Source organism: Nostoc sp. GT001, assembly GCF_030382115.1.
GTDB lineage: Bacteria > Cyanobacteriota > Cyanobacteriia > Cyanobacteriales > Nostocaceae > Nostoc.
In genome coordinates this window covers 2,452,063-2,676,548 of the sequence record NZ_JAUDRJ010000003.1, presented here as the reverse complement: position 1 = coordinate 2,676,548, position 224,486 = coordinate 2,452,063, and the positions used below count along the sequence as shown (strand labels likewise).

The window sequence follows — 224,486 nt, the reverse complement described above, 5'->3', positions numbered from 1 at the left end:
GCCTAGGCTTTTGGTTTTGAGCTTATTCCTCAGCACTCAGGAAATCTGGTTTCTTAGAAGAGGGCTTAGACGTTATAAGCTAGAAATCATGCGCCAACTGGTCACAGCACAGCCCGATGCGACGTTAAGCGAATTGCGGGAACGACTTTATGAGAAAACAGAGGTGTTAATTGGGGTGGCCACAGTGAATCGGATGGTTCGCTGGAAACTCAACCTAAACCTCAAAAAAAAGTCTCCACCCCACGAAAAAAGGCACTGATGAAGTCCAATTGGCCTGATTTGAGTACTGGAAACTCTTGAGGGGCATACCTGTGGAAAATCTGATTTTCTTAGATGAATCGGGGGTTAATATCATGTTCGGTAAATCACTTACGATTAAGCCCCGATTTTAATCCACCAGTGAAAACCAGTTAACCCTTGAATCAAATCTTGCTGTTGAAGCAAAGATTGACAGCGATGAAATAAAATTTCCTCTAAATCATCAAGTGTCTCAAATGTTCTATTGGCAATTGGTTCATCAACCAAAGTCCACAATCTTTCTGCGGGTTGTAATTCAGGTGAATGAGATGGTAAAAATGTTAAATGCAGCCCTTCTGGAATCTTTAAATTTTTACTGGTATGCCATCCAGCTCGGTCAATAGCTAAAAGAATGTGTTTATTAGCACCTAACTAAAATTCCGAGGCAAAATCTGCTAAAACCTGATTAAATAGTTCAGTGTTGACATAAGGGAGAATCCACCAATAACTTTCTTCAGTTTGGGGATGTACAAAGGCATACAACCATAACCACTTAAACCTCCAATTGATCTTGGCAATTGATGTTTCCTATCGACGGAACATAAACTCGTCGAATAATTGGCTTAATTCCTAAACGATAGCGAAGCGTTAGCGAGTCCTCGAGCGTCTGTTCATCCTCGCACCAAAGTTGAATTTCTGCATCTGGGTAATTATAGCAACGGACAGGGAGCTTAGGACAGCAATAAAATCACAAAGTACGCTGTTGAAGACGCGTTTCCCGCAAACTGTCCTAACGGCTTTGGCGACTGCTATAACCCTCTTCTGTCACTTTCCGGAATAAGCAAGTAGTAAATAAGTTAAATTATCCAGAACCATAACCAGGTTTAAATTGATTCATTGCAGCAATTAAATGATTGAATCCTAGCAATAAGTGTGAATTAGGGAAAATGCTTAACCAGGGATAAATCAACCAAAATAGTAAGAGTGGTTGGATAATTAGACGCAGATTATTTAAAGTATTTTTCCATCCGTATTCGCGGTTCCATTGCGGATGATTAGAAAAATCAACATCACTATTTTCTTCTGCCTCAGTCTCAATTTGACGAGATTGATTTAAGCCTAAGAAGGCGGGAGAATTTAAACTAATCATCGTGTAAACACAAAAAATAATCTCCCACCACCTCTCAATATGTTGGAAATTGGTGAAACGGTAATCTGTCCAGCCTAGTTCCTGTTTACACTGCCGAAAACCATATTCTACCCAGGTTCTTAATCCATATAAGTCGCCTAAAGTTTTCTTGAGATTACCTTGAAGATTTGTCATCACAAAAGAAGTAGAATTTTCTGGCATGGTTTCTGGATCAGTAGTTATTTCCCAGTAAGTTATGGCTCTTTTTTTACCATAAATTATTTCCCTAATGTATCTAACTTCTGATTTTTGATTGCTAAATGTTCTCTCAAATTTACACCATTTATTCGCCCTAACCCTTTCTCCTGCTGGCAACCAAACTCCATGATTACTTCTAATTGATACAACATAAGCTAAATTATATTCAGCTATTTTTCTAATAAATTGACTACTTTCACCATATAAGCTATCAGCCAGTACTAATTCAATATTAAACCCTGATTCAATTAGCTCTGTAATAATTTCTGATGCTAACTCTATTTTCGTTTTGTATTTATCTGACTCCTTTAGTGTTCCTTTTGGTTTAAATACTTTTACAATTAATGGAAAAGTTATATTAGAGTAAACTCCATAAGCATTAACTGAAACTATCCCATTATCTATCTTCCCCACGCTTCCCAAATATTGTCTAGCCACATAATCAGTCTTTTTACCTTTTTTTCTATCTCCGGTTTCATCTATGACTACTGTAATTGCTTGACCATCTAATTCTTTCTTCAATCTATTTAATCTTCGTTGTTTTAACTTATTTACTGACCAATCTGAATTGGCTAGAAAATGATGTAATGACTGAGCTGAGTTAATACTTACAACTTTCGCTATCTCTGGTAATGATTTTCTTTGAATTTGGGACATTATTCCCAGATGTAAATATTTGAAGCACTCATAATTTCTTACTTCTCTAAACAGGTCTTTATACTCTGCACAATATTCATCTATGGTGGCAACTGTTGGGTGAGCATCTCTTGCCAAATGTTTCAAGATTTGTAATTCTACATCCATTGACCTACTTACCTTTCAGGGTTTTATTTTTTTATTCTTTTATTCAGAATACCCGGAAAGTGACAGAAGAGGGATAACTTTGAGTTCTTCAACTTCTGTAGCTAGTTTTTTTTCCAGGCTTCTTGCTCAAAAGGATCGCTGTTGGTGTGAGACGGATGAGGTACTCGTAGTCTAAACGTCATCTGCCGTAATATTTCCCACTCCCTATATCTACTAATATAGGACTTACGCATTGACAGAAGCAATTAAATATGGATATAGCTTTTCAGCCATTCAAGTTTGATTTTTCACCATTAGCCAGCGATCGCGCTTTGATCTGAAGCTAGTAGCCAATAGCCTGAAACAACGCATTTTCGTTCATACACATGATAATCTTTTTGTACAGTGCGTAAGTCCTATAATCTTTGTTCCAGTGACTTCACTTAACCAATCTGCAACTTTTCGTCCATTCCAGAGTCCCCCATCTGGCGCGTTTTCCTGTAAAGCTTGCCACAGATGTGCTTGATGCATATCGTCTATTAACGCCTTTGCTCCTTGGTTTGAAAGGCGGCGATCGCCAATTCCACTTATACCTAAATCGTTATACCGTTTAACCTTTATTCTATGCAGCTTCTTAGAGAATTGGTATGAGGTAATTTTGACAATTTGTGGAGTAGTAAGAATTCCGAATTGGGGCACTTGTATTACCAGCAGAAATATACGCGTTTACCTGAGAGAAAATGAATGCACATAGCCACGTTTTTTTGTCGGATTATTAACAACAAACATCTTAAACTCCTATTCTCTCGTCGAAACTAGCTGATTGCTCTCACTGGCGATCGCACCCTATAAGTTAGTCACAGAGATACTTGGGCAGTTTTCGGAGATGTCTAATGGATAACTGCTCGATCCATAAAAGTGATGAACTTGAAGCTTTAATCATCACTGCTGGAGCTAGCCTCATTTATCCCCCCCTACTCCCCTTTCAAGGGCAGGCTTTTAGGCTTTCGATAAATAGTNNNGAATATTCTCAATTATTGAACGTAGTTTTAAGTTCTCAGACAATGGTTTTGGTTTTAAAATCCCAAAAATTTGTCNNNTCAAAAAAACCTGCCCCAGAAAGCCCCTACTCCCCCGATTTTTCACCCATTGAGAACTGTTGGTCGAAGATTAAGAACATTCTCCGTCGCATCGGTGCAAGGACATATCCTGATTTACTCAAGGCATTAGATGCGGCATTTGCAGAAGTGACGATAGAGAATTACGCTTGTTGGTTTACTCACTGCTGCTACTGTACTTCAGAAGATTGATAACCGCTATATTCGATTGGTTAAAGGTTTATCGCCTGTCACGTATCCCCCTCTGCTTGTGGTGCAGACATGATTTGCTTTTGCTGCTCTTGTAGCCAGTTTTCAAAGAGTTCATTCAACAGACGCATTTTCATAAATTCATCCAGTTGTGCTGGAATAAATTTTTCTAAACGCAAAATTACAAACCATTCAGCGATACGGGTAGGGGGCAATATCTGACCTGGTTGAGTGCTAGAGAGCATTTGCACCATTATCGGATGTAGTGCATTCAGTTCAATCGGGCCTACCAAGCCACCAGTTTGGGCTTCCGGTCCGAGTGAGTATTCCCGCGCCAAATCAGCAAAAGAGTTTTCTTTTGCTTGAATCCTGAAGTATAGTTCTTGGGCAATTCCCACATCCTGGGTTCGTAGTAGGGAATAAATTACTTTGTCCAGTTTTGCCTTGGACTGAAAAAAGTAAGATTCCAGTTTATTACCCCAAGTGGCTTGCTTGAATTTTTCAATTTTCAGCTTACGAGTAGTGATAACTTCTAGTTGATCTGGATTCAGCCCTTGATGTGCCATCCAAGCCTGGATGTCTTCTTCATTTTTGAACTGTTTTTCGGCGTAAAACTGCTGTTTAGCTTGGGCTACTTCCTCTGGTGTACACTCTATTGCAATCTTGGCAGAGCGCGAGTTTTGCTCTATTGCCTCATCAATGATCAATTCTCGCTGCAACTGTGGCAGCATTTGATAACTTGCCAGTAAGGAAATCAGTTCACTAGCTGTGATTGTACGATTACCGATTTGGGTCGTTTCAGTCATTAGCTTTCGGGCATCTCAAGAATATTTAGTCTGTTAAAGAAGCTATACCGTAGCTCATTTACTAGGAGCTTTTACCTTAATTTTACAGAGTTAGGTATACTAACCTCACTTTCGCAATAATTAAATAGTTACTTGCTAACATACTTAAAAATATACAGTTTATATGAGTTTTTATCAAAGATTCTACGCAAATACTAGCGGATGTAAAGATAAAGACAAAAGATAGTTCTCGCCACTACGACTTTAGAAGACGAAGTTTATCATATGGAGCTAGGCTATTTTGAGGTTTCTATGATTATGTATATAGGCACAGTGGTATTAGTGTGGCGGTTCTTCTCCCAACCTCAAAAGAGCGTTTGGTAGATAAGGGAAGACGTTAAGGACGTTAGTGTTAGTGTATGTACTATTACGGAGAAGCAAGGTACGAGCGGCGTCTTGCACCTAAGTGTTTGGAATTTTCTCATAGTAGAGCAGGTGTGATGTGCCAAGGGCAACGCTCCTACGTTGCTAAAGCGTCTCTACGAGACACTGTGCGAACGCTATCGAGTATCTAAGGATTTCTTTACATTTATCAGAGGTGTAAAAAGGCATGCATACTATTCTGCCTTTTTACATAAGAGTATTGTATGTATCCTACAACCAAAAACTCTTAGGTCTATAACGACTCTAAATAGTTCAAAAGATCCGCCATTTCTTGAGCACTGGGTTGGAATTTTGGCATTGGGGGTGTTTCGCCACTAATCACTTGGTGAATCAGCCCATACCGAGACTTGTGCTTTGAAACAGCTTGCAAACTGAGCCCCACTCGCCCGTCTGCTTCCAAGCCATGACAACCAGCACAGTTAATTTGAAATATCGCGTGTCCTTGAACTGGGTTTCCTGTTAGGGACAGAACACTCTTGACATATGGATCGGAGGCTTGAACCAACTGAACACCAAAAAAGCCCAAAGGGACTCCTAGCAGTATAGCCAGCGTCAATAAAACGATCCGCTGAATCAAAATTTCAGGTTTGGTAATCTGGTTATCCAAAAGGTTTGCTGTGAAATTCTAGGTGTGCTAAAAAGTTTTCATTTCCTACACATAGCTTAAAAGTTCTTGATTGTGTCTGCAAGCACAGAAGACTATTTTTTTGTGGGCAGTCGCCCTCCAACAGGCTGTAGGGCGCAGGATTCATACGAAATTTGGTAAAATCAAAAACAGGCAACGAATATTTAATAATTACAAAAAGGAGATTTACAGTGGTTGAACCCCTGCTATCAGGTATTGTCCTTGGTCTAGTTTTCGTCACTCTCGCCGGACTTTTTTACGCTGCATATAAGCAATACAAGCGCCCCAATCAGTTGGGGGGATGAGAGAGTAGAGAGAGTGCCCAGTGGTGAGCGCTGAGTCTTGAGTGGGATGAGGAAAGGGGGACAAGGAGGACAAGGAAGCAATTTTTCTCCCCTACTCCCCACTCCCCACTCTTTTCATTCCATAATTTTGTAGAAAGTAAGTGATGTGTTGCCGTAAACTTTCTGGCGGCAAATTTCCCAAGCGGGAATCTCTGGCGGTGTCCAACCTTGTGAGGCGTGTTCAACTGCGATTTCACCGCTAGGATCTAAAAGTTGATAGTGAGCGATCGCTTCTAATACTTGCTGGTACAATCCACTGGCATAAGGTGGATCGAAGTAGATTCTATCAAACTGTTTACCTGATAAAGTTTTTAACTGCTGGGTAATATCTCCCCGCAATACCCGAAATTCCTGTTCGGCATTAGTTAACTGCTGCCAATTTTGCTGGATGGTGGTACAGGCTCGGCTCGATTGTTCAATTCCTACTACTAAGCTGGCTCTTCTACACAAAGCCTCTGCGCCCATTGAACCAGTACCAGCGCACAAATCTAGCCAGCGACAACCTGCAATTTCTCCTTGCCAAATATTAAAGACTGCCTCTCTTACTCGCGCACTAGTGGGTCTAGTTTCTTTTCCTGGTAAAGTTTTTAGCTGGCGATTACCGTAAATTCTCAGGCTCATTGGTTATTAGTCATTGGTCACTTGTACTGAGCAAAGCCGTAAAGCCTGCGGCATAGCTTCGCTTCGGGCGCAGCCTCTCGTAGAGAAGTATTAGTTTTAGACAAAAGACAAAGAACAAATTACAAAAAGAATATTAGGCAGGAATTTTTTCGCGGACTTGAGCAACGAAATTAGACAGGATTTGCAATCCAATATTAGAGGATTTTTCGGGGTGAAATTGGACTGCCATCAGGTTTTCATGGGCGATCGCCGCTGTGACGGTTTGAGTACCGTGAGTGATAGTTGCTGCACGGATTAGCGGGTCTATTGGGTCAACATAATAGGAATGGACAAAATACACCCAAGGATCTGACGGCAAATGCTCCCACAAAATACTTTTTGGTTGAGTAACTTCCAATTGATTCCAACCCATGTGAGGAATAGTGATGTCAGGTTCGGGACGAAACCGCCGCACTTTTCCTTTGATAATTCCTAGTCCTGGTTGGGTACCTTCTGCACTTGATTCAAAAAGAATTTGCAATCCTAAACAAATTCCCAAAAAAGGTTTACCAGCTGCGATCGCTTCTTTAATAGGTTGTTCTAAACCACGCGATCGCAGGTGTTGCACTGCTGGATCAAATGCTCCCACTCCCGGTAGGACTATAGCATCTGCCTGCTCTAATTCCTTTGGAGAATAAGTAACATTAGGAGTTGCCCCAGCTTTTTCCAAGCCTTTGCAAACTGAGTGCAAATTTCCCATCTCATAATCTACGACCGCAATTACTGGCATTTACCTGCTCCTTGTAAATTTATTATGGAGGGTTTTTCTATTCTAAATAATATTTGTTATGAAGAAAAGAATTCTATTAACTTCTTTTGACACTTGGCTAAAAGATCAACAGTCAAATTCTTCTGATGATTTATTACTTGAAGTTACCAAACTTGAGTTGATACCACATAACTTAACTTTTTTACGCCAGTTACCCGTAGATGTGCAACTTGCCAGTACTCAGGTAATGGAAAAAATCAAGGCAATCCAACCTGATTACATCATCTGTTGTGGCATGGCTGCAAGCCGTACACAATTAAGTGTGGAAGCAGTTGCTAGCTGTGGAGAAAGTATTTTACAGACAGAAGTTGATTTAGAAAAATTAGTGGTGGGAGCAGCAAAAATTCAGATTAGCTACGACTGTGGGAAATTTGTCTGTGAAGGTCTTTACTATTCAGTGTTGGACTACTTAAGCCAAAATCAACTCACGGCACGTTGTATTTTTGTCCACGTTCCGGTTCTCAATCAAGAAAATTTGATGGGGATTCTTGCCGATTTCGTATTAATTATTAACAAACTGGCACTTTCATCAAGCTGTTAATGTCTGTATGGTGAAAGAAATATCTAAGTATATGTTGCCATTGTTACTAATTTTTCCGATAGCCCAATTAACTCCTACTACACTTCCACCTGAAGAAGTCTTACAACCACAAGAAGTACGACCTTTACCAGGTAAGTTGGATACAGTGCCAACGTTTAACAGCAATAGTCCAGAATTGGTTTTGAAGGAAGGAATCTTACTTTCTACCTTTCCACCAGATGGGAAAAAAGTGCCAACAGCGCATCTGAATTTTCCTTTTCGGGGACGATTTGATATTTTTGCCCATCACGTTGCGAAAGCTGAACCAGCAGAGAATTTGCGTTCTCTTTATTTAGGGATAATTTTGCAGAACCCTAGTTCGGAACCAGTGAAGGTAAATATTTGGCAGGCGGCGAGTTATTTGAGTCAACCGGATGCCCCATTTATTCAGTTACCATCCTTTAGCCAAAACCTTTTAGGTAAAATTTTTGCTGGCTCAGGCGATCGCGTCATGTCTGATGTTTTAAGGGGAGTGCGACAAGAGATTTTCCCTGCTCAAATTGACATTCCAGCAAAGCAAAGTCGGATGTTACTAAATTTACCAATTCCTGTGCAGGGATTGACACCACCTCTCAATGGTCGGTCTACATTGATCCGATTGCAAAGTAATGGCACTGTCTATGCAGCTAGCCTAGCGATGTTTGCACAGGTTAATCCTGATGGCAGTGAGCGATCGCCTAGTTTAAAAGAGTGGCAGAATTTACTAGAGAGTGGCGATTTAGCTGGGCCACGAGATAAAACTCCCACTCCCTTAGAGGAAACTGGCAAGCCAAGAATTTATGGGCGTGTTGCGGGAGTGGTTGGTGGTTCACGATGGAGAGCCTTATTAGTAGATAAGCCTAAAGCTAGGTATCTAACTATTCCCCAGCCTGGTCAAGTGTTTTCCTACGCTCTGAGTACTCTGCATGGCGGTACATTAGGAACTGGTCAAATTCAAAGTGCGCCTATGCTAGTGCGCTATCCTGACACCGCATATCGCGCTCATGGCAACTATGGAATTCAATATAATCTGAAGCTGCCGCTATATAACAATACTCAAAGTTCTCAAACTGTTAGCGTGTCGATACAAACACCACTCAAAGAGGATCAGTTAGTCAAACCAGGGTTACGCTTTCTGAGTACACCCGCTCCTCAAGTATTCTTCCGAGGGACAGTGCGAGTACGTTACAAAAATGACCAAAATCAGCCACAAACTGAGTTTGTACATTTAGTGCAAAAGAGAGGTCAACCAGGAGAACCGTTAGTTTTATTAAAGATGAAACCAAGCGATCGCTCTTTGGTAGAAGTAGACTTTCTCTATCCGCCGGATGCTACACCACCGCAAGTATTGACAGTTTCAACTCAGGCTGAACCTCGGTAATGAGTTATGATCTACGACCACGACGCAATGTGAAGTTCTAAAGTTCTTTCTTAAGGCATTCTTCTAAAAACACTATGTCCTCTTCTTTCCACTTAGTCTTCCCACCTCGACCAAGTAGTTCCCAAAGCCCTTCTAGACCCTGCTTTTTCCATTTGTGCAAAACCTCTCTCACTGTCTGTGGAGTCCAATTTAAATGACCCGCGATTTTTTCCACATACCAGCCATGTGCGTTTAATCTGATTACTTCTCCTCGGTTTTAGTTCTTCTTTCCCAGATGAACATTTTCTAAATCAGTCATCCAAGAATTGTGTAAAATAATCCCTCTGACCTGATGCTATTAACCCTTCATTTGGATGAAGGATTTTGAAATCTCTCAAAGTTTCAGTTACCCTGAATTAACGATGACAGACGCTAAAAATGTAATCGATGGAAACCTAGAGGTTTGCTGTACTTCTCCCATGACTGGGTTTCACCGCGACGGTTTTTGTCGTACAGGTAGTCAGGATTTCGGGTCGCATGTCGTATGTGCCCAAGTCACATCAGAATTCCTGGAGTTCACCAAATCGCAGGGAAACGACCTCAGCACAGCTGTTCCTGATTTTAATTTTCCGGGATTGAAGCCTGGCGATCGCTGGTGTTTGTGTGCTTCTCGCTGGCAAGAAGCTCTAGAAGCTGGCGTTGCTCCACCCGTTATACTTTCAGCAACCCATGCTAGAGCTTTGGAAGTGGTTTCTCTAGACGAACTCAAAAAACATGCCTTAACTTCGTCTTGATTGGCCATTGGGCACAAGAGGCAGAGGTGCAGGGGGAAGGGAGCAGAGGAGAGGAATTTTCCCCTGCTCCCTGCTTTCCCCAGTCCCCACTTCCAAATCAACTCACTGGAACTTCTAGAGGTAGTTCTAAAACATTGGCAACGGCAGCAATCAATTTATTGGGGTCAATTGGCTTAGATAAATGCTGCTGGAACCCTGCAGAAAGTGCTTCTAAACGGTCTTCTTCTCGCGTGTACGCTGTTAACGCGATCGCGGGGATGCGCCCGCCTTTTTCTGGTTCTAAAGAGCGCAGTTTTCTAATCAGCGTATAACCATCTTGCTCTGACATACCGATGTCGCTAATCAGGATATCTGGTTTTGCTTGTTCAAGTACTGCTAGTGCTTCATCAACTGATCCTACCGCAGTGGCAAAAGCCCCATACTCCTCAAACATAAAACTGAGAAAGTTACGGGTATCTGTCTCATCATCTACAACTAGAACTCTTAATCCAGCAAGGGGCGTAGACGCTACAGGGGAGGAAATTTTTCCTGTTGCTTCTCTATTTCCCCTATTGTCTTGTAGGAGTGGTAGTCTTACAGTAAATGTTGCTCCTTGTCCACTACCCAAACTTTGGGCAAAGATTGTACCTTTATGCAGTTCAACTAGATGACGGACGATCGCTAGTCCTAATCCTAATCCATTGTGTGATCGCGTTGTGGTACTGTCTGCTTGCCGAAAACGCTCAAATACTTTGGGTAAAAACTCGGAACTGATGCCAATGCCCGTATCGATAACTTGAATTTGGGCGTACTGAGATTTTGAAGTTTGAGATTTTGCAGAAAGCTTAAGACTCGGCTCTCGACCATCAGAATTTTCCAAGACGGATTTTAGATTATTGCTTTCTTCAGTGTTTGAAGAATCTAAATTTTCACTATGAGATTCAAATCCAAAATTGTTCGACTGGGTTGTACTGAGGCTTGTGGAAGTAGCGCTCACACCAAAGTCTGAAATCGAAAATCCAAAATGCTTTGATAGCCTAACCTCTACCCTACCGCCTTTAGGGGTAAACTTTATTGCATTAGTTAGTAGGTTCCAGACAATTTGCTGTAGACGGGCTGGATCGCCGTAGACTGACCCGATCGAAGTATCCAGTACAGTATTTAATTGAATATCTTTTGGCTCTGCTAGGGGACGAACTGCCTCTAATGCCGCCTCCATCACTGTAAGCAGATTTACCGCAGATACGTTTAACCGCAACTGACCACGGATAATCCGAGATACATCCAAGATATCCTCAATTAGTTGCATCTGAGATATGGCGTTGCGTTCGATCGCCTCCAAAGCGCGAGAAGTGGCTTTTTCGTCAAGTTTCTTCGCGCGGAGGATTTTTGACCAGCCGAGCATTGAGGTTAGAGGCGTGCGGAGTTCGTGGGAGAGAACAGCTAGAAACTCATCTTTCATCCGATTTGCAGCTTCTGCTTCCTGTCTTGCCGTCTGTTCTCGAATCACTTGAGCGCGGACTTCTTCTGCTTGCTTGCGTTCGGTAATATCTTCAAGAGTGCCTACATAACCCAACAAGTCTCCTTGACTGGAAAGCATTGGTGATGAGCGAACTTGAACCCAACGAATGTTACCGTGAGCGGCTTGAAAACGAAATTCTTCTGAGTATTCCCGACCTTCACAAATGTAAGCAGACCAACTAGCGATCGCTCGTTCTTTATCTTCTGGATGAACAGATTCCAGCCATTTCTTTTCTAAACTATCTGCGGCTTTCAAGCCACAAATTGCCTGATAGCGGGGATTAGTATATTTACAGTTGCCTTCAGTATCAGTTTCAAAAATGCCAACGGGTGAGCAGGTACTTAGCGATCGGAATCGTTCTTCACTTTGCCTGAGTTCAGTATTCACAGCTACCAATTGCGCTGTTTGTTGCTTGATGGCTTCTGTTTTCTTAAATAGTTCTACGAATACTGTGACTTTAGAAGTCAAAATATTGGGGTCTAGTGGCTTGAGCAGATAATCAACAGCACCCAAGGCATAACCTTTAAACAGCATTTGGTCGCTGGTGCTAAAGGCGGTAAGAAAGATAATTGGAGTATGGCGCGATCGCCCCCGATTGCGAATTAAGGTAGCAGTTTCAAAGCCATCCATCCCTGGCATTTGCACATCCAGCAAAATCACCGCAAAGTCTTGATGCAGCAGACACCTCAAAGCTTCTTCCCCGGAAGTAGCTCTCACGAGATTCTCCCCTAATTTTTCTAGGATTGCCTCTAGTGCCAGCAAATTTTCTAGTTTATCATCTACTAGGAGGATGTTGACTTTGCGTTCCATCTGCATCGGTTTATTTCTGTGATAATTGACAAAGCTTGACCATCTGGGAAGCAATGTTTGAGAGTGTCAAAATCCAGTCTACTGTAATAGCAGAAATTGCTGCCTCTGGCATAATGTCGCTCTCCGCTGTGGCAGGTTCTTGTACAATGGTAATTCCTCCCCGCGCTTTTATTTTCTTAAGGCCTTGCATACCATCTTGGTTGGCTCCTGTCAATATTACACCAATAACTTGCTCTGTGTAGACATCGGCTGCCGACTCAAACAGCACATCAATAGATGGTCTAGCATAAGAAACAGGCTCATCAGTCGAAAGAGCAAAGTGACCTGGTTCAACCAGTAAATGATAATCTGCTGGGGCTATGTAGATATGTCCTGGTAGTATTTCGTCCTTGTCTTCCACTTCGCGAATTTTCAACAAAGTGGATTCTTGTAATAAATCCTGGAGTGTGTTGCTAGATTCTTTATGACGGTGTTGCACGATCGCGATCGGTACAGGGAAGTCTGCTGGTAAATTACCCAGGACGATTTTCAGTGCTGATAATCCGCCTAAAGAAGTACCAATTACCACAATTTTAAACGACACTTATTTCGCCCTCATACCACTGGAATGGGGGGTTACGTAAATAGCAAAGAGTATTTCATACTAAATCAGTCAGTGTTTTCCTGCTTCTTTGCTCTTACCAGTAACCCATGCTTAGGTGCAAAAATCATTGCTACGATAAACAACAAGGTTTGCAACACAACTATGCAACCCCCTGTTGCACCATCGATATGATAGCTGATGTAAGTTCCCATAACACTAGAAAATACGCCCGATGCCATTGCAATTAGTATCATGTGGTCGAAACGGTCTGTTAATAAATAAGCCGTTGCTCCCGGAGTAACTAACATCGCTACAACCAGAATAATTCCTACTGTCTGGAGTCCGGCGACAGCAGTTAGCGACAGTAATGATAGTAAAATATAGTGCAGCGCTCCTGTATTCAAGCCGATGGAACGTGCATGAGTGGGGTCAAAACAAAATAATAATAGGTCTTTGCGTAAAACAGCTATTGTTACTAAAGTAATTACGCTAATAATCACCGTTTGGATAATGTCTTCATTAGAAATACCCAAGACATTCCCAAACAAAATGTGCGTTAAGTCTACGCTGCTTGGAGTCTTGGAAACTAGTACCAAACCCAGAGCAAAAAATCCTGTAAATACAAGTCCGATGACAGTATCTTCTTTAATTCTCGTCTTCGCTTTGATATAACCGATCGCAATAACTGAACCCACTCCAAAGACGAAAGCACCCACAGCAAAAGGGATATTTAAAACATAAGCAATTACAACCCCAGGCATTACTGCATGGGAAACAGCATCTCCCATTAATGCCCAACCTTTTAGGGTCATAAAACAAGATAAAACAGAACAGACTACCCCAACTAAGGCACTTACACAAATTGCCTTCACCATGAATTCATGCTGGAGGGGTGTGGTTAACCAGTCTAAGAATGCGAGAGTATTCATATTTTTATAACTCTAATCCAAGCAATATCAACTAAAAATTCTCAATCAATCAGATTCATTTTGATTTCCGCGGATTATCTGACTTTTGCTGAGGGATAAATCTCCCAGAGAACCGCCAAAAGTGCGTGATAGATTTTCTTCTGTGAAGACTTCTGATGTATCACCATAAGCTAAAATAGTGCGATTAATTAGTACTACTTGGTCACAGAAAGTAGTGATAGACGCTAAGTCATGGGTAGAAATTAAAATTGTATGACCTTCCTCTCGCAATTCTAGTAATAAGTCAATCATCGCTTTTTCTGTTTTGATATCTACCCCAGTGAAAGGTTCATCTAATAGTAAAACTGTCCCCTGTTGTGCTAAGGCACGGGCGAGAAAGGCACGTTTTTTCTGTCCACCAGAGAGTTCTCCAATTTGGCGATCGCGCATTGACCACATTTGCACTCTTTCCAGACTCTCCCTCACCACTCTTTGATCTTTCGCCGACGGAATTCGCAGTATATTCATGTATCCGTAGCGTCCCATCATCACCACATCATGGACACTTACTGGAAAATTCCAGTCCACCTCTTCCGACTGTGGTACATAAGCCACCAAGCTTTTTTTCTGTACAGTTTTTATCGGTAAACCATTAATCAAAACCCGTCCTGTAACTGGCTTTAAAAAACCCATAATCGCCTTAAATAGGGTTGATTTACCGCTACCATTCATCCCCACTAAACCACTAATTGAACCTGCTCTAATTTGCAAAGAAGCACCATGTAAAGCAACTTTGCCGTGGTAAGCAACTGTCAGATTTTCGACATCAATACTAATAGACTTCACTAAAAATCACCTCTAAGATTAATCATTAGTTTGTAATGAGCGGCTCCAGCCTTTTTTGCGAATACTTAACCTTTTCTAGAGAACAAAACAGGACGAAAGTCCTTACTACAAGCTAATTTTAAATAATTAAATTTATTCTTGCATACTTGCTCACTTTTCCTCTAATCCCTGAGTTAGAGTATTAATATTAAGTTCTAGCAACTTGAGATAAGTTGGTGCTGGCCCATTCGCTGGAGAGAGGGAATCAACATAAAACACTCCACCAAACCTTGCTCCCGATTCTCTAGCTACCTGACGTTGCGCTCCATCATTGACTGTACTTTCACAGAAAACTACAGGTATTTTATTTTTTTTAACTATATCAATGACTTTTTCTAGCTGTTTGGGAGTAGCTTGTTGTTCAGAGTTGACTGCCCAGAGATAAGCTTCTTTCAAGCCATAATCGCGGGTGACGTATGAGAAAGCGCCTTCACAGCTTACCATGTAGCGCTTGTCTGCTGGAACTAGCGACACGCTTTTTCGCAGTTTCTCATCGACTTCCTTAATTTTTTGGCTGTATACTTTGGCATTGGTATTATAAGTCTCTGCATTCGCTGAGTCCAAATTAACTAATGCCTTGCGAATATTATCTACGTAAATCAAGGCATTTTGTGGTGACATCCAAGCATGGGGATTAGGTTTTCCTTTGTAGGCATCCTCCGTAATTTCTACAGGCTTAATTCCCTCACTTAGGGTAACGTGAGGTACATTAGGGACGCTGTTATACAATTTCTGTGCCCAACGCTCTAAATTCAGACCATTATTCAAAATTAAATCTGCTTTTTGCGCCCTCACCAAATCGCTAGGAGTTGGTTCGTAACCATGAATTTCCGCCCCTGGTTTGGTTAAAGATTCAACAATCGCCTTGTCTCCCGCCACGTTTTGAGCCATATCTGCAATGACTGTAAAGGTGGTAAGAACCACTTTTTTACCTTTTTTATCTAGGTTAGTGTTAGTTGTGCCTGGGTTTGGACTTAACTGTGGTTGAGAATCGGAGATTGACGGGCTACACCCACTCAAACATACCCACAATAGCAGCCCAGACGCGACAACCAATTTTTGTCCGTGCTGCGGTAGTTGCATCTGAAAGTTATTGATATTAAATCTCATTATAGCAATTTCATAATCTTCTCACTTTTGTCTCACTTTAGCAGAAGTAACATAAAAATGAAAGAATTATGAAAATAATATCAGAGGAAAAAAGCGAACCTGTTGCAATAAACTGTATTTCTGAGTTATGACTTAACCTTGATTCCTTATTTTTGTCTTTTTAAAGGGCTTTTTGAGTGATTCAAATATTTTTGTTATTTACATCACAAACAAATATTTTATTATTGTGAAATACCTTACAGACAAATATGATATTTAGAGTTTTTTGTATTTAAAAAAATGCAAATCTAAATACATTATGAAAATATTTATTTGTTAAATAACTAACTGTTAAAAGTTTAATATTTATTGTTTTGACAATTCATAAAAATTTACTTAAGCTAAAGGATAGGTTAAGCAAATCAACAAACGGCAGCGATTTGATTTAGCTACATCAAGAATTGCTGTTGCAGACTATTGGCATAAGGAAATGAATCAAAACGAAAATTATTCCATGTAGGCAATTTAACCAAATTTGGCTACAAAAAGCTAAGACATGATTAAGCGTATTGAACCGCGCAGATATTGAACAGAATCCGATCAATTATGGATGGATACTTGTGGTGATGTTAGTGAGTATCCATAAATTATTGAAGCTTGACTAACGATTTTAGATTTTTGATTAGGGTCTTCTAGTTTATATCTCGTCTGGGACGGAATAAATCTAAAAGACGCTCACTAAGACTGCGCGATCGCCAATCCAAAATCCAAAATTTATTGACCAAAGTGCGGTAGATATGTCCAGGAGAAGACAATGATTGAGTATTTGACATCCTTGAACGACCACAATTTGCCCTATCCAGATACGATTCATCCCATCGTTGTCCACTTCGTCATTGCGATGGTGTTGTTTTCCTTCTTCTGCGATGTAATTGGCTATTTTACTGGTAAATCGGGTCTTTTTGAGGTGAGTTGGTGGAATATGTTAGTTGCCACGATCGCCATCTTCGTCGCGATTATCTTTGGTCAGTTTGAAGCAGGGTTAGCACAGCCTTACAGCCTAGCGAAATCCGTGCTGAATTTGCATACGCTAATTGGTTGGTCGCTTTCAGGAATTATCACGGCGATTACAGCTTGGCGCTATGTAATTCGTGCCCGCAATCCCCAAAAAGTATCGATTTATTATTTGGGAGCCGGACTAGTTTTAACCCTAATAGTTGGCTTGCAAGTATATCTCGGCGATGAACTTGTTTGGGTATATGGATTGCATACCGTGCCAGTTGTGGAAGCAGTAAAGGATGGTGTGTTGCGATGAACTCAGAATTAATTGACCAATTGAGCGGCTCTCTAGGCCCAAACGGATTACCTTACACAATTCCTATTCATCCCAACTTAGTCCATCTGACAATAGGTTTGTTCATCATTGCGATGACCTTTGATATTGTTGGTGTTCTGTTCCCCTTTGAAAAATGGGTCTTCAAATTTTTGGCAATTACTGTGGAACGTGACAACTTATTTGCTGTTGGCTGGTACAACATGTTAGCTGCCAGCATCATCACATTTTTCACAGTGGGAGCAGGCTTTTACGAAATGCTGTTGGCAGCACCACCAGCTGATATGAAGAGTGCCTGGGGATTGCAGGCAATGGAAACTATGCTTTGGCATGGTGTGGGTGGTGTGTTCTTATTAGCGCTGATTGTTGGCATGACCATCTGGAGAGCATGGCAGCGCTTCGTTTGGGGCAAACAAGAATATAAACAGACAGATAGAGAAGTGCAATGGATCTATCTGTTCGCAGGCATAGCAATCATGTTCGTTATGTACATCCACGGCACACTAGGAGCGCAACTAGCCGCCGAATTTGGCGTACACAATACAGCAGATAATTTACTGCGATCGCACCAAGACCTCAACACAACACTCAAGTAAGTTACTTGTCCTTAGTCCTTAGTCATGTGTCCTTTGACTAATACCCCATACCCAATGCCCAATAACCAAAGACCATGAAAATCCAGAAGATTTTAAATATTTTGACGCTGCTTACAGGCGCGATCGCAATCACTGTTACTAGTCTCTGGATCGGCAAGCAGTCTTACTCCTGGCTTCCTCCCCAAGCAGCGGCCGAATCCCTACTAATTGATGATTTGATTAGCTTCTTAGTAACCCTCGGTGCATTCATCTTCTTGGGAGTCACAAGTACTCTGATGTATTCTGTGATCTTCCATCGGGCAGTCAAAGATGACTTCACTGATGGCCCCCCAATTGAAGGTAATATCACCTTAGAAGTTGTTTGGACAGCAATCCCAATTCTGTTAGTGTTGTGGATTGCGGGTTACAGCTATCAAGTTTACGAACAAATGGGAATTCAAGGCCCATCGGAAATAGTTCACCTGCATAATCCGTTGAGAATGGAATCGGCTTATGCAGAACCAAAAGATGCACCAGCTAACGCTTTAGCGGAACCTGTAGAAAAAATCGACGTACTAGCTAAACAGTGGGCGTGGGTTTTTCATTACCCAGAAAGAGATATTACCAGTACCGAATTGCATTTACCAAGCGATCGCAGAATACGTTTAGCGCTGAAATCACAGGATGTTTTGCACGGCTTCTATATTCCTGCGTTCCGCCTCAAGCAGGATATTATTCCTAACCATGCGATCGACTTTGAATTTACTCCCATCCGCCCCGGACAATACCGATTGACCGATTCTCAATATAGCGGTACATACTTTGCGACGATGCAAGCGAATGTCATCGTCGAATCTCCTGAAGATTATCAGCAATGGCTGGCACAAGCTGCAACCCAAAAGCCATCCATAGCAAATAATCAAGCGGCTTCTGAGTATGCCCAAACATCCCATCAATCAGTTCAAACTGGTTGGGTTACAGTTCCACCTGCTGCACCTCCTCTAGTCAATTCACCTGGTTGAAAGGAAAGTAACCATGACTAATGTTCCTATTGAAGGTATCCTTCTCCCTGATGAGAAGCCTAACCACGAATCTCCGAGTAGCTGGAAAGAATACTTCAGCTTTAGTACCGACCATAAAGTTATTGGTATCCAGTATCTCGTCACCTCATTTTTCTTCCTTCTCGTCGGCGGTATCTTTGCGATGGTGATGCGGGGAGAACTGATGACACCCGAATCAGATTTAGTCGATCGCACCGTCTACAACGGTATGTTCACCATGCACGGCACTGTGATGCTGTTCTTGTGGACATTTCCCTCACTAGTTGGTTTTGCTAACTATCTAGTGCCCCTAATGATTGGGGCGCGAGATATGGCATTTCCCCGCCTGAATGCCGTCGCCTTTTGGATGGTACCAGTAGTTGGGATTTTGATGATGGGTAGCTTCTTTGTCCCTGGAGGCCCAGCCCAAGCCGGTTGGTGGTCTTACCCACCAGTCAGTCTCCAGAATCCCACAGGTAACTTAATTAATGGTCAAGTTCTCTGGCTGTTAGCGGTGGCAATATCCGGCGTATCCTCAATTATGGGGGCAGTGAACTTTGTCACCACCATTGTCAAGATGCGGGCCCCAGGAATGGGCTTCTTCAAAATGCCGTTGTTTGTCTGGGCAGTATTTAGCGCCCAAATCATCCAACTATTTGGACTTCCAGCACTGACAGCTGGTGCGGTGATGCTGCTACTTGACCTCACTAGCTGGCACTGCCTTTTTTGACCCTGCCAAAGGTGGAAATCCAGTGATGTTCCAGCATTACTTCTGGTTTTACTCCCACCCAGCCGTTTACGTGATTATTTTGCCTGTCTTCGGCATTTTCTCAGAAATCTTCCCGGTTTATTCACGTAAACCCTTATTTGGTTACAAAGTAGTTGCCGTTTCATCTATCTTGATTGCCGTAGTTAGCGGCATTGTTTGGGTACACCACATGTACGTCAGCGGTACTCCTGGCTGGATGCGGTTGATTTTCATGATGACGACGATGTGTGTATCTGTCCCCACAGGAATTAAAGTGTTTGCTTGGGTAGCAACTATTTGGGGCGGTAAACTGCGGCTAAATACCGCCATGCTGTTTGCCTTGGGTGCATTAGTCATGTTTGTCTTCGCAGGAATCACAGGCATTATGCTTTCCTCCGTGCCAGTCGATGTCCACGTTAACAATACCTACTTTGTAGTCGGACACTTCCACTACGTCCTCTACGGAACTGTGACGATGGGCTTATTTGCAGCCATTTATCACTGGTTCCCTAAAATGACCGGAAGGATGTACTCCGAAAGCTGGGGTAAAATCCACTTCTGGTTAGCCTTCATCGGCACCAACCTCAACTTTTTGCCCATGCATCCCTTGGGATTGCAAGGAATGTTACGCCGAGTTGCTTCTTACGCCCCTGAGTATCAATTCTGGAACATCATCGCTAGCCTCGGCGGATTTCTCTTAGGAATGTCCACCTTGCCCTTCATATTCAACATGGTGATTTCTTGGATGCAAGGCGAGAAAGCACCCGCTAATCCTTGGCGAGCAATCGGACTAGAGTGGTTAGTTTCTTCACCCCCTCCAGTAGAAAACTTTGAAGAAACTCCCATCATCATCTCCGAACCCTACGGCTACGGTAAATCAGAACGCTTGACAGCCAACCTCCCAGAATAAACGCCAACCATCGGGAAGACGCAAAAACCCTCCGCGCACCTTTGCGCTTCCCTTAGCGTACCTTTGCGTTTCAAACTCCCCCTCAAAAACCAAAATGGACAGCTATATCAATTCCGAAGAATTGCACCACACAGCCGCAGAACATACCCACGACGAAGAAGGCAACAAAATGTTTGGCTTCATCGTCTTCCTCCTCTCAGAAAGCGTCATCTTCTTAAGTTTTTTCGCTGGATATGCCATCTACAAAACAACAACCCCTAACTGGCTACCAGCAGGTGTTTCTGGACTAGAAGTAAAAGAACCGACAATCAACACAGTAATTCTGGTTGCTAGTAGCTTTGTAATTTACTTAGCAGAACGCGCCCTTCAACGCCACGACTTAGTAAAATTCCGCCTGTTTCTCTTGGCAACAATGGCGATGGGAACTTACTTTTTAGTTGGACAGGCGATTGAATGGAACGGCCTCGCCTTTGGTTTCACTTCCGGGGTATTTGGTGGAACGTTTTATCTACTTACAGGCTTCCACGGTTTGCACGTTTTCACTGGTATCCTGTTGCAGTTAATAATTTTGATCCGTTCTTTCATCCCTGGCAATTACGATACAGGTCACTTCGGCGTCAATGCAACTTCATTGTTTTGGCACTTCGTCGATGTTATCTGGATTATTTTGTTTGTCCTGATCTATGTTTGGCAGTAGAGATTGATGGGAAGGAAAACCCAGATAATTTCTCTGGGTTGGTGTATGTGGCATTGTTAATTACTTTTATGCCCCATACACCATTCACTGTAATAACTATATTTGGGTCTTAGTTCAACCTTTCAAATTCACCTTCTCCTCAAACTTTGATCCATCTTGATGAGATAAAAATTTTTCACTACTATGATAACTTCTTCGCCATTGTTCGAGCTTATCTATAGATATCGATTTAGATGTGACATTCACACCATTTCCTCGCCAAGCAACTTCTGCATCTGTTGTGAAAACCCCGCACTCTAATTGGTCTAGCCTCATATTCCAATATTCGCTAAATCGACCTTTTAAAGTAATAACTTGTTCAAATACCTTGTTTCTATGTTTATTTCTTCTTTTTCGCTCTGTTGCTCCAGTGGCTTCTGTATCAATAAACTTAGTTTCTATTAAAAACAGACTACCTTTAAAAGTCAGAAAGACAAAATCACACTTCCCTAAATCTGTATAATCTGAAATTGGAGACTTTTCAAACAACAGCAATTCAGCGCACGAGGGAAACAATTCTTTAATATTCAGAAATAAATAAGCTTGCAATAGAAGTTCCTTATCATAAGGAAATAATATTACTCCTTCAAAAAATTTTTGAATGTCCTCGTGAGTTTGGGGTTGAATTTTTTTACAGTATGAAACAAATCTATGTAGCTCATTTACGATCATCAAGTTCTAACTCCTTCCCCCGGTCGCAGCCTTAAGGGTCTTAGCATAAAAAGATACCACTCCCTCAAGGAAATTATCATCAGCATAAGTAACTAAAAAAACGATTTAAACCCTGCATACTTAAGGCAATTTACTGTTGACAGTTCAATAAAACGAATTTTTAAGTTGCTTTTTAGTATTGGTGGATTTTTGACTCCTGGCCTCAGCTACCAGTCAGCGATTTTATATGAGCAGGAAAACTGGCGTTTTGCAAAGCTTGAACAGTTATTCTAGAATCTTGTACACAAAATTGCCAACCTAAGCGAACAAGTTTACGAGAAGTTTCAGTTTGAATAATTCCAATCACTGGCATTTTTGCCTTTTCTTTGTCTACTGAATGCTCTTGTAAAATTGTTTTTAAGCGATGTAAGTCTTCCATATTACCTGCTTGCTGGGGATTTAACTCCACCATTACCATTTGTACTGTTTCTACTGGTTCTGCATCTTCAAGAATAAATTGAGTTTGCTCGTCACGTCGATCTACTTTTCCCCAAATAATCAATCTAGTATCAACTTGGAGTAAGGAACTAATGCGTTCATAAGTTTTCGGAAAAACTACAGCTTCTGATTGTGTAGTGAGGTCTTCTATTTGCAGAATTGCCATCTGATCGCCTTTTTTTGTCACCACTTTTTTGACGTTATTCAACATGACTACTGCACAAAGTCTTGTATCTTCTCTTTGTTCTCCCAGTTGTGAAAGGTTAATTGGTGTCAAAAGTGGTGTTATTTGCCGTAAAGATTTCAGTGGATGATCTGATACATAAAAGCCTAATAATTCTTTCTCCATCTGCAACTTTTTCTGTGGGGGTAAATCTGTCACAGGTTTAGATTTGGGAGCAGTTTCAAAGGCATTATTTGCTCTTTTATTCTGAGTTGAAGAAAAGCCGTCGCCCAATAAATCAAATAGATTTCCTTGACCACTAGCTCTATCTTTCGCACGAGATTGTGCCCAATCATACACTAATTCTGAGTCGTTAATTAACTGTTGGCGGTTGGATTCAATTTTGTCAAAGGCTCCGCAGTAAATCAACGACTCCAGAGTTCGGCGGTTAACAGCACGCAAATCCACGCGATCGCAAAAATCAGCGAGTGATTTAAATTCTCCTGTCTCATTTCTCGCCTCCAAAATACAAGCGATCGCATTTTGTCCCACGTTACGCACTGCCGAAAATCCAAACAGAATCTTGCCTGCCGTTGGCGTAAAATCAACACCAGAACGGTTAATATCTGGCGGATCTATAGATATCCCCATATTTGTACAGTTAGTAATGTATCTCTGTACCTTATCGGTATCACCACTGTTAGCTGTTAACAGCGCCGCCATATATTCCAATGGGTAATTAGCTTTTAAATATGCTGTTTGATATGTTACATAACCATAAGCTGTCGAATGGGATTTATTGAAACAATTAGCAGCTATTAAGCCATTTTTAATCGCAAAATTATGGTCGCGTTCAACTCCAATGTCATAAACATTTTGCTTGCCTAAATATTTACGTGTGGCTATTTTTATCATCCTAGCTTACCTCGAAAAATTTTGTGTAATTGATAAAATTATGAAATTTGTAGTATTAATAAGGTTGTAATACAAAATTATATCACTAGAAAACACTGCTATACTCTTACACAAAAGTAGCCAATATAGATGAAAACTTTGGCAAACTATTCAATAGATGGTTGATAGCCATGTATTTGCTGTTTTTAAAAACGTATTAAACACATTTCAATACATATTAATCCGCTTAGTCAGATGAATGAGGAATGGCAAGCAGAAGAGAATAAGCGATGCCCAAAGCCCAATAACTAATACCCAATTTTGACCAATATGTACTAGAATCAATGACTTGAGTCACAAAGAGAGCAATCATGGCATCCATCCGCGAGTTGCACCAACAGCTGGTTAAAAAAGAACGTTCTGCCGTTGAAATTACCCAAGAAGCCTTAGAGCGCATTAAAGCGTTAGAGCCGAAATTGCACAGCTTTTTATGTGTGACGGCAGACCGCGCATTAGAGCAGGCGGGTGCTGTGGATGCCAAAATTGCCGCAGGAGAAGAAATTGGGCTGCTAGCGGGCATTCCTGTGGGTATCAAGGACAATATGTGTACCAAGGGGATTCCTACCACCTGCGCCTCCCGGATTTTGGAAAATTTTGTGCCGCCTTATGAATCAACAGCGACGCAAAAACTGGCAGATGCCGGGGCGGTAATGGTAGGCAAAACCAACTTGGATGAGTTTGCAATGGGTAGTTCCACAGAAAACTCTGCCTATCAAGTCACGGCTAATCCTTGGGATTTGTCACGAGTTCCAGGTGGTTCTTCAGGGGGTTCGGCGGCGGCGGTGTCTGCCCAAGAATGTGTAGTTGCTCTCGGTTCTGATACTGGCGGTTCGATTCGCCAACCTGCATCTTTCTGCGGTGTGGTGGGGATGAAACCCACTTATGGTTTGGTTTCTCGTTATGGTTTGGTGGCTTACGCTTCGTCTTTGGATCAAATTGGGCCATTTGCAAACACAGTCGAAGATGCGGCAATATTATTAAGTGCGATCGCAGGTTACGATCCCAAAGACTCTACCAGCCTGAAAGTTGCCATTCCTAACTATGCTGCTAGCTTAAAACCAAACTTCAAACCCAGAGGTCAGCTGAGAATTGGTATCATTAAAGAAACTTTTGGTGAAGGTTTAGACCCTGTAGTGGAACAAGCTGTTACCAAAGCAGTAGATCAACTACAAAGCTTAGGAGCAGAAATTCATATAATTTCTTGTCCCCGTTTTCGCTATGGCTTACCCACCTACTACATCATCGCCCCATCTGAAGCATCAGCCAACCTAGCTCGTTACGATGGCGTTAAATATGGGTATCGTGCTCCTGATGCCGATAATCTGCTATCAATGTACACTCGTACCCGTGCCGCTGGTTTTGGTACAGAAGTCAAACGCCGGATTATGATTGGCACTTACGCCCTTTCGGCTGGCTATTATGACGCTTATTACCTGAAAGCGCAAAAAGTCCGTACTTTGATTAAGCAAGACTTTGAAAAGGCTTTTGGTGCGGTTGATGTGTTAGTTTGTCCCACATCTCCCACTACAGCATTCAAAGCAGGGGAAAAAACTACTGACCCCTTGAGTATGTATTTAACTGACTTGATGACTATTCCTGTAAATCTTGCTGGTTTACCTAGTTTAAGTTTGCCATGTGGTTTTGACGAACAGGGGCTACCGATAGGATTACAGCTAATTGGCAATGTTCTACGAGAAGACCAATTATTTCAGGTAGCTTATGCTTATGAGCAATCTACTACTTGGCATCTGCGTAAACCGCAAATATCTTGAAAATTGTCATTTGTCACTTGTACTGAGTTTCGACTGCGCGGTAATCGAGCGACTTGTGCCGAGCGAAGTCGAGGTAAGTCGAGATTCAACTACCGCGTAGTCGTAAAGCCTGCGGCATAGCTTCGCTTCGGGCGCAGCCTCTGTCTGCGACACGCTGCGCGAACGTAGAGAAGTATTGGTCATTTGTCATTGGTTCTTAATTCTTCTCCTCTACTCAGTAGAGACGCGATTAATCGCGTCTCTCCACTCTTTCTGCCTTTTTGGTCATTTGTTAGCCTGATTACTGACTATTGACTGTTGATTATTATCTTCTGGAGTCAAGGATTCAGCTGTAAGCTGTGGACTAAGTATATGAAGAAGACCAGCAGATGCACCGACCAATAATAAAATATAGGTCAGAACAAGAGGTATGTATGTATTTTGTTTGTTGTCTGAATTGTGACGAGCATTTTTAGAATCTTGACAGACAACATTGGTTATAAGGCTGTACGATAAAGCATTTCCATCCAGCCCTAAAGCATCTCCATAACGACGGATGAATCCTTGCAGAAAAATTGGCTCAGGCAATTCTTCAAATCGGTCTTCTTCTAACGCTTGTAAAATACCTACTCGAAGCATTGTCTGAGAGGCTATTTCTTCTATGCGGATAGATTTTTCTTGTCTTACTTGTCGCAAGCGTGTGGTTATTTCCTTTAGTTGCTCTACTTGAGCTGCATTTAAGAGCGTCACAGTCTTCTCCTGTATGGGCTAATTCTACTATTCATTGAGAAGACTTCAATCCGCATACGTAATTTTACTGAATATTTGATTTTAGGATAAATTTTTTCGAGAATGGCTTAATCCTTAATTTTAAAATGCTAGTCAAACTCCAGCTAAGTATAATTTTGGTTGTAATGAATACTTTTTTTGCAAAAAGCTTGGCGCAAAAATCAACATACCGTAACTTATAATACAAGTATTTTGCCAACGGCCACTCTGGGCTGAGATAATTGCAGCGATCGCTAATATTCTGCTCAATAACGATTAGTCATCATTCTTGATTGTGCCAACTCCTTGGTTATTATTAAATATGGCATTTGCTGCACCATAAATATTGACAAAAAATGTTTCATTGGGTTCAACTTTATTATCACCCCTGACGCCAATACTAATAACTTTGCTGGTTTCGCCATAGTCAAAAATAATTGTCCCCAGCCCAAAATTGTAATCCGAGTCAGATTCTTTGGCAGTACCATCACTCGTGCTGTAATTTACAATCACCCGTTGATAAAATTCATTCGAGAGAGTGACGACAAAATTGGCATTAGTTATCATCCCTGTTGTGCCTTCTTTGACTAATACATCTGCAATGCTAATAGTGGGGGGATCATCATCATTTGTGATAGTAGCCACTCCCAAGCTATCAGTAATTGTGGTGTTTGTAGCACCGAAGAGATTGACAGAAAATGTCTCGTTGGTTTCACCTTTGTTATCACCTATGACACCAATACCAAGAGTTTTGCTGGTTTCGCCAGGATTGAAAACGATTGTCCCGGAAGCAGCGTTGTAATCAGAGTCAGAAGTTTTCGCAGTGTTATCACTCGTGTTGTAATTTACAGTAACCTGCTGTAAACTCGGTGCGGAAAGAGTGACGATAAAGTTAGCATTAGTTGTTGTGCCTGTGTTACCTTCAGCAATTGAGACATCCGAGATACTGACAGTTGTTGGGTTGTCATCATCAATGATGGTAGCCACTCCCAAAGTATCTGCGATCGCGGCATTTGTCGCGCCTGAAAGATTGACAGAAAATGTCTCGTTAGCTTCACTTTGGTTATCGCCGATGACGCCAATACTAAGAGTTTTGCTAGTTTCACCAGGAGCGAAAATAATTGTTCCTGAAGCAAAGTTGTAATCAGAATCAGCAATTTGAGCAGTACCATCACTCGTGTTGTAATTTACAGTAACCTGCTGATAACTAGGATTGGAGAGACTAATAGTAAAGTTAGCATTAGTTGTTGTGCCTATGTTACCTTCAGCAATTGAGACATCCGAGATACTGATAGTTGGTTGATTATCATCGTTGATGATGGTAGCAACTCCTAAACTATCTGCGATCGCAGCATTTGTTGCAGCCGAAAGATTGACAGAAAATGTCTCGTCAGTTTCAAATTTGTTATCGCCTAAAACACCAATGCTAAGAGTTTTACTAGTTTCGCCAGGATTGAAAGTAATCGTCCCTAAAGCCGAATTGTAATCAGAGTCAGCAGCATTAGCAGTACTATCACTCGTGTTGTAATTTACAGTAATCTGTTGAGAGCTAGGATTAGAAAGACTGATAGTAAAGTTAGCATTAGTTGTTGTACCTGTGTTGTCTTCAGTAACAGAGATATCCGAGATGCTGATAGTTGGTTGGTTATCATCGTTGATAATAGTACCAACTCCTAAACTATCTGCGATCGCGGCATTTGTTGCAGCCGAAAGATTGACGGAAAATGTCTCGTCAGTTTCAGTTTGATTATCGCCGACGACGCCAATACTAATAACTTTGCTCGTTTCCCCAGGATTGAAAGTAATTGTCCCTAAAGCAGAGTTGTAATCAGAGTCAGCAGCATTAGCAGTACCATCACTCGTGTTGTAATTTACAGTAATCTGTTGAGAACTAGGATTAGAAAGACTGATAGTAAAATTAGCATTAGTTGTTGTACCTGTATTGCCTTCAGTAACTAAGATATCCGAGATAGTGATAGTTGGTTGGTTGTCATCATCAATGATGGTAGCCACTCCCAAAGTATCTGCGATCGCGGCATTTGTCGCACCTAAAAGATTGACAGTAAATGTCTCGTCAGTTTCAGATTTGTTATCACCAATAACGCCAATGCTAATAACTTTGCTCGTTTCCCCAGGATTGAAAGTAATCGTCCCGGAAGCAAAGTTGTAATCAGAATCAGCAATTTGAGCAGTACCATCACTCGTGTTGTAATTTACAGTAACCTGCTGATAACTAGGATTGGAGAGACTAATAGTAAAGTTAGCATTAGTTGTTGTGCCTATGTTACCTTCAGCAATTGAGACATCCGAGATACTGATAGTTGGTTGGTTATCATCGTTGATAATAGTACTAACTCCTAAGCTATCTGCGATCGCAGCATTTGTTGCAGCCGAAAGATTGACAGAAAATGTCTCGTCAGTTTCAAATTTGTTATCGCCTAAAACACCAATACTAAGAGTTTTACTAGTTTCCCCAGGATTGAAAGTAATCGTCCCTAAAGCCGAATTGTAATCAGAGTCAGCAGCATTAGCAGTACTATCACTCGTGTTGTAATTTACAGTAATCTGTTGAGAACTAGGATTAGAAAGACTGATAGTAAAGTTAGCATTAGTTGTTGTACCTGTGTTGTCTTCAGTAACAGAGATATCCGAGATGCTGATAGTTGGTTGGCTATCATCGTTGATGATGTTTACTGTAGCCGAACTGTTAGTAATTGTGGAATTTGGCGCTCCAGTTATAAAGCTGGGGTTACTCAGAATAACAGTAATATCTTCATTGAGTTCAAGTGTATTGTCACCCAAAACATCGGCTGTAATTGTCTTTGTGGTTTCCCCAACAGCGAAGCTTAAAGTTCCAGATGTAGCAGTTCCTCCACCCGTAATTTGAATATTGTTATAGTCACTGCCAAAAGTTGCCGCACCATCAAAAACATAATCTATGGTACTAGCTATGCCAATACCACCACTACGAGTAACTGTGAAAGTAACAGCTTGAGTACCGCTATTACCTTCAGTTAAAGTTGAGATGGGAGTGGAAATTGCATATTGAATCGCATCATTAGCAGCAATATTTAGAGTAGTTTCAGTTATTGTCCCCAAATCAGCCCCTGTTAGCGTGCCGAAGTTGAGTACAACTGTTTCTGCATTCTCAGGTAAATCGTCTGGGTTAATAGTAAAAGTAATTAGCTGTGTTAAATTAGCGCCTGTTGCCCCAGCAGTAAAGGAGATGGTATTGGGGGAAAAAGTGTAATCGTTGCCACTAGTCGCCGTACTACTATTTTTAACGACAATAGGAATTGTGACAGCGGTTTCAGGAGAGGCATCTAAGGTAACAGAAATAGTTACTGTGGTGGCGGTACTATCTTCTGTTGTATTGTACGTAGCAGCACCAAAGCTGACTTTTGGAAGCACATATTCAAATGCTCCAATGTCAATTCTGCCGCTTTCAATCCGGTTAAAATCCGTGCCGCGTTGGTCGGTAGTTAAGCCACCATTGTAAGCGGGATCGCCAGCATTCCTGGCAAGACTGTTAAAGTCTAGAGCGTGAGTTTGTGTCGAACCACCGTAATCTCCTAACGGTTTGAGTCCGGGGTTGGGGTTAATAATATCTGTACCCGTACCCAAAGTCCCCGATATTTTACCAGTAATTTTGCCAATCAGGTTGTAAGCATTACCATTGAAGTTGGCACCAGAGATATCTGCTCCTTGATTGCCTAAATCAATATTGCCAGCAATGATGCTGTTGGTGATGCTCCAAGTACCAGCAGATCTATAAATACCGCCACCATTACCTGTGTTATTGTTATCGCTATCAGCGGTGTTGCCAAATATAGTGGTATTACTTACTGTGCCACCGCCAGAATAGATACCGCCGCCGTTGACTTTTACGGTGTTACTCGAAACAGTGCTATTACTAAGTGTGGTAATAGTGCTGTAGATGCCGCCGCCATTAGTGTTCGCTGTGTTGCTAGAAATAGTGCTATTGGTAGCTATGACACTACTAATGCTGTAGATGCCGCCGCCGCTAGTGTTCGCTGTGTTGCCAGAAATAGTGCTATTGCTGACTGTGACACTACTAGTGCTGTAGATGCCTCCTCCAAGGGTCGCTGTGTTGCCAGAAAGATTACTATTGCTGACTGTGACACTACTAGTACTGTAGATGCCGCCACCATTATTACTAGTGCCTGCATTTCCCCCAGTTATCTTCAATCCATCAATTGAGAGGGAGGCACTGGCATTAAAAATACGGGAAGTATTGTTACCACTGATGGTGAGTTTATTCGCCCCAGTTCCTTGAATTATCACTCCTTCAGTGATATTCAATTCCCCAGAAGTGAGGGTAATGGTGTCGGGGGTAGCATCACCGAATATCCCAGTCGGATCAAAGATAATTGTCTCGATTCCTGGATCGTTATTGGCATTGATAAGAGCTTGCCTTAACGAGCCAGTACCACTGTCATTGGTGTTAGTTACTATATAGGTGGTGTTATCTACTTTGATAGATACATCGTCAATGGCTAAACCATGATCGTTGCCTCCATCATCTATATCTTCCCAACGCAATATAATCTCTTCACCGTTAGTGATTGGGGTCGCTAGATTAAATATTACAGGCGTTATAACAACTCGATTGGCAATCAAATTGCCATTTAGGGCCCCCGCAGTTGCAGTTGCAATTGGCCCGGTGAAATCTAGCGAGGTAACAGGCGTCCATGTTCCTGTTGTTAGACTTGTGATAGTTGACCCAGTTTGATAACTGAATTTCAACTGTTGCTGTGATGTATTACCACCATTACGCCATTGTTCACCTGTGTAACTTACTTGCAATTTAGTAATTGCTGAACCTGTATTGTTTTGGAGGCGCAACCCATAATAAATAGTTCCTGTAGTACCAGAAGCTAGAGAACCAAGTGCCCGGTCTGGGTTATTAGCACTACCAAAACTGTACAATCCACCTGTGTTATTACTGCCAGTACCAGGGCTGTAAGTTGTTCTCGTAGAATACCAGCCCGAAATAGTTGAATCATTAACCCAAGCTGGTGTTCCAGAAATAGCTAATGAGCTAAAGTTTTGAGTGTATGTGCCAGTAAAACTAGCTGGCAAAATCGATTGGTAAGCCTGTATTATTTTAGGTTTAAATGCTAGAGAAGCCTCAATTTTCCCTGTCTTCACTTCTAAATTCCAGTTGCCACCTAAAGCTGCACTTCCGGTTTTGTCAGTGGAAGCGGCAATATCTGCTCCAGTAATTTGGCTAATCTGCTGTACAAATTTTGTGCCTTCACCACTGGCTACATCACAGCCATAAAGTAGGATGTCAGCTTTATCAGTTAAAGCACTTGCCCACTTTTGTAACTGATTTTTGTAGCTATCCAGATTGCTCAGGTTGAAGTTGATTGACCCTAGTTGCAAACTCCCCACACTTCCGTGGGAAACAATGTGAATTGATTGAACTGAATTGGATTCACGTTTTGCTAAAAACTCGGTAATTTGTGCTAAACCGTCTCTATTGGGATCAAGAATAACAACTTCACTGCCGAGTGTGATACCAGCCATTAAGCTTTGGTAATCTATAACTTTTGGATCTATAAAAACAATATTTGTGCTTGCATCTATTAATTTTTTAGTAGACTTATTTCTGTTTTGAGAATGATAATTTTCTGGCTGGTTTATCATAATTATTATTCCTTATATATAATTTATTAGCTTTACCTTAGTAATATTTATCGTGCATAACAAAATAGAAAGTGAATGACTCTGCATTCGCTTTCTTTCCCAAATTAAATCGGGAATTAAACCTTTTTATCTAATGAGACAAAACCGCGATATTTTTAGTTTTTATATAAGCAAGCACGCCTTGAGTAAAGTTAGCTGTTTTTTCATTACAGCTTTTGTTTATAGCAATTTATACTAAGCCTAGTGACAATACAACTGCATTTTTACTTAAATAACGATGGAGAGATTGATTGAAATTTGAGTATATCTAGCTTTATTAACAGTTCTGGTACTATAGAAATCCGCTTTGATTCCTGAAATTATTTGCGTAGCGAGGGAACAGGGAAGAAGGAATAAAAGTATACTGAGTTTTTTCAAAAATCAAATACGAGTCCTTACCAATCCTTTTTGGATAGCTAAAACTGTGGTCTGGGTGCGATCGCGTACTTCTAGTTTCGTACAAGATAGTATGGGCAGGAACCTTGATGAAAAACTATATTTGGTAAGTAGACCTATAAATTTTGCTTGCTTACCTGCATCAAGCCGAGTACTTTAGATACTCATGTAACATAAAATTCCGCTTATGCGCCTGACTTCACTGGATGTTTTTCGCGGCATTACCATCGCTGGAATGATTCTCGTCAATATGGCGGGTGTCGCAGATGAGGTATATCCTCCCTTAGCTCACGCCGATTGGCACGGCTGCACACCAACGGACTTGGTATTTCCCTTCTTTCTCTTCATTGTCGGTGTAGCAATGACTTTCTCGCTGTCAAAATACACTGAAGGCAATAAACCAACCTCAGCTGTTTACTGGCGGATATTGCGCCGCGCCGCTATTCTCTTTGCCTTGGGATTGCTACTAAATGGCTTTTGGAATAAAGGTATTTGGACTTTTGATTTGAATAGTATCCGCATTATGGGAGTGTTGCAGCGCATCAGCCTTACATATCTGCTGGTTTCCCTAGTTGTTCTCAACCTTCCGCGCAAAGGTCAATGGATACTAGCAGCAGTGCTACTCATTGGCTACTGGCTAACGATGATGTATGTCGCAGTGCCAGAATATGGTGCGGGAGTTTTGACGCGAGAAGGTAATTTCGGCGCTTATGTTGACCGCCTGATTATTCCCAAAGCACATTTATACAAGGGTGATGGTTTCAACTTTATGGGAGATCCAGAAGGACTTTTCAGTACTATTCCCGCGATAGTGAGTGTCCTTGCTGGCTACTTCACAGGTCAATGGATACGCAGTCAACCTGTACAGTCACGTACAAGTATCGGTTTAGGATTATTTGGAGTCGGTTGCTTAATTATCGGTTGGGCGTGGGGGTGGACATTCCCAATTAACAAAAAGCTGTGGACAAGTTCTTATGTAGTATTTACAACAGGTTGGGCGTTACTATTACTAGCAGCTTGTTATGAAGTTATCGAAGTACGGCTGATGCGTCGCTGGAGTAAACCTTTTGAAATTATGGGCTTAAATGCGATCGCTCTTTTCGTTGCATCGGTTTTATTAATTAAAATTTTAGTCAAAACTACTATTGGCACTGGTAAAGACGCTCCCAGTACCTACAATTGGATTTACCAGAATTTTTTCGCATCTTGGGCGGGTGTGCTGAATGGTTCCCTGTTATTTGCCTTAGTCACCGTGTTGTTGTGGTGGGCTGTTGGTTTTCTGATGTATCGGCAACGCTGGTTTCTGAAAGTGTAAAAAAGATTTTTGTGATTATTTACGTTTTAGTGTTTTCAATGTTACAACAGGTGTTAAGTGATAGCTTGTAACACTTTAGGAACAAAGGCAATCGCAACTTTATCAATATTATTGGTGCGTTAATCTGCGCTTTCTTTAGCAAACTTACTTAAGCCCTGATATCGTTTCTAACGGCAGAAGCGTATACAGACTTATCTGTGCGTTGAAAATTCTTATTTCTTCTAATTCACTAAATTAATCCATAGAAAAATTGTGAGGTAATCGATGCGTCGCATGAATTTTTGGGTATTTTTGCCAATTACCTTGGTATTGGGCTGCTCAAATCAACTGTTTCAATCTAGCCCGTCTGTGGCCAACTCTAATCCAGCAGTAGTTGAACAAAGTAGTCCAACTTTATTAGCAAAGGCTAGTTACCTTTCACCGTTGGAACAACAGGTAATTGTTGAAACCAATAAGGTAAGAACAAATCCTAAAGCATACCTCCCGATTCTGGAAAACTATAGAAAGCGCTTTGAGGGGAACCGAGTCAAAATTTCTAATAACACTTATCTACGAACTCAAGAAGGAGTTAAGGCAGTTGATGAAGCGATCGCATTTCTCAAATCAGCACGTCCTGTAGGAGCATTGAGTGCATCTAAGGGTATGTCTTTAGGAGCAAAAGATCACGTAAAAGACCAAGGCCCAAAAGGTGCTATAGGTCATGATGGTAGCGATGGTAGCAACCCTTTTACTCGCATCAACCGCTATGGTAAATGGCAAACAACCGCAGGTGAAAATATCAGTTATGGGTCAAACAGCGCTCAAGATATTGTTATGCAGTTAATTATTGATGATGGTGTGCGCGATCGNCGCCATCGAAAAAACATTTTTAACGGTGCTTTTAAAGTCTCTGGTGTTGCTTATGGAACTCACAAATCATATAGAACAATCTGCGTGATTAACTACGCTGGCGGATATAAGGAAAAATAATTTGCGATCGGCAATAGAGAGGATTCTACCTGGCGATTAGAAATCGCGGTTACACAAACCAAGTTCACTTGCCAAAGAATTTGAAACCCGCTTAGGCGGGTTTTGTCTGTGTAGACGCGGTTTCTAACTGCCCATTTAGCTATTCCTCGGCAAACCAAGCACCATGAAACCCATAAGGCACTCGTTGGGGAATTATCACCCGCGCTACAGGTTCAGCCATCACATCTTGAGCATTCACTACTACTAATTCTGAAGTATCTGAACCCTCATCGTGGACGAAAGTCATCAGCCAACCATCATCCTCAGTCGTTGCACCAGGACGCGGCGCAAACACAGTTTCACCACCATAGCGCCCCTGTCCAAATTCATGTATTTGGGATTTTCCATTGCTGAAGTCGTATTTGATGATACCGTCAAATAAAGGTACGGGACTGTTTGCCGCTTTGTTGCTATAGCCATATCGGGTTTTTCGCCCCAATAGGTTTTCGTTGACGCGAGGAAATTCGGAAGCTACATCATCCAACATCTCTTCACGCACTGAACCAGTGTTGAGGTTAAATCGCCAGCGATACAAACGGGGGATATTTGCATCTGGGTCGGGTTGGGAATCATCTAAACCCAAAACAGTAGTAGAAGTCATGCGACAGGCAATCAGCACTACTTCGTCTCCCTCTTCGTAAGCATTGAGGGTATGAAAGACGTAGCAAGCAGGACTTTCAAACCAGCGGATATTACTGTTGTCACCGTGACGTGGTACGATACCGAAACGACTAGAGCGATCGCGCTCAAACATCATTAAAGGTTCTCCCCGTTGCGATCGCTCTGGGTTAAAAGTCAGTGGCAAATCCATGAAAATCGTGTAGTTTTTAGTGATGGCAAAATCGTGCATCATCACGCCTATTGGCAGTTCAATTGGCACTGTTCGCAACAGTTCGCCTTCTGCTGAGACTACACTATATTGCAGGTACGGTGGCACAAACAGAGAATACCCAAAGAAGATCATTTCCCCTGTAACGGGGTCTACCTTGGGATGGGCTGTGAAGGCAGAAACCAGCTTGCCATTGTAGCTATACTCGCCAATGGTTTCTAATTCAGGTAGCTTGATGGCGTGAGGTTTACCCCCTTCATTCAGCGCCAACATTTGACCAGCGTGCCACACTAAGGCAGTATTGGCAGTATTTTTGTAAGCACCGTAAGGATTATCCATCTGTGGTGGTTCTAACAATCCACTCCAGATAGCTTTACCCGCTTCTCGTTCTTTTTTCCATCCGGCTGTCTGGACGTAGCGGTTACGATAAGTGGCTATGCCGTTGCTAATTTGCACACCATGCAACATCCCATCCCCATCAAACCAATGATATTCACCGATAGGCGTCCATTGAGGGTTAGGACCATTCCGCACAAACATCCCTGATAGGTCAAGCGGTAATTCACCGATGACTGGCAATTTGTCGGTAGTGATTTCTTCATGGACTGGAGCAAAATTGCCATCGAGATAGGGATTGACTGCTATTGTTACCATTGTCTTGATTTCAGCGTACATTTGTACTGTACATTCTGGTTTGTCATTATGCCCACATGGTTTTGAGGGCGTTGTGGAATTTTTGCAATCGGTCTACAAATTAAACTTTTTTCTCTAGCTGTTTAATTCGTTTGATTTGTAGGAGGTTGCAGTAAGCTAAAACACATCTAATTTGCAGATGAAAATTTTCTCAATATCTTGTGGGGTGGGCATCTTGCCCGCTCTGATTATGCAACTTGAATGCTGATTAGCTTAATCTTCAGAATAGGGTGTGCTAAACCAGACATCTGATATTTACTTAGCGATCGCTTCTGTAGTTTTATTTTTTGCAAGTCCCTAAATTGATTTGCTTCAATCGATAACGAAAGATAATCAATCCTCAGATTTTTTTGAATATACAGCAGTGCTACCATTCAATGACACTCCTTCTGCTGCTACTTCTTGATGCCGATTTGGTTTGATAAATCGCTCTGTTATCGTCTTAATCACGATATACAAAATTGGTACGACAAACAAACTCAAGAAAGTCGCAATTAACATTCCACCAAAAACTGCCGTTCCCAAAGATTGGCGACTTCCGGCACCGGCACCTGTGGCAGTAGCTAAGGGGAAAATTCCCAAGAGTGTAGAAAAAGCGGTCATCAAAATTGGGCGTAACCGCTCTTGTGAAGCCTCAATTACTGCTTTGGTCATCGAAATCCCTTGGTCTCGCAATTGGTTAGCAAATTCCACAATCAAAATTGCATTCTTACTAGCTAAACCAATCAACATTACTAAACCAATTTGACAGTAAACATCATTCGCAAAACCCCGCATTGATTGAGCTATAAGCGCTCCAAAGATAGCTAAGGGAACTGATAACAGAATGATCAAGGGGTCAACGTAGTTCTCGTATTGAGCGGCTAGTACCAAAAATACAAAGATTATTCCTAAGCCAAAGATCAGGGGTGCTAAACCACCAGAATCGATTTCTTCTAATGCAGTTCCTGACCATTCATAACCATAACCTGCTGGTAAAACTTCTTTAGCAACTTGTTCCATTGCCTTAATTGCGTCTCCAGAGCTAGAGCCAGGGGCGGCGGCACCATTAATTTCAATTGAGCGGAACAGATTGTAGTGATTTATCGTTTGCGCTCCCACAGTCGGAGTAACTGTAACTAAGTTACTCAAAGGAATCATTTGATTCTTTTGAGAACGAACATATAGTTTACCAATATCTTTTGGGTTGGAACGAAACTGTTGATCTGCTTGAATATACACCCGATAATTGCGCTGCTGGAGATTGAAATCATTTACATATTGCGATCCCAAAGCAGTTTGTAATGTACTGAAGACATCATCTATGGAAACTTGCAATGCTTTGGCTTTATTGCGGTTTACTTCCACAAGCAATTGTGGTGTATCTGCGGCAAAGGTGCTAAATACAGCTTGTAATCCTGGTGTTTGATTAGCTTTACCCAGCAACTGACCCATCGACTGGACTAGATTTTCTAAACCACTGTTACCTCTGCGGTCTTGCAGTTGAAAGACGAAGCCGCCAAAGTTGCCTAAACCCTGAATTGGTGGCGGATTCACAGGAAAAACCCTGGCCTCTGGGATTGCTAATAACTTCCCTTGCAAGCTGCCAATAATCGCCTGTACTGATTGATCGGGTTTTGAGCGCTCGTCCCAAGATTTTAAAGTTGTAAATATGATGCCGCTGTTAGCTGTGCTACCACTAAAACCAAATCCACCGATCGCAAAAGTCCCCAGTACTTCTGGAATTTGCAGAATTTCTTTTTCTACCTTTGCGATTACATCACTGGTATATTGCAGCGAAACCCCTTGTGGACCTTGGATAATTGTGATGAAATAGCCTTCGTCTTCGTCTGGGAGAAAGGCTGTTGGTACTGTGGTGTACAGCCAAGCAGTCATTCCCAAGGAGACGATAAACAACCCAATCACAATACCTTTGATGCGTGTTAGAAAGGTAAGCGATCGCTTATAACCATTTTGTACCCAGTCCAGAAACCTATTAATCTGGTCAAAAATCCAACCCAGTAAGCCTGAAGGTTTTTGTCCTTGACGCAGCAACAGCGCACACAAGGAAGGCGTTAGGATCAAAGCCAAAAAAGTTGAAATCGCAATGGAGAAAGCGATCGTCAGGGCAAATTGCCGATAAAGTGCGCCTGTAGTTCCCGGAAAAAATGCCACCTAGGCACAAACACCGCCATCAATACTAGTGAAGTAGCAATAACTGCGCTAGAAAGTTCCGCCATTGACTCACTAGCGGCTCGGCGAGGACTAATTCCTTTATCCTGAATAAAACGGCTGATTTGCTCCACTACTACGATCGCATCGTCTACCACCATCCCTGATGCTAAAGTTAGACCAAACAAAGTCAAACTATTGATGGAAAAGTTAAAAACTTTAACGAAGGCAAAGGTTCCAATTAAGGAAAGCGGAATGGTCAGTGCAGGAATTAAAGTGGTTCGCCAGTCTTGTAAAAACACAAAAATTACAATTACAACCAACACTACCGCTTCAATCAGAGTCTTGACCACTTCTGCCAAGGACTCTTCGACAAATGATGTTGTGTCAAAAGCTACCTGATATTTCATCCCTGGCGGAAAACTCGGTGCCAATCGCACCAGTTCAGCTTTGACTCCCTTGGCTACTTCCAAGGCATTACTGCCAGGAACCTGATAAATCCCTAAACCGACAGCATCATTGCCCCGAAATCGCAGAAATGAACTGTAGTTTTCTGCGCCTAGTTCTGCTCTCCCGACATCTTTGAGCTTAACTAACGTACCATCATCTTGAGTTTTCAGGACAATTTCTTCAAATTCTGACGGTTCTGTTAATCGGCTGACAGCACGCACATCCAGTTGATATCTTTGTCCTTCAGGAGTCGGTTCTTGTCCAATTCTCCCTGCACCAACTTGCAAGTTTTGTTCGGATAGGGCATTTGCTACATCCTTAGTTGTTAGTCCCCGACTGGCAAGCCGACTCGGATCTAACCACAAACGCATTGCATAGCGGCGTTCGCCAAAAACTTGGGCGTTGCTCACGCCTTTGACTCTTTTTAGGGCATCTGCTAAGTAAAGGTCAGCATAGTTACTTAGAAATATGTTGTCGTACTCTTTATTTTCAGGGTATAAACCAATTGCTAAGAGAATGTTGCTAGACTCTTTTGATACCCGCACTCCCGTGCGTTGCACACTCTCTGGTAGTTGTGGTTGGGCAACAGAAACACGATTTTGCACATCCACAGCCGCAATATCTTTATCCCGTGATGAATCAAAGGTGGCTGTAATGGTACTTGTACCATCGTTGCTGCTGCTAGAAGTCAGATATCTGAGTCCCTCAACCCCGTTGATTTGCCTTTCTAAGATATTTGTCACACCGCTTTCTACGACTTCGGCACTAGCTCCGCTATAGTTGGAAGTGACAGTGATTTGGGTGGGACTAATTTCTGGGAACCTAGCGATCGGTAGTGTGGGAATACTGATTAATCCTATTAAAAGGATGACGATCGCACATACCGATGCAAAAATTGGCCGCTTAATAAAGAAGTCAACAAACATAGTTTAAAAATTGGGCTTTGGGTATTTGGTATTTGGCATGGGGTATTGAGAATTGGGCATTGGTTATTTCCCCCTGCTCCTCTGCCCCCGTGCCCTCATCTTCCCTCTTCAGCTAAAGCTTATTACTACCAACTGCTTCAGGTGCAGGAGTAATAGGAGCGCCATTGGTTAAGTTAAGAATGCCGGAAACAACAATTTTGTCCCCCGCTTTTAGTCCTTCGATAACTTGATAATTATTCCCCTCAATAACTCCTAATTTCACCTAGGTTTTTGTTGAGCTACTAAAGCTGGCGCTCCAGGTTTAGATTTTTCCTGGGGCGCTTGCGCCACAAATACAAAAGTCTCTCCACCCAAGCGAGATACTGCTGTAACAGGAATTAAAATTCCTGGACGTTCGTTCCAGATCACTTTGGTTTGCACTGACTGAAGATTAAGCAGCCGATTTCTGGAATTGCCAAAGTTGGCTTTTACCAAAACTGTCTGCGAATCGGAACTAGCATTTGGGGAGATAAAACTGATTTTACCCGTTGCGATGGGTTTGTCTTGGACATCCAGCATTTGCACAGGTAAGCCCAAGCGCAAGTTTCTGGCTTCGGTTACGGGAACGGAAATATTCAGTTCTAAAGAGTCGTTTCTGGTTAGTGTAGTCAGTTGATCTGCTTTTTCCACATAATCTCCCACTTTTGCGGGAATATCACCAACAATGCCAGTGAAAGGTGCCAGAACTTTTGTGTATTGCAGTTGGACTTGAGCAGCTTGGAGTTGTCCAGCTGCTTGAGTTACTTGCGATCGCGCTTGGGCAATTTCTTCTGGGCGGGAACCATTTTCTAGTTGCCTTAAGTTTTGTTTCTGTTGTTCCAAAGCACCAGCTAGCTCATTAATACTCGATCTTCTGCTTTGGCGCAGTTGATCTAAGCGTTTCTGGGCTACGACCAGGGCAGCTTCAGCGCTTTGCTGTTCTTTGACATATCCTTCTAAGGTATCTTGGGAAACTGCGCCCTCTTTTCTCAATTGTGCGTATCGTTTGGCGCGTGACTGTGCTAGTTCCACATCAGATTTAGCTGACTGAATTTGCGCCTCAGCCTGAGCAATTTCTTCTGGTTGTGATCCTGATTGGGCATCTCGAAAGCGAGCTTGGGCTTGGGCTAACAGCGCTCTAGCTTGGGCAACTTCTTCTTGTCGCGTACCTGCTTTGAGTTCAGCAAGACGTGCTTGGGCTTGTTGCAGTGAGCCTCTAGCTTGTAGTAATTGAGCTTGGACATTATCACTTTGCAGACTAACAATGACTTGTCCTTGTTGAACGCGGTTGCCCTCTTGGATGAAAATCTCGGTAATTCGCCCTTCAACCTGTGGCTTGATGATTACTGAACGTGGAGCCTCTAAGGAGCCAATAAACTCCGAACTTTCTTGAACGGTTTCAGTTTTCACTGTCGCTAGCTTGACCGGAACTGCTCTAGGTTGAGCAGCATTTGCTTCAGCACCACCTTGTGAATTGCTAGCATTACTAGTCTGCCACCAGCGCCAACCAAAACCGACACCTGCAATTAATAAGACGATTCCTAATAGTAGGGGCCAACGACGTTTTTGAGGTGGCTTAGGCGATCGCTGTGGCAATTGTTGCGACTCTTGGCTAGAATCAGTAACAGTGGGCTGTTCTATTTCGATGGGTAAGGGAGAGTCAGGGAACTCAGAATGGGACATCTTCGTTTTCTCGTCTTGTGGATTTAGACTTGGGCAATCTACTCTTCGCTAAAAAAGCATTAAGTTGAATAGTTTTTTAGCCTTTTTTTATCTATGTTGGTGAAAAAGATGTTTGGGTATTTGGGCGATCGCTCACGATGTCTAGCACCTAAAATGAAGCAATTTTGTTCAGCACATTATGGTTGATTTGTACATTACTTAACTCCGTTCAATTTCTTAAAGTGTAATTTATAGTTTTTTGTTAGTAAGTATAAACCCAGTGCCTTAGCTCAGAGAGAAAGCACGGTTCATGTTGTGGTAGCTAAAGCTTCTGCCTGTAAAGCGTAGGCGTAGCCCGCCGTTCGCGTAGCGTCTCGTAGAGAAGGCATCGCTTCAGTAATTAGAGCAAGTTAGTAGTTGCTTTTCAGTTTTGGAAATGACCAAATAAAGTTACCTCATTGACCACAAGCAACACGAGTAATTTCTCGCGTTGTCACTATGGTTAAATTTGCCGTTGCAAATACCTTAGTTGCTGACTAGATCAAGGGTGCATAAGTTTGTGCCGTACTTGACGCTAAGTTTTCTATGAGTGTCTGCAAGCGCTTGCTTGCATTATAACCACATAGCAGATGAGATTGGTATAAGTTACAGATGAGTTTATCGCCTTTGAGTACTAGTGAATACTGATCTTAAGGAAGAAAAAAGTCTGGAGCGATGCCTTGTTTACGAGACGCTTGTCTGCGACACGCTATGCGTAGCTTTGCTTCTTTGCAGGAGTAAGCCTACGCTGATTAATTCAGCGGTCTTAATCAAAGTTGCGAGTTTCATCAAGTTATCCTCACCAAGAACGACGTGCAATCAGCCAGTGTTCTCTAGATTCCTATTTTTGAGCAGTCTCAACTTCCTACAGTTAGTTCACCCGATCGGTTGATCTTTAAATCACCCGAATGGGTGAGTTAATTTATCTCAATCGGAGCTTTGTCTGTGTAGCTGACGAGTGAGAAATCCTCAATCCCCTTCAACCATCCACAACTGATTTCTTAGAATCGAATTTCGGTAAAATCCCCACAGTTGATTTTCGATTGGTAACAATATGAGAAAAAAGCCACTCATACCGATCGAGCGCTTGCTCTAAAGAATAGTTTTCTTCGGCAAATTGTCTTCCTGTGTTACCTAGCTTCCTTCCTAGAGCCGGATTAGCATATAAATCATGCACCGCAGCGGCCATTGCCTGGGGCGATTCTGGTTCAACAACTATCCCACCACCACTGAGTTCGATCGCTTTAGCAGCAGTACCAGTGGCGGGAACTGAACCCACAATTGGGCGACCACTCGCCAACAACAGTGGTATTTTTGAAGGCATATTGAACGAAATCACATTGTGCTTTTGCACAATTAGCCCGACATCAGAAGCTGCTAGCATTTCAGGTAGTTTTTCTCGCGGCTGCAACGGTAGTAGCAAAACATTATCTGCTCCATTTGATAGACAATATTCCTGCAACCTTTGCAATGCTCTTGATTCGCCAACAATAACAAAGACAATATCTTTGATATGACGTAAACAAACGGCTGCTTCGATTACTGTCTCTAAACCTTGCGTTAAAGCAATGTTGCCCGAATAAAGTACTACAAATTTCCCATCTAGCTGATGGCTAGATATCCAGGAGTTGCTCTGTTTCGGTAACGGGCGAATGAAATTGACATTTACCCAATTGGGAATACAAACGATTTTATTAACAGGTACTCCCTTATTTACTAAATTCTCACGAAACCCATCAGTGATCACACTAATAGTATGTGCAGTCCGATATGCAAATTTCTCTAAAGCTGCAAGAGTTCGGATCATCCACTTGTTTTTTAATAGCCCGATACGCACAGCCGCTTCTGGTAAAATATCTTGCACATTTAGAACTACTGGGCAGTTGTATAACCAGCCCAATGTTGTTGCTGGCAACGTACCTAGTAGCGGCGGGACTGTTAAGATAATCACATCTGGCCGCCCACCTTTAAAGGCTTGGGGTAAGCTCGTGAAAACAAAGCTCAACTCTAGTAACAGCCGATCAACGAGGTTAGGTTTAGACTTAATTCGGACGTAACTTCGCTCAATAGTCACGCCATTTTTTTGTTCAGTCAGATACCATTTATTCTGATACCCATCATAAATTTCGCGCTGAGGATAGTTGGGCATTCCCGTAATCACTCGCACTTGATGACCTCGCTTGACTAGTCCTTCTGCCAATTCAGTCATTAACGGAGCAATTCCAATTGGCTCTGGATGATAGTTGTAGGAATAAATCAGAATATGCATGAACTATTTGTGATTGTTGTGAAGATAGCATGAGACGATCGGATTACTTATGAATAGCCANGTGGGTATGCTATTGTTATTATTTACAGAATTTTTTTGCATGAAGTACAAAGCTACCGATTTGGAAGCAGTAGGCAGAGATAGAAACTATTTATATCTGATTTGTATCCCTGCATTTTGTTACCTCATTTATTTACAAATGCTGTATTTTGACTGGTTAAATTGTTTGATTAAAAAAAATGTGTTAAACATTGGTTAGAAATTTTCTTTGTGGTTTTCAAAAGATAATTTTTGTCCGGCATAGAATACTTAAAAATCAAAATATGACTTTGTATAAACAGGTTAGGCTGTTGATAAATATAGACTTTATTTTCTAGTAATTATGACAATAGTTGGTCTGTTTATCTCCGAACTAATGCCTCAATTTATACTTTGGGAATTGTAACATTATATTTACTGTTATGCATATAACCCTCATTCCGCCTTTTCAACTGGCACATGAAGTATTTTTAACCAAGTTATCAGTATTGTATTCATTAAGCAAAATCCCACTTTTTGAATAGTTAAAAGGCACTGACCAAAACAGTGTTGGGTGCTGAGTGAGCCATAAATGCTGAGGTAAAAGTAAAATTAATTTTACTCAGCACTGAGCTTTGTAAAACTGTTGATGACAAACTAATAGACATTTGGTGAAATTAAATATGTGTTATCCAGAATCCTTGTATAGACTTAGCAGTGCTACGTCCATACATTCTTTTTCACTCATATTTCTAATGAGGTTATATGATAACCCCACTAGTTAACTGAACTAGTAGGGCTAGAATAGAGATTCAGTAAATTTGGCAAGCTCTGACTAGAAAGCCCTAATTTCTAGTAAGAGGCTTGCTTTTTCTTTACAGTTGAAGCTACACCCAAACCAGCAAATGCTAGCAAACCCAAGAGAGAAGCAGGCTCAGGGACTTTGGACACTTGAATAGAGCCAGAATTTTGATCTAGTGTTGTTGACGCTCCCTGTTGATCGACATCCTGACGTAATTGCAAAGAGTCGCCAACCGTTCCCTGAAAGAAATATTCTCCAATTACACCCGTTCCTCCGGCGACATCAAAGGGGCCAAATAATGTCTGAGTGGCAGTATTAAAATTGAAAGCAAAGAAGCTAGATTCTGACACTCCACCACTAACGGTGTTATAGGTTCCCAGAAGATTTTTAGATGGGTCTAAGAAGGAGACATTCAAGGATTGTAAAAAATTGGTGGCTCCACTACCAGCTTCTGAAATGATTGTTGGTGCTGTAGTTTCGTCGTAGCTGAATGAACCTGTTGCTGAGTAACCAGCGTTACCTTGCCAGTTAAAGTTTAATTCAATAGCTTGGGCTGGGTTGTTAGCACTAGTAGCGATCGCAACACTGGTTACTGCGATCGCGGTGATTTTGGCGAAAATATTTTTCATGGTCATAACTCCAAAATTGATTGTCATGATGCATATATCAATGCATCAATCAAAACTAAGCTTACGATAGAAATATATATCCGTAAATACCGCACAAAATACGGTATGTAATGTAATGAATTTATGAAGAGAAGCACTTGTTTTATAAAGTTTTGCATAAAATGTTAAGTCTGTAGTGATGTCTGACAACAAACCCCTCTGCGTCTATGCTTCTTTCACTCTGGCTTAACTTACATTCCTCATTTATCGTAAATTAAAGGGTTTAAGACCCCTGCGTTTTCACGTAGCCCAGTTACTCTGGGGGACCTTCTAACAGTAGGGGTTTAAATCCCCGTCTGTTTGCGTAGCGTGCCGCAGGCAAAATGTCTTTAATGTTGAATTTAGAATTGTTAACTATGGGGTTTTCCCTTTATTCTCTTCGATGACCGATTCAGCGAAAAATCACGAGCGATCACTTGAGAATAACTGATAAAGTTGAGCTACGCAAAGTTGAAAACAGTGTTATATGCCTGGGTTTCTATTAGAAGTTGGTACAGAAGAACTACCTGCAAGTTTTCTCAGTGATGCTTTAGTGCAATGGCAGGAACGCATTCCCCAAAGCCTGGAAGCAAANTGGCTCAAGGGCGAAAGTGTCCAGGTGTACGGTACTCCCCGGCGGCTGGCGGTATTGATTACAGGTCTACCATCGCAGCAACCAGATCGAGAAGAAGAAATTAANAGNGCCCCCGCCCAAGCCGCCTTTAAAGATGGTCAGCCAACAGCCGCCGCCGCAGGTTTTGCCAAAAAGCAAGGTGTGGAACTGGATGCGCTCTCAGTTCGCCCCACTGACAAAGGGGAATTTGTATTTGTGCAAAAAAGAATTCCCGGTCGTCCTGTGGCGGAAATTTTGACAGAACTTGTTCCCCAGTGGATTTGGGGTTTAGAAGGTAAGCGGTTGATGCGTTGGGGAAATGGGGATGCGAGGTTTTCTCGACCGATTCGTTGGTTGGTAGCTTTGTTAGATGAGACGGTGCTGCCTTTAGAATTAGTGAATGGTTCTAAAACGGTTCAGAGCGATCGCATTTCTCAAGGTCATCGGGTCTTACATCCTGAACCTGTGACAATCGCCCAAGCTACGGATTATGTTACCGCCCTTAAGTCTGCTTATGTCACCGTTGACCCAGAAGAACGGTCAAATCTGATTAAAGAGCAAGTAAATGCAGTCGCAGAGAATTTAGGCGGGTATACAGTAATTTACCCCGATTTGTTAGCGGAAGTAACCAACCTTGTAGAATATCCTTCCGCAGTTGTTGGTAAATTTGAACCAGAATTTTTAGAATTACCAACTGAGGTAATTACTGAAGTAATGGTTACTCATCAACGTTATTTTCCTGTATTCAAATCAGGGAGTTTTGAGCAAGAATTATTGCCCAACTTCATCACTATTTCTAACGGAGATCCGAAAAAATCAGATATTGTTGCCGTCGGGAATGAAAGGGTAATTCGTGCGAGATTAGCTGATGGCAGATTTTTCTACGAAGCTGATTTAACTAAGCCAATAGATAGCTTTTTACCCCAGTTAGAAAAAGTCACTTTCCAAGAAGAATTGGGTTCGGTGCGTGCCAAGGTAGATCGAATAGTTAAAATTGCCGAGCAAATTAGCAGTCAATTAAAATTAGCTGAAAATCAAAGCCAAAGAATCCAACGTGCTGCTTTATTATGTAAAGCAGACTTGGTGACACAAATGGTATATGAATTCCCCGAATTGCAAGGCATTATGGGAGAAAAATATGCCTTAGCTAGTGGTGAAGATGCTGAAGTAGCAAAGGCAATTTATCAACATTATTTGCCAAAGGGAGTAGGTGATATCTTACCTGAAACACTTACGGGTAAAATTGTTGGTTTGGCAGATAGATTAGATACTTTAGTGAGTATCTTTGGTTTAGGTTTAATTCCTTCCGGTTCATCCGATCCCTTTGCCTTGCGGCGTGCCGCTAATGCTGTAGTTAAAATTGTTTGGTTTGATAATCTGCCAATAAATTTAGATGATTTATTGAAGCAAATAGCAACAGACTTTGCAGCCAAATATCACAAAGATCGGGCATCATTAACCACAGCATTACAAGAGTTTTTCTTGCAACGCATCCGTACTTTATTACAAGAAGAAAAACAGATTGATTACGACTTGGTAAATGCAGTATTAGGAGAAAACGATCCAGAATACACAGAACGGACTTTAAAAGATTTATTGGATGTACGCGATCGCGCCTTATACTTACAACAAATCCGCAACGACAGTACCTTAGATAACATCTACGAAACCGTTAACCGTTCCACACGATTAGCCGCTCAAGGTGATTTGGATACAAAACAGCTAGAACCAACAACCGTAGTTCGTCAAGAATTATTCCAAAAGCCCTCTGAAAGCGCTTTGTATAATGCACTAATCGAATCAGTGCCGCAAACTCAAGCAGCACAGCAAACGCGAAATTATCAACTGTTAGTAGCAGCACTCACAAAAATTGCTCCCGCAGTTAGTAACTTCTTTGATGGCCCAGATAGCGTTTTAGTTATGGACTCCGATCCAGAAGTTAAGCGTAATCGGTTACATCTGCTGGGACTAGTTCGCAATCATGCCCGTGTTTTAGCTGACTTCGGTGCGATCGTCAAAAATCTGTAGCGTAGGTCAACAAAAACTTGTGTAATTTTTGCCAAGAAACGCTAGTATAGGGAGTGCTTAACCAGGGACACTCTGCTGCAATCTATGTCCAAAGCTACTGTTATTGGATTGGGAAAGTCCGGTGTTGCTGCGGCGAGATTGTTGAAACGGGAAGGTTGGGAGGTAGAGCTGAGTGATGGCAACACCTCCGAAACCCTCCTAGAACAACAACAAGGACTCGCTGCCGAGCAAATAACCGTGAAACTAGGACAATCCCTAGAATTGAATGGTGCTAATTTACCCCAATTAATAGTCGTTAGTCCTGGCGTGCCTTGGGATATTCCCGTATTAGTTGAGGCACGCCAACTAGGTATTGAAACCATTGGCGAAATGGAACTCGCTTGGCGAAATTTACAATCGCTACCTTGGGTAGGAATTACTGGCACTAACGGCAAAACTACTACCACAGCTTTAATTGCTGCTATTTTCCAAGCAGCAGAATTAAATGCACCCGCCTGCGGGAATATTGGTTATGCCGCTTGTGAAGTTGCCCTATCTCAGGGAGCAGGGGGAGTAGGGGAAGCATTTGATAATTCCTCACTCCTCACTCCTAACTCCTCACTCGATTGGGTGATTGCGGAAGTTAGCAGCTATCAAATAGAATCTTCGAGTTCTCTTGCTCCCCGGATCGGGGTTTGGACGACTTTCACACCGGATCATCTCAGTCGCCATAAAACTTTAGAAAACTATTACAACATCAAAGCCAAGTTATTACGTCAGTCGGAATTGCAAGTATTCAATGGCGATGATGCCTACTTGAGCCAGCTAGGTTTAAGTGCTTGGCCTGATGCCTATTGGACAAGTGTGAGAGGAAAAGATTTTCTGATTAGCGAAAAAGGCTTTTATATCGAAGACGGCTGGGTTGTGGAAAAATTGACTGCAACCTCGACACCAGAACCGATTGTGAAAGTATCTAGTTTGCGAATGGTGGGAGAACATAACCAGCAAAATCTTTTGATGGCGGTAGCAACAGCAAGATTAGCGGGAATTAATCGTGATGCGATCGCACGCGCAGTTCGGGAATTTCCTGGTGTTGCCCATCGTTTGGAGCATATCTGCACATGGGAAGGGATTGATTTCATTAACGACAGCAAAGCCACCAACTATGATGCGGCTGAAGTTGGTTTAGCATCCGTTAACAGTCCAGCGATTTTAATTGCTGGTGGAGAAGCCAAAGCAGGGGATGATACTGGCTGGCTAGCACAAATTCAAACCAAAGCTGCTGCTGTGTTATTGATTGGTTCTGCTGCACCCGCCTTTGCCAAACGTCTCCGAGAGGTGGGGTATCATAACTACCATATTGTGGAAACTATGGAAAGGGCAATTCCCAAGTCGGCAGAATTAGCCAAGCAGTATCAAGCGCCTGTGGTGTTGCTATCTCCGGCTTGTGCAAGTTTCGACCAGTACCCGAATTTTGAGGTGCGGGGCGATCGCTTCCGTCATCTATGCCTTGCTTGGGCAGGAGGTTGGAAACCCGCCGGAGTAGAACTTACCGAACTTGAAAACTCTAGTCAAGAGTCAATAGTTCAAAGTCGATAAGCATCGTTTCTTAACAAGTTCGTAGTAAGGACTTTAGTCCTTTTTTTCTAAGCACTAAAGTCCTTACTATAAACTTTCAAAACTAACTTTACAAAATATCTAGAAGGATTGTTTAGTGCTAATTTAGTATTTTTCTATAATTATATTTTGCTGTAGTTTGCAACTTCAACCTCATGAGCAATGCTTGTAGGTTTAGGAATAGGTAAACCATCTTCTAGCATTCCTTCAATATGAAATTCAATAGCTTCTGCAATCATTTGCTTGACTTCTTCTAAAGTTTCACCCACAGCTACACAACCTGGTAAATCAGGAACATAAGCAGAGTAATTACCTTCAGCCTTTTCAATCACCACTACATACTGCATTGCGGTTCTCCTTATAACTGTGCTTGCCTCCAAATACTACTGAGAGTACCAGGGGCTAAGTCGTCAGACAATTTACCTGGAACTGTAACCACACCGGGTTTATCAGGATGTTTGAACTGTCGATGACTACCTTTAGTTCTATCAAGATACCAACCATCAGCTTCCAGTCACTTGATTACATCACGTACTTTCATGTTACTACTTATCTGTACAGGTAAAATTTCTGTTACAGATAGAGTGCCTTATTGAGAAAGCAAAGTAAACACAATTATGTCAGCAATTCTGTCCGTCATGTTGTCATAGGTTTTAGTATTCCTACCCAACACATCAATCAACCAATAGGGCGATTTCCAGGATTGACTGCATGAATATATTCACTACCCGATCGCGGTCTTCCTCGTTTATAATAAGCTTCTTCTGGTTTACCCCATCCTAACTGCAAAATCATTTCCAAAAAGCTAGAATTTTCCCACTTGCACAAACTTGCCCACTCTGTTCTTTGAACAATTCTCTCTACATCAGATGTGACAATTTGTTGGTGTTGTTTACTATTATTAAAACTCAAGTATAAATCCATTCCTATAGTGACTTCATACCAAAATTCTACGATGGAATTTTTAGCGGCTTTTAATATCTCTAAGTCACCATTGAGGGCAATTAACTCAGTATCTATTTCGGGATAGTGCAAGTTTTTTCCTTTAACTGTCACTTCTCGCCAAATAATACCGGAAACTCGATTTTCTTTCTGATACTCGTGAATTGCAGTTTTAAAATCTTGATAGGCAGTAAACTGTTGCAACCCATCAGTGCTGATAAACTGGTCAATTACAGGATTGCCAGAGACTTTTATTTCTAACTTTAAGCGTTTTCCTTTGAGGCAAGCTTGGCGTTCGGCTGCCAAAATTTGAATTAGTTCTTGGGTGGTGTAAACCTTTGACATCAGAATACACTCTAGTTAATTATTGGACAATGGGCATTGATTACGGACTATAGACTATGGATTAATTTCCTCAATTGTTAATACAGATATTTCAATATTATGCTTTGACATCGGCAGCAATGTAGTAACAGATATAACTAAAAATTAGGGCAGACCAATTTGGTCTACCCCATAAATTACTTAGCTAACTCACTACTAAACTCGTTAAAGGCTCGTCGCTTTAGCTGTGCTGTTTCAGTGCGTGGTAATAAATCAAAGATTATACGAAATTGATCGTCTATATCTTCAAAAGGTACTTGACCCTTTTTATTCAAAACTACTTCACCTGACTTATTTAACACCACTACTTGAGGAACGCTTCCAGCATAGTAATATCCTGGTTCAGTTGGGTCGTAGGTCTCTTTCTGGGGGATAGTATCTACATTAATCGGCATAATCTCTGCTACGCGACCATAAAATTCCTGTACCCGTGAAATGGAAATGGCATATCTTTTGGAATCGCTACTATCATCCAGATAAAAAGCCAAAAATACGGGTTTATGTTCCGCTAAAGTCTGTGCTAGTGTCTGTCTGGGAGGAACCAATGAACCATTGCCAGCATAAACAACAAAGATGTTGCCATCATATAAATCATTATTCAGACCAGCAGATGCAGGTTGCATACTTATAATGAAAAGACTTACAAGCAACAACAGGCATTTGGACAACCACCTTTGCCAGCTAGTAATTTGTTTATGTAAAAAAAGAAACTTTGTGCTATTCATCAAAAGGAACCTTGCAAGCTACTACTTGTTGTGAGTTTGTGCTGAATTCGGCCAACTGGGCTGGATATGTAATTACGCTTACGCACTATTTTTTAGGATAACGCCTACTGAGATTATCTCTCGCAAGTGGCTGGTATCGCTACGCGCAAGTCAAAACAGAGCTAAAGTAGCGCAACAATCCAAAATCTAAAATTGTGATTACTGGCTTTTTCAGCCAGGATTCGCTAAACTCACAAGATTAAATTTGCACTTTTAATTAGCAACCGCCAGAAGACTAGGGTACAGATGTGGGAAACAAAATACAATTCATAGATAGGCTGCGATTGGGTTTCGCGGTGTCAGTGGCCAAGAGTGTGACCTTTATAGTGCGATGTCTTCGACGGGCTGCGCCTACGCTCCGTCTGGGTGCTGGTAGTGTATTACCAGGCGCAATCGCTCGTCGCATTGAACCCCGCCTTTTACAATTATTGAGTCAGCAAGTTAAAAACGGAGTGATTTTAATTGCTGGTACTAACGGCAAAACCACTACAGCCCTGCTTTTATGCACAATACTAGAACGCAAGGGGTTTCGTGTCACTCATAATTCTACAGGTGCAAATCTGGAAAATGGCTTGATGACGGCGCTGTTAGAAAGCACCAACTTACTAGGTACGCTAAATTCTGATTACGCCATTTTAGAAGTTGACGAAAATATTGTACCGAAAGTATTAGCGCCACTCCAGCCGCGAATCATTCTCTGTTTAAACTTGTTCCGCGACCAACTTGATAGGTACGGCGAAGTAGATACAATTAGTAAGCGTTGGACAAAAGTTATTTCTACCCTACCAGTAGAAACGGTGGTAATTCCTAATGCTGATGACCCAACATTATCTAACCTCGGTCAGCAGTTACCCCAACGAGTGTTATTCTTTGGCTTGAATGAACCAGAACATTATCTAGAAGCAATTCCTCACGCTGTTGATTCTATTTATTGTCCCAAATGTGGACATTCTCTAGATTACAAGGGTGTTTATTTGTCTCATTTGGGAGATTTTACTTGTCCTAAGTGTGGTTTCACTAAAAGTAAACCAACTCTGGAAAGTAGTGAATGGTCGCAAATTTTAGTTGGTTTGTACAATAAATATAATACTTTAGCTGCTACAACTGCCGCTATTGAGTTAGGAGTTGATGAAGTAACAATCAGAGATACTATTAATACCTTTCAAGCTGCTTTTGGTCGGGCTGAAGATTTAGTAATTAACGGTAAACGAGTGCGAATATTGTTATCAAAAAATCCTGTGGGAACGAATGAAACTATTCGCGTAGTTACTCAAAGCACAGATAAAACCACACTGCTGGTACTAAACGATCGCACGCCCGATGGTACTGATGTATCCTGGATTTGGGACGTAGATACCGAGAAATTAGTCGAACGCGGCGGGACTTTAGTCGTGAGTGGCGATCGCGTCTACGATATGGCACTACGTTTACGTTACAGCCAAAAGTCCCTTGATAGCAACTTAAATTTAATTGTCGAAGAAGATTTGCGACAAGCGATCGCTACTGCATTAGAGCATACACCAGAGAATGAAACTTTGCATATTCTACCTACCTACTCAGCCATGTTAGAAGTGCGAGAAGTTCTGACTGGTCGTAAAATTCTTTAAATTGGGTAGTGGGAATTAGAGAAATTTTTCCCATTTCCCCGTTCCCAACACCTAATCCAATTACGAATTACGAATTACGAATATGAATTCTCAAAATTTAGAATTAACAATTGGTTGGTTGTACCCGACGCTGATGAGTACTTATGGCGATCGCGGTAATGTAATTACTATAGAACGTCGCGCTCAGTGGCGAGGATACGATGTTAAAGTGTTACCCCTAGATCAAAATTCCACAGCCGCAGATATTAAAACTGTAGATGTAATCGTGGGTGGTGGCGCACAAGATCGTCAGCAAGAAATTGTCATGCGTGATTTGCAAGGTGCAAAAGCTGATGCAATGCGTGACAAAATCGAAAATGGAACACCGGGAGTATTTACTTGTGGTTCACCCCAATTACTGGGACATTATTATGAACCAGGCTTGGGACAACGAATTGATGGTTTGGGAATACTCGATTTAGTTTCTGTGCATCCTGGTGAAAATACTAAGCGCTGTATTGGCAACTTGGTAATTGAAGTGACAGCTTCACGCCTAGCGCGAGATTTAAAAGAGATGACGGGTAGCACACCATATTTGGTAGGCTTTGAAAATCACGGCGGACGCACCAAACTGGGAAAAGTGGAAGCTTTGGGACGTGTGGTATACGGCTTGGGAAATAATGGTGAAGATGGGACAGAAGGAGCATTTTATCAGAATGCGATCGCTACTTATTCTCACGGTCCTTTATTACCAAAAAATCCTTTCGTCGCCGATTGGTTAATTCAAACAGCACTACGGCTAAAGTATCAGCAGCAAATTAAGTTGGAACCTTTTGACGATAGCCTCGCTGCACAAGCACGAGAAGCGATGTTTAAGCGGTTGAAAGTAAGTTTGCCAAGTGTTGCTGCGGCTAAGGTTTAATTTCAGTTCGTTGATTAAGCCTCTCCTCGTGTTGTGGAGAGGTTTGAGACAGGTCAAATTTGACATAAAGCAGAGGGCAAAATGACTCAAGCATTAGCCCAAGTAACATTTCTGCCAACTGGAGTTAAACAGTACAACGCCGTTTTTTCTAAAGGGCGATACCTGCGGTAAGCTGTGCCGATGCTAATAATCAGCCACGTCGGCTAAAGTACCATAAACTAGTTGTTTTAAATTAACTGGAGTTTAGACTAGACTAAGCCATGCAAAAAGACCTAGCAAGGCTGAGTTAATCAGAGACTTAGCAACATTCTCTGAGTAAAACTATGCAATCAGAATAATGTTCGCATTAGTCAGAGCCGCCTGATTTGACAGTCTAGCAATCTGAAATTGGAAAGTGCTGTTATTAATAACATTAAAGAACAGATTACCAGTGGGTTGATCGTAGATGAAGCTTGTGGTTGTAGCAGTAGTACCAAGATGGAAAAGGCTGGGATTAAGTATACCCAAGGGTTGAGCTAGTCCGAATTCAGATATGGAGATAAAAATCTTATCATCAACGGAATCAAAGTCAGCGATCGTATCATAGCCGTCTACCAGCAAAGCAGGATCGTAGGGGCGATAAGGGTCAGATTTGGTAGTGTTGGGAATACGCAACAAGAAACTATCTTGACCAGCACCACCAGTTAACACATCTAGACCTACTCCGCCTATAAGTTGGTCATTACCAGCACCACCATTGAGTGTATCATTGCCAGCACCACCATTGAGGGTATCGTCCAAGCCCGTGCCTTCAAGAATAATTCCGGTTATCTTTGGGGCTGTGGTAATCGTTAGTGTTGGTTGGCTTACGGATGCAGGATCAACCGCAAATGCTCCAAATTCTAATGCACGCAGAGCTATCCCTACAAAAGAATCTCCATTGCTAACTAGGTTTTTGACAAAATCAGTCACATTAAAAGTGAGCAGCTGACCGACCGAAGGTAACAAGGTATCAACAGTATCTAAGAGTGTACTAGCCTGAAGATCAGAAGCCTCAGCTAAACCATTACCAACATACCCATAGGCTCCCACGATATCTGGACTATCATTCTCAGCTACTCCAAGTCCTGATACTCCTAAGTCCGTTATCCGAACCTGGAATGTTGCGCTGATAATGGCTTCTTGCAGTGGGAAAGACAATGTGTTGATGTTGAATTCAGCAAATTCTGCTGCTTCTCCGATGTCGCCAAGTACGACGGTAAAGTAATTACCAGGAAATACTTCATCGCCTAGTCCATCAAATACAGATGACGGAGGTAAATCAGCATCAATAACTTCAAAGGTTATTGTTGGAGCAAACGTAAAAGTGGCCATTAACAAATTCCTTTTTTTATTTGCTGTTAGTACTGGGGTTTAGGCTAAAAGCGATATGATAGAACACAAAGCAAATGGAATTAGAGATTAAAATATTCTCAAGTCAGGCTGAAAGCATCCGCAACTTTTAACTATTGCGTAGTATATATGTTCCAAATAAATAATACAATAATGACAATCAAACAAGGGGGTGTCTGATTAAATATAGTGCCCCTTTTGGCAGAAAGTGAGAAAAGAACTACCATTACTCACCTGCCAACATGATTTGTCCCAGACTTGAAGAGTGTCGTCAAGTAGCTTACAAATATTGAGATTTTTGCGGTGATTGGTACTCCTACCTCTGCACCAAAACCTAGCTGAAAGTCCCCTGGTTGGGAACCAGGAAAAAAGCGTCACCGTAAAAACTGATGCTCAATTGTTAAAAAAACAGTAACACACCACGTCAATAACCACCAGCTGCTGTTTAATACTCAAGATTATTCATTACTAAATCTCTGATTAACTCAGCCTTGCTGGGTCTTTTTGTATGGCTTAGTCTAAACTCCAGTAACTAATGCTTATGAGGAATAATGGGAGCATCCCATTTCCTCGCTTTTCATCTCAGAAATTAAAGAAGCGCTACAATCCACATTTTATTGTTGTTGAAGTGCAAACTTCATATCTGTTAACTCTAATTCTCCTCCGTTCGTCATTAATACTAAATTAATGCCTAAAACACTTTTTCCTGTAGTTGTATAGTTAGTTAGAGGTATTTGATTAGTCAAATCAAAATTCATAGCACTTGCATAGATCATTTGATATGGAGTTGCTTTATCGCCAAGTAAGAATGATGTGATAGCTACTCGTGCTGGTGCTTTCTTTACTACACCTTTTAAAGCTAAAGGCACTAGCCTGAATTGCTTTTGAGTATTAGAGGTATTAATTCTAACGATACATCTAGCTCTTGGCGATTGTGCATTTACGGTTATAGGAGAGCGAAGTGTAAACTGATTTATTTGCGGATCGAAACTTATATTACATCTCCTACTAACCAAAAATTTTGGCTGGTTGTCTATTGCAGTAGCAGTGCTAGATGAATTGGCATCATAACAATAGAAAAAAAACAAGCACATTAATATGAAAAAATTACGTGCATCATTTAATCTCAACATAACTTCCTCTTCATCAACAGAAATTTTTAATCTTAAAGAAGAATACATTCGGTAGATTCAATGAGTGGGGGATTTAGACCCCATCACTCATTGAAGACCACCAAATTTGGAATTTGGTGCGGTGTATCACCATCTATCCGCAGACTCGCTAAAAGCGAGGACTAGCAACGTCTTAGGTCAAAATAAAGCCTTACATCCCCAGCATTGAGATCTGCTGTATCAACGAAAATAGAACTTCCTCGTGAGGATTGTGCAATCATATTAATACCTAATAGTCCTTGCCCACCACCACTACATAAACCTGTAGCAGCTAGAACAGTAATCTCATCTTGCTCCGCAAATGCCTTACTAGATGTAAACTTGGTAGTTTTAGGGGGAGCTACGGCTTGACCAAGAGCACCACCACTAAAGCTATAAGTTCTGCTTAAGCTGGTACCTCTACTCCCTCTATCAATATCAGTAGTTCCTTGGTACAGTACTTGTACATCTTGGATGATGAAACCACTTGGAATAAAAGTTTGAACGCGTAAAATACACCTTTGACGCTGACCATTGAATGCACTAAAGTTATCCAAGACGATCGATAAGCTTCTACCATCCTCTCCAGGAAGCTGATCGTCAACAATACATCCACCAGACCCGATTGCATCTCCAAAAGTAATACTAGGCGACTCTTGAGCCAAAACCTTGGTCCCAATCACGTTGAGTCCAAGAATTGTAGATAGAGACAGTAATACACCAAATTGTTTAAAGTTCATATTGATTGTACCTATGTTGTTAAAGTTGTTTTTTCATGGACAATGCAGTCAAAATACATCTCCCTCAACTATTTAACTAGTGCAGGATAAATCTCTAGAAGGTTTACTTTATTTAGAAACTAAATCGTTTTTAACTGTGGCAGGAATTAACTTAGTGTAGGTATAGTATCACCTACGTAGGACTCACCTGTAATAGCCTAAAGTCTTGAGATTAAAAAATGGCACTTTCTCTGTAAAATCCATGAGAGAACTCTCCTACAGATGCAAAAATAGAATTAAGCTTCAATACCTTCGCTAAGAAAAGAGGTAGTCTAGCTTTTGCCGAAATACCCCAACGCAAGAAGGCGGTAAATTCTCAAGCTAATTAATGCAATAGTTGAGTGTCTCTATCCTGAAGTTACAAAAAGAATCTGAGGAACTTGTGAGGAAATATGGTGCTTATTAAAACTTAAATTTTGTCAGGATTCAAACTGGAGTTTGCTGAAATATCAACAAAACTAATATTAAAACTATAGAGATATTTATGTTGTTTGTCCTTATATGAGATATCTGATTAAAAAGCATGTGAGGAACTTGTGAGAAAATAGGGTACTTATTAAAACTTAAATTTTGTTAGGATTCAAACTGGAGTTTACTGAAATATCAACAAAACTAATATTAAAACTATAGAGATATTTATGTTGTTTGTCCTTATATGAGATATCTGATTAAAAAGAATGTGAGGAACTTGTGAGGAAATAGGGTACTTATTAAAACTTAAATTTTGTCAGGATTCAGACTGGAGTCTGCTGGGATATGAATAAAACTAACATTAAAGCTACAGAGATATTTATGTCGTTATCTTTTTGTATGAAACATCTGGTGAACAAGTATGTAGAGACGTTGCATTGCAGCAAATTTTTGTTGCAGTTCCCATGCAATGGTATAGCTTCCCAGCGATCGCTTTTCATCCACGTTGCATCGGGCGATCGCAGGTTGCAATTGCAGAACCATTGGTATAATTTCTGTGGCTACAGGTAAGTTGGTGGTCATAATTGCTTTGTGGCTACTTCACCTGCTTTAACTATAATCTTTTCACAATTTACGGTGGAATGAGGGTTAACTCATGAAGATTGGAATTATTGGCAGTGGAAACATGGGACGCTCTCTAGGTATACTCTGGGCAGAGCAGGGGCATGAAGTATTTTTTGGCTCTCGTGATGCCGAAAAAGGAAAAGCAACAGCAGAGTTCGCAGGACGCGGAACGCAAGGTGGAACAAATGATCAGGCGGCGGCGTTTGCTGATGTAATTTTGTGGACAGTACGCAACATTATGCCAAAACAGTTGCTTTCTCATCCTGAAGTTCTCGACAGTAAAATTATTATTGATTGTAATAATCAGGATATTCCTGAAGGATTTGCTTATCCACCAATAGTAGAATCCCTAGCCGAAAAGCTTGCTAAAGATATACCTCAAGCGCTGGTGGTAAAAGCTTTTAATACGATGGCGCAGGAAGTCTTTGAATTAGCACCTGAACCACTAAAAGATTATGGAGTTTCTGTTTTTGTTGCAGGAGATGATGAACAAGCCAGAAAAACAGTGATGGGACTTGCCCAAGAAATCGGATTTTTAGCAGTAGATTCTGGTGTTTTACGTAACGCTCGATTGGTAGAAGGCTTAGGAGATTTTATTCGCCTGATCATGATTGGTCAAAAACAAGGTGTTTATGCAACAATCTCTGTCAATGTCTTACCTACAGCGTCAGAACAACGCTTAGGTGGACGGCAAGCTTCGAGTTTGAAGTAAGTCGGCGATCTGGTGGCAACAGGATGAAATGGTGATTCTATAAAGCCAAAATGTTAGGGGTAGTTATTTAACCACCCCTCTATTGCCCTAATAATTTAGAATTTACTTGCAGACCCCTTAATGGGAAGTTAATTTACTCAGAAATGTTAATCGAACTTTCAACTTGAGAAGTAGCCAATGTTGGTGCAGAGAAAATCCGCGAGTACAAACTTGATGGTTGTTGATGAGCAACAACTGGTAGAACTTGACGAGCATGAGCAGCTAGTTCTATTGCCTTTACATCATAAGTCTGCGTTGCCAACTTGGGATAAAACCCGATTCCGATGATTGGCAGTAACAAACAAGCAGTAATAAATATTTCGCGGGGTTTAACATCAGATATTACAGCATCCAAGTGCAAGTCTTGACTTTGCTCACCGTAAAACACTTGACGCAGCATCGACAGTAAATAAATTGGTGTCAAAATCACGCCAACTGCTGACAGCAGAACGACTACAACTTTGAAGCTGGAACTGTAAACATCACTGCTGGCGATACCCAGAAATACCATCAACTCACCCACAAAACCACTCATTCCGGGTAAGGCGAGAGAAGCCATTGAACCAATGGTAAACAGAGCAAAGGTTTTGGGCATTACCTTAGCCATACCGCCCATTTTATCCATCATCAAGGTGTGGGTGCGATCGTAAGTCACGCCAGATAGGAAGAACAAGCTAGCAGCAATCAAGCCGTGGGAAACCATCTGTAACACTGCACCACTGATACCCAGTTCTGTGTAAGAGGCAATCCCAATCAGCACAAACCCCATGTGGGCAATTGAAGAGTAAGCCAAACGACGTTTGAGATTGGTTTGAGCAAAGGCACAGCAAGCACCGTAGACAATGTTCACCACACCCAAAACTGCTAACACTGGGGCAAAAGTCACATGGGCATTGGGCAACATTTCCACATTGAAGCGGATGAGAGCATAACCACCCATTTTTAACAACACACCAGCCAAAATCATCGAACCGGGTGCTGATGCTTCACCGTGGGCATCAGGTAGCCAAGTGTGTAAGGGGAAAATCGGTAACTTTACACCAAAGGCTATTAAGAAACCTGCATAAACCAACAATTCCAAGGTTTTGGGGTATTCTTTCATTCCTAGAGTCGCCATGTCGAAAGTGACGGTATCTCCAGAGAATGCCATTGCAAAACCTAGCAATCAAGATAAATATTGATGCAGCAGCGGTGTAAAGAATGAATTTGGTAGCAGCATAACGGCGGTTTTGTCCTCCCCAAATGGAAATCAGCAGGTAAACTGGCACTAACTCGATTTCCCACATCAGGAAGAACAACAGCAAATCTTGGGCAACAAATACGCCAAGTTGGGCGCTGTACATCGCTAACATCAAACCATAAAATAATCGCGGCTTGGTGTTAACTTTCCAAGCCGCGAATATTGCGAGGGTATTTATTAAGCCTGTCAGAAGCAGTAAGGGCATCGATAAACCGTCAACTCCCACAGCCCAATGCAAACCTAACTGCGGTATCCAAGGATAGTTTTCTATAAGTTGGAGTGTTGAGCTTTGGAAGTCGTACTTATACCAAAAGGCATAAATCATCAGTGCAAAGTCGGCAAAAGCAACGCCCAGACCATACCAGCGGACAGTTCTACCTTCCTTGTCTGGGATTAGGGGGATGGCTAAAGCAGCCACCAAGGGTAAGAGGATTATGGCTGTTAGCCAGGGAAATTCAATAGCATTCATCACTTCTGACAATCAATTTGGCTTATCGCTTTTAATTTCATTATATTAAGGATTCAATACTTTTGTAAACATTCTTTAACTATAGAAAATTAAATTTTTGACATAGATAAGAATATATACTCATTGAATGTCAAATTATCAGGATAAATAAGAATAAATACTTATCTGTTTTTGACGATTCCATTCTAAATGTAAACTTTTGCAACGTCAACAAAGAACAGGAGCTAAAGCCACCGTTACAATACAGTTAAATTTCCATGCTTCATCCCTATTGTCAGGGCTATCTAGTCTATGCTTCTAAGTTGAGTCATAGACCTAACGCCCAACCCTTTTTCTACTAGCGTTGGGTAGGGTGTAGAAAATGGATAACTAACAAGTATGAATCTCGTCTAATCAATTGCAGCAAGTCCCAGACTATAGGTACATCCGGCGACGAAGACATGAATTATGCTTGGTATAAAAAATTAGTGAGATAGCGTAGGCGTAGCCCGTCGTAGACATCGTACAGCCATTAATATCCGAAGTATGTGATGGGCTACCTGATGCACTTTTATGTCAACTTTTTTGAACTCGAAGATGTATCATCCTAATTCAGTGTCATCCACTGACAAAAACTCATGTAATTCTTTTATAGTGAGTGCAGGATGGTACATATTAGGTTCGATTTTATAGACTTCCAAAAAAGATGCGATCGCTTCTTTAAGTTGCTTGATTGCTGCTGCTTGATTTATCCCTTGTCTTACCAGTCCATTTTCTAAACATAAAGCAAACCAATAACCAGCACTCTTTCGCAAAACTGTTGTGTAGAAGTCCATAAATGTTTTCAACTTGCCACATTTTCTTATTTTAGTGATTGATAATATTTCAGGGCTTCATCTTTTGATAGTGGTCTTTCTTCCTCTATTTCCTCCATGAGTTTTGCTAAACCGTAATTCTCAAGAATTTCTTCAATTTTTTCAAATTCAGCGATAGGAATTTGTACGGCAATAGGTTGTTGATTTTCGTCGAGAACATAATTTTTGTGAACTTCAAGCATTTTATAACTCCTATGTGTAAAAAGCTTGGTGTAAGGTAATTAGATTTTAACAGTTTATCGCGATTGACCTCTCCCCCAACCCCTCTCCGAGACGGAGAGGGGAGCCGGATTTCTCCCCCTTCCCTCGCAGGGAAGGCAGGGTGGATTAATTGTCGAGAGAGAAAATATAACATAGAAGGATGATTCCTTAAGAAAAACACGGTTCTCCCAGAGGAAAGTTAGGAATGAATTTAATCGAAGCAATCCAAGGGGTTCCCGATTATCGACATGCTAGAGGTATTAGACATAGACTTTGGATAATACTAACTATAGTTTTGTTAGGTAGTTGTACAGGATATTGGGGGTATAAACCTTTAGCTGAGTTCACAAAAAATCATCGATTATCTCTAATCAAATTATTAGATTTATCTCCAGATATTCAATTTCCGTCAGCATCAACATTCAGAAATATTATGATGTCAATTGATTTTCAGATATTAGCTGAACTGTTTAACGTCTGGGCAGAAAAGAGTTTGCCAATTAATTTCAAAGAATTATTTGCCATCGATGGGAAATGTATTAAAAGTACTGTAACCGGGGGAAATCAATCCTATCAAAACTTTGTGAGTATCGTTTCAGTTTTCAGTTTATAGTCATCAGCAAGGATGGGTAATCAGACATCAAGCTATGGAAAATAACAAAAACAGTGAGATTAGTGTGGTAGAAGAGCTAATTAAAAAGCTTTATGGGCATCATATCGTGATTACAGCCGATGCACTACATTGCCAAAAAAAACTGTTGAGCTGATTATCGAGGGAGAAAATGACTACATTATTACTATTAAAAGAAACCAGCCAAATCTCCTGAAAGTAGCTACTGAGCTAGCTGAATCCTCAATCGCTATCGATACCAATTACCATGATGAAAATTTACATGGACGAAAGACTACTCGTCAAGTCAAAGTCTATCCAATTCCATTTGAGTCACTACCTGATTGGGTTGGCGCTAAAAGTTTAATTGAGGTTAACAGATATGGAACTCGACCTCAAGGATAGAATTGTCGTCGCCAGATTGTTGACTATCATGAACAACACTTTTATTTAAGTAGCTGAAATTATTCAGCTTCAGAATTCGCGGAGATTATTCGTGGTCATTGGTCAATTGAAAATCAACTTCATTGGGTCAAGGATGTAACTTTAAATGAAGATAACTGTATTCATACTGGCGGTTTTTCACCAGCTAATTGGGCGATGGTCAGACAGTTTTTAGTTTCCCTGGCTCGTCAGTTAAATTGTCGGACTCTTCCCGAAGCGTTAAGGCTGATGGCTAACCAACTTCAAATGATTTTTGATGCGCTATTTGACCACTCCGACTCCTTTTGCCCAATGCCTGTGAGTCCAATGGTCGAGTGAGAAAACTTTTTCTCTCCCGACAATTAATCCACCCTGCCTTCCCTCGCAGGGAAGGGGGTTGGGGGGTTAGGTCTGTTGAGAACAAGCTGTGGAAATACGCATCAAAACTTTATCAAGTTCGTGTCTCACTTCTTCATTTTTAATTCGCAACAAACGCAGTCCCCTAGCTGACAAAACTTTGTCCCGTTCTGCATCATATTTGGCTTGTTGTTCATGAATTTTGCCATCTATTTCTATCACTAATGCAGTTGCGTGACAGTAGAAATCTGCAATAAAGCCATTGATAATCTGCTGACGGCGAAAGTGAAAACCATTCAAGCGATTAGCACGAAGATGTTGCCAAAGAATTTTTTCTTCTGGTGTCATTTGCTGACGAAGCTCTTTGGCACGTTGCACTTTAACTAAGTCTGCTTTCAAAAGTGTTGAATGTTAAGAAAAATCCGATAAAAACAGCCCAAAATATGTTAAATTTTGGGCGGAAGATTAAAGTATATCTATTTGATAGTGATTATAAATTCATTTCCCAAGATTGTCAAAGATATCTTGAAAGGACTGCCAAAAAACGATTATCCAGTATTGAACAGTCGTCTGTTTTTTGAGTGCTGGCTCTCTTATGCTATGGATAACAGCTTAACAAGTATGCGAGATTTGTTTAAGAGATTAAACAACACGGGATTTGAGGTAGATATTTCTACTTTTTCTAAAGCAAACTTACATCGAAGCCAAAAACCTTTTCAAGAAATTTATCAAAAATTGAATGAGTTAGTACAGAAGAAAATTCATAAAAAATTACACAACATTTCTGCTATTTGTCCTATTGATTCAACAATTATTACCCTGACAAGTAAATTGTTATGGGTTTTGGGTCATCATCAAGTCAAACTTTTTAGTTCTTTGAATTTAGCTACTAGCAGCCCAGAAGATAATTTCATCAATTTTGGACATGATCATGATTATAAATTCGGTTCAAAGATGATGTCTAGTCTACCAGCTAATGCTGTAGGGGTAATGGATAGAGGCTTTGCAGGATTAAAATTTATTCAAGAATTGGTACAAGAAAACAAATATTTTGTTTTGCGGATTAAAAACAATTGGAAACTAGAATTTGAGGATGCAACTGGATTAGTCAAAGTAGGTGCATCTGATGATGCTCAAGCCTATAGAGTCATTAATTTTTGTGATTTAGAAACGAAAACTGAATTTCGCTTAGTAACTAATTTACCAGAGTCGGGAGATGCCGCTGTTAATGATGATGAAATTAGGGATATTTATCGATTACGTTGGGGAGTTGAACTATTGTGGAAGTTTTTAAAAATGCACTTAAAACTTGACAAATTAATTACCAAAAACGTCAACGGTATCACCATACAAATTTACATTAGTTTGACAGCTTATCTGATTTTACAGCTTTTATCTATTCCCGCACAATGGGGACATACACTATTAGATAAATTCCGCTATTTACAATCTTGTATGTGTCAGAAAATCAGTTATGTCCATTGGTTTGAGGAGATGATGTTATGTTGACTAATTTAGGCTTTTTAGAATTAGTGTAAATATTTATGTAAAGTTTTGTATCAGCATTCAACATTTCTGAGTACACACCAACCATTCAACAACAGAATCTTGAGCAAAATGGTTGTTATTTGCAGCTAATACAAAACCAAATCGTGCTACTGGAATTTTGATTTTAGTTTTCACTTTAGTTGGCAACCAAAGAAATAACCATATTCCTTTACTTGTATTAGTTATCTCAGCTAGTTTCTTATGATTTTCTCCTTCACCAGTACCATACAGTATTTTTCTATAAGTAGGGCTAACCATTTCCTTTATCTTTGGTTGAGCCATAAAAAGCTCTCTGATAATTCTAAAATTTTGATGAGTATCTACAGGCAAGTTACTTTTAAAGTTATGAGTAAAAGCTGGTAAGAGTTTACTTCGCAGGTCTTCATTTTGTAAGCTGCCAGGTAAGCCAAACACAGGGTAAAGAATATCATAGTTCTTACCTTCTAATTGGAATTTAGCCCCTGTTGTCTCATATTCGACATGGAATTTCCAAAAAGATATATCATTTTCAAATTTTGATGCTTCTTTATCTGTGTAATTGTCTTCATGAAAAGTAGGAGCAATAGCGATTAACTTTATTGGTAATGAGTAATCGATTTTGTCAGCAAAAGACTGATTTTGTAAAATAATTTTTCGATATCTCAATAGCTGAGATACCAATCCTCTATCTTCTTCATTTTTTAATTCAATAATAACTGCTTGTTTATGTAATTTACTACAGCATAGTAAATCACAACGCTGCGTTTTGAGGCTATGCTGACGTTTAATTAAAACCAAGTCTGGGAATATTATGTCAAAATAAGCTTCAATATAATTCTCTAAATCTTGTTCAGACTGGAAGCGAATTTTTCCGCCAATGTAGATTAATTTACGATTAGCTTTGTCTGAATCCTCATTCCAGTTTTTCGAGTTGGTTGTTAAATGTTTTGATTTTAGGTAAGGCATGAAAGTTTTTAAATACAATAATCTATATACAAATTAGTGTATTTATACAATAGCTTTAACAGCAAAAATACTGAAATATCATCTATTTAAGCATCAAGCTAGCCAATATCCAAAACTTTGTTTAATTACAAGTCAAAATTACTTAATGCAACCTAATAACTATTTTTTAAAGTTTCTTCTAATGTAAACGGAGATTCTTGAGGAAAGAAATTTAATTTAATCTTTGTTTCATCAGATGCTTTGAGACGAGCCTTTTGATAACAGTTTTCAAATACTTCTGCAAGTAGAGGTTGCAAACTCGGACTATCTTCTAATAATGTTTCAATACAGATACGCTGTTCAGAAATGGTACTGCGCCAACTTTCACTACGTTTTTCTGGTTGATATTGCCATTTAAGCAAGTGCATTAATAGCACAATTAATCTATTTTTTAACTCGCGTTTTTCACTTTTCCCCATGCTTTCAATTTCTTCAATTAGATTAACTATATCTATTTCATTAAAATTATTTTCTTTTAACTGGTGTGCAACTGTTTGTGTCCACAAGTAAAAGTCTTGTTCATATAGATTTTTTTTGTTGATAAAAGATGGATTATTCATTAATATTCCTCTTGAAAATGCTAACAACTAGGTGGGCATAACACCCACCTAATTAAACTATACTAACAACGCCTGCTCTTCTTTAGAAATCACTCGCCCTTCATCCTCAAAACCGGCAATTTGATCAAAGTTCAAATACCGATACAAATCATCTGCAAAAGGATGAATTCTACTCGCCACAATATCCAAATATTCCTGCACTGTCGGCAGCCGTCCTAGTAGCGCACAAACTGCGGCTAATTCTGCTGAACCAAGATACACTCGCGCATCTTTACCCATGCGATTATTGAAGTTGCGGGTAGAGGTAGAAAACACTGTTGTGCCATCAGCAACTCGCGCCTGATTACCCATGCACAAACTGCATCCTGGCATTTCTGTTCTAGCACCCGCAGCCCCAAAAACGCTGTACACACCTTCTTCTTTTAATTGGTGTTCATCCATGCGCGTTGGTGGTGCTATCCACAGACGAGTTTGAACTTCACCTGCGCCTTCCAAAACTTTCGCTGTTGCCCGATAATGACCGATATTTGTCATACAAGAACCGACGAATACTTCTTGCACTGGATCGTTCGCAACTTCCGATAATAACTTAACATTATCGGGGTCATTGGGAGCAGCAACAATTGGTTCTTTGATTTCGTTCAAATCAATTTCAATTATTTCGGCATACTCCGCATCAGCATCGCCTTCTAATAACACGGGATTTGCTAACCATTCTTCCATCTTTGCCACACGGCGCAGCATGGTACGCGGATCGTGATAGCCCCGTGCGATCATATTTTTTAGCAACGCTACGTTAGAACGCAGATATTCCGAAATTGTCTCTACACTCAGTTTAATTGTGCATCCGGCACAAGAACGTTCGGCGCTAGCATCGGTGAGTTCAAAGGCTTGTTCAACTTTTAAATCTGGCAAACCTTCTATTTCCAAAATTCGCCCAGAAAAGATATTTTTCTTGTTCTGTTTTTCTGCTGTCAGCAAACCTTTTTGAATTGCTACGTAGGGAATAGCATTCACGACATCGCGCAGGGTGATACCTGGTTGCAATTCACCTTTAAATCTTACCAAAACTGACTCTGGCATATCTAAAGGCATAACACCCAAGGCGGCTGCAAAGGCCACTAATCCAGAACCGGCGGGGAAGGAAATACCCAAGGGGAAGCGGGTGTGAGAGTCGCCGCCAGTTCCTACGGTGTCGGGTAGCAGCATCCTGTTTAACCAAGAGTGGATGATACCATCACCGGGACGGAGGGCGACACCGCCACGAGAAGCAAAGAAATCGGGGAGTTCGTGATGGGTTTTGATGTCTACTGGTTTGGGATAAGCTGCTGTGTGGCAGAAACTTTGGATAACTAAGTCTGCACTGAAGCCAAGACAAGCGAGTTCTTTTAATTCGTCGCGGGTCATGGGGCCTGTGGTATCTTGAGAACCAACGGTAGTAATGATGGGTTCGCAAGATGTACCGGGACGTACACCAGGTAATCCGCAAGCTTTACCGACCATTTTTTGTGCTAGGCTGTAGCCTTTGCCTGTATCAAAGGCTTGCTGGGGACGCGTGAAAACTGTGCTTGGTTCTAAACCGAGTGCAAGACGAGTTTTGTCGGTGAGGGTACGGCCGATAAGTAGGGGGATGCGTCCACCTGCGCGAACTTCATCGAGAATGGTATCAGGTTTGAGGGTAAAGGTGGAAATTACTTCGCCTGTTTCGTTGGTGATTTCGCCTTTGTAGGGATGAATGGTAATTACCATGCCGGTTTCGAGTTTGGTGACATCGCACTGAATAGGCAAAGCACCAGCATCTTCTGCTGTGTTGAAGAAGATTGGCGCGATCGCACCACCTAAAACATAACCCCCAGCGCGTTTGTTTGGCACAAAGGGTATATCATTTCCCATGTGCCACAACACTGAGTTGATGGCAGATTTACGCGAGGAACCAGTACCAACTACATCTCCCACGTAAGCTACAGGATGTCCTTTCTTTTTCAACTCGGCAATAGTTTGTAAACTTCCCGGTTGCCGTGACTCTAACATCACTAAGGCGTGTAAGGGAATATCCGGGCGAGTTGTAGCGCTTTGGGCGGGTGATAAATCGTCGGTATTGGTTTCGCCAGGAACTTTAAAAACGGTGACAGTAATCGCTTCTGGAACTGTGGGGCGCATGGTAAACCATTCAGCTTCCGCCCAAGAGTCAATCACCAACTTCGCGAAAGGATTGGTTTTAGATAACTCTAAAACATCGTGGTAAGCGTCATACACCAAGAGGATTTTGCTTAAGGCGTTGGCGGCGTAGGCGGAAATGGGTTCTTTTCCTTGTCCGCCCATGACGAGAGGTGTTTCGGATGAGTCGGAGAGGGATACAGTGGGCAATTGCAGTAAATCGATTAGAGATTGCACATTGTAACCACCGATCATTGTGCCCAGCAATTGCACTGCTTCGATGGGCGCAATCAACGGACTGGTGATTTCTTCCTTAGCAATGGCGGTGAGAAATCCAGCTTTGACATAAGCTGCTGGATCAACACCAGGAGAAACGCGATCGCTCAATAAATGTAATAATATCTCCTCTTGACCCTTGGGCGGATTTTTCAGTAATTCACATAATTCTGATGTTTGCTTCGCATCCAATGGTAAAGGAGGAATACCGAGTGCTGCTCTTTCGGCAACGTGTTTACGATATTGTTCTAGCATTTTGATGTTCTCCATTGGGATGTTCTATCTTTAATTATGAAATTTTTAGGCAATACTTGGCTATAAAAGTTTAGCTTACTTTTATGATGAAAGCCTTACTGGTAATCAGTTATTAGCAGATTTTTTTATACTGAAAGTTTAAAAAGCGAATAGAATTTGTTACTACACAAAACTTAGTCCACCTCCGTGGACTAAGAAGATGTTTGGAAAGTCATGATTGATGTATCAAATATTGTTTTACCCCACCCTAACCCTCCCCTTATAAAAGCGAGGGAACCGGATTTTCTTGTTTCCCCCTTTTATAAGGGGGGATTAAGGGGGGTAATAATTCGATTTCTCAGGTGTAGTAATAATAAATTAGATTGATTGTTGGTTTAACCAAGTTTCTAAATCAGAAAAACTAGAAAAATCTAGCAATGCTTCTCCTAAATTCTCTAATTGTTCAAGTGATAAGCCTTGAATTTGCTCGATTAATGACGTATCAATCTCACCAATACGGCGATTGAGTTGACGCAATATTAAGTTTTGTTTTCCTTCTTGCCTTCCTTCTTGCCTTCCTTCTTTTTTTCCTTCTTGCCTTCCTTCTTCTCTGGCTTGTTCTCTATTTTTTTGATAAAGTGGTTCTAGTCGCATAATTAACTCCCTATCATCTGCTTCTAATTCTTGATTTACTCTCAAGTTTTCGCGCAAGTTGTAAACTAATTCAAGAGTTTGTTTCTGGTATGGATGATCTAATGGTAACGCTTGCAACTCGATAATCGCTTGTGACTGCACACTTCCCCTACCTAAAAGCCTCAACCATAATGTCTCTGGTGTTTGCGGTAGTTGGTGTATCGCTACAATTGCTGTTCGCAAGGCATCTGGCAGAAAATGCACTCCTGATAACCAACCTTGTTTTTGAATAGTTCCAAAGCTAGACAATCTAGTTTCAGATATGGTTGGTGTAAAAACCCACAATTTGGGAATTTCTGAGTCTTGAAGTTTGGTTTTATTTGCCTTAGCTTCTCGTCGCAATAAAGCCTTTATTTCTAATAATTTTAGAATACAGTCGCAGATTTCATCGGTAGAAGCTGGATTGCGGTACGGTTCTATAATTGCAGGATGTTCAGCAAATCTTCCTAGCAAACCCAGTATTTGTATATTAGAGCTTTGCTGTTTAGCAGGAGTGAATAAAACATCTATTTCTTTAATCTCTCCTGATACTTTTTCTGATGCCTTGACTTCTCCGTAATCTTTTAATAATTCTTCTAGATAGTCTTTGGCAAATTGATCATGTATAAACCTGGTCATTAAATCTTAAGATTTCAGAAGTTCTGGGTTAATGCAAAGTCTTATTATATAGCAAGCCTGAATCATTCGTGATGAAATAGATCCCCGACTTCTTTGCGAAATCGGGGATCTGCTGGACACCTTTAATTTTCACCGAAAACTTGGGTCTAAAGCCATGTCTTTTGAGGACGGCTTTTTATCATTGGTGACAGTACTTTAAATGAGTAATGAGTAATGAGTAATGAGTGGATGAGAAATGGGTACTTACTCATTACTCATTACTTATTACTTATTACTTATTACTCCAAAATCACTAAGCTTAATGTTGTAACCTGAAGGCTTTATGTTGTAACCTTAAGGCTTTATGTTCTAGCTCTAAGGCTTTATGTTGTAACGTTAAGAGTCAACTTTACAACATTGATGACCAAAGTTGGTTGGTGAGTGCAACCATCGCTACATAGTGTATATTGTTGATTTACAGCGATCGCAAGAAACGCGATGCCTACGGCGGGCTACGCCTACGCGAATATTTTATAGTAAGCAAATTTAACTAATTTATTTGTGTATTATATTGTAAATAATGTTACAAACATACAAAATATTCAGAATTAGCTGCTATGATTATCAATCTTTTACCTAAATTTTTGTGGTAACATCTGGATATTTTTAACTAATTCAGATAAACTGATAAATTTGTCCGTTGCATCACGCTTCTTTTGTATATGCCCAAAACTTACACCGTAGAAATTGATCACCAAGGCAAAATTCATACCTTGCAAGTTCCTGAAAATGAAACGATCTTATCAGTTGCCGAAGCTGCTGGTTTGGAACTGCCGAGTTCTTGTAATGCAGGTGTCTGCACAACTTGCGCTAGTCAAATAAGCGAGGGAACTGTAGATCAAGCTGATGGTATGGGCGTTAGTCCAGATTTGCAAAAGCAAGGTTACGTATTGCTTTGTGTTGCCAAACCCCTTTCTGATTTGAAAATTCAGACCGAAAAGGAAGATGTACTTTATCAGTTACAATTTGGCAAAGGCAAATAATCAGCGCACAGTTATCATGATGATGTTTGTAAAGCCCTGGCGACTAGAAGTCGCGGCTACACAGACTTGTGTTGAGCGGAGTCGAAATACAAAACCTGCCTCCGCAGGTTAAAAACCCTTAATTTTTTCTTAGTCCACGGAGGTGGACTAAGTTTTGTGTAGTAGCAAATTCTATTCGCCCAATACTTTTAAAACATCCTCTAAGTACTTTATAAATAACACAAGGATTTTATAGCAACTGATATCAGTTATTCTAGAAACTACAAATCAACAGGATTTACCAAAATGACGACTCATTTTATTACCGCAGAAATTGATTTACAAGAAACTCCCGCAGAATTACTAGAAGTCATTGAAACAGAGTTAAAGAAACAAGGCGAACCTCTGCGTTGGGCAGTTACTTCTATAGATGCTGACGAACAAAAAGCTACAGTTGAAGCTGTGGTGACTACAGTCAATAGTTAGGAGTTAGAAGTTAGGAGTTAGGAGTTAGTATTTGATGGCTTGTTATTCATAAACTCATAACTCATAACTCAGCACTCATAACTTAAGATGAATTGTCCATACACCGCTATCTTAATCGTACCAACAGGCGTTGGGGCTGCCATTGGGGGTTATGCAGGAGATGCTTTACCTGTTGCCAAACTTATAGCACAGGTTTGCGATCGCCTAATTACTCACCCCAATGTCCTCAATGGCGCAAGTTTGTATTGGAATCTGCCAAATGCTTTCTATGTTGAAGGTTATGGACTTGACAAATTTGCCTCTGGATGCTGGGGTTTGCGTCCAGTCCGCAACAACAAAGTAGGTTTGCTTTTAGACCAAGCCATTGAGCCAGAGTTGCAACTACGGCACATACAAGCCGCCGATGCAGTTAGAGCCACTCTAGGATTGACCTTAACAGATTATGTAATCACTGATGCACCATTAAATGTAGAATTACGGACTACAGCATCGGGAGCGAGTTGGGGAACAATTGGCAACCCAGATAGCTTGTTAAGGGCAGCTGAGATATTAATTAAAAAAGCGGGGGCAGAAGCGATCGCAGTTGTTGCTCGTTTCCCTGATGATATGGATGAGGAAGCAGTACAAAAATACCGCCAGGGTGAAGGTGTTGATTCCTTAGCGGGTGCAGAAGCCGTAATTAGCCATTTGCTAGTGCGAACCTTTCAAATTCCTTGCGCCCATTCTCCCGCCCTTTTGAGCGAACCTCCACAACCTGATTTATCTCCCCGTTCCGCCGCCGAAGAATTGGGCTATACCTTTTTACCGTGCGTCCTTGTAGGATTAAGTCGTGCCCCACAATTTATAGTAGACAGAGGAACAATAGCATCACAGCAAGGAGATATTTGGGCAGATGAAGTAGATGCTGCGATCGCACCTGCAAATGCTTGTGGTAGCAGTGCCTTACTGAGTTTAAGCCAAAGACAATGCCAAATAATTACAGTAGAAGAAAATAAAACTCTGATAAAAGTTCCTGCCCAACCTTTGGGGATCAAATCTATACAGGTAAACTCATATTTAGAAGCAGTAGGTGTATTGGTAGCACACAAAGCAGGTATCAATCCCTCCGCTCTCCGTCCCAAATTATTACCTTTGCAGCCAGTAATTAAAGGTTAGGAGTTAGGAGTTATGAGTTATGAGTTGTTATCTTCCTCATCTTCCTCATCTCCCTCATTTCCCTCATCTCTCCCCTAAAAAACCCGTGATTGAACAACAAAAGCAAGAGCCAGAAATTCCATACCTGACGCGCATCCAAATACTTGGGGCGGTGGGAGCGACTGCAATCATTTTGTTGATAGTCGCCAAACTTTCGTTATACTTTGGCAACTTTTCGCTATTTTCTTGGGACTTGAATCAAAGAGAGTTGCTGTTAGGTGTAGGGTTGGGGTTTGTACTCACCGCGTTAAGTGGCTTAACTTACCGCCTGTGGACTGCCTATCGTAAGAGTGCAGATTATTACCTAGAAGTAGTACTCAAGCCTTTAGCTTTACCAGATTTAATTTGGCTGGGGTTGCTACCAGGGTTGAGTGAAGAATTGTTATTTAGAGGTGTGATGCTACCAGCTTTAGGCTCCGATCTTACAGCTGTAATTGTATCCAGTCTTTGCTTTGGCATCTTGCATTTTAGCGGTTCCCAACAATGGCCTTATGTAATTTGGGCAACAATTGTCGGGATGATATTGGCATATAGCGCCCTGCTTACGGGCAACTTGTTAGTGCCGATTGTCGCTCATATTATTACTAATTTGATTTCTAGCTATTTCTGGAAAATGCGGCAATTTTCGGCAATGAAAAAATAAACCTTCAAACATCCAACCTATCATCAAAATATGGCTATTATGGTGTTGGATAATTTAGGTTGAAACTGAACAAAAAGATCAAATTCCCCAAGTTTTGCGGGTGTGGTTGCGTTACCGCAGTAAGAAATACTTTGGATGCACCGAACGCTACCGAAGTCACGCTAGGTTCAGTAAGAGAACTCCAAGAAATAAATTATCCAATATTGTGGGGTGGGCATCCTGCCCGCCCAGTCTACAGGGCGGGCGAGACGCCCACCCCACAAGAGTTAATTGGATATTTTTTATTTGCAAGTCCCTAAGAGAGTTTTATCACAATTTATGCTTAGTTTTTGGGCATTGGTTACATTGGATAACATCATAAGTTGACAACTGGTCTAATTTATTGTTGTAGCTGGGCAAAAGTTCAACTTTTTTACTTTCTAGTTAGCCAACTGTGCGCTGCAATGCTTCGATACGTCCATGAGGGCGCAGTGCTGCACCGGACTATTAACCAGGAGACTACAGCAATGATGAAAGCTGAAGATATCATGACCAAAGACGTAGTTACCATTCGCGGTTCGGCAACTGTTGCTGAAGCGGTGGGGCTGATGAAAGATAAAGGATTGCGGGCACTGGTTGTGGATTGCCGCCATGAGAATGATGCTTATGGCATTGTCACAGCAACGGATATTGTCTATAAGATCACAGCCTACGGTAAAGATCCCAAGCAAGTGCGGGTTTATGAAATTATGAGCAAGCCCTGCATTGTAGTCAATCCTGATTTGGGTGTGGAATATGTAGCGCGGTTATTTGCTAATACTGGTATTCATCGCGCACCTGTGATTCAAGGCAAGTTGTTGGGCATCATCTCGATTACCGACATTTTGACTAAAAGCGACTTTGTGGAAGCGCCAAAATCGCTACTGCTGGAGGGGAGAATTCAAAAAGCAATTGAGCAGGCTCGTGCTATTTGCACTGAACAAGGTGCTTATTCTAAAGCCTGTGCAGCTGCCTGGGATGAGGTAGAAGAACTTCAGGCAGAAGCAGCTCATCAGAAAGCTGAGGGTATGATATCAGCTAAAGTCTCTTTTGAAGAATACTGCAAGGAAAACCCCAATGCACCAGAATGTCGAAATTATCACCCGTAATTGAAGTGGGAGAATAATAGACATCTGGTGAAAAATAATGTAGAGATGTACCACTGCGATGTTTCTACAGGGGTTATGGATAACGCATATTTAATTTCACCAGATGTTTAATATTGTTTGTCTACTGCCGCATCCACCTCACTTTACCGTCTCGCAACTCGCATCAATAAGAATAAACCTATTCCCAAAAAAAGAAAGTTGGGCAACCAAGCCCCCATAAAGGGAGAGAGGACACCTGCTTGTGCCATCGCCCCACTAATAAAGAAAATTAAGTAGTACGAAAATATAACTAGGACACTAATCCCGAAGCTTGTACCTCTCCCCGTCCGCTGCGGTATGCTTCCCATTGCTGCACCTACCAAGCCAAAAACTACGCATACAAAGGGCAAAGAGATTTTTTGTTGAATCCGCACTTCAAGTTTACGAATTTTTTGGCGATCGCCACCAAGATTTTCCACTTCTAGTTGATTTAGTGCTTCAGAAATATTCATTTCACCATAATCGCGGCTTTTTTCTGCCAGACTTAATGGCGTGCGCGGTAGTTGCAGTTGTTGTTGTTCAAATTTGACGATGTTACGATAAGAGCGATCGGCAGCAACAAAATAGATCGTACCGTTGTAAAAATCCCAGACATTTTGAGAAGGATTCCACTGAGCCGATTCTGATACTACAATTTGATTCAGATTTTTTGTTGAGCGATCTATAATTGTCAACCCTGTCATACGCTTACCATCAAATTGGTCGGCGTAAAACAAGCGTGTCAATATCCGATTTTTAGAACCATCCGGCTGGACAACATCCTGGTATTCAGGATAGAAAATATTTTGCTGTTTAAAAGTTGGCTTGTCTGATTTGAGTGCTTTCTGTAAAGTCATCGCCGCTTGATAATTTGCTGCTGGTGCAATTTCTTCATTAAAGACAAATGTCATTCCTGTGACTACAAGACTTAACATCACAGCAGTTAGCACCATGCGATAGACACTGACGCCACAACCACGCAAGGCAATTAGTTCGCTCTCGCTAGAAAGACGACTGTAGGTCATCAAAGTAGCCAGCAGCGTAGACATGGGGAAAGCTAAAACGATAAAATTGGGAAATTTTAACAAAAAAACTTGAATAGCAATGTCTATGGGTAGCCCAGATTCTACAATTTTTCTGACGAGATCAAATACAGCATCAATGGTGACACCAATTGATGAAAAAGCTCCGACACCAAAGAAAAACGGCGCTAACAATTCGCTGGCAAGGTAACGATCCATGATCGTAAAAGGCAGCAGCGAATAGAGACTATTAAAATACGTGAGCTTCTTTGATATCATAAGCAACTTGAAAATTTAGATATTGGCAACCCTGGCAAAGCAAAGCATCTCTAGTGTATTTAGGATCAAAATTAAATTCTTAATGGCTGAAAATTAACTAATAAATTCATGCTGAAGAATCAAAAATCAAAATATCTTTTGAAATTATTAACTAAATTATTATTAATTTAGACTTGAAAATTATCCCCTAAATAATATTGCCGCACAAGGGGATTGCTGTAGAGTTCGTCAGCAGCGCCAAAAGCAAGGATTTGTCCCTCACGCATGATGTAGGCGCGATCGGTGATGGCTAGGGTTTCGCGGACATTATGATCTGTAATTAATATTCCCATGCCGCGATCGCGCAGTTGTGCTACGATTTGTTGAATTTCTGAAACTGCGATCGGATCGACTCCCGCAAATGGTTCATCCAAAAGTAAAAATTTTGGACCTTCTTGTCCAGCAGCTAAAGACCTTGCTAATTCCGTCCGCCGTCGCTCACCACCAGAAAGTTGAATTCCTTTACTCCTAGCTAATTTTTCCAACCGAAACTCCCGCAGTAAAGTTTTGAGTCGCCTTGCCCACTCCCAACGTGGTACATGAGTTTGCTCTAGTACTAACAGAATATTATCCTCTACCGAGAGCTGGCGAAAAACACTTGGTTCTTGTGCTAGATAACCAATACCCAGTCGTGCCCTTTTATGCATTGGCATTCCCGTCACGTCTACATTACCCAGCCAAACTTTTCCTTGATTGGGTTTTTCTAAACCTGTGGCAATGTAAAAAGTCGTGGTTTTACCAGCCCCATTAGGGCCTAGTAAACCAACAATTTCGCCCTGAGCAACTGAAAGATTGACACGATTGACAATTACTCGCTTGCCGTAAGATTTGTGAATATTCTCTAAAACAATTTTCACGCTGGAAGCACCCTTTCTTGGTGGTAAATGCTAATTAGAAGGCTTCAAAGGTGGTGTTTGTGGGGCAGGTGTCGCAGTTTGTCCGCTATTATTTGATTCCTCGATCATGTAGATGGACTCTACCTGACGGTTGGATTGGGGTAAAGCAACAAATCGCCCTTCATCGATTAAATAGGTTACTTTCTCTGCTCGGATACTGTTACCGCCCTGTTGCAAAATATAGACGTTACCACTGAAATCAATTCGGCGTTCCTTACTAAAATACTGTGCTTGGGCAGATGTTGCCTGAAGCTGACGAGAAGGATACAACATTTGCACGTTACCGCGAGCGGTGATTACTTGATTTTTTGCGTCATATTCTTGCACATCAGCGCGGATAGTCAGGGGGCGATTTGCCTGAGATGTTTGTGCAGTAGCGGTTTGCACTTGGGTAGGGAAGGCAAAAGTGCCTAATAGTGCAGCTGGCAGCATTAAAGCTAATCCAAAGCGACGTATCTGTGATAAGGGCAATTGATAGCAGGGCATCATAGCAATTGGGGATTTAGGATTTCAGCTTGCATTCTAATTATCTCAAGTACTTTATCCAGATTATGAAATATACAATCTGGAGTGATTTCTGATAACTACTGGCTGAAATAGTGACGCTACCCCCAACCTCAAGGTTTCAGGTAATTGACATTTGAGTGAAAATGACGTAGGCACAATACTCTTCTTTTAACGGAAACGCTACGCTTACCTTACTTCCACGTGGTGGTACGGGAAGTCGTCGGCTAGATGAATTTTGCTTACCAAGGATTTCAGGCAACGCATAATTTAACTAGATGTTTAATCAGTACTTAGCACAATTTTAGGCAAAGATAAGACTTGATTTTCGCCCAGATCGCCAGCGGCAATTTTATCTGAGCCCTATTTGTTGTAAATTCGTCAACAACACTGCGCTCTGGCTCAATAGCTCATCTACGTCAACGCCGCTGTAACTAGATGGGTAACGGCGTAGGCGATTGCTGCCTTCTCCCAATAGAATTACAGCACCTCGCCAGTTCCGATTTTCCAAATGATACAGTGCTACAGCAATTTGGAGAATGCCTTGATAAAAGCTTTTTTCCGGTTCGCTAGCTTCAATCCACAAAGCCTCTAAAGTGTCATGACAAGCGTAGAACTCTCCAGAATTGAACTGTTCTACGCCTTGCCAAAACTCTTGGGGGATGATTTCGCTCATCCCATACTGTCTCGTACTTCTTTGATTGTTTCCAGAGAGATTTCTTGTTTGTCTCCAGCAAACTCGTTGTCAGGGGTGAGGAATAACATGCAATGACACTCTTTGCGTTCTCTCATTGGCACGCAAGGACAGTTCCAATATGTGGCGTGAATCTCAGCTTCTTTATCTTCGTAATGGCGACAAGGACATAAAGGCGCACCCAGGTCGTCTTTATGTTTGGCTAGTCCTTCAATCACGACTGCGGTGACAGAAGGTTCAGAACAGAAGTATGTTCCAGTACGCTTGGCGTATTGTTCGGAAAAATGCCGCATTGCCTCTAGGCTTTTATCGCTGGATTTTGTGTTATGTTCTGATGCGATCATGTCGTTCATAATTTAAATATTTCTTTGCATTGTACCTCAGCCTTACTAAGGGATTACTGGGTGTATTTCCCCAACCTTACCTGCTCAAATTATCTTCCCTTTGCTCAAAGGCTGATATATCCGGTGTTCTGGGATCAGAGAAAATCTCAGAAATCGCAGAAGCTGTACTTGTCAGCAGTCTTTGAAATTATAAAATTTGAATTGATTTATGAATGTAATGTTTTTTGTAGCTGGGGTTGCAGTTGGCCATCGCTTTGCAAAACTATACCAGGGTGTTCCCAATTAATTACCTCTGGTTCTGCTGCTGAGGAGATATTTGGCCACAAAACCCAGCGACTACCTTGAGGAAGAGTAGCAAGGCTCAGAGGATTCTGAGTTAGCCAAATCAAGGGATAGCTTTTAGGAACAACTGAACTGGCATCTTCTAAGGCTGCGGTTGCTGCTAAGGTTTCTAGAACAAAGCGATCGCCTTTAATTAAATTTGTTGATGCTGTCCATAGTTGCACCTGTAATTGTTGTTGCTGTGCATAAAAATACAGTGATGCTGCGGCAATTACTGCTTGTTCAAAGTTTTCTTCTTCCCAATTGCTAGCACTGTCAAGGGCAATAACTATTTCTTGTCCACCTGTAACCATCTCTAACTCCCGCACCCTTAATTCTCCATAGCGGGCGCTAGTCCGCCAGTGAATCAGACGGGTGGGATCTCCTAAACGGTAGGGACGGAGCGATCGCACCAGTCCGGTTGTAGCTGTTTGCAAGGGTTTACCACGAGGATCGCCCCTTTTGCTCTCTTCTTGTCCCATTTCATCTATTAAGGGGCAGGTAGCCAAGGGTAACACTGTCGGATAAACGATCGCAGTAGCAGCACAATCACGCTGACGGCGACACCAGAACAATCCCAAAGGCGCACCAGAACCGAGTTCTACTGTATTCCAGCGATAAACACCCCGGCGCTGAGTCGGGTGGTAATATACCCAACGGTAACTACCTTGGCGAGGAATTGTTTCGATTGCCTTTTGTACTGGTTTCCCTAAGACGAAGGGCAGTATATCTTCAACTTGCAATAAGCTTACAGGCTGCTGTGTCTGATTGCAGATTTCTAATTCCACCGTTAGATCGTCACCTGCTGACACTGGTTGCATAGGACGGCGAGTGATGGATAGACCTGTGAGCGATCGCGGCGGTAAGATGGCTGCTACACCCAAAAGGGCAAAACTGATGCCGCTAATGGCGTACAGCCAACCAGCCATCGTATTGATACCTGCGCCAAAAAAACAAATAGCCGTTGCTGCTAGTACCCAACCGCCATAAGCAGGGGCACTGGCGCGAGTTTCTAACCAATTGGTGATGGGTTTGATGATTTTCATGTTTCTTTTTTAACCCAACACCACCAGAAATTCACAGTGTTTCAGGGATTTACCAAAAAAATCTGTAGTTACGAGGCTTGTTGAAGTTAGTAGAAAGTTTAGAAGCCGAGGATATGGCAAATGAATTAGTGTTTCTAAGAAAATATATTGATAATTTTTAATCGGCGATCGCTTTGTGTGAAATATGTAAAAGAGCGATGTCTACGACGGGCTACACCTACGCGCAGGTCATTCAAACAGACATCCATCCTAGCGTTGCTAAACCTCATCTAAATCGTGATTTGGTTACTCATTGCTTTAGACTGAGATAATTTCAAAGGTGTCTTGATGACCAATTCGATAAAATAAGAAATCAGAATCGAGAGTGAGAATTTGACGATAGCCTGTCTTTTCAGCAGTCAAAACCAATGTTGCATCTGCTAAATCCATTGGGCGATCGCGGTATTGTTCCATCAGCGCCAACAAACGGCTGTAATCACTTTCCTGAATCTCGTAAACAGTCAGCAATTTATCTAAAAGAAGCTGCCCCAATTGTTTTTGCATTTGCCAGCCGCCACGATGCAAGGCAAGATACATGGCTTCTGTCAGGCATGACCAGGTTGTGACGAGAGGCTTTGCCAAATGCATCACTGCAATTTTATAAGCATTGTGCTGAGGCTGAGTGCGATCTACCAAACAAAGCAGCACTCCTGCATCACACAGGATCATAGCTCTAGCCCTTGTTGCCGATATTTGTTGAGTAGGAGTTGCTCATAGTTGCTGACTGCTTCAGGTGGAGATACCTCTAGGGAATCCACAGCCTCAAACCATTGTGACCATTTTTCCACAAGTGGTTCATCAGGCTGACTGTCAGCAATTTTAACTTGATGTTTGTGGATCACAAAATCAATGAAATCGGTCACTTCTTGCAGGAGTGGTTCGGAAAGTTGCTGCAATTTTGCGATCGCAGTTTCACGAATAGTCATGATAATTGCCTTTTTCAGTCCTCTTCATTTTGACTCAAAAATTTGACTAATATGCACGACAAGGGCGATCGCACTGTAAATCTATGCTATGGTTTGGCGATCGCAGTTTCACGAATAGTTATGATAATTGCCTTTTTCAGTCCTCTTCATTGTTACTCAAAGATTTGACTAAGGGCGATCGCAATTGCACTATTTTTGAGTAACTTCACTGAGGGCTTCATGAATAACCTCATCGCTAACACCATGACGCTTCAAGCTAGCAATCAGTGCTGAGATAGTATCATCCTCTAGTCGTTCCAGATCAACTCTTAGCCCTTGTCCAATATAGGCACGAACTAACGGCTGATAGCCAGAAAATCCCAGTAATGGTGCTATTCTTTTCAAATCTTCAATGACATCTTCGGGAATACGAATTGTGATTGTAGTCATTGGACGATTTTTATCGAGTCGCTTTTTCAGTGCTTCAACCTTCATAATATTCTCGCTCCTTACGTGTAGCTTTACGAGCTGAAATGATCCGAATTATGTCGTTTTCACGTTCAATGTAGACGACATACAGAAGATTCCACCGTCTGTCTAAGCCAATAACAGCATCTCTTTGTTCATCATTGCGACTTGCATCAACAACCACTAAAAACGGATCGAAAAATACCTCTGTGGCTTGCTGAAATGTCACGCCATCATGATTGCTAGGATTTATCCAAGCTTTTTCTTCGTTCCAAACGAAAGTGACACCATTAAGCACGAAATACACATCCATACCTTACATAGTAGGCATTGTGTATTTACGTTGTCAATACGTTTTATGAAACAGAGATATTTCCGTAAGAGCGAGCGCACTCTAAATCTATGCTATGGTTTGGCGATCGCAATGTCACAAATAGTTACGATAATTGTCTTTTTCAGTCCTTGTCATTTTTACTCAAGGATTTGACTAAATGTACGGTAAGTGCCAACACTTACATCTTTATCTAATCTGCTTATTTTAATGAAGTTCTCATGACTTAATTGACTGATAAAATCTAGGCTAATTTCTCCGAGTCTTTACAATTAGGACAAATAGAAACTTCAGTAAAAGAACCAAATGGAGTTCTTACGCGTTTGCGAACTTCTCTCGATCCTTTGCAAGCTTGACATACAAACTGTGCCTCGATTTGTTGCTTAATCGGCAAAATATTATCGTCTTTTAACCCTAAAAGCTCTTGAAGCATATTCATTTCTTTACAGGCTTCCTCACTTAAAGGATATTCATGGTCTACTTCTGCAATTAAAGCTTCTCGATAGGTTTGTAAATTCTCTAATCGCTCCTGATAAGGGCGTAATACCTCGGTTTCAATTTCAGCAGCTTCTTCAGAGGTCAAGCCTAACTGCTGCCTCAGTGTATTCAGAACAGCCCGACTCAGCAGGTCGAATAGTTCCGACATTTGCATAACGTGAAGTGGCTTTCCGATATCTCAACTTAGGGTCAGTAACTCGTGCTTTAGAAAGAACAATTTCAAACCCCTTGTCTTTAAGAACAATAATCTTCGGGGTCATATTGGGGGCAGTTTCCTGCACCTTGCTGACAGCATACTCATGCAATTCCAGTACCGAAACAAAGCCATCCTCATCGCGATCGCCTGCTCCTGTTTCAATCCCCTCCACTAGATATCTGGTGTAAATCGATAAGTCTGATCCCTGCTGCTCAAAGGAATACTGAGTTGAACTGGAGGAAGTGAGTACCACTCGCCCTTCAGATCCGAGTTGTGTTTGCAAGTCAACTAATCCATCATCTTTGGCTTGTAAGGCAGGATCGAACGCTCCACTAAAGCAACAGTCTAAGATAATTACCTGCCGTTTAGCACGGCTATTGTTCATGATTTCTTGAACAAAGTTGGCAGGTACAGATGTTGACCGAATCAACTCCCCTTTGGAATTCTTGCGAGTTATCGGAGTTGCAAAATATAGCTTGCCACCATCATCTTTGATGCCATGTCCAGAGAAAAATAGCAACACAAGATCGTCTTTGGCTCGACCTGAAAACAAGGTTTCAATCTCAGATTCCATTGTTTGTCGGTCAGGATTAAGAAGCGCTTTCACGTCATCAAATCCGCCCATTCCCGAATCTTTCAAAATCCGTTGCAACGCCTCAATATCTTTGACAGCCGCAGGTAAAGGATTTAGTTCTGGCTCATACTCACTGACTCCAATCAGCAATGCTACCTTTGCCATCTTTTCCTGTCTATACTGCAATAAAATCTTCGGCTGCTTTGATGGCGGCTTCTAGTTCTTCCCGACTGTGTGCTTTCACCGACAGTTTTTTGCCGTTGGCTTCCACCGACAATTCAATCGGTTTACCACCGAGGCGATCGCCCAGAAATCCCACTAACTTTTTTGCATTGGCTGTATTTACCTCAGCCATTAACAAACCCACCAGAAACCCGCCTAATGCTTTGTTGCCTTCTGGTGGGTTGGGATCAAGAACACGACCAACTGCATCTAATTCGTCAATTTGCTTAAGTTCAGTAATTAGTCGTTGAACCTGCTCGTCCTTTTCTTCCGCGTCCAAGTCAGGGTCGTTGAAGGCGATCGTAAATTTAATGTTATTTGCGGTCATGCTGTACTAATAAAAGCTTAGTTAGTTTTTTTATAAAGACTGACAATTATATTTATTTATACCAATAAAAACCTTATGTTCTAATGAACATAACGAACATTTGTATAAATCTTCATAGAAAACAAATTTGTCTTTTGGGATACAAGTACGACAAACAATACCAGATAGTTTCGAGGAATTGAGCAACTTAAAAAAGACATACACGAGATATAACCAACAAAATAAAAAGCCCACATCAGTGGGCTTTCTAAATCAATAAGTTATAGCTTTACTTACCGTTTCGCCAACTTCTTCGACATCTTCCGCAGACGAATTGATTGGGGTGTAACTTCTACCAATTCATCGGGGCCAATGTATTCCAAAGCACGCTCTAGGCTCATGTCTATCGGTGCTTGCAGTTGCACTAGTTCATCGCCACCAGCAGCGCGGTGGTTGGTTAACTGCTTGGTTTTACAGATATTTAGTTCCAAATCTTGGGAACGATTGTGTTCTCCCACAATCATGCCTCTGTAAACCTTTGTGCCGGGAGTAATAAAGAATGCTCCTCTATCTTCGGCATTTCTCATGGCGTAGAAGGTAGAAACGCCTTCTTCAAAGGAGATTAAAACGCCTTTGTTACGTGCTTCAATGTCACCACTAAGTTGACGGTAGTCTAAGAAGCTGTGGTTCATGATGCCTTCGCCACGAGTCATCCGCATGAATTCACCCCGGAAACCAATCAAACCACGGGCGGGTATGACAAACTCTAGCTGAGTGCGATCGCCACTACCTGGTTGCATATCTTGCATTTCGCCTTTGCGTTGTCCCAGGCGTTCAATACAGCTACCCACAGCATCAGCAGGAATGTCTAACACCAAAAGTTCGTAAGGTTCGCAAGGTTGACCGTTGATTTCGCGGTAAATTACCTGTGGCTGAGATACCTGAAACTCGAAGCCTTCCCGGCGCATGGTTTCAATTAAGATACCCAGGTGGAGTTCTCCACGACCGGAAACGAGGAATTTATCGGGAGAATCGGTTTCTTCGACCCGCAAAGCAACGTTGGTTTCAAGTTCGCGGAATAGGCGATCGCGTATTTGACGAGAAGTCACCAACTTACCTTCTTGGCCAGCAAAGGGCGAATCATTCACCCAGAAGGCCATTTGCAAGGTTGGTTCATCCACTTTAATTAGTGGTAAAGCTTGCGGTTCATTGGGGTCAGTAATCGTTTCTCCAATATAAGCATCCGCGAAACCAGCCACCGCCACAATATAACCTGCGGTTGCTTCTTCCATCTCTACACGCTTCAGTCCATCAAAGCCCATCAATTTGGTAATTTTACCCTTGACAATAGTGCCATCTTCTGTTACCAAAGCGGCTTGTTGTCCTGAGCGGATAGTACCGTTGTGAATTCTGCCAATGACAATCCGTCCCAGATATTCAGAATAATCTAGGGTTGTGACTTGCAATTGCAGAGGCTTATTGCTATCGCCTACTGGTGGTGGAACGTGTTGCAGAATCGCATTAAATAGGGGTTGCATATCTACCGATTCTGCTTCCAAGCTTTCCTTGGCGAAACCTGCCATACCGGAGGCAAACAGGTAGGTAAAATCACACTGGTCTTCATCTGCCCCTAATTCCAAGAACAGATCCAATACTTTATCAACAGCAACGTGGGGGTCAGTTTTACCACGATCAATTTTGTTGATAATAACGATGGGGCGCAGACCTTTTTCTAAGGCTTTTTTGAGGACAAAGCGGGTTTGGGGCATGGGGCCTTCATTGGCATCGACAATCAGAAGACATCCGTCAACCATGCCGAGTACGCGTTCAACTTCGCCACCAAAGTCAGCGTGTCCAGGAGTATCAACAATATTGATTAGTGTTTCTTTGTAGCGAACTGCTGTATTTTTGGACAGGATAGTAATACCCCGTTCCCGTTCTAGGGCGTTGGAGTCCATAACGCAATCCGGAACGTCTTCGCCTTCGCGGAAAATGCCGGATTGTTTGAGGAGTGCGTCAACCAGCGTGGTTTTGCCGTGGTCAACGTGGGCGATAATGGCGACGTTGCGAATTGGGAGCGTCATAGAAGCTTTTGGTGAACTCTAGAGGGTGTTTATAAGATTTACAATTTGAATGCTAGGCTGTTTTAACAGAATTGGGGATGATCGGCAAACTCTGTAAAGAACCTTTAATAATTCTAGCGTAATCGTCACAATTGCGGGGAGTTTTGTAAACCCCACAATGGAGAAGTATGGTAATTACGGCGTTGCTGGGATGAAAAAAAGCTTCTGTTACAAACAAATGTTGCGTAAAGGGCAGTATTGCTTTTGAGAATTGCGGTTGATTTGCAAAGAGAAATGAGTCCTTGATATGCTTTAGTAAGAAGTGCGAACTTTGGCCAATAGAGATAAAGTTGCTGACTGCTAAAGGTGATTTCGTGTTTGGGATCAAAGGGAAGCGATCGCTAGGCAATTATCATTGTCTATGTAGAGACTTTACAATGCAGCGCCTTTAGTTAAGGTATATTCTAAAAACTAATAAAATGACAGCGATAATTATATGGTCTGCTGCCTAAATCCTAATTGCGAGAATCCCCAAAATCCTGACGGGGCAAATTTCTGCCTCAGTTGCGGCACAGAGTTGGTATCACTATTGAGAAATCGTTACCGAATTATCACACCATTAGGGAGAGGAGGGTTTGCACGCACATATATCGCACAAGATATAGACAAGCTCAATGAACGATGTGTTGTGAAGCAGCTGGTTCTCAGTCAATTTTATGGCAGTCAGGGTAGTCAGGCACATAAAAAAGCGACTGAGTTGTTTGAACGAGAGGCCAAACGTCTCCAAGAACTAGGAGAACATGTCCAAATTCCCAATTTGTATGCATATTTTAAGGAAGCTGAATATCTGTATTTAGTGCAGCAGTTTATCGAAGGGCAAAATCTGTTGCAAGAGTTAAAACAGCAGGGAGTTTTTGATGAAGCCAAGATTCGAGATTTTTTAAATGATTTATTATCTGTACTGGTAGACATACATCAGCAACAGGTCATTCATCGAGATATTAAACCAGAAAATATTATTCGCCGTCAAAATGATGGGAAGTTGGTACTTATTGATTTTGGGGTGGCAAAGCAAAAAGCGGAACCGACAAACACTACGGTGGGGACAATTATTGGTTCATTAGGTTATGCACCAATTGAGCAAATGCAAGCGGGTAAAGTTTTTCCTTCCAGTGATATCTACAGTTTAGGAATAACTTGCTTTCATCTGCTGACGAATATTCCTCCTTCGAGTTTGTGGATAAAACAAGGCTATGGTTGGGTTTCTAGTTGGCGGCAACATTTAACGCAACCCATAAGTCAGGAATTAGAGATGATTATTGATAAGTCACTACAAGAAAATCACGAACAGCGTTATCAATCTGCACAGGCTGTCTTACAAGACTTAAATAAGTTGCCACCGCTAAGGTATACATCGGCTCCTACAGTTATTCCACCTACTCTGCGCTCAAAATCGCAACCACAAAATCAACATCAATCAACTCGATATCTACCACAATTATCTAATATTAGATTATTGTCTGGAGCAATAATAACTGGATCGGGTAGTTCATTTTTAGCGATCGCACTTATAAGTTTTCTTGGAACGTCTTGGATTAGCTCTGGATTGTGGTTGCTAATTTTAGGAGGATTAGTCTTTGTTCAATCTCGTCCGCTTCTCGAAAAAGCTTATTTAATTTTTATTGCTATCATAGCAAATTTACTCATTGTCTTTATTTTCAGAAATCTCCTAACCAATAATCTTTTTGTAGCTGGTGTAAATGGATTGCTGCTAGTAGGATTACTAGTTATTCTTGCAGGTTTATTGACAGTTATTCTTATGGTTGTGTCTGAAATAATCAACAAACTTATTTCTCAATATTTTTAAATCGTTGGTAAATTGTTGGTCTTGCTCAATTGTCAGAAATCTCTTTGTTTCAGATAAATTTTGTAAAATTTGGGTAATTATTTATGACAAATAAAAAAGAAAACTTCAGACTGCTTATTTCTCTAGGTCTGGCTGGGGTAATGGTAGCAGCTATTTTATGGTTAATTAGCAAAGTTTCTTCTACTATCATCAAAACATCATCAAACCCCACATCTACTATATCTTCATTTACAAATAAGCCTTCAATAATGAATTTGGGTACAAGGATTTTGTTGAAAGTGCAAACATACCCTGAGAAAACAGATGGAGTTAAAGCTTTTGCTGAAAAAGATTTTAACACTGCTGTTAACAAGTTTACCGCTTCACTAAAAAATAATCCTAATGACCCGGAAACTTTAATTTATTTAAACAATGCTAAAATCGCACAAGATAATTCGGACACTCTCAAAGTTGCTGTTATAGCATCAATTAACTTTGATCCTAGTTTATCAGAAGAAATTTTGCGTGGTGTAGCTCAAGCTCAAAATGAAGTTAATAACCAAGGAGGAATTAATGGTAAGAAGCTGCAAATTGTGATTGCAAGTGCTGAAAATAGAGAAGATTTTGCTCGACTAGATAATGAATTAGTTCAAGACAAAAGCATTGTGGCAGCAGTGGGGGTTAGACGTAACACCGCAATTTATAATCAGAATCGCTTGGTGTTAGTCTTACCCGTTGAGCGGCCAAATCAAGCCGAAAATCCCGAAAAATTAGATAACAATTCCATAAATAATCAGCCTAATAGTTCTCCAACTAACTACTTATTTCATATAAATCCGCTCTATGAGAATTTAGTAGATAATCATTCTCGCTACATTGCTCGACAAGCAAGAAATGTTGCTATTTGTGGCGATGTTCGTAGCTCAAGAGATACTTCAACCCCTTCATCAAATCAGATACTTGTAGAACAGTACACTCAAGCTATCAAGAAATATGGCAGCAACGTTATTAGTACACCTTGTAATTTAGCAGATAAGAATTTTGATCCTAGAGCTTTTGTAGATAAAGCCATAGAAGACAATGCAAGTGGCTTTTTATTAATGCCTTCAATCAGAAATATATATTTTGCCACCAAAGTAGCACAAGAGGTTAAAGGTAGAAAGCCACTGTTTGCTTCTGAAACTATGTACAGTGCAACAACTTTACAAAATGGCAAGGATCTCGAAGGAATGGTGTTACCTGTGTATTGGCATCGTGATGCTAATAAAGATAATCCCTTTGCGAAAAATGCCTTTCAGCTTTGGAATGCACAAGTAAATCAGAGAACGGCGGGAGCTTATGATGCACTCCAAGCAATTGTTGCTGGCTTAAAACAAGACAGCACCCGCGAAGGGTTGCAAAGGGTATTGTCCAATCGCAATTTTTCAACATCTGGAGCAACGGGAACGATTAACTTTTTGCCCTCCGGTGAGCGTAAAGGAGAAGCAATGCTAGTCAAAATTGAGCGTTGTGAGTCTTGTTCTAGTGGGACTGGTTACGATTTTGCCCTCTTGAATAAGAAGTAGTTTTTTTGATGTTAATTTTCATTCCAAAGATATAGATTACTCCTAAATTGGTAATCTATTCAATTTGAATGTCATACTAAACTGCTTGATTTGATTGCAACCATAAATTAAAGCGATCGCTTCAATTTTTCTGTAACGAAAAGTTTTATTTCTCTACCCAGAGTTGTGAGAGCGATCGCTCAAAAGAAAGATGGAATCTCCCTAACCTCTGTGTCAAGGTTATATCAAGTAAGAATTACGAACACTTTGCCGACGGAGAACACAGATGGTAACTACTTTAGATGATACGAAACGCAATGCTATTGCTGTAAAACTTGCAAGTCTTAAAGCCCTGCAACAGTTGGTCATCGAAAATGAACAATCGCTTTTGACACAAGGACTTGATAGCGAAATTGCCGATCGCATCCGAAATTTTATCAAAGATGATGAAAAAAACCTTGGTGTTTTAGAAACCGTAATTGGTCAATATGGGATTCAGGCAGAACCCAAAAAAAATGTTACACAATTCATTGAAAAAGCTCGTGAATTGTTCAAAGGTTCTGAGTTGAGCCTGTATGAAAAAGTCTCTCAGCATGAATTACTGAAACATCAAATAGTAATGAGTGGCTTGATAGTTCACAAAGCTGCTCAAAAAATTGGTGCTGATGTGTTGCTAGCGATCGCACCTTTGAATACTATTAACTTTGAGAACCGCGCTCACCAAGAGCAACTCAAAGGTATTCTAGAAATTCTGGGTGTCCGCGAACTCACTGGACAAGATGCAGATCAAGGAATTTGGGCACGTGTTCAAGACGCTTTGGCCGCAGTCAGTGGTGTGGTAGGTAGTGCTGTCACCCAAAACAGCGACAAAAAGGATCTAAATATCCAAGATGTCATCCGCCTCGATCACAACAAGGTAAATACCCTGTTCACCGAACTACTACAAAGCAACGATCCACAGAAGATCCAAGAGTATTTCGGTCAAATTTACAAGGATTTAAGTGCCCACGCTGAAGCTGAAGAGGAAGTAGTCTACCCAAGAGTACGTCCTTTCTACGGTCAAGATAACACCCAAGAATTGTTTGATGAACAAGCTCATGCCAAGCAAGCATTAGAAGAAATTAAGGCTCTTAGCCCATCTTCACCTCAATTCAAAGAAAAAGTTAAACAGTTGATGGACGCGATTGGCGATCATATTCGTCAAGAAGAAAGCACAATGTTTGCTGCCATTCGCAACAACTTAAGCAGCGATGAAACCGAACAACTGGCGACTGAATTCAAAGCCGCTAAGACCCGAATTCAACAAAAGCTGGGTGTTGTAACTGAATCGAATGTATAGGATGCTTTCGGACTTTCTATATCCGCTAAAAAAGCTTAATTAAACAAAAACTCCCAGTATTTATCTGCTGGGAGTTTTTGTTTACAAATTTTGCTGACAGTATTTATAAGCTGTGTATGCCATAGTGACAACCCCGGTGATAATAGCAGATTCATCAACTTCAAATTGGGGATGGTGTAATGGGTGGTTAATGATTCTTTCTTTGTAGCCGACACCCAAGCGAAACATGGAACCAGGGACGTGTTCCAAATACATCGAAAAATCTTCAGCACCAAGGGAAGGTTCGGGTAGTACTTGAACGCGATCGCTACTCCAAGCTTCTTCTGCGGCTGATTGTAACAATTGTGTCAGGGCGTAATCATTTTGGACGCTGGGTACACCTTGGCGATAATTGACTTGATACTTTGCTCCGTAAGTTTGGCAAACATTAGATACAATGTTTTCAATCCAGTTTGGGAGATGGGCACGGGTTTCGGGATGGAGCGATCGCACTGTTCCCAATAACTGCACTTTATCCGCAATTATATTCGGCGCTCTGCCACCATTAATTTTCCCGATACTTAATACTACAGGACGTAAAGGATTTTGTGTCCGGCTGATGGCTTGTTGCAGCGCAGTAATCACTTGGCAAGCAATCCAAATCGCATCAATCGCCTCATGGGGACGCGCCCCGTGTCCAGATTCTCCCATAATCAGAATCTCTAAATCATCAGCGGCGGCTGTCAAAGCCCCGTAACGCACACCAATAGATCCTGCGGGTATAGAAGGGAAAACATGAACCCCTAATACAGCCGAGACATTTTCCATTGCTCCATCTTTCACCATCCAGCTTGCCCCTTGAGCAATTTCCTCGGCTGGCTGAAATAAAAACCGCACTTTCCCACCCAACTCCTCGGCCATTTGGGACAGCACCATTGCCGTTCCTAACCCCACAGTGGTATGGACATCGTGACCGCAAGCGTGCATAATACCATCTGCACGAGAGGCATATTCTAAATTAGTGCCCTCTTGAATTGGCAAGGCATCCATATCAGTGCGAATTGCCAATAAACGGTCATTTTGGCCAGTACCTTGGAGTTCTCCAATGACACCCGTTTTGCCAACTCCCTCTTGTACGTGTAACCCACTAGAAGACAAAACACCAGCTACGAAAGCTGCTGTTTGGTACTCCTGACCGCTGAGTTCTGGGTGAGAATGGATGTGGCGGCGAATTTCAATTAAGCGAGGCGCTAGTTTTGCTGCTAAGTCTTTTATATGGGTAAGCATCGATTCAATTAATCTATAGGCTTTTTTCCCATGATAAAGAACTGTTAACAAACAAAATGCTTTTGCTATACAAGGATATGGTTGAGGGAGGCAGGAGGCAGGGGAGCAGGGGAGAAGTTGCAGTAAGTTTTTCCCCTCTGCCCCTTGTACCCCATACGCCAGTTTATTTTGAGTAGCAGGTTGTGCCTAGAGTATTTTCGGGTTTGTATTCGTTACATTCTCTGGGATTTTGACGCTCTAACGACCAACCATAAGGTTTGTCGGAGGTGACAACACCATTATTTAAAGTTGTTAGTCGGTAGTTAGCCCCCCGAAAATTAGTAAATTGCAATTTGGCATCTTTTAAGTTTGCTGCTTCTAAATTGGCACTGATAAAGCTAAGCAAAAGACAAATCTGCATTTTCCAGGGATGCTGATTTTAAATTTGCTCCTGTTAAAGAAGCACCATTGAGATTCGCCGAATTCAGAACCGCACCTTCTAAATTTGCACCTAGGTGAGATCGGCATTTGTGAGATTAGCTTGAGATAATGTAGCGCCGCTCAAGTCAGCCCCTCGCAAATTTGCTCCACTTAGATTCAGCTTACTTAGGTCAGCACCACTCAAATTACACCGAGGACAGGCACTTGTTGCCTTCAACTGATCCAAGTCTAGCTGATTTAACGCAAGAGCTTGCTCTGCAAACCCTAAACAAGCTAACAGGGAGACGGTGGCAACAATCTTAAGTTTCATATTTTTTACTGATATTTACAAAAATGACAAGTTACGAACATCACGTACTGTCATCCTTACATATACTGCTTCTCTAAGGAAGTACAGGGATGAAGCATTGATTAAGAAGCTGTAAAAATACTATAAATTCTAATAGTAAGACTACTCAAACGGAAATATAGGCTATAGAATCAAATCGTAAGGAACTATACCGAACCAATTATAGACTACCAAATATGTGATCCCCCTAGCTCGACGAAAAATACGACTAGGGGGATCTTGTTTTTAGGCATTGGGAATGGGGCATTGGGTACAAGAGGCAGAGGGGCAGAGGGGCAGAGGGGAAAAACTAAAACTTATACTAATTCAGTTAATGATTGCAACACATCCATTTGTCGCATTCTTTTTTCCAATTGGTATTTCTGCAACTGCTCCCCTGCTCCCCTGCTCCCCTGCCTTCTTCATCGCCATCCTAAAAGGCGCAGTCCAGGGACAATTAGGTAATAACTCACTCCTAACCAGAAGCTGATAAAGAAGCCTACAGAGCCAAAAAAAGTCAGAGGCAAGTATAACTCTGACCAAGCTGGTTGACTGGTAAATTGGAAAATTGGAGGTGCTAACTTCAAAAGAATTAAAACTGCATAGGCGATCGCACTGCCAAAGGCTGCGAACACAGCGTACACTACATGATGGCTGCGAAGTCCTAAACTCAAGGTGAGTAGGCAAACTGCCACTAAAATCACTGCCATTAAGCCCTCGCCGCTATCTTTTGGGGTGATTAATTGCAAAATTAACCAGCCGAAGCCATAGCTAATTATTCCCATCAGGGAAGCCACTAAAAACCGCCGCCGTTGACCAAAACACCCGGATACTGTCAGTCCCCATGCGGTTCCCCAGCCTGCGGCGACGAACACCAAAATATCTGCCCCGAAGACGGGTTGAGTATTTGGTACTAATTGATTTAGCTGATTCCCAATCAATTCCACAACATGAGCCCCAAGCTGGTACGATAGGCCAAAATAAAACCTGCGATCGCACCAAAACAAGCGCCGATAGTACTCAGTACAATCGCCCAAATCGTCGCCAAACAAGCTCGGAAAATTTTGACGATTGTCTGAGTGATAAAAAGAACAGTTTTGGTAACAGCTAGGCTAAAGTTAGCTAAAACTTGTTCGATAGCTTGTGTTATCAGTGTAAATCTCTGGGAAACTTGCATTGAGGCAAGCTTAATCTTGTCTTGCAGTTGGGCAAATAACCCTGGTGGCGGTAATGGTTGAGAAATCTTCGCCAAACGTTTTTGAATTATAGCTGCATTTGCCGGACGCGATCGCACATCTTCCTGCACCATCTCATCCAGCAAATCTGCTAGTTGCGGGTTGACATTCACCATAGTTCGCCAGCGCAATTTACCCGTTTGCTGATCTTCCAACTCTAGGGGGTATTTGCCTGTTAGTAGTTCGATCGCCGTTCGACCAAGAGCATAAAAATCGGCACTTGGCCCAACAATACCTCCAGTCACTTGTTCTGGCGGACTGTAACCAGAAGAAAATAATCGTGTGGAACTAGACTTAGAACGCAGCTTAGAGGCGCTAAATTGTTTCGCTCCGCCAAAATCAATTAACACCAAGCGATCGCCTTCTGCTTGCCCTGAAGACGGGGTTACAGATGGCGAAGATGTACCCAGCATTAAATTAGAAGGTTTGATATCCCGGTGAAGAATCTGACGTTTGTGTAATTCTTGTAAAATCTGCACAGCTTGGGCAAACCAATTTAAAACCAAACTCTCTGGACACCCTTGGGGAAACTTTTTTAATATCTCCTCTAAAGTTCGTCCATTGATTTTTTCCATTACCAGACAAGGCAGTTGGTGCGGTTTGGGGTTAAACAGTTGTATTTGAAAATACCCTTCGGCATCGACTCTGGGGACACCTGGATGGTGCAAACTAGATAAAACCGCAGCTTCTTGGGTAAATAACTCCAGTGCCTTTGGTGAATCTTCTACCAACACCTTCAGCACTTTTTCGGTTTGAGTTTTTTCATCCCAAACCGTGTAGATTTGAGCAAATCCTCCCGATCCCAAGGGCTGAAGTGGAACATAGCGGTCTAACAACTCTAGCGGTGCGCCACAGCTGTTGCAAAATTTGTTTCCCCAAGGCTGAGGATAAGGACGTTGACAATCAGGATTTATGCAGTGAACCGCACTCTGAGTGATGTGGGACACAACCGCTACAATACAAAGGCTGACTTGATTTTAGCGTTTCTTTAGGTTTCCTGATTTTAAAATCGACAAAAGAAAAACCCTCATAGAATCTATGAGGGAATTCATTCAATTCATATTTACAACAGAATTCAAGGAAGACGAAGTACACAACGATTCGTGTCAAAGCAAGATATAAAGCCTGTTTTACTTCTGAATTCTGACTCCTAAATTCTGCTGTATCTCAGCCCTTAGTTACGAAAACTTCTCTTACTTTGTCTGTGCTTGGCAACTTCTTTGCGCTTGCGTTTTTCTAAGGGTGTTTCAAAATGACGATGCTTTCTCATGTCTGGGAAAATTCCCGCCTTGGAAACTTCTCGTTTAAATCGTCGTAAGGCTGACTCAATGTGTTCATTGTCACCTACAATTACTTGGGTCATTATTTCTCCTACTAAGTTGACTTCATCAATAGACTTCTTGCAGAAGTCGGGAAAAGGGAAGGGGTAAAGGGAAAGGTTCTGTATTTTGCCCTTCCCCCTTAACCTTTACCCTTTTCCCACCTCTTGCAAAAAGCAGTTTTGCAAGAGGTCTAATGGCTATGCAGGCGGTAACATTACAAAAAAAAGACAGACTCTTGTTTGTCTGACCTTAAGACTCTTGGTGAGTTTTTGTTTCCAAGGTTAGTATCGTCCGCCACCGCCACCGCCACCGCCGCGGTTGCCGTATCCTCCTCTGTTACCACCACCAAAGGAACCTCTATCACCTCTGTCTTCCTTGGGTTTAGCCTTATTCACTTTTAGGTCACGACCCATCCACTCAGCACCGTCTAGAGCTTCAATGGCAGCAGTTTCTTCAGCTTCAGTTCCCATTTCCACAAAAGCAAAGCCGCGCGGACGACCTGTTTCACGGTCAGTAGGTACTTGAACGCGCTTTACAGTACCATATTCTGCAAAAATACCACTTAAATCTTCTTGTGTAACATCATAAGAGAGGTTACCTACATAAATTGACATCGATTCTCTCCAAAATCATCACTGTGTAGAGATTTTAATTTCTCTCAGAAGTCTGTAAATACTAAAAGGAAAAAGCCTTTCAATACTAAAACCAAAGACATCACTGAATTAACTCTCATAAATCTAGGATGACATACGAGTCAACTCTTTGCACCCAGTAGATAGTTAACCAGTGATGCGATCGCACTTAAGCGATCGCCCGCCCCCACATACCCTAAGTACAATCCACCGCAAAAAGGGGTTGGAAATGGAATAAGATAAGTTCTGTAGGGTGATATAGAAAATCAGACATGCAGGGGCGCATCTTTAATATCCGAATTGAACGTTTGACTGCATTCACCATGAAGCATTACTTCAAAATTTTAATACGAAAGGCAGAGTCAGGCAACAAATATAAAACTATTGTGACTTGTACTCTTTTGGAGAACCCGCCATCAAACCAACTGTGGTGCTTATAGCAGCAAGCATCGCGAGTCTTTTTCTTTGGTGCTAGCCTCTCCTGGTGGAAAAGGGGAGAAAGTGGCGTAACATCATGTTCGGCTAAGGGATTTCCAAATAAAAAAATATCCAATTAACTCTTGTGGGGTGGGCATCTTGCCATTGGTGTCAAGTTAAGGCAGATGCCCACCCCACAAAAATAGTAAAATCATCCCGCAAATATGCAACCCCGAAAATTTTAGAGCGCAAAGATGCGATNNNTCGCGTCTCTACATCTGGATTTTGGGCTATTCCTGATACACATTTACTTGCACTGTAAGATTTAATCGGATAATCTGAGCAATCGAGATTGTTTTTCAAGAAAACCAATGAACAAATTCATACTGAGTTTGCTTTCTTCTCCTGTGCTGATTAGCTCTCTTCTCTCTATGGGAGTAATGCTCAATCACGCACAAGCTATGGAGCCAGAACCAGGAACCAAAACCACAGATCGTCTATCTTGTATACGCAATAAACATAAAGTGGGTTTAGTATGTGCCAGGGCTTCCGTGTTGGCTCAAATTCCTAACTATCAACGTGAAATAGAGTTTTCTCAAGAAGATGCTCCCATGCTGGAGTTCAATGAACAAGAAAGCAATGTGGCAATCGACTTATTTGGCTGCGACTGTGCTGCTTGTATAAATTCTTTGCGTCAGATGCGCGGGGCGACACCCTTGGTATATTAGGATTTTGCAAATTTATCTTTGTTTATAACCCAATACGCTTGGGTTAAGGCTAAGACCTTTTTTTAACGAACCGCAAAGGACGCAAAGGAAGAGAAGCAAGAGAAGCTTAACTGAACTGTATTGGTTTATAACCCACATTCCGCAAACTTTTATGAGGGCACAACACAACATGGTTATGCCCTCACTGTCTCTTGTATTCAAAATAATTACGCTGATTTTTCGACTCGCAAACCAAAGTATGTCAAAACAAGTTCGGTTGAGCCACTATTGACAACTTCGTGTACTTCTCCCGGTTCGATGGCTACACAGTTTCCCGGAAGTAAAGGGTATTCTGTACCATCAATGTGAATTACTCCTGAACCAGCTTCTACAAAAAATACCTCGCACATATCTTGATGTGCGTGTGCTGGTGCGGTTTGTCCAGGAGCAAAACGTGCTTGAGAAAAGTTAGTCAGGTGAGGTAAATCGCCGAAGCGTAACATCACCTTTTTCTTGATTTCGGCATTGTGAGAAACCGACTCTTCTGGCAAGTCTTTCAAAGAAGTGGTAATCATTCGGGTCTTAAATCATTAGATAATTCCACAATACCCCTAGACCCATCAATCCTGACTCGTTGACCATCTTGCAATATCCATGTAGCACCGCGAACATCCATCACTGCGGGAATTCCATACTCACGAGCAACGATCGCACCGTGAGAAAGCCTTCCTCCAGCTTCGGCAATTAATCCTCCAGCCCTTAATAACAATGGGGCCCAGCCGGAATCTGTATAAGGTACTACCAGAATAGTATCTCGATCGATGTCTGGAATGTCTTGTAAATTTCGCAACACTTTCACCCTACCTTCGGCTTGCCCATGACTGGCTCCAATACCTTGTAAAATTTGGTCAGAGTAAAGTTCAGAGGGAGCTAAGGGGTGAGGAGGTGTATTGCCGTAAACTAAAAGAGGTATTTGAATAATCTCGCTATCTTGCAGGAATTGCGATCGCCTAAATTCGACTAACTTATCTAACTGCTCTATTAAGCTAGAATCTTCATCTCCAATTAGACGCCGCACTTCATCAAAGTTGAGAAAAAAGATATCGCCTGTTTGCCTGAGTAAACCAGACTCTAACCAAATCTTCTCTAAAGCCACAAAACTCCAACGCAATTCAGCTAAAAGTCGGGAATAAACTTCGGTGACTCGTCCTTTGATATCTACGCGCCGTTGCACAAAAGAGCGTTTGCGCTTACCAGCAAAGATACTATTAATCGCGTCTTTAGCACCTGATTGTGGTTCGTTCCCCTGCATTAACTGCACAAACATCTGCTGAATCATCTGGGGATTTTCCCGCCAAGTGGGAACGGAGATATCGGTTCCTACTTCGCTTAAGTAGCCGTAATCTTGCAGCAATTCGTTAAATGCTTGGAGGATTTTCTCTCCTTCGGGGGTTTGTTTTAATTGTTCAAATACTTGCTGTGGCTCAAACTCCAGCAATACCTGCTTGGCATCTGTAGCGATCGCACTGAGCGATCGCAATGCCGCTACCTCTGGGGTAACGCTATGATCGATTTGCTTATCCTTTACCCGAAAAATAGCCTGTCTCAGGGCAGCACTCAAGGGAGCTAAAATGCTGTAATACGTTCCATGACGCAGCAACTCCAGAATAAAATCAATTCTTGCCAACAAGCTAGGTGGTTCCAAGCTATCTATATCTTCCTGCGCCAACTGCGACAACCCAGGAATGAATCGGTTGTGATAATCTTCCTTAAAGTCCTTTTCTAAACTTAATTCCCGCTTCAGCAACTTTCCTAGTCCTGGCAAATTTTCCCAAGTTGACTGCAAGGAGGGTTTACTTAATTTAGCTCCTCTGGTTAAAAATTCCAGACTTTCCGGTGGTAGTCCCATGCGGAGAAAAATATCTCCTAAGAGGGACGCATTAAAGTAAGCTCTGGAATAGTGCAGAGTTGCTGTTTTGGCAAAATCTAACCCCAAAGCGCGATCGCCTAAAACTAAAGTAAAAAATTCTCCCCAAACTCCACAAGTTAAGGGACGATTAATTGACCATGTTAAGGGGTGAATTACTCCGGGAATCACTTCAGCAGCGATTTTGCGTGTCCACATGGGTAACAGAGTGGTGATCGGTCGAGATTGCAGCACCCAAAGCGTTTGCCCATCATAACTCCACTCGATATCTTGAGGAGTGCCATGATAACGTTTTTCGAGTCGGTAAGTAAGGTAAGCAACTTGCTTAATTAATGATTGTGGGACTCGTCCTTGACCCTCTAATTGTACAGAGTAGGAATTTTCTGTTTCAACGACAAAAGCGCGATATTGTTCTGGTGTGATTTTTCCCGAAACGACTTGCGTTGCACTGCCTGGAAGGGCTTCAATAATGATTGCATCGCCTTGCTGGGTAATGGGATCGCGGCTGAAAGCAACACCAGAATATACACTCTGGACTTGTTGTTGAATCAACACAGCCATTGCTGTATCATTTAAGCCGCGATCGCGCCGATATTGGATAGCTGAGGGATGATTGTAGGAAGCTTGAACTTGAGCGATCGCTTCTTTTAATGCCTCTTGGCTAGTAACATTTACAACTGTTTCATACTGTCCAGCAGCAGAAGCTTGTTCTGAGTCTTCTCCAATAGCGGAGGAACGCACCACCAAGGGGGATAATTCTGAGGGCTGGAGAAATTCTGTTAACCCTTCTGGATTGTCGATAGGTGCTAGTACCCATCCCTTCGGCACTGGATAGCCCCAGCGCTTAATTTGAGATAATGTCGCTGCCTTTTCTCCGACTATGGCAGCATTCAACTCTTCATCTAGAGAAACCATTGTGCGCTCGCCGCGTAAAAATTCCAACATCGCTTGCGATTCTGTTTGTGCCTCTTGGGCTGGCAGTTTCATATCATCAGGAATTTTGGTGTAAATCCAGCCCATTAAACCAGCTAAGGCCACAGCAGCAAATATTCTGGGAATATCGCTAAAGTGCAGAAGTGCCACAAACAATGGAAAAAGTAGCAAAACCCCAAATTTGACTAACTTTCTTGATTGCAGAATTGTAAAAGCAATACCTGCAAAGAAAGATACAAATATCGCTACAAGTGGATCGTGTACGACAAATCCCCAGACAACATTTGTCGTACCTGCTCCTCTGCCTATCCAGTATCTACCGATTACCAGAGCGATTAGGGCAAGTAATTCCCAAGACGATCCATCTGGGAAGAAAATGCGGCTGAGTAAGACTGCCGCAACTCCTTTAAAAGCTTCTGACAAGACTGCCAGAATTCCGACAATTTTACCGCCATGATAAAAGGCAGCTGATACACTAATATTTCCTGTACCAACTTGTGATAACTGCTTCCGTTTAAGGGCATAAGTTATCCATGCAATCAGGGGTAATCCGCCCAAAAGGGGGCAGAGAATTAAAATAACTAAGATACCCCAAGGTTCAAACATTCTGGATTTTGGATTTTAGATTTAAATTTTCCATCTAAAACCTCAAATCTAAAATCTAAAGTTTTTCTGAAATTTTTGATGGTTATTAGGGGGGCTTTTTCAAAGAGAATTCAGGAGTCAGGAGTCAGAATTCAGAATGATGGCTAAGGCATAAACACGGGGGTTTAAAAACAATCCAAATTATAGATTTAGAAGTATACAATCAGCTAGTGGTTTGAATCCCCCAAGGAAAGACATTCTGAATTCTGGATTCTGGATTCTGTATTCTTCTTCAATGACTAGTTGCTAAATGGACACTTGGCTAAGACGGAAACCGTTTAAGACAAGTGTCCTTCTAGACTACTAATGGTTTTAGTTTAGCGCATAGGCAGCTTGCAGCGCCCAAATGACGAGAGCAGCGATCGATCCCAGAAGCAACACGGTAGAGATAGTGACTACTTTTGGGGAATCTGCACCCTTAAATTTCATAATTCCGCGATTTAAGTCGGACACAGCTTTGTAATCCTCTGTTGTTGGAGCATGAGATATTTGTCCGTTTTGATTGTAGTCCTTCTCTTTGCGGATGACGTTAAATTCACTTTAAAAATTTAGGACTGGGGGCTGGGGCGCAAGGGGGACAAGGAGATAAACAAAACTCCTAACTCTTAACTCCTAACTCAGCACTCAGCACTCCTAACGCCCAATCCCCTACTATCATTGAAAAGCAACTCAGTATAAGAGGGTGTGAGTAGGTGAAAATAGCACTGAGCGTAATTTTAGCGGTGGTTGTGGGATTGTTTGTGGTAATCGAGATTGGATTGCGATCGCTGTTTGGTTTTGGTAATCCCCTGATTTATATTGGCGATGAGCAGATTGGTTATTTGTTGGCTCCTAACCAGCGTACCCGTCGTTTTGGGAATCGCATTGAAATTAATGAATATTCTATGCGAGGTAGTCCGATCAAAAAGCTACCTGCACCTACTGGCCTGCGAATTCTACTTTTAGGTGATTCTATTGCTAATGGTGGTTGGTGGACAGATCAGACTAATACAATATCTAGTTTGATGATGCGTTCTCTAGCATCATCCACTAATAGTAATTATCAGGAAGTAGAAGTGCTAAATGCTTCAGCAAACTCTTGGGGGCCAAGGAATGAATTAGCTTATTTAGAGAAGTTTGGCAATTTTAACGCGCAAGCAGTGGTGTTATTAATTAATACCGATGATTTGTTTGCTACTCCTCCCACTTCTTTACCAGTAGGACGCGATCGCAATTATCCAGATCGTAAACCTCCCCTGGCATTAGTGGAAGTATGGCAGCGTTATATCGTCAAGCAAAAGCCAATTCCTGAACTGCAAGCCGTCCAAAATGAATCAGGCGATCGCGTGGGGATTAATCTGGAGGCGATCGCTAAAATTCAAGCCTTGACTCGCCAATCCAATAGCAAATTTCTGCTGGTGATGACTCCTTTACTACGAGAAATTGGTCAACCNAGGCCCCGCGATTACGAAATTAAAGCACGTCAGCGCTTGAGTGATTTTACCAAAGCACAGCAAATTAACTATATTGACTTTTTACCGAATTTCAATTCAACTACCAACCCCCAAAGTTTGTTTCACGATCACATCCACCTCAACTTACAAGGTAATAAATTTGTCAGTGAAGTTATGGAGCGATCGCTTTTGGAAATACTGGGGGAGGCGTCACTTCGTCACTAATATTCGTGTTTTAGTTAGATTTTTGAGTATCTCTAACCAAATTATTTAACTCTTCCTGCATTTGACTTTGGACTATTTCATAACAAGTATTCACATAGTTACGATCTCTAGCTGCATCTCGACCATATCTTTCAAAAGTAATTGGATGACAGACACGAGTGTGAATCTGCACAGGTAGAGGAATATTAGGCAGAGGGCCAATAGACAAGCCCCAAGGCAAACCTAAGTAAATTGGGAAAACTCCAGGGTCAATTTGATATAACCACGGCAATCCCCACTGATGCAATTGTTTAACGAAATCATAGCAATCGCATAAAACTATCAAGCTATCATGAGCGCCTACCGAGATTACAGGAATAATCGGAACTTCTTGTTTTAAAGCTAGCTTGATAAAGCCCTGATGACCAGCAAAATGAATTTTATAACGTTGGCTATAAGGACGAAACATATCATATTGTCCTCCAGGATATACCAGAACGCTAGCACCCCGATCGAAAGCCGCGCTAGCCATTTTGGGATGTGCAACAATTGCTCCGAATTTCTGGGCTAATCCTGCTATTTCTGGACTCACTTTCCAAGCGGAAGGGTGCATTAGACCATACACCAAACGCTCGGTTCCAAATCTCGAAAACCAATCGTACATCATCATGATTAAATCTGGAGACGCCATTCCCCCATTATGAGATCCAACCAGTAGCACTTTCCCTGTTGTTGGTATGTGATGCCATCCATCAGTTTTTACTTGAAAGTAATAACGGTAAAACCATTCCCATACAGGCATCAATGATTCAATAAACTGAGCATCTCGCTGTGTTAATGAGTGATGAATCTTTTTCGAGAATTCTGATGTTAAACAATTGTCAGCGCTGACAGAAATTTTCTCTATCTGTTTTGGAAATTCCATAATTAATCGCCCATCTTCCATCACTCTTGCAAGTATCTCTGCAACTGCTCTAAATTCCAATACCCCAAAATTTTCTTCACTTTCTAAACAAGATTGATACTAGCCTTGGTGGTTTATTTTTATCTTCTTCATGCCACCATTCTTTGAAATCTTCAAGTAAGAAGCCATGAACTTTCGCTGCGTTAAAAAAATCTGATAAATGATGCACAAATGCCGGAATTTCAATGATCTCTTGCTGTCTTTGGAAATTAGCTTTTGTACCTTTATATTGCTTAAATGGATGAAGCTCACAGATAAAAAAATATCCTCCTTTGACTAATACACGAAATGCTTCTGAAAATATCAAGCTGAGGTCTTCGATATGTTCTAAAACAAGATTACAAGTGACCAAATCGGCAGACTCATTTTGACAAGTCCATTGCTTAGTAATGTCTTCTGTAAGAAATACCACATTAGTAGCCCTCACTTTCTCTTTCGCCTTTTCGATCATCTGTGCTGAAAAATCGATCGCACAAACTTTCAGAGCAATTTGTGAAAGTAAAAGTGTATTTTTACCTGTGCCACAGCCAATTTCTACGACTGATTTACACCTCAAACCCATCAAGGTTTCTCTGGTGACAGTTTGATCGAGATCGCGCGTCAGATTTTTGTCAGCATCGTATGTGGCTGACCAATTATCGTATGCTGCTTGAATACTCATATAGCTTCATTTTGCCGATTACAGGGTATTATCCTATTTCACGTGCGATCGCACAGTCCGAGTACAAGTGCTGCCGCCAGTGCCGCTATTGTCCGAACGTGGTTCCAGAACGTCCAATTGGTAAGATATCTAGCCCATAGGTTCGTGCCTTCAGTGCTATCCGGTTTGGCGATCGCTAAGGCATCATTCAGCGGCACATTGAACGCGATCGTCACTAGAACGGTGCCAATAAGATAGAGCAAGCTACCGATAAGCAGATAGGCAGCGCCAGGTTGATGCCACTTTAACACCGAAGAAACCGCTAGAAAAATGCAAGCCACAGCCGTCCCGAAGAGTGCCAACATGAATAACGGATTGATCGCAGTGATATTGATGGATTGCATGGCGGCAATACCCTCCTTTGGCTGGAGTCGTGCAAGGGCATTCATCACGAAAGTCGAGAAGGCAAAGAAGACGCCAGCCACCAATCCGCAGCCTAGTGCTGTGAAAAGCGTCAAAGGGAAGCGCAAATTGTCAACAAATATCATAAAGCCTCCTGTTAATTACTGCCCAACGCCTTGTTCGCAGATGGTGTTATGTCACAATACGCTTGGGTTAAAGGTTATTGGTGTAGATGATTGGTCTTTCAAGACGCGATAAATCGCGTCTCTACAATCTGGGTTTTGGGCTTATCCGATCGGACATGATGTTATTTTATTTGCTGTTGATCCCACAACTACTCTTATTACTGCGTTGCGACGCAAGCAGTTTGTTTAACGAGCGATCGCACTGCTTGGGACAATGTATTTGCAACCTTTTGACACCTACGATCCACAGACTACGTTACTGGAAATTTGAAACAAATATCTTAGCTGTATAGTTTGGCAAGTCAGCTACTAAACCATCCTCTCCAGATTTCACTTCTTGATTGCTAACCAGACCCAATTAAAGCTGCTCTTTTGTTGCAACGCAGTGGCTTTTCCAGTCATCACATTACTCTATCTACTAGCTGATTTTAAAATACCTATCCTTAAAAGGTGGATAGTGGGGAGCAGGGGAGGATAATTAATGACAAATGACAAATGACCAATGACTATTTACCAATATCTTCATTCCAAAGTTCGGGGTTAGTTTCAATAAACTCACTCATCATTTGTTCGCACTCATCAAGATTAAGATCAATTACGTCCACGCCATGAGATACCATAAATTCTTTAGCACCAGGAAAAGTTTTGGATTCTCCAGCGATGACTTTTTTAATGCCAAATTGTACTACTGCCCCAGCGCACAGGTAACATGGCATTAAAGTTGAATAGAGTGTTGTACCTCTATAGCTGCCAACTCTTCCAGCATTGCGGAGACAATCAATTTCGGCGTGGGTAACAGGATCGCCGTCTTGTACACGTTTATTGTGTCCTCTGCCGAGAATTTTACCATCCTTGACGAGAACCGAACCAATAGGAATTCCCCCTTCTTGTCTGCCTTGTTTTGCTTCTTGAATTGCAGCTTCCATAAACTCATCCATATAATTCTCCTTTATGACAAAACAACTTGTATTAATGGATCACGATGGCGGTGTAGATGATTATTTAGCAACTATGCTGCTGTTAACGATGGATAGTATTGAACTCCTTGGTGTTGTCGTCACTCCAGCAGATTGCTACGTTCAACTAGCTGTTAGTGCCACACGTAAAATTATAGATTTGATGGGATTTTCTCATATCCCGGTAGCAGAAAGCACTGTGCGCGGTATCAATCCATTTCCTACTCTCTATCGCCGTGATTCGTTTATCGTTGACCATCTCCCCATTCTCAATCAAAGCAAAACCATCACCACGCCTCTGCTTGCCGAAACAGGTCAAGATTTCATGATACAGGTGTTGCGGGACGCATCAGACCCCGTAACGTTGATGGTAACTGGGCCGTTGACAACGGTAGCCGCAGCTTTAGACAAAGCACCAGAAATTGAAGCCAAGATTCACAAGATTGTGTGGATGGGGGGTGCGTTGAATGTTGGTGGCAATGTAGAAAAAAGTTTAGAACCTGGACAAGATGGTTCTGCTGAATGGAATGTTTATTGGGACGCGATTTCAGCCGCGCGGGTATGGCAAACCCAAATCGAAATTATTATGTGTCCTTTGGATTTAACTAATAATGTCCCAGTCACGTCGGAGTTAGTATACAAAATGGGACGACAACGCCACTATCCCATCTCTGATTTAGCCGGACAATGTTATGCACTAGTTATCCCCCAAGATTATTATTTTTGGGATGTGTTGGCAACGGCTTATTTGGGACATCCAGAATTTTATCAACTGCGCGAATGGGAAACAGAAATTATCACCACTGGTCTTAGTCAGGGGCGTACTAAAGTAGTTACTGGCGGTCGTAAAATTTATGCAATGGATCAGGTAGATAAAGAGGCTTTTTATGGTTATATTTTGCAGCAATGGGCAAGATAAAAAACTAAAAAATTAGGTGGCGTGGTAGGGCGAACGCATCTAATAGCAGGCATCGCCCCCACAACATTCTTGAACCTATCCCACTAATAATATCTGTGCTACAAAGCTTAAGCTTATTGAGAACTGAAAACGAAAAATCAAGGTTTTCAAGCACATTTTACGAAAAGAACTAGGGATTTTTACAATAGTGGGATAGGTTCTTAGAGTAAAAAGGAGCGATCTTACCCCCCACCCCCAAGCGTGATGGATGCTGACGAACCTCAAAGTCCGCAGCCCACGGCGACCAGTCAACCGTCAGACCATCGTGAAGGTCGGCAGCTGACCAGTGTTGTCAAAGAGACCAACGCTGTAGCTGCCTCCATACGGCACGATCATCGCGTTTGATCGCACGGCGGCCCGCGCCCAGTCTGCGTTCCCAACTGCCGACGCTGCAAGCGCCGCCAGCCCAGTAGCCTGTATGCACTGCAAGAAGTACGCGCTGGTCACGAGGAGTAGGTCGTAGGTGGGCTGGTCGTAGTTTGCGATCGCGAGGAACACGTTCTGGGGCTGCCATGTTGCCTTGCCCCGTGCAACCCCAGCCGACTGGATCGCCAGGAGTGAGTCGGCACCACCTGCACCGTTGACAATCTCAGCATAGCGACTGCCCGGCCGACTTACGGCTTGCTCGACGTGTCGCCGCCAGTTGTCGAGCGGGCGGATCTCCTCGACAGCATAGGTACTATTGAAGAGTAAAGTTGGGTTGTAGATGAAGTAGCCTACAGGAGCCATTGCGTTCGTCGGCTTTGAACCGGTGAGAATCTGGTCGAGGTAGCCCGCGTTGTACCCGTAGCTGTCAGTGAGTCCCTGGGCTGCNGCGCCCCGAAGACTCCCCTCAGCGTAAGCGATCGCTCCGGCATCGTTGCCGTTGAATGCTGTGAGTGCGGCGTTAATGCGCGTCACAATCGCGTCAAAGCTATTCGCAGTCGGCAAAAATCCGGGACGTGGGTTCGGCGAACCCGGCACCGGAAAGCGGATGAAAGCGTCGCGCAACCACACGCCGCCAAAATACCCGGCGAGGTGCATCAGCCACAGCAACGTCGGGAGCGACGGGTCGCCAGGTTCGGACGGTCGGAGTGTGCGCTCGAACACGTACACCGGGACGTAGCGTGAGAGAAAGTCGATCGGATCGTGACCCCCAGACGGGGTTGTGCGTGCGTAGGCGCTCACGAGTCGGTCGAGGAGGTCTATATCTTCGGTCATGACAGTCCGAAGGTTGTCGAAGAATGGGTAGGTCGGCAGGTTGAGCCGCAGCCGAGGTTGGCTTTGTGCGACGGCGATGCTGCCGAGAAGTCCAGTTCTTGAGAGGGACGTGGTGGCGAGTCCGGTAACTCCCGCTCTCACAGCGCCGATGAAGAACGCACGGCGCGAGATGTGGTTGTGCATGATGATTCCCTCTGCTACTGAATTAAAATACAGTAAATTTAATAAATCTCCAATTTCAAGAATTTTCTATATAAATTAATAGGCTTATTTATCAACAATCAACTATCAAGTAAATATCAAGTAAATATTAAGTAAATATCAGGTATAGAGGATAAATCCTAAAAGCGATACCGATAGAGAGCGATTTTTTTCGGGGGAGATGGGCAACAATTAAGCAGAGGACTTAAACATCAATCATCCCAAAGACCTTGAAACTTGGTAGATGCAAGTTCGGTGTAACGAACAGTATGCGGAATATTTTTATGCCCCAAATAACTCTGAATTGTTCGGGTATTAATACTTCGATTAGCCAGATAATAACCTGTTCCATACCGCAGCATATGAGCATGAATAGGGAAAGACAAACCAGCTGATTCACCAGCCCGCTCAACAATGCCGACGATCGTATCATGTGCCAACGGGCCAAGTCGAGAAGACTGGAAAATATAGGGACTAGCAGGATAATCTCGTTGCAGATGACGGAGAGAGCGAATCTCCAAACCTGAAAATGGTTGAACCGAGGGCGTACGTTTTTTGACTCGCCTCACGTAAATTGTACCACCATTCCAATCTATTTGCTCGCAGCGCAGAGATGCCGCTATGGAAACTTTATTAATATTATTCTATGCTCAAACATCCAAAAAAAGTTGCTGTAAAAGCTTCACGATACAATTCGTATAAAGTATTTTTTTAAACAGAAGAGAGGTTTAATGATTATTAATAATTAATAAAATTTAAACCTAAGAAGAGAGCCGCTACAGTTCCGGCAACAGAAATTTCTCCCTGAATAATTTTATCTAAAACTGATTCTACAGGAATTAATATAACTTCAATCTCTTCTGTAATATCTAGTTGCTGCTCTCCAACTTTGGTCACATTTTCTGCTAAAAATAAATGTATTTGATTAGTATCTTTACTCGGCTTATCGTATAGAGTTCCAATTTTTTTAAATTCTTGGGGAATATAACCAGTCTCTTCTCTCAGTTCTCTAATTGCTGCTACTTCGGCACTCTCTTTTGTGGGATCGAAATTACCTGCTGGCAGTTCCAAGAAAAATTCACCTACGGCGTGTCTATATTGCCGGACAAAAATAATTTCTTTATTACTAGTAATAGGTAAAATCATTGCAACGTCAGGCTTAATACTGACAAAATAATCATCTATAATTTTACCATTCGGTAATTCTATTTCATCTTGCCTTACCTGACACCAAGGGTTATCTAAAACCATTTTTGATTTTAAAATATTCCATTTTTTTAAGTTGTTCATAAACTAAGTAAAAATAAAATGTATATATAAAAAGTTTGCAATGAATGTAAAAAAGTATAACAGATGTATCCGATAATTTAAATTTTGAACTTACACTGGCTTTTGCAATAACATAATATGTAAAATAAGTATGCAAATAAATGTAAATTTATTTACAGTAAACAAAAGATTTCCGTTGACTATTAGTCGAGGTACAACGGCACAGACAACGAATGTATGGGTGAGGATTTCACAGGATGATATCGAAGGCTGGGGGGAAGCATCGCCATTTGGTGTGGGTAATCATCGGCAATCAACTGATGCAATCAAAGATGCTCTAGAGCAAGTTGTGCCGCTGTTGCAAACATTCAGCCCCTTACAACGTCAGGAAATTGAGCAAGTTTTAACACAAAACCAAGTTCCTTCTGCTGCAAGAGTTGCGTTGGATATGGCAATGCACGACTGGTTGGGTAAGCGCGTAGGTTTACCTTTGTGGCAACTTTGGGGACTCGATCGCAATCAAATAGTCCCGACTTCTGTCACAATTGGGATTAATTCGCCTGAAGGCGCTAGGGCGAGAGCGCGAGACTGGTTAAAATTTACCGATGTCCGTCTTTTCAAGGTGAAGCTAGGTAATCCAGATGGCATAGATGCCGATCAAAAAATGCTCTTATCGGTGCGAGAAGAAGCACCTGAACTAGAATTTTTCGTTGATGCCAACGGCGGTTGGAGTTTAGAAGATGCGATCGCTATGTGCAATTGGCTAGCAGATTTAGGTATAAAGTATGTAGAACAGCCATTGCCACGGGGAGAAGAACCAAGTTTAGCAAAACTCAAACAACACTCTCCCCTCCCCATCTTTGTCGATGAAAGTTGTTTCACAAGTGCTGATATTCCCGATTTGGCAAATTACGTGGATGGCATTAATATCAAACTGATGAAATCAGGGGGACTAACAGAGGCAATGCGAATGGTGCATACAGCACGAGCATATCGGTTGCAAGTAATGTTCGGTTGCTATTCTGACAGTTCGCTAGCTAATACAGCAGCATTACAGCTGGCACCACTAGCTGATTATTTAGATTTAGATAGTCACCTGAATTTAATTGATGACCCTTTTACGGGTGCATTGCTAAAAGCAGGAAGAGTTTTGCCAAACGATTTACCAGGCTTGGGAGTACAACACAGTGCGTCTACCACTTAATCAACGAGTAGCTATCTTGCTACATGAAGGAACTACTGGGACTCAGGGTAAAACAGGGCTAGCAATTTTACGTTACAGTGAAGCCCCAATCGTAGCCGTAATCGATCGCGAGTGTGCTGGTAAATCCCTACCAGAATTAACAGGCATCAAGCGTGATGTGCCGATTGTGGCATCGGTAGCCGCAGCCCTAGAGTACAAACCAGAAGTTTTAGTAATTGGTATTGCCCCTGGTGGTGGTGCTGTACCAGATGATTACTGGCTGGAAATCAAAGATGCTTTAGAAGCGGGAATGTCTTTAGTGAATGGTTTACATACACCAATGGCAAGTATCCCAGAATTAAATGCACTGCTCAAACCAGGGCAACTAATTTGGGATGTCCGAAAAGAACCATCTAATATCAGCGTTGCTAGTGGAATGGCACGTACCCTTCCGTGTCGGCGGGTGTTGACAGTGGGAACCGACATGGCGATTGGTAAAATGTCAACTAGTCTAGAGTTACATTGGGCGTCAAAACTGCGGGGCTGGCGTTCTAAATTCCTCGCCACGGGGCAAACTGGGGTGATGTTAGAAGGAGACGGTGTGGCTTTAGATGCCGTGCGGGTAGACTTTGCCGCTGGTGCTGTGGAACAGATTGTTATGCGCTATGGCAAAAACTACGACATCTTGCATATTGAAGGACAAGGTTCGCTGCTACACCCTGGTTCAACAGCAACTCTACCCCTAATCCGTGGTTCGCAACCAACCCAACTAATATTAGTACATCGGGCGGGACAAGTTCATGTCCGCAATCATCCCCATGTAATAATTCCACCTTTACCAGAGGTGATTCGAATGTATGAAAGTGTTGCTAATGCTGGTGGTGCTTTTGGAAGTGTTTCTGTAGCGGGTATAGCACTGAACACAGCCCATTTAGATGAATCTGCGGCTCAAGAAAGCATCGCTCAAACAATAGCAGAAACAGGGCTACCTTGCACTGATGTAGTCCGCTTTGATGCCAATGTACTTTTGGATGCGGTGATGAATAATTAGTTGCTGTAGAATGCTTTAACCCTAAACTCCTGAAAGAAAACTGGTTCCGACACCGGAAGAAGTGGCACAACACGAGAAGGAACACAGCGATCGCTTGGCAGCAAAACTGCGAGAATTAAATATAGATCCAGATACCATTTAACTTCCCCGCTGTCTTGCTTGTGCCTGTTGGCTTAAATGCTATGGATCTTCAGGAAAAACCCATTTTGGCGGTTCTGCCATTTTTTTCCGCAGACGTTCTTGTGCCAACTCCAGCATTTTGTCTAAGGGAGTCTCTTCAATAAATTTTGCGGCTGACTCTCTAAACTCGATATTGGGGCATTTATCCCCTAAAACACACCCGTTAACACAGGCTACAGCGCAGTTAATCTTTTGCTCCACAGTACATTCCTCTCTCTAAAGTTATGAGTTATAAGTTGTGAGTCATGATTTTTATTTCTAACTCTTCACTCTTAACTCTTTACTATCAGGCATGACCTACAGGTAAATTTTACCTTGCCAGTTGGTATCTCATTAGTCTAAATACTCACCATTTAGAAACTTATGAGTTATGAGTTATGAGTTATGATTTTTACTCCTAACTCCTCACTCCTAACTCCTCACTTTTATAAAGGGCGCTCATGTCAGAACTGTTTGCTACTACTGGAACTATAGCCGCGATCGCTACTGCTGTTGTCCCCCAACAGGGTAGTGTTGGCATTGTGCGGGTGTCCGGTTCTCAAGCAATGGCAATCGCCCAAAGTCTCTTTCATGCACCAGGGCGACAAGTTTGGGAAAGTCACCGGATTCTCTACGGTTACATTCACCATCCCCAGACGCAACAAATAGTGGATGAAGCTTTGTTGCTGATTATGAAAGCACCCCGTTCTTACACCCGTGAAGATGTTGTAGAATTCCATTGCCACGGGGGAATTATGGCAGTGCAGCAGGTATTACAACTGTGTTTGGAAAATGGGGCTAGACTAGCGCAACCGGGAGAATTTACTCTCCGCGCTTTTTTGAATGGACGATTGGATTTAACTCAAGCCGAAGGTATTGCCGATTTAGTGGGAGCTAAATCGCCCCAAGCTGCTCAAAGTGCTTTAGCTGGTTTACAAGGAAAATTAGCTCATCCAATTCGGCAGTTACGCGCTAACTGTTTGGATATCTTGGCAGAAATTGAAGCTCGGATTGATTTTGAGGAAGACTTACCTCCGCTGGATGATAAAGCAATAATATCAGCAATCGATCGAATTGCCGCAGAAATAACTAGGTTATTGGAAACCAAAGATCGAGGTGAGTTGCTACGCACTGGTTTAAAAGTGGCAATTGTTGGGCGTCCAAATGTGGGTAAGTCGAGTTTATTGAACGCTTGGAGTCGGAGCGATCGCGCCATTGTGACTGATTTACCTGGTACAACCCGCGATGTGGTGGAATCTCAGTTAGTTGTTGGGGGAATTCCCATACAAGTGCTAGATACAGCAGGGATTCGGGAAACAACAGACCAAGTGGAAAAAATTGGCGTCGAGCGATCGCGTCGTGCTGCCAATGCAGCTGATTTAGTCTTGCTTACCATCGATGCTTCCGCAGGTTGGACAGCAGGCGATGAAGAAATTTATGAAACAGTACAACACCGTCCGTTGATTCTAGTGATTAACAAAATCGATTTAGTAGAAGAAAGCAAAAGAACAACTCTGCAATCCAAAATCCAAAATCGTTCGACTGAGCGACTTGTGCCGAGCGGAGCCGAGGTAAGCCGAAGTCCAAAATCCAAAATTGTCACAGCCGCAGCCCAGAATCAAGGTATTGATGCTTTAGAAACAGCAATTTTAGAAATAGTTCAATCTGGAAAAGTGCAAGCTGCTGATATGGATTTAGCCATTAATCAAAGACAGGGAGCAGCCTTAACTCAGGCTAAAATTTCTTTGGAACAGGTGCAAGCAACAATTGCCCAGCAGTTACCTCTTGATTTTTGGACAATTGACTTACGGGGTGCGATTCAAGCTTTAGGAGAAATTACTGGAGAAGAAGTAACAGAATCAGTTTTGGAGAGGATTTTTAGTAAGTTCTGTATTGGTAAATAACCTAGAAAAAATTTTGTTTAATCTATTTTTATTTAATATTTATTCATAAATAAATGGACATCTCAATTCGTCAAGCAAGTATACAAGATACAGCGATCGTTTCAGATGTGCTACTAAAAGCAGCTTTGTGGCTTCAGCAGAGTGGTAAGCTGTTACGCATTTAAGTTGCACATCAACTGGTGAGGTTTCGCCAGGGCAAGGTGTTGGGTGTAGTGTTTAAGACAACTGAATGCGAGTATATCGCATAGTACAACATCTTTTCAATTTCCCACACCCGAACCTGCAACTCCACACCCTTTCATCCAGGAATACCAGGGATTTACGGTTTACAAGCGTGCCATTCTGTCTTTGATACTTGATCAAAAACACCACATCGCGTTTCATCCACAGTCAAAAGCACGGAATACGATGCTATGCCCCTGTGACTATCGGGCTTTAACGCTCTTACTAAATTTATTGTAAAAACCTCTTGATTTTCATCACCGATTGTGAGAGAGTCTGATTTAACATTTTAAATACGGTAAATCGATAGAATTGCAGTAGTTAATAGTTGGACTGGAAGTAAGCGGTGGTTTTAGCTGTGCTTTAATCCGGCAACATCCTATCAGACTGATTACAACTACAGAAGCATAACAGCCATCTGATGAAAGCATCATACCAGCACTGAATGCCGACATGATTTTTAGGAGAATTACTCCTATGCAAGTTACCTTCCAGTAGAGTAACCCTAGATTTCATTTCAAATCCGGTGAGATTACTCTGTTTCTCAGAAGCTGTTTACGAACGCGTTCGCTTCCGTTATGGATGGAAGAAACAAGTCAAATCCTCTTCCCTTCTGCCTTATTTCTTAGGAGGTGGGTATTTCATGTGTGGCTAGTTGTTCTAGCTTTCAGATGCTCATGTATTGACTCATGACTAAATTTTTGCATTATTTTTTTCCAGTGGAGAACATCTCATGCAAGTAGATCCAAATTCTCATCAAGGTTCCGAGCAAGATACTCAGGCTAATAGCGAAATAGATAAACTGAAACAACCCCGTGTAGCTAGCAAACGTTTTTTTGGTAGTCATGCCAGCAGACGCTCATTTCTTGGTCGCGCTGGTTTATTTAGTGCCGCTAGCGTTGTTGCAGGAGTTTTAGGTTCACCTTTCTCCTCAAAGAACGGAGGAGATGTTGGAGACGTTGTACAAGCCCAAGCCGTCAACAGGCGGTATAATAATCGACCCTTCGACTACAGGAGGTTTGTTGATAAAGCCTATCGAGTACGTCTTCAAGCAGCGGCACTTGAACGAAATATTCCGATTCCGGCTCATCCGGCCAACGGCGATGAGGAGCGTTATCCCAACAAAATCGGCTCTGACAGTAGAGGACTACCGCATAACGAGCTAGGCGAAGTCAAGCTGGAAGCTTACAACTCTTTGACCAGAGCATTGACAACACAAAACCCGAATGATTATGAAAATATCATCTTGGGTGGCACTAGAAAGCTGGTCAATCCTCAAGGGGCCCTAGCAATTAGCCTAGAAGGGATCAATGCAGCACAAATAGCTGTACCGTCACCACCATCTCTAGCTGGTGCATCGCGCGCTGCTGAAGCAGTTGAACTTTACTGGCAAGCTTTACTCCGAGATGTACCTCTTTCTAAGCTCCAAAACAATACTGATAACCCAAAAGTCTTGGCAGCCGTTGAAGACCTCAACAAGCTTTCGGCGTTTCGAGGACCAAAACAAAATGGTCGTGTCACCCCTCAAACTTTATTTCGTGGTAGTGTCAACTACGTCGGTTCCGGTTCAAGTACAAAATATGTTACTCCACCAGGGGTGCTAGATGGGCCCTATCTCTCACAATTTTTGTTGCTAACTATTCCTTGGGGAACTCAGTCTGTTTCGCCATTGATTCGTACTGCTCTTCCTGGTAATGACTTTCTACTCAATTTCCAGGAATGGTTGACTGTTCAGAATGGAGGTAGTTCCGGGAAATCTATTAAATACGACCCCAAAAACCGTTACATAGTCACGGTTCGGGATTTAGGTGAGTATGCCCATATTGGCGGCCCTACATATGTGGGAGCCTCGTTGATTCTTGGTAGCATCGGTACTCCTTTGAATCCAGGCAATCCCTACGTCAGATCGAGAACTCAAAGTGGTTCAGCTGCAACCTTTGCAGTGGGACATTTACAAGCCTTGCTTAACTTGGGTACCTCGCGTGCGATTAGAGCCTCGTACTGGCAGAAGTATTATGTCCACCGCATTCTCCGCCCAGAAGCCTATGGAGGGCTAGTCTACAACAACATTGTTAATAAAGCTCAGTATCCAATTAATTCTGAGGTCTTTAATTCCCAAGCTTTGGCTCAGACCTTTAGCACCTTCGGCACCTATCTATTGCCCCAAGCATATCCAGAAGCAGCGCCAATCCATTCATCTTATACAGGTGGTGCGGCTGCTACTGCTGGCGTCAATGTCACACTGTTAAAAGCATTTTTTGATGAAAACTTTGTTATTCCCTCGCCAGTAGTGCCCGATCCCAAAGACCCGACAAAAGTAATTGCTTACAGTGGATCACCATTAACTGTGGGTGGAGAGTTGAATAAACTGGCAACTAATTATGCGATTGGTCGCGGTCACGGCGGTATCCATTGGCGTTCCGATGGTTCCGCTGCTTTGGCTTTAGGAGAAGAGGTTGCTATTAGTCTGCTCAGGGATGAGAGACTGGGTTATAAAGAAATATTCAATGGCTTCACCTTCACCAAATTTGACGGTACAAGAGTCACCGTTTAAACCAATTTTTGGTGTTATGAATAATTGTAACTGCTGGAGTGCCAAAACAAGATATTGTTTTGGGTTTTCATGCTCCTTATAAGCGGAAGTTTACTGAGTTTGCAGCAGGTTAGGCAAGATAACTGTAGGAGTTATAAGTTATGAGTGATGAGTTATGAATTTTTAACTCATCACTTATAACTCATAACTCATAACTCATTTTCTGTAGCGATCGCTCTTGGCATATTACCAGCAGTTGCCAGTTGCACTGTAAAGGTAGAACCTTCAGATAATTTACTTTTTACAGAAATAGATCCACCACAGCGCAACAGCAATTGCTGTACTATCGTTAACCCTAACCCAGCACCACCATAATCTTCGGTTGCTGTTGTACGCACGCGATAAAAGCGATCGAAGATTTTGGGAATTTCGTTTTCGGCAATACCGATACCTGTGTCGCGGAATTCTAATTGGACATAATCGCCTTGACTACGGGCACGCACCCATACTTGACCTCCATTAGGGGTAAACTTAAGGCTGTTGTGCAGCAGATTAATCACAATTTGCCTCAGCTTACCACTCACGCACCAAACAGATGGGAGTTCAGTCGGTACGGTGTAGGCTAGCATAATTCCTTTTTCTTGGGCTACAGGTTGGTAGGTACTGACTACTCCAGGTACTATATCTGAGAGACGCACCAACTCCAAAGTCGTCCCCTCCAAATTTTGTTCTAGCTGCACCAGTTCCAAGAAACCATTAATCAGGGAGTTTTGCTGATCGCACTGAGTATTTAACATCTGTAAATAACGTTGTCGTTGTGGGGGTTTAAGATTAGGGGAATTTAATAACGACAGTGCTGTTTTCATGTGCGTCAAGGGTATACGCAGTTCCTGACAGACATTTTTCAGGTATTCATCTTTAAGTTGCTCTTTGTTATGCAGTTCTTGATTTTGCTGCTCCAACTTATTAGTGCGTACTGTGATGATTTGACGATTAATTTCATCTTGTCGAAGGAGTTGTTTTGCCAACAGTTGATTCATAAGTGCCGCTTGGGGCACGGTTGGACAAATAAAACTAGCAGGTAAAATTGAGGATGATTCTGGTGCGATCGCTTGTTGGATACTATTTAATACTTGCTGAATTACTCTCCCCTCAACAGTAGTTATAATCAGCAATGGCTGGTTTTTATTAGTATTTACCTTCCCCGATGTCTGATTTTTGCGTTTTTTAAGTGGTCGATGAGCCAAAATTAAACTGCAAAACTGTGGCGATAACACCATTAGAAAGTTTTCCCGTCGCATTTGGCTATCTGGTGGTAGGTGAACAGGAATGTGATAGGGGGACAAGGAGGATGAGGGGGACAAGGGGGACAAGGAGGTATTTACTTTTTCCTCTCCCTTGTCTCCCTCTGCTCCCTCATCTCCCCCTGCTTCCCCTTTCCTACTCTCCTCAATCTGGCAAGTATAAATGAGACTAGACGCACCTACCGAGGATTGATAACGCGCTAATTCTGATTGCCAAATTTTATCTGGTGGTAGCTTCACCCATAGAGTGGCTGCAATTTGCTGCTCAATGAGTAAGTCAATTTGCGCTCTCACCAGTGATAGCAGAGTAGCAGGACTGAGGGACAATGGTTTAGGAGGCGCTTGCACTCCCATAACCAGTTGATAAACAGACAGATCCTTAGCCAAAGAAACATTCATGAGTCAAGCACAAAAAGGATGAAGCAAGAAATAATTCTGTCTTCGATTTTCACCTTTATGTGTGCATTTTTTACAAAATTACCACGGAAAGAAATATTAACTATAAAAAAGTCTACCCACGAGGAGCAGGGAGGCAGGGGGGCAGGGGGGCAGGGGGGCAGGGGGGCAGGGGAGCAGGGGAGCAGGGGAGAAGTTGCAGGAAGTTTTTCTCCTCTGCCCCTCTGCCTTTTCCAATGCCCAAATTAAGCTTGTACGTTAAGTCTTTGCTGTAAAGCGTCGCGGGCGTGTTCTCGGTCGTCAAAATGGATTTTTTCGGTGCCGAGAATTTGGTAGTCTTCGTGACCTTTACCAGCAAGCAATACTCCATCACCGGGTTGTGCTTGTAAAATAGCGGTACGAATTGCGATCGCCCGATCGCAAATTACTGTTGGCTGTACTGTATCAGCAATTCCCGCCAAAATATCTTGCAAAATCTTTTCTGGGTCTTCAGTCCGGGGATTATCTGATGTCACTACTGCCACATCAGCTAACTCAGCAGCAATTTTACCCATTTTTGGGCGCTTGGTGCGATCGCGATCGCCTCCACAACCAAATACACAAATCACTTTGCCAGGTATAAAGGGACGTGCTGCTTTCAGTAAATTTTCTAAGCTATCGGGCGTGTGGGCATAATCGACAATCACGCTAATATCTTGCTCATTACTAATCTGTACCCGTTCCATCCGTCCGGGAACTCCAGGAAACTCAGGTATTGCATTTGCCACTAACTGCAAATCTAGCCCTAAGTGCAAAACTGCTCCTACGGCTGCTAAAAGATTTTCTAAATTATATTGTCCGATGAGGGGCGATCGAAAAGCCACGTCACCTTTTGGTGTGTGTAATGTCCCACTAACACCATTTGGCTGGTAACTTAAATCGCTCATCCATAAATCAGCGCTGTTGTCGTTGACGCTGTAACTCCAAACCCGTTGGGAATCTAACGAGGAAATTAACCGCTTCCCATAAGAATCATCAGCATTAATTATTGCCCGTCCCTTAAGATAATCAGGGCTAAACAACAACGCTTTGGCAGCAAAGTAATCTTCCATATCGCTGTGATAGTCGAGATGGTCTTGAGTAAGATTACTAAATACTGCCACCTCAAATTCACAACCCAACACTCTACCTTGGGCCAAAGCGTGAGAACTTACTTCCATCACCCCGAACTCACTACCAGCCTTTACCGCCTCTGCTAGCTGCTGTTGGAGTTCCACGGCAAAGGGCGTAGTGTGGGCAGCAGTTTGCTCAAAACCTGCCCAACGAGTGTAGAGAGTTCCCATCAAAGCTGTAGCTAGATTAGCTTTGTTGAGTATAAATTCAATCAGATGAGTAGTTGTAGTTTTGCCATTTGTACCAGTCACGCCTACCAACTTGAGTTTTCGCCCTGGATAACCGTAAAAAGCACTGGCTATCTGCGCACAAGCTTGAGTAATATTACTTGCACTGATGACCACAGCCTGATTTGTGGGAGGATTTTTTTGTGCAGCTTCGGGAGAAACGATCGCAGCTACAGCCCCCGATGCGATCGCACTTTGCCAAAATTCCCCACCATCAACCCGCGTTCCTGGCATCCCAATAAACAAATCTCCCACACGACAAGCATGAGAATTCGTCTTTAAACCCCTAACTTCCACATCCTCCATTGGATAACTAGGCAATTGCTCAACACTGTCTACCGCTGTTAGTAATTCCCGCAATTTCATTTTGTGAACCTCGTCACATTCTTGATCTTGCGCTTATTCTGCATTATTTTTTTCTAATTGGCTAAATATTTACGCAACATTTGCTCCAATTGCTGCACGCTAGCACGAGGAGAAGGACGTGGCAATAATTTCTCACTCCCCTCTGCGTCCTCTGCGCCTCTGTGGTTCGATAAATAAATTACCAGCACTTCATACTCATACGCAGCAAACCAATCTTCACGAGTCGTAATATCCCTAATTTCCAACTCGAAACTGAGATTTTGGATTTGTTCTAGCTTTTCTTGCAAGCCTTCACATAAATGACAGCCGGGTTTACTGTATAAAATTAATCGCATTCTTGATTTAAGTTGGCGCAAGAAGTTATAAGTTTAGAATAACGTAGAGGTTTCGGGTTGTCGCAGCCTACCGCAGAGGGCACGGAGGAGAAGGGTAGCCAATTTCAACACCCCAACCCCTCCCCGCTTGCGGCGAGGGGAGACAAAACGTAGCTTTGGCGTGGGGTTCTTTCTTATTTTTGATTTATGTAAGAGGTCTATTGATTCATGAAAGAAGTCTAATGACCAAATTCTGTGACAATGATTAACAACCAAGCAGAATACTGTATTTAAGCTACTCATGAGCCAAAGTTCTCAAAACAGCCCTTTACCAGGCAAACCTGTTCAATCATATTTCCAGTGGTTATACGCATTCTGGAAATTCTCTCGCCCTCACACAATTATTGGTACAAGTCTGAGTGTTTTTGGTTTATATTTAATTGCCATTGCTATAAGTAGAGACGCGATTAATCATATCTCTACAAACGCTATTCATCACGTCTCTACGTATTCGCTACTCCCTGTCTTTGGTGCATGGATTGGTTGTCTGTGTGGCAATGTTTATATTGTGGGGCTGAATCAATTAGAAGATGTAGAAATTGACAAGATCAATAAGCCTCATTTACCCCTAGCTTCTGGTGAGTTTTCTCAGCAAACTGGGAAATTAATTGTTGCTTCTACTGGAATTTTGGCGCTGGTTGTAGCGTGGCTAACTGGCCCGTTTTTATTGGGTATGGTAGCAATTAGTTTAGCCATTGGTACTGCTTATTCTTTACCGCCAATTCGCTTAAAACAGTTTCCCATTTGGGCGGCGCTGTGTATTTTTTCGGTGCGCGGTACGATTGTTAACTTAGGTTTATATCTGCATTACAGCTGGGCGTTGCAACAAAGCCAAACAATTCCGCCTGTGGTGTGGGTGCTGACGTTATTTATTTTAGTGTTTACCTTTGCGATCGCCATCTTTAAAGATATCCCAGATATGGAAGGCGATCGCCTCTACAATATTACTACTTTCACCATCAAACTTGGCCTCCAAGCCGTGTTCAATCTGTCTCTTTGGGTAATCACTGCCTGTTATCTGGGAATAATTCTGGTTGGGGTGCTGAACGTCGCCTCAGTTAACGCTATATTCCTAGTAGTTACTCATTTGGGGCTGTTGGCTTGGCTGTGGTTGCGGAGTTTGACGGTAGACTTACAAGAGAAAAGTGCGATCGCTCAATTCTACCAATTTATCTGGAAACTCTTTTTTATGGAATATCTGATTTTTCCTATCGCCTGTCTTTTGGCTTAGACAATGCTAGAAATCTTTCCCACTAGTTCGATTATCGCTGCTGTTGTAGTTGTTCTGAGTCTGTCAATCCTTGGCTATTTCGCTTGGAAAACTTTGATCACCTCAGACTTGTTTCAAAAAGGCATCAATCTTGCTCAAGCCAAAGATTACCAAGGTGCAGAAGCAGCTTTTCGCAAAGTGATTTCCATCAACTCTACTAATGATGTAGTACGTTTGTTTTTGGGAGATGTTTTAAACCAGCAAGGACAAGTAGAAGAAGCAACAGAATTATTTCGAGAAGTAATTCGCCGCAGTCCGAAAAATCCTGATGCTTACTTGCGTCTGGCGAATATTCTCATGCAGCAAGAGCAAGAAGAAGAAGCTAAAACTAACCTGGTACAAGCTAAAGATTTATTACAAAAACAGCGCCAACCTGAAAAAGCTAAAAAAATCACTCAACTATTAGATAAAATGAGTGCTAAGTCAAGTGAATCTTAAGTTTAATGAGAATTGCAGAGATTAAATTTTCCTGTTGTGTCTCCTAATTTTTTGCCATTCCCATCATTATGGTGAGAATGGTTTTTATTTGGTAACTTACTATTGTATCGGACTCCTATTTGATTTTTGAACAAAACTCCGTACAATTTTATTCCTTCTTCTCTGTTCCCTTCCTACACAAATAATTTCAGAAATCAAATCGGATTGCTATATGTCATAATTATGTCCACAATTTCCGCAAGTTTGACCAATCTCTTCACAGCCCTTACAATTGCAATCGGACGCGCTACAAGCTCCATAGCCACCATTAATTCATTTAGGCTTTAGAAAAGAGAATATTGGGAATTTGAAACGATTTATTTTTGCAAAACAGTGATGATACTAACAGCCTTTTTGTTTTGGAAAGATATATTGTAGTTTCCTTAACCAGTACAGAAATTAGACACACTGGATCGGTAATATTTTAGTACTAGAATATTATTTAGTAAGGGTAGAAATTTTGTAATAGATTTTATAGATTAAACAATCCAGTCTTTATGTCAAATATAATATCAGAATTGTGGACTAACTTTTTTACATCAGAATCATTTATTCCACATGGGCACTGCTATCTATGGCAAACAAATTTAGTTTGGCTACACATATTATCTGACGCATTCATTGCACTAGCTTATTACTCAATTCCAGCTACACTCTTCTACTTTGTTCGCAAGCGACAAGATTTGCCCTTTGATTGGATTTTTTTGCTGTTTATTGGATTTATTGTAGCTTGCGGCACTAATCATTTAATGGATATTTGGACACTTTGGTATCCAACCTATTGGGTGTCAGGGTTTCTCAAAGCAGTAACTGCAACAATATCTGTAATTACAGCATTAGAGCTTGTGCCTTTAGTTCCTCAAGCACTAGCACTTCCTAGCCCTACTCAATTAGAACAAGCAAATCAAGAACTTCAAACCCAAATAGCCGAACGCTTACGAGTAGAGGATGAACTGCGAAAATACCAGAATCGTCTCGAAGAAATGGTTGCTGTTCGCACTAATGAAATTACTCAGACTAACGAGCAATTACAACAAGAAATTCTTGAACGCCAACGCATCTTAGAAATTCTCCGGCAAAGCGAAGAACGCTACCGTTACTTGGCTGAGGCAATTCCTCAACTTGTATGGACAACTAAACCTAACGGTGAATGCGATTATTTTAATCAAAATTGGTGCGAATATACTGGGCTAACATTAGAGCAATCTTTGGGTTCTGGTTGGTTGGCTGCATTGCATCCAGATGATGTTCAAAGAGCTGATAAAGTGTGGGCTGATGCTGTAAAAAATAGCACTATATATAACAATGAATATCGCTTTAAACGAGCGGCTGATGGCTCTTATCGTTGGCAGCTAGCGAGAGGTTTACCACTCAAAGATGAGCAAGGTTTTGTAGTTAAGTGGTTTGGAACCTGTACGGATATCCACGAACAAAAACAAATACTTGAAGAACGAGCGCACCTGCTGGAATTAGAACAAGTAGCACGAGCGAAAGCAGAAACAGCCAATCGAATTAAAGATGAATTTTTAGCCGTCCTCTCTCACGAACTACGCACTCCACTCAACGCAATTCTCGGCTGGTCAAAGTTGTTGCAAACCCGCAGATTAGACCAAACAAAGACATCTGAAGCCCTAGCTACAATCGAGCGAAATGCTACCTTACAAGTTCAACTTATTGAGGACTTGCTGGATATTTCCAGAATTTTACAAGGTAAATTGACGCTGAATATCACGAAGATTAATCTAAAGTCTACGGTATTGTCGGCACTACAGACAATGCAGTTAGCAGCAGAAACAAAGTTGATTGAGGTGAATACAGTATTTGAACCGGGTGTGGGACAAATTATGGGCGACTCGATTCGTTTGCAGCAAGTCGTCTGGAATCTCTTTTCTAACGCAATCAAATTTACACCCAGAGGGGGAAAGGTAGAAGTGCGACTCCAGAAAACTGATGGTTATGCTCAAATAATCGTTAGCGATACGGGTAAGGGAATTAGCGCTGACTTTTTGCCATTCGTGTTTGATTACTTCCGCCAAGCAGATAGCACCTCTACGAGAAATTTTGGTGGATTGGGACTGGGATTAGCAATTGTGCGTAATATCATCGAAATGCATGGCGGCATCGTCAAAGCAGATAGCCACGGTGAGGGTAAAGGGGCAATATTTACTGTTAGCTTACCGCTCATACCAGATGAAAGTCTAAGGCTGAGGGATGGACAAAATTACCCTGCATTATTAGCTACTAACTCCTTACCTCTGAATGGCATCAGGATTTTAGTCGTTGATGATGATACTGATTCACGAGATTTTGCTGCTTTTGTATTAGAGCAAGATGGGGCTTTTGTGATAGCAGTATCTTCTGCTGAAGAAGCATTACAAACCTTAGCAGAGGTCAAGCTAGATGTGTTGGTAAGCGATATTAGTATGCCCAATATGGATGGCTATATGTTAATACATGAAGTGAGAACTCGGACACTAGAACAAGGTGGACAAATTCCAGCAATTGCCTTGACTGCCTTTGCGAGAAACAATGACCACGAAAAAGCCCTAGAAGCTGGGTTTCAGATGCATTTATCCAAACCTCTTAACCCAGAAACATTAATTGCAGCCATTGTTAAATTGATGGAAACAAAAGTGTCAGCAATTACCTAAAAACGACTTTTTACTTTTAATAAAGCACTATCTATAGTGGGAAAAGGGTAAAGGTTAAAGGGGAAAGGAAAATACAAAACCTTTACCCTTTCCCTTTTCCCGACAAATGCCAAGAAGCCTATTTATATGAGATTACACTTGTATCAAGTTAGCTTAATCACTTATAATTCCAGCTATAACCTCGCCAAAGCTACACTTTTGCTCTCCTAACAACAAGTAAGGAAGGGCTGAAATGGGGTATTTGTATGATGGCAATTAGCCGAACTTGAGATTATATGTAAACCAAGCAGGTAAGGTAATAAAAATGCTGAAAAACAAGAATCTACTCGTAGCAGCTATTATCTGCTTGTGTTTGAGTAATGAAAATACCGCCTTTGGTAAAAATGTTGGCGTTATCTTAGCAAAAATTCACAACTCTACTCAGTCCGCAGTCATTCGCAACAAAAACGCAGTTGCTAACTTCGAGCAAGGAAGCAATCTCTATAAACAGGGAGATTTAAAGGGAGCGGAGGCAGCTTTTCGGAAGGCAATTGAACTAGAACCCAATTTTGCACAAGCTTATATTGCCTTGGGAAATACTCTCGACGATCGCGGTAAACCACAAGAAGCGATCGCTCAATACAATAAAGCCATTAGTCTCGATCCTCAAGACTCTAGAGCATATTTTAATCTGGGTTTGACTTTAGCAAGACTGAATCAGTTAGAACCTGCGATCGCACAATATCAGAAAGCCATCAGCCTTGAACCTAAGTATGCTGAAGCTCACTATAACTTAGGAAACGCTCTCTACGCTCAAGGCAAGCTAAAAGAAGCAGTTACCGAATATACAGCAGCAATTCGCCTCAAACCAGATTATGCACCAACTTACACCCGTTTAGGAAATGCTCTGTACGATCGAGGTGAGTTAGCAGAAGCAGTTATCCAGTATAAAAAATCTATTAGCTTCGATCCTAACTATGCAGACGCTCACTATTACTTAGGAAACGCCTTGTACGCTCAAGGAAAGCCAGCAGAAGCAATCGCCAACTATACCGAAGCCATTCGCCTCGCCCCGAAAAATCCAGCAGGTTATAATGCCTTGGGAAATACTCTATACGCTCAAGGCAAACTAGAAGAAGCGATCGCACATTACAAAAAAGCCATCAGCTTCGCCCCTAACTATGCAGACGCTCATTATAATTTAGCAAGTGCTTTTTACGCTCAAGGCAAGCTCACAGAAGCAATCGTTAACTATACCGAAGCCATTCGTCTCGATCCCAAACACGCACAAGCTTACACCGGTTTGGGAAATGCGATGGACGATCGAGGTAAACCACAAGAAGCGATCGCACATTACAAAAAAGCCATTAGCCTTGTACCCAACGATGCATTCACTTATTATAATTTGGGAGTCACTTTGGGAAGACAACAACAGCCAAAAGAAGCGATCGTTAATCTCAAAAAAGCCAGAGAATTATTCCAAGCTGAGAAAAACAAGGAGATGGTTGAGCAAGTCGATCGGCTAATCCAAAAAATTAATACCCAGACGAATTGAATATGGGGCATGGGGAGCAGAGGAGCAGCACTTCTCTACGAGACGCTGCGCGAACGGCTACGCTCAGTGAACGAGGAGCAGAGGAAGAAAAATTATTAATTATTGATCAATGACAAATGATAGAGGCAAAGTCTACCTCGTAGGTGCTGGGCCTGGAGATGTAGCATACTTGACAGTAAAAGCTTACAATCTTTTAGCTATTGCTCAGGTGTTAGTTTACGATGCTTTAGTAGATGCTCAATTATTGCAGTGCGTACCAGATGATTGTCTGAAATTGGATGTCGGTAAACGCGGTGGCAAACCCAGTACAAGCCAAGCACAGATTAATAAGTTACTAGTAAAACATTGTCTGCAAGGAAAACAAGTTATACGGCTCAAATCAGGAGATCCATTGATTTTTGGGCGTTGCACTTCCGAAATTGAAGCGTTGAAAGCATCCGGTTGTGATTTTGAACTAGTACCAGGAATTTCCTCAGCCCTTGCAGCACCTTTGTTGGCAGGAATTCCCCTAACAGATCCGGTGTTAAGCCGCACTTTTGCAGTGCTTACAGCTCATGAACCAGAGGTTTTAGAGTGGGAGGCGCTGTCACGCTTAGAGACACTGGTAATTTTAATGGGAGGGCGACATCTAGCAGAGATTATAGATCGACTGGTGCAGCATGGGCGATCGCACTTAACACCCATTGCCATCATCCGTTGGGCAGGAACTCCCGATCAACAAATTTGGATGGCGCAACTGGGCAATATTCTGGAACAAACCGCCGGATTATCCCTTTCTCCAGCGGTAATTGTGATTGGTGAAGTTGTTGGGCTACGCAAGTACTTACAACCTGAGAAAATAGATTGTCAGGTTTCGACTACAGCCAAAACTTTTAGCCCCCCTGCTATGTCAAGCAATTTTCCCCTATCTCCTCTTCCTCTTACTGGTAAAATGATCTTGGTTACACGTTCAGTTGGCCAATCGAGTCAATTTAGCGATCGCCTCATTGCATCAGGTGCAACCGTGATCGAAATGCCTACCTTAGAAATCGGCCCGCCCTCGAATTGGGAAGCTTTGGATAATGCGATCGCTAATTTATCTGACTTCGACTGGTTAATTTTCACTTCTACCAATGGCGTAGACTACTTTTTTGAAAGGCTAATTGCCCAAGGTAAAGATAGCCGTGCCTTAGCTAACATCAAAATTGCCGTCGTTGGTGAGAAAACAGCCCAAAGTCTAAAACAACGCTCTCTGCAAGCAGATTTTATTCCCCCTAACTTTGTTGCCGATTCTTTAGTGGAAAATTTCCCAGATAAATTAGATGGTAAAAAGGTGTTATTTCCCAGAGTTGAAAGCGGCGGTAGAGAAGTTTTAGTTAAGGAATTAACTCTCAAGGGAGCAAAGGTGATAGAAGTTGCGGCATATCAATCTTGTTGTCCTAGTAGTATTCCACCTGCGGCAAAGTTAGCTCTCCAAAACCGCAAGGTAGATGTGATTACCTTTGCCAGTTCTAAAACTGTACAATTTTTCTCTCAACTTACTAATAATATATTTTCCAACAACTCTGATATTAGCCAATTCTTAGAGGGAGTTTGTATTGCCTCTATCGGCCCTCAAACCTCTAAAACTTGCCATGATTTATTCGGACGCGTGGATGTAGAAGCCCAAGAATATACTTTAGATGGTTTAACCCAAGCACTGATCGTATGGGCGACAAATTCGTAGATAAGGGGGCAGGGGAGCAGGGGAGTAATGAGTAATGAGTAATAAGTAATGAGTTGGAGCAGGGGAGCAGGGGAGCAGGGGAAGAAGAATTATTGACAAATGACAAATGACAAAACGCATAATCGGCTTAACTGGTGGTATCGCCACAGGCAAAACCACTGTCACTAATTATTTAGCTAGCACTTATAACCTGCCGATTTTGGATGCAGATATTTATGCTAGAGAAGCAGTATCTTTAGGTTCGCCTATTTTGGGTGCGATCGCTCAACGTTATGGCGAACAAATTTTACTACCAGATGGCAGCCTCAACCGCCAAAAGTTAGGCGAAATTATCTTTAATCGTCAAGATGAACGCAAATGGATAGACAATTTGATTCATCCTGATGTACGCGATCGCTTTCTCAAAGCAATTGCTCAGTCTTCGTCAAAAATACTGGTGTTAGTAGTGCCTCTATTATTTGAAGCTGGGATGACTGATTTGGTAACAGAAATCTGGGTAGTGCGTTGTTCTCAAGAGCAACAACTACAAAGATTGATACAACGAAACCATTTAAATACAGAACAGGCACGAGCCAGGATTAACAGCCAATTATCCATCGAAGAAAAAATAGCTCATGCCGATGTCGTTTTAGATAACTCTTCTACCCTAGAAGTACTACTGAAGCAGATAGATGTAGCTCTAGCCACTACAAGTAGTGACTAAATTATATTGATATTAAAATATATACATATATGACATTTTCAAGACATAAAAAGCTTATTAATTAATACTAGATAGTTAAGCAAAAACCTTATATCTCACCAAATCTTGTCCAACAGTTAGGTGATTTTACAGTTGAATCTGCGGTTAACAGTATTGTAAATTTAAAAGAATCGGCTTTTAAATGAATTATAATTTCTATTTTTTAAATGTTTTTAAGTGCCTTCTCTTCAATCATAACAGGTATGAACTTAAGTTTTAGTTTTTTAAATAAATTATCTCTGGTTATCTCTCCAGTAACAGAATTAAAACAAAAGAATAAAATCCATGATTACAGACAACAAGTTTGTGGAGGCGACTACATATTTGAGCGCCTCAATGAAGGAACAATCGGGTACATGACTGGAGTAGGGAAAAGCGTTAAAGCTTGCGATCGCATTATTTTACGAGAAGGTTGTGAATCTTATCAATATCAAGTTGAAGAAATTGATTACTATTCAGATCCATCTGATATGTGGATAGCTTTACTCAAGCAAATACCGAATGACTAAATATTAAAGTCAACCAGTTTCTTCAATTATAGAGTTCAATACAGTTCATAATGAGCAATAAAATCCTGATATAGAGACGCAATTTATCGCGTCTTGAAAAACCAATTATCTACTTGGAAAAAAGAATGCGACAAATAGATCATTTATATAGACGCAATTTATCGCGTTTTTACCCAAGAATGTGTTGCAATCTATTAATTGAACTGGTATAAGTATATGATAGTCGCTTCCTCGCTTGTTATGAGGGTAGTGAGGTTTTTATACCTCACTGAACCGAGAACAGCTATATCTATGTTAAATCGATCAAAAAATGAGCTATTAAAGTATTTCTTTCATAGGATAGCAAGTAAAGATGCAAAAGATTTGGATTATCTTTATCAAGGTGCATCACTGAACCATCAACTGCTAAGTGGTGATGATCTATCCACCGCTCCTGTGAATCTAGTAAAAAACTAAAGTAGGGGCTGACATCTGGATGATTTTTAGTTAATTCTTCATAGCTTTGATAAAAAGGAGGTATCCCAATTCCCATCGGCATATATAAGCCTTTGGAATAATCTGCTACAGGCAATTGAGGAAGTGTTTTCAGATTAACGCCACTGATGAATAATCTATTTTTCTCACCAGTCTTGGTATCTGTGAATCCTAGCTCAATTTCCTGTAAATTTTGTTCAACACCAATTGGTTTAATATTCCTCAAAATGGCTTTATCAAATTTGCCTATTCTCCAGTATTGATTTCCCCAAGGCTTATTTTGGTCGTAAAATCCTGGCGCTCGAAAACTTGCAAACTTAACTTCATTTTTAACGTCGTAAAAATCTCTCCATTTGGTAATATTGGTCGCTAGCGTAGTTCTAACTTTTCTACTTTGCTCTCCTGATACAATTATTCTCTCATCAAGAGGGAACTGAGTAGCAACTTCTTTTTGATCGACGACATTTCTTAAAAGATTAGTTTTTACTATTGTGCCACTCGGATCTTGCCAGTGTTCTAATTTCCACCAATGCTCCCAATATGAAATCTTATTAATTTTTTCAAAAATATTTTTGTAATGTCCAATTGGGAAAGTAAACCAACTTTGATAATAAAGGGTTTTGTTATTATCCTCTTTAGTAAAAAGTAGAATTTCCCAAAATCCGGCATTTAAGCAATTATTAGCCAAAGCGATCTCTACAATATTTTGCTTTTCAAAACCATCTCCTCCAACAATTTCTATATTTTTTGAATTTGCAGGAAAACTAATCTGTTGCCTGTTCCACTCCCTATCTGTAAAAGCGATTATTTCTAAACCTTGATCTTTTTTCACCCATTCGGGTGCTTTAGGAACTAATAGCTCTAAATCAACATTTTTTATAACTATTTTTGCCGTATTTTTATCTGTTGCTTCCAATACAAAATCGAAATGTGTATCATCTTTCTTAATTAGTGTTAATTTTCGATTAGAATATCTTTTAAAATTTTTTCCTAATGGTGCGGGATTGGCTGGATAATCGACATTAGATAATTCTTGTAGTTTTACACTCATCTGATTATCAACTTTATATCTAGATTTAAACCAGAAACCACCTAGTCCCAGCAAACCAAAGCAGAGAATAAGAGTACTAAACAAAATCTGTTTCTTCGTGACTCTGAAATTAGCTTTGCCGAATTGGGAAATGCCTGCAATTTTTTCTTTCGCAGAGATGTTTTTCATCAGACAAATTTCTTTTTATGAGAATGTTGCTTAACAGCATAGCACTCTGCAAAACGGATGTCTTATTTCTATTTTTAACGAAGATGTTAATAAACAGTTATCCGCAATCAAGAGATTTAATACCAATCTCATCAAGTTGCAATCTGCTGTAGCTTAAATTGTAGTCAGGTCTGAGCCTCGACTTTATCCATTTTTTTCTTTCTTGCGAATACTTGCAGCAAACCGCTAAAAGCGTCTATCCGTAGGCTGAAACCTTTATTGATTAAGAAATTGGACTTTTTCAATTTCACCAAAATTAGTCACAATATAAAAAGTTTCACGCCTCAAAGCAAAACTTTTACCCAACAGGTCATTTACTTTCCTTAGTTGGATCAAGTCGGACTAAGCTGTTGAAGAAACTCAATATTTAAATCTAGCTTTTCTCCTAACCATAGAGAATGAACTGCGTGGTCTGCCACAGCATCCCCTGTCTCAGGATGAACGAGAATATCCAATCCCTCACGATTGAGCATTAACCAAGGAACGACTTTCTCAAACTGATTCGGTAAGAAAGCAACTTGATACATCGCTTTTGGATGGGGCCCGATGGGCTTGTCAAACCAGCGTCCGAGTTGCACCTCAAACCTAGCGCCTAATCCTTCACGTACACGCGCAGCTGCATCCCGACTCGCAGGATCGAAGTAAACATGAGCATGAAAACCAGCGATCTCGATAGCATCTTTTTCCATAGATCCACTTTTCGCTCTCAACTCTAATTTTGGTAGCGGGCTTTTTATTTCTTACTATAAAAGCGGGCGTTGCTGAATTAAGGGATGACTCTTGTTGGGTGGGCATCCTGCCCGCCCGGAAATACAAGGGACGCTCATGTTGCCCATCCCACAAAAATAGTAAAATCATCCCGCAAATATGCGACCCCAAAAAGCGATATCTACGATGGGCTACGCCTACGCTCAATTTTAGCCCAATAGAGTGTAGTTAGGATCGTTTGTTGGAGATTCAATTTACAGAGATTATTGATTGAGATAACTAACTTTTATGGGGTAGGCAGCATACTGAGCGTTATCGTTAGCATAGCCTCTCGCACAGAAGTAGCGATCGCGCCGAAGTTTTGCCCACCCTAGTTATACAAGTTAAATGTGGAATAGCTTAGTGGTTAGTTAACGCTGAAAGCGCTTGTAGTTTCTTTGACAACTTCATCTATTTTAGGAGTAACTGAAAGATGCACAACATGCACTGAACAAGGAGCATGGTGAAGAACGTAGTTACTCACACTACCGAGAAATAGTTCCATCAGCCGAGAATGACCCCGACGCCCCATAACAATTAGGTCAGCGTTACAACTATGGGCTAAATCACAAATAATGCGACCAGGATTACCAACATTTTGTGTAAATTCCGTAGTCACACCTGCTGTGTTTGCTTGGGCACAAAAAGATTGCAACATCTGGATTCCTAGATTTTTAAAGGTATCCCACTGTTGTTGGTATAACTCAAAGCTTTGACTGGTCAATCCTGGATAGTAGTCCATATTAGACAGCATAGGAGCATAAGGACTACCCTCTTCTTCGGAAGATAGAACATGAAGTAACATTAAGCTAGCTTGTGTTAACTTTGCTAAATCTAATGCTTCCTCAAAAACCTGTTGCCCTATTTCTGAGCGATCTAATGCAACTAGAATCTTTTTAAACATCATATAGACCTCCGATTTCATTGGTAATTGGTCTTTACGGTTTCGGGTTTCCAGATGCTGGATTGTCAAAAATGACTAATCCCTCAACTATGTTTAGCGACTTTTGAATTTTAAATCTCTTAAAGGTTTTCGCCCTATATTTATATATATAGCAAAACAATTTGAGGAACTTGTGAGGAAAGCCAGCATTTATCTTTGAGCATGAGGGAGCATCCCGTTTTGGAATAAATATCTTTGGGTTTCGAGCCTAAATCCCTTTCTCAAAGTTGCTATGTATGAGTCAAATTTTTATTAAGATTGCTGTAAATAAGTCAGGAACAGGATTGTAGAACAAGGCGATCTGTAGATATTTGACAAAAGCAGAAGAATGTAAATGACGAAAATTTTCTAGGCGATCGCTAACCACAAACTGGAGAATTTGAGTGGATAACTTGTTTTAAGTAAGTTATATTTTTGTTGAGAAAGATTCGGGTAATGGATAGCCTAAAAAGAGAGAAGTCAATATATTGCTACAAACGCAAAGGCTAAAACATTAAACAATCCGGTTGACAATTGTCCATACTTCCCCATCAGAGCGGACATAGGGAACGGAGATTGTCTTAAAGCCAGTAATAAAGGGCTTGTAATAAATCTGCCAATACATTGGACTCAGTTGATTGGCACAAGCCTTAAGAAAACGGACTTCTGCGGCTAGTTCACTTGCTAGTTGATTAATGCGTTCAGCATGAACCTGAGCCACTTCTTTCGCTTCCTCTAGCTGCTGCTGTTGGATAAGTTCTTTTGATGCAACTTGCGATCGCACTAACTTACCTTGTTTTTGTTTTATCTTGCCTTCCAAGGCTGCGATCGCTGCATCTATGCCTTGGAGTTCAACTGATAATTGGGCATTTTCTCTGGCTTGACGGCGGTAAGCTTCTACCATCGCCTGGGGTGAATCATTCTCGCCAGAGATGACATTATTTTTTTTAGTAAGTGCAGCGCGTTCTTCTAAAAGAATCTGAATTTGAGAGTTAAGCGCCGCTATTTCAGCCTGAGTTTGCTCCATAAATCGAGTTTTAAGTGCTGAGTAAAATATTAAAAGCTTTTTGCGCCTTGGGTATCGAGAGAAAGCGATCGCACCTCGGCTGTAATTCCTTCTTCTTGCCAAGCAGCTAACATCGCCGCCTCCACAGCCTTTGAGTGTAACTTATCCGCCAAAGCTAACAGTGTCGGCCCCGCACCACTAATTACCATACCATAAGCACCAGCACTAACTGCTGCGATGTTGACAGCATCATAACCAGGAATCAAAGCTTTCCGATAGGGCTGATGCAATCTATCTTGCAAAGCTGTCTTTAACCATTGTCCGTTACCAGTTTCTAAGCCACGCAACAATAAGCCCAAATGTGCCGTATTGAAAATCGCATCAGCACGACTCACCTCAGTTGGCAGAACGCCCCGCGCCTCGGAAGTAGAAAGTTCAAAATTAGGAATAGCCACAACTGGCACAACATCTTTATGCCAGGGAACATCACAAATTTCCCAACCTGCGCCACTGGTAGCAGCAAGACGACATCCTCCCAACAAAGCTGGAACTACATTATCAGGATGTCCTTCCATTGCGATCGCTAACTCCATCACCTGCGACTGAGACAGAGTTGCACCTTCTAGTTGATTAGCCGCAACCAACCCACCAACAATTGCTGTCGCCGAACTACCCAAACCCCGCGCCAACGGTACACCTAACTTAATTTCTATTTTTACAGTCGGCGGTGTCTGCTCTATGTGTTGATAGAATTTGACAAACGCTTGATAGAGAAGATTGCTTTCATCAGTTTGGACTCGTTCAGCTTCTGTACCAGTGACATGAATACTTAACCCACCTTCTTCCAGGCGAGTGAATTTAAACTCGTTGTACAGCTTTAAAGCTGCACCAATGCAATCAAAACCTGGCCCCAAATTCGCAGTTGTGGCGGGAACGGTAACAGTAACGGTAGAAACAACAGACATTGGTAAAACTCACTAATCATCAACTAGCATCCCATGTATTGGTATCACTTTGAGGCTAGTTTTTTAACCTAATAAAAACGCATATAGTGATCCTAAATGAGTTGTGAAAATCGATAGACTAAGATCCCCGACTTCTCAAAGAAGTCGGGGATCTTATTGTTCACGAATGATTTAGGACTGCTATAGACGGGTAGTACTTAGTTGTAGGCATCGCTCTTTTCGACAAGCTTAGTGGTCAAAAAGCTTACTTCAAAGTTCCCAAAACGGGCGCTGTCTCAACCTCGGAAATTTGCGGAACCAAGAGTCTCTTAGCATAAATCTGGGGATTGCTTTGCGAGACTATGGCATAAGACTGGCGAAGATTAGCATTGATTGCAACGGTCTTCACATCGTACATCTGCATCGCCATCTTAGGATAGAAACCAATACCAATAATCATTAGCAGAAAACAGGCGGCGATAAATACCTCACGGGGTCTAGCATCCTCGTAGACTGCATCTTCTGGCACGAGACAGTCTGTACCAAAACAAACTGTTCCCTCATCTTCTTGATTTTCCAAACCTGCATTATTAATGTCGCATAGTAGTGCTGCGTCTTTACCATAAAACACCTCTCGCAGCATAGAAAGTAGATAAATCGGTGTGAGAATAACTCCAACTGCGGCGAGAAAAACTGTTACGGTGCAGAAAGTCGAACTGTAAACGTCACTGCTGGTCATCCCAACAAATACCGAGAGTTCGCCAGCAAAGCCGCTCATACCAGGAAGTGCCAAGGATGCCATCGCGCCGATGGTAAACAGGGCAAAGACTTTGGGCATGGCTTGACCAATACCGCCCATATCTTTCATTACCATTGTGTGGGTGCGATCGTAAGTAACACCTGCTAAGAAAAACAGCACTGATGCAATTAAACCGTGTGAAATCATCTGCAACATCGCGCCGTTGATTCCCAAATCAGTGAAGGACGCAATCCCCAGCAGTACAAACCCCATGTGAGAAATCGACGAATAAGCTAAACGCCGCTTCATATTGGTCTGAGCAAAGGAGTTTAATGCACCATAGATAATGTTGACAACACCGAGAATGGCTAGAACTGGCGCAAAATAAATGTGTGCATCGGGAAGTAGTTCCAGATTCAGGCGAATCAGTCCATATCCGCCCATCTTCAGCAACACACCAGCTAATATCATTGATACAGGAGAGGATGCTTCGCCGTGGGCATCAGGCAACCAAGTATGCATGGGGAAAACAGCAAGCTTGACACCAAATGCAATCAACAATCCTGCATAAAGTAGCAGTTGTAGACCAAGAGGATATTCTTTGCTGGCGAGGGCAGTGATGTCAAATGTCATATCACCGCCGCCATATAACCCCATTGCCAGGGCTGCCACTAAAATAAATATAGAAGCAGCTGCGGTATACAACAAAAATTTCATAGCTGCATAACGACGCTTTTGTCCACCCCAAATGCAGACTAGTAGGTAGACGGGGATTAGCTCTACTTCCCACATAATGAAAAATAGCAGCAAGTCTTTGGCAACGAACACCCCTACTTGTGCAGAATACAGCACCAGCATCAAAAAATAGAAGAGGCGAGGGCGGTGATCAACTTGCCAAGCCGAAAACATCGAGAGTGTGGTGACAAATCCTGCTAGCAGCACAAGTGGCGCTGATAGTCCATCGACTGATACCGCCCAGTTAAGACCCAACTGAGGCATCCAGGCATAACTTTCCACCATTTGAAAACTAGCACTGCTGGCATCATAATGTTTCCAAAAGGCATAACACATCAAGGCAAAGTCTGCAATACCTATACCTAATGCATACCATCGAACGCGCTTACCATCTTTATCAGGCAGCACAGGGATAAGCAGGGAAGCAATGAGTGGCAGCAAGACAATTGCGGTAAGCCAGGGAAATTGATCCGCTATCATGTATATGAGAAAAAATACTTATTTGGGATGATGTCATTGTACTAAACCTTGTAACAATTTCTTCATAAGTATTTATCCTAGTTAACCATAAATATTTGTCCCAGTTAACCGCTTTGACTCAAAGACAATTGACTGGAAAATGGCGACTGGGCTTGCCGTGACTTGTACTGAGCGCAGTCGAAGTAGCGTAGCCGAACGGGACTGGGGAAGAAAGATTTTTAGTTGCTTAGGGTACTAATCCAGCCCGCAAAGCACGGACAGCAGCCTGTGTCCGGTCAGCAACACAGAGTTTATTAAGAATACCTCGAACATGAGTTTTGACAGTACCTACTGTTAAATAGAGCCTTTTGGCAATTTCTGCATTGTCACAGCCAGCGACAATCAACTCTAAAACATCCATCTCTCTGTGAGTTAAAGGATAGCTGACTATACTTTTCTCAGTATCTGCGTCAATACCTTCAATCAAGACTCTTTTTCCAGATGCGCCTCTGTTGCCATCGGGGAAATCTTGACGTATTTGTTGTAGTACAAGGTCTGCGATCGCTGGATCGATCCATGAGCTACCTGCATAAGTCGTTTGCACAGCCTCTATTAGTTTCTCTGTTTCTATATCCTTCATGCAATAAGAATCTGCACCTGCTGCAAATGCTGCTAAAACTGCTTGTTCGCTATTTTGCATCGTTAAAATTAGCAGCTTTGTTGTGTAGTCTTCATTCTCTGCCTGATGTTGCCTAAATGTGCGTGTTAGCTCAATACCATCCATGTCAGGCAAACCAATGTCAATAGTAGCAACATCCGGCTTGAGAGTTTTCAGAAGCTTGATACCATCCGCTGCATTGGCTGCTTCACCAACAATGTTGAACTCTGGCTGAGTTTGTAAGGCAGACCGCAAGCCGATTCTTGTCAGGTTGTGATCTTCAATCACAAGGATCTTGATTTCGCTCATAGTGCTTAACTTTACTGTTATTTATCTAAAGTACAGATTAAAATAATCTCGTTCTTCTATTCGGGATCTTATACAAAAAGCAATGCGTTTGGCATTATTCCCTGAAGTTCATCTACCATTAGACATAGATAACCTTATCTCGTAAGCTTTTCTAAGGCAAGAGTTTCGATATGACAATATAATTCAATCAAAAAATATTTTTATACATTAATCTAACGCTCGATGTTTTATGCTAAACAATTTTTCATGAACAATCTGGTAGCAAGTAAAAGTAGGTGATTATTAAGTAATAATTCTTGCTTTGAGCGGTCTTATGCACATAAAAGCGACTAAAATAATTCACTCTACCACCCAGACACTCATATTAATTGGATAATTTAGGCGGCTAATATACTTGTAAAAAGAATATTTTGTCAAATAAATAGCACATAGTCCCAAGAGAAAGTCAGTCTAATTACGTAGACAAAAGGTATTTAACTCAGGAAACTCTAAAAGAAAATGTTAATCCTTAATAATCTCAGCACTGGTGAAGTAAGCTATTACTAGATTTGCTAGGGATAGCCAAGCACTTCTTTTTTATTTAAGCCATGTCTTTACCTAAAACTGTCAAAAAAGATAAAATTCTCGTTGTCGATGATGTTTTTGACAATCTACTCGTCTTAGAAGCTGTCCTAGAAGATGAGGACTATGAAATTAGCTTGGTAGAAGATAGTAAGATTGCTCTGGCTATGGTTGAAGAGTCACCGCCAGACATAATTCTCTTAGATGTGATGATGCCAGAGCTAGATGGCTATGAATTTACTCGACGCATCCGACAGAATCAGGCGTTGCCATTTATCCCGATTCTGCTGCTCACGGCTCACTATGAGTCTAGCGTTGTTGAGGGACTAGACGCTGGTGCAGATGACTTCATTCGCAAACCATTCGATCCTGATGAACTACATGCAAGGGTGCGATCGCTCCTGCGCCTCAAGCATAGTATCGACGAACGAGATCAGATGGCGAATCTCCGGGCAGATTTTGTCTCGCGTTTTACTCACGATTTACGTATACCCTTAGTAGCCTCCAACCGCGTATTAAAATTATTGCTGGAAGGCAGGTTTTGCGATGTTTCGCCACAATTGCAAGAGATAATTGATACCATGATTGGCAGCAATCAAGACCTGCTGGAAATGGTAAATACCTTGTTAGAAGTTTATCGTCATGAAGCGGGCTGTAAAACCTTAAAAATTTCTCCCTGCAATATTCAGGAATTAGTGAGTGAAGTTTCCCAAGAATTAACTCCTTTAGCTGAAGAAAAAGGATTAGCTGTAAACATCGATCGAGGTGAAACTGCAAGCACCATTATGGGCGATCGCTTAGAACTGCGGCGAGTTTTGACAAATCTCATCGGCAATGCTATCAAATTTACAGATAAAGGTTCTGTAGATATTCACTGCTATCTGACTCCGGTAGCTGTGAATATTGATATCCGAGATACAGGGCCAGGAATTTCTAAACCAGATCAGGCAATATTATTCGAGCGATTTCGTCAAGGGAAACACCAACGTTCTGGTAGTGGCTTGGGACTATATCTTTCTCGCTGTATTATCGAAGCACATCAAGGCACAATCGATGTGACATCTGAACCAGGCAAGGGTAGCACATTTACTATCCGTCTACCTTTAGCTGACGAAAACTAAAAGTAGGCAGACAAAAAATTATTACCCTAATAACACTCTTAGTACAATAGAATCAGTAGAGTTATCTTGTAATGTTGGGATGTGTGTTAAAAGATAGGTAAATAGAATATTAATTATGAATTAGCACCTTTGGAAAAATCAGTAATAGATTGAGAAAATGTTTTGCGATCGCTATTATCAAAATCCCTGAAAATCTTAGGCAAAAAATAGAGTTAATAAAGGGAGAAGGTTCAGTAAATAATTATTTAACTTAAACCTTCTTCCTAAATAAAGTTTCACCTATTACATTACCGCCAAAATCTACTTACTTGAGCAACTTGTTACAGTGAGTAAAACCTCGATTGCGCTGTACTATTCTAAAGTCTTTTTAACTTCATCTTTAATATTCTCAGCGGTATGACGGACTTGGGCTTCAGCTTGTTTAGCTTTACCTTCAGCTTTATCTTTAGGATCGCCAGTTACTTCGCCAATTGCCTCTTGTACTTTTCCTTCGACGTTTTTAGCAAAAGCTTTTGCTTTATCTTCGATACTCATATTTCTTGTTCCTAAAGTATGTTGGTTGATTGCTTTTCTCGTGTTTGAAAAGCGCTGTAATGTTTATAGATTACTTCTAGAAAACTTTTAATTCTTCTATCTGACGATGTTTTTATGACAAATATTTTTGTCCATTGTACATAGTTATTTAACCTTGAAATTCATCTTTGGAAATTTAAGTAATATCCAAAAGAGCGAAAGGCTCATTTTATTGTTCTATCTTCAGACAAAATTATTTATTACTTCAGGTAGACAGCGATGATAATAAACTGCAATTTGGCTTATTACCACTGGATATGGTAAATACAGCACTCTTTATCTAAGTCGAGTACACTACATACCATTGGTGTCAACTTAAGCCAAAAACTATATCGGACAGGCGTTTTGCAAATCCCTCACGCCCTCATCCCCTAACCCCTTCTTCCTTGGGGGAAGGGAAATTGAATATCTAACTCCCCTCTCACGATGGGCTACCGATGTACACAAAAGTCTTAAAAACCTTGTTTGATAGGACTTTCCTCGTTTCCAGTCTCTCTGGCAATTGAATATTAAAAAAGAGCTTGAAGAAAAATAATCATGATGTACTTATTTATAGTTTGGGTGCTTATATTCTCTTTAGTCGCTCCTAGCGCGGCGATGTCTGACAACAAGTCGCTTCTCGACGAGAACCTACACCAACACGTCTACACTGAAGTAAAACAGCCATACTACTTAATATCTGGACTTGGCACAATCCACCATCCAGTTTCTACTTCTAATCCCCAAGCCCAAAAGTTTTTCGATCAGGGATTAAATTTAATTTACGCTTTCAATCATGATGAGGCGTTGCGTTCTTTTCAATACGCTGCCAAACTCGATCCGCATTTAGCGATCGCATATTGGGGTGTTGCTTTAGCCTTGGGGCCTAACATTAACTCGCCAATAGACCCCAATCGGGAATTAGCTGCTTACCAAGCGGTACAGCAAGCTTTGGCCGTTTCTACCCAAGCTTCCACCCAAGAACGAGACTACATTACCGCCTTAGCAAAACGTTACTCTCAAGATACCGATGCTGATTTGTATCAACTAGCGGTAGATTACGCCAAAGCAATGGGAAACCTAGTCAAGCGCTATCCTGATGATTTGGATGCAGCGACACTTTACGCTGAAAGCCTGATGGATCTGCATCCTTGGCAGCACTGGACTAAAGATGGTCAGCCACAGCCAGATACAGAAGAAATTGTGGCTATTTTAGAATCAGTTCTCAAACGTAACCCGAATCATGCAGGAGCTAATCATTACTATATCCATGCAGTAGAAGCCTCACCTTCTCCAGAACAGGCCCTTGTCAGTGCTAACCGACTCGGAACTCTAGCACCAGCAGCGGGACACTTGGTACACATGCCAAGTCATATTTATTTTCGTGTGGGAGATTATGAAGGGGCAATGCAGGCAAACAAGCAGGCGATCGCTCAAGATGATATTTACATCAAAAAATATCAAGTCCAGGGCACTTACCCCATGATGTATTACAACCACAACGTACATTTCCTCATGGTGGCTAGTAGCATGGCAGGAAGATATGAAGATGCTCTGAAATCCGCAGAAAAATTAGTTGCAAATGTTACTGCAATTGACCCTTATGTACCAATGCTTGAGGGATTCCTCGGCAGCAAAATGCTGATTCAAACACGCTTTAGTGATTGGGATGCCATCTTAAAAACTCCTGCTCCCGAAGCTAAATTGCCCACTACCTCAGCACTTTGGCATTTTGCTCGCGGTATGGCAAGTGCAGCCACAGGCAAACTTGAAGATGCAGCAAGTGAAAGTCGGGCCTTACTGGCTGCCAAACAGGGAATTTCCACCGAGGCAACTATTGGATTCAGTCCTGCAAGTAATATTTTAGACATTGCCTCAAAAGTTCTAGACGCCAAAATTGCTAGAGAAAAGCATGATTATGAATCTGCCATCCAATTGCTAGAAAAAGCGGTAGTAGCAGAAGATGCCCTAAATTATGTAGAACCACCAGACTGGTACTTTCCGACGCGAGAATCTTTGGGTGCTGTGCTTTTGGCTAAGGGTGACTATAGAGAAGCTGAGAAAGTCTTTCGTGCCGATTTAAAAAAATATCCCCATAATGGACGTTCTCTATTTGGCTTGCAGGCAAGTTTGCAGGCACTAGGCAAAGATGAGGCCGCTCAACTTGTCAAAGCTGAATTGGAGACAGCTTGGAAAGGTGATGTTCGGCAACTTAAGATTGCAACTTTGGTTAATTAGGGAACTCCAAGAAATAAATTATCCAATATTGTGGGGTGGGCAAGATGCCATTGGTGTCAAGTTAAGGCAAATGTCCAAATGTTAAGTGACATAGCAGCAGTGCGTCGGTGTCGCTGACGCACGGCTTTTACCAAGCCCATAGAGCGAGCGTTGATGCTCAACCAAGCAAGCAATAGTTGTAGTTGTGGGTTTTGCAAGAGTGCGCGGGCAAGCTCGCAAGGCGTTGAGATAGAGCTTGCCGACTCACAGACATTGCCTCTACTGGAAACCTACTCAGTAATAATATAATTTTCAACAGAGTCTATCAAAAATTAAAGAAGTTGATAGTCAAAGCAGGAATTTTTTGAACGCTATTGATTGCCATGTTTATCTTCAACAAAAAATATTTCTATCTCACACTTATACTCTTTTTCATAGAAGTATGTATTGCTGTTTTTGTCAATGATAGTTTCATTCGCCCTTTTATCGGTGACGTTTTAGTAGTTATACTAATTTATTGCTTTATCAAAGCTTTTTGGAATATACATTCATCTCTAGTCGCTTTATCAGTTTTTGCTTTTTCTTGTACTATCGAGCTTCTTCAATATTTTAATTTTGTAAATAATTTAGGATTGCAAAAATATAAGATTTTGGCCGTTGCATTAGGAAGTATATTTGATTGGAAAGATATTATTGCTTATGCAATAGGTATCCTAACAATCCTATGGTTTGAAAATAAAACATGATTACTTGAAAGTTGTTAATAGTACAATGTCTAAGCTAATAATAAAAACCGGGGGAAATAAATCCTATCAAAACTTTGTGAGTATCGTTTCAGTTTATAGTCATCAGGAAGGATGGGTGGTTATTCGTGACCATTGGTCAATCGAAAATCAACTTCATTGGGTCAAGGATGTAACTTTAAATGAAGATAACTGTATTCATACTGGCGGTTTTTCGCCAGCTAATTGGGCGATGGTCAGACAGTTTTTAGCCTCTTGGCTGACAGCGCCGATCGCGCCTATTGTTGAGTATAGCGACGCGGCGTATAAACCCAGATATTACCATCGCGGCGTTTGATAGTTCGGGTTTTTGTGGAACCAACAAGAATAATTGTCCGCATATCAGCGCTTGCTGGCGTTAACTGCTCAAGTGCGATCGCTTTTACTGTTTGTCCTGGGCGACCGAGATTTCGGGCCAATACTACTGGTGTATCTGGTGTTCGATGTTGCAGCAAAATATTTCTTGCTTCTGCCAGTTGCCAAGTACGCTCTTTGGAAACAGGATTGTAAAAAGCAATGACGAAATCAGCCTCAGCAGCAGCCGCAATTCGTTGGGCGATCGCAGACCAAGGTTTCAAGATGTCAGAGAGAGAAATAGCACAGAAGTCATGCCCAAGGGGCGCACCAATGGCTGCTGCTGCTGCCTGCATTGCAGAGATGCCTGAGGCCACATGAATGTCGATACTGTCCCATTCTGGTTTAGCATAGCGATCGCACACCTCAAAAACCGCTGTTGCCATTGCATAGATGCCTGGGTCGCCAGATGAAACTACAGCTACATATCGTCCAGATGCAGCCAAATCTAGGGCCATCTTTGCTCGTGCTTCTTCTTCGCGGTTGTCAGATTCATGCCGTTGCTTGCCATCAGCCAGAGAACCAACTAAATCTAAATAAGTTTTATAACCCACTAGGTCAGTTGCCGACTTGAGTATCTCCTTCACTTCTGGAGACATCCACAGCGAACCACCAGGGCCAGTGCCAATAATCGCTAACCGTCCGCGTGGCTGACCGATGGTGTTAGGGTCAATTACTTGAGGGGCAATAGCGATCGCAATGTGGGGAGATGAGAGAGATAAGGGAGATGTGCCTGTGGCGGCGATCGCTGCGGCTTGGGCGGGGCTATAACCTTGTGAAAGTAAGCTTTCTAGCTGATTTGAGGTAAAAAAGCGGGTGGGCACTTTCAAGGCGCTAGCTACGGCGTAGATTGCGGGATCGGCTGCGGCGGTGATGGGTGCAAATATCCCGGCTATTGATGTTTTTTCTAGTTTGGCATCAGCTAGTAGCTGTTGTACTAAAGCAACTGCATCATCAATCATGCCATTAATTGCGATCGCGATCGTTGCTGGGTGGTAAACAAGGCAGTTGGCTGTAGGAGTTACCAAACGTTCTGTAACTTGGATGGTCAAATCTCCCTTGGGATCTATCGGTAATTTACTATCGCTCAACCAAGGTGCTATTCCTTCGAGATTAACTTGCGCCCCAGCTAGCAAATCTGAAATAAATTTCTTCGCATCATCTGGGTTGGCTAAATGGTATCCAGGAGGAGGAGATAACAGCGTTGTGCCCAAACGTAAATCGCCTGTGGTCGTAATTGCAGGTTTGACATCCAGGGCTTCGGCAATGCGACGCGCTAAATCGTTGACTCCACCAAGTCCGCCCAAGAGAGGGACAACAGCACTACCATCTTCAGCCACAGCTAGCACTGGTGGTTCCTGTCGTTTATCCGAGATTACCGGAGCTAACGTCCTAATTAAAATGCCAGCGGCACAAATGCCAATCAGCGGCCTTCCCTGCATAAATAACTCGCGTAGCGTCTCGCCAAAATTTGTGAAGCTGACATCAACTTCCGATGTGCGACCCTCTAAACCGTATAATGTTGCCCCTGGTAAGACGCTGATTATCTTGCGTGCTACTGTCACGCTATTTTGACCTAGTATTACAATGGCAGGTGCAATGTTAATCATTACTTAATTACGAATTATTTAATTAGCCTTTAAACAAATGTTCTCAAAAATTTGAGTGCTTCAGTTTTATTTTTAAACATCGCATGAATTATATCGCCGTTATTATAACGAATGTCAATCTCGTACTTTATTGCTGGGGCAAACTTAGGTTGGTTTTCTGAATAATTCTGGATGTATTCAATAGCATTATTAATAGTTTCCGCTTCTTGAGATAGACCATGTAGGACAATGATATTTACCTGGTGGACTAGTCGAGCAAACGATTGTTCTAAAGTATTGATAAATTTATCTATTTGATATTTTTCTAGGCTGAGTATTTGATTTTTTATATTATTAATATCTGGAGTTGATAACTTTTTCCATTGAGCAATTTTATTTTGAAACTCGGATTCTAATGTACTTTCATTGAAAGATGCATTTATGCCAACTGATGTAAATGATTTTATGATATTTTCATACTTAAGATACAAAATTTTAAAGCCCTTAGATTCTAATTGGTCAAGCGCTCCTTGAGTAAATACACCTGCGAGAATAGCACCTAAAAATGGATTAAGTTGACTATAAGTGTCTGCCAGAGGAATAAGCGCTCCTTCAATTTCTTGAACTTTATTTCTAGAATGTTTGGTGTAACGCCGCCATGCAGTCTCAATAAACGCCACTGGAAGACCAAGAGTTTCTTCTGTACCTCCCCGCTCCAGTACATAGTCAAGGTCATGATAATTACCATAGCGATCCTGCCATGATACCTTTTTACTAATTCGTGCCTTGCGCTTCTTCTGATAGTCTAAGTAAAAACCATGCTCATCGGCCACTTGCTGAAGTGTTTCACAAATAAATTCTTGGATGAGATTCCCTAAAATCTGACCCCATTTATGTGACAATGACTCTGCCATTACAGTTGTACAAAATAATTTTTTTGTGATTAGCCTATCCGTAAACCCACAAACAACCTTCGCAAAGAGGAACTCTGTGCTTGCGATTTTTCCATTTGACATTACGATCGCGAATTTTTTCAAACTTAAAAGATTTAAATCCTGCTGCTTGTGCTAATAAACCCATCCATTCTATTACCGGAATATAAATTCCATAGGGAGCAGAATCACCAATTACAAAGCAAACTGTTGCAGGACTTTTACATACTCTACGAAGTGCTGTCCAAACTCTAGCCATGTCAAGAAAATAGCAAGCAATCATCAAATGATAATTTTTTTTACCTCCATGTAAATGTCGCTCTTGAGACAATTGATGGCAGATTTCAATAATACTAGCTTTGATTGGATATAATTCATGAGATGCTAGAACTTCGTCGATGTTTACATTCTTATTGGTGACGTGCTGTGAACATGAACGAATTAAGTATTGTCTCACCATAGTTTGCAAATCAGTCCAACCGGAAATTTCTTTCATAAAACACATTTCGAGACGTGTAGCATCCGCATAATCATAATTATTAGCGTATGGCGGTGAGGTGATTACCAAGTTGGTAAAATTATCAGGTATGCCCTGGCAAGTCCGAGCATCAGATTGAATGAGTGTCGAACTAGAAGCCGCTGTTTTTACTGCAATTTTCATATCTGTAGCTATATTCTCTGCCATTAGCTCAAAAGCAGATATTGGCTCTAAGAAAGATTGTTTCTTTTTATTTGGTAAGATATACTGCCAAGGTGCAGTTCCAGCATGAGAAACATGTCGAAGAATTGATATCAGTGTCAACCAAACTAACTGGGATTGAGATGAATCATCAGCGAGTTTTTCCCAAGCTTGGCGCAATCTATCTAGAGATTCAAGTGAAGATATAGTAAAGCATTTATGAATCAGTGTTGGGTATGTATCTACACATGGTTGCAGATTTTCTGCATATTTTATAACCTTTTTTATATGTTCAAGATAGGCATCAGAGTCAGTTTGATATAAAAGTTTAGCTCTTGCTATACGCACGACAAAAGGATGAGCCTCAATTCCAAAACATTCAACTCCAAGCTTTTCAGATGCAAGTAAGGTTGTACCAGAACCAGCGAATGGGTCTAAGACAGTAATTTCTCCTCGTTCTTGGAATTGAGTAATTATAGTTTCGACCCATTGTGCAGAGAAACCTGCACTAAATCTAAACCATCGATGAACTGGCAATTTCATGTTATCGATGAATGTAGACGAACTGTCAAAAGATTTAGAAATGCTAGAAGAAAACTTCTGAAATGGCAACTCTAATTGTTGATTCATTTGAATATTTATTATTTGTTAATATTCTAGGGTAAAAGTCCATTAAAAATTGAGGTTAAGGCTTTGTTTGTTGAATTAGCATAGACTCTTTAACTGCTTGCACTAGTTCTTCTTATGTGCATTGAGTTATAGCGCTTTAACTTGCCAATATGCAACAGGTAATTGTCGCATGATTCGGCATTCTATCTGATGCAAAGGGTCATTTGCTTGTGTGAAGTTAGGTGATACTTGATACTTGTTTTGTGGTAATTTTGATTGTCAACGCCAAAAAGCTTTGATTTCAAGTGATGGAAAAGCGATCGCATTCTCTCAAAAAAGTGCGATCGCTTGTTAAATTAGAGATTAGAACTCCAACCAAAATCCAAAAAATTTCTTCCCTAATCCCCAGTCTCAACTCAATTAGCTTTACGTTCTTTCAGTACTTGATCTAGCAAGTTTCTAGCAGGTTGTGCTTTGGCCAACGCTACTTGATGGTCATTATAAGCACGAACAAGGCGAGAAAGACTGCTCACACCTGTCTTGAGTTGCTCAAGTTCTTCACCAGCAACTAGTTCTCCATCAAGCATCCGCCCAATCAACGGTTTGATATCGCCCACTTCCTGGCGGACTTTTTGGAGCTTTTCTAAAGAACTCAGTAAGGTTTTTAGTGAGTTCAATATATCGTCAATATCTTGGGCATCCTCCACTGGCTCAGGCGGATTTTCAATTGCAATCGTATTTTTGTCTGAAACTGTAGGCAATTCCTCTACAGACGTTTCACTTATAACCCCGTTTAACCGTGCCATCAACGCTTCCTCAAGGAATTTTCCTCAGTGTATCGCTGATTTCAAGTTGCCAAAGATGGTATTGTTATAATTCGTTAAATAAATACTTGTACAAATTCAACTCTACGTTGCGATCGCGAAAGCAAAGAATTCCCTTAGCTACGGCCAACATATAAACACAGCAATAATGATAGATTTTGAACCTTGGGACAGGTTGTTGCGTCAGTATGTCGATCGCCAGGGTCGTGTAAACTATATTGCTTGGAAAACTGAGCAACCTCAAGCGCTAGCTAATTGGTTGTCGAGTCAAAAAAATCTGGCTTTTACATCTAATAGCAACACTTCTGAGCAATTGGCATTGTGGATCAACCTTTACAATGCGTTCACCATTTCGACAATTTTAGAAAGATACCCGCTTGAGTCAATTCGTCCGCGAATCTTAGGCATTCCCAACTGGTTGGCTTTTTTGTGGTTCTTCCAACGTCGTGCTTATTATATATTTGACAAGCATTACAGTTTAGCCCAAATAGAAAACCAGATTCTGCGGAATCAATTGCAGGAGCCACGAATTCATTTTGCAATAGTCTGCGCTTCGGTTGGTTGCCCGTTACTGCGTGCTGGAGCTTATTTTCCTCAACAAGTTACTCAGCAGTTAGATGAAGATACCCGTCGCTTCATTAACAATTCTGAAAAAGTCCGTTATGACTCAGTTAGTAAAACGCTCTACTGTAGCAAAATCTTTAAATGGTATCGTCAAGATTTTCTTAAGGTCAAATCCTCTATTCCAGAATATATCCGCTCTTACTTAGAAACAGACTTGCCAATAAATGCTTCAACGCCGATTTCCTATCTCTACTATGATTGGAACCTGAATCAGCGAATATCTTGATAAAATTGTTTGAGATAATTTGCATCAACGCCAATTCCCCACAAAAAACCGATGTAAAGGTAGATTGCGTTTGCTTTCCAGCTACCCCATTTTGCTACACGGCGATCTGAAGAGTGAACAATGCGGTTCACCAGATAAATGCGTCCTTTTTTAACCAATTTCAGGCATAAATCTCCATCTTCCATAATCGGTAATGCCTCGTCAAATCCATTGCAATCCCAAAAGTCAGTGCGACGACAAAACATTACCTGATCTCCGAACAACAGGCGCAATCCTCGAAAAAACAGGTGAGGCTTAAATAGCAGTGGTGCGTAGTAGGTTTTTAGATAATTATGTAGAGAGATGCCCCAGCGAGTCGTTTGAGATCCACTCATCAGAGAAATGAACCCCCCACAAGCAATGGTTGGCTCTACTAGGGTTTGCTCGATTAGAGTGATTAAGTCATCCGGCACCCAAGTATCTGCATGAAGAAAGCAAAGAATATCTCCAGTTGCAGCCGATGCTCCATAATTCATCTGAATAGAACGCCCACGCTGTTTAGATGAAAGAACTTGTACGCCTAGCGATTGATTGAATGACCCAAAGCATTGCTTTGCAACTGCCACTGTCTCATCATCGCTACCACCATCTACTACTATCACTTCAAAAGCAGGCGGATTAAGTAAAGTCAATTGGCGCAATGTCCGCTCTAAGCTAACTGCTTCGTTTAAAGTAGGAATGACAATCGAAACTTGAGACATGCAGCATAAGTAGTTTTATCGTTGCTTTTATTCTACTTGCTGAATGTTGACAAGCTCTTAGTCCAAAGGTCAACACTCGTGAGCATGGTAAGTAGCTTTTAGTAATTTTCCCCAGATTGCATTGTAAGGATGTACAACCTTTGTCGGATGCCCATTTTGAAAGATTGGCCTGCCTTGGTTTGCCCACTGAAAAATTCCACCACTCAAGTTATAAATGCACTTAATCCCGGCTTCATCCAGTTTTTGGGCTAATTTTGCGCTTCGGTAGCCAACAGCACAGTACACAACAATTGGTCTATTTTGGGAAACTGTTGTAACTGCTGTTAAGTCCTCTGTGAGAGGATCTATGCGTACTGCTGTTTCAAGATGACTGACTGCATACTCAGTCTGACTTCGTGCATCTAGTACTAATGGACGAGGCTTTGCAGAATCTAATAGTAATTGAGCTAATTGGTTGCAATTAATTTCCTTAACAGTAGGAAACTGAAATTTGATCAGAAGTTTAAGAAAGTTAAACGTGAGCGATCGCACTTGTGAAAAGACTCTCTGGTTGAGAAACAATACTAACGGGGGCTGTGTTTAATATTTAATAGTAAAAAACGATCAAAGAATAAGCGATCGCACTGGCATAAACTCTCCAAAACAAACAGATAACTCATCCAGATTAGCTTATTTTCAAGTAAATATACTTATAATAATTACAGCATTTACTAATCACCTGCGATTATTTATGGCAATTCTTCAACTGATTGAACCCGAAGTTAAAAATCTGGGTGGTTTTTCTGCCCGCCGCAGTTTGCCATATCCTAATCGCCAAACGGTTGGGCCGTTTATCTTTTTCGATCATCTTGGCCCATCCGTTATGCCCCCCAATCAAGGCATCGATGTCCGACCGCATCCTCATATCAATCTGGCAACCGTAACTTATTTATTTGATGGTGCTTTGATGCATCGCGATAGTTTGGGTACTGTGCAGGAAATCCAACCAGGTGCAGTCAACTGGATGACGGCGGGAAAGGGGATTGTCCATTCAGAACGCTCACCTGACTTTGACCGTCACCAAGAAACTACTATTCATGGCATTCAAACCTGGGTTGCTCTGCCTGTTGAACACGAAGAAACAGAGCCAACGTTCATTCACTATCCGGCTGAAATCCTTCCCACTTGGGAAGAGAATGGCGTTATCATCAAACTTATTGCTGGGCAAGCATTTGGCTATACCTCACCTGTAAAAGTTCTCTCACCTATTCTCTATTTAGATGCAGTGTTGTCTGCTAACACCCACTTTACTATCCCTACAGATTATTCACAAAGGGCAGTATATAGTGTCACCGAGGGGTTGAGGATTAATGATGAACCGATGGAGCAATATCGTCTCGCTATTCTAGAGTCAGGCGATCGAGTTGAGGTTTCTGCTACAGATGCTGCTCGATGTATTGTTATTGGCGGTGAGCCGTTAGGTACACGCTACAAATGGTGGAATTTTGTCTCTAGCCGACCAGAGCGAATAGAGCAAGCTAAAGCTGATTGGCGCGACTCTCGTTTTGCGAGCGTGCCAGATGAAACAGAGTTTATTCCACTGCCAGAAGTGGTAACAGAAGCTAATCCTTTTTCATAAGTGTGTCAAAATAATTCGTAATTTATAATTCGTAATTCGTAATTATTTACCCCACGGCTGAAGCCGGGGGCTAAAATGCGGAAAAAATTGTTTTTTTCCATTAATAAATTAAGGGGCTTATATAGCGTTTCCTAATCATAAAAGGTACATTCTAGTCCCCTCTCGAAGAGCCTACGGTGTACACACAAGTCGAAAAATCCTCTACAGTGAAACTGTCACGCCCACCCATATCCCGCCCAGAACTGAAGTTCAGGGCTGATAGCGAAACTCCACTGAAAGTGGACTAAATAATTAATTCAGTCCACTTTCAGTGGACTTGGGCTATGAGACTCGGAATTCATTCCGAGGCGGGATCAAAACACAGTGCGAGATTCATTAATAAAGAAAGATATAGACTTGTGTGTACACCGTAGCTCGAAGAGCGGGGAGGGGGTTGGGGGTGGGGTTCTTGTAACTCACTTAACCGAGAACCGCTATATCCAGAATTTATTAATTACGAATTACGAATTACGAATTACGAATTACGAATTACGAATTACGAATTAGTAATTCTTCGGTCAGGATTAGATAATTCAACTAAAGTTTTAGGTGTAAGTAGATGCACAATGGTTTTAGGAGTAAGCTGCCACTACTGCTGACATTCTGCTTATTTACTAGCTTTTTGCCTGCCTCTGGTTCAGTTTTATGTCCAGCCGTTGCCTCTGACGAATACTATAAATTAGCCAGAGATTATGGCAGAGATGGACGTGCAGGAACCGATGGGCGATCGGGTAGGGATGGTAGCAGCGGTGAAAACCAAAATATTTTTGTCAATGGTTCACCTGTAAATCTTGACTTGTCGGGTAAAAATGGTGAAGACGGGGAAGACGGGGAAGATGGTTATCAACCTGACTGTGGTTCCCAACGCGGCAATCGCGTCAGCCATGATATAAATGCACCAGATGGTGGTAACGGTGGTAATGGTGGCAAAGGAGGAGATGGGGGAAATGGTGGTTCCCTCACAGTGTATTACAACAATTTGGCAGAATTACGGAATATTTCTGTCCAGGCAACTAGTGGGGAAGGTGGGCGCGGTGGTAGAGGTGGCAAAGGTACGGAGGGTTGTAACTGTCACAGACGGAGATGGGAAGTAAAAACCTGCAAGGGAACTCCTGGTAGCCCTGATTATAAGTGTACCGAAAAGGTTTATCGATGTAGCGATGGTAGCGATGGGCGAGATGGCAGCGATGGTAGTGATGGTAGCCAAGGGCGCTTAGGAACTTTGAGTATTGTCAATAGCAAGGAACCTTTGGCAGCTGATACTCCAACTGTGCAGCTAGCAATTTCGGAACTGATAAACAAACAGTTCAAACTCTCCAAGAATAAGTGGAATCAACGCATAGGCGCAGCTTCTCTACTTGCGCCTGGTTCTGCGATCGCCGATGATTATCGAGAGTTTGAACAGCGTCTAGAAGAGGCTTTTCAAATAGTTTGGCAAGAAAGACAACCCATTACCAGCTTTGGCAATCAAGCTGTAACGCTAAATTTAACTGATAACAAACAAGTAGAAATTACTTTTTCTGAGGAATTATGGGTTGAAGGTAACAGCAAAAGTGAGGCTAACTTAACAACATTTACCGTTAACCATGCCATTCCCAAAAAAGATGTCACTCGGTTAGCTGTGGCAGAATTTGCCGATGCCGGACAAAATCTCAATTTAAAAATAGTCGATTTGGCAGCCAAGTCTGATGCCATTAATACTCAGTTTCGCGTCAAATTCCGCGCCCAAGATAGCTCGCATGGTTTTTCTGGCTACAAAACTGAATTTGAAGGGGATATTCCCACCGAACTTGTGACTCGTGACTACAACCGTTTTACTCTAGCTTTGGGCAAGCTCAAAATTCCTGACGAAGCTTTACGCCCTGGTGTCAACGTTGATATTGAAGTCGTAGCAACTCGTTCTTTAGGAATACGTTCTGCCAAGCAAACTATTAGCTGGCAGGGTGCAATCCGCAAGGCGGAATTAAAAATTAAAAATTAAAAATGAATACAGCATTAGCATTTCATTGATTTGGAATGGGTGGTTTATTTCCACCGTGTTGTACTAGAAAAGAAAAATTCAGAATCAAGAAGCTGCGCTACCCGCCAGCGATGCACTGAGCCTGTCGAAGTGTCGTACACAATTCATTCTGAATTCTGACTCCTGACTCCTGAATACTGTTCGATAAAGTTTAAGAAGATTTTTTCCCATCTGAAACCATTTGCGAGAGAAGATAGGCTGCGAAATCTAGTAACTGATCCAGCAAAAATCCAATAATACCGATGTATAAGATTTCCTGGATTATGTAATCAGTATTGCCAGCTTTATAAGCATCCCAGAGGGTGAAGCCAAGTCCTCTTGGGCCTGTTAACATTTCTGTGGCAATAACGATAAACCAGGCTACCCAAATACTAACTTTCAACGCATGAAATATATGAAAAATAGCTACTCGAAAGTTATTATTCTGTCTCTTGAAATGCCGCATCCCTATTGCTGTATTAATAATCATCGTCCAAAGAGTCCCCAGAAAAACTACTACAATAGCAGCCGAGTCGCTCTCTTGAAACGCGATGAGAGCAATAGGTAGCAAAGCGATAGGAGGGATACTATGAGGTATCTGAAATATCAGCCGAAATAGCTGATAAACCATGCTATTTATCCCGATAAAATATCCGATAAAACTACCCAATACAGCGGCTGGAATATAACCAACAAATAACCGTTGCAGGCTAGCTAAAATGTCTAAAAACATATTATTTTCTCTGCCTCAGTTCTCATGGAAAAGATTCGGTAAATACTGCGGCAACAACACAAAACAGGGCTGAGAAAAATGTATTGAATTACACATTCTATTTTGTTGCTAAAAGATTTTTTATATCTTCTCCTCGTTAATTACTAATTAAAAAACTTAGGTATTATTACGATGTGATAGTAGTAGTACAAAGAAGAGGTAAAGCTTGACTTTACTAAACTTTATCAGAAAAGCAAATTTTAATTAGTAAATTAAATACAATTTCTAGAATTTATCAAAGAAGGCAGTTATTGCTAGAGCTTACGTGCGTAGTTTACCGCACTTCTCTACGAGACGCTCCGCGAACGGCAAGGCTCAGTGACCACCGTAGGCATCGCTCCTTGATTATCTAAGCTGATGCAACGAGCCAGAAAAAGTCTTGAACGGCATGTAAAAATCAATTGGTTGGGGTTTGAATACCCATCCAATTGTAGACAGTTGTAAATAATGACACAGTTCGCTAGTTATCTTTAATAAAAGATGCGATCGCCTTTTTTATCGGAGAACCGGAATCGTCTCTGGTGTAATACGTAAGACCCTGATCGATGAATGCAGAGGTAGTATCTATTAACTGCTGAAGAATCTCGGAATTAGTATTATCTATTTCTTCAGTGACTTTTTCCCCTGTAAATTTATTTTTCCGCTCTTCTGGAGGTAAGACAATGCGAGGATCTTTATAAGTCTCTTTTGGCTTAGGTTTAAATGTCTCATTTAAGTCAAACTGAAGACGTAAGTAACGTTTAGACTCATATCCACCCATAATTTGTCGGCAAATCGTACTATCAATCTCAGATGTAGGTTCCATGAATATGTTAGTAAGATTTTTGATCCAGTCTAAGCCTCTCCATTTGCTGATTTGCTTATATTGATATGGTTGACCAGTTTGACCTGTGCCAATAGAAAGAATAGAAATATCTTCCAATCGCAGATTATCTAGTTTATATTGTTGCTTGATTTCTGGAGATACTGAAGACTGACTAATCCTCATCACTAAACTCAAAGCTGCAAGAGCAGGGTTATTAGCAGAAACTCCTCCATCAATGTGTGGAAATTCCCAGTCACCAAATTTTTGTTTATCTACAGGTTCTAATTTATATGGTGGAAAAAAAGTAGGCGCTGAGGCAGAAGCGGTACATATTTCCCATAAATAGCAGTCATCGTACCATCTGTCTCCTAAATCGGGATGACAATTTGTAAAAAAGGTGGTGTTGCGATATAGCGTATCGTAAGCAAGAATCAAAAGAATGGGTTTTTCGATATCCTTGATTCTTGTGGATTTATAGGCATCTTTGAGTACGCTAGTAATTCCATCATGAGAATATTTAGATGGAGAAAATACCTCAATAATTGATTTGATGATGGACGGAAAGTTTTTGTAGCGCTCTTTGATCTCCAGAGGGAATATATCTTTACCTCTATTTTTATACATTCTAATGAGTTCATCGCTCTCATTTCCGAGAGCAATTCCTCCTGCTAATATTGAACCAGTAGAAGTACCAGCAACCATGTCAAAATATTCGTGTAAAAACTCTCCTTTTCCCTGATTTCTAATTTCTTGTTCTACTTGTTGAAGTATTCGTGCTGCAACAACTCCACGAATACCGCCACCGTCTAAAGCCAAAATTCTGAAGGACATAAGCAATTCTCTTTGATTATTTTTCTGTGGACAAGCATCATGAGATGAATCACAATACGGTTCCATTAGCTTGTTTACTCTTATCCGACTTATCCGACTTATCCGACTGGAAGAATACCTAAGTTTTTTTTAATGAAGTGCCTTCTCTACGAGACACTACGTATAGCTTGCTTTTGCGTAGAGGGGGTATGCCTAGGATTGGTGTTAACTTAACGTGAAAGCCATCTTAGAAGCAGCTTTTAGATATTGTTTCATTCCCAGTCTTCGACTGGAAATTCCGTCCTAGAGGCTCCGCCTCCCTCAACACTGTTCGATTAAGGCAAGAGACGCGATAAATCGCCGTCTCTACAATAGTCAATCTTTCGTAGAGACGGCGATTTATCGCATCTTTGTGATGATTTAACTTGAAACACTTAGAAATCCAGCAAATTTCTACGTTGTGAGGTACAGAAATACCCCACCTGCACAATCTGGCATGAAGGTTGGGGAGGAATATATCTTATGTAGTTGCTGTAAATTCAGGGTTTTAGTAAGGTTAAATAAATATTTGCTACAAGAAAGTTAAAGCTTGACCCCGCACTTGCGTATTTACCTGGCCTTTGTCATAAACTATTTCACCGCCGACAATGGTGGTTTTAGCCCAGCCAGTCAGGTTCCAGCCTTCAAAGGGACTCCAATGGCATTTGGTTAAAAGTTCCTCACGCTGGACTGGGCGGTATGTATTTAAATCTACAAGCACCAAATCGGCATCGTAACCAGGGGCGATCGCTCCCTTATTAGGAATACCATAAGCCACAGCTACAGCTTTAGACATCCAGTTCACAACTTGAGCAACGGTACACTTGCCCTCCATTGCCGCAGTTAACATCAAAGCGAGGGAAGTTTCCACTCCAGGCATTCCTGAAGGGCTATTGGGATATTCTTGAGCTTTTTCTTCTAAGGTATGTGGCGCGTGATCTGTGGCAATGAAATCAATCACGCCATCGCGCAAAGCTTGCCAGAGAACTTCGTTATCGTGGGGCGATCGCAAAGGTGGATTCATCTGTGCTAATGTGCCAATCGTTTTATATGCACTAGTATTCAACAATAAATGCTGTGGCGTAACCTCTGCTGTCACCCAACTCGGTTTCTCCTGACGCAGTAAATCTGCTTCTTCAGCAGTTGACATGTGAAGAATATGCAACCGACGTTGATATTTTTGAGAAAGTTTTAATGCTAGTTGGGTTGCCAGCAACGCCGCTTGATTATCTTGAATTTGCGAGTGAACAGCTGGATCGTGAATGTTGGCAAATTCTTGGCGGCGTTGGTTGATTCTAGCTTGGTCTTCAGCATGAACGGCAATTAAGCGATCGCCTTTAGCAAATATCGCCTCCAATGCTGTTTCACCATCAATCAACAACTGACCATGCATCGACCCCATGAAAATCTTAATTCCCGGTGTTGGCTTTGCTAAAAGCAAATCTGGTAAATTCTCTGCTGTCGCCCCAATAAAAAAGCCATAATTAACTAAGGATTTGTGTGAGGCCCGTTCTAGCTTGTCGTCTAAAGCCTGTTGTGTCGTAGTTAGGGGGCGCGTATTGGGCATTTCTAAAAAAGAAGTGACTCCCCCTTTAGCACAGGCACAACTGGCGGTGAATAAATCTTCTTTGTGTTCTAATCCAGGTTCGCGGAAATGCACCTGCGGATCGATAACTCCTGGCAACAAAGTTAAGCCTTCTGCGTCAATTTCAGTGGCTAGTGCTGTTTGGGAGATTTCTGGCGCAACTTCGACTATTTGGCGATCGCGCGTCAACACATCTCCAACCATCAGTTCACCATTGGGTAAGATTATGCGAGCGCGGCGAATCAGTAACATTTTTGGAGATGACATAGGGATAACCAAGTTTAAACAGCGAGCTATGTATTACAGAGAACCATGCTTTTAGGTTAAACTTATTCGCGATCGGAGTAACCAATTTTTGCCGCGCCTTAAAAAAAAGTTTATTTTTAACAAGAGAGGCAGCAGGAGTTTAAATCCCCCACAAAATCTCCGATTTGGTGAACTGGAATTAGATAGGGGTGAACGCGAGAGCGTCTCATATAGAAGCCTCATCTAAATTCAAACCTCCTACGCCCTGTTTAGTTGTTGAGCGTAGTCGAAACACTGCCCCCTGCCTCCTTCCCAATCCACAATCTAAAATTGGTAGTCAAGATGCAAACATAACTAGGAAATTAAAATTTTCCCGTTAAGATTAACAGATAAAGTCTCACTAGGTGAGTTAATTACCTACATCTTTCGTCAAGTTAAGTAATTTCATGCATAATCAAGTGTCTGATAACAACTCTAGTCAACAACCCGATAATTCTTGGATCGCAGAGCTAGGTAGAACAATTGTATTGAGTATTGTTCTAGCTCTAGGAATTCGTACCTTTGTTGCTGAAGCACGCTGGATTCCTTCTGGTTCAATGGAACCGACTTTGCATGGTACACCAAACCAGTGGGAGGCAGACAAAATTATTGTCGATAAGTTGAAGTATAAATTTGCCGATCCGCAGCGGGGAGACATAGTAGTATTTTCCCCGACGAAAGAGCTGCAAAAAGAACAATATCAAGATGCTTTTATTAAACGTATAATTGCCTTACCTGGAGAAAAAATACAACTTAAGGATGGCAAAGTCTATATCAACAACAAACCTCTCCCAGAAGCCAATTACCTCGGTTCTGGGCAGACTACGGTTATTGATGTTTGCCAATCAGGGCCACAGCCACCTTTTTTAGCCAAACCCCAGACTATACCAGCCGATTCATATTTAGTACTGGGTGATAATCGTAACAGTAGTTATGATAGTCGCTGCTGGGGTGTTGTCCCCCGCCAGAATATTATTGGACGTGCTGTAGTTCGCTTCTGGCCTTTAAATCATGTTGGCGGCATCGATAAATCGCCAGTATATCCATAATTAACAAACAATATTGCTCAAATAGCTCATTAACAAAAGAATTTTAGATTTTAGATTGGGGACTACTAAATCACCAATCTAAAATCCAAAATCCGTCTTGAAAATTTTAGTTCGCTCTTTGCGAGATACTGCGACTTTTCGCCAAATCTCAAATCCAAATATTGCTATGACCGAAAACGAAAAGGATGAATTTTGAATTTTGAATACTTCGACAAGCTCAGTACAAGTTTTGAATTTTGAATTCGGAGCAAAGCGACGTGACACCTTACCTAGCTAAGATTTTACTGTATCCAGTTAAATCACTGGATGGTGTTGAAGTTGAGAGCGCTAGAGTTCTTGCCAGTGGCGCACTACAGTATGACCGCGAGTTTGCCATTTTTGACGAACAAGGTAGATTTGTCAATGGCAAGCGTCATGCTAAAATCCATTTAATAAGGGCACAATTTGCACTCTTAAATAGAACTATCTCGTTGCAAATCCCCGATCGCAACTTAGAACAAATTTTTCATCTGGATGAGGAACGGCAAGCATTAGAGGCAGCTTTGAGTGATTATTTTGAGTTTGCTGTCACATTGGGACAAAACTCTTTGATGGGTTTTCCTGACGATACACACTCACTTGGCCCAACGGTAATTAGTACGGCCACATTGGCAGAGGTCGCTTCTTGGTTTCCTGGTTTAAGTGTAGATGAAATGCGCCGTCGGATGCGTGCCAACATCGAGATCGATGGCGTCCCAGCATTTTGGGAAGATCGGCTATTTAGCGAACAAGGTGATTTAGTCTTTTTTCGAGTGGGAGATGTAGACTTTTTTGGGGTTAACCCATGTCAGCGTTGTATAGTCCCAACACGCAATTCTTACTTAGGGGAAGCTTACCCAAACTTTCAAAAAATCTTTACAACCCAGCGACAAGCAACTTTGCCAAATTGGGTTGCTTCATCGCCTTTTAATCACTTTTATCGATTGAGTATCAATACTCAACTACCCCCATCATCAGCCGGAAAAATTTTACAAATCGGTGATGAAGTTGACACAAATGTAGAACAAAGTTAATATTTTGTAAAAATAGAAAATACAAAGTAAATTTTCTTGGATTTTTTTTGTTTATGCTGTGTATTTGCATAACAATTCTAAAATTGCTGTAATTAAATATAAGTTATTGTACAAGTCCAGGGGTTTCCAGACCAGAAAATCAACACGTCAGCAATTAAAAATTAAATTTAAGATTAGGTGCTAATGGCAACCTGAATTTTAGAATGGCATACTGGAGCTTATTGGTTAAATTTCAGTTCATCTGAGAAAATTTGTGGAAATATCGCCAGATAAAACTGAGAAAATTCAGGTGCGATCGCGTACCCACGTTGACGATTTATATAGTGGACTACTCCTGTACAAAGGTTGAAAATTAGGCGTTGGAGGAAGTCAGCCAGTCAAACAATTATAAGTATTTCGTACTATTTTATACTAAAAATATAAAATTTTCATAAAGAGCGATGTCTGCCGTAATTATACTTATATAGAATGTAGCTAGCACGGCAAAATGCACCTAGTAGATGCTGGGGAAGAATAAAACTACAATGTTATCCAAACTTCAGCCCGTCAAATCATTTAATCGCTTAGTTGGCAAAGTTTATGCCAAGATGCCCCTGAGATATGTTCTGATTGTGCCCTTTATCTTGCAAATTTGTGGCGCGGTGGGACTTGTGGGCTATCTTTCGTATCAAAACGGCCAAAAAGCGGTAAGGGAGCTTGCTACTCAATTAGAAAATGAAATCTGCGATCGCATTGAACAGCATCTCGATAGCTATTTAACAACTCCGAAGCAAATTAATCAAATCAACTTAGATGCAATTGAGCTAGGTTTGCTCAACCTTTCGGACTTTCAAACCACCTAAGCAATTACTTTTGGAAACAAATGCAGGTTTTCAATGTTGGCTACAACAGCTTTGCCAATCCCAAAGGTGAATTTATTGGTGTTGAGCGTCTAGATAATGACCAGTTCTTAATTAATGAAGTTAGCGCCAAGCATGGTGTAGGCAAACTCTATGTTTATCCTACAGACAAACAGGGAAATCGCCGCCATTTACAGGAAGTTAAAAATTACGATCCTCGCTCAGAAGCTTGGTATACAGATCCAGTCAAGATCGGCAAACGAGTTTGGAGTCAAATTTATCAATGGGAAGATAAACCAGAAGTTTTATCCATATCTTCCAGCTATCCTGTTTACGATAAAAATCGCAAATTCGTTGGGGTGATTAGTGTTGATTTGCTTTTGTCACAAATTGGCAAGTTTTTAGCTAAGTTAAAGGTCAAAGAGTCGGGTAAAACTTTTATTTTAGAGCGTTCTGGGTATATAGTGGCTTCTTCTACTAGCGAGCCACCATATACGATCGTTAATGGTAAAGGAAAACGTCTATCAGCATTAGATAGTCAAAATCCTTTAATTAAACTCACAACACAGTCTTTAATCGAACGCTTTGGCAGTCTTAAGTTTGTTGTGGGCAAGCAACAACTAAGTTTTACCGCCGATAGAATGCGTTATTTTGTACAGGTAAAAAGCTGGAAGGACGAACTGGGTTTAGATTGGCTAATTGTGGCGGTGATTCCCGAAGGCGAATTTATGCAGCAAATTAATGCCAACACCCGCATCACTATTTTGCTGTGTATAGTGGCTTTTTTAGTAGCTACAAGAATTGGGATTTTGACTGCTCGTTGGGTAATTAAGCCAATTTTGCAATTAAACAGATCGGCGAAGAAAATTGCTCAAGGTGAATGGGAGGAAACACCAGATATTCAGCGTTCCGATGAACTGGGGGAACTAGCCAAATCATTTGAAACTATGGCAAAGCAACTACAAGCATCCTTTAGTGCTTTAGAAGCAAAGAATGCCGAGATGCAAGTTTTAAATGAGGCGCTATTTCATAATCAGAGTCAGCTAACTCAATTTTTAGAAGCCATACCGGTCGGTATCTTTATCATCGATGCTGAAGGTAAACCTTATTATACAAATCAGATTGGGCAGCAAATTCTCGGTCAAGGAGCGATGTCTAACGACAAGCCGCTAGGCGTCTACGCAGAAGTTACAGTCGAAGAATTGCCAGAGATATATCAAGCTTACCTCGCTGAGCACAAATCAACTTTATCCCAGCGATCGCTTACCGATTTTGAGAGCATTGCTTGGCGAAAGCATCAGGGTTGATGATATGGAAATTCGCCGTTGTGGCAAGATTACTCGCATTGAGGTTTTAGGAAAGCCAATTTATAATGAATCGGGGAATGTGGCTTTTGCGATCGCCACATTTTTTGATATCACCCAACGCAAACAAACAGAAAAGCTATTAGCAGAATACAATCGCACCTTAGAGGCTCAAGTAAAAAAACGTACTGAAGAGTTCCAACAAGTTATCGAGCAACTGCAAACCACCCAAGAAGAACTGATTGAATCGCAAAAAATCGCTGCACAAGAACAACAAGCAGCCGTTCGGGAAGCGGCGCGAAGTGCTGCCGCCAATCTCGCCAAAAGCGAATTCCTGGCTAACATGAGCCACGAACTGCGTACCCCACTCAATGCCATTCTTGGTTTTACCCAAGTCATGAGTCGAGATTATTCGCTATCTAGCGAACATCAAGAAAACTTGGCAATAATTAATCGTGCTGGCGAACATCTACTTAAATTAATTAACGACATTCTCGAAATGTCTAAAATCGAAGCTGGCAAAATCACCTTAAATTCCAGCAGCTTTGACTTAATTCACCTGTTGAAGAACTTAGAGGAGATGTTGCACTTACGTGCTGCATCTAAAAATTTAGAATTACTGTTTGAATATGCGCCAGATATTCCTAAATACATAGAAACTGACGAAAATAAATTGTGTCAAGTATTGCTCAACCTCTTGGGAAATGCGATTAAATTTACCGATAAAGGGAGTGTGACGCTACGGGTGAGAGTGGGAGTAGGGGAGCAGGGGGGCAGCACTTCGGCTACGCTCAGTGACCGAGGAGCAGGGGGGCAGGGGAGCAGGGGGGCAGGGGAGCAAGGGAGCAGAGGAGCAGAGGAGCAAGAGGAGCAAAATCTTTCTTATCCATCTCTTCTTTTCTTCGAGGTACAAGATACTGGCTGTGGTATTGCCCCACAAGAACTTGACTTGCTGTTTGAGGCTTTTGAGCAAACTGAAATCGGCAGAAAATTCCAACAAGGGACGGGACTGGGTTTAGCGATTAGCCGTAAATACGTGCAACTGATGGGAGGAGATATTAGTGTCAGCACTACGCCTGGTGTGGGTAGTACATTCGCCTTTGATGTTCAGATTGCTCTAACTTGCCCCAGAGAAATCCCGATCAACCAAATTAAATCACAAATTAGAGCTTTAGCACCTAGTGAAAAGGTATACCGCATCCTAGTAGTTGACGATTCCAAAGAAAGCCGTATATTGCTAGTTAAAATTCTCACATCTCTTGGCTTTGAAGTTAACGAAGCTACAGATGGTAGTGAAGCGATCGCTAGTTGGGAATCTTGGCAACCACACTTGATTTTTATGGATATGCGAATGCCAGTTATGGACGGTTACGAAGCTACAAGAATTATTAAAGCTAGAGAAATCGGGCATGGGACAGCCAATACGTCGCGGAGGTTCCCAAAATTGAAACAACTGGTGTCATCGGGGAGCCAGTACCTTGGAGAAGAGTTAACCGATTCAGGCGAGGGTGAGGTTCTGAAAGTTGTACGCAAAGAGTCTTCCGCAGCAGAAACAACTGGTGTTATCGAAAATGATACTTCTGGTGCGTCCACTTTGCGATCGCGGCCAACAGCCTTGGCTCCCCCTTACGACTTCTCTAGAACAATGCCAGATCCCTCCAATACAAATACAATCATTATTGCCCTAACTGCTAGCGCCTTTGAAGAAGAACGCCAGAAAATTTTGTCCATTGGCTGTGATGATTTTATTCGCAAGCCATTCAAACAGGAAGTATTATTGGAAAAACTGAGCAAACATCTGGGTTTAAAATATACCAATCAACTAGAAACTACAAATACAGTAGTTGTCGATCAAGCTACACAGATTTTTGTAAGTGTTGCCGAACTCCTGGGGCATTTATCACAAATGTCACCTGAGTGGCTCCAACAGATTCACTATGCCGCAGCCAGCTGTAGCGATGAACTGATTTTAGAGTTACTCAAGCAAATTCCATCAGATAATGCTCAAGTTTTCCAAGTTCTCAGGGATTTAGCAAATAACTACCAGTTTGAGAAAATCATGGAATTGACTACAACAAACTTAGAATGAATTACGAGCATTTAGACCCTAATAAAAAAGATATTTTGATCATTGATGATATGGCGGATAACCTCCGGGTTTTATCCTCCATATTGACAAGGGAAGGGTATAACGTTCGTAAAGCTTTAAACTGGCAAATGGCACTGACAGCAACTCAAACATTATTACCTGATTTGATTCTACTCGATATCATGATGCCAGAAGTAGATGGGTATGAAATTTGCCAGACCTTTAAAGCTTGGGATCTAACAGCCGATATCCCAGTAATTTTTATTAGCGCTTTAGATGATGTTTTTGACAAAGTTAAAGCCTTTAAAGTCGGTGGTGTAGACTATATCACCAAACCTTTTGAGTTTCAAGAAGTTTTAGTGCGCGTGCAAAATCAACTGGCATTGAGATCGGCGCGATTAGAAATATTGAAACTAAATGTTGAACTGGAACATCGGGTAAAACAGCGGACTGGAGAGCTAGAAAAAACTCTCCAAAAACTCCAACAAGAAATAGATTCCCGTCAGAAATTGCAAAGTCAACTGCTAGATATAGCACTGCATGATTCCTTGACTGGATTATCAAACCGAGTTTTATTTATTAGGCGACTAGAAAATGCTCTAAATCGCGCGAAACAAGAATCTAATTATCAGTTTGCAGTGCTTTTTTTGGACTGCGATCGCTTCAAAGTTGTCAATGATTCCCTTGGTCATCCGGTAGGAGATGAATTGCTGATAGCCATCGCTCAACGCTTACAAGCATGTATCATACCTATTGATACCTTGGCACGATTGGGTGGGGACGAATTTGGAATTCTCTTAGAAAATATCACAGATATCAATATAGCAATCCAAGTTGCAGAAAGGATTTTGCAACAATTATCACTTGCTTTTCAACTGTCCAGATATGAAGTATTTATGAATGCCAGTATTGGCATTAGTTGGGGCAATAAAGATTACGATCGGCCAGAGTATTTGCTGCGAGATGCTGATACGGCAATGTATCGGGCTAAGGCTCAAGGAAGGGCTAACTATCACGTTTTTAATCCAGCGATGCATCAGGAAGCTATTCAGCTTTTAGAGTTGGAAAATGACCTGCGGAGGGCTGTAGAAAGGCGAGAATTCCTCGTTTACTATCAGCCAATTATTTCCCTGGTTACAGGTAGAATTTCTGGATTTGAAGCCTTGGTGCGCTGGCAACATCCGATTCGTGGTTTGATTTCTCCCATAGAATTTATTCCTGTAGCCGAAGAAACAGGTTTAATTAATGCCATCAATACTTGGGTATTACAATCAGCTTGTCATCAATTAAGCATCTGGCAACATTATCCAGTGACACCAGAACCTCTAACTATGAGTGTCAATTTGAGTGCAAGGTTATTTTTACAGCCAAATTTGGTAGAACAAATTGACCGAATAATTTATGAACATAAAATAAATCCGGCATATTTAGAATTAGAAATTACCGAAAGTGTAATTATGGAAAATACCGATGCAATCAAAATAATTCTTGAACAACTAAAACAGCGAAAAATTAAGTTAATTATGGATGACTTTGGTACAGGATATTCCTCTTTAAGTTATCTGCACAGCTTTCCTTTGAATGCACTCAAAATTGATAAATCCTTTGTCAAACGGATGCAGGATAACAAAGAGAATATGGGGTTAGTACCAGCAATGATTGGCATTGCCAACTCAATGGGGATGAGTGCGATCGCTGAAGGTGTCGAAACACAAGAACAGTTAGCCCAATTGAGAAGTTTAAACTGTAATTTTGCTCAAGGATATTTATTTTCTAAACCCATAGAACAACGACTGGTTATTGAGTTGCTCACCTCAGCACCTCAATGGTAGCTATCAAGTAGCACCTGGAAAAAACTTAATTGTTGATCCTTGGCTAGATAATCTGTGAGTGCTAGCTACTATAATCCTTACAGCAGTTTATCAGATTGCCAAAGGTGATAACTGGCCAATAGCTTCGATAATTTGTAAAACTCTCCAGCCACGTGAGAGTTAAACTATAAATATAAATATTTCGGTGAAATCGGTCAACAAATTTTAAGGTGATTTTAAAGAAGGATTTACTATCCTCAATAATTATACGCATAACTTTTGATCAATAATGCATTTTAATCAAACTAACCATCAGAAAAGAAATATTTTGGTGGTCGATGATACCCCAGATAATTTGCGGCTTTTATCGGCGATGTTGACTGCACAAGGTTTTGAAGTTCGCAAAGCCTTAAACGGTAAAATGGCACTGACTGCATGTCAAATGGTTTTGCCCGATGTGATTTTGCTGGATATCAATATGCCAGGTATGGATGGCTACCAAGTTTGTCAACAACTAAAAGCTGACGATAAAACTAGTGAAGTCCCAGTAATTTTTATTAGCGCCCTGGATGATGTTGTCGATAAGGTAAAGGCATTTGATGTTGGTGGTGTAGATTATATTGCAAAACCTTTTCATGGTGCAGAAGTGGTGTTGCGAATTGAAAATCAGATTAATTTACGTTTGCTCCAAGTAAAACTGCAAGAAAAAAACTTTTTACTCCAACAGGCTCTTGACAACTTGAAAGCCTCTCAAGTTCAACAAATTCAGAACGAAAAGATGGTGGCACTGGGACAGTTAGTAGCTGGGTTGGCTCATGAGATTAATAACCCGATCAGTTTTATTTATGGAAATCTCCAATATGCTGGTCAATATGTGGAAGACCTAGTAAATATAATTGAGGTCTATCAGCAAGAATATCCCAAACCCACGCCAAAAGTTCAGCAAATAGCCAAAGATTTAGACCTGAATTTTATCATTAAGGATCTACAAAATTTGATAGGTGCAATGTATAGAGGCTCCGATCGCATTCGAGAAATTGTACTGGCGCTACAACATTTTTCTCGGCATGATGAAGCAGAGATGAAACGGGTAAATATCCATGAAGACATCGAAAATACTTTAGTGATGTTACAACATCGGCTCAGGGAAGCAGCCGATCGCCCGGCAATTGTTGTAGTGAAAGATTATGGTAACTTGCCCCTAGTCACTTGTTATGCGAGTGAACTAAATCAAGTATTTATGCATTTATTGAATAATGCTATTGATGCAATAGAGGAGGGAGTGGGGAGTGGGGAGTGGGGGGTGGGGAATCAATCTTCTACTCCTTACTCTCTAAAACCTACTCCCCAAATTCGGATTCATACAGAGGTAACAGACTTGAATCTAGTCAAAATTGCGATCGCTGATAATGGTCTTGGTATTGAAGAGTCGTTGCGATCGCGTTTATTTGACCCATTTTTTACCACAAAACCTGTGGGTAAAGGTAGTGGGCTAGGATTATCTATTAGTTATCAGATTATCGTCCAAAAACACCGAGGAAATATAAGCTGTACCTCGTCTGTTGGCAAAGGAGCAGAGTTTGCGATCGAGATTCCTATAGAGCAGCCTGATATTTCATCGCAATTTTCAAAATCTTGAAAGATTTTCTTTCCCGATAAATCTAATTAATCAACAATTCTGGTGCTACCAATCCTTTTTGGATAGCTAAGACTGCGGCTTGAGTGCGATCGCGTACTTCTAGTTTCTGTAAAATAGCATGGACATGAACCCGCACTGTACCAGGGGCAATGTAGAGAATTTCAGCAATTTCTTGATTGCTTTTGCCCGCTGCTACCAGTGCCAAAATTTCTTGCTCCCGCTTCGTTAAAGGATTTTCTAAAGATTCCTCAGTTTTTGCAGACTGCACCGCCATAGAATTCCCCTCAAAAGCGGCTCTAATTTCAGTTGTTGCCGTTTGATCCCACCAAGAAGCGCCCGCAGCAACCGATCGCACTGCTAATATCAAAGACTCAGCCGGAATACCTTTAAGACAGTAACCTTGCGCCCCGGCGGCAATTAACCGCGAAATCAGGGGTTTTTCAGAACGAGACGTTAGAACCAAAACTGGTAAATTTGGGTGTTTCTCCTTGATTTGGCGACAAGCCTCAATCCCGCCAATTCCCGGTAAACCTATATCCAGCAAGACCAAATCCAGAGGATAGCGATTGGCGAATTCTACAGCTTGTTCCCCATCTTCCGCTTCTGCGACAATCTCCAAACTGGTTTCTTGTTGCAACCGCATCCGCAAACCAAGCCGAAATAATTCATCATCTTCAACTAGTAAGATTTTTGTCATTTGTCATTTGTCATTGGTCATTGGTCATTGGGCATTGGGCATTCAGGACAAGAAGCAGAAGTTATTTAATTTTTAATTTTTAATTTTTAATTGATTTCTCCCCTCACCTCCCCGGTGGCGGACAAGCCGGGAGTCGGAAACCAAATAGTGCGCCGCGTGGTGAGCGATTCTCTGCCCAAATTGTACCCCCATGAGCAGTAATAATTTGCCTGGTTAAATAAAGTCCTAGCCCAGAACCGGAGACGTGGCGATCGCTATTTCCTTGATAAAATCTCTCAAATAAGTGAGGTAACTCTTTTTCGGTAATGCCGGAACCAGTATCGAGGATTTTTACCACTTGATCGCTAGAATAACCTTCAAATACTACTTCCACTTTACCGCCACGAGGGGTATGGTTAATACCATTACTCAAGAGATTGCTGAAAACCCGCCCAAGTTGCAAAGAATCACCATTTACCCAGAGAAAGCTGCGAAAATCTGATTCGCCATAGTGCAGAGAAATATAAACTTGACGTGTTCTCGCTAGTTCCGTCAGTGTAGCGACGATCTCCTCCGCCACTGTCACCAAGTTAACTGGTGATATCTGTAGTTTCAGTCCTTCGGCATCATTGCGGTACACATCTAAAAGTGTTTGGACTAATTGCAATGTACTCTGATGACTACGAGCCATTGTTTGTAAGACCTTTGCTTGCATGGGCGTGATTTCACCAAATTGCTCATTTTGAAAATATTTCAGCGTTTCAATTGCTCCTAATAAAGGTGTTTTCAAATCATGCGTTAGGGTAGAAACAAAATCTTCACGCATGATAGCCAGTTGTTCTTGGGAGCGTAATTGTGCTTGGGTATAAGCGATCGCTTCTTCGTTGCGATGGTTGCGATCGCTTAACCAACCTGTTACCATCAACGCCAACACTGCAATTAACCGATTTGCCAACGTTGGAGAATTAATCATTTCTCCTCCGGGCACAAACAAATTCAATAATGTTAATCCTGTTGCTGCAACAGTGATCCCCAAAACTGCTCCCCGATTCAATCGAGAATCTGCTAACAAAATCGTTCCTGTGTAGAGGTAGCCAAATACGTACTCCGGGGGTGTCAAATATTCTAGTATTATCACGATCGCAAAGGCGATCACTATTAGTCCATAGGTCTTTACACGCTCATTTATAGCTTCTTTCATAGTCAATAATCGACTTAATATCGTCATTTATGATTTACTAAAAATCTGGCTAGTCCTGAAATATATTTGGAGCATACTGCCGTCAGCGCGATCGCCATTCTTGCAGAGATATAATTAGCTGTATACTTGTCAACACGAAAGAGAATTTTTAATTAATTTCTAACCCACCTGGTACAAGCGAAATCCAATCAATTCAATTTCTAAATCAATTTTACGACCATTGCCTTTGCGGTTAAGCTACAATTTTCCTAAAATGCCAGGATCGCCCCTAATGCAGTGATTGGAAATATATAGGAGCGATGTCTACGGTGGTCACTGAGCCTTGCCGAAGTGCGGCAAGCTAGCTAATCTCACTCAAGCAATTCTGACTAATCGGGGTCAAATCCTTATAGTCTATAGATTACAGGCTTTCGGCGTACTGCCTTAATCCAGATGAGTAACGCTAGTATCTCACTGCGGGTAATTGCGGAAATCTCAGGGCATCGGAATTTAGAGCAGTTCGAGAGATATTTAGAAGTGTCTGACAATCAGGTATTGAAGGCGGCAGCGGCGTTGTCGATGTTGTTAGGGAGCAATGCAATAGAGGATCTGAGTGTGTAAGTTCTGCAAACTTGGAAAATGTATTGTATAAACAAATAATCCTAACTAGTGAAATAGATGAATTAAGAGTAAAGATTAAATATTATTAATCAAAACTTGAACAAGTATCTGGAAAATAGTGATAAGGGATTACCAAGAAATAAATTATCCAATCTTGTGGGGTGGGCATCTTGCCATTAGTGTCAACTTAACGCTAAACCCGCTTGGTGACAACGTTTTGCCCTCACCCCCAGCCCCTCTCCCATCCTGAGAGGGGAGCTAGACATTCAATTCCCCTTCTCCCANAGGGAGAAGGGGTTAGGGGATGAGGGCGTGAGGAATTTGCAAAACGCCTGTCCGATATAGTTTTCGGCTTAAGTTGACACCAATGGCGAGACGCCCACCCCACAATAAATAATTGGATATTTTTTTATTTGGAAGTCCCTAACTGAAAATAGTAAATTCCTCAAAATCCGTTATTTATAATAATCGGCTTGCTACCACTTAAATTTAATTTAGCGCGAAATATATGGGACAAGGTTTTTTGCAAATTGGCTTAACGCTGTGTATTGTCATAGCAATCACTCCATTATTCGGAAAATACATAGCTAGTGTCTTTTTGGGAGAAAAAACACTACTTGATTTTTTAATGAATCCCATAGAGCGAAGTATGTTCGTATTTGCGGGTGTTCGGAGAAAAGATGACATGACGGGTTGGGAGTATATCCGGGCCGTACTCTGTTGCAACACGGTCATGGCTATTTCAGTGTATTTTCTGATATATTTTCAGAGGCTTTTACCGTGGAATCCAAACGGCCTCGGCGCGATCAGTTGGGATGTATTGCTGCATACAACGATTTCATTTGTAACGAATACCGATCAACAACACTATGCAGGTGAAACAACCTTAAGCTATTTTAGCCAGGTAGCGGCTTTAGGCTTTTTGATGTTCACCTCCGCAGCCACCGGTTTAGCCGTGGGAATTGCCTTTATTCGCGGGTTGACGGGTAGAAGACTGGGAAACTTTTACGTCGATCTCGTCCGTGGAATTACGCGAATATTGCTGCCGATTTCGATTATTGGCGCGATCGCTTTGCTTATAACAGGTGTACCACAAACCTTAGCTGGGACTATGGATGTGCAAACCTTAGAAGGCGGGACGCAATATCTAGCTAGAGGCCCGGTGGCATCCTTTGAAATGATCAAACTTTTGGGCGAGAACGGCGGTGGCTTTTTTGGCGTCAACTCAGCTCACCCCTTTGAAAATCCCAATGGCGCTTCTAACTTGATAGAAATGCTTGCCATGATTTCTATCCCAGCAGCCTTGATTTACACCTACGGTATATTTGCCAATAACATCAAACAAGCTTGGCTACTTTTTTGGATGGTGTTTGTGATTTTTGTCATTCTAGTGGGAGTGACAGCTGTGGGAGAATTGCAAGGTAATCCCCTAGTTAATACCGCCTTTGGATTAGAACAGCCCAATTTAGAGGGTAAAGAAGTTCGATTTGGTTGGGCACAAACAGCATTTTGGGCAGTGATGACTACTGCTACTATGTCTGGTGCTGTAAATGGGATGCATGATTCTCTGATGCCGCAAGGAATATTTTCGACTCTCTTCAACTTATTTATCCAGGTTATCTGGGGTGGTCAAGGAACTGGAACAGCTTACTTATTTATTTACTTAATTCTCACAGTGTTCCTAACTGGACTCATGGCAGGACGTACCCCAGAGTTTTTAGGACGCAAAATTGAAAAGCGGGAAATCGTTCTCGCCAGCGTCGTGCTATTGATTCACCCAATTCTAGTTTTGATCCCCAGTGCGATCGCTTTGGCTTATCCCATCTCCCTATCTGGAATTAGCAACGCTGGCTATCACGGTATTTCTCAAGTAGTTTATGAATATGCCTCAGCAGCAGCAAATAATGGTTCGGGCTTAGAGGGTTTGGGGGATAACACCTTGTGGTGGAACTTGAGTACTTTAGTTAGCTTAATCGGAGGACGCTACATTCCGATGATTGCCATCTTACTGCTAGCTGACGGGATGTCTCGCAAACAACCAGTAGAAGAAACCCCTGCAACCCTGAGAACAGATTCTCTGGTATTTACTGGGATCACGGCTGGAGTAACGCTGGTTTTGGGAGTATTAACTTTCTTTCCCGTTCTGGCTTTAGGCCCCATAGCTGAGGGTTTAAAACTAGCATCTGGCAGTTAGAAAAGTTATGAGTTATAAGTTTGAAATTGAGAAAATATCAAATAATAATTCAGGAGGCAGGAGGAAGGAGTAACCCAGACTTAAAAGTGTGAGATTCAAGCAAGAAAGATTATATAGCTGTAGTCAGATATGTTAGGACAGTGTTGATTGCTTAACGCCCCGCTAACAGCACTCAGCTATATCTTGCTCTACGCGTCTCGTACCAGTATCTTATTTTTAACTGGGTAATTACTCAGAACTAGAGTTTTTATTCATACTTATTTCTCCCTGGCTCCTGCCGTTATTTTATAAATTATCCGGTTTCGTAGGATGCGTTACTAACGCATCCTACAATTTGGATATTTTTTTATTAGAAGTTCCTATAACTCCTAACTCCTAACTTCTCACTGCTAACTTTATTTATGAATCCAGTGGCAACTAACTTTAAAGCTAGACGCCCAAGTTCTCGTTCTGGCGATCGCCGCCAAAAACGTAAAAAGACTAGGGCAAATAATAAGTGGCTGTACTTAAGAGCAATTAGAGATGCTTTTGTCAAGCTCAACCCCAAGTATGCAATCAAAAATCCAGTAATTTTTGTGGTTTGGGTGGGGACAATCATCATCCTATTGCTAACGATTGATCCCAACCTATTTAGCCCAACCCTGCAAAAGAACCCGCAAGTTTTCAACGCCTTGTTGTCGGGGATTTTATTCTTTACAGTTTGGTTTGCCAATTTTGCCGAAGCAGTGGCAGAAGGGCGGGGTAAAGCCCAAGCGGATGCCTTGCGGTTAACAAAGTTAGAGGCGATCGCGAAAAAACTTGCTGCCGATGGCACACTTAGTGAAGTTTCATCCACCAGCCTTAAACAGGGCGATACCATCTACGTCGTTGCTGGCGATATCATCCCCGCCGATGGTGAAGTAATCATGGGTGTTGCTTCCGTGGATGAATCAGCAATTACTGGGGAATCTGCACCAGTATTAAAAGAATCAGGCTCCGATGTTGCCAGTTCTGTCACTGGTGGGACGCGGATTATTTCAGATGAACTAATTATCCGTATTACTACTGATCCAGGTAAAGGCTTTATTGACCGAATGATTACCTTGGTAGAAGGGTCAGAACGCAGCAAAACACCTAATGAAATTGCCCTCACGGTATTGTTGGCAGTTCTCAGCTTAGTGTTTTTGTTAGTTGTAGTCACCTTGCCCGCCCTTGCTTACTATGTCAACAGTCCAGTCAGCGTCCCAATTTTAATTGCCCTATTAGTAGCTTTAATTCCTACCACCATTGGCGGCTTACTAAGTACCATCGGTATTGCTGGTATGGATCGAGTTGCCCAATTTAACGTTATTGCCACATCAGGACGAGCAGTCGAAGCCTGTGGTGATATTAATACTTTACTTCTCGACAAAACAGGTACAATTACCCTCGGCAACCGTCTGGCGGAAGAGTTTATTCCCCTCAACGGTCATTCAATGTCAGAAATTGCTAATGTTGCCTGGGCGGCTAGTGTCTTTGACAATACACCAGAAGGTAAATCCATTGTCCGACTAGCAGAAAAGTTGGGCGCAAGATTTGATTTTGACTCCACTCAGGCAGAAGGAGTTAGTTTTTCCGCCAAAACCCGGATGAGTGGCACGAATTTACCTGGTGGCTATGAGGCCAGAAAGGGAGCAGTAGAAGCTATTAAAGGATTTGTCCGCTCCCGCAACGGACGCGATACACCAGAATTGGATGCTGCCTACGAACGAGTTTCTCGCCTGGGAGGTACACCCCTAGCAGTCAGCCTAGATAACGAAATTTATGGGATTATTTATCTCAAAGATATAGTTAAACCTGGTATCCGCGATCGCTTTGAGCAACTGCGACGGATGGGAGTGCGTACCATCATGCTAACTGGAGACAACCGAATTACCGCTTCTGTCATTGCCAAAGAAGCTGGAGTTGATGACTTCATTGCCGAAGCCACACCAGAAGACAAAATCAGTATCATTAAGCAGGAACAAGCAGCAGGTAAACTGGTAGCCATGACGGGAGATGGAACTAACGATGCTCCCGCATTAGCCCAAGCTAACGTCGGCGTGGCAATGAATACAGGAACGCAAGCTGCAAAAGAAGCCGCTAACATGATCGATTTGGACTCCGATCCCACAAAGCTGCTCGATATCATTGGTGTTGGTAAACAATTGTTGATTACTCGCGGAGCATTGACGACATTTTCCATCGCTAATGATATTGCTAAATACTTTGCAATTATCCCAGTGATATTTGTCGCTGCTAATTTGCAAAGCCTGAATATTATGAATTTGACTAGCCCTAAATCTGCTGTACTCTCAGCATTGATTTATAATGCTTTGATTATTCCTGCTTTGATTCCATTGGCATTAAAGGGTGTGAGGTTTAGACCACTGACAGCTAATCAGTTACTCCAACGCAATATCTTAATTTACGGCTTAGGTGGGGTGATTGCGCCGTTTATTGCAATTAAGTTGATCGATGTACTGATTACACTTGTGGGCTTGGCTTAAGGATAGCAAAAGTAGAGACGCTGAGAAACGATCGCATCTTGACCAAAGTAAAATAATAAACATTTTTACTTTTACCTGTTGACGGGAGGGATAAGAAGAATATGAATAAATATCGTTTTCATTCAGCACTGCTTTGACGATATCCTTTGTTTAGTCGNNNTGGCATAAACAACATCTACCACTCGCTATTTTTATCTTGCTGTGCTTGAATGTGGTAACTGCCCCAGTTGTTGTTTATGCTGTTGCTAACAGTATCTTANNNCCTCCTGTTAGGTGGGCAAAAAAANNNAAATTAAAAATTAAAAATTAAATTTTAAGCGCAATTGGAAAACTTTTTATGGCTATTATTCGAGAAACCATCAGAGCAATTTTTATAACTCTAATGCTTTGGTTGTTGACTGCAATCATCTATCCGCTGGGAATTCTTGTAGTGGGTCAAGTTTTTTTGCCCTATCAAGCTAATGGCAGCATCATGCGGAATCTAAGTAATGAACCAATTGGTTCGGCTTTGATTGGTCAGGTGTTCACATCTGAGCGATATTTCCATTCTCGTCCTAGTACTGTTAGATATAGCCAAGGAAGAAAAGCCAAGCCAACTGGCATATCTGGAGCTAGCAATCTCGCTGCCAGCAATCCAGAACTACTAAAGCGGATTTTAGAAGAAGCAGATAAATTGCGAGAGGAAAATCTTCAACCGATAGCCGATATAATTTATACCTCTGGTTCTGGTTTAGACCCGCATATTTCCTTTAGAGCGGCACGGCAGCAATTGACGCGAGTTGCTGGGGCGCGGGGAGTAAAAGAAGATGAGATTTTACCTTTAATTAATAAGTATACTGATGACAGATTTTTATGGATTTTTGGCGAACCGGGAGTTAATGTTCTCCGATTGAATTATGCTCTTGACTTGCAAGATATTAATCGTCAGCAAAATTAATAAATGGGGAGTGGGGAGTTAGGAGTGGGGAGTTAGGAGTTAGGAATAAATAGATAACTTTTTCATTACTCTCTACGCCTCTACGTGAACCAAGGATTATTGTTTTCAAGTATTCATGCAAGAGGCCTAATGTCAGATAAAAGTAATACTGGTTCGGCTGGGAATGCGCCTTTAAATTCTGCAAGTTACTCGCCTTATACAGTACGACGGCGGGGTAAGCATAAAATCTTTATTGGCATGGCTCCTGGAGTAGGCAAAACCTACCGGATGCTGGAAGAGGGACACGCATTCAAACAGGAAGGAATTGATGTTGTCGTTGGGCTTTTGGAAACCCACGGACGCAAGGAAACAACTGAAAAGGCAGAGGGACTGGAAATTATACCCCGTAAGAAATATCCTCGCGGTGAGTTGACGCTGATGGATATGGATACAGATGCTATTTTAAAGCGATCGCCCCAATTAGTTTTAATCGATGAACTTGCCCATACTAATGTCCCTGGTTCTCCACGCGAAAAGCGCTACGAAGATGTAGAAGTAGTTTTGGCAGCAGGTATTGATGTCTACTCCACAATGAATGTCCAACATCTGGAAAGTCTCAATGACTTAGTAGCTAGAATTACAGGTGTGGTAGTCAGGGAGCGGGTTCCTGACAGGATTATGGATGAAGCAGATGAAATAGTGGTAGTGGATGTCACACCAGAAACGCTGCAAGAACGGTTATTAGAAGGCAAGATTTACGCACAGCAAAAAATCCAACAATCCCTCGATAATTTTTTCCAACGCCGCAACCTAATTGCTTTGCGGGAGTTAGCTTTGCGGGAAGTGGCAGACAACGTGGAAGGAAATGCGATCGCCTCTACTCCCAACGGACAATTTTGTAATATTCACGAGCGGGTTTTGGTGTGTGTTTCTACTTATCCCAACTCAGTACAGCTGTTACGCCGGGGTGCAAGGTTGGCTAACTACATGAACGCGCCGCTTTATACATTGTTCGTTGCCGATCCAGAACGCTTCCTTACGAAGGAGGAAAGCTTACACATCCACACTTGTGAGAAACTATGTAAAGAATTTGAAGGTACTTTTCTTCGTGTTACCAACAGTAATATAGCTAATGCGATCGCTGAAGTCGCCGAGAAACATCGTATCACCCAAATTGTAATTGGAGAAAGTCAGCGATCGCGCTGGCAAATGCTCCTCAAAGGATCTTTGACGCAAAAATTGGTGCGCTTGCTCAAAAACATCGATTTGCATATTATTGCCAGCGAAAAAATGGTTTCATCCAAATAGGGCAGGGAGCAGGGAGCAGGGAGCAGGGAGCAGGGAGCAGGGGGGCAGGGGGAAAGAAGTGAAACTCTTTGTGTCTGATTTTAAATACTCAGCACTTTTTACTCAGCAGTCAGCACTCTTGATCTCATTTACTTGAAAACTGTCGTATTACACTATTCTAATATTTCCGACTTTGATTCCCTTAGTACCAACTCAGACATCAAATCAGGCGAAAATGATTGTTCTTCATTTTTGAATGTCTCAGTTTGCTCTTCAGTCGCAGGTAGCCATTTGATAAATGGTAGGGGTAACAGCGTGCTGAGGTTAGTAATTAACACCAAGAGCCAAAGTGACTCAAAGTTTGTTGCGGTGATCCCCAGCCAATACGTGATTAATGCCCCGAATGCATGGGAAACTGTTCCGGCTGAATTATAGACTGACATTAACAAGGCAAATAATGTTGCTTCCACACCAGAAGGACAAAGCCTTGCTGCTAGCACCATCACTTGCATAAAGGCAATTTTCCCCATCACAGTCAGAATCAGGCTATCACCCAAACTAAACCAGTGGTCATCTATACCCAATAGCCTGTTTGTGTGAGTCACCAACAACAGCATCGTCATCCCCAAAAGTGATGAAAGGACAGTACTCCAAGCAAAAATCACGCGAAAAGGGATGCTTTTAAGGAAACGTTGAAAAATCCAAACACCTGCCAAAGAAGCGAAACTTCCCACCAAGTTGACTCGCCCCAAAAATTCTGGTTCAAAGTGGAGTTCGTTGGTAGCGAAGTAGAAAAAGGCTGAGTCAGCATTTGGGGTAGCTTGCCAGATGAAGATAAATGCCGTTGGTAGCCAAATTGTTTTTTGACTAATGGCTTGGCGTAGCTGCTCCAGTTGATGTTTGATTGGCAAAGAGTTGGTTTGATTACTATCTTGAGCATCTTTGCTAACGGGGGACTCAGCAATTAACCAAGCCACTCCTGAAACGATCAGCGGAAATAAAGCGGTAATCCCAAAGACGGTACGGGTAGTAAAGTATTGGAGTAGTAGACCGCTACAGTAGGCTGTTATTAAACCTCCGATCGCAGAAGCACCCCAGCACAGAGATTGTAGTGAACCGGCTTTTGCTTGCGATTCGCCTCTGGCTCGTTCTACAACCAGCGAGTCAACGATAACATCACTCATGGCGACGGAGAGAGAACCAAAAGCGATCGCTAAGGTAGCTGCCCAGCTAGTATGAACTATTGTGGCCAGACTCATCCAAGAAGCAGTTCCCAGTATCCCGGATAAAATCAAGTAAGGACGGCGACGATAGCCAAATATAGGCAAGCCATCAGAGATAAAACCAAACACCGACTTGATCATCCAAGGTAGGAAGACAATTCCCAATAGCGCCGACACCTGGACTGGACTCAACAGCAATTCATCTTTGAGGAAAAAACTAACGGCTAGACGCGATAGCCCTAAAATTCCTTGGACAAAGTAAACGGTGAGAATTGCAATTAACTCCGCATTTGGTTCATTACCCAAGAAGAGTTTTTGTGTTATTGAGTCTTTGACCTTGGACAAGCCAGATGATTGATCTACCATTCGATAAATATTTTTTAAATTTTATTTACTTGTCTATCATATCGATTCCGAGGAGGTGGGTTTTTTCTCACCTTTTTCCTTTGGTTTCTTCTTGGAGTATTATTTAAGGCTTTTCTAACAAATTTTCTTTCTTCTAGCAAGATGTTCTCGTTTCTGAATGGCTATTCGCCTTTGAATTTGGGACATCAAATACAGTTCTATCTACTGCGATGATTTGCCCCTATGAATTGTCTCAAAAGACACACATAAACTGGCGTTACTGATTTGGGAACAATAAATTCAGAAATCACTAGGGTTTAGCAGTATGGTCAGCAGCATAGTCAGTATTCCCGGATACGACATAACTGAAGAAATCTACAACGGTTCCAGAACTCTAGTTTATCGGGGGTATCGAAAAACTGACTCATTACCTGTAGTAATTAAACTGCTAAAAAATTCATATCCCAGTTTCAGCGATCTGTTGCAGTTTCGCAATCAGTACACAATTGCCAAAAATCTTAACTCATCTGCGATCGTCCAAACCTACAGTCTGGAGGCGTATCAAAATGGTTATGCGTTGGTAATGGAAGATTTTGGTGGGATTTCTCTGAAAGATTATTTTGCTTCTTACCAGACGCTAGATATCAGGTCTTTACAAGAGTTTTTACAAATAGCGATCGCTCTGTGTGATGCATTAGATATTCTAATTCATCATCGGATTATTCACAAAGATATTAAACCCGCCAATGTTTTAATTAATCCAGAAACTAAAGAAGTTAAGTTAATTGACTTTAGTATTGCATCTCTACTGCCACGAGAAACTCAAGTCCTGATGAGTCCTAATGTATTAGAAGGAACACTCGGCTATTTGTCTCCAGAGCAAACTGGAAGAATGAATCGGGGGATTGATTACCGTACTGATTTTTATTCTTTAGGTGTAACTTTTTATGAGTTGCTATCAGGGGAATTACCTTTTAAGTCGCACGATCCGATGGAATTGGTACATTGTCATATTGCCAAACTTCCGCCAGTTTTAGGGGAGAGGGGAGAGGGGACAGAGAATAGGGAAGAGATTCCTCAAGTTCTCTGTGACATTGTGATGAAATTGATGGCGAAAAATGCTGAAGACCGCTATCAGAGTGCATTTGGGCTAAAATATGATTTAGAAAATTGTTTACATGAGCTAAAAGAGACGGGAAAAATTGCGAGTTTCCCAATTGCTCAACGGGATGTGTGCGATCGCTTTATTATCCCAGAAAAACTCTATGGTCGTGAGCATGAAGTGGAAACTCTGCTGAAAGCATTTGAACGTGTTAGCAACCCCCCTGAATCCCACGCCAGATGCTTCAAGTCGGCAGAGCCGCCCAACGCACTGGCTCCCCTTACTAAGGGGGAACTAAGGGGGTCGAATTAATGCTGGTGGCTGGTTTTTCTGGTATTGGTAAAACAGCAATTGTTAACGAGGTTCACAAACCCATTGTCCGACAGCGGGGCTACTTCATTAAGGGCAAATTTGACCAATTTAATCGGAATATTCCCTTCTTTGCTTTTGTGCAGGCGTTTCGAGACTTAATGGGACAATTGCTGAGTGAAAGTGATGTTCATTTGTCAACTTGGAAAAATAAAATTTTACAAGTGCTGGGCGATCAGGGGCAAGTCATTCTTGAGGTAATTCCCGAACTAGAACAAATTATTGGCCAACAACCATCTGCAACAGAACTTTCACCAAATGCAGCCCAGAATCGGTTTAATTTATTATTACAAAGATTTATTCAAGTATTCACTACCAAAGAACATCCCCTAGTCATATTTTTAGATGATATGCAGTGGGCTGATTCAGCATCAATGAAGTTGATCCAGTTACTAATGAATGAGTCAAACTCAGGATATTTATTATTAATTGGAGCTTATCGAGATAATGAAGTTTCTGCTGCCCATCCATTGATGTTGACATTAGATGAAATTGCCAAAGCTAATGCTACTATTAACAAAATTACATTAGCACCACTGAGTGAAGCCAGTTTAAATCAATTGGTTGCCGATACCCTAAACTGTTCGCTAGAAACTACAGAAATCTTAACACAGTTAGTATATCAGAAAACCAAGGGTAATCCATTTTTTAGTACGCAATTTTTCAAAGCACTGCATCAAGACCAGCTAATTAAATTTGATGTAAATAGCGGAAGCTGGCAGTGTGATATTGCCCAGATTAAGGCGTTAGCTCTGACAGATGATGTGGTTGATTTTATGGTTTTACAGTTGCGGAAATTACCAGAATCAACGCAGAATGTTTTGAAATTAGCAGCTTGTATTGGTAATCAATTTGATTTGGCAACATTGGCAATTGTTTCGGAAAATTCTGAAACCGAAACAGCAACATTTCTCTGGAAAGCATTACAAGAGGGATTAATCTTGCCCCAAAGCGAAGTTTACAAATTCTATGTTGGGCGAGAAACACAGGATTTAGTACAAAGTGCGCTAACTGTAAACTATAAATTTTTACACGATCGCATTCAACAAGCAGCTTATGCGTTGATCCCGGAGTCAAAAAAGCAATCCATCCATCTGCAAATTGGCCAACTGCTATTAAGCAAAATACCAGTTAAAAAGCAGGAAGAGAGAATTTTTGAGATTGTTAATCAGTTAAATATTGGTGTAAAGCTAATCACTCAGCAGTCTGAGCGAGATCGATTAGCAGAGTTAAATTTACTGGCTGGGCAAAAAGCCAAACTATCCACTGCTTATACGAATGCAATAGAATATATCAGTTGCGGTATTCAGCTATTGAGAAAAGATAGCTGGCAACAACAGTATTCACTCACATTAGCATTGTATGAAGAAGCTGCTTCGGCAGCCTATCTTATGGGCCAGTTTGACGAAGTAGAAGAGTTTGTTGAGCAAGTGCAACAACATGCTAAAGTCTTAATAGATCGGGTGAAATCGATAGAAATTCAAATCCAATCTTATTTAGCTCAGAGTCGTTTTGATGATTCAATTCAGACTGCGATCGCACTGCTAAATCTCTTAGGTGTGAAACTATCTCATCAAGCAACTAAAATACAAACATTACTCAATCTAGCCCAAACAAAATTACGATTTTTAGGTAAATCTCCTTTAAGTTTGATTGATTTACCTAATATGACTGGGGACAAACAACTAGCAGCAATCCGAATTTTGGCTAGTACAAATTCCACAGCTTATATTGCTCGTCCAGATTTACTGCCACCAATAATCTTGAGCGAAGTCAATTTATCGATGCAGTACGGTAATGCTGCGGCATCTGCATTTGGCTATGCCTGGTATGGATTGATTGAGTGTGGCATTCTGGGAAATATTGAGACAGGTTATAAATTTGGTCAATTAGCATTACAAGTTCTCGAAAAATTCCATAGTAAAGAATTCAAAGCTAGAACTTTCTTCATTGTTCAAACATTTATTAATCACTGGCATCAACCACTTAAAGACACAATTGCACCGTTAATTGAAGCCTATCAAGTGGGTTTAGAAACCGGAGATATCGAATATGCAGCTTGGGCTAGCTATAGCTGTAGTTTTCATGGATATTTGATGGGGCAAGAATTAGCTGAGTTAGAAAAACAGATGGGTGACTATGCTGAAGTCTATAGTCATTTTAGACAAGAAAAACCCCAGACTTATATTAATTCATTTCGTCAAGCCATATTGAATTTGTTAGGACAATCTACCGATCCCAGTTATTTATCAGGTGCTGTTTATGATGCCCAAACTATTCGTTCATTACAAGAGCAAGCAGGCGATCGCACTGGATTGAGCTTTAGCTATGCCAATGAACTGATACTTTGCTACCTATTTGAAAATTATACCAGAGCATCTGAGGCAGCAATTCAGGCAATAACTTATTTAGATGGGGTAACATCGGCAGCAGTTGTACCAATAGTTTATTTTTATGAGGCGTTAACCCAACTAAATCTCTATCCAACAGCAACAGCTAACGAACAAAAACAGATTCTTAAAAAAATCACATCCCATCAGAAAAAACTGAAAAAATGGGCGCATCATGCCCCAATTAATCATCAACACAAATTTTATTTAGTCGAAGCAGAACGGCAGCGGATTTTGCTGCACAAAAACAAAGCAATGGAATTGTACAATTGCGCCATAACTCTAGCGAAAGAAAATGCATATATCCAAGAAGAAGCTTTGAGTAATGAACTAGCGGCCAAGTTTTACCTCGACTGGGACAAAGAAAAAATCGCCCAAGTTTATATGCAAGAAGCTTATTACTGTTATGCTCGTTGGGGCGCTAAAGCCAAAACTGAAGACTTAGAAAAACGCTATCCTCAACTCCTGGCTCCCATCTTACAAGGGCAAATTAATCACTTTCAACTGAGTTCAACTGTCGATGCATCATCATTACCAAATCAAACCATCCACACAAACCTCTCTAGCAGCAGTATCTCTGAAGCCCTCGATTTGTCCACCATCTTGAAAGCCTCACAAGCCCTCTCCAGTGAAATTCAATTAGAGCAATTACTCACTACACTTTTGCAAGTAGTGATGGAAAATGCTGGGGCACAAAAAGCTGCATTACTTGTACTCAAACAGGAAAATTTAGTGGTTGAAGCCATAGCCACTATTGATGAAGGAGTCACCCTATTATCTGTACCATTGTCAACCAGCGAAGACATTCCCATTACACTGGTGAACTTTGTCAAACACAGTTTAAAAACTGTTGTACTGGATGATGCAACAGCACAAACTGATTTTATCGCTGATTCATATTTCATGCAGCAACAACCTAAGAGTGTGTTGTGTACGCCAATATTAAATCAGGGAAAAATTATCGGGCTGCTATATCTAGAAAATCCGCTAACAATTGGTGCATTTACTCGCGATCGCACCGAAGTTATCCAACTGCTATGCGCTCAAGCTGCCATCTCTCTAGAAAATGCCCGCCTTTATCAAGAATACCAGAATTATGCTCATCAACTAGAGCGATCGCTGCAAGAACTTGAGCAAGCCCAACTACAAATGGTGCAAAACGAAAAAATGGCAACATTGGGCAATTTGGTTGCAGGTGTGGCACATGAAATTAATAATCCCATTGGATTTCTGGAAGGTAGCCTCCACAATGCTGAAGAGTATACTCAAGACTTACTCGCCCATATCCAATTGTTTAAACAACATCATCCCACTCCGGCGATCGCAGTCATTGAGCATGGCGAAAAAATTGACCTCGAATTTCTAATTGAAGATTTACCAAAGCTAGTAAGTTCGATGAAGGTGGCTTCAGAACGGATTAAAGATATTAGTATCAGTCTCCGCACCTTCTCCAGAGCCGATACAGCCGAAAAAGTTGCTTGTAACCTCCATGAAGGAATTGAGAGTACCCTGTTAATTTTGAAATATCGCCTCAAAGCTAACGAAAAACGTCCAGCGATTGAAGTCATCACTAAATACGGAAATTTACCGCCTGTCAAGTGCTTTTTAGGACAGCTAAATCAAGTATTTATGAACATCCTTGCAAATGCAATTGATGTCTTCGATGCATCCATTGAGGGGCGTTCTTTTGCCCAAGTGCAAGGCGATCGTCAGCAAATACTGATTCAAACCGAAGTATCCAGTAACGAACAAACGGTAATAATTCGGATGAAAGATAACGGCCAGGGGATGCCAGAGGAAATTAGATTGCGGATCTTTGACCACCTATTTACAACCAAAGAGGTTGGCAAAGGAACAGGATTAGGATTAGCGATCGCTCGTCAAATTGTTGAGGAAACCCATAATGGAAGCTTGAGTTGCAATTCTGTACTTGGTGAAGGAACAGAATTTGTCATTGAGATTCCAGTATTTTAACTCTACTATTCTGCTCACTAGACCTCTTGCAAAAGTGCTTTTTGCAAGAGGGGGAAAAGGGTAAAGGTTAAAGGGGAAGGGGACAATACAGAACCTTTTCCCCTTCCCCCTTACCCTTTTCCCGACTTATGCAAGAAGTCTACTGATTACTAAGACCCCTCACTTATTCGCCAACAGTCTCATAGAATTAGCCAGGACAGGCTGTCTTAAATGAATACTTATTTGAGATAACAATGACAATCTGGCTTATCTATCAGGGACTCAACCAAAGCATTTAGGGCCGTTGCAGCTAATGCGCCACCTCCTAAAGTCCCTTCAACTGTAATATAAGGTATCCCTTGTTGCATCAGTTGTCGCTTGGCTGCGGGAGCGTGGCTAAAGCCAATGGGCATTCCAATTACTAATGCAGGCTGAATTTTTTGGTTAGCAATGGCTTTACAAGCTTCCAGAAGTACTGAGGGAGCATAACCAACTACCAGCACACATCCATTACTTACTTGCAGCAATTTTGTTCGCCATTCTTGATGTTGCCAAAAGGCGAGTTCTGCTTCAGTGGCAGTAGTAATATGAGGGTTATCAATTAAGGTTTCGGTGCGGCATCCTAAGTGAAGTAATCGGGTTTGATCTAAAGCAGCAGCAACCGTTTGAGTATCGACAACAATTTGACAACTTGAAGATAAAGCTTCTCGACTAGCTGCGATCGCATCTCGACTCAATTTAATAAAGGACACTAAACTGACATCGCCACAAGCCAAAACCAACTGAGAAATTAAATGCTGTTCAATTTCCGAACGGTGAGACAAATCAGGAAGTAAGCGTTGTAGCGATTCGGTAAAAGCTTCCGAGTGGGTATGAATTTCGGCATCCAAGCCACTCCAGAGATTTTCCAATCCTCCCAATCCGGCTTGAGTTTCAACATCAAGTAACTTGAGTTGCGCCAAAACTTCCGCCTGGATAATTTGACAATGGCGATCGCGTCCCAATAATCCTTCTAATGCTGATGCAGTTTGCCGCAGTTGGGAGATTTGTTGCATCACCGCGCGATATTGCTGCTGGAGTTGTCCCATCAAGTTAACAGTTGTATCGGCTTCTGGTTCCACCTCCAAAATATTGCGGATATGATTTAGCTGAAACCCTTGCTGCTTGAGTGCGACAATCCGTTGTAACCGGAGAACATCTTTTTGGGTGTAGAGACGGTAATTGCTGCGCGATCGCACTGGTTGCGGTAGCAGTCCCAATTGATGGTAATGGCGCACCATCCGCGGAGTCAAACCGCCTCCTACTGCATCAGTAAGTTCTTTAATAGTTAAGCAACCAGCATTCATGATTTACCCCAACAACGGCAAAATTCTTTGTAACTCTTCACAAGCCGCCTGAAGAGATAGTGGCGCATTTTCATCTAAACCTTGGTAACACTGATTTACCAAGTTTTCTACAGATGGTTTGCAGGCTGACTCATTTCTAGGAAATTTTGGATATTCTGTTTCTTCATCAACAGCCTGTCCCCGTAAATAATGTATCCAAGTTTCAATATTTCTTTTTGGCACGAATATTGCTATGGCTTCATCAGGCTGGCGAATCTGCTGTGAATCTTCTTTCAGTGCATCATCTAATTGCTTCAACCTTTCCTCTACCGTTTTTTTATCTGCATCAATCACTACAACCAGCCCAATAGATAAGTAGCTTGCCTTGCTGCGGTATGCTTTCACTTCTTTTGGATAACACAATCGCACATACTGTTCTGCGGATTGGCTTCCATCTGGGCAAGGTAAAAATCTGATTGTTCCATTAAAGCCTCGTATTTTTAGAAAATGACGAGCAAAAACCTCTTGTTGCCTATCCTCACACAAGACAAGAATCTGTATTCTACGCTGGCTCATATAGCCATCCCCGCGCAATCAATTCTGAAACGGGTAATCCAGTATTGTCAGCCAACTCATTACTAATCTTTTTCACCTTCACAGGTTTATTGATTTGACGCTCAAACCAATAACCTATAGGTGATGCTAAAAGATAATTAATTAGTTCTGGATGATGGGAAATCAGCAAAGCTTGTAATTTTTCTTCACTGCAAAAATCATATAGTTTAATTAGCCAGGGCTGAATTTCTGGCAGGGCTAAAAAATTTTCTGGCTCATCTATACATAATGTATAGTCTTCAGATTGAGTACAATACAGGAAAGTATAAAGAGCAAAAAGCGCTTTTTGTCCATCAGATAATTCACTTAAACGATAATCAATAATTTTTGTCTTATCTTCCTCATCTGCAAACTGCAATTTTAGAGTTACATACTCTTCGGTTAAATATTCCCATCTAAAGCCTAAAAAGCCAGGTAACAATGTTTTTAGCACATTAATTAACTCTGCTGTTTTAGCTTCTTCTTGAGTGATATACCGATACCAAGAAGCAAAATTTTCCATTTTCCAATTCAGTTGCAACTCTTCTTTTTTACTCCCATTGGTCATGAAGCTAGGAATAATTTGTACAATGATTAATCGTTCCATCCGCATTTGGAACCATTTCAGTTTGGTATTGCCACTTTCTATTAGTAATAATATTGCAGAATGAGAGGTAGGGAATGGAAAATCAGACATATATGAATTATCATCTCTAGCAAGCTGACCCTTACCATTCTCAATATTTAATAAAAGATTATTATTGAAATACAGGCGCTCATATTTAACATGGCAATTATGTTTCATATGATGTTCAATGGCAAGTTCATATTTATAATCGCCACCATTGCCAGAAATTTCTAACTCAAAACGCTGAATTTCTAAAGTCTGCCAGCGTGTGCAGTCAGAAGATTTAAAAACTTCTCCTGCGTCACAATGAATAGTTAAAAAGGCTTGAATTTTTCTTAATGACTCAAAAACAGTTGATTTTCCTGAACCATTAGCACCAAGAAACAGATTAATCGAGTCAAAATTTATCTCAAAATTTACCAACCCACGAAAGTTATCAATATAAATTCGCTTTAGCATAGATTTTTCCTCTTAATGCAGGAGTGTAAAAGGATTTTACTTTTCATTTTTAACTCCCATATCCTTGACATTAACATCAATGTCAAGGTTTAGCCTGAGAGAGTCACTATAAATTCACCTCTCATGCTCTACCCCCAACGTTTAGGCCAAGTCACCAGAGAACACGCAGATACCGTAGCCGCCCTTTTGTGTGGCTTATTGTTACTTTTCGGATGGTTCGCCTTGCATCTCGGTTGGTTGGGATTGGCGTTCCTGCTACTACCCGCTGCTTATGTAATTGGTGGTTACGAAAGTGCGCGAGAAGGATTGACTACCCTCTTCAAAGAAAAAGAACTCGATGTAGATTTGTTGATGATTGTCGCCGCCATTGGTGCTGCTAGCCTCGGCTTATGGCGAAGAGAATATCATCTAATTATTGATGGGGCAATTTTGATTCTGATCTTTGCCATCAGTGGCGCACTCGAAGGCTATGCAATGCAGAGAACTGAGCGGAGTATCCGCAGTTTGATGAGTTTGACACCAGATACAGCAAGGGTTTTGCTTCAGGGGAGGGAAGAGGAAATTCCGATCAGTCAGCTAAAAGTGGGTGATGAGATTGTCGTCAAACCTGGAGAGCTAATTCCTACTGATGGGATAATTTTATCTGGTTACAGCACCCTCAATCAAGCTGCAATTACGGGTGAGTCTTTACCTGTAGAGAAAACAGTGGGCGCAGAAGTATTTGCTGGTACACTCAACGGCTATGGTGCATTGCAGATTAAGGTACACAAACCAGCCCAAAGTAGTTTAATCCAGCGTGTGATTCGTTTGGTAGAACAAGCGCAGACAGAAGCACCACCTTCCCAAGAGTTTATCGATCGCTTTGAAAAAGGATATGCCAAAGTCATTGTAGTAGCTGGGATATTGCTGGCAACTTTACCGCCATTTCTTTGGGGTTGGGATTGGGAAACAACAATTTATCGCGCTCTTACTTTCCTGGTAGTGGCTTCTCCCTGTGCGCTGATGGCTGCAATTATGCCCACCCTGCTTTCAGGAATCGCCAATGGTGCAAGACAGGGGATTTTGTTTAAAAATGGGGCGCAGTTGGAGAAGATTGGCCAAGTCCGAGCGATCGCATTTGATAAAACTGGTACTCTTACAACAGGACAGGTGCAGGTATTTCAGGTAGTTTCAGCTAATGAATACACTAATGATGATGTATTAAAAACAGCTGCTAGTGTCGAAGCATCTTCCGAACATCCCATCGGTAAGGCAATTGTACAAGCGGCTAGCGATTTAGATTGGGTTGGTGCAATCCAAGTGCAAGCTATACCGGGACAGGGAATTGTCGGAATTGCTCAAGAACAACAAATAATTGTCGGGAATGCCATTTTTGTGCAGCAGTATGTAACAAATTTACCTGAAGAATTGCGAGAAATCGTTCAATCTTGGGAGCAAGAAGGTAAAACTGTGGTTTGGGTAGCACAGGAAAGCAGGGGAGCAGCACTTCTCTACGAGAGGCTGCGCCAACGGCTACGCTCAGTGAACGAGGAGCAGGGGGGCAGAGGAGCAGAGGTGATGGGTGTAATTGCGATCGCAGATCAAGTAAGAACGCAAGCAGCCGCAACCATCAGCCGATTAAAGAAACTGGGAGTTGAACAAATTGTCATGCTAACCGGGGATAATCAGGAAACTGCTCGCAGTGTAGCCAAAGCAGTCGGAATCGATCGGGTATATGCCCAACTTCTACCAGAAGATAAGCTGAATGTTATCCGCCGTTTACAGCAACAATATCAAACAGTTGCAATGGTAGGCGATGGCATTAATGATGCACCAGCTTTAGCGCAAGCATCCGTGGGTATAGCAATGGGAGTATCTGGTAGCGATGTGGCATTAGAAACCGCAGATATCGTACTGATGGCAGACAGGTTAGAAAAAATTGCTGTAGCGATGCATTTGGGCAGGCGATCGCAAGCCATCGTAAAACAAAATATAGTTGTAGCGTTGAGTTTCATTATGTTGCTTTTAGTCGGCAACTTTCTAGGAAATATTAACCTACCCATCGGCGTCATTGGTCATGAAGGTTCCACAGTATTAGTTACCCTCAGTGGACTAAGATTGCTGAAATAATGAACCAAAAAATGGTATTTTGTCATTCGGTTTTTGCCAAACATTTATCAAAACAGAATTCAGGAGTCAGGTGGTCGCCGAGCGACTTGCCTTGAGCGTTCGCGTAGCGTCTCGTAGAGAAGTCGAAAGGAGTCGAGGTGAGCCAGAATTCAGAATGAATTTTGAACGAAAAAGCAGATAGCCAGTATTTTCGAGTCGCGTCTTGATTCTGACTCCTGTTAGCGGTAGCGGGGCGTTTAGCCCATTCTGACTTCTGAATTCTTCTTCAATGTAGAGACGGTGATTTATCGCGTCTCTTAACAGTATTGGGAGTGATTGCACCCTGAAACCACTCAACAACACCAATTGCCAAAACTCGTGCTAATTTTTTTTGTTCATCGGTATTAGCTATCCATTCAAATTCTTCGGGGTTAGTCATAAAACCCAGTTCCATTACCACCGATGGTGCTGTAGAGGGACGAGTTAGCGCCAAGTTATTCCAAAACACCCCCATTGATGAACGTCCTAACTGGTTAACTAGATAATGGTGAAGAAAAACGGCTAGGCTATGGGCTTGAGAATGATACCAAAAAGTTCTAATGCCCTTGGTATTCTCTGCATCTCCGTCGTCGGGTACTGCTGTGTAATGTATGGTTAGAGCGATCGCTGGTTGTTGTTGATCGATCATAGCTTGGCGCTCGGACAAAGCTACTTCTCTGTCATCTTCTCGCGTCATCACTACTAACGCACCTCTTAAGACCAGTTCATCACGCAGCAACTTAGATACTGTGAGGCTAACATCTTTAGCAAAATATCCTGTTGCTCCAGCCGCGCCAGTTTCTTGCCCTCCGTGTCCTGGGTTAACTAAAATCTTAATACCAGATAATGGTTGTAATTGTCCCTGTGCAAAAGCTGGTGCAGAAATGAATATAGAACTGATCGCTAAACCTAAAATTGGTTTCATTTAAAGATTCCTAATAAAATCAGCTTGCAGAGATAATCTGCATAGTTGGATTAGTTTAACAGGTGTGGTTCAAATACATGAAAACTGCTGTAACTTCAAACTCTTACCTCCTAACTCCTAACTCCTAACTCCTAACTCCTAACTCCTAACTCTTACTCATGCAAACCGATCCAAAACCAGGAACACTTTACGTTGTCGGCACACCAATTGGCAACCTGGAAGATATCACCTTTCGGGCAGTGCGAATTTTGCAAACTGTGGATATCATTGCTGCGGAAGACACGCGTCATACGGGGAAACTGCTACAGCATTTTCAAGTTAAAACACCCCAGGTGAGTTACCACGAACACAATCGTACCAGCCGTATTCCAGAATTATTAGAGCATTTAGTTAATAATAAAGCGATCGCTCTGGTGAGTGATGCTGGGATGCCAGGTATTTCCGATCCTGGATATGAACTGGTGAAAGCCTGTATTGAAGCGGGAATTCCTGTAGTTCCCATTCCTGGCGCTAGTGCAGCAATTACCGCTTTGAGTGCAGCGGGATTACCAACGGATCGGTTTGTCTTTGAAGGCTTTCTCCCGGCGAAAACTCAACAGAGACAAGAACATTTAGAATCTCTGCAAACAGAATCTCGCACTTTGATTTTCTACGAATCGCCGCACCGTTTGCGAGATACTTTGCAAGACTTAGCAGAAATTTGGGGAAGCGATCGCCAAATTGTGCTAGGACGGGAGTTAACTAAATTGTATGAAGAATTTTGGCGGGGGACAATTGCCGAGGCGATCGCTTACTACAGCCAACGAGAACCCCAAGGTGAATATACATTAGTAGTCGCGGGAATTCCAGCCAGTCAGCCCCAACTGACAGAACAAGAATTGAAAGCCGAATTGAAGCAGTTAATTAGTCAAGGAATATCGCGATCGCAAGCTAGCCGTCAGTTAGCAAAATTTACTTCCCTTCCCCGTCGCCAACTATATCAACTAGCTCTTTCTATAGTCTCCAGTCATGAGCCTTGAACGGCTGACATCGCTTTTTTGAAAATCGAAATTATAGATGTGAAATGTATAGATTTCTTTATTTTTTCTTCCTTTTTTGTCCTTTTCGACGAGATACTACGCTTACTTCTACAGGGAAGTAAGCTACACGTCCCGTCTCAGATAGAAGGCGGTTAGCTTCCTTATCTACATCTTGTATGATGTCAAACAGGACTGCTATACAAATACTTGAATGTACAGAATGTGACTAATTTGTATATTCATCCTCAAAGATGACTTGGCGAATATTCAAATGATATCCAAAGATTTCTGATATTAGTTCTCTAGATAGATCGAAAACTTTCCAGGCAAACTTTAATATGAAATAGTCAAATGCAAACAAAGCAGATTCTCAATGAAGGAGAAAATCAATGACTAACATTATTGCTTGGTTGGTTTTGGGTTTAATTGCAGGTGCGTTAGCTAAATTATTTTATCCTGGAACCCAAGGTGGCGGTATTATCTCTACTATTATCTTAGGAATCCTGGGAGCCGTATTCGGGGGTTACTTAGGTCAAGTATTGTTAGGAAGTAGCTCGGCAGCAGCTGCATCTGTAGGAGCTTTATCTCTGGGAAGCATTTTATTTGCTGTTATTGGTGCAATGATCCTAATTTTCCTTTGGGGTTTACTGACTCGTCGAGCTGTGTAATTACCTCAATTTCAGGTAACAATCTTGGGAATCACTTCTAACTGCAATAAACCGATAAAATGACATTAGAAAAAGAGCGAAGAACTATAGGAGTTTTCGCTAGGAATTCCGATGCACAATTGGTACTAAAGGAACTAAAAGCTTCTAATTTTCCAATGGACAAAGTTTCTGTTATTGCACGGAATACAGAAGAAGAAGAAAGTGATATTGCTGGTGTTGAAATTGAAGAATGCACTAGCAATACATCCTCAGAAGATGCTGCTGGAGCCGTTGCTAGTGATACTTTAGACCGTCTTACTGACTTATCAGTCGGTCTAGTCCTCTTGGTAATTCCTGGTATAGGCCCAGTCATCTTAGCCGGAGCGGAAGTAACTGCGATCGCTACCACTTTAGCAGGTGGTTTGCCTGCTTTGTTCCTAAGTTTAGGAATTGCTGAAAATCTTGCACAGGGTTATAGCGATCTTGTCTGTAAAGGTTACTATTTGGTGATAGTAACCGGCATAGACATAGAAATTCGTCTCGCCAAGAGGATTTTTAATCGCCGTGATATTCAACAATGGGGAGTCTTTGAGCCATACTCGACCCCAAATAATCGCTATAAATACGCACTTGGTATTTTTGATCAGCGTCAAGACGCAGAAAGAGCGCTTACTGAACTGAGAAGCGCTGACTTCCCAATGAGTCAAGTATCAATAGTTGTTAAAAATACAAGCAGCTTAAGTGATATTTGTGAGGTAGATATCAGCAGTTCTCAAGAGAAATATACTACTTTTTTAGGAATTTCTGATGAGTTAGCTAGATATTATGAGCATCATCTGACTCTTGGTCATTACTTATTAGTGTTAAAAAGCACTGATATCTATTTAGCAGGTGCAAGAGCTATTTTAGAGAGTAACAAGATTCAACATTTTAGTATTTATAGTCAATCCGAGCTTGATGCAGCTAGAAGCGATCGCCAGTTTATTACCAACTTCTAATTAATCCTCAAGTTAATAATTGAATTGTGCATATTACTAATAACTTAGCTTATATATAGGTTAAGCAATACAATAGTACTATATGCATATACTTCTGTAGATATAGGTTGTCTTTTGAAACCTTAACTTTCCCGTGGAATGAATACCACTTGCGCTGTAGATTGATGTACAATGGCATAGGTGTCATATCCAACTGTAAAAGCGTTTTTTATTAATAAAAATGTCAAATTTCTTAAATAATATTTTTATTTAAATATATAACTATTTAAATTAACGTTACATTTATAAAAAAATAAGGATACAAGTGGTAATAGTTGGTATGCAAAAAAAACTATGCATATCTTAACATGAATTAAATATCCTCCATTTATTTGGGATAGCCAAAACATAATCAAAATAGTCTCAAAAACAGAAATAATTAGAAAACCTGTTTGGAATAATGTTGAACCGTTTGAAGATTGGAACCAAGATTGGAGTAAGTTTTGCTTTGAGTTTGGCAACTCTGACCACCATTGGTCTAATCTCCTATCAAAGCACCAATGAGCTAATTGAAACTTCGGGCAAAGAAAGCCATACTTACCAGGTGTTAAGTCAGCTTGAAGACCTCAACTTGCAACTGACAAATGCTGAGACTGGGCAACGCGGTTACATTATTACTGGAGAACAGCGCTATTTAGAACCTTATAACGCTGCTATTCAAGTACTGAATCAAAAAGTTAGGGAACTTCAAAGGTTAATGGGAGATAACCCCAACCAACAAAATCGGCTTAATATTTTGCAGCCGTTACTAACCGAGAGAATGGCTGTAATGGAAGAAGTCATAGAGCTACGGCAAAGCCAAGGCTTAGAAGCTTCTCAGAAAGCTGTTCTCACAGACCAGGGTAAGCAGCTGATGGATAATATCCAGAAAGTTATCCAGGCGATGAAAAATGAAGAGAATGCACTGCTAAAACAGCGGTCTGAGAAAGCACGAGCAGCTGGTCGGCAAACTCTCGCCAGCATAGTTTATAGTATTCCCTTCTTTTCTTTGCTCTTAGCTTTGATCGGCTTCACCTTGACCAGACATATTTCAGTACCGCTGAAGCAAGTTTCTGATTTGGCAGAAAAAATGGCGGATGGGGATTTATCGGTAAGTTTACCAGATAGCGATCGCCATGATGAAATTGGTGTTTTAACGCGCACCTTTAACCAGATGATCGTTAATCTGCGAAATACAACTCAAAAAAATGAGGAGCAAAACTGGCTCAAATCTAACTTAGCTGAATTTACCCAGATGCTCCAAGGGCAAAGAAATCTGGAAAGCGTTTCTAATCTAATCTTGTCGAATTTAGCACCACTAGTTGGGGCATCACAGGGCGTTTTTTATGTAATGGACTCCATCAACGACCAGCCTATATTGAAGTTGTTGAGTGGTTATGCTTACAAAGAGCGGAAAAACTTGGCAAATCAGTTTCGCTTAGGTGAGGGACTGGTGGGACAATCAGCCCTAGAAAAACAAAGAATCCTCCTCACGGAAGTTCCCAATGACTATATCCGCATCAGTTCCGGTTTGGGAGAAGCACCACCGTTAAACATTATTGTTTTGCCCATATTATTTGAGGGACAGGTAAATGCTGTTATTGAACTTGCCTCTTTTGGGTCTTTTAGTGAGTTACACCTAACATTTCTAGAGCAATTAAGTGAAAATCTGGGTGTATTTTTAAATAACATCGCCTCACAATTGCAAACACAGCAACTACTTGAAGAATCTGTTGCTTTAACAGAAGAACTGCAAACCCAGCAAGAAGAACTACAGCAAAGCAATCAACGCTTGGAAGAACAGACGCAAGAACTGGAAGAATCACAATTTCTTGTCAAGCAATCTAACGAAGAATTGCAACAACTAAATGAGGAACTAGAAGAAAAGGCAGAATTGTTAGAAGTTCAAAATCGAGAAGTGGCCCGCAAGAACCAGGAAGTTGAGCGGGCGAGGAAGTCTTTGGAAGAAAAAGCCCAACAACTGGCCTTGTCTTCCAAATATAAGTCAGAATTTCTGGCGAATATGTCCCACGAGCCTGCGGACACCGTTAAATAGCCTATTAATTTTAGCAAGGCTGCTGGCAGATAACTCTCTTAACAACTTGACCGACAAACAGGTAGAGTACAGCCGGACTATTTATTCGGCTGGGACTGATTTGCTGGAATTAATCAATGACATTCTCGATTTGGCAAAAATTGAGTCGGGTACTATGTCGCTCGATATTGAGCAAATTGCTCTTGCAGATTTGGAGACATCTCTAGAGCAGACTTTCCGGCAAGTTGCCCACAATAAAGAAATCAGTTTTACTATCGAACGGGATGAGAAGTTACCCCCGACAATTTATAACGACTCCAAACGTCTGCAACAAGTGCTGAAAAATCTCCTAGCTAACGCCTTTAAATTTACAGAACAGGGAGGCGTGAAGTTACAAATATTCCAAGTTGATAATTCCACGATTGCTTTTGCCGTCAGCGACACGGGCATAGGCATTCCAGCGGAAAAGCAGAAGGTTATTTTCGAGGCATTTCAGCAAGCAGATGGCACAACTAGCCGCAAGTATGGCGGGACTGGCTTGGGCTTGTCCATCAGCCGTGAATTAGCTCAACTGTTGGGAGGGAGAATTGAACTACTCAGCCAACCAGGACAGGGAAGCACCTTCACCCTTTACTTGCCCAGGCAACAGGAAAAGCATAGCCCAAATATCACCACACCACCCCTTGAGCCTATCCGCACAGCATCGACCATAAAAGAAGTATCACTGGTGGAAAACAGACCCCCAACTGTGGACATCTCTCCATCAGTGAAAGTACTTCCTAGCTTACCCCACGATATTCCAGATGACCGGGAAATAATTCAATCGGGCGATCGCATTTTGTTAATTATCGAGGATGACGATAAATTCGCCCGTATTTTACTAGATATGGCACGTCAGCAGGGTTTTAAAACGATTGTTGCTTTACAGAGCAAACAAGGTCTAGCACTGGCAGAACAGTTTAAACCCAATGCGATTATGCTAGATATCCACATGCCAGAAATGGATGGTTGGACGGTGCTGGATCGTCTGAAGCATAAACCAGATACCAGACATATACCAGTACACATACTTTCTGTTGATGAAAGACAACAACGGGGATTACAGCTAGGAGCGATTACCTATCTCCAAAAACCCGTGTCTCCAGAAGCCATAACTCAGGTATTAACTGAGATTAAAGGTTTTATTGAGCGTCAGGTAAAAAATCTCCTAATTGTAGAAGATGATCCCGTACAAGCCCAAAGTATTATCGAACTGATTGGTAACGGCGATGTCCAGAGTACAGCAGTGGGTACGGGGGCAGAAGCTCTCTCAATTTTGCGATCGCATCACTTTGATTGTATGGTACTGGATCTTGGTCTGCCCGATATGAGCGGGTTTACCCTAATTGAGCAGATAAAACTTGAACCCAAGCTTTTGAAACTACCGATAATTGTTTACACCTAAGCAAAGAACTCAGCCGACAAGAAGAAACCCAGTTGCGGGGACTTGCAGAGACAATTATTATTAAAAATGTGCGATCGCCAGAGCGGTTGTTAGACGAAACTGCCCTATTTTTGCATCGGGTGCAAGCAAACTTGCCCACACCAAAGCGGCAAATGCTAGAGCAACTACATCAAACTGACCCGGTGCTGGCTAATCGGAAAATTTTGATTGTAGATGATGACCTGCGAAATATTTTTGCCCTGACTAGCTTTTTAGAAAGTTATCAAATGCAAGTGCTGTTTGCCGAAAACGGCAGAGATGGTATAGAGAGACTGCAAGCTAATCCTGAAATTAATATAGTTTTGATGGATATCATGATGCCAGAAATGGATGGTTACGAAACCACCCGCGCCATTCGCAAGATACAACAGTTTCGCTCACTACCAATCATTGCTTTAACAGCCAAAGCCATGCCAGGGGACAAGGAAAAGTGCATCGAAGCTGGAGCCTCTGACTACATCACCAAACCTGTAGATACTGAGCAACTGCTTTCACTACTCCGGGTTTGGCTGTATCGTTAAGGAAGTAGAGAGTAGGGAGTCTCTCGTTCCCATGCAGAGCCAATCCACGTTATAAAACTAAATTACGTTAGCGCAGCGTAAAGCCTTCGGCATGGCTTCGCTTAGAGCGAGTCCGCGTACTCTGTAAGAGTTGCAAACTACGCTTTTAGTGTCTCGTAGAGAGCGTCATTACGAATTATTTTAACTTTTGCATAAATTCTTGATGTTCAATGGCAGCTAAACCTGCTTGCAGGACAGATAACACCATTGCCATTTCTCCTGACAGCAAGGCAGGTATCGACAACCACAACCCTGGAAACACCTGAGAGCGAATAATTCCTTGCTCATCGGTTGGTAGCGAAACATACTCGTCTGCTTGCAGCCTAAACCAATCCAACTGATTATCTAATGTTCGCCAGACAATATACTCCTGTACTCCATTCCGTCGATAGGTGCGTTTTTTGTCATGTAAATCGATAGCTGCACTGCTTGCTGCCACTTCGATCACCAGTTCGGGTGCGCCTTGGATATAATCATCCTCACTAATCAATGCCTGTCTGCCGGGAATGAATAGTACCGCGTCAGGCTGTGGTTCATTATCCGGATCTAAACGCACTGTGGGTTCAATTCCCAGAACAAGGCCAGGCGTTGCCGTTTTATAATTCCACAACCACCCGATTAAATCTCCATGTGGTTCCCCATGACTTTTAATTCTGAGTGGGGATGCCATGATATACACAACTCCTTCAACCAGTTCAGCTTTTCTTAAATGCGGCATTGCCTGATAGCGCCGCTCAAATTCGCAGCGAGATAAGCGATCGCCATTTTCCAGAGGTAAAACTGAAATTACTTTTTTAGGAGTTGCAACCATCCTTTTGTCCTCTTTACACAAATTGTCCAAACTGAATCAAAATATTCTGATTTGGCAGTGCTGCATCCATTTTACTACCGCACATCAAAAAGCTCTTGTGCAGCGATTGATTAGGGGTGCTTTCGCCCACAAGGGACGTTAGTGTTGGCGTAGGCGTTGCTGAATTAAGGGATGATTCTTGTGGGGTGGGCATCCTGCCCGGAAATACAAGGGACGGGCAAGATGCCATTGGTGTCAACTTAAGCCAAAAACTATATCAGACAGGCGTTTTGCAAATCCCTCACCCCCTCATCCCCTAATATCATGTCCGCCAAATTACCCATAATAAAATAACCCCACCCCCAACCCCCTCCCCGCCTGCGGGGAGGGGAGACAAAGCACAGCTTTGGCGGGGTGGGGTTCTTCGGGTTTAATAAGCAATCAAGCGGACATGATATAACCCCTTCTCCCTTGGGAGAAGGGGAATTTAATGTCTAGCTCCCCTCTCCCAAGGGAGAGGGGCTGGGGGAGAGGGCAAAACGTTTTCACCAAGCAGGTTTCAGGTTAAATTGACACCAATGGCAAGATGCCCATCCCACAAAAATAGTAAAATCATCCCGCAAATATGCAACCCCTTGGCGTAATAACTAAAAGCAAAAGCCCACACTGACCGCTTGAACGGTTACAGTGGGGGCAATTTACGCCAATAACACGAATAACAGTCTAGCGGAACATACTACTAACTGAAGTATCTTCATGAATTCGCCAGATAGTTTCTCCCAACAGATTAGCTACTGACAGCACCACTAGTTGTGGAAAACGATTGCTTTCTGGTATGGGAATGGTATTGGTGACAATGACTTCCTCAAACAAGCCACTAGACAACCGCTCCATCGCTGGTGGAGAGAATACCGCATGAGTTGCACAGGCATATACCTGACGCGCTCCTTCTTCACGCAGTAATCGCGCTCCTTCTGCGATCGTACCCCCGGTGTCGATCATGTCATCTACTAATACTGCCGTTTTGCCTTTAACATCGCCGATGACATTTAACACTTCTGCAACATTATGGGCCTGACGACGTTTGTCAATAATCGCCAGTGGAGCATCACCCAGTTTTTTTGCAAATGCCCTAGCTCTTGCTACACCACCAACATCGGGAGAAACAACTACCAAGTCTGGCAGCTGTTTGCTTTCTAGATAATCGAGCAGGACTGGTGAACCATAAACATGGTCAAAGGGGATATCGAAATAGCCTTGAATCTGAGCTGAGTGTAAATCCATTGCTAGAACGCGGTTGGCACCGGCTTCGGTGATCAAGTTCGCAACTAGCTTGGCGGTTATTGACTCTCGTCCTGCTGTTTTGCGATCGGCACGAGCATAGCCGTAGTACGGAATTACTGCCGTTACCTGTCGCGCAGAAGCTCGACGACAGGCGTCAACCATAATCAATAATTCCATCAAATGATCGTTGACGGGTTGACAACATGGCTGGATTAAATAGACATCACAACCCCGAATCGATTCTTGGATTTGAACGTAAAGTTCTCCATCCGCAAATCTTTTGCGAATCATTGGCCCCAAGTCCATGCCCAGATAACGAGCGACTTCTTGAGACAGTTGTAAATTGGCAGAGCCAGAAAACAGCCGCAGGCGATGATTATCGTTCAGTCCTGTTGCAGATGGTTGCACTTTGAAAGTTGCAGAACTGAGCACAGCAGATCCTCTATGTGCATTCATAGCAATATTATCATTAGAGATTTAATAGATTTAACCAAGAAATAGCCTAAAAAAACATCTGTAAGTTTTATTGAAGCTTCCATACAAAATTTAAACATTTTTGCATAAAATTATTATTCGCTAACTATCTAGTTTTCTTGGCAAACAAGCTATTGATAGCTTAACTGACATCAAGTTAATGCACTAGGTCTATAGTTCAATTTTTTGGTTGAGGTAAATAACCCTAATCGCTTAAACATTATTGGTGTGGTAGGTTCTTTTAATTACCTCATTGATAGCTGATAGTAAAGCATTGACAACTTTAATGATATTAAATAGTTTGTCCTCACACAGTATAGCATCTATCACTAAGTAGTCAAAGGGTAGCTTATTACTCTATGACTTACGCATTGACAAAAATGACAATCATAACAAGCCTAGAAGAGGCTAGCAGTGGACAAAATTAATCCACATACAAGGACGTTTTTAGATAAAGTTTGCATAAATGTTAAATAAATATTAAATAAAGATATTTTTTTAAACTAAAACATTACTCAAAAAAAATAATCCCATCTAAGTAAATTCCTGTAAATATTTTTACTTAAAAGTTTTTAATTAAATCTAGAAAAGTTGTTCAATATCAATAATATTGTAAATGTTGAACCTGAACCTGAGCATCCTGTCAAGTGTAATATCATGTCCGCTTGATTGCTTATTAAACCCGAAGAACCCCACCCCGCCAAAGCTGTGCTTTGTCTCCCCTCCCCGCCTTCGGGGAGGGGGTTGGGGGTGGGGTTACTTTATTATGGGTAATTTGGTGGACATGATATAAGCTACTAATTGTCTCTGAATTAGTTAGCATCCGTATAGCTGCCGGGATAAAATTAGTACTGTTGGGTTTGCTCTAATCTTTGGGTGGTTGCGATCGCTCTAATTGGTGCAGCAATAACTGCCTCTGCCCTGNNNTTCAAAGGAATGATAATTTGGGATGTTGGGGCGATCGCCGCTCGAATAAATTTGGGAAATAGCCGAATAGTAGAAAAATTGACAAAATCAAGATTTTTAGTGCTAAAGGAATCATTCTTGATCTTNGATTCTGAATTCTGCATTCTTCTCCAATTTCCCCAAGAATTGATTGAAAAACAGAAGAGTGATTTGTATAACCTGGATTATCAAGTTAATTTTGCATATTTCAAAATCTCTGGTTTTTCTAGGAAGAAAAATTGAATGGGAGATTGGGCACTCTGAAGTTATAGAGTAGGAAAAACCTTACTCTGGTAAAGTCTACTTGTTGAGTATAGTAGAATATTGCCGCAGGTAACTGTCCGTCGCCTCTTGGACTTAATCTTTGTGGGTGATCTCCTCAGTTGCTACTACACTCAATCAACCGATCATGCAACCACCGATTACAGTTGGCACTGTCTTGCAAAACCGTTACCGCATAATTCAAATTCTCGGACAAGGAGGATTTGGTAGAACCTATCTGGCAGAAGACCAGAGGCGCTTTAACGAACTTTGCGCGATCAAGGAATTGAATTCAACAGCAAGGTCGGCTTTGGATTGGGAGAGGGCACAAGAGCTTTTTCACCGAGAAGCTGCCATTTTATATCAAATCGAACACCCACAAGTGCCGAAATTCCGGGAAAGATTTGAGCAAGACCAACGCTTATTTTTGGTGGAGGACTATGTTGCAGGTCAGACGTACCGCACTCTGCTGGTTGAACGTCAAGCTGTGGGTAAAACTTTCACAGAGGCCGAAGTATTGCAGCTGATAGAGTTGTTGTTGCCTGTTTTAGAGCATATTCACAGTCGAGGAATTATTCATCGAGATATCTCGCCAGAAAATATTATTTTGCGAGATAGTGATGCTAAACCTGTGTTAATTGACTTTGGGGTGGTGAAGGAACTGGCAACGCGTTTACAATCGCCAGATAGTCCCATACCAGAAACCACCGTGGGAAAATTAGGCTACTCTCCCAGCGAACAAATGCAAACAGGGGGAGCTTATCCTAGTAGTGATTTGTATGCATTAGCGGTAAGCGCGATTGTTTTGCTGACTGGTAAAGAACCAAAGGATCTATTCGATCAAAACCAACTAACTTGGAATTGGCAACGGTGGGTAAAAGTGAACCCGCGATTTGCTGTAGTGTTGAATCAAATGTTGAATCATATACCGAGCGATCGCTATCAAAGTGCTGCTAGTGTATCTCAAGCTCTACAACCTTTACACGAAGTCAGTCTTCCGAATGTAAATGTGTCTAACTTGCAGACAATGGCAGTTAGTCGTCGTCCTGATTTAGTAGCACCAACAGTTTCACCCAAGAAACCCGATCCTGTGATTCCACCAAGTCCCACCAACTCAATTTTGGATAATCCCTTAGCGATCGCCGCAATTGCCATTGGTGTAGTGATCGTAGCAGGATTTGGTTCTTGGGCACTAGTCAGTTCCATCCGCAGTCAGTCGAAAACATCAGATCAGACGCTTCCACAAAATTTCCCTTCACCAGTAATTTCTGGTGGTACTACATTCACACCGACGCCAACACCAACACCAACACCAACACCCACACCAACACCCACACCAACACCTACGAACCAACCTGTTGTATCTACTAAGCGCCTCAAGCTTACAACATCTAACCCGATCGCGGTTGAAGGTACTCTCAAAGCAAATCAAATCATCCAGTACAGCTTTTTTGGGCGAGAAGGTACTAAATTAAACACGTTTATTGACCCAGGAAGCAGCATTCTGCTAACAGTCTTAAGTCCCAATGGACAACCAATTGAGAGTACTGCCCAACAAGTCACATTTTATCAAGGCACATTGTTGGTTACTGGTAGATATACTATTGAGTTAACTCTGCTTTCAGGAGTTGCCGAAAGCAATTACAATCTCAATGTTGCATTAGAAAAACCAGTCAACCCAACACCGACAGAGACACCTTTGCCACTTCCTACAGAAACACCCTTGCCAACACCGACAGAGACACCCTTGCCAATTCCTACAGAAACACCCTTGCCAATTCCCACAGAAACACCTTTGCCAATTCCCACAGAAACACCTTTACCAATTCCGACGATTACTGAAGCGCCAACTTTGCCGCTGCAGCTGATGAAACACAACCATTTTCTGGCCAAAGAAATTAATGTTAAATACACTACTGATTACTGGAACTGATACGGAAGCTGGTAAAACTGTTTTAACAACAGCGTTAGCAGCTTATTGGCAAAAATATTACCCACAGCGTCGCTGGGGAATCATGAAACCGATTCAATCGGGGATTGGCGATCGCGAGTGGTATCAAAAGCTATTTGCGCTAGAACAATCTGCTGAAGAAATTACACCTTTATACTTTCAAGCACCTCTGGCTCCTCCCATAGCAGCAGCACGGGAAAATCGCCGAGTAGATTTAGCAGTAGTTTGGCAAGCTTTGTCTAAGTTGCGATCGCAGCGTGATTTTGTGCTTGTAGAAGCCTTGGGAGGGTTAGGTTCGCCAATAACTGAGGAATTAACGGTAGCTGATTTGGCGGGGGAATGGTGTTTACCAACAGTATTGGTAGTACCAGTGAGATTAGGTGCGATCGCTCAAGCAGTGGCAAATGTGGCATTAGCTAGACAATCGCGCATCAATCTCAAAGGCATTGTTTTGAACTGCGTACAACCCCGAACAGATGCAGAAATAGCCGACTGGACACCATTTCAATTGATTCAATCACTCACTAACACGCCAGTTTTAGGCTGCTTACCCTATCTAGATAATCTGACTGATTTAGATAAACTTGCTCAAATAGCATCAGATTTAGATTGGGAAACACTAACACTTGAGAATGATTAAATTGGGGCAGGAGGCAGGGGGCAGGGAGCAGGGGAGCAGGGAGCAGGGGAGCAGAGGAAGGGAGTAAAACTTTTTTTATGAAAAGTAGCGGTGAAGCTTGGGATAAACCTAAGTGGAATCAGTAGGGGGGCATTGATAGCGCCTTTGAGAATCCGTTTCTGGATTGCTTAAGAATCCCCATCCGCCTATGCGGTGGGGAGTATCAAGGCTGATTTTCAGTCCTGCATTTTGTACCGTATCTAATTGAAAACTGCTGTATATCCCACGAACTCAATTAGGATACAGCAACATTTTTGAGGATAGTCATCGGCCCTTGGGTTTTGAGAATCTCCATTTCTGCTGCGTTTCGTACCAGCAGGGCACCAGCAAATCCTAATGAATTCACAGAGATGGATTGGAAATGCTCCTGCGATCGCGGTACTATTAACATCCATTCTCGTGTTGCTAGCAGATTGTAAGCACCAGATTGCTTGTCATCTAAACCTACAGCGTGACGCAAAGTGTGATAAATTTCCAGTGTTGCTTGGACCCCTGCAAATGGCGATCGCACCCAATTAGAATTTAATGGTGCGAAAGCATGTACAAAAGGAAGTTTTGCTAAAGTTGCGTTCGAGTTCTGAAATTGTGCTGATATTAGTAAAGGTTCAATCGGTATTTGCAACCCTGAAGGGGCAAGTGGTAGGGGTACTAATTGTAAGTGCTTGTGTCGCTGACTAGCACCTGCGATTTTGCTACTGTTGTAAAATGCTAAACCATCGAAATCAGCTAAACAGGCCCACATAGCCGTAAAATCTTCCAGAGTGAGTAAGCTTTCTTGTTCCTCGAAACCACGGGTGATGATTAGCAGATGATAATCTACAACATTGAATTTATTTAAAATACATACATGGGTATCGGAGATATCCGCCACAAATAAATCCTCTTCGTAGGGCAAAAAAGGATTAAACTCTTCACCAGAAGTAGCAGATTGTTTTTTCTGTTTATCCTTCGCTGCTTTTTTGCGATTCAGGTTAGACAAAATCCGCACCAAAAAGCGCACGCCATCCTGTTCAACAAATTCAAATTCTGTCGGAATTGAGAGTAGCGCCCCGCATTGCAAAGCATATTCAGTTCGTTCTTTAACACTTGTCCATAAAGTGTCAGGTTTAAGTAAGATTTCCCCCTGTGCCATTTTTATTCCTTCAGGCATGATGAAGAGTTCTGAGTGCTGAGTTGAAAGACCGCCCACAAGGGATCTTGCTCAAACCCAAGTACATAAATTACTGAGTAATTTTTAATTTACTCAGGACTCAGCAATGAGTTTGCTAAAGAGTACGCAGCGCTGTCCGTCTCTACGAATGACTATATTCCAATACGGTTCAATAAAATACCAAAGCTTTCACAACAATGCAATACCTTCGCAACAAAACTGTCACAAATTATATCTACATTAGTAATACATCTAAATATCTTTCCAGACAGCAATGCAAAACGAATCTCGCGACAGAGAACACCCATTAAATAGCATTTCACATAACACTGCTGATGCCAAATACCGTAATCAAGCACCCTGGAAAAAGGCTGCCGCCTCTCTATCGCTGGTGCTGCTGGGATCAGGTATGACATTAGCAGGTGGCTATATGGCTGGACATTCTCGGCAGATGTCTGAGAGTGCATCTAATTTGGCAGTTAGTCGAGTCAATGCCGCTTCTCCATTACCAGCCGCCACAGATCCTAATTTTGTAACACGGGTGGTGCAAAAGGTCGGGCCAGCAGTAGTACGGATTAACTCTTCCCGAACGGTAAGAAGTCGGATACCAGATGAATTCAACGATCCGTTTTTTCGCCGCTTTTTTGGTTCCCAACTGCCACAATCAGGAGAAAGGGTACAACGGGGTACTGGTTCAGGTTTTCTCATCAGTGCCGATGGTCGGATTCTCACTAACGCCCATGTCATAGATGGTGCTGATACAGTGACAGTAACACTCAAAGATGGGCGTACCTTGGAAGGTAAGGTGTTAGGAAAAGATGAATTAACCGATGTCGCTGTTGTTAAGATTCAGGCAGAAAATCTACCTTCAGTAGCTTTAGGGAACTCAGATCAACTGCAACCGGGAGAATGGGCGATCGCGATCGGCAACCCCCTTGGACTAGATAATACAGTAACTACCGGAATCATCAGTGCCACCGGACGCAGTAGCAATCTAATCGGTGCTGCCGATAAGCGAGTAGAGTATATTCAAACTGATGCAGCGATTAATCCTGGTAACTCCGGCGGTCCCCTGCTAAATTCTCGTGGGGAGGTAATTGCCATGAATACAGCTATAATCCAAGGGGCACAAGGATTAGGCTTTGCTATTCCCATCAACACAGTACAACGCATTTCCAGCCAACTTATCGCTACAGGCAAAGTAGAACATCCTTATCTGGGAATTCAGATGATGGGGTTAACGCCTCAACTAAAACAAAATATCAACTCAGATCCCAATAGCGGTTTGAGTGTAAATGAAGATAAAGGTGTATTAGTTGTGAAAGTTGTGCCAAATTCGCCAGCCGCTAAAGCAGGGATACGTGCTGGTGATGTGATCCAAACCCTTGGTGGTCAAGCAGTCACAGATGCCAGCAGTGTCCAAAAAGCAGTAGAAAATAGCCAAGTCGGGGGCGATTTACGTATGGAATTACGTCGCAATGGGCAGAGTCTTAACATAGCTGTGCAACCTGGTGCTTTCCCCACGCAAGTGCAATAAAAGTTTTGCTATCAAAAGTCAATTTTCTGGGATGGGTGTTTTACCCGTCCCTTTTTTTCTGGTGGCAAAATTTAGTTGCAGTAACCGTATAGCGTTTCCTAATCACATGAGGTACATCTTAGCCCCCTCCTTGCTTGCGGGGAGGGGTTGGGGGTGGGGTTCTTGTACCTCACTCAACCGATAACCGCTATATTGCAGTCAGATAAACACTGCCACAAACATCAAAATCGAAGTTTTCGATATTAGCAGTTCTACCTTCTAAAAATAGTTTTATTCAATAGCGAGTCATGTTTACAATTTTTATCCATGACATTAGTCACGGTTTAACTAATGACCTTTCTCACTAGTGTATAGCTCTTTTAAACCCTAATATTTATTTGTCAAAGAGATTAATATTTGGGCAATTATTCATCTCTTTGATGTCAATTTCATAAAAGGGAAGTTTGCGAATGAGTATTAAAAGAATGCTTGCTAGTGCAGCGCTGATTTTACCAATTGCTGTTACCTTTATTCCTTTTCAAGCCGATGCTCAGATCAGACGACCAGTTAGGCGATCGGCTCCAGTTAGAGTAATCAGAAGACCAGTGCGAGTTAGGGTTCGTACCCCTGTTCAAGCGAGAAGGAGAATAGTGGTTCCTGGACGTTGGGTGCAAACAAATCGTGGTCGCCGCTGGATACCTGCTCGCTCTGTATATAGATAAGAAGTCTTACAATTGCAAAAAATATTGCCCATCAATATTTTTTGCAGATTTCTTTTTTCATAGCTTTAGTTAGTGTTTAAAAATCCCCTTTAGAAATATTCTAAAGGGGAATTATTTCACTTTTACAATAAATAGTTAGGCATAATTAAACATACAAAAAAATCCTAGTTTGTAGTGAGCGATTTATCGCTTCTTCGCATTTATCAGGACTTTAGTCCTGACTACAAACTTTAATTTATTTATGCCTAGCAATAAGTTGCAACTGAATTTTAAGCTAGAGCTACTGCTGGTTGCTGCCAGCGTCCTACCGCTTTACCAATTACTGCCAATTCTTGCATCAAGTTATCGAAACGGTCTGGTGTCAGAGATTGGGGCCCATCGGATAAAGCTTTGGCAGGATTAGGGTGAACCTCTATCATCAGGGAATCTGTGCCAGCTGCGATCGCAGCCATTGCCATTGAAGGCACAAATTCAGACCAACCTACGCCGTGGCTGGGGTCAATCATAATTGGCAGGTGAGTCAGTTTTCGCAACACTGGCACTACCGATAAATCCAGTGTATTTCGTGTATATTGACGGTCAAAGGTGCGTATTCCTCTTTCACACAAAATTACATTGGGATTGCCAGATGCCAGAATATACTCGGCTGCCATCAACCAATCTTCAATAGTCGCTGCCATTCCCCGCTTCAAGAGAACTGGTTTCGGCTGCGCTCCCACTTTTTTGAGCAAGGAGAAATTCTGCATATTTCTTGCTCCCACCTGAATCACATCAGCAACTTCGGCAATTTTATCCAGGTCTGCCGCATCCATCACTTCTGTAATAATCCCAAGTCCGCTGACTTCCCGCGCCCTCGCTAACAAATCCAAAGCACTCTCGCCGTGTCCTTGGAAGGCATAAGGTGAAGTCCGGGGTTTGTATGCCCCTCCGCGCAAAAATGCGGCTCCAGCAGCCTTGACGCGCCGCGCCGTCTCTACAATCATTTCTTCATTTTCTACGGAGCAGGGGCCAGCAACGACTACCAAAGGCTGATGTTCGCCAAATACTACCGCTCCATCAGGAGTATTAACCACCACATCTGACGCTTCGCCGTGGCGGTACTGACGGCTAGCTCGTTTGTAAGGCTGCTCTACCCGTAACACCTGCTCAATCCAGGGGCTAAGTTCCTGAATTTGTAGCGGATCTAAGCTGGCGGTTTCACCTACTAGACCAATAACCACTTTGTGTTGACCTACAATTTTTTCTGGAGTTAGTCCCCAACTGGTTAGTTCCTCATCAATACGGTTTATTTCCGCCTCTGGGGAACCACTTTTCATTACTATAATCATCTGAAAGTTCCTGATTAATTAATTGAGTAAAATTTTCTGTAAATAGGCTAACTTTATTGTTACCTATTAGCCTAATTACAAATAGTTAAAAATAAAATTTGTTTACAAAATGAATAGACAAAATGTAGCGCTCAGTCAGTATTTTTACTGCTAAATAACTACATATTGAGTATCACAAGTATGATGTAATTTTAATTACAATGTTGAAGTGATAAAATTTCAACTTCAACATTAACTTTTTCATTTACCCAATATCACAGTTACTTAATACCTGAGCGCCGTTCATTATAAGTTTTTTTGCCGAGTTTCGCGCCAAGCTGCCACCATTCGTCCCAAATTGGTGTTGAACTCACCCAAACCCAACAAACTTCCGACTTTTTCTTCATCCCAAGAGGCAGAGAGAACGCCATAAGTTATCCCTAAAACCCCCAAACCAAATAATCCCATATTCACCAATAACACGGCGATGGGAGGTAGTCGGATATCAGAGTAGGCAGCAAGCAGATAGCTAGCAACCAAGGCGCTAATGCCCAAAGCTGTTGGTACACCAGAGAACCCAGCTACCCGTCGGATCATCCTCTGGCTGACAACTTGGGGAATTGCCATCTCTTGTTTGGTGTAAACCACTTTTTTATCAGCCTGTTTGACGGATTCTTGGGGCTGTGCTGCTGGTTTACTTTGAGTTTTTGCGGGTTTTTGGCGCTTTTTGTTCGGTTCAAAGGGCAAACGACTGCGTTCAGATTCTTCAGCAGACATAAGCGGTAGTCCTATCCACGAATACCGAGACGAGCAATCAAAGCTTGATATTTTTCACGGCTTTCTTGCGATATGTAAGCTAGAAGACGCTTGCGCTGTCCGATTAGCTTTAACAGTCCCCGCCGAGAAGAATGGTCTTTTTTATTTGCCTGGAGATGTTCGCTGAGGCGGTTAATGCGCTCAGTTAGCATGGCAACTTGGACATCGGCCGAGCCAGTGTCAGTTTCGTGAACTTGGTAGTTGGAGATTATTTCTTGTTTCCGCAGTTGCGTGAGGGCCATGGTCGATTCAGTTTCTAGTTTTTCTAAATGTATGCAGCAGTCTCCTATAATATCACAGCCCTCAAGCTGGATGTGGAATGACCCTTGAAGTAATATTTGTCCTTTTTGATACTAGTTTTTAGAGGATAGCTCTCAGTAGACTTCGTTCCAATCCCTGATAGGGATTTTAGTTGATTGCGATTTAGGAGATAATTATGGGAAGTGCTACAAGTGGCCGTTTCAATCCCTAATAGGGATTTTAGTTGATTGCGATATCTCGCGGATTGTCACTGAGTTTTATAAATGTTTCAATCCCTAATAGGGATTTTAGTTGATTGCGATGCTAGGAGCGCTTGACCAGCACTTACAAGATGGTGGTAGTTTCAATCCCTAATAGGGATTTTAGTTGATTGCGATCCACCTCTAGCAATACTGGAAGTAGCGAAAGTTTTAAGTTTCAATCCCTAATAGGGATTTTAGTTGATTGCGATAACCTTTTCAAGCGTCAATGCGTTTATTGTGCTGTGGTTTCAATCCCTAATAGGGATTTTAGTTGATTGCGATCACTCTTTAATATGTCGGACATATTACAAATCTGTTTCAATCCCTAATAGGGATTTTAGTTGATTGCGATTTAGGTTGTTGCATTATTTTAAATATTTATGTACTCGGGTTTCAATCCCTAATAGGGATTTTAGTTGATTGCGATTTTCTAGTAAATCTAGATTTGCCGCTTTTTCTAATGGTTTCAATCCCTAATAGGGATTTTAGTTGATTGCGATTACACCGTTAATAACACCTTCGTTTAAGAGTTCAATGTTTCAATCCCTAATAGGGATTTTAGTTGATTGCGATGTGTAAGGGTTTAAGGCACTTTTAAGCCTGAAGTTTCAATCCCTAATAGGGATTTTAGTTGATTGCGATCTGAGACTTCCTGCAAGCATCGTTAAGGCTTGTGTGTTTCAATCCCTAATAGGGATTTTAGTTGATTGCGATCGAAGCGGCGAATCTAAAAGCAGGGGCAGCACAGGTGTTTCAATCCCTAATAGGGATTTTAGTTGATTGCGATAAGATCCAGCGCGATCGCTCCCAGAAGATGGGGAAAGTTTCAATCCCTAATAGGGATTTTAGTTGATTGCGATAATGCCAGTTACAATCAAATGATTCTAACTACGTTTCAATCCCTAATAGGGATTTTAGTTGATTGCGATGCAGCGGTGAAGGCGTGGGGTGAAGCTGGCAGTAGTTTCAATCCCTAATAGGGATTTTAGTTGATTGCGATCCAACCGTAGTGTTGTAGCGGGTTCATTTGTAAAGTTTCAATCCCTAATAGGGATTTTAGTTGATTGCGATTGCCAAATTCTCCCCCTCCTTGTATTGTGTACTTAGTTTCAATCCCTAATAGGGATTTTAGTTGATTGCGATCAGTTAAACTAACAACATCACGAAATCCCTGATAAGTTTCAATCCCTAATAGGGATTTTAGTTGATTGCGATCGCAGGTCTCTAAAAGGCTTGTGTTATTTGGTTTTCAAGGTTCAATAGCGCGAATGCAAAAATCATAACATAAGGAGTGGCGATTGTGCTAACTGTAAATAGCTGAAAGTCAGTCTACATAAGGTGCGCGGATGGCTTCAAGATACTAAAGCCGTCAAATCCTTGCATATACGGCAATTCAGCTATTTTTGTATTCACCCCTTTCCCAACACCTATCCATCCGCGCATCTAGCGAAAAAACTAATCTGATTGGAAAGCTGTTTCTGTTTACTTACATATATCCTATTCGATTAGGTCAGCCGACTTTAGGGTGATGCCTACGCTTACGCAATTCCAGCATCCCCATAACTAATCCTTATTTGGCAACGTCTTCAAAATCTGTTATCGCATATGCAAATTCTCTAAAAGCTGTTTTAATTAGAACCTCTTTTGTTCCTCTTTCTAGAGAAGAGTTGCGTATGAGGTCTGTTAATTCTATGAATAACAGAGAAAACATAAAACGATCTTGGCGGTCAACTTGTTTCAAACAAGACGATATAAACTGATAAAGCTCTGTTTTTCTGGGTTTGGTTTGTTCATCCCATATTTGCAAGCCAAGCCGAAAAGTTCTCAAGCGGATTTCATTGGTGTTGAAGGACGCGTCTTTGTAGCGGACTGATACGCGTTGGGGTAGTTCCATGAGTTTTAGCTATACATATTCAACGTAAAGTAATTATTCACTTATATTTTGGCTCAACCGGAAAAATCTGATATTTTGCACCAATGGCAACAGCCGCCAGATGTTAGAAACCAATGACTGGTATGGAATATAGAGAGTTATGTAGGGTAGTACAGCAGTTCTACCCTACGATCGCCAATTTAGAGGATACCCCAGAAATGGAGTAGCCCTTGACCAGAAAAAGCTTCAATCAAAATCGCAGATACAAAACCAATCATTGCAAGACGACCGTTCCAATTTTCACTCTGAGGAGTGAAGCCAAAACGCACAGCATTAGGATCTTCTGAAACAATAGACGCAGAATTCTTAAAATCTGACATGAGCATAACTCCAAGGTTAAAGTGTTGTAGCAGTTGTAACTGTCTGTAAAGTAATGTAACAGATGTTTAACAAAATGCAAGATTGAATGAATTAAGACTTACTCTCTACAAATTCTTTGTCTACGAAACGCTGCGTGATGTTGATGATGGCAGCGAATTGATGCGACAAGATTGGACTATTAGCTTGAGTATAGATAATGATTTTGGCGATTTTTGATGGTTAAAGCGCTTTTCAAATGCATAGATTTTTCTCCTAAGGGACTTCCAAGAAATAAATTATCCATTTTGTGGGGTGGGCAACATGAGCGCCCTAAATCTGGGACGGGTGGGGACACCCATCCCACAAGAAAATTTGGGATATTTTTTTAACTAGAAGTCCCTTAAAGTTACGCCGGATAAATCCGTAATCTTCTATTTGGTTCTTCGCCAAAACTATGCGACTTGAGGCGATAATGTTCTACCAACTCATGTTGCATTTTGCGGACTTGGGGAGAACGCGGCAATAACTCGACTGGCTGTCCTTTAGGAATCACAATTTGCTCAACGGCAAGTCTAGCTTCTTCTAAGGCATCCATCTCATCATCGCTACCATTGTGCAAAAACAATTGTAGTTCTCTATCATCGGCCATCTCTGGGTCGTCGATGTTTAGCAACCGCCGCAAACCACGGGTAATTTGGGGAATGGTGCTGGACTTAATCATGTGGATGGGTACATGACGAGCTTTGGCCATTTGGCGTAATTTGGCGTGGTTTTTGACGTGCGATCGCAGTGCTAAAATGGCATCAGCACTATCTATATCTTTTGTCAATACTACGGGCAAAGTTAGTACGCTAATCACCTGTTCTAGTTGGTGGCGGCTAACCCCATAAGGGTAAACGTGCAATGGCAAATCTTCACCATTGGGCCCTGGCACTCTTGTAGCAGCATCAAAATCAATGCTTTCAGAATAATTGAAGGATTCATCCAGTAAACGGTCAAACTCGCTGCGCCCAGTTACCCGCTCTACAGGCAATTGGGGTAGTGCAACCATTTGTCCAGATGAACGCCAGCCATTAGACGGTCGCGCGGCAGGGAAAGAATCCTCCACTGTTCCTAGCTGTCCACCACGACCGTTGACAACAGCTAACTGACGTGTAACCGCAATTTTGCCGTGGTCATCAACGGTTCTCGTTTGTGGAGTAGGTTGACGCCCCCGCAACAGATTATCTACGGTGTCAGCAACACTTTCGTGTACTGTCCAGCGTTGGCGTTCTAACATTTCCACCGCAATTTCAAAGGTAGGCGGGGCTTTGCGCTCCAAAACGGTCTTTTGAGAGCCTCGCCGTCTGGCTTCATCATCTCCCAAGGTCACAGCTTGGATACCCCCAACTAAATCAGCTAGGGTGGGGTTTTTAATCAGGTTTTCGATCTGATTCCCGTGGGCAGTACCTACCAACTGTACGCCCCGTTCCGCAATGGTACGAGCCGCTAAAGCTTCCAGTTCCGTGCCAATTTCATCAATGACAATGACCTCTGGCATGTGGTTTTCCACTGCCTCAATCATCACCTGATGCTGTTCGTTTGGATGAGCCACTTGCATCCGCCGAGCGCGACCAATGGCGGGGTGGGCAACATCACCATCCCCAGCGATTTCGTTGGAGGTGTCAATAATCACCACTCGCTTATGCAGATCGTCCGCTAAAACACGGGCAATTTCCCGTAAGGCAGTAGTTTTACCCACGCCTGGACGCCCCAGCATGAGAATCGATTTACCAGTTTCTACCAAGTCGCGGATCATGCCAATGGTTCCGAATACGGCTCGACCAACGCGACAGGTCAAGCCAATAATCTTACCAGTGCGGTTGCGAATAGCGCTGATCCGATGCAAAGTTTGCTCAATTCCTGCCCGATTATCTCCGCCAAAGATTCCGACTCGTTGAATGCAATCATCTATTTGTTCTTGAGTAACGGGTACTTCGCTCAAATACTCAGCTTGATTAGGAAAGCGAGCTTCTGGGCGACGACCCAAATCCAAGACCACTTCTACTAAACTATCTCGTTTGGGATGACTCTCTAGTACTTGTTGCAGGTCTTGGGGCAAAATGTCTAATAACTTTTGGAGATCGTCTGTAATCGTCATGCGTTCTATGGTGACGTTTTTAGAGATAGCGAGGACATTTGCGTGCAGGAGAAACCGCCCTGGGGATTTTTCCAAACGAGCAATTAACGCTCCTGCTGTGACTTGATCTGGGAAACGAGAGAATGGGCAAGTTCTACAGCTTGCCAAAGCAATACTTCATCTTCTTCTAGGCGAACAGTCGCCTTCATATTGGTGTTACTTACCTCCTTATTCTCTAACTGTTCGAGAATTGGTGACAGCAGTACGCGGGCGTAGCTACCGTAGGCGACCCCGGCGATGGAGGCGGAGGGGCAGAGGGGCAGAGGGGCAGAGGGACAGAGGGGCAGAGGGGCAGAAAATTCTCGCTTCTCCCCTGCTCCCCTGCTCCCCTGCTCCCCTGCTCTTTTCAGCAGTCCCATTGCCTTTAACTTAGCAACAGTATACTTATTTGTGCCGCCTGCTAACTGCACATATCCCGGTAACTTAGCTGCCAAAACTTTTTGCCCTAATTTCACCGCAGCTATTGTGGTGCCATCGCCAATATCACCACTCATCGGACGACCATCGGTTTGCCAAATTAAAGCACTTTTGAGTGGGGCAATCAGGTTATACAGCGCTCTCAAGTAGTCAATCATCCCTTCGCCATCAGGACAGCTGATTGCTAGTAACTTTAGTTGATCGGCCCACGGTGAAATTGCTTGCCACAATCGCTCAAATTCTGCCAACCGCCCGACTTGTGTATGGATTTCTACGGCATCTACTCCCGTTGACATTACCAATGGCGCGATCGCTCTCGGCGTTGTCACGTATGAAGCTGTATAAATTATACCATAAGGACAAATTGGTATGCAACGACCGCAGCCATAACACTTTTCGGATACTACTCCTGAAAAATCTTCTTTGATACTGTCAAACACGATCGCTTGTGCTGGACAAATCTGTTCACAGGGTCTAGGGCAGTCTGTAGGACACTCATGAGGATTAAATTCTGCTTTGCGAAAATGGGGGTCTTCTCCATCATTTAGGCTGACCATCAAAAAAGGTAAATTGCCTTTGTAGTCAAAGCCTCGCTTTTGGGCATCCTTAGCCATAGATTTGGCTGCTTGTAGCCCTGATTGCGCTGCTGCAATTACTGCTGGGTCAGCTGCAACATCTATGCAGTCAGCGCCCGCCAAAGTATAGGCTAACGTTAAACTTCTGACTGCTAACAAATGCTGGAAGCTGGCTCCGCAGATCAGCTTGAACCAGTCACCTTGTTTGAGAGATTGTAAAGGGGCGAACAGATCAGTCACTATTCTATTATGCGTTTATACGACTAAAAATAGTAGTCCGCGATCGAGAAAAAGTCCGAATTTGCTGATTTAGGGTTTATCGAGTTAGGAGTTAGGGAGTTAGGAGTTTGGAGTTTGGAGTTTGGAGTTTGGAGTTTGGAGTTTGGAGTTTGGAGTTTGGAGTTTGGAGTTTTGTTGATCTCCCCCTGCTCCCCTATCTCCCCACTCCCGCAGCTGTCTTAGGAGGCCGACAACATGACAACTGTATTTTTTGTAGAAGACTCTGCTGAAGATAGAGCTTTGTATCGACGCTTCTTAGAGCGGGACGATCGCTACACTTATGATATTTATGAATTTGAGTCTGGAAATAAGGCCTTACAAGCTTGTCAAGCAAAAATACCAGATGTGATTTTGTTGGACTATCGATTACCAGATTTAGACGGGCTGGAATTTCTCACTCAGCTACAGAGGCAAACTTATAACAACCAAACTTCAGTAATTATATTGACTGGACAGGGAGACGAAACGATCGCAGTCCAAGCGATCAAGAGTGGGGCGCAAGATTATCTAGTCAAGGGAAAATTGACCTCTGATAATTTACGTCGAGCGGTTCATGGGGCGTTCGAGCAGATGCAGCTAATGCGGCAGCTAAAACAACAACAGGAAAAACAAAAGTTAGTAGGAGCGATCGCTCTTAATATTCGCCAATCGTTGAAGCTTGAAGATATCCTTGCCACGAGTGTTCAAGAAGTCCGCCAATTACTGGGTGCCGATCGAGTACTGCTGTATCAATTTACGCCACAAATGCGGGGTAACATCGTCGCGGAGTCGGTATTACCCCAATGGACACCAATCTTAGGACTGGAGATTGAAGATACCTGTTTTCAGGAAAATCAGGGAGGAAAATATCGCCGAGGAAAAATTTGGGCAGCCACAAACATCTACGAAGCAGGTTTAAGTGATTGCCATATTCAACTTTTGGAACAGTTTCAGGTGAAGGCGAATTTAGTTGTCCCGATTTTGTTAGAGAGCAAGGAGACTCAAACAGTTGAACTTTGGGGACTATTTATAGCACATCAATGTTCTGCCCCGCGACAATGGCAAAAATTTGAGGTGGAATTGCTCAAGCAACTGACGGTGCAACTAGCGATCGCTATCCAACAAGCCGAACTCTACCACAATCTCCAAACCCTCAACACCGAGTTAGAAGCCAAAGTAAAGGAGCGCACTGCCAAGTTGCACCAAAGCGATCGCCGTTTTTGCGCCATCTTCAATAACACTTTCCAGTTCATAGGACTGCTAACGCCAGATGGCATTTTACTGGAGGCGAACCAGACGGCGCTAAATTTTGCCGGACTGAAGCTTAAAAATGTTATCAATCGCCCTTTTTGGGAAGCACACTGGTGGACGATTTCACCGCAAACTCAAGCAGAATTAAAACAAGCGATCGCTCGTGCAGCTCAAGGAGAGTTTATCCGCTATGAAGTTGATGTTCTCGGTGCAAATAATCAGGTAGCAACAATCGATTTTTCACTCCGTCCGGTTTTAAACGAGACAGGTCAAGTTGTTTTGTTGATTCCAGAAGGGCGAGATATTACCGAACTCAAACAGGCTAAAGAAAAACTCCAACAAAGTGAAGCACTGCTAGCCACTACTCAACAAATCGCCCATGTAGGCAGTTGGGAATTGAATTTAGAAACCAAAAAGCGCTCCTGGTCAATGGAAACCTTTCGCATCTCTGGTCTAAATCCCACTCAAGGCGAACCCGACCAAGCGGAATTTCTCCAAATAATTCATCCCGATGATCGCGCCTTGGTCAAGGCCCAACTCGAAAAGATGATGTCTACCAAGGGCAACGCCTACGCCCCAATAACACCTTTCAATCTTGAGTATCGAATTATCCGACCTGATGGTTCGGTGCGGTACGTTGAGTCGAAAGCAGAGATAGCTTATGACGCTCAAGGGCAGCCATTTAAGCTATTGGGAGCGGTTATAGATATTACAGAACGCAAACAAACCGAGTTAGAAATCATCCGTAGTCGTGACCTGCTAGAAGCTGTTTATAACGAATCCGCTGATGCACTTTTTTTGGTAGATGTCAAAACATTACTGATCGCTGACTGTAACGATCGAGCAGTGGAGCTATTTGCAGCCTCTAGTAAAGCCGAATTAATTAACATTAAAGGTAACACTCTGCAAAAACAACCGTTCACTTCCGATGAGATTGCCACCTTTATGGAAGAAATTAACCAGCAAGGGTTTTGGAGTCGAGAAGTTGAATACATGACTAAGCAGGGCAATTTATTTTGGGGAAGCATCGCAGCCAAACAAATTACGGTCGCTGGTACTGTGATGCAACTAGTACGAATCACGGATATTACTGCCCGGAAGTATGGTGAACAAGAGCAGCAACGGGCAGAAATAGCTCTCCGAGAAAGCGAGGAACGACTACAATTAGCCCTTGAGGCTTCTGGGGATGGTTTGTGGGACTGGAATATTTTGACTGGAGAGGTGTATTACAGCCCTCGCTATTTAGAAATGCTGGGATACCGCTTTGACGAACTCCCACAGAATTTCAGTACTTGGAAGCGATTAGCTCATCCAGACGATCTACCTTGGGTGGAGAAAATCTTAACAGATCACCTCAAGGATAGTTCAACACCGTACAAATTTGACTATCGACTCCAAACTAAGTCAGGCGAATGCAAATGGATTGCCAACTACGGCAAGGTTGTGATGCGAGATGTAAATGGTGATCCTCTGCGAATGACTGGTACTCATCGGGATATCAGCGAGCAACAAGCTGCGCTACGCGAACACAAACAAGCCGAAGCAGCCTTAGCCAAAAGTGAAGAACAACTGAGACTAACGTTGGAATTTAATCACATCGGTCTTTGGGACTGGAATGTTCAAACAGGCGAAGTTATCTGGAACGACAACCATTATCGTTTGTTAGGTTTAGAGCCAGAAATATCAGCAGCCAGCTATCAATTATGGCGCGATCGCGTGCATCCAGAGGATGTTGACCGAATCGAACAGGCTGTATCAAATGCACTGGCACAACATATTAATTTTCAAGGTGAATATCGAGTGATTTTTCCCGATGGCAGGGTTCACTGGCTCACGGGGAAAGGACGTGGCGTTTACAACGAAGCAGGCGAATCTGTACGGATGCTGGGAGTAATTATTGATATAAGTGAACGGAAACAAGCAGAAGCAGCTTTGCAAGAAAGTGAAGCCCGATTCCAGGCATTTATGAACAACAGCCCAGTGCTAGCTTGGATAACTGATACAGATGGGCGTGTACTTTACTTAAATCAAACATACCTGCGGACATTTAAATTACTACCCGAACAGGTGATTGGGCAATCTATTTCTGACCTCTACCCAGATGAAATTGCTCGGCAGCATTTCGATCACATTCGCACAGTCATAGAGACAAATCAGGTAATTGAGGCAATTGAGGTTGCTCCTCGACCAGACGGTTCCCTTGGTGAGTTCTTGGTATACAAATTCCCGATTCTCGGATTGTCTGCCCAAAAGCTAGTGGGTAGGGTGGCAATTGACATCACAGAACGCAAGATTCTAGAGCGAGAACTAGCTCACAAGCAAAAGTTATTGGATACCTTCATCAATAATGCGCCTGTTGGGATAACCATTCTCGATCAGGAACTGCGTTATTCATTGATTAATGAAGCATTAGCAGAAATTAATGGCATTCCCGCAGCAGAGCATATTGGCAAGACAACGTGGGAGATTGTCCCTGATATAGCACGGAACCAAGATCAAGCCTTTCGACAGGTCTTAACAACGGGTGAACCGATTCTGGATTTGGAAGTCAGGGGAGAAACCCCAAAATTTCCGGGTGTAATTAGGACTTGGCTAGCTTCCTATTTTCCAATTCAGTCTGAAGCTGATGAACCTATGAGCATGGGCATTGTAGTAGTTGAAATCAGCGATCGCAAACGCGCTGAACAAATGTTAGAGTTACAGGCAGTTATTACCCGCAACATGGCTGAGGGAATTTGCCTAGTTCGTGCTACAGATGGCGTGTTTGTCTACGCCAATCCTAAATTCTACCAGATGTTTGGCTATGAGCCTGGTGAATTAATCGGTCAGCATGTGTCAATTGTCAACTACGGTGATAAGCATCATACACCTAAAGATGTTAGTCAGGCGATTTGTGCTGCTATTTTGGAACACCGTGAAGCAATTTATGAAGTCCACAATATTAAAAAAGATGGCACTCCATTCTGGTGTAGCGCTACCGCTTCCGTTTTTGAACATCCTGAGTATGGAAGCGTCCTTGTGGCTATCCAACAAGATATCACCGAGCAAAAGCAAGCGGAGGAAAAAATCAAAGCCTCTCTAAAAGAAAAAGAGGTATTACTCAAAGAAATTCATCATCGTGTTAAGAACAATTTAGGAATTGTCAGCAGTTTGCTACAAATGCAATGCAGACGAACACAAGATCCTGTGGTAACAGCTATTTTGCGCGATAGCCAAAACCGCATTGCTTCTATTGCCCTAGTTCATGAAAAACTATACCGTTCTGAAGACCTCGCTGATATTGATTTCGCTCAATACATTCCAGATTTAACAACTCATTTATTTGATTCCTATAATGTCAGTTCCAGCCAGATTAAACTAAATATTCAAGTTGATAATGCTAGCCTAGACATCGAAACCGCCATTCCTTGCGGCTTAATTATCAATGAACTAGTTTCCAATGCATTGAAATACGCCTTTGTTGGTAATATTGAGGGCAAAATTGAGGTTAAGTTTTATCAAGAATCCGAATCTACTTTGACACTCATTATTAGAGATAATGGTGTTGGCTTACCTGAAAACTTTGATAGTAAGAAAACTAAGACAATAGGCATAACACTTGTCCAGGGTTTAGTCAAGCAGCTAAGAGGAAAACTTGAAATTGACTCTCAACAGGGAACAGAGTTCAAAATTACTTTTACAAACAGCCGGACATGAACATAATTGACATCTCATCAAACACGCAGACAAAAGAGACAGTTCGAGTCCTTGTTGTTGAAGATGAATATATCCTTGCTATCAACTTACAAGAAACTTTAGAGTCTTTAGGATATGTTGTTTTAGATATTGCCGATTCTGCCGAAGAAGCAATTGCAAAAGCAACGGAATTACGCCCAAACTTGATTTTGATGGATATCAGGTTACGGGGTGAAATGGACGGCATCCAGGCAGCGGAGCAAATTTGGCATCATTTGCAGATTCCGATTATCTACGTCACCGGGCACTCTGATAAAAGCACTGTCGAACGAGCAACTCTGACATCCCCCTTTGGATATATTCTCAAACCCATTAAAGAACAAGAACTTTACGTTGCCATTCAAAGCGCCTTAAATCGCTACGATCGCGATCAATTTTTAAGTTCTGTGCTTCGAGGAATGGGCGATGGGGTAATTGTAGTTGATACTGAATTAAATATTAAATACATCAATCAGGTAGCTGAAACCCTAACAGGGTGGCAATGGAATGAAGCTAAAGACAAGACGTTAACTGAAGTTATCAAAATCATTGATGAACAAACTCAGCTACCGATAGAAAATCCAATCATCGCAGCCCTCCAACAAGAAACTACTATATATTTAGGCGGTGGCGTCCTACTAGTTGCTAGAGACGGGATAACTATACCAATAGCTGATAGCGCTACTCCCCTGAGAAATAGCAGTGGTGTAATTACAGGAGCCGTATTTGTTTTGCGAGATGACACGCAACGACGATTAACCGAAGAACGTAATCTCGCAGCTGAACGTGCCCAACAACTAGAAATTCGTGTGGCAGAACTTCAACGCCTGAACCAATTAAAAGAGGATTTTCTGGCAACCACTTCTCATGAAATGCGAACGCCCTTGTCAAACATCAAAATGGCAATCTCTGTGCTAGAAAATATTCTCGATCAACAGGGTATCTTAAATTCAAACACACTTTCTCCATCTGAATCTGTAGCCCGCTATTTAGGTATTGTGCGCGAACAGTGCGAACAAGAACTGGATTTGGTAGACAATTTGCTGCATCTACGAATGATTGATGCAGATGTCTATCCATTGGAATTAACATCAATTCAACTCCAAAACTGGCTGCCTCACATTGCCGAGTATTTTCAAGAACGCGCTAAAGCTAGAGAACAGTCTTTGCAAGTTAGTGTTTCTCCAAATTTACCACCTTTAGTTTCAGACTTGGCTAGCCTGACTGAAATTGTCTCAGAATTACTCAACAATGCTTGTAAATACACTCCGCCTGATGGACAGATTGTGTTAAAAGTTCAGCTAATTTATATCACAAAAAGTCCGAGCTATGAGGATGCTAAATCAGGTGTATTACATAATTTTCAAGTTCCTTATTTTCAAATCACAATTAGCAATTCTGGGGTGATAATTCTGAAAAAAGAACAATCTCGAATTTTTGAGCCGTTTTACCGGATTCCTGAAAACGATGCCTACGGCAACCCGAAACGGGAACGCTGGCAACAGAGCGGCACAGGATTAGGTTTAACATTAGTTAAGAAGTTAATAGAATATCTCCAAGGCACGATTGAAGTTACCAGTTCTCAGGGCTGGACAACGTTTACAGTTCAACTGCCTTTAAGTTTGTAATGGTATTTGTCATTTGTCATTAGACGTTGGTTATTAATGCTTCCTGCCACCCTCACCTTCCGAAAAAGTTCAAACTACGCCAAAATCTAAATAAACGCGATCGCATCTTACCGACAATGCAGATTACCCAAAGTCTCCATACAGCGATTCTTGTGACTGACTTAGAACGCTCTGAATATTTTTATGGCAAAGTATTGGGATTATCCAAAATAGATCGTTCCCTAAACTACCCTGGTGCATGGTATCAAGTCGGTGACTATCAAATTCACCTGATAGTTGCAACCAATGTCCCCACGGAAAACCCAAACGAAAAATGGGGACGTAATCCCCATGTCGCCTTCACAGTAATTGACTTAGACGCCGCCAAACAGGAATTTCTCAATCATAATTATCCCATTCAAGCTAGCGCCTCTGGTCGCGCTGCCCTGTTCACTCAAGACCCAGATGGGAATGTTATCGAGTTGAGTCAGCAGTAGACCTTTTGCAAAAGTGCTTTTTGCAAGAGAGGGGAAAAGGGTAAAGGTTAAAGGGGAAAGGGAAAATAACAAACCTTTCCCCTGCCCCTTATCCCGACAAATGCCAAGAAGTCTAGTGAGGAGTGAAGAAGGGAATAGGGTACAGGTTACAGGGTACAAATTATTTTCTATCACCTTTCCCCTTTCCCCTTTCCCCTTTCCCCTTTCCCCTTTCCCCTATTCTGGTAATTTATATTGTCCAACAATACGCTTGGCAAACTCTGGAACGTGCGCTTCTAATTTCTCTGGATGATTGCGCTTCACATATAAATAATTCCGAGTAAAGTGAGAATCAATGGAAAATCGCGCATATTCTAGACCCTTGGGGCCGATTTTTTCGATTACCACACCCATCAGTTTTGCTGCCCACATCGGCAGAGTTACGCCTTTATCGTAAGCGGGAATACTTTGTTGTACGGCTTCTTTCCGGTTGCCTTTAGACGTTACTGGTTGGGTATCTAACTGGTCTTTCACTAAATCCAGCATTTCCTTACCAGTATCATTTCTAACTACAATCCATTGCCAACCGAAGGGTGCGCCCATGTAACCAACAACTAAGTCGGCTAGGGAGTTGACGTAATCAAAGCAACTCATACAGGATGGGGCAAAGACATCTTTGAGTTTGTTGGTCTTCAAGCCAAAGAAAGGCACTGTTTCTGATGATCCATCTTCATGTTTGAAGTGAACCCGAAAGTCTTGCATAAATTCGTAATGCACAACTGTGTCAGGCGATCGGCTGGTGGTTTCTAAGAATTTTTGCAATCCGGCGCGGTTAACGTTATCTACGCAGGGCGTACCTAAAACATACAGCTTTTCTAAACCAAGTTGTTTTTCTACGGCTCGTAATGCCTGGATTTGGCAACCAACACCAATTACCAACAGCCGCTTCATCCCCGATTTTTCCACCTGTTCTAATATGGAAAGGTTTGGAGAAAGGGTTGGTTTATTTACCCGCGCTGCTAGTATTTCTTCTGGGGTACGGGCGATGACGGGCATGGGTTGAAAGCGGTCTTCTTTGGTGTTTTGCACGCAGACGACACCTTCAACTAAGCCGCGATTAAGCATTTCAATGGCAATGCTGCTCACAATACCTGTCCATTGTGCGCCTTCGATGGGCTGCTGTTTCTTCGCAGCTATCATGTCTTGATGAACACCAAAGTAGAGTTCATCGGGGTTTTCCAGATGGCGCGATCGCGTGTGTGTTTCAACTTCTAGTTCGCCTATTTGCTGATTAATAAAAGCGCAAGCTTCCTTGACATAGTGAATATAGTATGTATCGCATAGTCCGCACTCGCTACAGAGTTCCTTTGCAGGGCGGCGGCTGGTAGGTTTTAAGGCTCTGGCTTTTTTGTGAGGAGAAACTGAGGTCATATAAACTTTTTGTTTTATCCAGGAATCGCTTTTATTACAATACCTTCACTCGCTATGAACTTGACGATAGACGATGAAGAAGACATNTGTAATATTTTGAAACGCAGAGGGACGCAAAGTAACGCAGAGTTTTGNCCTAATTTATTTCGCTACGAATTAATNNNNTATTGTACTGAGACTTTGATGAGGAACTATAGAAATACAATCTTACTCAGCGATGAGTAGGAGAAATAGAATTTGATTTTTGATACACAGATAAAAGCAGACATTCCCAAACTAGCCGTGGTTGAGCGTAAGCAAGCAAGTATTTTCGAGATTGTTCTAGCTGGTTAATGATACTAGGTTGATGCCATTGCTGCCAGTAAAATTGCTGAAGATAATCAACTAACCACAGTTGCGCTTCTGTATCTAAATCCTTATCAATTTTTTTGGCTAACTCTAAGGCGTTACGGTAAGATTTAGGCGCTTTTTTCAAGTCTTCGAGTAACTCACGGGGAATTGCTTGTAATTGTTCATAAGATGCGATCGCACTTCCAGCACTACCAGCTGCTATGCTCAATACTGCCTGATTTTGTAAAATTTCCTGATGGCCTGTTTGTGTGAGTACAACAGCCAAAGACTCTGCATTTAAGCGATAAAAAGGAATACGTTGACAGCGTGATACCAAAGTCGGCAACACAGATTCAGGTGTCGGTGCAATTAAAATTAATGTCGCCTGTCCCGGTTCTTCCAAGGTTTTAAGTAAAGCATTCGCTGCGGCTTCTGCCATTGTTTGCGCTTCTTCCAGCACTACCACATTCCTCGGCGCTTCCAAAGGCGGACGACCTAAAAACTCGGTAATTTCCCGAATTTGCTCTAGTCTAATTACAGGTGGTGCTTTACGCTTGAGTCCTTTTTCGGCTGCTTCTGCTGCTGTTAATCGTTGTCCCTGGTATTGGTATGTTGGTTGCACCCACAATAAAGCTGGATGGTTCCCTTGACGCAAACGGTTTTGCAAAGATGCAGTGACTTCCATGCCACTAGAAAATAGCAATTCCACAAAGCATCTGGCTGCTAAACTCCTGCCTACACCATCTGGCCCCACAAATAAGTAGGCTGGAGGAACCCGGTTTTGTCTGACAGCCTGAGTGAGTAATTCTACAGCTTGCTGTTGTCCGATAACTGGTGCAAATGGATCGTTAGTCATTAATTATTAGTTAGGAGTTAGGAGTTAGGAATTAGGAGTTATTATTTTTTATTTGCTTCTCTATATAGTTTTAGCTAATTAATACTTTAGTAAGTTTTTATGAAGAAAAGCAACCATTTTCAAACAAGTTTTGATAGTTTAAATAAAATTAATACATAAAGGATAAAAAGCAAGGGCTTAAAGTCTTAAATTATCGCCTGCTAACTATCTGCAAGCTTCAACAGGGATTTTAAGCTAGGTTTTTTTGCGGTTACTTTAAATTAAATCAGTGAACACTTAACATCCTTCAGGGCATCTAAATGTTAGTGAAGTTGTTGGCAAAATTGCCGCAGCTAAATATCAGAATATTTTGTGAAGGTGCAATTATTACTATCAGCGATAAAAATATTTGCACCTTCTCTCGAAGGGTTTCTCTAGCAATTTTCATTGAATGAAAACTGCTAGCTGAAGAAGCGCTGAGTATTTTGGCATTTCTACTGGTAAAAACAGCGATAAAAGACCATAACACCGAAATCAAGATTGCCAAAGGAGACTGAGATGGAAATCTTCGATTATGTGATACTGGGAGCCGGATTGGGCGGACTTTCGGCCGCAGCCTGTTTAACTCGACAAGGTTATCGGGTAGCAGTTCTAGAACAACATTATTTACCTGGTGGATGTTGTCACACCTTTGATTACGGGGAATATAGTTTTTGTGCTGACGTACATTACATTTCTCAATGTGGTTCTGGTCAGACTATAGGTAAATTTCTCGACTATCTTAATCAAGATGTACCCCTTAATAGCCTCGATCCTGACTGTATCGATCGAGTTATTACACCAGAGGCAGATTTCAAAATTCCTTTGGGATGGGAAAGTTTGCGATCGCGTTTACTCTCCACATTTCCAGAAGAAGCTAATGCTATTAACCGTTACTGCAATGAAATTCAGCAACTCCACCAAGAAATTCGCAGCCTAGTGCAGGAAGTACACTGGTTCGATCGGAAGTTGTCTGACTGGTTAAAATTACCAAAATATTTGAATTTATTTTTAAAGCGCAATTGGACTCTACAAGATTTGTATAACCACGTCGGGTTATCGCCTAAACTACAAGCATTGTTGGCAGGACAAAGTGGCGACTATGCACTACCACCAGAAGAAATTGCGCTACTCACGCACACTTCCCTAACTTGGGACTACTCAGAAGGTGCTTATTATCCTAAACATCACTTCAAACACTTTGTTAACACCATTGCAAACGTCATTACCGCAGGTGGAGGTGTAATCAAATACTCAACTCCGGTAAGCCATATTCAAGTTAGCAACCATAATGTCCATAGTGTCATTGCCGATGGTATAAGCTATTGTGCCAACAAAGCTTATATCAGCGACCTCGACCCCAAATTAACAGTGGAGTT

The 224,486-nt window shown here is 41.8% G+C and carries 176 protein-coding genes, 13 pseudogenes and 1 CRISPR repeat array (1 of these 190 running past the window's edge); of the genes and pseudogenes, 81 read left to right on the top strand and 108 right to left on the bottom strand.

Annotated features, from left to right (window positions below):
- Positions 1-88: 88 nt before the first annotated feature.
- Positions 89-259, top strand: coding sequence for a hypothetical protein (locus QUD05_RS14315; protein WP_289796640.1), 171 nt, complete (start codon positions 89-91; stop codon positions 257-259).
- A 116-nt stretch (positions 260-375) separates the two neighbouring features.
- Here the strand turns inward: QUD05_RS14315 and QUD05_RS14310 are convergent.
- The 4 genes and pseudogenes from QUD05_RS14310 to QUD05_RS14295 all read right to left on the bottom strand — a co-directional run.
- Positions 376-946 (bottom strand): annotated as a pseudogene (locus QUD05_RS14310) (IS630 family transposase); the annotation flags it as partial.
- A gap of 153 nt (positions 947-1,099) precedes the next feature.
- Positions 1,100-2,428: an IS701 family transposase gene (locus tag QUD05_RS14305; protein ID WP_289796639.1), complete on the bottom strand. Its 1,329-nt coding sequence runs from the start codon at positions 2,426-2,428 to the stop codon at positions 1,100-1,102.
- Positions 2,429-2,529: 101 nt separating this feature from the next.
- Entirely contained in the window at positions 2,530-2,661 is a 132-nt protein-coding gene (locus QUD05_RS14300; protein WP_416211619.1) for a winged helix-turn-helix domain-containing protein, read from the bottom strand.
- Positions 2,662-2,827: 166 nt separating this feature from the next.
- A pseudogene (locus QUD05_RS14295) lies at positions 2,828-3,085 on the bottom strand (IS630 family transposase); the annotation flags it as partial.
- A 446-nt stretch (positions 3,086-3,531) separates the two neighbouring features.
- On the opposite strand from QUD05_RS14295, the pseudogene QUD05_RS14290 reads away from it, so the two are divergent.
- Positions 3,532-3,717 (top strand): annotated as a pseudogene (locus QUD05_RS14290) (IS630 family transposase); the annotation flags it as partial.
- 38 nt (positions 3,718-3,755) lie between these two features.
- Here the strand turns inward: QUD05_RS14290 and QUD05_RS14285 are convergent.
- On the bottom strand, positions 3,756-4,520 hold the full coding sequence (locus tag QUD05_RS14285; protein WP_289796638.1) for a peptidylprolyl isomerase: 765 nt from the start codon (positions 4,518-4,520) through the stop codon (positions 3,756-3,758).
- A gap of 655 nt (positions 4,521-5,175) precedes the next feature.
- Positions 5,176-5,550 carry a c-type cytochrome gene (locus QUD05_RS14280; RefSeq protein WP_289796637.1) on the bottom strand — a complete coding sequence of 125 codons (375 nt, stop codon included), beginning with the start codon at positions 5,548-5,550 and terminating at the stop codon, positions 5,176-5,178.
- A gap of 209 nt (positions 5,551-5,759) precedes the next feature.
- Here QUD05_RS14280 and petG point away from each other — a divergent pair, with 209 nt between their 5' ends.
- Positions 5,760-5,873 (top strand): cytochrome b6-f complex subunit V, encoded by a 114-nt coding sequence (gene petG, locus QUD05_RS14275; protein ID WP_063721252.1) that lies wholly within the window; start codon positions 5,760-5,762, stop codon positions 5,871-5,873.
- A 114-nt stretch (positions 5,874-5,987) separates the two neighbouring features.
- Here the strand turns inward: petG and rsmD are convergent, their stop codons facing one another.
- Positions 5,988-6,533 (bottom strand): 16S rRNA (guanine(966)-N(2))-methyltransferase RsmD, encoded by a 546-nt coding sequence (gene rsmD, locus QUD05_RS14270; protein ID WP_289796636.1) that lies wholly within the window; start codon positions 6,531-6,533, stop codon positions 5,988-5,990.
- A 133-nt stretch (positions 6,534-6,666) separates the two neighbouring features.
- Positions 6,667-7,302 (bottom strand): imidazole glycerol phosphate synthase subunit HisH, encoded by a 636-nt coding sequence (hisH, locus tag QUD05_RS14265; protein WP_289796634.1) that lies wholly within the window; start codon positions 7,300-7,302, stop codon positions 6,667-6,669.
- 58 nt (positions 7,303-7,360) lie between these two features.
- Here hisH and QUD05_RS14260 point away from each other — a divergent pair, with 58 nt between their 5' ends.
- Both QUD05_RS14260 and QUD05_RS14255 read left to right on the top strand, forming a co-directional pair.
- On the top strand, positions 7,361-7,882 hold the full coding sequence (locus QUD05_RS14260) for a pyroglutamyl-peptidase I family protein (RefSeq protein ID WP_289796633.1): 522 nt from the start codon (positions 7,361-7,363) through the stop codon (positions 7,880-7,882).
- A gap of 31 nt (positions 7,883-7,913) precedes the next feature.
- The gene (locus tag QUD05_RS14255) at positions 7,914-9,281 is read left to right on the top strand and encodes a DUF3370 domain-containing protein (RefSeq protein WP_289799968.1); all 1,368 of its coding nucleotides are present in this window, start codon (positions 7,914-7,916) and stop codon (positions 9,279-9,281) included.
- A 37-nt stretch (positions 9,282-9,318) separates the two neighbouring features.
- On the opposite strand, the gene QUD05_RS34045 is transcribed toward QUD05_RS14255, so the two are convergent.
- On the bottom strand, positions 9,319-9,522 hold the full coding sequence (locus QUD05_RS34045; protein ID WP_354666180.1) for a helix-turn-helix domain-containing protein: 204 nt from the start codon (positions 9,520-9,522) through the stop codon (positions 9,319-9,321).
- A 160-nt stretch (positions 9,523-9,682) separates the two neighbouring features.
- On the opposite strand from QUD05_RS34045, the gene QUD05_RS14250 reads away from it, so the two are divergent.
- Complete coding sequence (locus QUD05_RS14250) at positions 9,683-10,054, top strand: DUF2237 family protein (RefSeq protein ID WP_289796632.1); 372 nt, start codon at positions 9,683-9,685, stop codon at positions 10,052-10,054.
- A 97-nt stretch (positions 10,055-10,151) separates the two neighbouring features.
- Here QUD05_RS14250 and QUD05_RS14245 read toward each other — a convergent pair whose 3' ends face one another.
- The 5 genes from QUD05_RS14245 to QUD05_RS14225 form a co-directional block, all read right to left on the bottom strand.
- Complete coding sequence (locus tag QUD05_RS14245; protein WP_289796631.1) at positions 10,152-12,371, bottom strand: hybrid sensor histidine kinase/response regulator; 2,220 nt, start codon at positions 12,369-12,371, stop codon at positions 10,152-10,154.
- Positions 12,372-12,375: 4 nt separating this feature from the next.
- A complete protein-coding gene (locus QUD05_RS14240; protein ID WP_289796630.1) occupies positions 12,376-12,948 on the bottom strand; it encodes a chemotaxis protein CheB in 573 nt (190 codons plus the stop codon).
- Positions 12,949-13,013: 65 nt separating this feature from the next.
- Positions 13,014-13,877, bottom strand: coding sequence for a metal ABC transporter permease (locus QUD05_RS14235; protein WP_289796629.1), 864 nt, complete (start codon positions 13,875-13,877; stop codon positions 13,014-13,016).
- Between the two features lie 45 nt (positions 13,878-13,922).
- The gene (locus QUD05_RS14230; protein ID WP_289796628.1) at positions 13,923-14,702 is read right to left on the bottom strand and encodes a metal ABC transporter ATP-binding protein; all 780 of its coding nucleotides are present in this window, start codon (positions 14,700-14,702) and stop codon (positions 13,923-13,925) included.
- Positions 14,703-14,852: 150 nt separating this feature from the next.
- A complete protein-coding gene (locus tag QUD05_RS14225; RefSeq protein ID WP_502911396.1) occupies positions 14,853-15,824 on the bottom strand; it encodes a metal ABC transporter substrate-binding protein in 972 nt (323 codons plus the stop codon).
- Between the two features lie 820 nt (positions 15,825-16,644).
- Between QUD05_RS14225 and QUD05_RS14220 the strand changes: the two genes are divergently transcribed.
- The 5 genes and pseudogenes from QUD05_RS14220 (at position 16,645) to QUD05_RS14200 (ending at position 21,133) form a co-directional block, all read left to right on the top strand.
- Complete coding sequence (locus QUD05_RS14220) at positions 16,645-17,145, top strand: DUF2231 domain-containing protein (RefSeq protein ID WP_289796626.1); 501 nt, start codon at positions 16,645-16,647, stop codon at positions 17,143-17,145.
- Positions 17,142-17,759 (top strand): DUF2231 domain-containing protein, encoded by a 618-nt coding sequence (locus QUD05_RS14215; protein ID WP_289796625.1) that lies wholly within the window; start codon positions 17,142-17,144, stop codon positions 17,757-17,759. Before QUD05_RS14220 ends, QUD05_RS14215 begins: the two co-directional genes overlap by 4 nt.
- Before the next feature lie 74 nt (positions 17,760-17,833).
- A complete protein-coding gene (locus tag QUD05_RS14210) occupies positions 17,834-18,760 on the top strand; it encodes a cytochrome c oxidase subunit II (RefSeq protein WP_289796624.1) in 927 nt (308 codons plus the stop codon).
- A gap of 13 nt (positions 18,761-18,773) precedes the next feature.
- Positions 18,774-20,436: pseudogene (ctaD, locus tag QUD05_RS14205) on the top strand (cytochrome c oxidase subunit I).
- A 94-nt stretch (positions 20,437-20,530) separates the two neighbouring features.
- Positions 20,531-21,133: a cytochrome c oxidase subunit 3 gene (locus QUD05_RS14200; protein ID WP_289796623.1), complete on the top strand. Its 603-nt coding sequence runs from the start codon at positions 20,531-20,533 to the stop codon at positions 21,131-21,133.
- Positions 21,134-21,247: 114 nt separating this feature from the next.
- Here the strand turns inward: QUD05_RS14200 and QUD05_RS14195 are convergent, their stop codons facing one another.
- A complete protein-coding gene (locus QUD05_RS14195) occupies positions 21,248-21,844 on the bottom strand; it encodes a hypothetical protein (protein WP_289796622.1) in 597 nt (198 codons plus the stop codon).
- A 202-nt stretch (positions 21,845-22,046) separates the two neighbouring features.
- On the bottom strand, positions 22,047-23,399 hold the full coding sequence (locus QUD05_RS14190; RefSeq protein ID WP_289796621.1) for a helix-hairpin-helix domain-containing protein: 1,353 nt from the start codon (positions 23,397-23,399) through the stop codon (positions 22,047-22,049).
- A gap of 350 nt (positions 23,400-23,749) precedes the next feature.
- Between QUD05_RS14190 and gatA the strand changes: the two genes are divergently transcribed.
- Positions 23,750-25,210 (top strand): Asp-tRNA(Asn)/Glu-tRNA(Gln) amidotransferase subunit GatA, encoded by a 1,461-nt coding sequence (gene gatA, locus QUD05_RS14185; protein WP_289796620.1) that lies wholly within the window; start codon positions 23,750-23,752, stop codon positions 25,208-25,210.
- A 264-nt stretch (positions 25,211-25,474) separates the two neighbouring features.
- Here the strand turns inward: gatA and QUD05_RS14180 are convergent, their stop codons facing one another.
- Positions 25,475-25,939 (bottom strand): helix-turn-helix domain-containing protein, encoded by a 465-nt coding sequence (locus QUD05_RS14180; protein WP_289796619.1) that lies wholly within the window; start codon positions 25,937-25,939, stop codon positions 25,475-25,477.
- A 294-nt stretch (positions 25,940-26,233) separates the two neighbouring features.
- Positions 26,234-31,630, bottom strand: coding sequence for a Calx-beta domain-containing protein (locus QUD05_RS14175; protein WP_289796618.1), 5,397 nt, complete (start codon positions 31,628-31,630; stop codon positions 26,234-26,236).
- A 622-nt stretch (positions 31,631-32,252) separates the two neighbouring features.
- On the opposite strand from QUD05_RS14175, the gene QUD05_RS14170 reads away from it, so the two are divergent.
- Positions 32,253-33,380: an acyltransferase family protein gene (locus tag QUD05_RS14170; protein ID WP_289796617.1), complete on the top strand. Its 1,128-nt coding sequence runs from the start codon at positions 32,253-32,255 to the stop codon at positions 33,378-33,380.
- A gap of 264 nt (positions 33,381-33,644) precedes the next feature.
- On the top strand, positions 33,645-34,349 hold the full coding sequence (locus QUD05_RS14165; RefSeq protein ID WP_289796616.1) for a CAP domain-containing protein: 705 nt from the start codon (positions 33,645-33,647) through the stop codon (positions 34,347-34,349).
- A gap of 139 nt (positions 34,350-34,488) precedes the next feature.
- Here the strand turns inward: QUD05_RS14165 and QUD05_RS14160 are convergent, their stop codons facing one another.
- The 6 genes and pseudogenes from QUD05_RS14160 to QUD05_RS14135 all read right to left on the bottom strand — a co-directional run bounded on the left by QUD05_RS14160 (position 34,489) and on the right by QUD05_RS14135 (position 44,874).
- Entirely contained in the window at positions 34,489-35,871 is a 1,383-nt protein-coding gene (locus tag QUD05_RS14160) for a carotenoid oxygenase family protein (protein WP_289796615.1), read from the bottom strand.
- 372 nt (positions 35,872-36,243) lie between these two features.
- Positions 36,244-39,437, bottom strand: a pseudogene (locus QUD05_RS14155) (efflux RND transporter permease subunit).
- Between the two features lie 112 nt (positions 39,438-39,549).
- The gene (locus tag QUD05_RS14150) at positions 39,550-39,699 is read right to left on the bottom strand and encodes a permuted SH3 domain-containing protein (protein WP_289796614.1); all 150 of its coding nucleotides are present in this window, start codon (positions 39,697-39,699) and stop codon (positions 39,550-39,552) included.
- Positions 39,696-41,138 carry an efflux RND transporter periplasmic adaptor subunit gene (locus QUD05_RS14145; protein ID WP_289796613.1) on the bottom strand — a complete coding sequence of 481 codons (1,443 nt, stop codon included), beginning with the start codon at positions 41,136-41,138 and terminating at the stop codon, positions 39,696-39,698. The genes QUD05_RS14150 and QUD05_RS14145 overlap by 4 nt, the downstream gene beginning before the upstream one ends.
- Before the next feature lie 997 nt (positions 41,139-42,135).
- Positions 42,136-43,425, bottom strand: a complete 1,290-nt coding sequence (locus QUD05_RS14140; RefSeq protein WP_289796612.1) for a glycosyltransferase family 4 protein — start codon at positions 43,423-43,425, stop codon at positions 42,136-42,138.
- 870 nt (positions 43,426-44,295) lie between these two features.
- Positions 44,296-44,874, bottom strand: a complete 579-nt coding sequence (locus tag QUD05_RS14135; RefSeq protein WP_289796611.1) for a PEP-CTERM sorting domain-containing protein — start codon at positions 44,872-44,874, stop codon at positions 44,296-44,298.
- A 505-nt stretch (positions 44,875-45,379) separates the two neighbouring features.
- Between QUD05_RS14135 and glyS the strand changes: the two genes are divergently transcribed.
- Complete coding sequence (glyS, locus tag QUD05_RS14130) at positions 45,380-47,533, top strand: glycine--tRNA ligase subunit beta (RefSeq protein ID WP_289796610.1); 2,154 nt, start codon at positions 45,380-45,382, stop codon at positions 47,531-47,533.
- Between the two features lie 84 nt (positions 47,534-47,617).
- Positions 47,618-49,111 (top strand): UDP-N-acetylmuramoyl-L-alanine--D-glutamate ligase, encoded by a 1,494-nt coding sequence (gene murD, locus QUD05_RS14125; RefSeq protein ID WP_289796609.1) that lies wholly within the window; start codon positions 47,618-47,620, stop codon positions 49,109-49,111.
- Between the two features lie 140 nt (positions 49,112-49,251).
- Here the strand turns inward: murD and QUD05_RS14120 are convergent, their stop codons facing one another.
- The 4 genes from QUD05_RS14120 to QUD05_RS14105 all read right to left on the bottom strand — a co-directional run bounded on the left by QUD05_RS14120 (position 49,252) and on the right by QUD05_RS14105 (position 51,180).
- Entirely contained in the window at positions 49,252-49,476 is a 225-nt protein-coding gene (locus QUD05_RS14120) for a type II toxin-antitoxin system HicB family antitoxin (protein ID WP_289796608.1), read from the bottom strand.
- 11 nt (positions 49,477-49,487) lie between these two features.
- Positions 49,488-49,643 (bottom strand): type II toxin-antitoxin system HicA family toxin, encoded by a 156-nt coding sequence (locus QUD05_RS14115; protein WP_289799967.1) that lies wholly within the window; start codon positions 49,641-49,643, stop codon positions 49,488-49,490.
- Positions 49,644-49,807: 164 nt separating this feature from the next.
- Positions 49,808-50,416, bottom strand: coding sequence for a hypothetical protein (locus tag QUD05_RS14110; RefSeq protein WP_289796607.1), 609 nt, complete (start codon positions 50,414-50,416; stop codon positions 49,808-49,810).
- Between the two features lie 176 nt (positions 50,417-50,592).
- Positions 50,593-51,180, bottom strand: coding sequence for a thylakoid membrane photosystem I accumulation factor (locus QUD05_RS14105; RefSeq protein ID WP_289796606.1), 588 nt, complete (start codon positions 51,178-51,180; stop codon positions 50,593-50,595).
- A 287-nt stretch (positions 51,181-51,467) separates the two neighbouring features.
- Here QUD05_RS14105 and QUD05_RS14100 point away from each other — a divergent pair, with 287 nt between their 5' ends.
- Together QUD05_RS14100 and QUD05_RS14095 are read left to right on the top strand one after the other, a co-directional pair.
- Positions 51,468-52,826 carry a Mur ligase family protein gene (locus QUD05_RS14100; protein ID WP_289796605.1) on the top strand — a complete coding sequence of 453 codons (1,359 nt, stop codon included), beginning with the start codon at positions 51,468-51,470 and terminating at the stop codon, positions 52,824-52,826.
- Positions 52,827-52,908: 82 nt separating this feature from the next.
- Complete coding sequence (locus QUD05_RS14095) at positions 52,909-53,727, top strand: type 1 glutamine amidotransferase (RefSeq protein ID WP_289796604.1); 819 nt, start codon at positions 52,909-52,911, stop codon at positions 53,725-53,727.
- Positions 53,728-54,048: 321 nt separating this feature from the next.
- Here the strand turns inward: QUD05_RS14095 and QUD05_RS14090 are convergent, their stop codons facing one another.
- The 4 genes from QUD05_RS14090 to QUD05_RS14075 form a co-directional block, all read right to left on the bottom strand.
- Complete coding sequence (locus QUD05_RS14090) at positions 54,049-55,080, bottom strand: calcium-binding protein (protein WP_289796603.1); 1,032 nt, start codon at positions 55,078-55,080, stop codon at positions 54,049-54,051.
- 632 nt (positions 55,081-55,712) lie between these two features.
- Positions 55,713-56,279: a hypothetical protein gene (locus QUD05_RS14085; RefSeq protein ID WP_289796602.1), complete on the bottom strand. Its 567-nt coding sequence runs from the start codon at positions 56,277-56,279 to the stop codon at positions 55,713-55,715.
- Between the two features lie 113 nt (positions 56,280-56,392).
- A complete protein-coding gene (locus tag QUD05_RS14080; protein ID WP_289796601.1) occupies positions 56,393-56,932 on the bottom strand; it encodes a DUF4360 domain-containing protein in 540 nt (179 codons plus the stop codon).
- Between the two features lie 894 nt (positions 56,933-57,826).
- The gene (locus tag QUD05_RS14075) at positions 57,827-58,021 is read right to left on the bottom strand and encodes a hypothetical protein (protein ID WP_289796600.1); all 195 of its coding nucleotides are present in this window, start codon (positions 58,019-58,021) and stop codon (positions 57,827-57,829) included.
- A gap of 73 nt (positions 58,022-58,094) precedes the next feature.
- On the opposite strand from QUD05_RS14075, the gene QUD05_RS14070 reads away from it, so the two are divergent.
- Positions 58,095-58,775 carry an NADPH-dependent F420 reductase gene (locus tag QUD05_RS14070; protein ID WP_289796599.1) on the top strand — a complete coding sequence of 227 codons (681 nt, stop codon included), beginning with the start codon at positions 58,095-58,097 and terminating at the stop codon, positions 58,773-58,775.
- A gap of 133 nt (positions 58,776-58,908) precedes the next feature.
- Here QUD05_RS14070 and QUD05_RS14065 read toward each other — a convergent pair.
- From QUD05_RS14065 to QUD05_RS14055, 3 genes and pseudogenes are all read right to left on the bottom strand, one after another.
- Positions 58,909-60,523, bottom strand: a pseudogene (locus QUD05_RS14065) (NAD(P)H-quinone oxidoreductase subunit 4).
- Positions 60,524-61,104: 581 nt separating this feature from the next.
- Positions 61,105-61,338 carry a type II toxin-antitoxin system HicB family antitoxin gene (locus QUD05_RS14060; RefSeq protein WP_289796598.1) on the bottom strand — a complete coding sequence of 78 codons (234 nt, stop codon included), beginning with the start codon at positions 61,336-61,338 and terminating at the stop codon, positions 61,105-61,107.
- Between the two features lie 26 nt (positions 61,339-61,364).
- The gene (locus QUD05_RS14055) at positions 61,365-61,559 is read right to left on the bottom strand and encodes a RelB antitoxin-like protein (RefSeq protein ID WP_289796597.1); all 195 of its coding nucleotides are present in this window, start codon (positions 61,557-61,559) and stop codon (positions 61,365-61,367) included.
- A 224-nt stretch (positions 61,560-61,783) separates the two neighbouring features.
- Between QUD05_RS14055 and QUD05_RS14050 the strand changes: the two genes are divergently transcribed.
- From QUD05_RS14050 to QUD05_RS14040, 3 genes are all read left to right on the top strand, one after another.
- Positions 61,784-62,191, top strand: a complete 408-nt coding sequence (locus tag QUD05_RS14050; RefSeq protein WP_289795575.1) for a transposase family protein — start codon at positions 61,784-61,786, stop codon at positions 62,189-62,191.
- Positions 62,192-62,320: 129 nt separating this feature from the next.
- A complete protein-coding gene (locus QUD05_RS14045; protein WP_289794483.1) occupies positions 62,321-62,593 on the top strand; it encodes a hypothetical protein in 273 nt (90 codons plus the stop codon).
- A gap of 195 nt (positions 62,594-62,788) precedes the next feature.
- Entirely contained in the window at positions 62,789-62,950 is a 162-nt protein-coding gene (locus QUD05_RS14040; RefSeq protein WP_289794484.1) for a hypothetical protein, read from the top strand.
- A gap of 66 nt (positions 62,951-63,016) precedes the next feature.
- Here QUD05_RS14040 and QUD05_RS14035 read toward each other — a convergent pair whose 3' ends face one another.
- Positions 63,017-63,367, bottom strand: a complete 351-nt coding sequence (locus QUD05_RS14035) for an endonuclease domain-containing protein (RefSeq protein WP_289796596.1) — start codon at positions 63,365-63,367, stop codon at positions 63,017-63,019.
- Positions 63,368-63,454: 87 nt separating this feature from the next.
- Between QUD05_RS14035 and QUD05_RS14030 the strand changes: the two genes are divergently transcribed.
- Entirely contained in the window at positions 63,455-64,477 is a 1,023-nt protein-coding gene (locus tag QUD05_RS14030) for an IS4 family transposase (protein ID WP_289796595.1), read from the top strand.
- Positions 64,478-64,534: 57 nt separating this feature from the next.
- Here QUD05_RS14030 and QUD05_RS14025 read toward each other — a convergent pair whose 3' ends face one another.
- From QUD05_RS14025 to QUD05_RS14010, 4 genes are all read right to left on the bottom strand, one after another.
- Positions 64,535-65,461 carry a PDDEXK family nuclease gene (locus tag QUD05_RS14025; RefSeq protein ID WP_289796593.1) on the bottom strand — a complete coding sequence of 309 codons (927 nt, stop codon included), beginning with the start codon at positions 65,459-65,461 and terminating at the stop codon, positions 64,535-64,537.
- Positions 65,462-65,613: 152 nt separating this feature from the next.
- Positions 65,614-66,060 carry a DUF29 domain-containing protein gene (locus QUD05_RS14020; protein WP_289796592.1) on the bottom strand — a complete coding sequence of 149 codons (447 nt, stop codon included), beginning with the start codon at positions 66,058-66,060 and terminating at the stop codon, positions 65,614-65,616.
- Between the two features lie 57 nt (positions 66,061-66,117).
- Positions 66,118-68,748: a bifunctional aconitate hydratase 2/2-methylisocitrate dehydratase gene (gene acnB, locus QUD05_RS14015; RefSeq protein ID WP_289799966.1), complete on the bottom strand. Its 2,631-nt coding sequence runs from the start codon at positions 68,746-68,748 to the stop codon at positions 66,118-66,120.
- Between the two features lie 357 nt (positions 68,749-69,105).
- On the bottom strand, positions 69,106-70,038 hold the full coding sequence (locus QUD05_RS14010; RefSeq protein WP_289796591.1) for a DUF4351 domain-containing protein: 933 nt from the start codon (positions 70,036-70,038) through the stop codon (positions 69,106-69,108).
- Positions 70,039-70,739: 701 nt separating this feature from the next.
- On the opposite strand from QUD05_RS14010, the gene QUD05_RS14005 reads away from it, so the two are divergent.
- The 5 genes from QUD05_RS14005 to QUD05_RS13985 all read left to right on the top strand — a co-directional run bounded on the left by QUD05_RS14005 (position 70,740) and on the right by QUD05_RS13985 (position 74,489).
- Positions 70,740-71,060, top strand: a complete 321-nt coding sequence (locus QUD05_RS14005) for a 2Fe-2S iron-sulfur cluster-binding protein (RefSeq protein ID WP_289796590.1) — start codon at positions 70,740-70,742, stop codon at positions 71,058-71,060.
- A gap of 285 nt (positions 71,061-71,345) precedes the next feature.
- Positions 71,346-71,525 carry a DUF8621 family protein gene (locus tag QUD05_RS14000; RefSeq protein WP_289796589.1) on the top strand — a complete coding sequence of 60 codons (180 nt, stop codon included), beginning with the start codon at positions 71,346-71,348 and terminating at the stop codon, positions 71,523-71,525.
- 87 nt (positions 71,526-71,612) lie between these two features.
- Positions 71,613-72,680, top strand: a complete 1,068-nt coding sequence (locus QUD05_RS13995) for a DUF3326 domain-containing protein (RefSeq protein ID WP_289796588.1) — start codon at positions 71,613-71,615, stop codon at positions 72,678-72,680.
- 85 nt (positions 72,681-72,765) lie between these two features.
- A complete protein-coding gene (locus QUD05_RS13990) occupies positions 72,766-73,362 on the top strand; it encodes a CPBP family intramembrane glutamic endopeptidase (RefSeq protein ID WP_289799965.1) in 597 nt (198 codons plus the stop codon).
- A gap of 506 nt (positions 73,363-73,868) precedes the next feature.
- Entirely contained in the window at positions 73,869-74,489 is a 621-nt protein-coding gene (locus QUD05_RS13985; protein WP_289799964.1) for a CP12 domain-containing protein, read from the top strand.
- Between the two features lie 143 nt (positions 74,490-74,632).
- On the opposite strand, the gene QUD05_RS13980 is transcribed toward QUD05_RS13985, so the two are convergent.
- From QUD05_RS13980 to typA, 14 genes and pseudogenes are all read right to left on the bottom strand, one after another.
- Complete coding sequence (locus QUD05_RS13980) at positions 74,633-75,748, bottom strand: LptF/LptG family permease (RefSeq protein ID WP_289796587.1); 1,116 nt, start codon at positions 75,746-75,748, stop codon at positions 74,633-74,635.
- Positions 75,749-75,975: 227 nt separating this feature from the next.
- On the bottom strand, positions 75,976-76,704 hold the full coding sequence (lptB, locus tag QUD05_RS13975) for an LPS export ABC transporter ATP-binding protein (RefSeq protein WP_289796586.1): 729 nt from the start codon (positions 76,702-76,704) through the stop codon (positions 75,976-75,978).
- 30 nt (positions 76,705-76,734) lie between these two features.
- Positions 76,735-77,232, bottom strand: a complete 498-nt coding sequence (locus QUD05_RS13970) for an LptA/OstA family protein (protein ID WP_289796585.1) — start codon at positions 77,230-77,232, stop codon at positions 76,735-76,737.
- A gap of 297 nt (positions 77,233-77,529) precedes the next feature.
- Positions 77,530-77,923, bottom strand: a pseudogene (locus tag QUD05_RS13965) (DUF309 domain-containing protein).
- A complete protein-coding gene (locus QUD05_RS13960) occupies positions 77,920-78,285 on the bottom strand; it encodes a ferredoxin thioredoxin reductase catalytic beta subunit (RefSeq protein WP_099100573.1) in 366 nt (121 codons plus the stop codon). Before QUD05_RS13960 ends, QUD05_RS13965 begins: the two are co-directional and overlap by 4 nt.
- A 206-nt stretch (positions 78,286-78,491) precedes the next feature.
- Positions 78,492-79,652: a DUF58 domain-containing protein gene (locus QUD05_RS13955; protein ID WP_289796584.1), complete on the bottom strand. Its 1,161-nt coding sequence runs from the start codon at positions 79,650-79,652 to the stop codon at positions 78,492-78,494.
- Positions 79,653-79,949: 297 nt separating this feature from the next.
- Positions 79,950-80,360 (bottom strand): type II toxin-antitoxin system VapC family toxin, encoded by a 411-nt coding sequence (locus QUD05_RS13950; protein WP_289796583.1) that lies wholly within the window; start codon positions 80,358-80,360, stop codon positions 79,950-79,952.
- Positions 80,357-80,617, bottom strand: a complete 261-nt coding sequence (locus QUD05_RS13945; RefSeq protein WP_289796582.1) for a hypothetical protein — start codon at positions 80,615-80,617, stop codon at positions 80,357-80,359. Before QUD05_RS13945 ends, QUD05_RS13950 begins: the two co-directional genes overlap by 4 nt.
- A gap of 189 nt (positions 80,618-80,806) precedes the next feature.
- Positions 80,807-81,091 carry a hypothetical protein gene (locus QUD05_RS13940; RefSeq protein WP_289796581.1) on the bottom strand — a complete coding sequence of 95 codons (285 nt, stop codon included), beginning with the start codon at positions 81,089-81,091 and terminating at the stop codon, positions 80,807-80,809.
- Positions 81,081-81,362, bottom strand: coding sequence for a BrnT family toxin (locus tag QUD05_RS13935; RefSeq protein WP_289796580.1), 282 nt, complete (start codon positions 81,360-81,362; stop codon positions 81,081-81,083). Before QUD05_RS13935 ends, QUD05_RS13940 begins: the two co-directional genes overlap by 11 nt.
- A 277-nt stretch (positions 81,363-81,639) precedes the next feature.
- Entirely contained in the window at positions 81,640-81,978 is a 339-nt protein-coding gene (locus QUD05_RS13930; protein WP_289796579.1) for a hypothetical protein, read from the bottom strand.
- Entirely contained in the window at positions 81,968-82,828 is an 861-nt protein-coding gene (locus QUD05_RS13925) for a caspase family protein (RefSeq protein WP_289796578.1), read from the bottom strand. The genes QUD05_RS13930 and QUD05_RS13925 overlap by 11 nt, the downstream gene beginning before the upstream one ends.
- A 10-nt stretch (positions 82,829-82,838) precedes the next feature.
- Positions 82,839-83,213, bottom strand: coding sequence for a hypothetical protein (locus QUD05_RS13920; RefSeq protein WP_289796577.1), 375 nt, complete (start codon positions 83,211-83,213; stop codon positions 82,839-82,841).
- A gap of 272 nt (positions 83,214-83,485) precedes the next feature.
- Entirely contained in the window at positions 83,486-85,276 is a 1,791-nt protein-coding gene (typA, locus tag QUD05_RS13915; protein ID WP_289796576.1) for a translational GTPase TypA, read from the bottom strand.
- Between the two features lie 475 nt (positions 85,277-85,751).
- Here typA and QUD05_RS13910 point away from each other — a divergent pair, with 475 nt between their 5' ends.
- The 3 genes from QUD05_RS13910 (at position 85,752) to QUD05_RS13900 (ending at position 89,984) form a co-directional block, all read left to right on the top strand.
- Positions 85,752-87,122 carry a protein kinase domain-containing protein gene (locus tag QUD05_RS13910; protein ID WP_289796575.1) on the top strand — a complete coding sequence of 457 codons (1,371 nt, stop codon included), beginning with the start codon at positions 85,752-85,754 and terminating at the stop codon, positions 87,120-87,122.
- Between the two features lie 83 nt (positions 87,123-87,205).
- Complete coding sequence (locus tag QUD05_RS13905) at positions 87,206-88,666, top strand: ABC transporter substrate-binding protein (protein ID WP_289796574.1); 1,461 nt, start codon at positions 87,206-87,208, stop codon at positions 88,664-88,666.
- Between the two features lie 265 nt (positions 88,667-88,931).
- Positions 88,932-89,984, top strand: a complete 1,053-nt coding sequence (locus QUD05_RS13900) for a hemerythrin domain-containing protein (RefSeq protein ID WP_289796573.1) — start codon at positions 88,932-88,934, stop codon at positions 89,982-89,984.
- 81 nt (positions 89,985-90,065) lie between these two features.
- Here QUD05_RS13900 and QUD05_RS13895 read toward each other — a convergent pair whose 3' ends face one another.
- The 5 genes and pseudogenes from QUD05_RS13895 to rbp form a co-directional block, all read right to left on the bottom strand.
- Positions 90,066-91,250 (bottom strand): M20 family metallopeptidase, encoded by a 1,185-nt coding sequence (locus QUD05_RS13895; RefSeq protein WP_289799963.1) that lies wholly within the window; start codon positions 91,248-91,250, stop codon positions 90,066-90,068.
- A 163-nt stretch (positions 91,251-91,413) separates the two neighbouring features.
- Positions 91,414-91,980 (bottom strand): annotated as a pseudogene (locus tag QUD05_RS13890) (pentapeptide repeat-containing protein).
- Positions 91,981-92,420: 440 nt separating this feature from the next.
- Positions 92,421-94,180 (bottom strand): annotated as a pseudogene (locus QUD05_RS13885) (serine/threonine protein kinase).
- 227 nt (positions 94,181-94,407) lie between these two features.
- Positions 94,408-94,596 carry a 30S ribosomal protein S21 gene (gene rpsU / locus QUD05_RS13880; RefSeq protein ID WP_012407716.1) on the bottom strand — a complete coding sequence of 63 codons (189 nt, stop codon included), beginning with the start codon at positions 94,594-94,596 and terminating at the stop codon, positions 94,408-94,410.
- 240 nt (positions 94,597-94,836) lie between these two features.
- Positions 94,837-95,169 carry an RNA-binding regulator gene (rbp, locus tag QUD05_RS13875; protein WP_094351322.1) on the bottom strand — a complete coding sequence of 111 codons (333 nt, stop codon included), beginning with the start codon at positions 95,167-95,169 and terminating at the stop codon, positions 94,837-94,839.
- An 806-nt stretch (positions 95,170-95,975) separates the two neighbouring features.
- Here rbp and QUD05_RS13870 point away from each other — a divergent pair.
- The gene (locus QUD05_RS13870; protein ID WP_289796572.1) at positions 95,976-96,332 is read left to right on the top strand and encodes a hypothetical protein; all 357 of its coding nucleotides are present in this window, start codon (positions 95,976-95,978) and stop codon (positions 96,330-96,332) included.
- A gap of 206 nt (positions 96,333-96,538) precedes the next feature.
- Here the strand turns inward: QUD05_RS13870 and QUD05_RS13865 are convergent, their stop codons facing one another.
- The 3 genes from QUD05_RS13865 to QUD05_RS13855 form a co-directional block, all read right to left on the bottom strand.
- Positions 96,539-96,886 (bottom strand): cupin domain-containing protein, encoded by a 348-nt coding sequence (locus QUD05_RS13865; RefSeq protein ID WP_099103194.1) that lies wholly within the window; start codon positions 96,884-96,886, stop codon positions 96,539-96,541.
- A complete protein-coding gene (locus tag QUD05_RS13860) occupies positions 96,883-99,777 on the bottom strand; it encodes a glycerol-3-phosphate acyltransferase (protein ID WP_289796571.1) in 2,895 nt (964 codons plus the stop codon). Before QUD05_RS13860 ends, QUD05_RS13865 begins: the two co-directional genes overlap by 4 nt.
- A 351-nt stretch (positions 99,778-100,128) precedes the next feature.
- Positions 100,129-100,269, bottom strand: a complete 141-nt coding sequence (locus QUD05_RS13855; protein ID WP_190240958.1) for a hypothetical protein — start codon at positions 100,267-100,269, stop codon at positions 100,129-100,131.
- A 239-nt stretch (positions 100,270-100,508) separates the two neighbouring features.
- On the opposite strand from QUD05_RS13855, the gene QUD05_RS13850 reads away from it, so the two are divergent.
- Positions 100,509-101,474 (top strand): SGNH/GDSL hydrolase family protein, encoded by a 966-nt coding sequence (locus QUD05_RS13850; RefSeq protein WP_289796569.1) that lies wholly within the window; start codon positions 100,509-100,511, stop codon positions 101,472-101,474.
- A 10-nt stretch (positions 101,475-101,484) separates the two neighbouring features.
- Here QUD05_RS13850 and QUD05_RS13845 read toward each other — a convergent pair whose 3' ends face one another.
- The 4 genes from QUD05_RS13845 to QUD05_RS13830 all read right to left on the bottom strand — a co-directional run bounded on the left by QUD05_RS13845 (position 101,485) and on the right by QUD05_RS13830 (position 104,582).
- Positions 101,485-102,378, bottom strand: coding sequence for a lysophospholipid acyltransferase family protein (locus tag QUD05_RS13845; RefSeq protein ID WP_289796568.1), 894 nt, complete (start codon positions 102,376-102,378; stop codon positions 101,485-101,487).
- A gap of 76 nt (positions 102,379-102,454) precedes the next feature.
- A complete protein-coding gene (locus QUD05_RS13840; RefSeq protein WP_289796567.1) occupies positions 102,455-103,078 on the bottom strand; it encodes a class I SAM-dependent methyltransferase in 624 nt (207 codons plus the stop codon).
- Positions 103,079-103,116: 38 nt separating this feature from the next.
- Positions 103,117-103,422, bottom strand: a complete 306-nt coding sequence (locus QUD05_RS34040) for an anthrone oxygenase family protein (protein WP_354666132.1) — start codon at positions 103,420-103,422, stop codon at positions 103,117-103,119.
- 728 nt (positions 103,423-104,150) lie between these two features.
- Positions 104,151-104,582, bottom strand: a complete 432-nt coding sequence (locus QUD05_RS13830) for a nucleoside deaminase (protein ID WP_289796565.1) — start codon at positions 104,580-104,582, stop codon at positions 104,151-104,153.
- A gap of 13 nt (positions 104,583-104,595) precedes the next feature.
- On the opposite strand from QUD05_RS13830, the gene QUD05_RS13825 reads away from it, so the two are divergent.
- Positions 104,596-105,519 carry a nucleoside hydrolase gene (locus tag QUD05_RS13825; RefSeq protein ID WP_289796564.1) on the top strand — a complete coding sequence of 308 codons (924 nt, stop codon included), beginning with the start codon at positions 104,596-104,598 and terminating at the stop codon, positions 105,517-105,519.
- Between the two features lie 1,652 nt (positions 105,520-107,171).
- Here QUD05_RS13825 and QUD05_RS13820 read toward each other — a convergent pair.
- Together QUD05_RS13820 and QUD05_RS13815 are read right to left on the bottom strand one after the other, a co-directional pair.
- Positions 107,172-107,570 carry a tyrosine-type recombinase/integrase gene (locus QUD05_RS13820; RefSeq protein ID WP_289799962.1) on the bottom strand — a complete coding sequence of 133 codons (399 nt, stop codon included), beginning with the start codon at positions 107,568-107,570 and terminating at the stop codon, positions 107,172-107,174.
- 127 nt (positions 107,571-107,697) lie between these two features.
- Positions 107,698-108,249, bottom strand: coding sequence for an NUDIX hydrolase (locus QUD05_RS13815; protein WP_289796563.1), 552 nt, complete (start codon positions 108,247-108,249; stop codon positions 107,698-107,700).
- Between the two features lie 130 nt (positions 108,250-108,379).
- Here QUD05_RS13815 and QUD05_RS13810 point away from each other — a divergent pair, with 130 nt between their 5' ends.
- From QUD05_RS13810 to QUD05_RS13800, 3 genes and pseudogenes are all read left to right on the top strand, one after another.
- Positions 108,380-109,432: a dipeptide epimerase gene (locus tag QUD05_RS13810; RefSeq protein ID WP_289796562.1), complete on the top strand. Its 1,053-nt coding sequence runs from the start codon at positions 108,380-108,382 to the stop codon at positions 109,430-109,432.
- Entirely contained in the window at positions 109,416-110,462 is a 1,047-nt protein-coding gene (locus QUD05_RS13805) for an N-acetyltransferase DgcN family protein (protein WP_289796561.1), read from the top strand. Before QUD05_RS13810 ends, QUD05_RS13805 begins: the two co-directional genes overlap by 17 nt.
- A gap of 25 nt (positions 110,463-110,487) precedes the next feature.
- Positions 110,488-110,604, top strand: a pseudogene (locus QUD05_RS13800) (Uma2 family endonuclease); the annotation flags it as partial.
- A 38-nt stretch (positions 110,605-110,642) separates the two neighbouring features.
- Here the strand turns inward: QUD05_RS13800 and QUD05_RS13795 are convergent.
- A complete protein-coding gene (locus QUD05_RS13795) occupies positions 110,643-110,843 on the bottom strand; it encodes a hypothetical protein (protein WP_099101515.1) in 201 nt (66 codons plus the stop codon).
- A 239-nt stretch (positions 110,844-111,082) separates the two neighbouring features.
- Here QUD05_RS13795 and mnmE point away from each other — a divergent pair, with 239 nt between their 5' ends.
- The 3 genes from mnmE (at position 111,083) to QUD05_RS34035 (ending at position 115,414) form a co-directional block, all read left to right on the top strand.
- On the top strand, positions 111,083-112,525 hold the full coding sequence (gene mnmE, locus QUD05_RS13790; RefSeq protein WP_289796560.1) for a tRNA uridine-5-carboxymethylaminomethyl(34) synthesis GTPase MnmE: 1,443 nt from the start codon (positions 111,083-111,085) through the stop codon (positions 112,523-112,525).
- 955 nt (positions 112,526-113,480) lie between these two features.
- On the top strand, positions 113,481-115,301 hold the full coding sequence (locus tag QUD05_RS13785) for a vanadium-dependent haloperoxidase (protein WP_289796559.1): 1,821 nt from the start codon (positions 113,481-113,483) through the stop codon (positions 115,299-115,301).
- 20 nt (positions 115,302-115,321) lie between these two features.
- On the top strand, positions 115,322-115,414 hold the full coding sequence (locus tag QUD05_RS34035; RefSeq protein ID WP_409878033.1) for an element excision factor XisI family protein: 93 nt from the start codon (positions 115,322-115,324) through the stop codon (positions 115,412-115,414).
- Positions 115,415-115,489: 75 nt separating this feature from the next.
- Here QUD05_RS34035 and QUD05_RS13780 read toward each other — a convergent pair whose 3' ends face one another.
- From QUD05_RS13780 to QUD05_RS13770, 3 genes are all read right to left on the bottom strand, one after another.
- Entirely contained in the window at positions 115,490-116,983 is a 1,494-nt protein-coding gene (locus tag QUD05_RS13780) for a DICT sensory domain-containing protein (protein WP_289796558.1), read from the bottom strand.
- A 242-nt stretch (positions 116,984-117,225) separates the two neighbouring features.
- Positions 117,226-118,725, bottom strand: coding sequence for a UDP-N-acetylmuramoyl-L-alanyl-D-glutamate--2,6-diaminopimelate ligase (locus QUD05_RS13775; protein WP_289796557.1), 1,500 nt, complete (start codon positions 118,723-118,725; stop codon positions 117,226-117,228).
- Positions 118,726-118,778: 53 nt separating this feature from the next.
- Complete coding sequence (locus tag QUD05_RS13770) at positions 118,779-119,060, bottom strand: glutaredoxin family protein (RefSeq protein ID WP_289796556.1); 282 nt, start codon at positions 119,058-119,060, stop codon at positions 118,779-118,781.
- 280 nt (positions 119,061-119,340) lie between these two features.
- Between QUD05_RS13770 and QUD05_RS13765 the strand changes: the two genes are divergently transcribed.
- The 7 genes from QUD05_RS13765 (at position 119,341) to QUD05_RS13735 (ending at position 127,987) form a co-directional block, all read left to right on the top strand.
- The gene (locus QUD05_RS13765) at positions 119,341-120,330 is read left to right on the top strand and encodes a homogentisate phytyltransferase (RefSeq protein ID WP_289796555.1); all 990 of its coding nucleotides are present in this window, start codon (positions 119,341-119,343) and stop codon (positions 120,328-120,330) included.
- A gap of 3 nt (positions 120,331-120,333) precedes the next feature.
- A complete protein-coding gene (locus tag QUD05_RS13760; RefSeq protein WP_289796554.1) occupies positions 120,334-120,807 on the top strand; it encodes a tetratricopeptide repeat protein in 474 nt (157 codons plus the stop codon).
- Positions 120,808-121,343: 536 nt separating this feature from the next.
- Entirely contained in the window at positions 121,344-123,497 is a 2,154-nt protein-coding gene (locus tag QUD05_RS13755; protein ID WP_289796553.1) for a hybrid sensor histidine kinase/response regulator, read from the top strand.
- Positions 123,498-123,801: 304 nt separating this feature from the next.
- A complete protein-coding gene (locus QUD05_RS13750) occupies positions 123,802-125,031 on the top strand; it encodes a tetratricopeptide repeat protein (protein ID WP_289796552.1) in 1,230 nt (409 codons plus the stop codon).
- Between the two features lie 109 nt (positions 125,032-125,140).
- On the top strand, positions 125,141-126,736 hold the full coding sequence (cobA, locus tag QUD05_RS13745; protein WP_289796551.1) for a uroporphyrinogen-III C-methyltransferase: 1,596 nt from the start codon (positions 125,141-125,143) through the stop codon (positions 126,734-126,736).
- A gap of 106 nt (positions 126,737-126,842) precedes the next feature.
- A complete protein-coding gene (gene coaE / locus QUD05_RS13740) occupies positions 126,843-127,439 on the top strand; it encodes a dephospho-CoA kinase (protein WP_289796550.1) in 597 nt (198 codons plus the stop codon).
- 242 nt (positions 127,440-127,681) lie between these two features.
- Positions 127,682-127,987, top strand: a complete 306-nt coding sequence (locus tag QUD05_RS13735) for a hypothetical protein (RefSeq protein ID WP_289796549.1) — start codon at positions 127,682-127,684, stop codon at positions 127,985-127,987.
- Positions 127,988-128,276: 289 nt separating this feature from the next.
- Here QUD05_RS13735 and QUD05_RS13730 read toward each other — a convergent pair whose 3' ends face one another.
- From QUD05_RS13730 to QUD05_RS13700, 7 genes are all read right to left on the bottom strand, one after another.
- Positions 128,277-129,680 carry a hypothetical protein gene (locus QUD05_RS13730; protein WP_289796547.1) on the bottom strand — a complete coding sequence of 468 codons (1,404 nt, stop codon included), beginning with the start codon at positions 129,678-129,680 and terminating at the stop codon, positions 128,277-128,279.
- 371 nt (positions 129,681-130,051) lie between these two features.
- Positions 130,052-130,408 carry a DOPA 4,5-dioxygenase family protein gene (locus tag QUD05_RS13725; RefSeq protein WP_289796546.1) on the bottom strand — a complete coding sequence of 119 codons (357 nt, stop codon included), beginning with the start codon at positions 130,406-130,408 and terminating at the stop codon, positions 130,052-130,054.
- Positions 130,409-130,833: 425 nt separating this feature from the next.
- Positions 130,834-131,370, bottom strand: a complete 537-nt coding sequence (locus QUD05_RS13720; RefSeq protein ID WP_289799961.1) for a universal stress protein — start codon at positions 131,368-131,370, stop codon at positions 130,834-130,836.
- Between the two features lie 532 nt (positions 131,371-131,902).
- A complete protein-coding gene (locus tag QUD05_RS13715) occupies positions 131,903-132,415 on the bottom strand; it encodes a kinetochore Spc7 family protein (RefSeq protein WP_289796545.1) in 513 nt (170 codons plus the stop codon).
- Between the two features lie 29 nt (positions 132,416-132,444).
- Entirely contained in the window at positions 132,445-133,359 is a 915-nt protein-coding gene (gene thrB, locus QUD05_RS13710; protein WP_289796544.1) for a homoserine kinase, read from the bottom strand.
- 244 nt (positions 133,360-133,603) lie between these two features.
- Complete coding sequence (locus tag QUD05_RS13705) at positions 133,604-135,292, bottom strand: NAD(P)H-quinone oxidoreductase subunit 4 (RefSeq protein ID WP_289796543.1); 1,689 nt, start codon at positions 135,290-135,292, stop codon at positions 133,604-133,606.
- Positions 135,293-135,518: 226 nt separating this feature from the next.
- Positions 135,519-136,238 carry a response regulator gene (locus tag QUD05_RS13700; RefSeq protein ID WP_289796542.1) on the bottom strand — a complete coding sequence of 240 codons (720 nt, stop codon included), beginning with the start codon at positions 136,236-136,238 and terminating at the stop codon, positions 135,519-135,521.
- 587 nt (positions 136,239-136,825) lie between these two features.
- Here QUD05_RS13700 and QUD05_RS13695 point away from each other — a divergent pair.
- On the top strand, positions 136,826-137,920 hold the full coding sequence (locus QUD05_RS13695) for a hybrid sensor histidine kinase/response regulator (RefSeq protein WP_289796541.1): 1,095 nt from the start codon (positions 136,826-136,828) through the stop codon (positions 137,918-137,920).
- Between the two features lie 351 nt (positions 137,921-138,271).
- Here the strand turns inward: QUD05_RS13695 and QUD05_RS13690 are convergent, their stop codons facing one another.
- The gene (locus QUD05_RS13690; RefSeq protein ID WP_289796540.1) at positions 138,272-138,454 is read right to left on the bottom strand and encodes a CsbD family protein; all 183 of its coding nucleotides are present in this window, start codon (positions 138,452-138,454) and stop codon (positions 138,272-138,274) included.
- A gap of 576 nt (positions 138,455-139,030) precedes the next feature.
- On the opposite strand from QUD05_RS13690, the gene QUD05_RS13685 reads away from it, so the two are divergent.
- From QUD05_RS13685 to QUD05_RS13675, 3 genes are all read left to right on the top strand, one after another.
- Entirely contained in the window at positions 139,031-140,710 is a 1,680-nt protein-coding gene (locus QUD05_RS13685) for a tetratricopeptide repeat protein (RefSeq protein ID WP_289796539.1), read from the top strand.
- Between the two features lie 362 nt (positions 140,711-141,072).
- On the top strand, positions 141,073-141,435 hold the full coding sequence (locus tag QUD05_RS13680) for a ribosomal maturation YjgA family protein (protein WP_289799960.1): 363 nt from the start codon (positions 141,073-141,075) through the stop codon (positions 141,433-141,435).
- Between the two features lie 25 nt (positions 141,436-141,460).
- Complete coding sequence (locus QUD05_RS13675; protein WP_289796538.1) at positions 141,461-141,769, top strand: hypothetical protein; 309 nt, start codon at positions 141,461-141,463, stop codon at positions 141,767-141,769.
- Here QUD05_RS13675 and cobJ read toward each other — a convergent pair.
- The 4 genes from cobJ to QUD05_RS13655 all read right to left on the bottom strand — a co-directional run bounded on the left by cobJ (position 141,711) and on the right by QUD05_RS13655 (position 146,440).
- Entirely contained in the window at positions 141,711-143,435 is a 1,725-nt protein-coding gene (gene cobJ / locus QUD05_RS13670; protein WP_289796537.1) for a precorrin-3B C(17)-methyltransferase, read from the bottom strand. The genes QUD05_RS13675 and cobJ overlap by 59 nt on opposite strands.
- A gap of 29 nt (positions 143,436-143,464) precedes the next feature.
- Positions 143,465-144,328 (bottom strand): hypothetical protein, encoded by an 864-nt coding sequence (locus QUD05_RS13665; RefSeq protein ID WP_289796536.1) that lies wholly within the window; start codon positions 144,326-144,328, stop codon positions 143,465-143,467.
- 34 nt (positions 144,329-144,362) lie between these two features.
- Positions 144,363-145,655, bottom strand: a complete 1,293-nt coding sequence (locus tag QUD05_RS13660) for a DNA methyltransferase (RefSeq protein WP_289796535.1) — start codon at positions 145,653-145,655, stop codon at positions 144,363-144,365.
- A gap of 395 nt (positions 145,656-146,050) precedes the next feature.
- Positions 146,051-146,440 (bottom strand): hypothetical protein, encoded by a 390-nt coding sequence (locus QUD05_RS13655; protein WP_289796534.1) that lies wholly within the window; start codon positions 146,438-146,440, stop codon positions 146,051-146,053.
- 166 nt (positions 146,441-146,606) lie between these two features.
- Here QUD05_RS13655 and QUD05_RS13650 point away from each other — a divergent pair, with 166 nt between their 5' ends.
- Positions 146,607-147,308, top strand: a complete 702-nt coding sequence (locus QUD05_RS13650; protein WP_289796533.1) for a DUF547 domain-containing protein — start codon at positions 146,607-146,609, stop codon at positions 147,306-147,308.
- Here the strand turns inward: QUD05_RS13650 and QUD05_RS13645 are convergent.
- Together QUD05_RS13645 and QUD05_RS13640 are read right to left on the bottom strand one after the other, a co-directional pair.
- Positions 147,293-148,048 (bottom strand): TIGR04283 family arsenosugar biosynthesis glycosyltransferase, encoded by a 756-nt coding sequence (locus QUD05_RS13645; RefSeq protein WP_289796532.1) that lies wholly within the window; start codon positions 148,046-148,048, stop codon positions 147,293-147,295. The genes QUD05_RS13650 and QUD05_RS13645 overlap by 16 nt on opposite strands.
- 69 nt (positions 148,049-148,117) lie before the next feature.
- Positions 148,118-148,579 (bottom strand): rhodanese-like domain-containing protein, encoded by a 462-nt coding sequence (locus tag QUD05_RS13640; RefSeq protein ID WP_289796531.1) that lies wholly within the window; start codon positions 148,577-148,579, stop codon positions 148,118-148,120.
- Positions 148,580-148,778: 199 nt separating this feature from the next.
- On the opposite strand from QUD05_RS13640, the gene QUD05_RS13635 reads away from it, so the two are divergent.
- Positions 148,779-149,666 carry a pirin family protein gene (locus QUD05_RS13635; protein WP_289796530.1) on the top strand — a complete coding sequence of 296 codons (888 nt, stop codon included), beginning with the start codon at positions 148,779-148,781 and terminating at the stop codon, positions 149,664-149,666.
- Between the two features lie 598 nt (positions 149,667-150,264).
- Complete coding sequence (locus tag QUD05_RS13630; RefSeq protein WP_289796529.1) at positions 150,265-151,686, top strand: collagen-like protein; 1,422 nt, start codon at positions 150,265-150,267, stop codon at positions 151,684-151,686.
- A gap of 190 nt (positions 151,687-151,876) precedes the next feature.
- Here the strand turns inward: QUD05_RS13630 and QUD05_RS13625 are convergent, their stop codons facing one another.
- The 3 genes from QUD05_RS13625 to QUD05_RS13615 form a co-directional block, all read right to left on the bottom strand.
- Positions 151,877-152,437, bottom strand: coding sequence for an ABC transporter permease (locus tag QUD05_RS13625; RefSeq protein WP_289796528.1), 561 nt, complete (start codon positions 152,435-152,437; stop codon positions 151,877-151,879).
- 499 nt (positions 152,438-152,936) lie between these two features.
- Positions 152,937-154,178 (bottom strand): patatin-like phospholipase family protein, encoded by a 1,242-nt coding sequence (locus QUD05_RS13620; RefSeq protein ID WP_289796527.1) that lies wholly within the window; start codon positions 154,176-154,178, stop codon positions 152,937-152,939.
- 484 nt (positions 154,179-154,662) lie between these two features.
- Complete coding sequence (locus QUD05_RS13615) at positions 154,663-155,982, bottom strand: dihydroorotase (protein ID WP_289796526.1); 1,320 nt, start codon at positions 155,980-155,982, stop codon at positions 154,663-154,665.
- A 425-nt stretch (positions 155,983-156,407) separates the two neighbouring features.
- Between QUD05_RS13615 and lepB the strand changes: the two genes are divergently transcribed.
- From lepB to QUD05_RS13580, 7 genes are all read left to right on the top strand, one after another.
- Positions 156,408-157,049 (top strand): signal peptidase I, encoded by a 642-nt coding sequence (lepB, locus tag QUD05_RS13610; RefSeq protein ID WP_289796525.1) that lies wholly within the window; start codon positions 156,408-156,410, stop codon positions 157,047-157,049.
- 257 nt (positions 157,050-157,306) lie between these two features.
- The gene (locus tag QUD05_RS13605) at positions 157,307-158,101 is read left to right on the top strand and encodes an MOSC domain-containing protein (protein WP_289796524.1); all 795 of its coding nucleotides are present in this window, start codon (positions 157,307-157,309) and stop codon (positions 158,099-158,101) included.
- A gap of 524 nt (positions 158,102-158,625) precedes the next feature.
- On the top strand, positions 158,626-158,943 hold the full coding sequence (locus QUD05_RS13600) for a hypothetical protein (protein WP_289796523.1): 318 nt from the start codon (positions 158,626-158,628) through the stop codon (positions 158,941-158,943).
- 20 nt (positions 158,944-158,963) lie between these two features.
- Positions 158,964-160,247, top strand: coding sequence for a cache domain-containing protein (locus QUD05_RS13595; RefSeq protein ID WP_289796521.1), 1,284 nt, complete (start codon positions 158,964-158,966; stop codon positions 160,245-160,247).
- A gap of 4 nt (positions 160,248-160,251) precedes the next feature.
- Positions 160,252-162,333 carry an ATP-binding protein gene (locus QUD05_RS13590; protein WP_289796520.1) on the top strand — a complete coding sequence of 694 codons (2,082 nt, stop codon included), beginning with the start codon at positions 160,252-160,254 and terminating at the stop codon, positions 162,331-162,333.
- Positions 162,330-164,165, top strand: coding sequence for a GGDEF/EAL domain-containing response regulator (locus QUD05_RS13585; RefSeq protein WP_289796519.1), 1,836 nt, complete (start codon positions 162,330-162,332; stop codon positions 164,163-164,165). Before QUD05_RS13590 ends, QUD05_RS13585 begins: the two co-directional genes overlap by 4 nt.
- A 268-nt stretch (positions 164,166-164,433) precedes the next feature.
- Positions 164,434-165,783, top strand: a complete 1,350-nt coding sequence (locus QUD05_RS13580; RefSeq protein WP_289796518.1) for a hybrid sensor histidine kinase/response regulator — start codon at positions 164,434-164,436, stop codon at positions 165,781-165,783.
- A 22-nt stretch (positions 165,784-165,805) separates the two neighbouring features.
- Here the strand turns inward: QUD05_RS13580 and QUD05_RS13575 are convergent, their stop codons facing one another.
- Positions 165,806-166,480, bottom strand: a complete 675-nt coding sequence (locus tag QUD05_RS13575; protein WP_289796517.1) for a response regulator transcription factor — start codon at positions 166,478-166,480, stop codon at positions 165,806-165,808.
- Between the two features lie 103 nt (positions 166,481-166,583).
- The gene (locus QUD05_RS13570; protein ID WP_289796516.1) at positions 166,584-167,660 is read right to left on the bottom strand and encodes a sensor histidine kinase; all 1,077 of its coding nucleotides are present in this window, start codon (positions 167,658-167,660) and stop codon (positions 166,584-166,586) included.
- A gap of 432 nt (positions 167,661-168,092) precedes the next feature.
- On the opposite strand from QUD05_RS13570, the gene QUD05_RS13565 reads away from it, so the two are divergent.
- The 5 genes from QUD05_RS13565 (at position 168,093) to QUD05_RS13545 (ending at position 175,185) form a co-directional block, all read left to right on the top strand.
- Complete coding sequence (locus QUD05_RS13565) at positions 168,093-168,260, top strand: integrase (RefSeq protein WP_289796514.1); 168 nt, start codon at positions 168,093-168,095, stop codon at positions 168,258-168,260.
- Positions 168,261-168,768: 508 nt separating this feature from the next.
- Complete coding sequence (gene kdpA / locus QUD05_RS13560) at positions 168,769-170,454, top strand: potassium-transporting ATPase subunit KdpA (RefSeq protein WP_289796512.1); 1,686 nt, start codon at positions 168,769-168,771, stop codon at positions 170,452-170,454.
- A 401-nt stretch (positions 170,455-170,855) separates the two neighbouring features.
- Complete coding sequence (kdpB, locus tag QUD05_RS13555; RefSeq protein ID WP_289796511.1) at positions 170,856-172,961, top strand: potassium-transporting ATPase subunit KdpB; 2,106 nt, start codon at positions 170,856-170,858, stop codon at positions 172,959-172,961.
- Between the two features lie 337 nt (positions 172,962-173,298).
- The gene (gene kdpC, locus QUD05_RS13550; protein ID WP_289796510.1) at positions 173,299-173,898 is read left to right on the top strand and encodes a K(+)-transporting ATPase subunit C; all 600 of its coding nucleotides are present in this window, start codon (positions 173,299-173,301) and stop codon (positions 173,896-173,898) included.
- 129 nt (positions 173,899-174,027) lie between these two features.
- On the top strand, positions 174,028-175,185 hold the full coding sequence (locus tag QUD05_RS13545) for a universal stress protein (protein WP_289796508.1): 1,158 nt from the start codon (positions 174,028-174,030) through the stop codon (positions 175,183-175,185).
- A gap of 152 nt (positions 175,186-175,337) precedes the next feature.
- Here QUD05_RS13545 and QUD05_RS13540 read toward each other — a convergent pair whose 3' ends face one another.
- The gene (locus QUD05_RS13540) at positions 175,338-176,753 is read right to left on the bottom strand and encodes a folate/biopterin family MFS transporter (protein ID WP_289796506.1); all 1,416 of its coding nucleotides are present in this window, start codon (positions 176,751-176,753) and stop codon (positions 175,338-175,340) included.
- Positions 176,754-177,057: 304 nt separating this feature from the next.
- On the opposite strand from QUD05_RS13540, the pseudogene QUD05_RS13535 reads away from it, so the two are divergent.
- Positions 177,058-182,567: pseudogene (locus tag QUD05_RS13535) on the top strand (trifunctional serine/threonine-protein kinase/ATP-binding protein/sensor histidine kinase).
- Between the two features lie 218 nt (positions 182,568-182,785).
- Here QUD05_RS13535 and QUD05_RS13530 read toward each other — a convergent pair.
- From QUD05_RS13530 to QUD05_RS13520, 3 genes are read right to left on the bottom strand one after another with little or no spacing between them, the layout of a single operon-like run.
- Positions 182,786-183,892 (bottom strand): precorrin-8X methylmutase, encoded by a 1,107-nt coding sequence (locus QUD05_RS13530; protein ID WP_289796505.1) that lies wholly within the window; start codon positions 183,890-183,892, stop codon positions 182,786-182,788.
- A gap of 3 nt (positions 183,893-183,895) precedes the next feature.
- A complete protein-coding gene (locus QUD05_RS13525) occupies positions 183,896-184,447 on the bottom strand; it encodes a hypothetical protein (protein WP_289796504.1) in 552 nt (183 codons plus the stop codon).
- Positions 184,434-185,552, bottom strand: a complete 1,119-nt coding sequence (locus tag QUD05_RS13520) for an AAA family ATPase (protein WP_289796503.1) — start codon at positions 185,550-185,552, stop codon at positions 184,434-184,436. The genes QUD05_RS13525 and QUD05_RS13520 overlap by 14 nt, the downstream gene beginning before the upstream one ends.
- Before the next feature lie 123 nt (positions 185,553-185,675).
- On the opposite strand from QUD05_RS13520, the gene QUD05_RS13515 reads away from it, so the two are divergent.
- Complete coding sequence (locus QUD05_RS13515) at positions 185,676-187,661, top strand: heavy metal translocating P-type ATPase (RefSeq protein WP_289796502.1); 1,986 nt, start codon at positions 185,676-185,678, stop codon at positions 187,659-187,661.
- Positions 187,662-187,926: 265 nt separating this feature from the next.
- Here the strand turns inward: QUD05_RS13515 and QUD05_RS13510 are convergent.
- A pseudogene (locus tag QUD05_RS13510) lies at positions 187,927-188,532 on the bottom strand (N-acetylmuramoyl-L-alanine amidase family protein); the annotation flags it as partial.
- Positions 188,533-188,762: 230 nt separating this feature from the next.
- Between QUD05_RS13510 and rsmI the strand changes: the two are divergent.
- The 4 genes and pseudogenes from rsmI (at position 188,763) to QUD05_RS13490 (ending at position 195,325) form a co-directional block, all read left to right on the top strand.
- Positions 188,763-189,623 carry a 16S rRNA (cytidine(1402)-2'-O)-methyltransferase gene (rsmI, locus tag QUD05_RS13505; protein WP_289796501.1) on the top strand — a complete coding sequence of 287 codons (861 nt, stop codon included), beginning with the start codon at positions 188,763-188,765 and terminating at the stop codon, positions 189,621-189,623.
- 389 nt (positions 189,624-190,012) lie between these two features.
- Positions 190,013-190,291 carry a GlsB/YeaQ/YmgE family stress response membrane protein gene (locus QUD05_RS13500; RefSeq protein WP_289796500.1) on the top strand — a complete coding sequence of 93 codons (279 nt, stop codon included), beginning with the start codon at positions 190,013-190,015 and terminating at the stop codon, positions 190,289-190,291.
- A 59-nt stretch (positions 190,292-190,350) separates the two neighbouring features.
- Positions 190,351-191,268, top strand: a complete 918-nt coding sequence (locus QUD05_RS13495) for a hypothetical protein (protein ID WP_289796499.1) — start codon at positions 190,351-190,353, stop codon at positions 191,266-191,268.
- Positions 191,269-191,707: 439 nt separating this feature from the next.
- Positions 191,708-195,325 (top strand): annotated as a pseudogene (locus tag QUD05_RS13490) (response regulator).
- A gap of 175 nt (positions 195,326-195,500) precedes the next feature.
- Here the strand turns inward: QUD05_RS13490 and QUD05_RS13485 are convergent.
- Both QUD05_RS13485 and QUD05_RS13480 read right to left on the bottom strand, forming a co-directional pair.
- Positions 195,501-196,175 carry a Uma2 family endonuclease gene (locus tag QUD05_RS13485; protein WP_289796498.1) on the bottom strand — a complete coding sequence of 225 codons (675 nt, stop codon included), beginning with the start codon at positions 196,173-196,175 and terminating at the stop codon, positions 195,501-195,503.
- A gap of 702 nt (positions 196,176-196,877) precedes the next feature.
- On the bottom strand, positions 196,878-197,894 hold the full coding sequence (locus tag QUD05_RS13480) for a ribose-phosphate pyrophosphokinase (protein ID WP_289796496.1): 1,017 nt from the start codon (positions 197,892-197,894) through the stop codon (positions 196,878-196,880).
- Between the two features lie 1,372 nt (positions 197,895-199,266).
- On the opposite strand from QUD05_RS13480, the gene QUD05_RS13475 reads away from it, so the two are divergent.
- Together QUD05_RS13475 and bioD are read left to right on the top strand one after the other, a co-directional pair.
- Positions 199,267-201,051: a serine/threonine-protein kinase gene (locus QUD05_RS13475; RefSeq protein ID WP_289796495.1), complete on the top strand. Its 1,785-nt coding sequence runs from the start codon at positions 199,267-199,269 to the stop codon at positions 201,049-201,051.
- Positions 201,020-201,709 carry a dethiobiotin synthase gene (gene bioD, locus QUD05_RS13470; RefSeq protein ID WP_289796494.1) on the top strand — a complete coding sequence of 230 codons (690 nt, stop codon included), beginning with the start codon at positions 201,020-201,022 and terminating at the stop codon, positions 201,707-201,709. Before QUD05_RS13475 ends, bioD begins: the two co-directional genes overlap by 32 nt.
- A 274-nt stretch (positions 201,710-201,983) precedes the next feature.
- Here the strand turns inward: bioD and QUD05_RS13465 are convergent, their stop codons facing one another.
- Entirely contained in the window at positions 201,984-202,880 is an 897-nt protein-coding gene (locus QUD05_RS13465) for an ATP adenylyltransferase family protein (protein WP_289799959.1), read from the bottom strand.
- Positions 202,881-203,172: 292 nt separating this feature from the next.
- On the opposite strand from QUD05_RS13465, the gene QUD05_RS13460 reads away from it, so the two are divergent.
- Together QUD05_RS13460 and QUD05_RS13455 are read left to right on the top strand one after the other, a co-directional pair.
- Positions 203,173-204,435: an HhoA/HhoB/HtrA family serine endopeptidase gene (locus QUD05_RS13460; protein WP_289796493.1), complete on the top strand. Its 1,263-nt coding sequence runs from the start codon at positions 203,173-203,175 to the stop codon at positions 204,433-204,435.
- A 449-nt stretch (positions 204,436-204,884) separates the two neighbouring features.
- Positions 204,885-205,136, top strand: a complete 252-nt coding sequence (locus tag QUD05_RS13455) for a hypothetical protein (protein WP_289796492.1) — start codon at positions 204,885-204,887, stop codon at positions 205,134-205,136.
- 269 nt (positions 205,137-205,405) lie between these two features.
- On the opposite strand, the gene aroF is transcribed toward QUD05_RS13455, so the two are convergent.
- From aroF to QUD05_RS13430, 5 genes are all read right to left on the bottom strand, one after another.
- Positions 205,406-206,464: a 3-deoxy-7-phosphoheptulonate synthase gene (gene aroF, locus QUD05_RS13450; RefSeq protein ID WP_289796491.1), complete on the bottom strand. Its 1,059-nt coding sequence runs from the start codon at positions 206,462-206,464 to the stop codon at positions 205,406-205,408.
- 285 nt (positions 206,465-206,749) lie between these two features.
- Complete coding sequence (locus tag QUD05_RS13445) at positions 206,750-207,220, bottom strand: PAM68 family protein (protein WP_289796490.1); 471 nt, start codon at positions 207,218-207,220, stop codon at positions 206,750-206,752.
- Positions 207,221-207,231: 11 nt separating this feature from the next.
- Positions 207,232-207,501 (bottom strand): 30S ribosomal protein S15, encoded by a 270-nt coding sequence (rpsO, locus tag QUD05_RS13440; RefSeq protein ID WP_041565894.1) that lies wholly within the window; start codon positions 207,499-207,501, stop codon positions 207,232-207,234.
- Positions 207,502-207,645: 144 nt separating this feature from the next.
- Positions 207,646-208,977: a CRISPR direct-repeat array (repeat unit 37 nt; unit sequence GTTTCAATCCCTAATAGGGATTTTAGTTGATTGCGAT).
- Between the two features lie 355 nt (positions 208,978-209,332).
- Positions 209,333-209,656 (bottom strand): hypothetical protein, encoded by a 324-nt coding sequence (locus QUD05_RS13435; protein WP_194046858.1) that lies wholly within the window; start codon positions 209,654-209,656, stop codon positions 209,333-209,335.
- Between the two features lie 179 nt (positions 209,657-209,835).
- Positions 209,836-210,015: a CAB/ELIP/HLIP family chlorophyll-binding protein gene (locus QUD05_RS13430; RefSeq protein WP_099103697.1), complete on the bottom strand. Its 180-nt coding sequence runs from the start codon at positions 210,013-210,015 to the stop codon at positions 209,836-209,838.
- A gap of 82 nt (positions 210,016-210,097) precedes the next feature.
- On the opposite strand from QUD05_RS13430, the gene QUD05_RS13425 reads away from it, so the two are divergent.
- Entirely contained in the window at positions 210,098-210,232 is a 135-nt protein-coding gene (locus tag QUD05_RS13425; protein WP_289796488.1) for a hypothetical protein, read from the top strand.
- A 169-nt stretch (positions 210,233-210,401) separates the two neighbouring features.
- On the opposite strand, the gene QUD05_RS13420 is transcribed toward QUD05_RS13425, so the two are convergent.
- Together QUD05_RS13420 and ldpA are read right to left on the bottom strand one after the other, a co-directional pair.
- Positions 210,402-212,135, bottom strand: a complete 1,734-nt coding sequence (locus QUD05_RS13420) for a R3H domain-containing nucleic acid-binding protein (RefSeq protein ID WP_289799958.1) — start codon at positions 212,133-212,135, stop codon at positions 210,402-210,404.
- A gap of 83 nt (positions 212,136-212,218) precedes the next feature.
- The gene (gene ldpA, locus QUD05_RS13415; protein WP_289796487.1) at positions 212,219-213,406 is read right to left on the bottom strand and encodes a circadian clock protein LdpA; all 1,188 of its coding nucleotides are present in this window, start codon (positions 213,404-213,406) and stop codon (positions 212,219-212,221) included.
- Between the two features lie 234 nt (positions 213,407-213,640).
- Between ldpA and QUD05_RS13410 the strand changes: the two genes are divergently transcribed.
- The 3 genes from QUD05_RS13410 (at position 213,641) to QUD05_RS13400 (ending at position 220,493) form a co-directional block, all read left to right on the top strand.
- Positions 213,641-218,371: a PAS domain S-box protein gene (locus QUD05_RS13410; RefSeq protein WP_289796486.1), complete on the top strand. Its 4,731-nt coding sequence runs from the start codon at positions 213,641-213,643 to the stop codon at positions 218,369-218,371.
- On the top strand, positions 218,368-220,017 hold the full coding sequence (locus tag QUD05_RS13405; protein ID WP_289796485.1) for a hybrid sensor histidine kinase/response regulator: 1,650 nt from the start codon (positions 218,368-218,370) through the stop codon (positions 220,015-220,017). The genes QUD05_RS13410 and QUD05_RS13405 overlap by 4 nt, the downstream gene beginning before the upstream one ends.
- A gap of 116 nt (positions 220,018-220,133) precedes the next feature.
- Positions 220,134-220,493, top strand: a complete 360-nt coding sequence (locus QUD05_RS13400) for a VOC family protein (protein ID WP_289799957.1) — start codon at positions 220,134-220,136, stop codon at positions 220,491-220,493.
- Between the two features lie 216 nt (positions 220,494-220,709).
- Here the strand turns inward: QUD05_RS13400 and QUD05_RS13395 are convergent, their stop codons facing one another.
- Together QUD05_RS13395 and QUD05_RS13390 are read right to left on the bottom strand one after the other, a co-directional pair.
- On the bottom strand, positions 220,710-221,903 hold the full coding sequence (locus QUD05_RS13395; protein ID WP_289796484.1) for a Coenzyme F420 hydrogenase/dehydrogenase, beta subunit C-terminal domain: 1,194 nt from the start codon (positions 221,901-221,903) through the stop codon (positions 220,710-220,712).
- A 211-nt stretch (positions 221,904-222,114) separates the two neighbouring features.
- On the bottom strand, positions 222,115-223,089 hold the full coding sequence (locus QUD05_RS13390) for a DNA polymerase III subunit delta' (RefSeq protein WP_289796483.1): 975 nt from the start codon (positions 223,087-223,089) through the stop codon (positions 222,115-222,117).
- 537 nt (positions 223,090-223,626) lie between these two features.
- Here QUD05_RS13390 and QUD05_RS13385 point away from each other — a divergent pair.
- A protein-coding gene (locus QUD05_RS13385) for a phytoene desaturase family protein (protein WP_289796482.1) crosses the window boundary here: on the top strand, positions 223,627-224,486 show its 5' portion. The gene runs 703 nt beyond the window's last position; the window shows 860 of its 1,563 coding nt (coding positions 1-860); the start codon lies at positions 223,627-223,629; its stop codon lies off the right edge, out of view.

Bases quoted from the DNA above. Each gene is read 5' to 3' on its own strand.
- QUD05_RS13970 (WP_289796585.1), bottom strand. From the start codon at position 77,232: ATGATGCCCTGCTATCAATTGCCCTTATCACAGATACGTCGCTTTGGA.
- QUD05_RS14225 (WP_502911396.1), bottom strand. From the start codon at position 15,824: ATGCAACTACCGCAGCACGGACAAAAATTGGTTGTCGCGTCTGGGCTG.
- QUD05_RS13405 (WP_289796485.1), top strand. From the start codon at position 218,368: ATGAACATAATTGACATCTCATCAAACACGCAGACAAAAGAGACAGTT.
- QUD05_RS13995 (WP_289796588.1), top strand. From the start codon at position 71,613: ATGAATTGTCCATACACCGCTATCTTAATCGTACCAACAGGCGTTGGG.
- rsmI (WP_289796501.1), top strand. From the start codon at position 188,763: ATGCAAACCGATCCAAAACCAGGAACACTTTACGTTGTCGGCACACCA.
- rpsU (WP_012407716.1), bottom strand. From the start codon at position 94,596: ATGACCCAAGTAATTGTAGGTGACAATGAACACATTGAGTCAGCCTTA.
- QUD05_RS13950 (WP_289796583.1), bottom strand. From the start codon at position 80,360: ATGATCCTGTGTGATGCAGGAGTGCTGCTTTGTTTGGTAGATCGCACT.
- QUD05_RS13985 (WP_289799964.1), top strand. From the start codon at position 73,869: ATGATGAAAGCTGAAGATATCATGACCAAAGACGTAGTTACCATTCGC.
- QUD05_RS13530 (WP_289796505.1), bottom strand. From the start codon at position 183,892: ATGAATGCTGGTTGCTTAACTATTAAAGAACTTACTGATGCAGTAGGA.
- QUD05_RS13620 (WP_289796527.1), bottom strand. From the start codon at position 154,178: ATGGAACCGTATTGTGATTCATCTCATGATGCTTGTCCACAGAAAAAT.
- QUD05_RS13675 (WP_289796538.1), top strand. From the start codon at position 141,461: ATGTCTAAGCTAATAATAAAAACCGGGGGAAATAAATCCTATCAAAAC.
- QUD05_RS13770 (WP_289796556.1), bottom strand. From the start codon at position 119,060: ATGCGATTAATTTTATACAGTAAACCCGGCTGTCATTTATGTGAAGGC.
- QUD05_RS13815 (WP_289796563.1), bottom strand. From the start codon at position 108,249: ATGAACAACTTAAAAAAATGGAATATTTTAAAATCAAAAATGGTTTTA.
- QUD05_RS13630 (WP_289796529.1), top strand. From the start codon at position 150,265: ATGCACAATGGTTTTAGGAGTAAGCTGCCACTACTGCTGACATTCTGC.
- acnB (WP_289799966.1), bottom strand. From the start codon at position 68,748: ATGCTAGAACAATATCGTAAACACGTTGCCGAAAGAGCAGCACTCGGT.
- QUD05_RS13940 (WP_289796581.1), bottom strand. From the start codon at position 81,091: ATGAAGGTTGAAGCACTGAAAAAGCGACTCGATAAAAATCGTCCAATG.
- QUD05_RS13690 (WP_289796540.1), bottom strand. From the start codon at position 138,454: ATGAGTATCGAAGATAAAGCAAAAGCTTTTGCTAAAAACGTCGAAGGA.
- cobJ (WP_289796537.1), bottom strand. From the start codon at position 143,435: ATGATTAACATTGCACCTGCCATTGTAATACTAGGTCAAAATAGCGTG.
- QUD05_RS13540 (WP_289796506.1), bottom strand. From the start codon at position 176,753: ATGGTAGATCAATCATCTGGCTTGTCCAAGGTCAAAGACTCAATAACA.
- QUD05_RS34040 (WP_354666132.1), bottom strand. From the start codon at position 103,422: ATGTTGGCACTCTTCGGGACGGCTGTGGCTTGCATTTTTCTAGCGGTT.
- QUD05_RS13485 (WP_289796498.1), bottom strand. From the start codon at position 196,175: ATGGTTGCAACTCCTAAAAAAGTAATTTCAGTTTTACCTCTGGAAAAT.
- QUD05_RS14300 (WP_416211619.1), bottom strand. From the start codon at position 2,661: ATGCGTAAGTCCTATATTAGTAGATATAGGGAGTGGGAAATATTACGG.
- QUD05_RS13545 (WP_289796508.1), top strand. From the start codon at position 174,028: ATGTCAGATAAAAGTAATACTGGTTCGGCTGGGAATGCGCCTTTAAAT.
- QUD05_RS13700 (WP_289796542.1), bottom strand. From the start codon at position 136,238: ATGAGCGAAATCAAGATCCTTGTGATTGAAGATCACAACCTGACAAGA.
- QUD05_RS13635 (WP_289796530.1), top strand. From the start codon at position 148,779: ATGGCAATTCTTCAACTGATTGAACCCGAAGTTAAAAATCTGGGTGGT.
- kdpA (WP_289796512.1), top strand. From the start codon at position 168,769: ATGGGACAAGGTTTTTTGCAAATTGGCTTAACGCTGTGTATTGTCATA.
- QUD05_RS14050 (WP_289795575.1), top strand. From the start codon at position 61,784: ATGAATTTAATCGAAGCAATCCAAGGGGTTCCCGATTATCGACATGCT.
- aroF (WP_289796491.1), bottom strand. From the start codon at position 206,464: ATGATTATAGTAATGAAAAGTGGTTCCCCAGAGGCGGAAATAAACCGT.
- QUD05_RS13655 (WP_289796534.1), bottom strand. From the start codon at position 146,440: ATGGCACGGTTAAACGGGGTTATAAGTGAAACGTCTGTAGAGGAATTG.
- QUD05_RS13435 (WP_194046858.1), bottom strand. From the start codon at position 209,656: ATGGAACTACCCCAACGCGTATCAGTCCGCTACAAAGACGCGTCCTTC.
- QUD05_RS13465 (WP_289799959.1), bottom strand. From the start codon at position 202,880: ATGGCACAGGGGGAAATCTTACTTAAACCTGACACTTTATGGACAAGT.
- QUD05_RS13515 (WP_289796502.1), top strand. From the start codon at position 185,676: ATGCTCTACCCCCAACGTTTAGGCCAAGTCACCAGAGAACACGCAGAT.
- QUD05_RS14170 (WP_289796617.1), top strand. From the start codon at position 32,253: ATGCGCCTGACTTCACTGGATGTTTTTCGCGGCATTACCATCGCTGGA.
- murD (WP_289796609.1), top strand. From the start codon at position 47,618: ATGTCCAAAGCTACTGTTATTGGATTGGGAAAGTCCGGTGTTGCTGCG.
- QUD05_RS13480 (WP_289796496.1), bottom strand. From the start codon at position 197,894: ATGAATGCACATAGAGGATCTGCTGTGCTCAGTTCTGCAACTTTCAAA.
- QUD05_RS13895 (WP_289799963.1), bottom strand. From the start codon at position 91,250: ATGCTTACCCATATAAAAGACTTAGCAGCAAAACTAGCGCCTCGCTTA.
- cobA (WP_289796551.1), top strand. From the start codon at position 125,141: ATGACAAATGATAGAGGCAAAGTCTACCTCGTAGGTGCTGGGCCTGGA.
- QUD05_RS13960 (WP_099100573.1), bottom strand. From the start codon at position 78,285: ATGATCGCATCAGAACATAACACAAAATCCAGCGATAAAAGCCTAGAG.
- QUD05_RS13445 (WP_289796490.1), bottom strand. From the start codon at position 207,220: ATGTCTGCTGAAGAATCTGAACGCAGTCGTTTGCCCTTTGAACCGAAC.
- rpsO (WP_041565894.1), bottom strand. From the start codon at position 207,501: ATGGCCCTCACGCAACTGCGGAAACAAGAAATAATCTCCAACTACCAA.
- QUD05_RS14195 (WP_289796622.1), bottom strand. From the start codon at position 21,844: ATGATCGTAAATGAGCTACATAGATTTGTTTCATACTGTAAAAAAATT.
- QUD05_RS14210 (WP_289796624.1), top strand. From the start codon at position 17,834: ATGAAAATCCAGAAGATTTTAAATATTTTGACGCTGCTTACAGGCGCG.
- QUD05_RS14220 (WP_289796626.1), top strand. From the start codon at position 16,645: ATGATTGAGTATTTGACATCCTTGAACGACCACAATTTGCCCTATCCA.
- QUD05_RS14235 (WP_289796629.1), bottom strand. From the start codon at position 13,877: ATGAATACTCTCGCATTCTTAGACTGGTTAACCACACCCCTCCAGCAT.
- QUD05_RS14025 (WP_289796593.1), bottom strand. From the start codon at position 65,461: ATGCCTTACCTAAAATCAAAACATTTAACAACCAACTCGAAAAACTGG.
- QUD05_RS14055 (WP_289796597.1), bottom strand. From the start codon at position 61,559: ATGCTTGAAGTTCACAAAAATTATGTTCTCGACGAAAATCAACAACCT.
- QUD05_RS14145 (WP_289796613.1), bottom strand. From the start codon at position 41,138: ATGTCCCATTCTGAGTTCCCTGACTCTCCCTTACCCATCGAAATAGAA.
- QUD05_RS13455 (WP_289796492.1), top strand. From the start codon at position 204,885: ATGAGTATTAAAAGAATGCTTGCTAGTGCAGCGCTGATTTTACCAATT.
- QUD05_RS13840 (WP_289796567.1), bottom strand. From the start codon at position 103,078: ATGAGTATTCAAGCAGCATACGATAATTGGTCAGCCACATACGATGCT.
- QUD05_RS13460 (WP_289796493.1), top strand. From the start codon at position 203,173: ATGCAAAACGAATCTCGCGACAGAGAACACCCATTAAATAGCATTTCA.
- QUD05_RS14250 (WP_289796632.1), top strand. From the start codon at position 9,683: ATGACAGACGCTAAAAATGTAATCGATGGAAACCTAGAGGTTTGCTGT.
- QUD05_RS13395 (WP_289796484.1), bottom strand. From the start codon at position 221,903: ATGACCTCAGTTTCTCCTCACAAAAAAGCCAGAGCCTTAAAACCTACC.
- QUD05_RS14175 (WP_289796618.1), bottom strand. From the start codon at position 31,630: ATGATAAACCAGCCAGAAAATTATCATTCTCAAAACAGAAATAAGTCT.
- QUD05_RS13665 (WP_289796536.1), bottom strand. From the start codon at position 144,328: ATGGCAGAGTCATTGTCACATAAATGGGGTCAGATTTTAGGGAATCTC.
- QUD05_RS13625 (WP_289796528.1), bottom strand. From the start codon at position 152,437: ATGTTTTTAGACATTTTAGCTAGCCTGCAACGGTTATTTGTTGGTTAT.
- QUD05_RS14260 (WP_289796633.1), top strand. From the start codon at position 7,361: ATGAAGAAAAGAATTCTATTAACTTCTTTTGACACTTGGCTAAAAGAT.
- QUD05_RS14085 (WP_289796602.1), bottom strand. From the start codon at position 56,279: ATGTATTCTTCTTTAAGATTAAAAATTTCTGTTGATGAAGAGGAAGTT.
- thrB (WP_289796544.1), bottom strand. From the start codon at position 133,359: ATGTCTGTTGTTTCTACCGTTACTGTTACCGTTCCCGCCACAACTGCG.
- QUD05_RS13870 (WP_289796572.1), top strand. From the start codon at position 95,976: ATGAACAAATTCATACTGAGTTTGCTTTCTTCTCCTGTGCTGATTAGC.
- QUD05_RS13725 (WP_289796546.1), bottom strand. From the start codon at position 130,408: ATGGAAAAAGATGCTATCGAGATCGCTGGTTTTCATGCTCATGTTTAC.
- kdpB (WP_289796511.1), top strand. From the start codon at position 170,856: ATGAATCCAGTGGCAACTAACTTTAAAGCTAGACGCCCAAGTTCTCGT.
- QUD05_RS13750 (WP_289796552.1), top strand. From the start codon at position 123,802: ATGCTGAAAAACAAGAATCTACTCGTAGCAGCTATTATCTGCTTGTGT.
- QUD05_RS13600 (WP_289796523.1), top strand. From the start codon at position 158,626: ATGTTATCCAAACTTCAGCCCGTCAAATCATTTAATCGCTTAGTTGGC.
- QUD05_RS13420 (WP_289799958.1), bottom strand. From the start codon at position 212,135: ATGACGATTACAGACGATCTCCAAAAGTTATTAGACATTTTGCCCCAA.
- QUD05_RS14005 (WP_289796590.1), top strand. From the start codon at position 70,740: ATGCCCAAAACTTACACCGTAGAAATTGATCACCAAGGCAAAATTCAT.
- QUD05_RS13575 (WP_289796517.1), bottom strand. From the start codon at position 166,480: ATGACAAAAATCTTACTAGTTGAAGATGATGAATTATTTCGGCTTGGT.
- QUD05_RS14060 (WP_289796598.1), bottom strand. From the start codon at position 61,338: ATGGACTTCTACACAACAGTTTTGCGAAAGAGTGCTGGTTATTGGTTT.
- QUD05_RS14140 (WP_289796612.1), bottom strand. From the start codon at position 43,425: ATGCATATTCTGATTTATTCCTACAACTATCATCCAGAGCCAATTGGA.
- QUD05_RS13715 (WP_289796545.1), bottom strand. From the start codon at position 132,415: ATGGAGCAAACTCAGGCTGAAATAGCGGCGCTTAACTCTCAAATTCAG.
- QUD05_RS13390 (WP_289796483.1), bottom strand. From the start codon at position 223,089: ATGACTAACGATCCATTTGCACCAGTTATCGGACAACAGCAAGCTGTA.
- QUD05_RS14120 (WP_289796608.1), bottom strand. From the start codon at position 49,476: ATGCAGTATGTAGTGGTGATTGAAAAGGCTGAAGGTAATTACTCTGCT.
- QUD05_RS13410 (WP_289796486.1), top strand. From the start codon at position 213,641: ATGACAACTGTATTTTTTGTAGAAGACTCTGCTGAAGATAGAGCTTTG.
- QUD05_RS13520 (WP_289796503.1), bottom strand. From the start codon at position 185,552: ATGCTAAAGCGAATTTATATTGATAACTTTCGTGGGTTGGTAAATTTT.
- QUD05_RS13865 (WP_099103194.1), bottom strand. From the start codon at position 96,886: ATGATTACCACTTCTTTGAAAGACTTGCCAGAAGAGTCGGTTTCTCAC.
- QUD05_RS13830 (WP_289796565.1), bottom strand. From the start codon at position 104,582: ATGGATGAGTTTATGGAAGCTGCAATTCAAGAAGCAAAACAAGGCAGA.
- QUD05_RS13920 (WP_289796577.1), bottom strand. From the start codon at position 83,213: ATGACCGCAAATAACATTAAATTTACGATCGCCTTCAACGACCCTGAC.
- QUD05_RS14095 (WP_289796604.1), top strand. From the start codon at position 52,909: ATGAATTCTCAAAATTTAGAATTAACAATTGGTTGGTTGTACCCGACG.
- lepB (WP_289796525.1), top strand. From the start codon at position 156,408: ATGCATAATCAAGTGTCTGATAACAACTCTAGTCAACAACCCGATAAT.
- QUD05_RS13860 (WP_289796571.1), bottom strand. From the start codon at position 99,777: ATGTTTGAACCTTGGGGTATCTTAGTTATTTTAATTCTCTGCCCCCTT.
- QUD05_RS14245 (WP_289796631.1), bottom strand. From the start codon at position 12,371: ATGCAGATGGAACGCAAAGTCAACATCCTCCTAGTAGATGATAAACTA.
- QUD05_RS13905 (WP_289796574.1), top strand. From the start codon at position 87,206: ATGACAAATAAAAAAGAAAACTTCAGACTGCTTATTTCTCTAGGTCTG.
- QUD05_RS14200 (WP_289796623.1), top strand. From the start codon at position 20,531: ATGGACAGCTATATCAATTCCGAAGAATTGCACCACACAGCCGCAGAA.
- QUD05_RS14090 (WP_289796603.1), bottom strand. From the start codon at position 55,080: ATGGCCACTTTTACGTTTGCTCCAACAATAACCTTTGAAGTTATTGAT.
- QUD05_RS13660 (WP_289796535.1), bottom strand. From the start codon at position 145,655: ATGAATCAACAATTAGAGTTGCCATTTCAGAAGTTTTCTTCTAGCATT.
- QUD05_RS13475 (WP_289796495.1), top strand. From the start codon at position 199,267: ATGCAACCACCGATTACAGTTGGCACTGTCTTGCAAAACCGTTACCGC.
- QUD05_RS14110 (WP_289796607.1), bottom strand. From the start codon at position 50,416: ATGTCAAAGGTTTACACCACCCAAGAACTAATTCAAATTTTGGCAGCC.
- QUD05_RS13650 (WP_289796533.1), top strand. From the start codon at position 146,607: ATGATAGATTTTGAACCTTGGGACAGGTTGTTGCGTCAGTATGTCGAT.
- QUD05_RS13980 (WP_289796587.1), bottom strand. From the start codon at position 75,748: ATGGATCGTTACCTTGCCAGCGAATTGTTAGCGCCGTTTTTCTTTGGT.
- QUD05_RS13680 (WP_289799960.1), top strand. From the start codon at position 141,073: ATGTTTATCTTCAACAAAAAATATTTCTATCTCACACTTATACTCTTT.
- QUD05_RS13525 (WP_289796504.1), bottom strand. From the start codon at position 184,447: ATGAGCCAGCGTAGAATACAGATTCTTGTCTTGTGTGAGGATAGGCAA.
- QUD05_RS13590 (WP_289796520.1), top strand. From the start codon at position 160,252: ATGGAAATTCGCCGTTGTGGCAAGATTACTCGCATTGAGGTTTTAGGA.
- QUD05_RS14040 (WP_289794484.1), top strand. From the start codon at position 62,789: ATGGTCAGACAGTTTTTAGTTTCCCTGGCTCGTCAGTTAAATTGTCGG.
- QUD05_RS13760 (WP_289796554.1), top strand. From the start codon at position 120,334: ATGCTAGAAATCTTTCCCACTAGTTCGATTATCGCTGCTGTTGTAGTT.
- QUD05_RS13495 (WP_289796499.1), top strand. From the start codon at position 190,351: ATGACATTAGAAAAAGAGCGAAGAACTATAGGAGTTTTCGCTAGGAAT.
- QUD05_RS13730 (WP_289796547.1), bottom strand. From the start codon at position 129,680: ATGAAAAACATCTCTGCGAAAGAAAAAATTGCAGGCATTTCCCAATTC.
- mnmE (WP_289796560.1), top strand. From the start codon at position 111,083: ATGTCAGAACTGTTTGCTACTACTGGAACTATAGCCGCGATCGCTACT.
- QUD05_RS14135 (WP_289796611.1), bottom strand. From the start codon at position 44,874: ATGAAAAATATTTTCGCCAAAATCACCGCGATCGCAGTAACCAGTGTT.
- coaE (WP_289796550.1), top strand. From the start codon at position 126,843: ATGACAAAACGCATAATCGGCTTAACTGGTGGTATCGCCACAGGCAAA.
- QUD05_RS13645 (WP_289796532.1), bottom strand. From the start codon at position 148,048: ATGTCTCAAGTTTCGATTGTCATTCCTACTTTAAACGAAGCAGTTAGC.
- QUD05_RS14010 (WP_289796591.1), bottom strand. From the start codon at position 70,038: ATGACCAGGTTTATACATGATCAATTTGCCAAAGACTATCTAGAAGAA.
- QUD05_RS13765 (WP_289796555.1), top strand. From the start codon at position 119,341: ATGAGCCAAAGTTCTCAAAACAGCCCTTTACCAGGCAAACCTGTTCAA.
- QUD05_RS13430 (WP_099103697.1), bottom strand. From the start codon at position 210,015: ATGTCAGATTTTAAGAATTCTGCGTCTATTGTTTCAGAAGATCCTAAT.
- QUD05_RS13945 (WP_289796582.1), bottom strand. From the start codon at position 80,617: ATGACTATTCGTGAAACTGCGATCGCAAAATTGCAGCAACTTTCCGAA.
- QUD05_RS14000 (WP_289796589.1), top strand. From the start codon at position 71,346: ATGACGACTCATTTTATTACCGCAGAAATTGATTTACAAGAAACTCCC.
- QUD05_RS14255 (WP_289799968.1), top strand. From the start codon at position 7,914: ATGTTGCCATTGTTACTAATTTTTCCGATAGCCCAATTAACTCCTACT.
- QUD05_RS13735 (WP_289796549.1), top strand. From the start codon at position 127,682: ATGAACTTAAGTTTTAGTTTTTTAAATAAATTATCTCTGGTTATCTCT.
- gatA (WP_289796620.1), top strand. From the start codon at position 23,750: ATGGCATCCATCCGCGAGTTGCACCAACAGCTGGTTAAAAAAGAACGT.
- QUD05_RS13685 (WP_289796539.1), top strand. From the start codon at position 139,031: ATGATGTACTTATTTATAGTTTGGGTGCTTATATTCTCTTTAGTCGCT.
- QUD05_RS13595 (WP_289796521.1), top strand. From the start codon at position 158,964: ATGCAGGTTTTCAATGTTGGCTACAACAGCTTTGCCAATCCCAAAGGT.
- QUD05_RS14315 (WP_289796640.1), top strand. From the start codon at position 89: ATGCGCCAACTGGTCACAGCACAGCCCGATGCGACGTTAAGCGAATTG.
- QUD05_RS13565 (WP_289796514.1), top strand. From the start codon at position 168,093: ATGAGTAACGCTAGTATCTCACTGCGGGTAATTGCGGAAATCTCAGGG.
- QUD05_RS14190 (WP_289796621.1), bottom strand. From the start codon at position 23,399: ATGATAAAAATAGCCACACGTAAATATTTAGGCAAGCAAAATGTTTAT.
- QUD05_RS13955 (WP_289796584.1), bottom strand. From the start codon at position 79,652: ATGAAAATCATCAAACCCATCACCAATTGGTTAGAAACTCGCGCCAGT.
- QUD05_RS13825 (WP_289796564.1), top strand. From the start codon at position 104,596: ATGACAAAACAACTTGTATTAATGGATCACGATGGCGGTGTAGATGAT.
- QUD05_RS13925 (WP_289796578.1), bottom strand. From the start codon at position 82,828: ATGGCAAAGGTAGCATTGCTGATTGGAGTCAGTGAGTATGAGCCAGAA.
- QUD05_RS14305 (WP_289796639.1), bottom strand. From the start codon at position 2,428: ATGGATGTAGAATTACAAATCTTGAAACATTTGGCAAGAGATGCTCAC.
- QUD05_RS13720 (WP_289799961.1), bottom strand. From the start codon at position 131,370: ATGTTTAAAAAGATTCTAGTTGCATTAGATCGCTCAGAAATAGGGCAA.
- QUD05_RS13695 (WP_289796541.1), top strand. From the start codon at position 136,826: ATGTCTTTACCTAAAACTGTCAAAAAAGATAAAATTCTCGTTGTCGAT.
- QUD05_RS14160 (WP_289796615.1), bottom strand. From the start codon at position 35,871: ATGGTAACAATAGCAGTCAATCCCTATCTCGATGGCAATTTTGCTCCA.
- QUD05_RS14075 (WP_289796600.1), bottom strand. From the start codon at position 58,021: ATGACCACCAACTTACCTGTAGCCACAGAAATTATACCAATGGTTCTG.
- QUD05_RS14020 (WP_289796592.1), bottom strand. From the start codon at position 66,060: ATGAATAATCCATCTTTTATCAACAAAAAAAATCTATATGAACAAGAC.
- QUD05_RS13900 (WP_289796573.1), top strand. From the start codon at position 88,932: ATGGTAACTACTTTAGATGATACGAAACGCAATGCTATTGCTGTAAAA.
- rbp (WP_094351322.1), bottom strand. From the start codon at position 95,169: ATGTCAATTTATGTAGGTAACCTCTCTTATGATGTTACACAAGAAGAT.
- QUD05_RS13775 (WP_289796557.1), bottom strand. From the start codon at position 118,725: ATGAAATTGCGGGAATTACTAACAGCGGTAGACAGTGTTGAGCAATTG.
- QUD05_RS13780 (WP_289796558.1), bottom strand. From the start codon at position 116,983: ATGAATGTTTCTTTGGCTAAGGATCTGTCTGTTTATCAACTGGTTATG.
- QUD05_RS13705 (WP_289796543.1), bottom strand. From the start codon at position 135,292: ATGATAGCGGATCAATTTCCCTGGCTTACCGCAATTGTCTTGCTGCCA.
- QUD05_RS13500 (WP_289796500.1), top strand. From the start codon at position 190,013: ATGACTAACATTATTGCTTGGTTGGTTTTGGGTTTAATTGCAGGTGCG.
- rsmD (WP_289796636.1), bottom strand. From the start codon at position 6,533: ATGAGCCTGAGAATTTACGGTAATCGCCAGCTAAAAACTTTACCAGGA.
- QUD05_RS13580 (WP_289796518.1), top strand. From the start codon at position 164,434: ATGCATTTTAATCAAACTAACCATCAGAAAAGAAATATTTTGGTGGTC.
- QUD05_RS13810 (WP_289796562.1), top strand. From the start codon at position 108,380: ATGCAAATAAATGTAAATTTATTTACAGTAAACAAAAGATTTCCGTTG.
- hisH (WP_289796634.1), bottom strand. From the start codon at position 7,302: ATGCCAGTAATTGCGGTCGTAGATTATGAGATGGGAAATTTGCACTCA.
- QUD05_RS13755 (WP_289796553.1), top strand. From the start codon at position 121,344: ATGTCAAATATAATATCAGAATTGTGGACTAACTTTTTTACATCAGAA.
- QUD05_RS13585 (WP_289796519.1), top strand. From the start codon at position 162,330: ATGAATTACGAGCATTTAGACCCTAATAAAAAAGATATTTTGATCATT.
- kdpC (WP_289796510.1), top strand. From the start codon at position 173,299: ATGGCTATTATTCGAGAAACCATCAGAGCAATTTTTATAACTCTAATG.
- QUD05_RS13615 (WP_289796526.1), bottom strand. From the start codon at position 155,982: ATGTCATCTCCAAAAATGTTACTGATTCGCCGCGCTCGCATAATCTTA.
- QUD05_RS13400 (WP_289799957.1), top strand. From the start codon at position 220,134: ATGCAGATTACCCAAAGTCTCCATACAGCGATTCTTGTGACTGACTTA.
- typA (WP_289796576.1), bottom strand. From the start codon at position 85,276: ATGACGCTCCCAATTCGCAACGTCGCCATTATCGCCCACGTTGACCAC.
- QUD05_RS14070 (WP_289796599.1), top strand. From the start codon at position 58,095: ATGAAGATTGGAATTATTGGCAGTGGAAACATGGGACGCTCTCTAGGT.
- QUD05_RS13570 (WP_289796516.1), bottom strand. From the start codon at position 167,660: ATGAAAGAAGCTATAAATGAGCGTGTAAAGACCTATGGACTAATAGTG.
- QUD05_RS14285 (WP_289796638.1), bottom strand. From the start codon at position 4,520: ATGACTGAAACGACCCAAATCGGTAATCGTACAATCACAGCTAGTGAA.
- QUD05_RS13845 (WP_289796568.1), bottom strand. From the start codon at position 102,378: ATGGAATTTCCAAAACAGATAGAGAAAATTTCTGTCAGCGCTGACAAT.
- bioD (WP_289796494.1), top strand. From the start codon at position 201,020: ATGTTAAATACACTACTGATTACTGGAACTGATACGGAAGCTGGTAAA.
- QUD05_RS14105 (WP_289796606.1), bottom strand. From the start codon at position 51,180: ATGAATAGCACAAAGTTTCTTTTTTTACATAAACAAATTACTAGCTGG.
- QUD05_RS13785 (WP_289796559.1), top strand. From the start codon at position 113,481: ATGCAAGTAGATCCAAATTCTCATCAAGGTTCCGAGCAAGATACTCAG.
- QUD05_RS13910 (WP_289796575.1), top strand. From the start codon at position 85,752: ATGGTCTGCTGCCTAAATCCTAATTGCGAGAATCCCCAAAATCCTGAC.
- QUD05_RS14215 (WP_289796625.1), top strand. From the start codon at position 17,142: ATGAACTCAGAATTAATTGACCAATTGAGCGGCTCTCTAGGCCCAAAC.